This is a genomic window from Arthrobacter sp. LT660 (genome assembly GCF_056172845.1).
The window spans coordinates 854188-1084873 of record NZ_CM149651.1 but is presented as its reverse complement, the minus strand read 5'-3'; the positions used below and the strand labels follow the sequence as shown (position 1 = coordinate 1084873).

Sequence of the window (230686 nt, the reverse complement as noted above, 5' to 3'; positions counted from 1 at the left end):
CCCCTCATGCCCCAGAACCGGATCAGGCTGATGCTGACCACTCGCTACCCGAGAGCAAGAAAGTTGTATCTCTGCTGCCGCGACTGAGCGCGCGCGCCGAGAACGAGAACGAGAACGATGCACAAGACTCCCAACTCACACAAGGAGAGACCCATGACTGAACCGAACAAGCGCGTCGTCCAGCGCCGAGACGACGGGAACTGGGAAGTACGCAAACCCGGCTCCGACCGAGCGAGCGCCGTCACCCCCACACAGGCTGAGGGCATCAATCGAGCTCGTGACATCCTCCGCAACGACGGCGGGGGCGAACTGCAGGTGCGCTCACTCAAGGGCACTATCCGCGAGCAGGACACGATCCCTCGTGGGAACGACCCACGCTCGTCCAAGGGCTGAGGGACTAAACAGGATGACGACGAACGATCCCCAGCGCTCAGTTGCGTTCTACAAGGGGAAGACCAACACGGTTGACTCGGAGTCATCCGAGACCATCGCAACTGTACGTCGCGATATTGCGGACGCGCTCAACTCAAAGAATCTTGCTTTCCTGCTTGGGTCAGGGTGTTCGTCGTTCCAGCAGGACGGCCGAGAGCTTGGCATTCCCACAATGGGACCAATGGCAAAGAAGTTCATGAACGCCACCACAGGCAAGCATCGAATCACAGCAACGGATCGGCAGCGGCTGAAATCGAGCCTGGGACTGAATCTCGATGACAAGGACTACGGGAACAATCTTGAGCGCCTCTTGGAAGTCTTGTTCGCGCAAGAAATTGCCCTTCGGGCGAGCACGCGGCCGGCGATGCAAAAGGTGCATGCCGTCGTTCAGCGAGTCATTCGCTCAGTGACTGCGTATGTTCGTTCCGCCTGCACGGACGGTGAGTTTTCTCGCGGTGATGAAACCGTCCCGGAATTTGTCAAGGCGAGTGAGGCCGGTGGGTGTTAGGCGGCGAGTTGGATCTCGTCGGTTGGTGGCTGGTTGATCCACGCGGCCGGGTCTCGGTCGAGGATCTTCGGTCGCGTCTGTCGCGTCGTGAACCGTTCGGGGTGGGCGCGGCGGGCGGCCTCGAGTGTGGCGTCGGCGTTCGACAGTTCGGTCGCACGAACCGATCGTTTGTTAACGGACGGCACTGTACGTCGATCGAAAGTCGCGCCGACACCCCCTGCGAATTCGCGTCGCGGGATAGTTTGCCAGGATCCGGCGATCAGCGTGGTGCGCATCAAGGAGGTGCGCAGCGGCCTCAGCACGAGGAGCCTGCCCGCGAGGCCGACCACCCCGCCCCTAGGAACGGTAGGAGTGCGACGTCGGGGCGAGCTGGGGGCCACCCCCCCGAGACCGAAAGTAGCACCGCAGCGACGATAAGCGCCACGCCAACCAGGGTGGTCGTCAGCTCCCCGACCAACGAACCGATCCATCCGCGTTCCTGGAGGTCTCGGAACATCCTTATGCTCAGCCCGAACGTTCCGTTCGAGCTGCGAACCGATCGTCTCGATGCGTCGTGGCAGACGCCTCAGCTGTCCACCGATGACCTGGAGTTGCACGCGGCCGTCGGCGAACATCTCCCTTGAGTCCATCGCCAGACGTATGAAATGAGGAGTTCGAGCAAGGGCCCGATCGACCAAGTCGTAGTCGGCAACGAGCTGGCACAGCGTTCCCTCGAGTGACACGAAGGAAACGACTGGCGTTCTCCTCCGCTGTTGGGGACGTCGGGTCGGCTGAAATAATGGCCGGGACGATACGGTGGCGAGTCAGAGCGCCGTGATCCACCGCGCGATCTCGTCAGCGATCTCGTCGCTATTGTCTTCGACCATCAGCATGTGGCCGTTCCCAGCGAGAAGAGGCAGTTCGGACGACCAGAAGGTGACGGCGGCGCCCTGATCGGTGAGCCAGGCCACGATGTCCTGATCCAGCTGCGAGGGGTGGTCGGTATCGGCTCCACCCGTGAAGACGAGAATCGGCTTGTTCGTGAACGCGTCGGTCGGCCCGATCCTCATTTGGCTCCCACCGATGTTCTGACGCTGATAAAGCATCCGGGCCGGGATCGGCCGAAGGGTGCGGCGGAACACCTCGATGCACTCGCGGGGGAACCGCCGGCTGGGTCCGATGGCCTTGTCGTTCACGAAGGCGCTTGTGGGTTCCCAGAAACCCATCTTCGGGATGGTCCAGTCGATGGCCGCTCCACGGATGGAGACCTCCTGGTCGGACTCCCTCACGATCTCGGGCACCGCCTGTACATTTCCAGGCGGGCCCGGAGCGACGGCTACGAGCCCGTCGATGAGATCGCCATGCGTCTCTAGGAGGCGGAAGCCAATCGGACCTGCCATCGAGTGCACGACCAGCACGACGTTCCGGCCGAGACCAGAGAGGAACACGCCCATCCCTCGGCACACGCTCTCATAGTCCAGCCGCGCAGACGCCGCACGATCATCGACGTGTTGGGCCGCCTCATAGGACAACCCCAGCCAGTCCACCACCAGCACACCGTAGCCAAGCGATACCAATCGTGCCGCCCAGCCCTGTCGGCCGTCGGGCGTCTCGAGATAGCACTCCTTCGAGACACCACCCCCGTGCACGAGGACGATCCACCGAGCAGGCGCACCCGACGGCGCCAGTTCGGTGTACGAGATCGGCGCGACGTCGTCTGGGCGTGAAATCGAATCCATAGCTTCCCCAGGCCTGTTAGGCAATGACGGCGTCGAGGGCCCGTGCGAGCCTCTCCGGATGCGTGAGCATCACCAAATGGCTTCCGTCGATCTCGATCGTGCGCGGACTATCAAGCCGCCCGGCCGCGGCCTGGTAGATCTCAGCGGGAACGGCCTGGTCCTGAGCGAGGAACACATAACTTGACGGGATGCTGCTCGCCCAGAACCGGTCGAGGCGGATCGGCTCATCGGACCAGCCTGCCGGCGATGGGACGAGCCTCGGCTCGAGCGCGGCGAGCTGCTGCTGCTCGAACGGGGACATGTCCTGCATCATCGCGGCCCAGAGCTCAGGCGGCATGACCATGGTGTTGTCGTCGGACTGACTCGCAAGCGCCTTCATCGCTGCGACCAACGGATCGGGGAACACGTCGTTAATGCTCTCGCCGTCGCGCAGCACCCAGGCGTCGACGAAGACGACCCGGCCGATGCGCTCGGGCATCGCCTCAGCGACGAGTTGGATGAGCGGACCTCCGCCGCTATGACCGACGAGCACGATGTCGAGCTGGGTGAGCTCTCTTACCTGATCGATCAGATCGCGCGCCATCATGCTCATCGTGACGCCGGAGCGGTCCACGTCACCGTCTTCGAGACCGCGCAGCGTCGGCGCGATCACCTCGTGCCCCATTCTGCGCAATTCGTCGGCGACGCCGTCCCACGCCCAGCCGCCTACCCATCCGCCGTGCACCAGTACGATCTGCATTGATCATCCTCTTCGCATATTTATCTGCTGAGCAGAACTTGTTCCTAACTAGAAGAAACAATAGCTTGCGCGGCGGAATTTGTCAAGGCGAGTGAGGCCGGTGGGTGTTAGGCGGCGAGTTGGATCTCGTCGGTTGGTGGCTGGTTGATCCACGCGGCCGGGTCTCGGTCGAGGATCTTCGGTCGCGTCTGTCGCGTCGTGAACCGTTCGGGGTGGGCGCGGCGGGCGGCCTCGAGTGTGGCGTCTCGGTCGCGGTCGATGGCGTCGGCGTGCCCGTAGTGCACGTCGGCGGGCGTGTGCATGCCGATGCCGGTGTGCCGGTGGTGGTGGTTGTAGGCGTGCACGAATTCGTCCAGGAACTGCCGTGCGTGGGCGAGGGAGACGAACCGGTCGGGGAAGACGGGCAGGTACTTCATCGTCTTGAACAGCGCTTCGGAGTAGGGGTTGTCATTGGACACGTGCGGTCGGGAGCGGGACGCGGTCACGCCGAGATCGGCGAGCAGTGTGCGGACGGTCTTCGACGTCATCGAGGGGCCGCCGTCGGAGTGCACGACCTCGGGGGTGCCGTGGATCCCGAACGCGTCGGTCATCATCTCCTTGGCGAGTAGGCCGTCCTCGCAGGCGTGCACGATGGCGCCGACGATGTAGCGGGAGAAGATGTCGATCATCACGTACGCGTCGTAGTACGTGCCTTTGACAGGGCCGGCGAGTTTCGTGATGTCCCAGGTATAGACCTGCCCGACGGCGGTCGCGATCAGCTCCGGCACCTTCCGCGGCGGATGGGTCGCGAGCCGGCGCCGCTCCCGTACCTGCGTGTGCTCGCGCAGCACCCGATACATGGTCGAGACCGAGCCCACGTATTCGCCGCGCTCGAGCAGGATGGGATAGATCTGCAACGGCGGCTTGTCGACGAACTCGTCACTGTTGAGCGTGGACAGCACCAGCGACCGCTCGACGCTCGAGAGCTTGTTCGCTGGGGCAGGACGAGCCGACGGCGGCTCGGGGTCCGGTCGGCGTGCGCGGGAGGCGGCGCGGGTCGCGGTCGCACGCGCCACGCCGGTCAGGGCTGCCGCCTGCCGGGTCGGCACGTCCGCGGCGGCCAGTTCGACGTAGGTGTTCATGAGCGCTTCCCGCGCCGCGGGTCGGTGTCCGCGCTCTCGGAGATCTGCCCCAAGAGCGCGTGCGCTTTTCCCATGATCTCCAACGCCGTCCGCGTCATCGACAACTCCACCTCGGCCTTCCGCAGTTGCGCCTTCAACCGGGCGTTCTCGGCCTGCGCGGCGCTGGGACGACCGACCGCTTCGCCGGGGTTCTTGCCCTCCAGCAGACCCGCGTCGCGCTGCTTGCGCCACTCCGAGATCAGCGACGAGTACAGGCCATGTCGGCGCAGGTATCCCGCGCCCTCACCCGTCTCGCACGCGACCTCGTACTCGGACAGGTACTGCAACTTCTGGCCCGGCGAGAACGAACGCCGACGCGTCGGCCCGTCCGGGATCGAGGGTGCGCTCACGACTCCATCATCGGCCGCGACGACCGCGACCGGGGAACTCAAACTCATCAGATTGGTGATCCTTCAACTCGCCCCACGAGGCGGACTTGCTATAAACCGGTGGACTCACTCAACCCTGACACGTAGGGCCCCCCGATCTGTTCACGGAGCTAGGAAGCTATGCGCCGGATGTGGTCCTCAAGGATGTTGCCACGCGCATCGGCCAGCCCAGGCTGTCGAGCAATCTGGGTGTGAAGTACATGAGGACTGCCACTGACGAGATGTTTCTCGTGTTGGCCTTGCTGCTCGATCGTTCTCGTTCTGCTTCCGAGCTTGCTCGGGAACTCGGCAAACCCGTCGCGACTGTCGACGTGCTCCTGCGCGCTCTGCGCTCGCTTGGACTGGTCGATGACCAGGGCAACGTCACCTCGACAGGCAAGAAGGAACTGACGACGGGCAAGCGGGCTCCTCGCCATGTCTCCGCGGGCATCGAGGGGTCAGACGCCCCGTACTATCCTGAGAGTATGAGATGAGGGGAAGAACTGGTCTGCTTAGTGATGCAGCCGGCACGTTGTGTCGGCTCGTGGAGTCGACTGGCTCCAGGACGCGGCTGACCGCGTTCACCGGACGAGCTCAGGCTACGCGTGGTGGGGCAAACGCCACCTACCTACGGAGCCTGGGGAGGCGTTCGCCCCACCCTTCGGGACCGGGGGTCAAAGTAAGTGGCTGACGCTTCCCCTCATCTCTACATCGCACAGGGCCTCGCGCAGGGACACGCTGCGGAGGTCGTCTCCCGTGCGAGCATTGTTCGCTCTCGATTGCTTGCAAATGGCGTCCCTCCAATCTTGAGCTTGCGACATCTAGCCCAACTGACCGGAGTTTCCTATGGGTATCTCCGTGAAATAGTCGGAAGAGTCAGGGACCCGTACCTTGATATCAACCGGCGGAAGCGAGATGGCGGAATCCGCGAGATATCGAGCCCCGAGCCCGTGCTCATGGACGTGCAGCGCTGGCTCCTCCACAACGTGTTCTCGTCGGTTCCGATGCACCCCGCCAGTTTCGCGTATCAGCGTGACCGTTCAATTGTTCAATGCGCTGAGCAACATGTGGGAGCGCGCTGGTTGGTGAAGCTTGACCTCCATGACTTTTTTGGAAGCATCCAAGAGAAGCGCATATTTGATCTTCTTCTGCGGCTGGGCTATTCGAAGCTCGTGAGCTTGGAGATCGCCCGCATTTGCACTCGACTTCGCGGCCCCCGGTACGAGGGGTATCAGAACTTCTGGGCGTACAACGCGATCCCGTCCTATGTGGTAGGCAGCCAAGGCGTGTTACCGCAGGGCGCGCCAACAAGCGGTGCCCTAGCGAATACTGTGGCGAGCAATCTTGACGCGAAGCTCCATGATCTGGCCGCGTCAAGAGGGTTGGGCTACACAAGGTACTCGGACGATCTCACCTTTTCAGCTGGCCCAGATTACGATCGAAAGCAAGCTACGGCTCTCATCGCCCAGGTCCGAAACATCGTACGGGACCAACATTTTGTACTGCACGAGAAGAAGACCCACGTGGTCCCGCCAGGTGCAAGGACTGTCGTTCTCGGCCTGCTGGTGGACTCACAGGGGGTCCGGCTTCTACCCGAGTACAAGCGCCGCCTTCAGGTTCACGTTCGCGGCGTGGGGAAGTTCGGCCTGGTAGAGCATGCTTCTCACCGTGGGTTTGAGTCGGTTCTGTCGTTCGTGAACCACGTCGACGGGTTGATTGCGTTCGCGGCAGGTGTGGAGCGTGAGTATGCACAGCACGCGCGGCGAGCTTGGAATGACGCCTTAGCCAGGAGCGGCTACCCACTGGAGGTCTGAACCGGAACCGGCTCCCCGGAAGGCCATGTATGCGGTGACATCGGCAAGTGGACCAATTAGGTGACCAACAGCCTGCAAACCCTGCAAAACGTGACGCCCAGAGCACGCTCCTGAAACACAAAACCCCAGGTCAGGTGGGCTATGAGCCCTACTCCTACCACCTGGGGGTCAGGAGGTCGTGGGTTCGAATCCCGCTAGCCCGACCAGCCGAAGGGGGCCCGGGGAATCGCCAGATTCCCCGGGCCCCCTCCTTCGTTTTTGCAGCCCTTCGGGGCCGGTACGGAATGTGCCTATACTTTGAAAAACATTGAAGGCTGAGGAACCGTCGCCTGTGGGGGCGCCTCGGAGCCCGCCACCGGGGACGGGCGTAATCAGCGGGCTGACAACCGACTATTCCGCCCCCTGGGTAGGCTAGGCTGGTTCGGAACATGGTTCGTCGCGTGCCCGTGGCGCATGCCGGGCCGTGAAACCGCAGTTTTTGAGCAGCACGTCAGGGAGGACAACGCATGTCAGGGGAAAACGGCTTGGGCGGCAAAAGGCCCGGCCGCGGGGAATCGGTCGCGGAGACCACGAATATCAGCATGCCTCCGCTCGCCGAGGGGCCGGTCGGGGACATCCCGCTGGCGCCCGAGGAGCGAACGGCCGTTGCCGCGCTGCCGGAAGGTTCGGCGCTCCTGATTGCCCACTCCGGACCCAACCGCGGTGCTCGTTTCCTGTTGGACTCGGCGAGCACGACGGCGGGGCGTCACCCCGAGGCGGACATCTTCCTCGACGATGTCACGGTCTCCCGCAAGCACGCCGAGTTCCGTCGCCTTGACGGCGGTTTCGAAGTCGTCGACGCCGGAAGCCTCAACGGCACCTACGTCAACCACGATCGCGTGGACTCGGTCCGTCTGCGGACCGGTTCCGAGGTCCAGATCGGAAAGTTCCGACTGACGTTCTACGCCGGAAGCCGCCCGACGACCGCCGCACGGCAAGCCTGACGGCCAAGCCAGTGGCCCCCACCGCAAACGCCCGGCGCGCAGCCGAAGCGGGCGGCGCGCCGGCGCGCTCCTCGGTATTGAACATCGGAGAGGTCCTGGCGGAACTTTCCGACGACTTTCCGCAGACGACCGCGTCCAAAATCCGGTTTCTGGAGGAGAAGGGGCTGATCACCCCTCAGCGCACGGCTGCCGGCTACCGGAAATATACCGCCGGGGACATCGACCGTCTGCGGTTCATCCTGGCGCTGCAACGGGACCAGTACCTGCCCCTGAAGGTCATCAAGGACTACCTTGATGCCGTCGACCGCGGGGACCGTCCCGAACAGCTTCCAGGTGGAATCACGCTTGCCCCGCGCAGCGTGACCGACCAACTGGCCGGCGAACTCGCCGGTCGCCGACGTCCGCTGACCCAGGCGGAACTTCAGGGGGCGACGGGGGCCTCCGCCGAGTTGATCGGGGAGCTCTTGGCCTACGGCATCATCGTCGAGGAGGACCAGCGCTTCGACGAACACGCAACACGCATCGCCACCGCGAGCGCCAAACTGGCTGCCCACGGGATTGAACCCCGGCACCTGCGCGCCTTCCGGGTGGCCGCGGACCGCGAGCTCGGACTCGTCGAACGCGCCGTGGCGCCGCTGACCAACCGCCGCGACGTCTCGTCGCGGGCACGCGCGGCAGAGACGGCTCGCGAAATCAGCGATGCCTGCCTGGCCTTGCACAGCGCCCTGGTCAGCGGAGCGATCGCCCGGCTGGACCACTAGCCACACGGAAGGGGAGAGGCATGCGGGAACTCGAAGTCGTGGGGGTTCGCATCGAACTGCCGTCCAACCAGCCGCTGGTCCTGCTCAAGGAGGCCGACGGGCCGCGGCACCTGCCGATCTGGATCGGCGCGCCCGAGGCTTCGGCCATCGCCATGGCCCAGCAGGGGATCGAGACGCCGCGGCCGATGACGCATGACCTCCTGGCCTCCGTCGTCGAGTCGCTGGGCCGCCGGCTCGTCGAAGCGAGGCTCGTCTCCGTCCAGGACACCGTGTTCTACGCGCGGTTGGTGTTCGACGGCGGCGTGGAGGTCGATTCGAGGGCCTCCGACGCCGTGGCGATGGCGCTGCGGGTCCACTGTCCGCTGACATGCGCCGAAGAGGTGCTCGTCGAGGCCGGTGTGATGGTCAGCGACGACGGGACTTCCAGCGAGGGAGAGGAGGCCGAACTTCGGGAGTTCCGCGAGTTCCTCGCCGACGTGGAACCCGAGGACTTCGAACCCTAGCGACACGCCCTCAAGTTAAGCTTGAAGGTCTTTGACCTTGGGCCCGGCTGGCCGTACCGTCAAGGCATAGGTTTCCCATTGCCTGGCTTGTCGTTCGAGCTGACATCCGGCGGAAGACATCCGCCTGTGTCTGTTCCGACCCCAGCGGGCCATTCCCCTCGGGGAGCACAAGACATAAGGAGGATTCAACGTGAGTCCCATTGGTGATCACCGCGAATCGTCGGGCGACGGTACCAGGGTGGCGGGCACCGGAGCCTCGCAGGGCCTGCTGTTCTCCGAGGATCTACCTGTTCTCGACGAGGGAGCGGGCTACCGAGGACCGATCGTCTGCAAGGCGGCGGGTATCACCTACCGCCAGCTCGACTACTGGGCGCGGACAGGACTTGTCGAACCGGCCGTGCGCGGGGCGTCGGGCTCCGGTACCCAGCGTCTCTATAGTTTCCGCGACATTCTGGTTTTGAAGGTCGTCAAGCGTCTTCTGGACACCGGAGTATCGCTCCAGCAGATCCGCACAGCGGTCAGCCACCTGCGGGAGCGCGGGGTCGAGGACCTGGCGCAGATCACCCTCATGAGCGACGGGGCCTCCGTCTACGAATGCACCTCCGCCGACGAGGTCATCGACCTGGTGCAGGGCGGGCAGGGCGTGTTCGGCATCGCCGTGGGGCGCGTGTGGCGCGAGGTCGAGGGAAGCCTCTCGGAGCTGCCCAGCGAGCACGCCGCGGAAGAGTCCTTCGCGGACGACGAACTCAGCCAGCGGCGCGCAGCCAAGAAATCGGCGAGCTAGGCCGACCGCGCACACCACCACACGACGGCGGCGGGTGGTTTCCCTCGGGAAGCCACCCGCCGCGGTCGTGTGGGCCATGAGTTTGCCGGCGAACGCTCCCTGTGGGGTGCCGGGCCGCGGGGGCTAGCGGGCCGCGCGCGAGGCGCGGCTGCGGAGTCCTCCGGAGTCGGTCACGTTGCGGAGCAGTTCGTCGAAGTGTCCAGATGCCTGCCGGGCGGCCTCGCCGGGCCACTGGTGCACGGAATAGGCCGCGCCCTGGATCTGCTGCCAATTGGCCTGCTCGGGAAGAACGGGGGAAAGCAGCGAGGACTTGAACATCGAGCGCATCTCGTCCAGCCGGAAGCGCTGTTCGGCGGACGCCGGACGGTAGCGGTTGGCAACGACTCCGGCGGTCGCGAGGTCGGGTGCGAATTCCTTCCGGAAGAGCTCGAGCGCCCGCATGCTCCGTTCGGTCCCCGCGACGGAGAAGAGGCTCGGCTCCGCCACAAGCAGCACCCGGTTGCTGGCGGTCCAGGCCATGCGCGTGAGGCCGTTCAGGGACGGGGGGCAGTCGATGAGGACCAGCGAGTACTTGTTCGTGCGCGAGAGCAGCGTGCGTAGCCGGCGCAAATCCCGCATCCGGAGGTCCGGCCGGTCGTAGATACCGGCGAAGGCGCCGCCGACGGCCACATCCAGCACCGGTTCGCGGCCGCCGACGTCCCCGGCGGCCCTTTCTACCCACGAACTGGCGACGGCGTTGGGCTCGACGTCCGAACGACGCACGTTCTTGAGCATGTGGCCGATGTCCTTCTGCCCCGCCGGACGGACCCCGAGGCCCGTGCTCGCGTCGGCGTGGGGATCGAGATCCACGACGAGGGTCGGCAAGCCGGCGGCGAGGGCCGCGGAGGCCAGCCCCAGAGTGACGGACGTCTTGCCGACGCCACCTTTGAGACTGCTGATGCTGACAACCTGCACGGGACTGACCACTACCTCTTCTGTGTATATACCCTGATTCTGCTCCCCGACCATCATAGTTGGCCAAGCGCGGGGCGCCGCGCGGCGTGCCGATGCGGCGCGGTTCGCGGCGCGCAATGTTTTCGGGCTGTGGCGCGCGCCACGGTAGGGTGAATTTTTGGGCGGTCCCAAGGGCCCTCCCGGCGACGACGCCCCCCAACATGTGGGCGCCCCGACGCCTTCCACCCGCTGACATTCCCCCAGGAGCACCATGTTTTCGAAGGTTCTGGTTGCCAATCGTGGCGAGATCGCGATTCGTGCTTTTCGTGCCGGTTACGAGTTGGGCGCCAAGACGGTAGCCGTCTTCCCGCATGAGGACCGCGGGTCGATGCACCGGCAGAAGGCCGACGAGGCTTACCAGATCGGCGAGGAGGGGCACCCTGTCCGGGCGTACCTGGACGTCGAGGAGATTGTCCGCGTGGCGAAGGAGTCCGGCGCGGATGCGATCTACCCGGGATATGGCTTCCTCTCGGAGAACCCGGACCTGGCCCGCGCGGCGCGTGAGGCCGGCATTGCGTTCGTGGGCCCGCCCCCGGAGGTCCTCGAACTGGCAGGCAACAAGGTCGAGGCCCTGCGTGCGGCCCGCGCCGCGGGCGTGCCGGTGCTGGACTCCTCCGAGCCGAGCGACGACGTCGAATGGCTGATCGCCGAGGCGGACAAGATCGGTTTCCCGATCTTCGTCAAGGCCGTTGCCGGCGGCGGCGGGCGCGGCATGCGCCGGGTCGACACCCGCGAGGAGCTTCCCGAGGCGTTGGGTTCGGCGATGCGCGAGGCCGGAACGGCGTTCGGGGATCCGACCATGTTCCTGGAGCAGGCCGTGTTGCGCCCGCGCCACATCGAGGTGCAGATCCTGGCGGACGGCCAGGGCAACGTCGTTCACCTCTTCGAGCGCGACTGCTCGCTGCAGCGCCGACACCAGAAGGTCATCGAGATCGCCCCGGCCCCGAACCTGGACGAGAACATCCGGCAGGCTTTGTTCGCCGATGCCATCAAGTTCGCGAAGGCCCTGAACTACCAGAACGCGGGAACGGTCGAGTTCCTCGTCGACACGGTCGGCGAGCGGGCCGGGCAGCACGTCTTCATCGAGATGAATCCGCGCATCCAGGTGGAGCACACGGTCACCGAGGAGATTACGGACGTCGACCTGGTGTCCTCGCAGATGCGCATCGCGGCCGGCGAGTCCCTGGAGGACCTCGGCATCCGACAGGACGAGCTGCGCGTGCGCGGCGCCGCGCTGCAGTGCCGCATCACCACGGAGGACCCGGCCAACGGCTTCCGGCCGGACGTCGGAACGATCACCGCGTACCGCTCGGCCGGCGGCTCCGGCGTGCGCCTGGACGGCGGCACCATCTACGCTGGCGCCGAGGTTTCGCCGCACTTCGACTCGATGCTCGTCAAGCTCAGCTGCCGCGGACGGGACTACGCGATGGCCGTGCGCCGCGCGCGCCGTGCGCTGGCGGAGTTCCGTGTGCGCGGGGTGACCACGAACATCGCGTTCCTGATGAACGTGCTCGACGATCCGCAGTTCCTGGCCGGGGACGTCGCGACCGATTTCATCGACTCGCGTCCGGACCTGCTCAAGGGCAACCGGTCGCAGGACCGCGGAACCAAGGCGCTGACCTTCCTTGCCGACGTCACCGTGAACAAGCCCAACGGGGAGCGCCGCGAGGGCATAGACCCGCGCGAGAAGCTGCCGCACTACCCGGGAAACAAGTCCGAGCTTCCGGACAGGTCCCCGTTCGACGGACCGGCCGAGGGTGCCGCACCTCCGGCCGGTTGGCGCCAGGTCCTGCTGGAGAAGGGACCCGAGGGTTTCGCCGCGGAGCTTCGCGCCCGGACCGAGGTCGCGGTCACGGACACGACGTTCCGCGACGCGCACCAGTCGCTGCTGGCCACGCGTGTCCGTACCCGCGACCTGTTGGCCGCGGCCCCGGCGTTCGCGCACACCATGCCCCAGCTGTTCTCCATGGAGGTCTGGGGCGGGGCGACCTACGACGTCGCGCTGCGCTTCCTCGGCGAGGATCCCTGGAAGCGGCTGGCCCTGCTGCGCGCGGAACTTCCGAACATCCCCCTCCAGATGCTGCTGCGCGGGCGCAACACGGTCGGCTACACCCCGTACCCGACCGAGGTCACCGACGCGTTCGTCGCGGAGGCCGCCGCCACCGGCATCGACATCTTCAGGATTTTCGACGCGCTGAACGACGTGTCCCAGATGGAACCGGCCATCAAGGCGGTCCGCGCCACCGGCACCGCGGTGGCCGAGGTGGCACTGTGCTACACGGGCAACCTGCTGGACCCGGCCGAGGACCTCTATACGCTGGACTACTACCTGGAGCTGGCGCAGCGGATCGTCGACGCAGGCGCACACATCCTCGCGATCAAGGACATGGCCGGGCTCCTGCGCCCCGCGGCGGCGAAGATCCTCGTCGCGGCGCTGCGCGAACGCTTCGACCTTCCGGTCCACCTGCACACGCACGACACCGCCGGCGGGCAGTTGGCCACGCTGATGGCCGCGGCCGACGCCGGGGTGGACGCCGTGGACGTCGCGATCGCCTCGATGGCGGGGACCACGTCGCAGGTGTCGTCCTCCGCGCTGGTCGCCGCGCTCGCGCACACGGAGCGGGACACCGGCATCGAGTTGGACGCCACCGCGGCGCTCGAGCCGTACTGGGAGTCGGTCCGGGCCATGTACGCGCCGTTCGAGTCCGGCCTGGCCGGGCCCACCGGGCGCGTGTACCGCCACGAGATCCCCGGCGGCCAGCTTTCCAACCTCCGCCAGCAGGCCATCGCCTTGGGTCTGGGCGAGCGGTTCGAGGCCATCGAGGACATGTATACCGCGGCGAACCGAATCCTCGGCCGCCTGGTCAAGGTCACGCCGTCGTCCAAGGTCGTGGGAGACCTCGCGCTCCAGTTGGTGGGCATGAACGTGGATCCCGCCGCGTTCGAGGCGAATCCGCAGGCGTTCGACATCCCGGAATCCGTCATCCAGTTCCTTTCCGGGGAACTCGGCGACCCGCCGGGAGGATGGCCGGAGCCGTTCCGTTCCAAGGCGCTCGAGGGCCGCAACGTGCGCACGCGCGTCGAGGAACTCTCCGCCGAGGACACCGCCGCCCTGCAGGCCGACTCGGAGACGCGGCGCTCCACGCTGAACCGGCTGCTCTTCGCGGGCCCGACCCGGGACTACGAGAACTCCGTGGCCGAGTACGGCGACATCTCCACCCTGCACACCCGGGACTACCTGTACGGGTTGGAGCGGAATACCGAACACGTGATCTCCCTGGGCAAGGGCGTGCGCCTGCTGGCCACCCTCCAGGCGATCTCGGAGCCGGACGAGAAGGGCATGCGGCAGGTCATGTGCACGCTCAACGGACAGATGCGCAACATCACGGTCCGGGACCGCAACGTCGAGTCCACCGTCAAGGCCGCCGAGAAGGCCGACGCCAACCAGGTCGGCCACATCGCGGCGCCGTTCGCCGGCGCCGTCACGGCCACGGTGTCCGTCGGTGAAACCATCGAGGCCGGAGCGACCGTCGCGACGATCGAGGCCATGAAAATGGAGGCGTCCATCACCTCTCCGGTTGCCGGCAAGGTGACCCGCATCGCCATCGACGGCACCGCACAGGTCCAGGGCGGTGACCTCCTGCTGGCGGTGGGCACCGAATAGCGCCCGCGGACGCCGTCAAGGGCGTCCGCCCGGCCGTTCCACGCGGGGACCGGCACCCTTCCGGGTGCCGTTCCCCGCGTGCGCTAGGGTGATTCCAGACCCGGCCCAGGCCACATCGCACGCACCGAGGACACGATGACCCAGAACAGCAGCACGCCCGACGACAAGCCCCTGGACGCCGGAGACGCCGACCACGAAGACTCGGCTACCGGCTCGGCCTCGGACCAGGCGGACACGGACGGCGCGGCCGCGGCTCGGCCCGGGACCCCGGCCGAGAACGCCACCGATCCGGCAATTGATCGGGCATTCGAAGCGTCCTCCGCGCCGGCGGGGGAGGTGGCCGAAGCGTCCGGCGGTGCCACCGAAGACGGTCCTCGGGACGTGGATGCGGCCGCCCTGCCGGATCTCGCGGGGTGGGAACCCTCGGGGACCGTCAAGACCGAGCAGCAGCACGGGCCCGAGGTCGGAGCCTCTGCTACCGTGGACGCGCCGGAGACGGCGGCTTCGCTGACGGCGGACCGCCTGTTGGAACCGCGCAATCGTCCGCCGGCCGCCGGGTGGCGCCGCTGGCTGTTCGCCTCGACGTTCGGCAAGGTCAACGTGGGCGATTCCGACGCCGTGCGGCTCCAGCGCATCACCGAGCACAAGATCGCGGCGTCGCTGGGCGAGGGGACGCGCTACGTCCCGGTGCTCTCGCGCAAGGGCGGCGTCGGAAAGACCACCGTCACCACGCTGTTGGGCATGGCGCTCGCCCAGATCCGAGAGGACCGGATCATCGCCATGGACGCCAACCCAGACCGCGGGACGCTGACGGACCGGTCGCCCGGGAAGGCCCGCTACACCGCGCGCCAACTCGTGCAGAACCGCTTCATGGTCGATTCCTTCTCCAAGCTCTCCACGTATGCGGCCCGCGAGGGTTCCCGGCTGCACGTCCTGGCTTCCGACACGGACCCGCACGTCGCGGAGGCGTTCGACGACGCCGACTACCGTGCCGTGACCGACCTGTTGTCCAGGTTCTATTCGATCGTCCTCACCGATTCCGGTACGGGAATGGTCCACTCGGTCATGAAGGGCACGTTGGACAAGGCCGACGCCGTCGTTCTGGTCTCCGGCGCCAGCGTGGACGAGGCACGCCTCGCCTCGGAGACGCTCTCCTGGCTGGAGGCCCACGGCCGCACGGACCTGTCCGAGCGGGCGATCGTGGTCATCAACCAGTCGGCCGGGACGGGCCGCGCGGTCAACGTCGAGGAAATCGAGGCGCATTTCCGTACGCGCGTCGCCACGGTGGTCCGCCTGCCGCACGATCCGCACTTGGCCGAGGGGTCCCGCATCGACCTCGCCCGGCTGCGCCCCGCCACGCGCGAGGCCGCCATGGAACTGGCGGCGCTCGTCGTTGACGAGCTGAGGGGCTGACGGCATGCCGCACTACGACCTGGCGATCATCGGTTCCGGATCGGGAAACTCACTCGTCACGCCCTTCTGGGACGACAAGAGGGTCGCCATCATCGACGGCGGCACGTTCGGGGGCACCTGCCTGAACGTGGGGTGCATCCCCACCAAGATGTTCGTGTACCCGGCCCAGTTGGCCGCCGCACCGGCACAGGCGCGGCGCCTCGGCGTCGACCTGGCCCTGGACGGCGTGCGCTGGGCCGACATCCGCGACCGGGTCTTCGGCCGCATCGACGCGATCTCCGCAGCCGGGCGAAACTACCGCGCGGACGAGCTGGAGCACGTCGACCTGTACGAGGAGCACGTCCGTTTCACCGGTCCACGCACGCTGCTCACCGACTCCGGCACGGAGATCACGGCCGATCGAATCGTGGTTGCCACGGGCTCGCGGGCGGTGCTGCCGGACCTTCCGGGAATGGACCTGCCGCAGGTGCACACCTCGGACACCGTCATGCGGCTGCCCGCGCTGCCGGAGCGCGTGCTGGTGCTCGGCGGCGGATTCATCGCCGCGGAGTTCGCCCACGTCTTCCATTCGCTGGGTTCCGATGTGGTTCAGGTCAACCGGTCGGGGCGCCTGCTGCGGCAGCACGACGCGGAGATTTCACACCGGTTCACCTCCGCTGCCGTCGAACGCTGGCGCCTCGAGCTTGGCTACGCGGTGACGGGCATCGAGGAGAACGCCGACGGTTCCGTCACGGCCTCGTTCGCGCCGGACGGCGCCGGACGCGCACTGAGCGTAGAAGCCGACGTCGTGCTGATCGCCACCGGGCGCGTGCCCAACACGGATCGGTTGGGGGTCGAAGCGGCCGGTTTCGACGTCGACGACAACGGCACGCTCGCCGTGGACGACTTCCAGCGGGTCCTTGTCGGCGGGGAACCCTGCGAGGGCGTGTACGCGCTGGGGGACGCGTCCAACGAGTACCAACTCAAGCATGTCGCGAACCGGGAGGCGCGCGTCGTCGCGCACAACCTGGAACGGCCGGACAGTCCCCGAACCATGGACCGGTCCCACGTGCCGGCCGCCGTCTTCACGGATCCGCAGATCGCGGCCGTGGGCCTCACGGAGGAACAGGCTCGCGCCCAGGCATCCGCGGGCACCGACATCGTCACCGTGGTCCAGGAATACGGCTCGACGGCGTATGGCTGGGCGATGGACGACGGCGAGGGGATCGTCAAGCTCGTCGCGGACAGGAAGTCGCGCAGGTTGCTCGGCGCCCACATCATGGGGCACGAGGCGTCCATCCTGATCCAGCCCCTCATCCAGGCGATGGTGGCGGGCACGGACGTGCCCACGATGGCGCGGGGGCAGTACTGGATCCATCCCGCGCTCACGGAGGTCGTGGAGAACGCCCTCCTGGCGCTGGGGGTCGACGCCGCGGACGGCGACCCGCTGTAGGGACCGGCGCACGGCAAAGGCCGGCGCCGCCTTCTGGCGGGGCCGGCCCTTGGCTTTGCGCCGGAGCGGCTAGCGGCGGTCCGCCGCGTAGATGTCCTCCACGACCGGCCCGAAGTCCTGCAGGACCTGCGCCCGCTTGATCTTCAGCGACGGCGTGAGGTGGCCCGAGGTCTCCGTGAAGTCCGTGGGAACGATCCTGAACTCCTTGATCGCCTCCGCCTTGGACACGGATTCGTTGGCGTGGTCGACGGTCCCCTGGATGGCGTCGCGGACCTCCGGCAGCTCGGCCGCCTGGGCCACGGTGGCGGACGGGAGGTTGTGGCGCTGCAGCCAGCCCGGCAGGGCCTCTTCGTCCAGCGTCACCAGCGCGGCGATGAACGCCCGCTGGTCGCCGACGACGACGCACTGGGACACCAGCGCGTCCGCCCGGATCGCGTCCTCCAACTGGGCGGGGACGACGTTCTTTCCGCTGGCCGTCACGATGATTTCCTTCTTGCGTCCGGTGATCCGCAGGAAGCCGTCCTCGTCGAGTTCGCCGATGTCGCCGGTGCGGAACCAGCCGTCCACGAACGTCTCCGCCTCCAGGTCCGGACGGTTGAAGTAGCCGCGCATGACGCAGTTGCCGTTGGCGAGGATCTCGCCGTCGTCCGCGATCTTGACGCCGTTGCCCGGAATGGGAGCCCCCACCGTGCCGATCTTGATCCGCTTCGGCGTGTTGACCGTGATCGGCGCCGTGGTCTCGGTGAGCCCGTAGCCCTCTAGGATCATCAGGCCGATCCCGTTGAAGAAATGGCCGAGCCGCTCGCCCAGCGGCCCTCCGCCGGAGACGGCGTGGACCACGCGGCCGCCCATGGCCGCGCGGATCTTCCCGTAGACCAGCTTGTCGAAGAGCTGGTGCTTCAGCCCGAGGACCAGGGGGACCTTCCCCTGCTCCTTCGCCCGCGAGTAGGCGATGGCTGTGTCCGCGGCCGCGTGGAAGATCTTGCCCTTGCCGCCGTCCTCGGCCTTGAGCATCGAGGAGTTGTAGACCTTCTCGAAGACGCGCGGAACGGCGAGGATGAACGTCGGCCGGTAGCTCTGCAGGTCCGGCAGGAGGTTCTTGACGTCCGCGGTGTGGGCTACCGTCGCGCCCGCGGCGACGCACAGCACGGAGATGAACCGGGCGAACACGTGGGCGAGCGGGAGGAACATGATGGTGGAGGCGCCCGGGTGGACGCATTCCGGCAGTGCGGCCGCCGCGTTCTCGCTGAGTTCCACGAAGTTCCGGTGCGTGAGTTCGCAGCCCTTGGGGCGGCCGGTGGTGCCCGAAGTGTAGATGATGGTCGCCAGGCTGTCCAGGTTCAGCGAGGTGCGGCGTTCCTCGAGGACCTCGTCGCCGACCGACCGGCCCGCCTCTCGCAGGACGTCCAGCCCGCCGCCGTCGATCTGCCACACGTGCTCCAGCCCGTTCAGCCCCTCCTGAGAAGCCGCCTGCCGCACGACGTTCTCGTGGTGTCCCGCCTCGACCACGACGCCGGTGGCGCCGGAGTCGCCGAGGATCCACGCCACCTGGGTCGGGGAGGAGGTCTCGTACACGGGGACGGAGACACATCCGGCGAACCAGATGGCGAAGTCCACGAGCGCCCATTCGTAGCGGGTGCGGGACATGATGCCGATCCGTCCGCCGGGTTCGACGCCCTCGGCGATCAGGCCCTTGGCGATGGCGGACGCATCCGCGGCGAAGTCCTTGGCATGGACATCAAGCCATCCGCCCTCGCCGTCCGGACGCGCGAACAGGACGGGATTGTCCGCCGAGGCGGCCTGACGCAGGACAAAGTCGGTGGAATTGGTCGCGGGCGGGCTGACCACAAGCGGGGGTACGCTGAATTCGCGCACAATGGGCTCCTCTTCGTCGAGTGGGACCTTCCGGCCGAACCCCAGCGGATCGGCCGTTGACTCCAGCCTAGTGTGTCGCGTCACAAAAAATACCCGCTAGTAACTTATGGCGCGGACAAACTTCGGAAAGGGTGCTGGATGACGGTAGGAGCGGCGGTCGGCGTCGACATCGGGGGTACCAAAATCGCCGCGGGCGTGGTCGACGCCGAAGGCGTGGTGCTGCGCCGTCTCGTGCGGCCGACGCCGGGGCACGATCCGCGGGAGGTCGAGTCCGCCGTCGTGGAGGTGGTGCGCGAGCTGGCTGGCGACGCGCCCGGGATGCCGGTGGGGGTCGGCGCCGCCGGCTGGATGGACCCGGTGACGGGGAACGTCCGCTTCAGCCCCCATCTGGCCTGGCGCAACGAACCGTTGCGGAGCCGGCTCGAGGGTTTCTTGAATCGGCCGGTGGCCGTCGCGAACGATGCCGATGCCGCCGGCTGGGCCGAGTGGCGGTTCGGCGCGGGGCGGGGGGAGGAGCAGTTCGTGTGCCTGACGCTGGGGACGGGCATCGGTGGAGCCCTGGTGATCGACGGCGTTTTGCGCCGCGGCCGGCATGGGGTGGCCGGCGAGTTCGGCCACCAGGTCGTCGTGCCGGGGGGCCACCGCTGCGAGTGCGGCAACCGCGGGTGCTGGGAACAGTACGCGTCCGGCAACGCGTTGGGGCGCGAAGGCCGGGAAATGGCCCGGGCGGACTCGCCGGTGGCCCACGCGCTGCTGGCCGCGGCCGGAGGGGACCCTGAAGCCATCAACGGCGAACTGGTCACGAGGCTGGCGCGCGACGGGGATCCCGCCTCCATGGACCTGGTTGCCGAGGCCGGGGAATGGCTGGGACTGGGACTGGCGAACCTGGCCGCGGCTTTGGACCCCGGCACCTTTGTCATCGGGGGAGGGCTGGGGTCGGCGTCGACGGGCCTGCTGGAAGCCGCGGAGGCCTCGTATCGGCGGCAACTCACCGGCCGCGGCTACCGCCCGTTTGCGCGGGTCCTCCGCGCCCGGCTGGGAGCGGACGCGGGACTGGTCGGATCGGCCGATCTCGCTCGGGTCGAGGCGCGCGGCGCGGCGCGGGCGTAAGGCGATGGGCGCGTCGGCCTTTCGCCGGTGCTCCTAGACGCGCGAACCGTCGTCGTTGCCCGTTCGGTGCCGCGGCAGGCGCCACAGCAGGTAGCCAACCGCAACGAGGAACGACAGGCACAAGCCGATCCACGCGACCGCCGGCGCCCCGCGCCACAGGATGGCCAGCAGCAGCAGGGCCAGGGGAGCGCCGGCCGCGCCGCACCAGGCCAGAACGGTCATGGGGTTGCCGCTGCCCAAGGCGGGGGGATCCTCGGGGACGAAGGCGTCGTCGTCGTCGTCGTCCGGTTCCGGCGGCGAGTAATCGCGCGGACCGGGCGCGGCGGGATCCGCTATGCGCGGGGCCGGAACAGCCGGCGCGGGCCGTTCCGACGGGGCGGACTGTTCGGCGGACGGATCCGGGGATTCGAGCTGCCGGACAAGGTCCCGCCAGGCGGCGTCGTCGGAGGACGGGTCCCGGCGCGGATCGGGATCGTGGTTAGGCACTGCTGCCGCCTTCGGTGTGGGAACGGACGAATGCGATCGAGCCCTCGAACATCAGGACGGCGTCGTGGTCGAGGGTGGCCACGTGGAAGCTCTTTTCGAGGGCGCGGACGGTGGGCGGCGGCGCCCCGGGCGGCCGCTTGGCCAGTCCCGCCAACAGCGCGCCGATGCTGGAATCCGGCACCACGTGGTCCACCCGCGAGCGGTAAACGAGTACGGGCGCCCAGACGCGGGGGAGGGCGCGCCGCGTGTGGCGAAACAGGAGCGCCAGCTGTTCGACGGCGGCGACGGGCGTCCGGTCGTAGGCACCCTCGTCCGCGCCCTCCAGCGCGATGTCGTTGGCTATCGCGGCCACGGATTTCACCGCGTATTTGATGATGCCCGCAAAGCGCGCGGCCGGGTCGGCGAAGGTCAAGCCGGGATTGGCGACAACGACGCCGGCCACGGACCGGTTGGCCGCCAGCTGGAGCGCCAGCGCCCCGCCCATCGAGAGGCCGAAGACGAAGACGTTGCGGTGCGCCCGCTGGAGGAAATCGAACTCCCGCTCAACGGCGCGTGTCCACGAGGTGTGCCGGGTGCGGGCCAGGTCCTGCCACGTGGTTCCGTGGCCCGGCAGGAGGGGGAGGCTGACGGTCAGGCCCGCCGCCACCAAGGCATCGGCCCACGGGCGCATGCTGCGCGGGCCGGAGGTGAAGCCGTGCACCAGCAGCACGGCATCGGGGCCGCCGCGCACCCTGAACGGGGTTTCGGCGCCCTCGGGCGGCCGGGGCGAGAAGTCCATGATGCTCCCGATGGTGCCCGGAGGTGGGTGCTCCAGGGGTGGATGTGTGCCTAGAGTAGAGCCTAACCGACTCGCGGTCCGCGGCATGTCCGTGCCGCCAGACCCACAACCCTCACGGGCGGAAGGCACACGCGTGTTTTATTGGATCATGAAGCGGCTGTTCATCGGGCCGCTGGTCAACCTGTTGTTCCGTCCCTGGGTCAAGGGGCTGGACAACATTCCCGCCGAGGGCGGCGCCATCCTGGCCAGCAACCACCTCTCCGTCTCGGACTCGATCTTCATGCCGGTCGCCGTGGGCCGCCCCGTGGTGTTCCTGGCGAAGAGCGAGTATTTCACCGGCGCCGGCATCAAGGGCAAGGTCACGGCCCTGTTTTTCCGTCTGACCAACCAGCTGCCCATGGACCGCTCGGGCGGAACCGCCTCGGCGAACTCGCTGGGGGCCGGCGAGGCCATCCTTTCCTCGGGGCAGCTCCTGGGCATCTATCCGGAGGGAACGCGCAGCCCGGACGGGCGCCTGTACCGCGGAAAGCTCGGGGTCGCGAAGCTCGCGCTCGCGACGGGCGTGCCCGTCGTTCCAATCGCCATGATCGGAACCGACAAGGTCCAGCCCATCGGCAAGACGGTCCCCAACATCCGCCGCGTCGGAATGATTGTGGGCGAGCCACTGGACTTCTCCCGCTATGCCGGCATGGCCGACGACAGGTTCGTCCAGCGCTCGGTCACCGATGAGATCATGTATGCCCTCATGCGGCTCTCGGGCCAGGAGTACGTCGACGTCTACGCCGCCACCGTCAAGTCGCAGCTGGCCGCCAAGCGCCAGGCGGCCGTCGCTGCCGTGAAGGCTAAACTCGCGGACCGCAAACACGTCTCCGGGCGCGCCCCGGAAGGCGCGGACGAGGACGCCTAGGAGGGCCCCGGCCGCCCGGCTGCCTAGTCCGTCCCGGGACCGGAAACGCCGTGCGCATAGCGCGCAACGCGACGCTGGGCGCACTGTGAACCGACGTCGTTGGTCCTTTACGCGCGAATGTCGCCGGGCGGTGGCGGGGGCTAACCTTGAGGGGTGATCGACGTAACCTCCTCCAGTTCCCCGTCCGCCGCCGGCAGCGTCCCCGACCTCGACGCGTGGCGTTCGCTGCCCATCCAGCAGCAGCCCAGTTGGCATGGCACCGAAGCGCATGCCCGGGCCGTCTCCGAGCTCTCCAGCCTGCCGCCGCTGGTCTTCGCCGGCGAGGTGGACGTCCTGCGGGAGCGCCTTTCCGAGGCGGCACAGGGACGGGCGTTCCTGTTGCAGGGCGGCGACTGCGCCGAGACCTTCGGCGGGGCGACGGCGGACAAGATCAGCGCCCGGGTCAAGACCATCCTGCAGATGGCCGTTGTCCTCACGTATGGTGCCTCACTGCCGGTCGTCAAGATGGGCCGCATGGCCGGCCAGTTCGCGAAGCCTCGCTCCTCCAACGAGGAAACCCGCGACGGCGTGACGCTGCCGGCGTTCCGCGGCGAGATCGTCAACGGATACGACTTCACCGCAGAGTCCCGCGCGCACAACCCCGAGCGCATGGTCAAGGCGTACAACACCTCCGCGGCGACGCTGAACCTGATCCGCGCCTTCACGCAGGGCGGATTCGCGGACCTGCGTTCGGTCCACAACTGGAACAAGGGGTTCCGCGCCAACCCGGCGTACGCCGCCTACGAGTCGCTGGCCGCCGAGATCGACCGCGCGGTCCGTTTCATGGCCGCCTGCGGGGCCGATTTCGAGGCGCTGAAGCGTACGGAGTTCTTCGCCAGCCACGAGGCGCTGCTGCTCGACTACGAGCGGGCGCTCACCCGGATCGATTCCCGGACGGGCCTGCCCTACGACACCTCGGGCCACTTCCTCTGGATCGGGGAGCGCACCCGCCAGCTCGGCGGCGCGCACGTGGACTTCCTGTCCCGGGTCCGCAACCCGATCGGCGTGAAGCTTGGCCCAAGCACCTCCCCGGACGACGCCCTCGCCCTCATCGACAAGCTGGACCCGAACCGCGAGCCCGGCCGGCTCACGTTCATCACGCGCATGGGCGCCAAGAACATCCGCGAGAAGCTGCCGAACCTGGTCGAACGGGTCACCGCCTCGGGCGCCCAGGTCCTCTGGGTCACCGACCCGATGCACGGCAACACCGTGACCAGCCAAAACGGGTACAAGACGCGGAACTTCGACGACGTCATGGACGAGGTCCGCGGCTTCTTCGAGGTCCACGACTCGCTGGGCACGTTCCCGGGCGGCCTGCACGTGGAAATGACCGGGGACGACGTCGCCGAATGCCTCGGGGGTGCCGATCCGATTCGCGAGGACCAGTTCGACGACCTCTACGAGTCGGTCTGCGACCCCCGCCTGAACCACCGCCAGTCCCTGGAGATGGCGTTCCTCGTGGCCGGCGCGTTGTCCAAGCGCGGCCCGCGCAGCTAGCACACCGGACGTCCCCGTCGGATCGATATCCGCCGGGGACGTCCCTGCCTAGACCACGACGAGTGTGATCGTCGACCCCTCTTCCACCCGCCCGGATTCCGGATCCTGCGAGCGGACGGTCCCGAAGAAGTTGCCCAGCGGCGTCTCCACGACGACCTCGAAGCCGAGCCGCTCGAGCTCTGCCTGGGCCTGGTCGAGCTGGTTGCCGACGAAGTTCGGGACCTCGACCATGCGGGGACCCTTGGAAACCGTCAGCGAGACCGCGGATCCCCGGTCAAGCTTGCCGTTCCCCGGGCTCTGTGAGACGACGGCCCCCGCGGGGGCGGCTCGGCTGAACTTCTCTTCGGTCTTCTCCACCTTCAGCCCGGCTGATTCCAGGATCTCCGTGGCCTCCCCGGCCGGTTTTCCGACCACGTCGGGCACGGCGACGGGGGCTGGGCCTAGCGAGACCACGTAGGAGACCTTCGTGGTGCGGCGCACCTGCTTGTCGGGCTGCGGTTCCTGGGAAACCACGCGTCCGGCCGGCACGGACTCGTTGTGGGCCTCCGTGGCCTTGCCCGCGGACAATTCGGCCTCCTCGATCACGGATTGCGCATCGGCGGCGCCCCGGCCCACGATGTTGGGCACGTTGAACAACTCCGGCCCGCGGGAAACTAGAAGTTCCACATCCTGGAACTTTCTGATTTCGGTCCCCGCGGCCGGTTCGGAGGCGACGACCGCTCCCCGTTCCCGTTCCTCGTCGAACACTTCGCGTTGGGTGGCGCCCACGCCGAGCACGGCCAGTTCCTGGACGGCGCTCTGGACGGGCCTTCCCTGTAGCGACGGCACGTTGACGGCTGCCCCGGGTCCCATCCCAAAGAACCACCCCGCCGTCGCCAGGAGGGCAGCCAGCACCATCACGGCGGCCGCGAGGAGCCATCCGCGGCGCCGTGCGCCCGGGGGCTCGAGCGACTCCAGCGGGCGTTGGGCCGCACGGTTCCATTCCTTGCGTGCGGCCTTGGCGTCGCGTTTGTTCTGACGGGCCGACGGCGGCCGAGCGGGGCCGGCGTCACCGGGGACGGACGGGGTGGCCGCCGGCGGGGCGGGATGCCGGCGAGGCATCGTCCGCATGGCGTTGCGCCCCGCCGGGATGACCGACGTCGCGCCTTCGATTCCGGAGATGACCTCGGTGGCCCCGTGCGGTTGCCCGGCGGCGTCGAGGGGGGTGCCTTGCGGGGTGTCGCGGCACCCGGGCGCCGCGGTGGGCGTCGGCGGTCCAAAATCGAGTTGTTCATCGGTGAGGGTGGCGCGGATGTGCCGCAGCTCCAGCAGGAGGGCCTCGGCGTCGTGCGGCCGTTCCTCCGGATCCTTGGCCGTGCACCACTGGACGATCTCGTCGATGTCCTCGGCGAGTCCCGGGAGGAGATTCGAGGGCGGGGGAACCACCTCGTTGACGTGGCGGAATGCGACGTTGATGGGGAGCGCCGCCTCGAACGGCTGCCGACCGGTTAGCAGTTCGTAGAGCATGATCCCGACGGCGTAGATGTCGCTGCGGGCGTCGGACGGAGCGCCGGTGACCAGTTCGGGGGAGATGTAGGCGACCGTGCCCACCAGGGTTCCGGTGGCCGTGTGGTTGCTCGTGGCGCGGGCGAGGCCGAAGTCGGCGACCTTGACGCGTCCGTCGTGGGACAGGAGGACGTTCTCGGGCTTCATGTCGCGGTGCACCAGGCCAGCCGCGTGGGCGGCGGACAGTCCCTCGAGGACATCTTCGAGCAGATCCAGCGCCCTGCGCGGCGACAGCCTGCCGCCTTCGCTGAGGAGGTCGCGCAGCGTTCGTCCGCGCACGTACTCCATGACGAGGTAGGCGATGTTTCCGTCGACGCCCTGGTCCAAGACGCTCACCACGTGGGGGTGCGACAACCGGGCGGCGGTGATCGCCTCGGACTCGAAGCGATGGACGAACCTGGCATCCTCCGCCAGGTGGGGATAGAGGACCTTGACCGCCACATCGCGCTGCAGGCGCAGGTCCGTCGCCAGATATACGGTGGACATCCCGCCGCGGGCCAGCCGGGTGTTGACCCGGTAGCGGCCGTCGACCGTCCTCCCGATGAGGGGATCGCTCCCGTGTTCCGTCATCCTTCGATGGTAGCCAGTCGGCGTTGCGGTGGGCCGGACATACGCGGCGGTGCGCCAGGGCCGTTACCGGCCCGCGCTGTCCGCGGACCCCGCGGGGGACGCACGCTTAAATGCGGCGGGGGGCGAATCCGTGGATTCGGCCCCCGCCCGCAAATTCCGTTCGCCGCTAGCTCGCGCGGCGCGCCCGTGCGGCACGGCGCTTGAGTGCGCGGCGCTCGTCTTCGCTCATGCCGCCCCAGACGCCGGCATCCTGGCCGGACTCGATGGCCCACTGCAGGCACGTGTCGAGCACCGGGCAGCGACGGCAGACGCTCTTGGCCTCTTCGATCTGGAGCAGGGCCGGGCCGGTGTTCCCCACGGGGAAGAACAATTCGGGGTCCTTGTCCAGGCAGGCTGCGCGACTACGCCAATCCATGCTCGTTGATGCTCCTTGAAGTAGGTGTCTGATGGTTGCCCGCATTCCAGGGAATCGAGGGCGTTGGCAGCGTGATGAACGCGTGTGGGCTTCCCGTTTCGCTGCCTAGTAAGGTTTTCATGTTACGTAAACGTAAACAAGGGTAATGAGTTATGAATTCACCTGTTGGCCCTGAGGTATTCGTCACAAGTCCAGTTGTTGCGCATGGGCCCACCGTACTCGGGGAGGTTGGCCGGCCCGGGCTCGGGTAGATTTTCGGTGTGAAGGATGAGCCGAAGAATGCGTTGACCAGACCGCCGTCGATCGCGGTCGTCGCGGCACTGCTGTCCATTGAGGCGTTGGCGGTGCTCGCGGCGGGGGTCGTCTTCGGCAGCGCGTTCGGCCAATCGGGCCCCGTGCCGATGACAGGCCGCATCTTCATGTTGGTTCTGATTCTTGCGGCTGGCGCCGGACTCGTTTGGGTGGCCGTCAACGTCTTCCGTGGCCGCCCCTGGACGCGGGCGGCGGCGCTGGTCTGGCAGGTGTTTCAGGTGATCTTCGCGGTGCCGTTGACGGGCGGCTCCACGAACTGGCTGGGATGGGCGCTGTTGGTGCCGGCCGCGGCCATCATCATCCTGCTCTTCGACCCGCGCGCGACCGCTTTCTTCGGGGATCGGGCCGAACGCGGGACCCACTAGCCACCGCCGTCGGTCGGAAGGAGGGCTTCAGTGGGCATTGCGCATTGCACCGCCCGCGGACTCCCGTCAATCATCACGAAGCCGCGGCCAGGGATGTCGCGTTCCAAGGGCCGTACGCGCCAGCCGAGGAAGTCCGCGTCGGCCGTCGAACGCGGGTTTAGCAACAGTGCCGAGCCGGCCTCGCGGGCCAACGCAGCCAGCGGCAACGCAGAGTAGAGCCGGGACGAGGGCCCCGCGGCCATGACGATCCGCGCCCCACGGGAGTGCCACTCCTCGACGCGGCGACGGTCCGTTTCACTTAGGTCGGTCGCGTCGTCGACCACCACGAGTGCCGGTGGGCCGGATCCGGACGATCCGTCGTCGACCCACGCCGATGCCCCTTCCGGGTTTCCTGCGTTTGCGAAACCGAGAAGTGCGACTTTGCAAGCCGCGCTGGACGCAATCTGGCGCAACGCCGTCGTTTTTCCGCTGCCGGGACGGCCAAGGACGAGCCCTACCGAACCGGGCGCCCAAGCCCAGGGACGGTTGTCTGGACCCGTCAGACCGTGGAGGCCTTCGCGCGGTGTGCCGGCGGGACAACACCCGGCGGTTCCGGGATCGGCGGGGCACGACACCCGGATCGGTAGCGGCATCGAGCGCGACATCGCCATCGCGGGAGAAGGGAGGTCGCCGTCGGGCATCGAGGGGTCCGGGTCGAGCAGTTGCAGCGCCATTCCAGGCGGTGGGATGTCGGGTCCCAAGAGCACCGCCCGTCCCGGCGTGGCTCGAACCCGCCGCAGCCGAGGCCAACCGAGTGTTGTCTCCTGTCCGAGCCCGAAGGGACAGTAGAGGCGGTACTCGGCGAGCGCGAAGAACCGGGACGAGGTCAGATCGCGATCACCCATCACCGCCAGGGACAGCTGTTTTGCGGCGGCGTCGCGTGCCAGAGCGGCCAGACGGTCGTCGAAGTAGCCGGAGACCGCCGCGCCCATCGCCGTCTGCCACGCGGCCAACCCCGTGACGACCAGTATCCGATCGGCGATCCCCGCGGGGGGCGGTTCTTCCAGAATGCCCATCAGCTCCAGGGCGCGGTCCGGCTCGTCTGGACCCACATGTCCCGCCACACGGGGGACGTTGGTCGCCTCCGTGAGCGCAGAAGCACCATCCAGCAGGTAGATATGGCACTCCGGATGCCGCCGGGCGGCTCCGCGCACCAACGACCGGAGCGCGGACACGGCGCCTCCGGCGGGGCCGGACACGATGGCGAGGCGCCGATGGATGGAGGGTTGCCATGCGAGGGGCACGTGTCGCTGCCGTCTGACGTCATCCAGGAGACCAAGCGGCACGGCCGCGTCCGGGCAACAGGCCAGGACCCGTCGAGGAATGCGCGTTAGCTGTTCCGGAAGCGGATCGGAGAACAGCGGAGTGGGACTCTCCGCGAAACCCGATCCCCGGGCGTCGACGATGCCGCGCATGGTTTCCAGTGGGGTTGCGGGGACTCGATCGGGCGCGTCGATGTGCAGTGCCGGCCCGTAGTCGCCGAGCGTCGCCCCGACCGGTGTGACCGTCCAACCGCGCTCCTGAGTACCGACGGAAACCGCATGAAAGACTACTGGATCTCCACCGCCGCATCGCAGGTAGGCCCTGCCGGGCAGGTCGTTGGGGATGCCGGCGGCAGCGGAGGACCCCAGCAGGTCGTTCGAGTCGAACGGACTCATCAGCCGCAGGCAGACGACGGCGTTGATGTTGGCGCGCATCTCCGCCGAGACGACACCCTGTGGCCGCTGTGTGGCAAGCACGAGATGTATGCCCAATGAGCGTCCGACCGCTGCGATCCGCATGAGTTCACCCAGAGCGTCCGGCAGTTCGTCGGTGAGGACACGAAATTCGTCGACTACGACAACCAGACGCGGCATCGGTTCGGCGCCACGGTCGTCCAAACCGCGGTATTGACGGTAATCGGGAGCGCCGACCGAGCCAAGGAGCCGCTCACGGCGCGCAATCTCTGTGCGCAGGCTCTCAAGTGTTCGCTCGGCCGTCTCGACGTGCAGATCGCTGACAAAGGCGTGGCAGTGCGGGAGGTGCCGGAACGCCCCGAGGGTGGCCCCTCCCTTGAAATCGATCAGCATGAGTGCCAGGTCCTTGGGCGCGTACCTACAAGCCAGCCCGAAGGTGAGGGATTTGACTAGCTCCGACTTGCCGGATCCGGTGGTTCCGGCGATCAGCATATGTGGGCCGTCCCGAACGAGATCGAAGTCCACCTCTCCTCGGTGCCCCACGCCCAAGACAGTGCACAGTTCCTCGGCCGAAGACTTTTCCCACGCGTGGTGGGGGAGCGCGAACGGAACGGAGCTCGGCAGCATCACGTCGCCCATGGAAGGTCCGGCGCTATCGGGTTCCCCGACGCTCGCGTCTGCTAACCGCGCTGCGAAAGCGGCCAGGGTCTCGATGCGCATCCGATCCGCGGCGACGTGTCGGTTGCCCGATGCCTCGGAGACGCGTTTTTCCGCCACGGATAAGCTCCAGTGCGCCACGGGGGCCGCGCTCCCGTCATCCATGCACACCATAGCCGGCGTACCTGCCCCGCCTAAGTCCGACGAACATGCATCGAGCCAAGCTGCGTCGGGCGATACTAGGATGACGACCGCAGGTGTCAGCCGCTCCCGTCGCAGGCGCGTGATCTGCGTGGGTGAGTGGAGCATGCGCACGCCGGGCACACGGCGGAGGTCGGAGGGTAGATCCGGTGCCGGACCCTGAATCCAGGTCCCCCAATCCTGATGCGCGGCATGGACCGCCAATTGGGCGACCACTGCTCGCAGCGCGCCGGCGCTCGCCGTCGACGGTCCCTCGATGACGCCGATGTCACCCGGACGGAGTTCGACGATGACGCTTCCATCGGGAACGGTTTCGACCTCGTCCGGGTCGCCCACTACTCCGGGGACGATGTCGGGGCGCACGTCGCCGCGGCCCAACCTCACGGGCAGGGTCGCCATAACGGCACCGTCTCCGGGGGACCCGTGGGAATGGGGTGGGGCTGCCAGTGCCAGGTCGCCGGGCGACGGCGCTGCGCGTTCGAGCTTGGACAAATAGACGGCCGCGGCCGCGCGCAAGCGGCGGGCGTACAGGCGTCTGGACCGCAGCTCGGCGATTGCTGGAATACCGCCCGTCAAGAGTCCGAGCCCGCTGAACGCTAGGAAGTACCAAGAGCCCGTGGCCGCGACCAAGCCGATTCCGACAACGAGCGGGAGGACAGCTCCAACCAGCATGAGCCATGGGCGACCTCCCCGTGACGGGCGTTCAACCGTGGGCTTCGATAGCGGCCAGGCCTCGGGTCTTAGCATGGCTTTGCGGCCGCCCGCTGTCATCAGAAAAGTGGTTGACCCGAGCACAAAGCGATCTCCGTGCGACAATCGCAACTCGGGGACGATTCGGCCGTTGTCGACGGCAGAGTTCCCCTCCGTGCATCGAATCGTGATCGACGTGGCGTCCACGACGAGATCGGCATGGTGCCGTGACAGAGCGGGATCCATAATGCGGATGGCGCACGCACCCCTCCCCACCGAGTAGGTTCCGCGCGGAATGGGGAAGGTTTGTCCGGCATCGGGTCCCTCTGCGGCCGCCAGGATCATCGGCGCCGGTCCGCCTAGAGCCGCCGGCGGGTGCGGGAAAGGCGTAAGCACCAGATGTCCCTCCGCCGGGAGTTCCTCGACGTCCGCCAGGGGAGTTCCCCTGGCGTACAAGTCGGCATGGCCCGCCGCGCGGAGCGTCTCGGCCAAGGCGAACCCCCGCAGACCCGCGGGCCCCTCGACGTCGTACTGGTGGGCCCCGCTATCCGCTGCAGCCACATCCAGAATGCTCACATGCAGTTTCACGTTCCGCCTTTCGCCCGGTCCTGCCCATGAAACTAGCCCGCTAAACGTGGGAGCAGGACCGGACATGACAAGTTGTGGAAACTTTTCTGGTTATCCACACTTGAAGGGACTCCAGTTGTGAATGCGCGCCACCGATCGGTAACCTCGATCGAGGCAGATACATCGGTTCTACTAACCGCAAACGCGTGGACCGCCAATATTCCGGGGAGGCGGACCAATGGACGGGATAGCCATCATTGAGGAGCAGGTCAGAGAGACCATTCGACGGCGGGGACTGGACCCTGCCCGGGCTGTGTCCGATGTGCGGCGGATCGTCGAGGAAGCGGTCCGGGACTACGACGAACGTTCGTCGCTGGGTGTACTTCCACGGCTCGGCCAATTGGAAGAGGCTTCGCGGGTCGTGTACGACGCGGTGGCCGGTTTCGGGCCGTTGCAGCCGCTCCTTGACGATCCCGCGGTCGAGGAGATTTGGATCAACTCACCGACTGAGGTCTATGCCGCCCGTGGCGGTAGTTCGGAACTGACGTCCGTACGGTTGGACGAGTCCCAGGTTCGGATCCTTGTTGAGCGGATGTTGAAGACCTCCGGCCGGCGACTGGACCTTTCGTCGCCGTTTGTGGACGCCGCGCTGCCCGACGGTTCTCGGCTGCACGTGGTCATCCCGGACATCACGCGGGTCCACTGGTCCGTGAATATCCGGAAATTCATTGCGCGGGCATCGAGGCTGGACCACCTCGTGGACCTCGGCTCCCTGACGCGCCATGCGGCGGACTATCTGGGTACTGCTGTCTACGCAGGCATGAACATCCTGGTGTCCGGGGCGACGCAGGCGGGCAAGACCACGCTGCTTAATTGCCTGACCTCGGGCATCGGAAGCAGGGAGCGCGTGATCACGGTGGAGGAGATCTTCGAACTCAAGATTTCCCTGCGCGATGTGGTGGCGCTACAGTGCCGCCAACCGAACCTTGAGGGTGGCGGCGAAATTGACATGCGGCGCCTCGTGAAGGAAGCCCTGCGGATGCGACCAGACCGAATCGTCGTTGGCGAGGTGCGCGAGGCCGAGGCTCTGGACATGTTGATAGCCATGAATGCCGGCCTGCCCGCCATGGCAAGCGTCCACGCCAACAGTGCGCGGGACGCCGTCACCAAGATCTGCACGCTTCCCCTGTTGGCCGGCGAGAACATCTCGTCGCATTTCGTGTTGCCGACCGTCGCGTCCTGCATTGATCTTGTCGTGCACTGCGAACGGTCACCGTCGGGCAAACGGCAGGTGTCCGAAATCCTCAAGCTCGGTCGACGGGTGGAGAACGGCATCATTGAATCCACGGATCTCTTTGTGCGCAGCGGAGACGGCCTCGTCCTCGCCCCCTCGGCTGACTTATCCCACGAGAAGCTTGTGCGGGCCGGCGTGGACATTGCGCGACTAGCGGAGGTTGTGCCATGAGCCTAGTCTTGGGATTGGGCCTGGGCCTGGGCATGTTCCTCGTCTGGTGGTCTTTCTGGACGGAGCCGAGGGCCGTGAAGCGGCGGACGCAGAGCATGGGGCGCCTCGAGGAACTTCTGCTTCGTGCCGGGATGGACAAGGTGGGACCCGGCGGCTTCGTCTCCGCCAGCATCATGTGCGCTGTGACCGTTTTCGTGGTGGTCCTGGTGGCGACCGGCGGGCCGGTGATCGCACTGGTGTTTGGTGCTTTTGGATGTGCCGTGCCCCTGTCGGTGGTGAAATGGAGGGCCGCCAAACGTTCCGCCCTCTTACGGGAACAGTGGCCGGACGTCGTCGACCACCTCCGTTCGGCCATCCGGGCGGGGCTCTCCCTGCCCGAGGCGCTCGCGCAGCTCGGCACGCAGGGGCCCGGGCAACTCAGGCCGGCGTTCCAGGACTTCGCTGCCGACTACCGGGCTACCGGACGGTTCGACGACTCAATCGACCGCCTGCGGAGTCGGTTGGCGGATCCGGTGGCAGATAAGATCATCGCCGCGCTGCGCATCACGCGCGAGGTTGGCGGTTCGGACCTGGGAGAAATGTTGTCCACCCTCGGAAGCTTCCTCCGGGAGAGCGCCAGAACACGCGGGGAGTTGGAAGCGCGGCAGTCGTGGACCGTGAACGCGGCGCGCCTGGCCGTTGCGGCACCGTGGGTGATCCTGCTGCTGCTCTCCTCGCAGCCGGAAGCCGTGAGAGCCTACTCAACATTCTCCGGTGCCATGGTTCTGCTGATCGGGTTCGGCGTCTCGGTTGTCTGCTACAGGGTCATGTTGCGAATCGGAACCCTGCCGCAAGAGGAAAGGGTGATCGCGTGAGTGGGACAACCGCCTGGTCGGTGGCACTGGGGATCGGCGTCGGCTGCGGCTTGTGGGTGGCATTCGTGCGGCTTCCGGTCATGCGGCAGCTTAGCTTCGCCGACAGGTTAGCACCGCAGCTGCGGCCCGGCGTGGCAGCGCGGAGACCGGGAGCTGGCGCTCCCACGTCCCTTTCGCCCTTTGGGCCCCTCGGCCGGATATTTGAACCGGTTCTCAATGACGTGATCGCAAGCATCAACCGTCTCAACCCATTGGGCGACGCCCTAGAACGGCGACTAAAGAAAGCGGGACTGTCCCTCAGCGTCGCGGACTTCAGGGCGTCCCAACTGCTATGGGCAGGGGTCGCACTCATTCTGGCCGGTTTGTTCATTGTGGCCTCGGCCATCGGGGGGAACTTCAATGGGTTCCTCGCGCTGGTTCTGTTATTCGGTTCCACACTCTGCGGCTTTGTGCTGCGGGATTGGTACTTGGGCGAGCAGGTGCAAAAACGGGGCAGGCGGATTCTCGGTCAATTCCCGGCAGTAGCCGACCTCATGGCGCTGGCCATAGGTGCAGGAGAAAGCACGGTGGGGGCGCTGGAACGCATCGGCCGCACGTCGCGCGGAGACCTCTCCGGCGAGTTCAGGTTGACGCTCGCCGAGGTCCGAGCGGGGAGCGCGCTCGTCGTCGCGCTGCGCAATATGGCCGACCGCATCGATTTGGTGGCCATGACGCGCTTCGTAGACGCCATCGTGGTCGCATCGGAACGCGGAACACCACTGGCGCAGGTGGTCCGTGCGCAGGCACAGGACGTGCGGGACGCGGCGAAACGGGAGCTGATGGAAACAGCAGGGCGGAAGGAAATCGGCATGATGGTTCCCGTCGTCTTCGGGATCCTACCGCTGACCATCGTCTTTGCGGTCTACCCCGGGCTTTCCCTGATCGACATGAACTACTAGGCGACACAATCGCCCCTCCACCCATCCGGACCGACTCGTCATATCAACCAAGAGGGAGCACGACATGAACAAGCACACACAGGCACTGGCAGCACTAGCCGTCACGGCCTCACTCCTGTGGCTGGGCCGTATGGAAGACGCGGTTCATGGCATCAGGAGGGATCAGCGCGGCGACGTTCCCGGCTGGGTGATGATCACCCTGATGTCAGCCGTTCTCGTCGCGGCGCTCCTGGCCATTGCAGGACCGCGTCTCGGCGAACTGTTCAACCAGGCCATCAATCGGGTGTCCGGTCTCGGCTGATTCCGCAACCGTGCCTTCCCGAATCGCAGCACCGCCTGCGTCCGTCTGTCCCGCAGGAGGGCAATCGGGCTCGGCCGTGGCCGAATTCGTCATGGTCACCGCCCTCCTCACCGCCGTCTTCATCTCGGTGCTTCAGCTGGCGCTGGTTCTGCATGTGCGGAACACGTTGCTCGATGCGGCGGCAACGGGTGCGAGGTACGGCACGCTCGCGGACCGTAGCCCCGCCGAGGGAGCCGAACGGACGCGCGGCATCATTGCTCAGAGCCTGAGTCCGCGCTTCGCGGATGGCGTCTCGTTCGAGTCGACGACCATCGGCGGCAACGCGGCCGTGAGGGTCACGGTCGCAACGGGTTTTCCGCTGATGGGGTTCCTTCCGATCGCCGGCGAACTTCGCGTTCACGGAGAGGCCGTCCGGTATGGATGAGACGTCGACTGGTCTTGCCGCGGGGGAACGGGGCTCCGCGATCGTGGAATTCGTGTTCCTCGGGGTGCTCCTGCTCATCCCGATCGTCTATTTCGTCATCACCGCATCTCAACTCCAGGCGGCGTCCTATGCCGCGGTCGGAGCGGCGGACCATGCCGCCAAGGTGTTTGTCGGCGCGGCGACCGAATCGGAAGGTGCGGCCAAAGCGAACGACGCCGCGGGACGTGCCGTTGCGAACATGGGGATCGACGGCGGGGCGGCCTCGCTGAACTACAGTTGCTCCGGCCCATGCCTGCAGTCAGGGACCACGGTCACGGTGAGCGTCAAGGTGGAACTGGCGCTCCCGTTCCTGCCGCCGGGTTTGGACGCCCGGGTGGGTTCCGCCTCTTCGACATCAACGCATCGGGTGGACCGGTTCGGATGAGTCTACGCAACGCCGCCTACGAGGAGGGGCAGACGATCATCCTGGTCATCGGTTACGTGGTGATCGCCCTCCTTGCCGTCAGCGCGACACTCGCCGCCACGCTGGTCAACACGGAAGCGCGGCGGTTGCTGAGCGTGGCGGATGGGGCCGTCGCGGCGGCCGCCGATAGCTACTCGGTGTCTGGGGCAAAAGGACGGAACGGCGTGGGGCTCGCGCTGACCGACGGGGCCGTCCGTGGAGACGTCTCCGGATACCTCTCGGACACCGGTGCCGCCGCACGCTTCGACGGCCTGGGCGTCGTGGCCGCGGGGGCCACGGGTGACGGAACCACGGCGTACGTGCGTCTGCGGGCGACTGTGCGTCCGCCGATCGTGGGATGGTTCGTTCCGGCCGGCATCCCCATCCATGTGGAGAGCAACGCCCGGACCATCCTGACCCGCTAATCCCTCCGTCCCGGGCGGTGCCGGTTCGGTCGCGACGGGAGGGACTCCGGCAACCCGATGCCGTAGGCTGGAGCCACCATGGCTGCAACTGACTTCACCGCGGAAATCCGCGCCCTCCGGACCACCTACGCCTCGATCGAAGCCGTCACCGACGTCGAACGCATCCGGGCCGACATCGCCGAATTGTCGGAACAGGCAGGCGTTCCGGATCTGTGGGACGACCCGGCATCGGCGCAGAAAATCACCTCCAAGCTGTCGCACCGCCAGACCGAGCTCGAGCGCCTCAACAAGCTCGCCGAACGCATCGACGACCTCGAAGTCATGGTCCAGCTGGCGGAGGAGGAAGACGACGCCGACACGCTCGCCGAGGCGGAAAAGGAACTTCCCTCCCTGCACAAGGCGCTCGCCGACCTCGAGGTCGTCACGCTGCTGTCCGGAGAATACGACGAACGCTCGGCCGTGGTCACCATCCGCTCCGGCGCCGGCGGGGTCGACGCCGCCGACTTCGCCGAGATGCTGATGCGCATGTACCTGCGCTGGGCCGAACGCAAGGGCCACCCGACGACCATCATGGACACGTCCTACGCCGAGGAGGCCGGACTGAAGTCCGCCACCTTCGAGGTCAACGCCCCCTACGCCTTCGGCACGCTCTCGGTCGAGGCAGGCACCCACCGCCTAGTCCGCATCAGCCCCTTCGACAACCAGGGGCGCCGCCAGACGTCGTTCGCGGCCGTGGAGGTCATCCCGCTCATCGAGCAGACCGACACCGTGGAGATCCCCGACAACGAGATCCGCGTCGACGTGTTCCGCTCCTCGGGACCGGGCGGGCAGTCCGTCAACACCACGGACTCCGCTGTCCGCATGACGCACATCCCCACGGGGATCGTGGTCTCGATGCAAAACGAGAAGTCCCAGCTCCAGAACCGCGCCGCCGCGCTCCGCGTCCTCCAGTCGCGGCTGTTGCTGGTCCAGAAGGAACAGCAAGACGCCGAGAAGAAGGCGCTCGCCGGCGACGTGAAGGCGTCCTGGGGGGACCAAATGCGCTCCTATGTCCTGAACCCTTACCAGATGGTCAAGGACCTTCGCACGGAACACGAGGTCGGCAACACCTCGGCCGTGCTCGACGGGGAGATCGACGACTTCATCGACGCCGGCATCCGCTGGCGGGCCAACAACCGCAACGCGGCCGCCGACGCCTAACCGCCCATGGCCAACCCGCGGGCGCCCGATTAGCGGACATCCAACACGCCGGGTCGGCATTGATGTGCGCGCACGAACGACGCGTTGACAAGTGGTGATGGGCGCCATACGTTTTTCGTAGCCTGGATCACCTTTCAGGCCGTGTTCCCCCGGAGGGCGTTTCCGCCAACGGTGCGTGCCTGCCCGCAGCGAAAGGCGTGCCATCGCGATGTCCGTCCCGAGAAAGCACCAAGGTCCGCGTCCCCGCGCACTCTCAAGGTTGAGACCATGACCGAGGCAGGGACCGTCGGCGAATTGACTGGACGGCGCGTGTTGGTCACGGGCGGGGCCAGCGGAATCGGGGAAGCATGCGTGCGGGAGTTCGCGGGCCTCGGCGCCTCCGTGAGGGTGGCGGACCTGAACGGCGACGACGGGCTCGAGGGCCTTTCCAAGGTCACGGCCCTCGAGGGGGGCGACGCGGCGTCACCAGCAACTGCATCAGTCCGGCCCATGTGCGCACGCAGCTGGTCGAGCGCCAGATCTCGGACCAGGCCACGGCACACGGGATTGCCGAATCGGAGGTCGTGGCCCAGATGATGCTGACCGAAAGCGCGGTCAAGCGCCTCGTCGAGCCGGAGGAGGTGGCCTCACTCGCGGCGTGGCTGGCCTCGCCGCGGGCCGGAATGGTCACCGGAGCCTCCTACACGATGGACGGCGGATGGACCGCGCGGTGACCCGGGCACGGTCCGCGGGCATGGAACCAGGCAGCTAGCGAAGGAGGCCACCGACGTGGCAATTGACAAGGAGTACGCGAGTGCGGCGGAGGCGGTCGCGGACATACCCGACGGCGCGTCGCTGGCAGTGGGTGGATTCGGCCTCTCGGGCAACCCGATCCAGCTGATAGAGGCCCTGCTGGAGCAGGGGGCCGGCGACCTGTCGGTGGTGTCCAACAACTGCGGCGTCGACGGCTGGGGGTTGGGGGTGTTGCTGGACGCCGGACGGATCCGGAAGATGACGTCCTCCTATGTCGGGGAGAACAAGGAGTTCGCGCGCCGGTACCTGACGGGCGAGCTGGAGCTGGAGCTCACGCCGCAGGGCACGCTGGCCGAAAAGCTCCGCGCCGGCGGCTCGGGCATCGCGGCGTTCTTCACCCGGGCCGGGGTCGGGACGCAGGTCGCCGAGGGTGGCCTGCCGCAACGCTACGACGCCGACGGCAACGTCGCGCAGGCGTCGGAGCCCAAGGAGGTGCGTGCGTTCGCCCCCGGCGGAGTGCCGGGCGAATACGTGCTGGAGGAGGCCATCGCGACCGACTACTCGCTGGTCCACGCCCTGCGAGGGGACCGCCACGGGAATCTGGTGTTCAACAAGGCGGCCCGGCAGTTCTCGCCGCCCGCCGCGATGGCGGGACGCGTCTGCATCGCCCAGGTCGAGGAACTCGTGGAGCCCGGGGAGCTCGATCCCGACCAGGTCCACCTGCCGGGGGTGTTCGTCCACCGCATCGTGGAGGTCGGGCCGGACATCGAAAAGCGCATCGAGAAACGCACGGTCGCGCCGACCTCGTCCGGCGGCGACGCCAACGGGAAGGGGGCCTGACCATGGGATTGAGTCGTGAGCAGATGGCGGCCCGCGCCGCGCAGGAGCTCGGCGACGGGGACTACGTGAACCTGGGCATCGGCCTTCCGACGCTGGTGCCCAACTACGTTCCCGCGGACCGAACGGTGGTCCTCCAATCCGAGAACGGCATCCTCGGCGTCGGTCCGTACCCCACCGAGGAGAATGTGGATCCGGATCTGATCAATGCGGGCAAGGAGACCGTGACGGTCAACCCCGGGGCATCGTTCTTCGACTCCGCCACGAGCTTCGCCATGATCCGCGGCGGAAAGATCGACGCGGCCATCCTCGGTGCCATGCAGGTTTCCGCGGCCGGAGACCTGGCGAACTGGATGATCCCCGGGAAGATGGTCAAGGGGCCGGGCGGCGCGATGGACCTGGTCCACGGGGCCAGGCGGTTGATTGTGCTGATGGAGCACACGGCCAAGGACGGGACGCCGAAAATCGTGAACGAATGCTCCCTTCCGCTGACGGGAAGGGCCGTGGTCCACCGCATCATCACGGACCTCGCGGTCATCGACGTGACGCCGGAGGGACTGGTGCTGGTCGAAACCGCGCCCGGGATCAGCGTCGAGGAGGTGCGGGCGGCGACGGAACCGGAGCTGCGCATGCCCGACGGCGAGGTCGGAACCGTCGAAGCGTAGGCGTTCCCGGGCACCGGGGGAGCGGCGCGTGCGGGGGGCGACACACCGCTGCATCGCGGGCGTCCGCGTCCGGGGCGGCGGCTGGCATTAGAGTGCTAGTGCCGGTGCCGCAACTTCCCCCAGCAAAAGCCCCGCATCCATGGCCGTTGAACCGGTGGTCCGTGTGGGCAGAACCGACATGATCAGATTTGAGCACGTCACGAAGGTCTACGACCAGACGTCGCGTCCGGCCTTGGACGACATAGACATCGAGATCAACCGTGGCGACTTCGCCTTCCTGGTCGGCGCCTCCGGCTCCGGCAAATCGACGTTTATCCGGCTGATTCTCCGCGAGGACACGTCCTCGCGTGGTTCCGTGCACGTCGCCGGGAAGAACGTCGCGCGCATCCCCTCCTGGCGAGTCCCGCGCCTGCGGCGGGGCATCGGCGTCGTGTTCCAGGACTTCCGCCTCCTGCCGAACAAGGACGTGTTCGGCAACGTCGCCTTCGCCATGCAGGTGATCGGCAAGAGCCGTGCGATGATCCGCGAGACCGTCCCCGAGGTCCTGAAGACCGTGGGCCTGGAGGGCAAGGAAAAGCGCATGCCCCACGAACTCTCCGGCGGGGAGCAGCAGCGCGTCGCAATCGCCCGCGCGATCGTCAACCGGCCCGGGATCCTCCTGGCGGACGAGCCCACGGGCAACCTCGACCCCGCGACAAGCGTGGGGATCATGAACGTCCTGGACCGCGTCAACCAGAACGGCACGACGGTGGTCATGGCAACGCACGACGACGACATCGTCAACTCCATGCGGCGCCGGGTCATCGAACTCTCCGATGGACGGATCGTACGCGACGAGGCCGTCGGCGAGTACACGGCCATGATTCCCGTGGTCAAGTCCGACGGTTCCCGCGAGCTCCGCATCGCGGACCCCAACGACCAGGCGATCGCCCCCTTCGACCCGGAGGATTCCGACGCATGAGACTTGCATTCATCCTCGGGGAGATCGGCTCCGGCCTGCGCCGCAACCTGTCCATGGTCGTCTCCGTCGTCCTCGTGACGTTCATTTCGCTGACGTTCGTCGGGGGCGCCGCCCTGTTGCAGCTGCAGATCAACCAGATGAAGGGCTTCTGGTACGACAAGGTCCAGGTTGCCGTCTTCCTCTGCGGTGAGAACTACGGAACGCAGACCTGCGCGGACGGGGCCGTCACCGATGCACAGCGCGACGACATCAAGGCCATGATGGATTCCGCCGCCGTCACGCCCTACATCGAAAGCTACGAATACGAGTCCAGGGAACGGGCCTTGGGCCACTTCCAGGACCAGTTCAGGAACTCGCCCATCGTCGACTCGGTAACGGCGGACCAGCTGCCCGAATCCTTCCGCGTGCGCCTGGTGGACCCGGAGAAGTACGAGGTCATCAACGAACTCTTCTCATCGATGGAGGGCGTGGACGTCGTGGTGGACCAGCGCGAGCTCCTCGAGAGGATCTTTTCGATCATGAACATCGCGTCCCTTGTCGCCGTGGGGATCGCGGGCGTCATGATTGTCTGCGCGGTGTTGCTGATCGCGACGACCATCCGCCTTTCGGCCTTCAGCCGTCGACGGGAAACCGGGATCATGCGCCTGGTCGGCGCATCCAAGCTGGTGATCCAACTGCCCTTCGTGCTGGAGGGTGTTATCGCCGCGTTGATCGGGGCGGTCCTTGCCTCGGGATCGCTGTGGGCCGTGGCACACTTCCTCATGGACGGGAGGCTGGCCAACGAATATCCTGACACGGCGTTCATTTCCACCGGTGAGGTGTTGCTGGTGACACCCGTGTTGCTGGTGTTAGGCGCGGTACTCGCTGCTGTATCGTCGATGCTAACCTTAAGGCGCTACCTTAAGGTCTAGTTCGCTCCCTGTTTTAATAGGCCTCCGCTCCCCCGTGGAGGTAGGCAACGAAAGGACGCCCCTTGGCGGATCGCCCCCGGTGCACTATGCCCATGACCGCCCTGAGCGGTGCCCTGGCGGCCGTGTTGGTCCTTTCCCTTGCCACGGGGGCGCACGCCGACGAGCTCAACGACCAGAAGCGCGACATCGAAAACAGCATCGACGGGCTTGAGACCGACCTCGAGTTCCTCAATGAGGACATCCAGAAGGTTGCCCGCGAGCTGAAGGGTTACCAGGCGCAGCTGCCGGCGGCCCAGCAGGCCCTCTCCGACGCGCAGGGACGGGTGCAGTCCGCCACGGACGAGGTCAACGCACTGTCCCAGCGCGTCCAGGTGGCCCAGGAGACGCGGGACGAGATCGCCCGCCAGATAGAAAACGACGCCGCGAAGCTGGAGGACACCCGAAAGCTGATCGGACAGATCGCCACGCAGGCCTACAAGCGCGGCGGGGTCTCAAGCAACCTCAGCCTGATGATGGACGCGGGCGCGGACGGAAACCTGGCAACCGGGATGGATCTTGCGGACCAGGCGCTGCGCAGCCAGAATGCCGTGCTGGACGAACTGAGCCAGCAGCACGCGACAGACCGCAATTCCCAGGCGCGCCTCGCTGCCGTCGAGGAAGAGATCCGCGGGTTGAAGGTCAAGGCCGATGCCGCGCTGGTCCGCGAACAGGGCGCCCGCGAAGAGGCGGAGGCCAGCAAGCGCAAGGTCGATGGGCTGATCGGGAAGGCCGAGGCGCTCAGTGCGGAGCTGACCGAAAAGCGTCCACAGATCAAGGCGCAGATCCAGGCCCAGGAGGCCGAACACGCCTCCGTGCTTTCGGATATCAAGGAACGTCAAGAGCGACTGATCCGTGAGGCTGCGGAGAAGAAGAAGCGAGAAGAGGCCGCCGCCGCCGCACGCAAGAAGGCCGCGGAAGCCGAGGCCCGAAAGCAGGCCGCGCTGGCGCGCGAACGTGCGGCCGAGGCCCGAGAGCGTGCGGCCGAGGCCGCCGAGGCCCGTCGGGCGAATGCGCGGGACGCGGCAGCCAAGCAGGCGGCCGCGGATGCCGCGGCCACGGCGTCCGCCCGCAAGGCGCGCCAGGCGCGCGATGCCCGAAACGCTGCGTCGTCGTCGAGCTCATCCTCGTCGGGTTCGTCGTCCTCGGGCAGCTCCAGTAGCGCATGGGGCCTGCGGATCCCAGCGTCCGGAGGCTACATCACCTCGGGCTTCGGATGGCGTCCGACGCCGGCCGGAACGGTCGATTACGGAGGCATGGGCGGCTACGTCCACGCCGGCGTTGACTGGGGCTTCGGTGGCGCCTGTGGGGCACCCATCCACGCCGCCGCCTCCGGAGAGGTCTGGTACGCGCAGCGTTCCGGGAGCTCCGGGAACAAGGTCACCGTCAGCCACGGGGTGGTCAACGGCCACGCCTTGGCCACCAACTACCATCACATGTCCTACTACACGGTGTCCGCCGGGCAGAACGTCAGCAAAGGCCAGGTCATCGGCTACGTGGGGACGACGGGCAACTCGACCGGCTGCCACCTGCACTTCGAAACCATTCTGGACGGCAGCGCAGTCAACCCCATGGGCCTGCTGTAGCGTAGGATTGATCTTCCGCCATTGGGCGGAACCAATCACCGTTGCCAGAGGAGGTCGCCGTGCCCAAGGAAACCGGACGCAAGGTCGTTGCGACCAACCGCAAGGCCCACCACGACTACAACATCACCGACACCTTCGAGGCCGGGATGGTCCTGAGCGGCACGGAGGTGAAGTCGTTGCGCGAAGGCAAGGCATCGCTTGTCGACGGGTTTGGGCAGTTCTACCGCGACGAGCTCTTCATCGAGGCCGTCTACATTCCGGAGTACCTGAACGGTTCGTGGACCAACCATACGGCGCGGCGACGCCGCAAGCTGCTTCTGCACCGCGAGGAGCTGACGAAGATCGGCCGGAAAATCCAGGAGTCCGGGTTCACCATCGTTCCCTTGCAGCTGTATTTCAAGGACGGGCGCGCCAAACTGGAGATCGGCGTCGGCAAGGGGAAACGAGAGTTCGACAAGCGGCACACGCTTCGGGAAAAGCAGGACAACCGGGAGGCGCTGCGCGCCATGCGCGAGCGGAACCGCCGCTCCGCCTAGCCCGGCGGGAATGGCCGGATCCGTGGGGAATGAATCGACGGCGGTCGGGGTTACACTAGAAGTCCGGAGCGAGAGTTCCGGGAGTTGGGCGGGGAAACCCGCCGTTGACAACAAAATACGGGGATGATCGGTTTCGACGATGTGAGTCGCGACAGGGGAAGCGGGCCGAGGATGCAGGGTTATCTCGCAAACGCTCTCTGCAAAACAATAAGTGCCGACTCTAAGCGCACTGACTTCGCTCTCGCTGCCTAAGCAGCCAGACAGTCCGTCAGCCAGGATTTGCTATCGCTCCTGATACTGGCGTCATTTAGATAGCCACTGCCAGGTATCCTCGTCACCGGGGTACTTGGCATAACTTAGGTGACTGTGCCCAGGACGGCCCGCAAGGGTCCAGCCGCTTGTTTGCGCGACGGCTGATGGGGCAGAGAAAGTCCACAGCAAACTGCGCCCGGAGAAGACCTGGCAACACCACATCGGACGGGGGTTCAATTCCCCCCATCTCCACAGAATCGGGCCCCGGAAACGATGCGTTTCCGGGGCCTTTTTTGGCGTTGCCCCTACGCCGGCGTGGCGTCCCAAATCGGCTGCCGCGCAACACGCACGAGAAAGCGTCCCCGCCTGCCTATGTGGCGGGGACGCTCTCAAGAAGTGCTGCAGCACTGGATTGCTTCGCGACCATGGGTGGCGAAGCGTGTCCGGCAACTCTTGGGGGACGCTGCCGGAACACATTTAACTTACCATGTAAGTTTCCGGTTTCCTGCATCCGGGTTACCCAACGGTAAACGCCGATTCACAAGCCATGACGGAGCCACCCGCATGCCGGTTTATGGGCGTCCGCCGCATCTTTGGGGTGCCAACGCCGGGTGCCACCGCGCATAGAATGGTCCCGGACATCATCACGCGCACGTTCGGGAGCCCCTCGGGTGGGTCGCGGCGGCCAAGACGGAGGGACCGCATATGGACATGGGGAGCAGGGAACCCGAGGGCAACGGCGGCCGGGTGCGTGCATCAGACGCCCTGGCGTTTGCGCTCGAAGTCGCGTTGCTGGGTGCCTCGGGTCTGTGGGCCATCGAGGTCCTGCCGCTGTTTCCGCTGTTCGCCATACTGGTGGTCGTAGTCCCGTTGATCGCTTTCTGGGGCCTGTTCATGGCCCCCACAGCCCCCTATCGCATCGCCTGGCCGGCCCACCCGGTGGTGGCCCACGGCCTGTTCCTACTGGGAAGCGGACTCCTGTTCGGGATCGAGCGGACAGGACTAGGCCTCGTGATGCTCGTCCTGACCGGCATGAGCGCGTTCCTGGCCTGGCGGCACCGCTCCCACGGAGCCGCGGAAGCCCGGCCCGCATCCGAACGGCGGCGCGGTCAGCCGGCGAGGCGGTCGGCGGGCCGCCGGACCGCGCGGTAACCCACCACTACCGTGTGCGACAGCCAGCAGCCACCGGTCCCGTTCGTGCGGCTAGCGGACTCCCAGCCAGAGGCCGGCCGTGGCCGCGGCAACCCCCAGCAACACATTGGCGCAAGCATTTCCCACGGCGGCTCCGTGCCGTTCCGCCTGCCACAGCCGCACGGTGGCTACGCCGAACGTGCTGAACGTTGTCAGCCCGCCGCAGAGGCCGACGGACAGGATGGCCTGAACCTCCGGACTCCAGCCCGAACCTTCCGCGAATCCGGCGAGCAGACCCATCGCGAAGGACCCCAGGATATTCGCCGCCAGCGTGCCGGCCGGCCACGGGTGGTCGTGCCCGGCCGAGACCGGGACATACCTGGTGACCAGCGTGTCGAGCCAGACGCGCAAGACAGAGCCGGCGGCCCCCGCGAGACCCACGCAAAGCCAGAGGACCAGCGCAGTCATCCGTTCCCCCTGCCTCGGGCGAGCACGCCGCCCAGCCAGAGTCCGCCGCCGGCCGCGGCCAGACCGAGGACGAGCGAGGCCGCAAGGTAGGCCGCGGCCTGTCCCGGCGACGGAGGGACGCCGTACCGAGCGCCGGCAGCCAGGTGGACGGCCACCGCGGAAAAGGTCGTGAACGACCCGAGCAGACCCGGACCGACGGCCGCGCGCAGCGCCGCGGAACGCGAGCCCGGGCCACCCGCCAACCAGACGGCCGTCAGCAGCCCCAAGACCAGGCAGCCGACGACGTTGATGGCGAGCGTGGTCCACGGGAAGCCCAAGTCGTCCGGTGCGATCCCGGCCAGGGAGTACCGCAGCAACGTGCCGACGAATCCACCCCCGGCCACGGCCCCCGCGATGCCAGGGGTGAGCCCTGCGGTCCTCACGCGCGCGAGGCCGATGGGACGATCCAGACCCCGCTGGCCTGTTCGGGGGTCAACGGATGGCTTTCCGGATCCAGCTGCGAGCCCGGGACGATGCCGACGGCCGCACAGGCGCGCAGCAGGCCTGGGTCGGCGTCGCTGACCCGAACGACGACGGCGCTTCCGGAAGACGCTTGATCCAGGCGCACCGCGGCGGGAAGCCGGAGATCGCCACCGGCCGTGGGAATGGGGTCCCCGTGGGGGTCGCTGGCGGGGTGGCCGAGGCGCGCGTCCAGCCGGTCGATGAACCGTGCCGAGACGGTGTGCTCCAGCAGCTCGGCCTCGTCGTGCACCTCGTCCCAGCCGTAGCCGAGCTCACCGACGAGGAACGTTTCGATCAGCCGGTGGCGCCTCACGACGGCCAGGGCGCAACGCCGTCCCTCCGGTGTGAGCGACACGGCGCCGTACGGCGGGTGGTCCAGCAGGCCCCGACCGACCAGCTTGGCCACCATGGACGTCGCGGAGGCGGGGGAGACCCCGAGCTTGGCGGCGACGGCTCCGGTGGTGACCGGGTGCCTGTCCCACTCGCCCAGGCCGTAGACGGCCTTGAGGTAGTCCTCTTCGTTGCTTGAGAGCGTCACCCGGACACAGTATCGCGCCGCAGGGCCGTCGTCAGGACCCCCGTGCGCGGGGCGAACAGATAGGCGATCAGGAACATCGCCGCCTGCGCCAGGACCACGGACGCTCCGGTCGACAGATCCAGGTAGTAGCTGGCGTAGATGCCGGCCACCGCGGAAAGCGCGCCCAGCGTGGAAGCCATGAGGAGCATGCGTCCGAAGCGGCGGGTGAGCAGGAACGCGGTGGCCCCGGGAATGATCAACATCGCCACGACCAGGATGATGCCCAGCGCCTGCAGGCTGGTGACGACCGTGAGGGCGAGCAGCCCCAGCAGGATGGCGTTCAGAACGCGGGCGTTGAGGCCGATCGCGTGCGCGTGCACGGGGTCGAAGGCCAACAGCGTCAGGTCCTTGCGCAGGTACAGGACCACGGCCAGTGTCACCGCGCCGAGGACGAGGACCTGGGCGAGCTCGCCCGGCCCCGTGCCGAGTACGTTGCCGAACAGGATGTGTCCGAGGTCGACCTGGCTGGGGGTGCGGGAGATGATGGCGAGGCCGAGAGCGAAAAGGGCCGTGAACACCACGCCGGTGGCGGTGTCCGACTTCAGTTTCGTGGTCGCCCGCAGTCCGCCGATGAGATAGACGGCGCCGAGCCCGAAGACCAACGCCCCGACAACGAACGGCACGCCCACCAGATAGGAGAGGGCGACCCCGGGCAGCACCGCGTGGGAGATGGCGTCGCCCATCAGGGACCAGCCCATGAGCACCAGCCAGCAGGACAAAACCGAGCACACCAGCGCCGCGGCGAGGGTGACGGCCAAGGCATTCGTCATGAACCCGTAGCCGAACGGCTCGACGAGCCATGCCACCGGATTCACTGTTCGCCCTCGCGCCCGTCGGAACCGAAGGCGAGCGCGAGGTTGGCGTCCGTGAGGACGTCGTCCGGTAGGCCGCTGGCGAGGACCCTACGGTGCAGTAGAAGGGCGTGGGTGCACAATTTGGGGACTCCGGCCAGGTCGTGGGTGGACATGAGGATGGTTCGGCCGGCTCCGCGCAATATCTCCAGCTGGGCGCTGATCAGGCGTTCCGAACCGACGTCGACGCCGGCGAACGGTTCGTCGAGCAGCATGAGGTCCGCGTCCTGCGCGATGCCGCGGGCGACGAAGGCACGCTTGCGCTGTCCGCCGGACAGTTCGCCGATCTGGCGGCCGCCCGAACCTGCCAGGTCCACGCGCTCCAGCGCTTCGTCGACTGCGTCCCGGTCGACGGCGGAGGGCCTGCGTGAGCGCCCCATGTATCCGTAGCGTCCCATCATGACGACGTCCCGGACGCTGACCGGAAAGGTCCAGTCGACCGCTTCCGCCTGCGGGACGTAGGAGATGCGACCTTCCTTGCGGGCACGGGCCGGTGCGAGGCCGAAGAGCCGGACCGTTCCGTTCGAGGGGGAGACCAGGCCCATGAGCGCCTTGAACAGTGTCGACTTTCCGCTCCCGTTGACGCCCACCAGACCGCACAGCTCTCCGGCCGGGAGGCTGAAGTCGACTCCCTCCAAGGCGCGTGTGCTACCGTATTTGACCCCCAGCCCGGCCACGTGGATGGCCGCCTCAGGGGGTTCAGCTATTGGCAGGGGCATGGTCGAGTCCTTCCAGAATCAGGTCCAGATCGTGGTTCAGCAGGTCCAGGAACGTGGGGACCGGCCCCTCGGGTCCGGAAAGCGAATCGACGTACAGGGGTCCGCGCAGGGAAACGCCCGCCTCTTGGGCGACTCGTTCCTGTGCCGCCGGGTTGATCGTGGATTCGCAGAAAACCGCCGGAACCTTCTTGTCCTTCACGAATTCAATCTGCTCGCGGATCTGGCGGGGCGTTCCCTCGGCATCCGAGTTGACCGGCCACAGGAAGTGCTCCTCCAGGTCGAGATCGCGGGCCAGATAGGAGAACGCGCCCTCGCACGTGACGAGGGCGGCGTGCGGGTTGTTGGCGACGCCTGCGCGCGTGCGGCGCTCGAGGTCCCTGAGCTTGCCGCGAAACGCGTCGGCGCGGCGGGCGAAATAGTCGGTGTCCTCGGGGCTCAGCCGGGCCAATGCCTTTTCGGCGTTGTCGACGTAGGTCCGTGCCTGCACGGGGGACATCCAGGCATGCGGGTTGGGCCGTCCCGAGTACGCGCCGGCGGCGATGTCCACCGGGTCCACCCCGGCGGACAGAACCGCATGGGGAACTTCGAGGTCGCGGACGAACCGGCCGAACCAGCGTTCCAGCCCGAGGCCGTTGTCCAGCACCAGATCGGCCTCGTGGATTCGCACGAGATCGGACGGGGTGGGTTCGTAGCCGTGGATCTCCGCGCCGGGTTTCGTGATGGACAGCACCTCCACGCGGTCGCCTCCGACTTGGCGCACCAGGTCCGCCAACACGCTGAAGGTGGTCAGGACCACGGGTTTCTCGGTTCCGGTCTCCGACGAAGCGGGCGCCGAACAGGCAACGAGCACCAAGACGCACGCTATCGTCAACGCCGCGGCGAATCGCCGCGGAGGCGTGCAGTGTCCGGGGTTGTTCACGCGCACGGAAGTGGGCGACGGTGACGATTTTTAGCCATGGCTGAATATTGCCCGCAGGGGCGCGTTTGACGCAACTCGCGAAAAAAAGTCCGCGCGCCAGACGGCGCGCGGACGGTGCAGATTCCGGGGCAGCGTGCCCCTAGCCGCGCTCGAAGATGGCCAGTGCGGATTCGTGCAGCTTGTTGTTGGTCGCCAACGCGTTTCCGCCGAAGCAGCCGTCCTCGCCTTCGAGGGACGTGAAGCGTCCGCCCGCCTCGGTCACAATGGGCACCAGCGCCGCCATGTCGTGGAGGTTGAGCTCGGGTTCGCAGGCGATGTCCACGGCTCCCTCGGCGACGAGGCAGTACGACCAGAAGTCGCCGTAGGCGCGGGTGCGCCACACCGAGTCGTGGAGTTCGAGCATCTGGTCCAGCTGTCCACGGTCCCGCCACCCCCCGAGGCTGGAATAGGACAGCGACGCGTCGGCCAGCGCGCCGACGTCGGACACCTGGAGACGGCTCGCGGCGGCAAGGGACTTGCCGGTGTAGGCGCCCATCGCCTCGGCCGCCCACCAGCGCCGGCCCAGCGCGGGCGCGGAGACCAGGCCGACGACGGGGCGTCCCTCGTCCAGCAGCGCGATGAGCGTGGCCCACACGGGCACACCGCGCACGAAGCTCTTGGTGCCGTCGATCGGGTCGATCACCCAGCGGCGGGGACCGTGTCCGGTGCTGCCGAACTCCTCTCCGAGCACCGCGTCCCGCGGCCGGGCCCGGGACAGGTGGCTTCGGATGGCTTCCTCGGCCGCGCGATCGGCGTCCGTCACGGGGGTGAGGTCGGGTTTCGTGTCCACCTTCAGGTCCATCGCCTTGAAGCGGGACATGGTCAGGGAATCCACCGAATCCGCGATGACGTGGGCCAGTCGCAGGTCATCGTTGTAGTTCATAACATCGCGGTTCATGCCCTCCAACCTACCGCAGGCGCCGCCGCCGCCCGTGGTGCTAGACGGCTCCGAGCTGTTTGGCCTCCGCCTTGTCTTCGGCGCCGAGCAGCCGGCGCAGCGAGGCAAGCCTGGCCGGTGCGGACGGGTCCGCCTCGGCCCGGACCACCCACGCGTCGAGGGCGCATCCCACGGCATCGGCGGCATGCGTGCAACCCCGGGGGCAATCGGCGGAGGCGGGGAACAGGTCCGGGAACGAGTCGAGGATGTTGTCCGCGTCCACCAGCGCCAGTCCGAACGAACGGATTCCGGGGGTGTCGATAATCCATGTTCCGGCGGGCGCGTCCCCGACCCGCAGGGCGATCGCGGAGGACGACGTGTGGCGACCCCGACCGGTCACCGCGTTGACGCCACCCGTGGCGCGCTGCGCCCCGGTCAACGCGTTGACGAGTGTTGACTTGCCGACACCGGAGTGGCCCAGCACCACGCTGACCTTTCCGGCCAGGAGTTCGTGGAGCCGCTCGACGGCCGCCCCTTCCAGCCGCGCGGACAGACCGTCGGCCGACCGCGCGTCGATTCCGGTCGCCGAGTCGCCGGCGGACCTGCTCACCACCACCTCGAGCTCGAGATGCCGGTAGTTCTCCAAGAGCGCTCCCGGATCCCGGACATCGGCCTTGGTGACGCACAGGACCGGTTCGATTCCTGCGTCGTACGCGGCGACCAGGGCACGGTCGATGAATCCGGTGCGGGGTTCGGGGTTCGCGGCGGCGACCACGATCACCAACTGGTCGGCATTGGCCACGACGACCCGCTCCACGGGATCCGTGTCGTCGGCGCTGCGGCGCAGGACGGTCTCCCGGTCTTGGATACGCACCAAGCGGGCCAAGCTGTCCGGTGAACCACTGGTGTCGCCAACCAACGCGACGAAATCCCCGGGCACCACGGGAGAGCGGCGCAGTTCGCGCGCGCGGGCCGCGACGACGATCCGCTCGGCGTCCGTGTCCTCGTCGAGAATGGCCGTGTAGCGTCCCCGGTCGACAGTGACGATGCGGCCGATCACCGCGTCATCGTAGGCGGGGCGGTCCTTGGTGCGCGGCTTGGACCCCTTCTTGTTCGGACGGATGCGGACATCCGATTCGTCCCACTCGTAGGCGTCGCGCCCCATGCTCAGCCCCGGTCCGCCGTAGCGGCGAGGGCGCTCCACAACTCGGGGAACTCGGGCATGGTCTTGGAGGTGGCACCGATGTCCTCGACCTCGACGCCTTCCACGGCCAGGCCGATGATCGCACCCGCGGTCGCCATGCGGTGGTCCGCGTAGGTGCGGAACAGGCCGCCGTGTAGCGGCCGCGGGCGGATGACCAAACCGTCGGGAGTCTCCTCTGCGTCGCCACCGAGGTTGTTGATCTCCGTGACCAGAGCGGCGAGCCGGTCGGTCTCGTGGCCCCTGAGGTGGGCGATGCCGGTCAGGCGCGATTCGCCGTCGGCCAGTGCGCACAGCGCGGCCACGGTGGGGGCGAGTTCCGAGGCGTCGGCGAGGTCGATACCCTTGATCCGTCCGCCGCCGCGGACCGTGAGCGTTCCGTCGCTCAGCTCCACGGAGGCCCCCATCCGCGCGAGGATCGACTGCCAGGCGTCGCCGACCTGGGTGGTGGGTTCCGGCCAGTCGGGGATCCGGACCGTCCCGCCCGTGGCCAGCGCCGCGGCCAGGAAGGGGCCCGCATTGGACAGGTCCTGCTCCATCCTGCGATCGAAGGCCGCGACGGGCCCGGGGGAGACCACCCAGTGGTTGGGCACGGAGTCGTCCACCTCGACGCCCACGCTGCGAAGCACTTCCACCGTCATACGGATGTGGTCCAGGCTCGGCACCGGGTTTCCGGCATGCTCGAGGTGGAGACCTTCGCCGAAACGCGAGGCCACGAGAAGCAGTGCCGAAACGAATTGGGACGAGCCGCTGGCGTCAATCACCACGTGTCCGCCGCGGACCCGGCCGGTGCCCGCGATCGTGAACGGCAGGCTACCGCGGCCGCCGTCGGCGACGTCGATTCCGAGGTCCCGCAGTCCGCCGAGCACCGCACCTATGGGGCGCTTGCGCATGTGGTCGTCTCCGTCGAAGGAAACCGTGGAACCCGTCATCGCCGCCAGCGGGGGCACGAATCGCATCACGGTGCCGGCGAGGCCACAATCCACGTGGACGCTCCCCAAATCAGCGCCGGGCGAGATCGGGTGGACCACCAGATCCGGGCCGAAGCGGTCGTCATCGCCGGCGACCTCTTCGATTCTCGCCCCGAGTGACCGCAGTGCGCTGACCATCAGGACGGAATCCCGCGAATGCAGCGGCGCGCGAAGTCGGCTCGGTCCCGACGCCACGGCGGCAAGCACCAGGTAGCGGTTGGTCAGCGACTTCGATGCCGGAACGCGCAGCGTCGCGTCGACGGGAGCCGCGGCCCGGGGGGCGGGCCAGGGAGCGGGTGTGGAGGGGGCTGAGCTGGCGGAAATCGTCATGCGGGTCGGGCCTAGTGGCCGATCACCCCTCCTGCGGTTTTCCGCGCCTCGGCGGTGGTGCGCTGGACGGTTCGTCCGAGGTCGCGGTTGGTCTTCGCCAGGTGCTTGCGGGCGTCGGCCGTCAGGTGCTGGGCGCGCCAGGCGAGCGAGGGTTGGCCGGCCGTGTCGACGGATGCCAAGAGGATCCCGCCCGCGAGGGAGGCGTTGCGAAGGCGCGACGCCGACTTGGCGCCGTTGGCCGAATCGGAGGAGTCCTCGAACGAGGCCAACGCGGAGGCGCCCACGAGGAGCGAGGCGGACAGGCGCGGGAAGCGGCCGAGGGCAAACAGGAGTCCGGCGACGACCTGCACGCCGCCGACCACGCGGGCGACCGCGGCGGGCTGATCCGCGAACTGCTGGAGCTGCGGGACGACCGTGGAGATGCGTCGCAGCCCCGGCTGGAGCCGCTCGCCCGATTCGTTCGGCTTGCGCAGGCGTTCCAACCCCGACCACACGAAGCTTGAGGCCAACAGGGGACGGGCAATCAGGCGGACGAGAGACATGTGTACCTCCGGGATCGTCGGGTGCGTTTTCGCTGCACCTAGTCTTGCACTTTTTCCTTGCCGGCGGGCCCGTTGCGGGGAATACCGGCACTGATCCGGCTGTTGTGATGAGCAGGTGTGGAACGAGCCCGGCGTCCGGTTGCGGCGTGTGTTCCGCGACTGAAAGGAGACGCGCCTATGGCGACACTGACGGAGGAAGCTCCCGCCGTGCCCGGCACGGCGTCCGGCGTAGACTGGGGCGTGATGACCGAGAGCAGCCAGAGCACCGAGATGGTGCCAGACGGAGCAGAGACCGAAGAGCAGCGGCGGGAGCGTTTCGAACGCGACGCCATGCAGTATGTCGACCAGCTGTTTTCCGCCGCCATGCGCATGGCGCGGAACCCCAGCGATGCCGAGGATCTCGTCCAGGAGGCGTACACGAAGGCCTATTCGGCGTTCCACCAGTACAAGCCCGGTACGAACCTGAAGGCTTGGCTCTACCGGATCCTCACGAACACCTACATCAACCTTTACCGCAAGCGCCAGCGCGAACCGCTGCGCGCCAATACCGACAACGTCGAGGACTGGCAGATGGCGCAGGCGGCGGAGCACACGCCGACCGGCCTGCGTTCGGCGGAGGCCGAGGCCCTGGACCATCTGCCCGACTCCGACGTCAAGGACGCGCTGCAGTCGATCCCTGAGGAGTTCCGCCTCGCCGTCTACTTCGCGGACGTCGAGGGGTTCGCCTACAAGGAGGTCGCCGAGATCCTCGGGATCCCCATGGGAACCGTGATGTCGCGCCTGCACCGGGGACGCAAGCAGCTACGCGAGTTGCTGGCCGACTACGCCGCCGAACGTGGGCTCGGCAAAAGGAAACCAACGGGTGGCCGCTCCGCGGCGGCCCCACAGGAGGAAAACTAATGGGCGATTGTCAATCGCTGGGCGACTGCGACGATAAGCGGATCGTCCGACTTTACGAATACCTGGACGGCGCGCTGTCGCTCGAGGATCTCAACGAGGTCAAGGACCACCTCGAACACTGCAAGGAGTGCGCGCACGAATACGACCTTGAGTGCATCATCCGCTCCGTGGTTCGGCGCAGTTGCCAGGAGGTTGCCCCCCAGACCCTGAAGTCGCGGATCATGGGCCGCATCAGCGAGATTCGCGTCGAGTCCGGCCACGCGTAGGGGCGGTGGTAACCGCCCCGCGCGGCAAAAGGGTCCGTCTCCCAGTGGGAGACGGACCCTTTCGCTTACCGAACCGTTTAGGTGTTGGGGCGCTTACCGTGGTTTGCGCCGCCACGCTTACGGTCACGACGCTTGCGTGCTCGCTTGCTCATAGCTGCCTCCTTACTTAGATCAAAAAGAACTGCGTCCCAGTCTCCCACACGCCGGTGGGGTGGCCTAACCGGCATGCGTGCGCAATCAACCCGCGGCGGCGGGCTCCGGGAGCTCCAGCCACTTGTGCCAGCCGCGGTGTAGCACCAACCAAGCCACCAGTCCGTGGCCCGCCTGCCCGGGGAGCCCCCCGTTCGCGGCCAGGTCACTGCGCCACTGCTCGTGGTTCTGCAGCGGGCCGAAGGTGTCCACAAAGGCATGATGGCGCCGGGACGCCACGTCGCCGTACGCGGCGGACAGCTCGGCCAATCGGGTGTTGCGCTCGGTATCCAGCCCTGGGGTGGGGCCGACGACGAGGGCCTTGATGCTGAGCTGGGACGCGGCGTCGAGAATGTTGGCAAGGTTGAGCCGACTCCGGGCGGTGGAGAGACCAACGTCGAGATCGAAGTCCGAGAGCGCGACAACCAAGCGGTTATCGCACCCGTCCCCGAAGCGACGCCCGGCTTCCTCCAGCCAACGCTGTGCCAGTACCTCGGTGCCCTCGTCGGGACTGGCAAGGGTGTAGCTCTCCAGACGCACGTCGTCGGCCGCTGTGCGCGCCAGGACGCGTCCGTACCACCCCAACGCACGTGGATCGCCGTGTCCGGCCAACAGCTCGTTGCCTACTGCCGCTATGCGGATGATGCGTTGTTGCACGAAGGACCTCTCTTGGCGGTTGGGGACGCCTCGCGGCGGCCACCCGGGTACGGCATGCGGGCGGGACGGAATCCGCCCCGCCCGCTGGATCTGCTCGCGTTCGCGGATCGGGTCTAGCCCCGACCGAAGGCCTGCTGCAGCAACTGGGACTGCTCGACGTCGTGCCGCTTGTGCGAACCGGTCGACGTCGCGGCGGAAGCCGTCCGGGACACGAGCCGGATATCGCGGTCCAGTTCCGGCGCAAGGTTGAGTCCGATGAAGGGCCACGGGCCCTGGTTCGCCGGCTCGTCCTGCGCCCAGAGCACATCCGCGTTGGGGTACTTGGCCAACTCGGCGGCGATCTCCTCCGCCGGCAGCGGGTACAGCTGCTCGACGCGGACGATTGCCGTCTTCTCGTCCGCGGCCTTACGGCGCGCCGACTCGAGGTCGTAGTACAGGCGCCCCGAAACGAGCACCACCCGGTCCACCTTCTTGGCGTCGAGTCCGGCGGTATCAGGGATGACCTGCTGGAAGCGGCCCTCCGTAAAGTCCTCCACCGTGCAGGCCGCGGCCTTGAGCCGCAGTAGCTGCTTCGGCGTGAAGATGATCAGCGGCCGGCGCGGCCGCGCGTAGGCCTGCCGGCGCAGCAGGTGGAAGTGGTTGGCGCCGTTGGACGGGTTGGCGACCACCATGTTGTCCTCCGCGCACATCTGGAGGAAACGCTCGATGCGGGCCGACGAGTGGTCCGGGCCCTGACCCTCGTAGCCATGCGGGAGCATCAGCACCAGCGACGAGCGCTGGCCCCACTTCTGCTCGGCGGAGGAGATGAACTCGTCGATGACCGTCTGGGCGCCGTTGACGAAGTCCCCGAACTGCGCCTCCCAGAGGACGAGGGCGTCCGGCCGTTCCACGGAGTATCCGTATTCGAAGCCCATCGCCGCGTATTCGGACAGCAGCGAGTCGTAGATCCACAGCTTTGCCTGGTCGTCGGACAGGTGGTGCAGCGGCATCCACTCGTTGCCGTTGGCGCGGTCGTGGAAAACGGCGTGGCGCTGGACGAACGTACCGCGCCTCGAGTCCTGGCCGGCAAGCCGGACGGGTACGCCTTCCATGGAGAGCGAGCCGAACGCGGCGAGCTCGGCGAAGCCCCAGTCGATGCCGCCTTCGCGGGACATCTGCTCGCGCCGCTCCAGCAGCGCCTTCAGCTTCGGGTGCACCGTGAAGCCGTCGGGGATCTGCGTGTGCGCGGCGCCGATCCTGCTCAGGGTCTCCGGCGTGATGGCGGTTTCGGTGCGCGACGGCGTCGACTCGTCGTCGAGCTGCGACGTCGGCAGCTCGAGGTCGTGCACCGTGGTGCCGTCCGAGCTGATGACCGGGATGGGGGAGGTCTGGGCGGCGTGCGTCTCCGAGAAGACACGCTCCAGGCGTTCCTGGTAGTCGCGCAGGGCCTGGTCCGCTTCCTCCTGCGTGATGTCGCCGCGGCCGACGAGGGCCTCGGTGTATAGCTTGCGGGTGGAGCGCTTGGCCTCGATGAGGTTGTACATCATCGGCTGCGTCATCGACGGGTCGTCGCCCTCGTTGTGTCCACGGCGCCGATAGCAGACCATGTCGATCACGACGTCCTTGTGGAACTTCTGGCGGTATTTGAAAGCGAACTGGGCCACGCGGACCACGGCCTCGGGATCATCGCCGTTCACGTGGAACACAGGTGCCTGGACCATCTTCGCGACGTCCGTCGAGTAGACGGAGGAGCGCGAGGCGGTCGGTGAGGTGGTGAAGCCGACCTGGTTGTTCACGACGACGTGGATCGTGCCGCCGGTGCGGTAACCGCGCAACTGGGAGAGGTTGAGCGTCTCCGCCACCACGCCCTGGCCGGCGAACGCGGCGTCGCCGTGCACGAGCAGGGGCAGGACTCCGAAGCCCTCGTCGCCCTGGTCGAGGCGGTCCTGCTTGGCGCGGACGATGCCCTCCAGGACCGAATCGACGGCCTCGAGGTGCGAAGGGTTCGCGGCCAGGTACACCTTCGTCTCGTTTCCGCGGTCGGAGACGAACTTCCCCTCCGTGCCGAGGTGGTACTTCACGTCGCCGGAACCCTGGACGCTGCGGGGATCCTGGGTACCCTCGAACTCGCGGAAGACCTGCGCGTAGGTCTTGCCCGCGATGTTGGTGAGAACGTTCAGGCGGCCGCGGTGCGCCATACCGATCGCGACCTCGTCGAGACCGTCGTCGGCGGCGTCGGAAATGATCCCGTCCAGCAGCGGGATCAACGATTCCCCGCCCTCGAGCGAGAAGCGCTTCTGGCCGACGAACTTGGTCTGGAGGAACGTCTCGAAGGCCTCGGCGGCATTCAGCTTGCTCAGGACGCGCAGCTGCTCCTCGCGTGTCGGCTTGGAGTACTCGTGCTCCAGCTCGGTCTGGAACCAGTCGCGCTCCTCCGGATCCTGGATGTGCATGTATTCGATGCCGGTGGTGCGGCAGTAGGCGTCGCGCAGGACGCCGAGAATCTTGCGCAGCGGGAGACGCGGTTCCCCGCCGAACCCTCCGGTGACCCATTCGCGGTCCAGATCCCACAGGGTCAGGCCGTAGGTCTGGATGTCGAGGTCCGGGTGGCGGCGCTGGACGTATTCGAGGGGGTTGGTGTCGGCCATGAGGTGGCCGCGCACGCGGTAGGCGTGAATGAGCTGCTGGATGCGCGCGATCTTGTTGACCTGCAGTTCGACGTCGACCTGGTTGTCGACCGTCCAACGCACGGGCTCATAGGGAATGCGCAGGGCCTCGAAGATTTCGTCGTAGAAGCCCCGTTCGCCCAGGAGGAGCGACTCCACCAGGCGCAGGAACTCGCCCGAGCCCGCACCCTGGATCACGCGGTGGTCGTAGGTGGAGGTCAGCGTGATGATCTTGCCGATGCCCTGGATGGCGACCGTCTTCTCGCTCGCGCCGCGGAACTCCGCCGGGTACTCGAGGGCGCCGACGCCCACGATCGTCGCCTGGCCCTTGGAAAGGCGCGGAACGGAGTGGACGGTGCCAATGCCGCCGGGGTTGGTCAGCGAAACCGTGGTGCCGGCGTAGTCGTCCGCCGTCAGCTTGTTGTTGCGGGCCCGTTTGATGAGGTCCTCGTAGGTGTTCCAGAATTCCGAGAAGTTCAGGTTCTCGGCCTTCTTGATGTTCGGCACGGCCAGCATCCGCGTGCCGTCCGGCTTCGGCATGTCGATGGCGATGCCGAAATTGACGTGGGCGGGCTGGACGGCGAAGGGCTTGCCGTCGACCTCCGCGTACGTGACGTTCTGCGAGGGGAAGAGTTTCAGGGCGCGGATGACGGCGAAGCCGATGAGGTGCGTAAAGGAGACCTTGCCGCCACGGGCGCGGGCGAGGTGGTTGTTGATGACCACCCGGTTGTCGATCAGGGCCTTGGCTGGCACTGCACGCACGGTGGTTGCCGTCGGGACGGTGAGGCTCTGCTCCATGTTGGTCGCGATGGCCTTGGCGGGGCCACGCAGGGGAGTGGACTTGTCCTCTTCCGTCGCGGCGGACGCCGAGGCGGACTTCGGCAGTTCCGCGGGGATGGGCTGGGTCTTGGGCGCGGCCTTGCTCTGGTCCTTGGGGGCTTCGGCGGGAAGGCTCTTGCCGGCCGCCGTGGTCGCGGGCTCGGAAGACTCGGCGGACGAGTTGGCGCCGGTGCCGGTTGCGTTCACGACGCGCGCGTCGGTCGCCGAACGGGGCGTGGCCTTCTTCGCTGCGGGCGCCGCGTCGGCCGGCTTCGCCGGCGCCTGCTGAGCCGGTGCGTTGTTCGGCTGGGCCTGGCGCGGGGAATCCGTGCCGCCGAAGGACTCGAAAATGTCCCACCACTTCTTGTCGACGGAGTTCTTGTCTCGGAGGAACTGCTGGTACAGCTCGTCGACAAGCCACTCGTTTCCGCCGAATTCCTCGGTCAGTCGGTGGTGTGGTTGTTCTGGCACGGTGACGCCTCTTCCCTGGTTGCCTCGTCGCTTGTAGCCCATGGGCCAGGACTGCACGACGACATAGTCCTAGGCCTCCGGCCAGTCTAGTGACTTTCCGCCGGCCGTTGCGAATCTGCCGCCGTGCGTTTCCCCAGTCCCCGCGCGGCCCCGCGACCAGCGGTTGTTCTGTAGACTGGGGGCCTCATGGACAGCCATTCACCGTGCCGGCCAGCCGCCCCAGGGCGCAGCGCCGGCATTCCACACATTGCCTCCCGCACGCCATCCGAGTCACCGACGGAGCCCTCCAGACCGGGTTCCCAGACTCCGCCGCCGCACATCGGCGCGCCTAGGGCGGTGGCCCGCTAGATGGAGTGGTTGCTGCTCCTGAGCGGCCTCGTTCTCATTCTGGGCACCGGTTTCTTCGTCGCCGTCGAATTCTCGCTGGTTGCCTTGGACCAATCCACGGTCCAGCGGGCCGTCGACTCCGGCGACAAGGCCGCGGTTCCCCTGATGCGTTGCCTCAAGTCCCTGTCGACACAGCTCTCTTCCTGCCAGCTCGGCATCACGCTGACCACGTTGCTCACCGGTTACGTGATGGAGCCCTCCGTGGGCAAGCTCCTAACGCCCGTGCTGGCCGCGGCCGGATTCGGCAACGCGTCCGCCCCCACCTCGCTGATCGTGGCCATGATCTTGGCCACGCTCTTCTCGATGGTGCTGGGTGAACTGATCCCCAAGAACCTGGCCATCGCCGAGGCGCTCGCCATCGGCAGGCATGTGGCGCGTCCGCAGCTCGTCTTCACGGCCATTTTCAGGCCGGCCATCGTCCTGCTCAACGGTTTCTCCAACCGGGTCCTGCACCTCGTGGGCCTCGAGGCCAAAGAGGAGATCTCGGGGGCGCGGAGCCCGGCCGAGCTGGCCTCCCTGGTGCGTCGTTCGGCGGACATGGGGACCCTGGACCCGGACACCGCCAACTTCCTCTCGCGAACGCTGCGCTTTTCCGAGCGGTCCGCGGCGGATGTGATGACCCCGCGCATCCGGATGGAGACGGTTCGCAACGACGACCCGCTGACCGAGGTGATCGAAACGGCCCGCCGGACCGGCTATTCGCGGTTTCCCGTAATCGGGGATTCGGCCGACGACGTCCTCGGCGTCTGCCACATCAAGAAGGCCGTCGCCGTGCCGCGGTGCAAGCGTGGCGGCCTGGTTGCCGGGAACATCATGACGGACATCGTCTCCGTGCCCGAGACCGTCCACCTGAACTCGCTCATCTCCGACCTGCGGGAAGCCAATCTCCAGGTGGCCATGGTCTTGGACGAATACGGCGGCACTGCCGGCATGGTCACGTTGGAGGACCTCGTGGAGGAGATCGTCGGAGAGGTGGTCGACGAGCACGACCGCACCAAACCCGGCGTCCTGCAGTCGGCCTCGGGCGACTGGTACTTCCCGGGGCTGCTTCGCCCGGACGAGCTGAGGGACCAGGTTCCCGGACTCCACATTCCCGACGACGCATCCTACGAGACGGTCGGGGGCTACCTCATGAGCGAGCTCGGCAGGATTCCCACCGTCGGAGACACGGTCGCAACGGGTACCGGCCAACTGGAAGTCCAGCGCATGGACGGACGCCGCGTGGAACGCGTGAGCTTCCGGCCGGAGCGCGGTTCCTCCGCGCACATCGACGGTCCGACGGCGGAGGAGGTCCGATGAGCGACTGGGCCGGCATCGTCTGGTTGGTGGTGCTTCTTATGGGCAACGCGTTCTTCGTGGCCGCCGAGTTCGCCGTGATGACGGCGCGGCGCAGCCAGATCGAGCCGCTGGCGGACGCCGGAAGCGCCTCCGCGCGAACGGCCCTGAGGGCCATGGAAAACGTGTCGCTCATGCTCGCGGTGTGCCAGTTGGGGATTACGGTGTGTTCGCTGTTGATCCTCAACGTGGCGGAGCCCGCCATCCACCATCTCTTCGCGGCGCCGTTGGAGTCCGTCGGCGTTCCCCACGCGGTGGCCGACACGACGGCGTTCGTCCTGGCACTGGCCATCGTCACCTTCCTGCACGTGACGTTCGGGGAGATGGTGCCGAAGAACATCTCGGTCAGTGTCGCGGACCGCGCGGTCCTGGTCCTCGCTCCGCCCCTGCTGTGGATCTCGAAGCTGGTCCACCCGGTGGTGGCGTCCCTGAACTGGATCGCGAACCGCGCCCTGCGGCTGATGCGGGTCGAGGCCAAGGACGAGGTGACGTCGTCGTTCACGCTCGAAGAGGTGCAGTCGATCGTTCAGGAGTCCACCCGTCATGGCTTGGTGAAGGACGAGAGCGGCCTGCTTTCCGGGGCCCTGGAGTTCTCCGGACACACGGCGGGCAACATCATGGTGACCCTCGACGAGCTCGTGTCGCTGCCGCCGAGCACGACGCCGTCGAAGTTCGAGCGGGCGGTGGGCCGCACGGGGTTCTCCCGGTTCGTCATCCTCGACGAGGACGGCGAGCTCTTGGGCTACCTCCACCTCAAGGACGTCATGAACATCCCGCCCGCACGCTACGACGAGCCGATACCGGTGACCAAACTCAGGACGCTCGCCAACCTCGCCCTCGACGACGAGATCGAGGACGCGCTGGCGGTCATGCAGCGGACCGGCTCCCACCTGGCCCGAGTCAACGACGTCTCGGGGACGACACGCGGCGTCCTGTTTCTCGAGGATGTGTTGGAGCAGCTCGTGGGGGAGATCCGCGACGCCACCCAATCCCAGGGCCTGAGACGGACCAATGGCAGCGGCGATAATGCAAATGAATCGCATTTGAGTTAGACTGGGATGGGCCGTTTGGCCCTACCACGCGTCATCCGAAAGGCATTCCCATGCGGCCGAGCGTCCTCCTGTCAGTCACCGCCCTGGCATCCCTCGTCCTCGCGGGCTGCGCCACTGAACCCGCCGAAGAATCCGCGGAAGGGACTCTCGCCGTCGTGGCTTCCACGAGCGTGTACGCCGACATCGCGCGCGCCGTCGGAGGGGACGGGGTCGAGGTCACCGCGATCATCGACAAGACGTCGCAGGATCCGCACTCCTACGAGGCGACGGCCCAGGACAAGTTGGCCATCTCGAAGGCCGACCTGGTGATCGCCAACGGCGGCGGATACGACCAGTTCATCGACGTCCTGACCAAGGACCTGGACATGGACGAGAATGCCGTGGTCGCCGCCGTCGACCATGCCGAAGGCGCGCACGAGGGCGAGTCCGAGGCCGGTCACGACGACCACGCGGGTGAGGACGAGAGCTCCCACTCCGAAGAGGAAACCCCTGCCGACGACGACGGCCACGACCACGCCGCCGGCAACGAGCACGTCTGGTACGACGTCCACACGGTCGCCGCCGTTGCCGGGGAGATCGCCCATCGACTCGGTGAGTCCCAGCCGGAGAACGCGGAAGACTTCGAAGCGAACGCGGAAGACTTCGTCGCGTCGCTGAAGCCGGTCGAGGACCGCATCGCATCGTTGGCCGAGGCGACCTCCGGCAAGAAATTCGCCATGACCGAGCCCGTTCCCTACTACCTGCTCCTCGAGGCCGGCCTCGAGGACGGAACCCCGCAGGGATTCAGCGAGGCAATCGAACAGGGCGACGACGTTTCCCCCGCGCTGCTGCGGGAACTGCGCGACGGCCTGGCCGATGGTGGGTATGCTGTCCTCGCATACAACCCGCAGACCGCGGGACCCCAGACGGAATCCGTGCGCAGCGCCGCGGAGTCCGCGGGTGTCCCCGTCGTCGAATTCACCGAGACCCTGCCGGAAGGTACCGATTACGTGTCCTGGATGATGTCCAATGCCGAGGCCCTGGCGGCGGCACTTGACGGCTGATTTACCCGCAGCCGGACCCGCCCTCCGGTTGCGCGGGGCACGGTTGAGTTTCGGACGCCGGACCCTGTGGGAAGGACTCGATCTCGACGTCGCCCCGGGGGAATTCCTGGCGGTCCTCGGACCCAACGGATCCGGCAAGACCACCCTCTTGCGGGTGTTGCTTGGCCTCCAGGAACTCTCGGCAGGCACCGTGGAGGTCTCCGGTCGCCCCGCCAGCCGGGGGTCCCGACTCATCGGCACGATTCCACAGCAGAAGGGCTTCCCCGAGGACACACCCCTGCGCGCGCGCGACCTCGTGGCCCTCGGCATCGACGGCCACCGATGGGGCCCCCGGCTCTCCAGCCGCAAGTCGTTGGCACGGCGCGTCGATGGACTGTTGGAGAAGGTCGGCGCGACGGACTACGCCGACCGCCCTGTGGGAGTGCTCTCCGGCGGCGAACAGCAGCGGCTCCGCGCCGCGCAGGCGCTGGCAGACAACCCGCGACTACTGCTCTGCGACGAGCCGCTGTTGTCCCTGGACATGCACCACCAGCAGGCGGTCTCGTCGCTGATCCACCGGCAGGCATGCGACCAGGGAAGCGCCGTGGTCTTCGTCACGCACGAAATCAATCCCATCCTGCAGTACGTCGACCGGGTGCTCTACCTGGCCGGGGGCAAATTCCACATCGGAGCACCCCACGAGGTGATGACCAGCGAGGTCCTGTCGGAGCTCTACGGCAGTCCCGTGGACGTCTTCCACAGCAACGGGCGCATCGTCGTCGTCGGAATTCCCGACGCCGTCGCCCACCACCACGGAGAGGACGCCTGAGACCCGTGGACACCAACGAATTCCTCCGCACGGTCTTCAGCTTCGAGAACTACGGCGAGATCCTGCCGCTCGTGTCCAACTCGATCGTCGCCGGGGCCGTGCTCGGGCTGGTCGGGGGGCTCATCGGCGTGTTCATCATGATGCGCGACATGGCGTTCGCCGTGCACGGCATCGCCGAGCTGAGCTTCGCGGGCGCGGCATTCGCCCTGCTCATCGGGGCCAACGTGGTGTTCGGCTCGATCGCGGGTTCCATTGTCGCCTCACTGGTGCTCGGACTCCTGGGCGCGAGCGCCAAGGACCGGAACTCCATCATCGGCGTGATGATGCCGTTCGGCCTGGGCCTGGGCATCCTCTGCCTGGCGCTCTACGAGGGCAGAAGCGCCAACAAATTCGGCCTGTTGACGGGACAGATCGTGGCGGTCGACGACGTCCAGCTCGGACTGCTCGTGGTCTGCGCCGTCGTCGTGGTCGCCGGACTGGTCGCCATCTGGCGACCACTGACGTTCGTCAGCGCGGATCCGGTCGTTGCCGCCGCGCGCGGCGTGCCCGCCGGCCGGCTCTCGGTGGCCTTCATGTTGCTGCTCGGGCTCGCCGTGGCCCTGTCGATCCAGATCGTCGGCGCGCTGCTCGTCCTCAGCCTCTTGGTGACTCCCGCGGCCGCCGCCCTGCGCGTCACCGCGCGGCCGGCGCTGACGGTGTTCCTGAGCATCTCGTTCGCCATGACGAGTGTGGTGGGCGGGATCATGTTGGCCCTGGCCGGAAGACTGCCCATCAGCCCCTATGTGACGACCATTTCGTTCCTGATCTACGCCGTCTGCAGGGTCATCGCGTGGCGCAGGCACGCCACACGGCGCGAGCACATCGCAACGGCGTCGCCCACGGCTGCCTAATTCGGCGCGTTTTTTCGGGCGGTGCGGACGCGGTCAGCCGCGCGGGCCATCCGCCGCCGCCGTGCACGCGGGACAAAGACCGTAGATCTCGACCGTGTGTGTCGGCGCCGTATAGCCGTTCTCGGATGCCATGCGTGCCGCCCAGGTCTCCACCGCGGGCGCCTCCACCTCGACGGCCTTGCCGCAGTTTCGGCAGACCAGGTGATGGTGGTGGTGGTCGGCGCGGCAGCGCCGGTACACGGACTCGCCCTCCGCGGCGCGCAACACGTCGACCAGTTCGTCGTCGGCCATGGACTGGAGGATCCGGTACACCGTGGCCAGCGAGACCTTGTCCCCGCGGTCGAGGAGCAGGCGGTGCAGGTCCTGCGCGCTGACGAAGTCGTCGAGTTCCTTCAGGGCCGCCGCAACGGCCAAGCGCTGCTTGGTGACGCGCTGTTCGCTGCCGCGCTTTTCGGGGGCGGGGCTCGTCATGACGGGGATGGCTCCTGGTGCTTGGTGGACGGTCCGGCGCACACCGCGGGCGCGCGGCCGGGGATCCAAGCCTAACAGCGCAAAGGCGCGCCCGTGGGGCCCGTTCCGGGCGCCAAACCCCCGGCGTAGGCTGGCCCCATGAGACTCGCCAAGCATGGGCACGCGTGCGTGCGGTTGGAGAAGGACGGCAGGGTCCTGGTGATCGATCCCGGGACATTCAGCGATGTCGAAACCGCCGTGCCGGGGGCCGCCGCGATCCTCGTCACCCACGAGCATCCCGACCACATCGACGCGGACCGCGTCCTGCCGCTGCTCGCGGCCGACGCGGCGGCGGTCCTTTACGCTCCGGCCACCGTGGCGGACCGGCTGCGGCACCACGCGGCGGCCGGCGACGCCGCCGGGCGCATCCACGCGGTCGAACCGGATGGCGCCTTCGAGGTCGCCGGTTTCCGGATCAGGACCTTCGGGGGCCAGCACGCCCTGATCCATCCGCGCATCCCGATGGTCGCGAACATCGGCTACCTCGTCGACGAGCGGGTCTACCACCCCGGCGATTCGTTCACCGTCCCCCACGGCGCCGCCGTGGAGACGCTGCTGGTTCCCGCGCACGCGCCCTGGTCCAAAACCGGGGAGGTCATCGACTTCGTGGTCTCCGTGCGCGCCGAGGCGGCCATCCCGATCCACGACGGGCTGCTGAACGACGTCGGACTGCGCCTCGTCGACGGACACCTGTCCCGGATCGGCGGACTCCACGGCACCGAGTACGTGCGGCTGGCGGACGGCGAAAGCCGGGAGGTCTAGCTCTAGCCGCGCTTCCCGCGGCGCGGCCCGACGGGTCCCGACCAGAGGCCGGTCTCGAGCAACGCCTCTATGGTCCCCTTGAAGGGGGCGGGGTCGATCCCGGCCCGTGCCAGCCACGCGGGATTTCCGTGCGAACCCGCGTAACGTTCCCCGCCGTCGCACAGGATGGACACCACGCTGCCGGGCCGCCCCTCGGCGACCATGCGCGCCACCAGCTGCCAAGCGAGCCAGAGGTTGGTTCCCGTGGAGGGGCCGGCCGACAGGCCGCCCCAGGTCGCGAGGTGGCGCATGGCGGCGACCGAGGCGCCGTCGGGGACGGCCCGCACCAGGTCGATGACCGAGGGGATGAAGCTGGGCTCGGGCCTGGCCCGGCCGATGCCCTCGATGCGGCTAGGCCGTCCGACGGCCGCGAGGGGGTCGCCGCCGTCGTGCCACGCCTGCCAGGAGGGCAGGAACGCGGAGCCTTCGGGATCGGCGACGGCGAGCCGGCTCCGGAGCCGGTGGTAGCGGACGTAGCGCCCGATCGTGGCGCTGGTGCCGCCCGTCCCCGCGCCGACCACCACCCACTCCGGCACGGGATGCGGTTCCATCGACAGCTGGTAGAAGATGGACTCGGCGATGTTGTTGTTGCCGCGCCAATCAGTGGCCCGCTCCGCGTGCGTGAACTGGTCCATGTAGTGCCCGCCCGTGGCCCGGGCGACTTCCTCGGCCCGCGCGTAGACCGACGCCGGGTCGTCGACGAGGTCGCAGGACCCTCCGAAGCCCTCGATGAGTGCGATCTTCTCCGCCGACGTCCCCCTCGCCATCACCGCCACGAACGGCAGTCCCAGCAGCCTCGCGTAGTAGGCCTCGGAAACGGCGGTGCTCCCGCTGGAGGCCTCGACGATCGTCGTCGTCTCATTGATCCAGCCGTTGACGAGGCCGTAGAGGAAGAGCGAGCGGGCCAGCCGGTGTTTGAGGCTGCCGGTGCGGTGGGTCGACTCGTCCTTCAGGTAAAGGTCCACGCCCCACCGCGCCGGGAGCGGCAACCGGTGCAGGTGGGTGTCCGCGGAGCGGTTGTTCTCTGCGTCTATCAGGTGGACGGCCCGGTCCACCCAGGCGCGCCCGGTGAGGCGGGGGAGCGGGGAAACGGGGTTCGGCTGGCTGTCCACGGAATCACCCTACCCGTGGCGTCAGCGGTCGCCGGGCCCTTGCCGCGCGCTGCGCCGGCGGGTGCAGAATGGAGACGGAAACCCGAGGAAAGGTCGAAGCGATGCGCGCGTTGGTGGGTGTGGACGAGCTGTCCGAGCGGATGGCGGGCGCGGAGCGCACCGTGTTGCTCGACGTACGCTGGGCGCTGGGGGATCCCGACGGGAAACGGCACTACCTTCAGGGGCACCTCCCGGGTGCGGTCCACGTGGATCTGGCGACCGAGCTCGCGTCGCCGGGCGGACCGGAGACCGGCCGGCATCCGCTGCCGGTGCCGGAGGACTTCGCCGTCGCCGTCCGGCGGTGGGGCGTCCGCGACGGCGACACCGTCGTCGCGTACGACGCCACCGGCGGGCTCGCGGCGGCCCGGGCGTGGTGGCTGCTCCGGCACGCCGGCGTGGGGGACGCGTACCTGCTCGACGGCGGCCTGTCCGCCTGGACGGCGGCCGGCCTGCCGCTCGAATCGGGGGACGTGCATCCGAGCGCCGGCGACGCAACCACCGGCTGGGGCCACCTGCCCGTCGTCGACACAGAGACGGCGGCACGATGGCCGGACCGCGGGATCCTCCTCGATGCGCGAGCCGGCGACCGCTACCGCGGCGACAGCGAACCGGTCGATCCGCGGGCCGGCCACATCCCCGGCGCCCTGAGCGCACCGACGACGGGGAACCTGGGCGCCGACGGCCGGTTCCTGCCGGCGGACGCGCTCCGTCGGCGGTTCGCGTCCCTGGGGGCCGGGCCGGCCGCCGGGGAAGTCGCCGTCTACTGCGGTTCGGGGGTGACCGCCGCGCACCAGATCGCGGCCCTGGCCGAGGCGGGCATCCCGGCGGCGCTCTACCCGGGTTCGTGGTCGCAGTACCAGGCGAATCCGAAGCGGCCCGCCGCCACCGGACCCGAACCGCGTTCGCGCGACCGCCGCCGGGACGTATAGGTTCAAACCATGACAGGACGTCCCGTTCCCCCCAGCCCCTCGGCCATGGCGCAACTGCGCACGGCCGCCCCCGTGACGGTCGGCGCCTCCGGCGTCGCCACCCCCGGCGGCGTGCTGGAGCCGGTCTTGATTTCGCGTCGCGCGCCCCTGGAGGACGACGTCGTCATCGACATCGACTTCTGCGGCCTCTGCCACTCCGACGTCCACGCGGCCCGCGGGGAATGGGGCGCACGCCAACTCCCGCTCGTGCCCGGGCACGAGATCGTCGGGCGGGTGGCCGCCGTCGGCTCCGCCGTCGCACGCTTCTCCGTGGGCCAGCGCGTCGGCGTCGGATGCCTCGTGGATTCCTGCCGCGAGTGCGGCGCGTGCCGCGGGGGCTTGGAGCAGTACTGCGAAAACGGCGCCACCGGCACCTACGGGGCGACCGACCGCCGCACCGGCGAATATACCCAGGGCGGCTACTCCACATCCATCGTGGTCAACGAGGGCTTTGTCCTGAACATCCCCGTCTCGCTCGATCCGGCCGCCGCGGCGCCGCTGCTCTGCGCGGGGATCACCACCTTTTCCCCGCTGCGGCACTTCGGCGCAAAGGCCGGGGACGCCGTCGGGGTGGTGGGACTCGGGGGCCTCGGGCACATGGGGGTCAAGATCGCCAAGGCCATGGGCTGCACGGTCACGGTGTTCACCACCAGCGCCGCGAAGCGCGGGGCGGCCGCCGAACTGGGCGCGGACCGCGTCGTCGTCTCCACGGAAGACGGCGAAATGGCGGGCGCCAGGGACAGCCTGGACCTCATATTGGACACGGTCGCCGCCCCGCACGATCTGGAGCCCTACCTCGCCGCGCTCCGCCTGGACGGCGCGCTCGTGCAATTGGGCCTCCCGGCCGGACCGATGCCGCCGGTGAGCCCGGGGCGACTGATACGGCGCCGGCTGCGCTACGGCGGCTCGATGATCGGCGGCATCGCCGAGACGCAGGAGATGCTGGACTTCTGCGCCGCGCACGACGTCCAGGCGGGCGTCGAAGTGGTGCCGGCCGGCCGGCTCAACGATGCCTGGGACCGGATGGTCGCGGGTGATGTGAAGTACAGGTTTGTTTTGGACAACTCGACGCTGGGCACGCCGGCGTCGTCCGAGGCTAGGAGTGATGGCGCATGAGTACCCTCTTCACCAAGATCATCGACGGGGAGCTGCCCGGCCGGTTCGTGTGGAAGGACGCCGACGCCGTCGCGTTCCTGTCCATCGGCCCGATCACCGACGGCCACGTGCTGGTGGTCCCGCGCCGCGAGGTCGACGCCTGGACGGACGCGGAACCGGCGCTGGTGGCGCACGTGGTTGAGGTGGCGCGGATCATCGGCCGCGCGCAGGTGCGGGTGTTCGGGGCCGAACGCGCCGGCCTCATGGTGGCCGGCTTCGAGGTGCCCCACATGCACGTGCACGTGTGGCCGACGAACTCGCTGGCGGATTTCGACCTCTCCCGCGCGGACAGCGACCCGGACCCGGGAGGTCTCGACGCGAACGCCGACCGCCTCCGCGCGGCGCTGCGCGAGGACGGCCACGCGGACAATATCCCCGCGGAGTAGACCCGTCCCGCCCCCACCCCGCGAAGTGGACATTACCGCCGTTAACTAACCCCCGGTAATGTCCACTTCCGGTGGTTAGGTGGGCGGGGTGGGGAGGCCGCGGTGCTAGGCCTTCGCCGCGGCGCGGAGGGCCGTGCGGATTCGCTTTTCCGACACCGAGAACGCGGTCCCCAGCTCCTGGGCGAACAGGCTGACCCGCAGTTCCTCGATCATCCACTTGACGCTGGCGAGCGAGGCCGGTGTCCGCGCGCCCGGAACCAGGGCCTCGAGTGCGGCGTCGTATTCGTCCTCGAGCGCCTGGACCGCGAGCGTCGCCACGTTGTCCCGCGCCACGTTGCCGGCCTCCAGCTTGTCCAGGCGCTTCTCGATGCCGGACAGGTAGCGCGGGAGCTGCGAGAGCTGGGCGTAGCCGGTCCGCGCGACGAAACCGGGATAGACCAGCTGTCCCAGGTGCGTGCGGATGTCGCCGAGCGCGTTGACCAGGGCCAAGCTGGAAGCGGATTTGATCCGCTTTTCGATCCGGCGGGCGGAGGACAGCACGCGCTCCACCACGGCCGTCACGGTGAACACCGTGTCGATCAGCTCGGCACGCACCGACTCGAAAAGGTCCAGGAAGGCCTCGCGGGTGAACGGCAACTCGGCCGGCACCAGCTTGTCCACGGCCGCCAGGGTGCAGTCCTCGATCAGCGACGCGACCGAGCCGTGCGGATTCTGCGTGAAGACCAGCTTCTCCGTGTTGTTGAGATGGTCCAGGACGTAGCGCGCGGGCGAGGGCACCTTGAGCAGCAAAATGCGGACGACGCCGGAGCGGTGCGCGGCGAGCTGCTCGGCCTCGTCGCGGAACACCGTCAGGGACGCGGTGGCCCCGGCATCCACCAAGGCGGGATACGCGGTGACCCGCTGGCCCATGATGTTGGTGACGACCTGGCGCTCGATCGTCCCCGCGGCGCCGAGGTCCTCCGGCCAGTCCGTTAGGCCGGTGCGCTCCCAGCGCGCGGCGGCGGCCCGGTTCGCCTCCGCGGCCGACGCCGGAGCCGCTGTCGTCCGGGAGGGCTCCCCGGCGCGATCCGCGCCACGAGGGGTGGGGCCGGGTGAATCCGTGCCCGGGGCGGCGGACACCGACCGGGCACCCGCGGCGACCAGGCGTTCTGAGCCGGCGCCGAGGGACTCCGCCAGCGCCTGCCGGTTCTCCGCGGCCAGCGTCTCCTGCAGGCGCGCGAGGTCCTTCGACTCGTCGAGGACGCGCGCGGTCGAGTCCACCACCTGGAACGAGGGCAACAGGTGGGCGGGAACCGCGCCCCAGTCCCACGACCCCGGCGGTATCACGTGCCCCTTGAGCCGGCGCAGGGCCAACTCGAGCGATCCCTCCACGGGGTCGGTGGCCGGATCGAAGTCGCGGGTTAGGATCTCGACCGCCTGCCGCGCCACGTCGGGGGCGGGGACGAAGTTCTTGCGGACCTGCTTCGGGAGCGACTTGATCAGCGCCGTGACCAGTTCGGTGCGCAATCCCGGGATCTGCCAGCGGAAGACGTCCGGATCCAACTGGTTCAGGAACAAGACGGGAACCCGCACCGTCACGCCGTCGGATTCGCCGGCGCCCGCGGCCGGATTGAACTCGTAGGAGAGATCCAGGTCCAGCGTCCCGTGGCGCCACGTGCGGGGGTACGCGTCGACGTCGAGCTCTTCTGCGTCGGCCCGCAGCAACGCGTCGGGGTCGAAGTCCAGCAGCGCCTCATCGTCGCGTCGGGCCTGTTTCCACCAGCGGTCGAAGTGGCGCTCGGACACGACGTCGGCGCCCACGCGCGCGTCGTAGAACTCGAAAAGGTCCTCGTCCGAGGCGCGCAGGTCGCGCCGGCGCATGCGCGTCTCAAGCTCCTCGATGTCCGCCAGAAGCCGGCGGTTCCGGTGGAAGAACTTGTGGTGGGTTTTCCAATCGCCTTCCACCAGCGCGTTGCGGATGAACAACTCGCGGCTGAGCTCCGGGTCCACGCGGCCGTACTGGATCCGGCGGCTGGGAACGACGGGCACCCCGTAGAGGGTGACCTTCTCGTAGCCCATCACGGAGCCCATGCGCCGGGACCAGTGCGGCTCCGAATACGAGCGCTTGACCAGGTGCCCGGCGACCTCCTCCACCCACAGCGGATCGAAGCGGGCGGCGGTGCGTGCCCAGAGCCGGCTGGTCTCGACGAGCTCCGCGGCCATGACCCAGTCCGGCGACTTCTTGAAAAGGGCGGAACCGGGGAACACCGAGAAGCGTGTCCCGCGGGCTCCGGCGTACTCGCGTTTGCGCTCGTCGTAGGCGCCGATGTGGCTCAGCAGGCCGGCGAGGAGGCTGGTGTGTATTTCGCGCTCCAGCCCCACCGGGTCCACGGGACCGGTGGACAGCGTGACGCCGAGCGGCTTGGCGAGCTGCCGCAGCTGCGCGAAGAGATCCTGCCACTCGCGCACCCGGAGGTAGTTGATGAACTCGTTGCGGCACAGCCTCCGGAACGCGGAGGAGGAGAGCTCCTTCTGCTGTTCCTGCAGATAGCGCCAGAGGTTGAGGTATCCGGTGAAATCGGACTTCTCGTCCGAGAACCGCTTGTGCAGCTCGTTGGCCCGTTCCCGTTTGCCCGTCTCCAGCGTCGGCCGCTCGCGCGGGTCCTGGATGGTGAGGGCGGCGGCGAGAACCATGACCTCCTTCGCGCAGCCGCGCTTCCCGGCCTCGACGATCATGCGGCCGAGCCGCACGTCCACGGGCAACTGCGCGAGCTGGCGTCCGACGGCGGTGATCCCGGCGTCGCGGTCCTCGCCGACGGCGCCCAGTTCGCGCAGCAGCGTCACGCCGTCGTTCACCGCCTTGGCCTCCGGCGGTTCGACGAAGGGGAAATCGGCGACGTCCTTCGGCGCCTTGACGACGCCGATGGCCGCCATTTGGAGGATGACGGCGGCCAGGTTCGTGCGCAGGATCTCGGGATCAGTGAACTTGGGGCGGGAGGCGTAGTCGTCCTCGGAGTAGAGCCGGATGGCGATGCCGTCGCTCACGCGGCCGCAGCGGCCCGACCGCTGGTTGGCGCTGGCCTGGGACACCCGTTCGATGGGCAGGCGCTGGACCTTGGTGCGGTGCGAATACCGCGAGATGCGGGCCGTGCCGGTGTCGATGACGTATTTGATGCCGGGCACCGTCAGGGACGTCTCGGCGACGTTCGTGGCCAGCACGATCCGCCGCTTGGAGCCGGGGTGGAAGACCTGATGCTGCTCCGCGAGGCTGAGCCGGGCGAAGAGCGGCAGGATCTCGGTGCCGGCGAGGCGCTTGTTCGTCTGGACCCGCGCGCGCAGGGCCTCGGCCGCGTCCCTGATCTCGCGTTCGCCCGAGAAGAACACCAGGATGTCGCCGTGCGCCTCGAGCGCGAGTTCGTCGACCGCGTCGCACACCGCGTCCAGTGGGTCGCGGTCCTCTTCGGCGGCGTGGTCAGGATCCAGCTCGTCCGGGTCCAGGCCCTCCGCGGGATTCAACGGGCGGTAGCGGAGCTCGACCGGGAAGGTGCGCCCGGACACCTCGATGATCGGCGCCGGCTCGATCTCCGGGGCGCCGTCCACCGAGCGGCCGGTCTGCCTGCCGAAGTGCCGGGCGAAGCGCCCGGGATCGATGGTGGCGGAGGTGATGACGATCTTGAGGTCCGGCCGGCGCGGAAGGATGCGACGCAGGTAGCCCAGTAGGAAATCGATGTTCAGGCTGCGTTCGTGGGCCTCGTCGATGATGATGGCGTTGTAGCGCCTGAGGAGCCTGTCGTGCCGGATCTCGGCGAGGAGGATGCCGTCGGTCATGACCTTGAGCCGGGTGGCGCGGGAGACCTCGCCGGTAAAGCGGACGTGAAAGCCGACCTCCTGGCCGATTTCGCTTCCCAGCTCCTCAGCGATGCGTTCGGCGACCGTGCGGGCGGCCAGACGCCGGGGCTGCGTGTGGCCGATCATGCCGTCGTCGCCGAATCCCAGTTCCAGCAGCATCTTGGGCAGCTGCGTCGTTTTGCCCGAGCCGGTTTCGCCGGCGACGACCACCACCTGGTTGCCGCGGATGGCCTCCATGATGTCCTCGCGCCGGGCGCTGACGGGAAGGGCCTCGGGATATGTGATGGTGACTGCCATGGTGGGTTCCAGTCTAGTGCCGAAGCCGGGGCGGACCCGGGCGGCCGACGGGCGCCGCCCCGGGACGCCACCCGCCGGAGTTTCCTGAATACGAAACCGCGCTAATCTTTTCCAAGACGGTCCATTTGTCTTCGAAGTCGCGGAAATCCCCGCGCTGCGTCCATCCGCGGGACGCGGGGTTGGACAATGTGACTTGATTCACAGGTACTATCGTCGTGCCGGTGTAAATGGCCTGTCAAATCAACCGACCGCCCCATCACCCGCACCAGACCCCGGGCCACGCGACGCGCACCAAGGACGACCGCGCCGCGTGGGACACCCGCATGTTGCGAAAGGAACTTCCATGAAATCCCTCCATAAGGCCAAGCTGGCCACCGGCCTCGTTGCCACCGCGCTCCTCGCCACGGCCTGCGGCGGCGGCGCTTCGACGGATGACGCCGCCTCCGGCGAGTCCGTGAAGGTGGGCATCACTCAGTACGTCACGCACGCCTCGCTCGACGCGACCAGGGAGGGCTTCAAGCAGGCCCTCACGGACGCCGGCTACACCGGCGACAAGCTGGTCCTGGACGAGCAGAACGCCCAGGCCGACGCGGCGACCAACACCGCGATCGCGGGCAAGTTCGCCTCCGACGGGTTGGACCTCGTGCTGGCCATCGCCACTCCGAGCGCCCAAGCGGCCGTGCAGGCCGTCGCTGACGTCCCGATCCTCTTCACCGCCGTGACCGATCCGGTCGCCGCCGACCTGGTCGACTCCATGGAGACACCCGGCGGAAACGCCACGGGCACTTCCGACGGCGTGCCGGACGACGTCGTCGTGCAGCAGCTCGAGCTCATCAAGGAGCTCAACCCGGACGCGAAGAGCATCGGAATCGTCTACTCCTCCGGCGAGGTGAACTCCGAGGTGCAGGTCGACGCCGTCAAGGAGGCCGCCTCCGGTCTCGGCCTCGAGGTCAAGGAGGCCACCGTCAGCGTCGCCGGCGAGGTCCAGCAGGCCGCACAGTCGCTGGACGTGGACGCGTTCTACATCCCCACCGACAACAACGTGGTCTCCGCGCTTTCATCGCTCATCCAGGTCGCGGAAAGCAAGAAGATCCTGACGATCGCCGCCGAGGGCGATTCGGTGCGCAACGGCGCCGTGGCGACCTGGGGCATCGACTACGAGAAGCTGGGCTACCAGACCGGCGAGATGGCCGTGAAGATCCTCAACGGCGAGGCCGAGCCGGCCGACATGCCCGTGGAGACCCAGACCACGATGAACCTGTACGTGAACGAGGCGGCGGCGGAGCGCATGGGCGTCGGCCTTCCCGAGGGCTTCCTCGAGAAGGCCGACGTCGAAATCACCGAGTAGCCGGCGCGCCGCCAAGCCCGACAAGGGGCCGGCCGGACAACCCGGCCGGCCCCGCTCCACTCCTACAGAAACCAAGGTCACCACCTATGATCACCGCGGTTGAACTGGGCCTGATCTACGCGATCATGGCGCTGGGGGTCTACCTGACCTTCCGCATCCTGGACTTTCCCGACCTGACCGTCGACGGCTCCTTCACCACCGGTGCGGCCGTCGCCGCGACCGGCATCATCAACGGCGTGCCGCCGCTGCTCGCCACGCTCATCGCGTTCGCGGCGGGCATGGCCGCCGGCATCGTCACCGGCCTGTTGCACACCAAGGGCCGGATCAACGGCCTGCTGGCCGGCATCCTGACCATGATCGCCCTCTACTCCATCAACCTGCGCATCATGGGCAAGGCCAACCTGCCGCTGCTGCGCGAGGACACGCTGCTCAGCCCGCTGCGCGAGGGCGGTTTCATGGGCAGCTGGCTCTCCATCCTGATGTTCGCGGTGCTCGCGCTCGTCGTGAAGCTCGTCTTGGACTGGTTCCTGCACACCGACGTGGGCCTGGCCATGCAGGCGACGGGCGACAACGAGGAGATGATCCGCAGCTTCGGCGCCTCGACCGACAACCAGAAGATCCTGGGCCTCGCCTTGTCCAACGGGCTGGTCGCCGTGTGCGGCGCGTTCATCGCGCAGTACCAGGGTTTCGCGGACATCGGCATGGGGATCGGACTCATCCTCGCCGGGCTCGCCTCCGTCATTATCGGGCAGGCCATCTTCGGCACGCGCCTGGTCGTCATCGCCACCTTCGCCGTCGTGCTGGGTTCGGTGCTCTACCGTGTCGTCATCCAGCTCGCGCTGGAGGCGGGTCTCCAGCCGAACGACATGAAGCTGATCTCCGCCGTCCTGGTGGTGCTCGCGCTGATCCTTCCGCAATGGAGCGGGTTCAGGAAGCTGGGAGCCCGGATGGGAACGGCCAAGCCGGAAAAGAAGGGGGCGGTGGCCTAGCCATGCTGGACATCACCAATGTGAACAAGACGTTCTTCCCGGGAACGGTCAACGAGCGCAAGGCCCTGCGCGGCATCGACCTCCACCTCTCGTCGGGGGAGTTCGTGACCGTGATCGGCTCCAACGGCGCCGGCAAGTCGACCGTCCTGAACATCACCTCGGGCAAGATGCGCCCGGACGCCGGGACGGTCTTCATCGACGGAAAGGACGTCACGAAGCTGCCCGACCACCGCCGCGCGCAGTACATCGGGCGCGTGTTCCAGGACCCGATGGCGGGGACCGCGCCCACCATGAGCATCGAGCAGAACATGTCGATGGCGCTCGAGCGCGGCCGGCGCCGCGGCCTCGGCATGGGGGTCACCAAGGCCAAGCGCGAGCGGTTCCGCGAGGAGCTCAAGTCCCTGGAGCTGGGCCTCGAGGACCGGCTGAAGGCCAAGGTCGGTCTGCTCTCGGGCGGCCAGCGGCAGGCCCTGTCGCTACTCATGGCGACGTTCAGCGGGCCCAAGATCCTGCTGCTGGACGAGCACACCGCGGCGCTGGACCCCCAGCGCGCCGCGCTCGTCTCGCGGCTCACCGCGGAGACCGTTGACCGCTTCGGCCTGACCACCCTGATGGTCACGCACAACATGGAGCAGGCGCTGCGCCTGGGAACCCGGCTGGTCATGATGCACGATGGCCGGATCATTCTGGACCTGGACCGGGAGCAGAAGTCCAAGATGACGGTCCACGGGCTGCTGGCGGAGTTCGAGAAGATCAAGGGCGCGCAACTCGACGACCGCACCATGCTCCAGTAGAAGCGCCGAAGTAAACCCGTACGACGCCGGTGCGCCGCCGGCGTCGTACGGGTTTACTTCGTTTCGGGCAGGGGCTCGAAGTAGAGCCCGGCGTGGAGTTTGCAGCCGGGATTGAACCCCGCGGAACACTCGGGGCAGCGATCGGCGGCCAGGTACCCGGCCACGGTGAGCTCCGCGGAGCACACCCCGCACAGCACGGCCCGCGCGTGGCGTTCGTCCGCCGGCCACGGCACGGCGGGATGCTGGCCCGGGACGGAGTCGTGGCACAGGTGGCACGGGTAGTACTCGCCGCAGCAGCGGAAGCGGATGGCGATGACGTCCAGTTCGGTGCGGTAGTGCACGCACCGGGTCTGGGCGTCGACCGTTTGCCCGAGGACGCGCGGGCGGCTCACCGCACGCCCCGGGCGGCGAGGGCCTCGCCGAGCTCGTCGGCGTGCTTGAGCGAGACCACCAGAAACGGCACCACGAACGTGGCCAGGCCGCCGCGCGCGCCCCGGGCACGCTGGGCCTCCCGGACGCCCGCGCCGAGGCGTGCCAGCACCGGCAGGGTGGTGATGGTGACGGTCAGCAGCAGGGCGACGCGCTCGGGGTCGACACCTGCGCGCGCGGCCGGACGGAGCCAGCGTTCCACGGCATCCAGCAGGTCGGTGATGCGCGTCGTCAGCACCAGCAGGCCGGCAAGGAGGATGGCGGCGAGTACGCGCGAGGCGTTGGAGACCGCGGCCTCCGGGGGAAGGAAAACCAGCTGTGCCCCGAGGGTCACCAGGACAATCCAGCGCAGGGCATACACCTGGCCGCCGATGACGCGCGGGCCCAGCCCGGCCACGAGGTAGGCCACCAGGGCCGCCGCCCAGGCCGCGCCCGCCGCCCACCAGGTGGAGGGCAGGAACGAGATCCCCATGACGGCCGCGGCCAGGGCCACGGTCTTGGGCCCGGCCGGCATCCGGTGCAGCGGTCCGGTCCCCTCGCGGTAGAGCGTCAGCACACGAGGCTCCGCTCGTACGCGGCGACGACCTCGTCCGAACCGCCGGCCGCCGCGATCCGGGATCCGGCCACCAGGACGGCGGCCTCGCAGCGGGCGGCCAGGGCGAGGTCGTGGGTGACCAGCACCAGGCGGTGGTCGTCGCCGCCGAGCAGGTGGTCCGCGACCCGACGCCCGTTGCGGGCGTCCAAGAGGGCGGTGGGCTCGTCGGCGACCACCAGTTCCGGCCGCCGGACGAAGGCCCCGCAGAGCGCGAGGAGCTGCTTTTGGCCACCGGAAAGCTCGTGGGCGGAGCGCGACGCGAGTTCGCTGAGTCCGAATTCCTCGAGGGCGGCGTCCACGCGGGCCTTGACGACGTCCCGCGGAAGCTTCTCGGTGCGCAGCGAGAACTCAACGTCTTCCCGCACGGTCGGCATGATGATCTGCGCATCGGGGTTGCTGAAGACGATCGCCACGAGCCGCCGCAGCTCGCGCGCCTGGCGGACGGGGTCGACGCCGTGGACGCGCACCGTGCCGGACGTCGGCGGCACCAGGCCACCGATGACGCGCGCCAGGGTCGACTTTCCGGAGCCGTTGTCGCCGACGACGGCGATGGTGCGCGCGTCCAGCTCGAGGGTGATGTTGTCCAACGCCGTCGTCTCGCCGAGGCTGACGGAGACGCCGTGGAGGGAGATGGCACTCATCGGACCACCTCGAAGACGGCGGCGACGCCCATGCCGCCGCCGATGGAGGCCGCGGCGACGCCGAGCGTGCCCGCCGGGGCGCCCGAACGAACCAGCCGGCCGAAGAGCCGGACGACTCCCACGGCGCCGCTCGCGCCCCACGGGTGCCCGAGCGCCAGGGCGCCGCCGTCGGAGCAGAGGCGGGAGTCGTCCTCGGCGACGCCCAGGCGGTCCAGCACCGCCAACGTCTGGGCGGCGAACGCCTCGACGATCTCGATCGCGGCGAGGTCGCCCACCCCGAGGCCGGCCGACCGGAGCGCCGCGGCCACCGCCGGTGCCGCCCCGATTCCCGGAAGCCCCGGGTCGCAGCCGACGACGGCGTGGGCGCGTAGCGCCAGGCCGGTCAGACGCCCCGCCCCTCCGGTAGCCCGTGCCCCGCCGAGGCCCTCCGGAACCAGCGCGACGGCGGCGGCGCCGTCGCTGACCCGGCATGAGTTCCCGGCGGTGACGCTTCCGGATGCGAAGAGCGGTGTGAAGCGGGGCAGGAGCGCGGCGACTCCGCGCCGGGTTTCGTCCGCGTCCACGCCACCGATCGGAACGAGCTCCGCCGAGAAGGCCTCGCGGGCCGTGGCCTCGGCGGCGAGCCGGTGGCTCGACGCCGCGTACGCGTCCTGGCGCGCTCGTCCGATTCGATCGGCCGCAGCCAGGCGCTCGGCGGCTTCGGGCATGTCCGGGTCCGGGAATCCCGCGGGAACGAACGGCGCCCGTCCATAGGGGACGCCGCCGACCGAGCGGACGGGGGCCGTCGAGGCGCTCTCGGCGCCGCCGGCCAGCCGAAGTCCCTCCTCCCCGGCGCGGATGGCGCGCGACGCCTCGATGATGGCGGCCAGGCCGCTGCCGCACTGGCGGTCGATCGTCAGGCCCGGCACCGAGTGCCCGAAGCCGGCGCCGAGTGCGGCGACCCTCGCGGTGTTGCCGCCGGGCCCCATGCAGTTGCCCAAAACGACGTCGACAACCGGTTCCGCGCGCTCCAGCACGGTGCGCGCGTCCTCCAGCGCCGCCCGCAACACGGGTGCGGCCAATTGGTCCACCGTCAGCAGGGCGAGGCCCCGCCCACGGGTGGCGATGGGGGACCGGCGGGCGGCAATGACGACGGGATCGTTTTCAGGCAAGGATCTCCACCTCCCGGGCGGAGAGCATCCGCGCGAGCTCGGATCGGGCGGGCTTGCCGCTCGGGGTGCGGGGGAGTCGCGCGCCGAACCAGCGCCGCGGCCGGTGCGACGGCGCCAGCAGCCGGCCGGCGGCCGCCCGCAGCGCCGCGGACGTGGCGGGCGTTCCGGAGGCCGCGGGTTCGATGACGGCGGCCAGCAACGCACCGATCCCGGCGTGCGGCATGCCCAACACGACGGCGTCGCCCACGCCGTCGACCGTGCGCAGGACGGCCTCGACATCCTCCGGAATGACGGTGGCGGACGCCGTGAGGACCGCGCCGTCCGCGCGGCCGAGCAGGCGCAGCGCGCCGCCGGAGTGCGCGGCGAGGTCGCCGACCGTGTGCCAACCGTCGGCGGAACGGAACGGCCCGGCGGTGTCGGCGCCGCGCCCGTCGTCGAGGTAACCGTCCGCGACGAAGCGCGAACGGACCCAGACGACGCCGTCGCGCACGTCGATCTCCACGCCGGGGAACGCAACGTACCCGTCGCCGTGGTCGACGGCCACGAAGGACAGCTCCGTGGCGCCGTAGTAGGCCGTCACGCGGATCCCGAGGGCTTCCGCCCGCCTCCGCAACGCGGAGTCAAGGCCGCTGCCCCCGACGAGGGCGGCACGCAGCCGCGGTGGGGAGCCGGCGTCGAGCAAACTGCGCAGGTGGTGCGGGGTGCCGTGGAAGAGTGTGGCGTCCGCGAAGTCCGCGGCGCCAGCGGCGTGGCCCGAGTTCAGGACGGGGCGTGGCCCGCCCTCCAACGCGTGGGCGAGGGAAAAGAGGGTCAGGGAGGCGCTCGGGGGAGCGGGCAGCGCCAGGACGTCGCCGTCGCGGGCTCCCAGCAGTTCCCCGACGGCGGCGAACGAGTCGGACCAGGAGGCCGCGCTGCGCAGCACCACGCGCGGGCGGCCGCCGCTGCCGGAGGTGAGGCCCGCCCACCCGACGCCGGGCGCCGGTTCGGCCGTGGCACAGAGTCGACGCACCCGTTCGGCGTGTTCGGCGCTCCATCGGTCGTCGCACACCAGTGGTATGCCTTCGTCGGCGCGGATCGCGCGCAGGTGTTCGACCAGGTCCCGGTCAGGGGCGGGGTGGACCGGAACCAAACCGCCCGTCAACGTGTGGTTCCGCCGACGGGCTCCGCCTCGATGTCGGCGGACGCGTCGGCTGCGGGCGTCGGGGACGGCGCGGCGTGAACGCGGCGGAAGGCGCGCGGGTAGGCGCGCGAGAGGGTCATGGTGATGGCCGCGGCGATGGCGGCCTTGATGAAGTCGCCGGGGAGGAAGACCAGGCTCTGCAGCGCGGTGGCGCCCAGCGGGAGCCTCGTGACGTAGGACTGCACGGGAATGCCGAACGCGTAGATCACCAGGATGCCGCCCACGACCACGCCGAGCACCGTGCGCCACCGGGACAGGCGCTTGCCGCCGTGCACGATCAGCCCGATCGCGAACGCGCCGGCGATCCAACCGATCAGGTAGCCCGCGGACGGTCCGACGAACACGCCGATGCCGCCGCGGCCGCCCGACAGGAGCGGAAGTCCGATGGCGACCAGTGCGAGCAGGACCACCATGGACAGTGCGCCGCGCCATGGTCCCAGGATGGCGCCGGCGAGCATGACGCCGAGCGTCTGGGCCGTAATGGGCACTGACCCGAAGACGGAGAGTCCGCCGGGGAGCCCGAGGACGGCGACGATGGCGGTGAAAACGGCGATGCGGGCAATATCGGTGGCATCGAGGCGCAGGCGGTTCATGGCAATCCTGGGGGAGTCGTGGGGGCAATGCTTCTTGAACGGCGTTCACTTGAACGCTGTTCACTTTAGCGCTGCGGCTTCATCCGCGGCAAGAACGTGACGGATCTCGCATCCGGGTCGTGGGGCGGGAGGCTGCGCAATCGGCGCGCGCAACGGGGCCGGGACGACAAAGGTCCCGGGCCGAAGCCGGGGACCTTTGTCCGTGGACGGTGTTCCGAACACGTGTGGTGCCCTCGAAAGGATTCGAACCTTCGACCTTCCGCTCCGGAGGCGGACGCTCTATCCCCTGAGCTACGAGGGCCGGCCGCAGACTGCCAGCGGCGGAACCTAGAAGAGCTTAGCAGTACGTGCGGGACGTGCGGAAACCGGCGCCCCGCGGCCTTCCGCGTCCCGGCTATTCTTGTCTGGTGACTCCAGAACAACTCTCCTCCGCCATTTCCGCCTGCCTGCGCGACGCCGTCGCCGCGGGCGACTTCACCGTCGACGTTCCCGAACAGGTGCGCGTGGAACGGCCGAAGAGCCGCGACCACGGGGACTGGGCCACGAACATCGCCCTACAGCTCGGCAAGCGGGCCCGAATGGCCCCGCGCGAGTTCGCCGAGATCCTTTCGTCGCGACTGCGGCGGATCGACGGCGTCGACTCCGTGGAGATCGCCGGCCCCGGCTTCCTGAACATCCGCGTGGACGCGGCCGCCGCCGGTGAGCTCGCCCGCGTGATCGTCGAGTCGGGGGCGTTCTACGGTACGAACGACGCTCTGGCCGGAAGCGTGGTGAACATGGAGTTCGTCTCAGCGAACCCCACCGGTCCGCTGCACATCGGCCACACCCGGTGGGCGGCCCTGGGCGATTCGATCGCCCGGGTGCTCAAGGCCAGTGGCGCGCAGGTCACCAGCGAGTACTACATCAACGACGCCGGCAACCAGATGAACATCTTCGCACTGTCCGTCTACAACCGCATCCATTCGCTGCCGGTTCCCGACGGCGGCTACCCCGGCGAATACATCCGCGAACTCGGCGACCACGTCCTGGCCGAGCATCCGGGCATCCGCGAGCTCACCCTGGAGGCGGCCATCCCCGTCATCCGTCAGCTCGCCTACGAGGCGCAACTGAGGGACATCAAGGAAACCCTGTCCGATTTCGGTGTCGCCTTCGATGTCTACTACTCCGAGCAGGACCTCCACGCGACGGGCGCGGTCGAGGACGCCGTCGCGCGGCTGCGCGAACAGGGCCATGTCGACGACGTCGACGGCGCCGTGTGGCTGCGCACCACGGACTTCGGCGACGACAAGGACCGCGTGCTGATCCGCGCCAACGGAGAACCCACGTACTTCGCGGCCGACGCCGCCTACTACCTGTCCAAGAAGGACCGCGGGTTCTCCGAGAAGATCTACCTGCTCGGGGCGGACCACCATGGCTACGTCAACCGGCTCAAGGCCCTTGCCGCCGCGGCGGGCGACGACCCGGAGCGCAACATCGAGGTGCTGATCGGCCAGCTGATGTCCGTCAACGGCGCCAAGCTGTCCAAGCGAGCCGGCAACATCATCGAGCTGCGGGACCTCATCCATTGGCTGGGCGCCGACGCCCTGCGCTACTCGCTGGGCCGCTACCCGGCCGATTCGCCCATGACGATAGACCCCGAGCTGCTGAAGAAAAACACCAACGACAATCCGGTCTTCTACGTCCAATACGCCCACGCCCGTTCGCGGGCGGCCTCCGTCAACGCCGGCGCCAAGGGCGTGGACCGCGGCGCGTTCGACGCCTCGCTGCTGACGCACGAGACCGAAAACGAACTGCTCTCCCACCTGGGCCGGTTCCCCTCGATTGTGGCGCAGGCCGCGTCCTTCCGCGAACCGCACCGCGTGGCCCGCCATCTGGAGGTCATCGCCGGCGCGTACCACCGCTGGTACCAGGCCTGCCGCGTCGCACCGCTGGCGGACGAACCCGTGGAGGACGTGAACCGGGCCAGATTGTGGCTCAACGACGCCACCAGCCAGGTGCTCGCCAACGGGCTGGGCCTGCTGGGCGTCACCGCACCGGAGAAGATGTAGCAGTGGGCGCCTCACCGCTTGCCCCCGAATGGCTGAGCTTCCCCGGCGACGTCAACGCGCTCCGCGTCCCGCTGTGGGCCTCCGGCGTTGAACGCGCCGCGGACGGTCAGATCGCCGTCCAGGGCGTCGGCGTCCGGGAGCTGCAGGCCGAGTACGGCACGCCGCTGTTCGTGATGGACGAGGACGACTTCCGGTCCCGAGCGCGGGCCTTCAAGCAGGCCTACGACGGCGCCTTCGCCGACCTGTGCGGGGGAGTGGACGTCTACTACGCCGGCAAGGCCTTCCTGTCCGTCGACGTCGCCCGGTGGGTGACCGAGGAGGGGCTGCGGCTGGACACCTGCTCCGGCGGGGAGCTGGCCGTGGCGCGGCGCGCCGGCGTTCCGGCCGCCAACCTGGGCCTGCACGGCAACAACAAGTCCGCGGCGGAAATCCGTCTGGCGCTGGACATGGACCTGGGACGGATCGTCGTGGACAGCCTCGACGAGCTCGGGCGCGTGGCATCGATCGCCGAGGAGTCCGGGCGACGGGCCAACGTGATGCTGCGCCTGACGCCCGGCATCCACGCGCACACCCACGAGTTCATCGCCACGGCCCACGAGGACCAGAAGTTCGGGCTGTCCATGGCCGACGGCGACGCGCCCGAGGGCGGGGAGCCGGCCGACGGCGTCCCGGAGGGCAAGTCCCCGGCGGCGGTCGCGGTCGCGCGGGCCCTGGCCAGCGGATCCATCAACCTGCTGGGCCTGCACTGCCACATCGGGTCGCAGATCTTCGAGGCGGAGGGCTTCGCCCTGGCTGCCGAGCGGCTCCTCACCTTCCTCGACACGGTCCGCCGGGACCACGGCGTGGAACTGCCCGAACTGGACCTCGGAGGCGGATACGGCATCGCCTACACGGAGGCGGACACCCCGCGCGCGCCGGCGGAGCTGGCCGGGGCGATGGCCGCCGTCGTCGGCGAGGTCTGCCGTCGCCTCGGACTCCGGGTGCCCCGCATCTCGATCGAACCGGGCCGGGCGATCGTCGGGCCCTCGACCTTCACGCTCTACGAGGCGGGCGTCCGCAAGACCGTCCAGGTGGACACCGCGGAGGGCACGTCGCCGCGGCGCTACGTCTCCGTGGACGGCGGCATGAGCGACAACGCCCGCCCGGTGCTTTACGACGCCGACTACTCCGCGGTTCTCGCCTCGCGTGTGACGGAATCGGAAGCGATTGTTTCCCGGGTGGTTGGAAAACACTGCGAGAGCGGTGACATAGTCGTCAGGGACGTTTACCTGCCGGAGGACGTCGCGGCGGGCGATCTCGTTGCCGTCCCCGCCACCGGCGCCTACTGCTGGGTGCTGGCCAGCAACTACAACTACCTGGGCCGCCCCGCCGTCGTCGCGATCCGCGACGGCAAGGCGCGGTTGATCATTCGCAGGGAAACGGAAGACGACCTTTTAGCCCGGGACATGGGAGCGTAGATAGCACGTGAAGAACCTCAAGGTGGCCCTGCTCGGCTGCGGAAACGTGGGATCCCAAGTGGCCCGCATCCTGCTCGACGACGCGGACGAGCTCGCGGCGCGGACGGGCGCCCGACTGGTCCTGGAGGGGATCGCGGTCCGCGACACGGCCGCGCCCCGCGATGTGGAGCTGCCCAGCGGCCTCTTCACCACGGACGCGGAGACGCTGATCGACGGCGCCGACGTCGTCATCGAGCTGATGGGTGGCCACGAGCCCGCAGGGACGCTGATCCGCCGGGCCATCGCCGGCGGCGCCGCCGTCGTCAGCGGGAACAAGGCGCTGCTGGCACGCGACCTGCCCGAGCTTTCGGCGCTCGCGGACGAGGCGGGCGTGCAGCTCTCCTACGAGGCGGCGGTCGCCGGTGCCATCCCGATCCTGCGCCCCCTGCGCGACAGCCTCTCCGGCGACCGCGTGACCAAGGTGATGGGCATCGTCAACGGCACCACCAACTACATCCTCGACGCGATGGACACCACGGGCGCCCAGTTCGCGGACGCGCTGGTCGAGGCCAAGGCACTGGGCTATGCCGAGGCGGACCCGACCGCCGACGTCGAGGGGCACGACGCCGCCGCCAAGGCCGCCATCCTGGCCAGCCTTTCCTTCCACACCGCGTTCAACCTGTCCGACGTGCACTGCGAGGGCATCACCGCGGTGACCGCCGACGACGTTAGGGCCGCCCGCCAAGCCGGCATGGTGATCAAGTTGCTGGCCATCGCGGAACGGATCGACGGAACCGATGGCGCGGACGGCATCGCCGTGCGCGTGCACCCGACCCTGCTGCCGCGCGAGCACCCCCTGGCCACGGTCCACGGCGCGTTCAACGCCGTGTTCGTCGAGGCGGAGAACGCCGGACAGCTGATGTTCTACGGGCAGGGCGCGGGCGGCATGCCGACTGCGTCCGCCGTGGTGGGCGACGTCGTCAGCGCCGCCCGTCGCACCGTGGCCGGCGGCCCCGGCCGCACCGAGAGGACGACGGGAAGCATGCGCGCCCTGCCCATCGACGAGATCCGCACCAGCTACAGCATCGGGCTGGAGGTCAGCGACGAAACCGGCGTCCTCGCGGCGATTGCCGGGATCTTCGCCGAGCGCGGCGTGTCCATCGAGACGATGCACCAGAAAACCCACGCGGACGCCGACGGCGAACCCGGCTACGCGACACTGCGCTTTGTGACGCACGTCGGCCGGGAATCCGCGCTGGCCGCGACCGTCGCCGACATCGGGCGCCTGCCCGTCGTCCGCGACATCACCTCCGTTCTCCGAGTCGAAGGAAACTAAGTGGCCCACCAGTGGCGCGGTGTCATCCGCGAATATTCCGACCGCCTGCCCGTCTCCGAGTCCACCCGGGTGATCACCTTGGGGGAGGGCGGCACGCCGCTCGTTCCCGCCCCGGCGCTCTCCGAACTCACGGGCTGCGAGGTGTACCTCAAAGTGGAGGGGATGAATCCCACCGGATCCTTCAAGGACCGCGGGATGACCATGGCCATCACGGCCGCCGTGGAGGCCGGCGCCAAGGCCGTGGTGTGCGCGTCCACGGGCAACACGTCCGCCTCTGCGGCCGCCTACGCCACCCAGGCGGGCCTGACCTGCGCGGTCCTGGTTCCGGACGGCAAGATCGCCATGGGCAAGTTGTCCCAGGCCATTGCGCACGGCGCGGAACTGCTGCAGGTGGACGGCAACTTCGACAACTGCCTCGAAGTGGCCCGCAAGCTCAGCGAGAACTATCCCGTGTTCCTGGTGAACTCGGTGAACCCGGCACGCATCCAGGGGCAGAAGACCGCGGCCTTCGAGGTCGTCGACGCCCTCGGCGACGCCCCGGACCTGCACGTGCTCCCCGTCGGAAACGCGGGAAACATCACGGCCTATTGGAAGGGCTACACGGAGTACGCGGCCCCCTTCGAGTCCGCGACCGCCGGCGAGCTGCCCGCGGTGGCCTCCAAGACCCCCGTCATGTGGGGCTTCCAGGCCGCGGGGTCGGCACCGCTGGTGGCCGGGCACCCGATCACCGAACCGGACACCATCGCCACCGCGATCCGCATCGGCAATCCGGCGTCCTGGGACCAGGCTATCGCCGCGCGCGACGAGTCCGGCGGCCTGATCGACGCCGTCACGGACGAGGAGATCCTCGAGGCGCACCGTTGGCTGTCCGCGCGGGAGGGTGTGTTCGTCGAACCCGCCTCCGCCGCGGGGGTCGCCGGCATCATCAAATATCACGCGCTGGGGAAGGTCGCGGCCGGGCAGCGGATCGTCATCACGGTCACCGGCCACGGGCTGAAGGATCCCCAGTGGGCACTGAGGAACGCGGACGGTTCCGACGTCGCGCCAACCAAGGTCGGGTTCGACGTCGTCTCCGTGGCCGACGCGCTCGGGCTCGGCTAGGGGAGATGGCAATGCGCGAGTACTCGTCCGGAGCAGTCGAGGCGCCCGGTCACGCCGGCACGCCGCGGATCGCCGCCGGCCAGTCCATCACCGTGACGGTCCCGGCGACCACGGCGAACCTCGGACCGGGTTTCGACGCGCTCGGCATGGCCTTGGGGCTGCGGGACACGCTTCGTGTTCGCACGACCGACGGCTCCGGTGTCCGGGTCGCGGTTACGGGCGAGGGGGCAAGCTTGCTTCCCAACGACGAGACGCACCTGATCGCGCGGATCATGCTGGAACGCTGGAGCGAACTCGGCGTGGCCCCCGTCGGGCTGGAGATCGAGGCGGGGAACGTTATTCCGCACGGCCGCGGGCTGGGTTCGTCGGCTGCTGCGGTCGTCTCCGCGCTCACCGCCGCGGACGCCCTTCTTCCCGCGTCCGTCCGGAATGCGCTGGACGCGGATGCGGTGTTTATCGGGGCCGCGCGGCACGAGGGCCACCCGGACAACGTCGCGCCGGCGGTGTTCGGTGGCCTGACGCTCTCCCTTCAGGAGGAGGGACGCATCGAATCCATCCCCCTGGACCTCGACGAGGCGATCGTGCCCGTCGTCGCGGTCCCGGACGTGGAACTGTCGACCCAGCGCGCCCGGGGGTTGCTGCCGGCTTCCGTTCCGCATGCGCTGGCGGCCGCAAACGGCGCCCGTGTGGGGCTGCTCGTCAAGGCGCTGGCGGGCTCAACCCAGTGGCTCCTGTCCGGAACGGAGGACTTCCTGCACCAGGGATTCCGCGCCGAGGCCATGCCACACAGTGCTGCCCTGATCGCCGGACTCCGCGCACACGGCTTGGCCGCGGTGGTGTCCGGCGCCGGCCCCACGGTGCTGGTGCTCGCCGCCGGCGCCGACGAGGCCCGCCGTGCCGCCGAGCTCGTTTCCGGCATGGACACGTCGGCAGCCGGACCGCAGGGCGAAACCACGCCCGTCGAGTGGAGTGTCCTAATGCCCGGCGTTGACCGCGCGGGTGCTAAGCTGGAAGTGCACTAGCGGCCAACGAGTCGCGGCCCCCGAGTCCAGGACTTCCAAGCTCCTGACCTTTGGGCCCGACCACCGCGGATCGTGCACTCCTGGGACAGCCAATCCGGTCGGTCCCGCGTGTCGATTTCAGTGGCTGGCCGCGTGCGGCTTCCAGACCGGCTGTTCCCCAATCATCCCGAGGGATCGCACGGACAATCCAAAGTAAGCCAGACCGGCATCGGCGGTAGCATCTCCGCCGTGGTCGGCCGCCGGAACCGCTTCTGACGCGGATCAGGCGAGACAATGTTCCGCGAACCGTTCCGATACGGTTCGCCCGACGAGGGGGAAGGAACCTTCGTGACCGAAACCACCAGCCTGACCGCAGGCGTGGAGACCACCGACAACGAACCCAAGAGCAGCGGATTGGCGGGGCTCAAGCTCGCGCAACTCCAAGCCTTGGCGTCCCAGCTGGGTATCACCGGGGGATCGAGGATGCGCAAGGGCGACCTCGTTGCCGCCATCTCGAACCACCAGCGCGGTGGCTCCGTCGCAGACCGCGACATGCAGACCAAGCAGGCACCGGTCTCCGAGTCCAAGGCGTCCGAGCCCAAGTCTCCCGCGGGCGATGCCCCGGCCCAGGAGGCGTCCGCCCAGGAGGACGGGTCCGCGGCGCGCGCGCCGCGGACCCGCAACCGCAACCGCCGGGCGAGCAGCGACGGCGTTGCCGCGCAGTCGGCGAACACGGACGCGTCCGAGACCCCGGAGGCAGCCGCCGCGGACCCTTCCACCGAGACCGAGCAGCCGGCGGGATCGCGCCGCAGCCGCGGCAACCGCCGCGCCGAGGGCAACCAGGCGGAAGCCGCGTCCGGCGAGCCGGCGTCCCAGGAGCAGGCCACGCCCCAGAACGGACCGGCCGCCGACGTCGAAGAGCGCCCCGAGCGCTCCGGCCGCAACCGCCGCAACCGCAATCGCCGCGAGGACCGAGACGGTGACAACCAGGACCAGCGCGACTCCGGCCAGCAGCGCGAGGCGCAGCGGGACTCGGGCCAGCAGCGCGAGGCGCAGCGGGACTCGGGCCAGCAGCGCGAGGCGCAGCGGGACTCCGACGGCCAGGACCGCGGCGGCCGCTCCAACCGGCGCGAGCGCAACCGCGACCGGAACGAGCGCAACGACCGCAACCGCAACGAGCGCAACGAGCGCCGCCGGGGCCGCGGCCGAAACCAGCCCGAGGTGGACGACACCGAGGTCACCGAGGACGATGTCCTGCTGCCCGTCGCCGGTATCCTCGACGTCCTGGAGAACTACGCGTTCGTCCGCACGTCCGGCTACCTACCGGGACAGAACGACGTCTACGTCTCGCTCAACCAGGTCAAGAAGTACAACCTGCGCAAGGGCGACGCCGTCGTCGGCGCCATCCGCGCACCGCGCGACGGCGAGAACACCGCCAACCAGCGCCAGAAGTTCAACGCCCTGGTCCGCCTGACCAACATCAACGGCAAGCCGGCCGAGGACAACAAGGACCGGGTCGAGTTCAACAAGCTCGTGCCGCTCTACCCGTCCGAGCGTCTGCGCCTGGAGACCGAGTCGAAGAAGGTCGGACCGCGCGTCATCGACCTCGTCGCACCGATCGGCAAGGGCCAGCGCGGCCTGATCGTTTCCCCGCCAAAGGCCGGAAAGACGCTCATCCTGCAGTCCATCGCGAACGCGATCACCATCAACAACCCCGAGGTCCACCTCATGATGGTGCTGGTCGACGAACGTCCCGAGGAAGTCACGGACATGCAGCGCACGGTCAAGGGCGAGGTCATCGCCTCGACGTTCGACCGTCCAGCGGATGACCACACCACGGTCGCCGAGCTCGCCATCGAGCGCGCCAAGCGCCTGGTGGAAATGGGCATGGACGTCGTGGTCCTGCTCGACTCGATGACCCGCCTGGGCCGGGCCTACAACCTGGCGGCGCCGGCCTCCGGCCGAATCCTCTCCGGCGGTGTCGACTCCTCGGCGCTGTACCCGCCGAAGCGCTTCTTCGGTGCCGCGCGCAACATCGAGAACGGCGGATCGTTGACCATTCTCGCCACGGCGCTGGTGGAGACCGGGTCCAAGATGGACGAGGTCATCTTCGAGGAGTTCAAGGGCACCGGCAACATGGAACTCCGGCTCTCGCGCCAGCTGGCCGACAAGCGCATCTTCCCGGCGGTGGACGTCAACGCGTCCGGAACCCGACGCGAGGAGAACCTGCTTTCCCCGGACGAAGTCAAGATCATGTGGCGCCTGCGTCGCGTGCTCTCCGGCCTCGACACGCAGCAGGCGCTCGAGCTGCTCACGGGCAAGATCCGCGAGACCCAGTCGAACGCGGAGTTCCTGATGCTGGTCAACAAGACCACCCTCGGCACCAAGAACGACTAGCTGTCCATACGCCCGGTCCCGTCCCCGCCTCGTGCGGGCGATGGGCCGGGCTTTGGCCGTTAAGGCGCCAACCCGGTGCCGTTCCCTACACTTGAACCAGCCGCAGCGAAAGAAGTAGACACCATGTTCGAGTCCGTCCAGGGCCTGCTCGACGAGCACGCCGAACTCCAGCGCCGACTCAGCGACCCCGCCGTCTACCAGGACCAGGGGCTCGCCCGGAAGCTGGGACGCCGAAGCGCGCAGCTCAACGGCATCGTCGAGGCGCACCGGCGATGGCGCCAGATGCAGGAGGACCTCGAGGCGGCACGCACGATGGCCGATGAGGATCCGGAGTTCGCGGCCGAGGTCGAGGAACTCGAGGCGACCCTTCCGGCGGCCGAGGAGAAGCTGCGCAGGCTCCTCATCCCGCGGGACCCCAACGACTCTCGCAACGTCATCCTCGAGGTCAAGGGCGGCGAAGGTGGGGACGAGGCCGCCCTGTTCGCCGCGGACCTCCTGCGCATGTACACGCGCTACGCGGAGACCAAGGGCTGGAAGACGGAGATGATCTCCTACAACGAGTCGGACCTCGGCGGCTACAAGGACGCGCAGATGGCCATCAAGGGTTCGTCCAACGACCCGGCCGAGGGTGTGTTCGCGCACCTGAAGTTTGAGGGCGGCGTGCACCGGGTACAGCGCGTGCCGGTCACGGAGTCGCAGGGCCGCATCCACACGTCCGCCGCGGGCGTGCTGGTGCTCCCGGAGGTCGACGAGCCGGAGGAGGTCGACATCCACCAGAACGACCTGAAAATCGACGTCTACCGTTCCTCGGGGCCCGGCGGCCAGTCCGTCAACACCACCGACTCGGCGGTGCGCATCACCCACCTCCCCACCGGGATCGTTGTGGCCATGCAGAACGAGAAGTCGCAGCTGCAAAACCGCGAGGCCGCCATGCGCGTCCTGCGTTCGCGACTGCTCGCCCACCAGCAGGAGATCATCGACGCCGAGAACTCCGAGGTGCGCAAGTCCCAGGTGCGCACCATGGACCGCTCGGAGCGCATCAGGACCTACAACTACCCGGAGAACCGGATCGCCGACCACCGCACGGGCTACAAGGCCTACAACCTCGACGCGGTCATGAACGGCGACATCGGAGCGGTCATCCAGTCCTGCATCGAGACCGACGAGCAGTCGCGGCTGGACGCGCTCGGTGACGACCAGAAGTAGCCCGATGGAGGGTCCCGGCGCGCACGACGCCCCGGATCTCCAGACCGCCATCCGCCGGGCGTCGGCGCGGCTCGCGGCTGCGGGCGTTCCCTCGCCGCGCGTCGACGCCGAACTGCTGGCGGGGCACCTGCTCGGCGTCGGCCGCGGGCGGGTCGCCGCGCTTGCGCTCGGTGGAGCGCCCGTCCCCGCCGGGTACGACGAGCTGGTGGGCGAGAGGTGTCGGCGGCTGCCGCTGCAGCACCTGACCGGTACGGCCCACTTCAGGCACCTCGAGCTTTCCGTGGGACCGGGGGTTTTCGTTCCCCGGCCCGAGACCGAGATGCTGGCGCAGTTGGCCATCGACCGTGCCAGGGTCGTCCTGGCCGCCACGGGGCACGCCAGGATCGTGGACCTCGGCACGGGATCCGGCGCGATCGCCGCGGCCGTGGCGTCGGAGGTTCCCGGAACCACCGTCTATGCGGTGGAGCGAAGCCCCCTCGCGCTGGCTTGGGCCGAGCGCAATCTGGCCCCCCATGGCGTCCTCCTCGTGTCGGGGGACCTGCGCACCGCGCTGCCCGAACACGACGGCGCGTTCGACGTCGTGGTCAGCAACCCGCCGTACATTCCCGCCGGGGCCGTGCCCAACGAACCGGAGGCTCGCGAGCACGATCCGCACGAGGCGCTCTACGGCGGGGGGGCGGACGGCATGGACGTGCCCGCCGCCGTCGTACGGTCGGCCTCCCGACTGCTGGTTCCCGGCGGCTACGCCGCCATGGAACACGCCGAGGTGCAGGCCCAGGCCGTGGCCGGGCTGTTTGCCTCCGCGGGGTGCTGGACCGGTGTCACCGGGCACCGGGACCTCGCGGGACGCGACCGGGCCACCTCGGCAACCAAGCTGTGACCGCGTTCGCATGGAAGAATAGGCACCGTGACTTCACGTTTTGATTGCCAGGACCCCACCGCCCGAAGCGCCGGACTGGAGGCTGCACGCGAGGCCATCGCGGCCAAGCAGTGCGTAGTGCTGCCCACGGATACGGTGTACGGCATTGCCGCAGACGCCTTTTCGCCGCAGGCGGTTGCCACTTTGCTGGCCGCCAAGGGCCGAGGGCGCAGCATGCCGCCGCCGGTGTTGATCCCCGGCCTGGCCACCCTGGACGGGCTGGCCGCGGACGTCTCGGAGGACGCGCGGAGGCTGGCGAACGAATTCTGGCCGGGCGCCCTGACGTTGATCCTGCATTCGCAGCCGTCGCTGACGTGGGATCTGGGGGAGACGCGCGGAACCGTGGCGTTGCGGGTGCCCGACGATGAGTTGGCCCGCGAGATCCTTGACGCGACGGGCCCGCTGGCCGTCTCGTCCGCGAACCGGTCCGGACGCGCCGCGGCGTCGACCGCCGAGGACGCCGAGGAGCAGTTGGCGCAGTCGGTAGTGGTCTATCTGGACGACGGGGTCCGCCCGCGCGAGGGCGAGGCATTGGCCTCGACGATCGTGGACTGCACCGGGCGGACCCCGCGCGTGGTGCGTCAGGGCGCCTTGCCGCTGGAGGAACTGAGGAGGGTGGCTCCGGACACGCTCGGCCTCGGAGAGGAGCTCCCGGAGGAGCCGGCCCGCGACGCATGAGGGTCTACCTCGCGCTGATCGGGATCAGCTTCGTCGCGTCTCTGCTTCTGACGCCGGCGATGCGCCGGCTCGGGCTCAGGGTGATGGGCGCTGCGCCCCTGCGCGCCCGCGATGTGCATGATCGGCCCATTCCCAAACTCGGCGGCGTCGCCATGATCGCCGCGGTGCTCCTCGGACTCGCGGTGGCAACCCGGTTCGGGTTCCTGTCCGGTGCCTTCAGCAACCCCCGGCCCGTGGGCGGCGTCGTCGTCGCCTGCGGGCTGATCCTGCTCATCGGCGTTGCCGACGACATCTGGGACCTGCGCTGGTACGTGAAACTCGTGGGGCAAACCCTCGTGGGCCTGGTCATCGCCGCCTCCGGGATACGGCTCGAGGCCATGCCGGTGGGTTGGATCCATGTCACGAGCGAACCACTGCAGATCGGGCTCACGGTCTTCCTGGTGGTGCTGACCATGAATGCCATCAACTTCGTGGACGGGCTGGACGGATTGGCCGCCGGCATGGCGGCGATCGGCGCCTCGGCGTTCTTTATTTACTGCTACATGCTCGCCCGCACCATCAACCAATTCGACCACTCGAACTTCTCCGCCATGCTGATGGCGCTTCTGCTGGGATCCTGCCTCGGATTCCTGCCGCACAACTTCAACCCGGCCAAGGTGTTCATGGGCGAGTCCGGCGTGATGATGATCGGCATGCTCATGTCCGTCGCCGCGATCGCGGTGACGGCGGACCTCGACGCGCTCGGGGGCTTCAGGTTCCGCAACGTGCCGGCCTACATGCCGATCGTGTTGCCCATTGCGGTCGTTCTGCTTCCTTTGGCGGACCTGCTGATGGCGGTGGTGCGGCGCACCGCCGCGGGCAGGTCGCCCTTCTCAGCGGACCGCGGCCACCTCCACCACAAGCTGGTCGATGGCGGCTACACCCAGCGCCAGGCGGTGTTCCTGCTCTACCTCTGGACGGCGCTCGTGGCCTTCGGAGTCGTGTCCTTCAATTTCCTGGACTGGCGCCTGCTCCTGCCGGCGCTCGGCCTGCTGATGCTGGCCGCCGCCTTCGTGACGATGCGACCATGGCTTCGCCGGGCACGCGCGAGGTAACGTGCGCACAGCGGTTTCTATCTCGTGTAGAATTTGATGTCGGCGCCGCTGGGCGCCGCAATCCAACCAAGACATTCGCCACCAATCACTATGGGACGATCATGATGGAGCACGGCAGCGTGACGGGAAACGGCCACGTTTCCGGCGCCTCGGGGGAGACCCCGGGGCCGTGGCTGGCAATCCTCCGTCGTTCCGCCGCCGTGAGCGGCGTGGGAATCGCGGCGCTCGCCCTGGCGGGTCTGGCGGTTGCCGGCATGCCGGCCGCGGGAAGCGCGCTCATGGGCGGACTCATCGTCGTCGTGTTCTTCGGCATCAGCCTGCTGCTCGGCCATGTCGTCGGGCGTCGCAGCCCTTCCGCGGCCCTTGGCGCCTTCATGGCGGGCTACGCCGTCAAGGTCCTGGTGCTTGGCGTCCTAGCATTCGGCTTCGGGGCTCCGGCGTGGCTTGAGGGCGTTTGGTTCCTCATCGCGGTGGTCACCACCGTTGTGCTGTGGCAGGCGGCTGAGCTGCACGCGTTCTCCAAGCTCCGCTTCCAGCTGTACGGGGATCTCCCGACCCCGGGCGCGTCGGCGGGCGGAGCAACGAATGAGCGCTGAAAACGGCCCCATCGGCGCGTCGCGGAAGTGGCCCCGATTCCGCGAGTTCCTCAACTACACAGTTGGCGGGATCCTTGCTTGGGGTTTGATAGGCTGGATGCTGGACTACCTGTTGGATACCCGCTGGATCTGGATCTTCGGTGCCATCCTCGGCGCCGGCGCCGGCTATTACTTGGCCCACCAACACCGCAAGGCGCGCACCTCCGGGAGCGACCCGGGCGAACAACACACAAGCCCATAATTTTCACTGGTGGGAACGCCGCTGGCCGGCGCCCCGCCCAACATGCCCAATGACGGACACTGCAGAGAGGAAACGCGTTGATCGCGCTTGCGCTTCCGGCGGCCACTGAAGAAGGTGGCTTCAAAGCCCCCGCCCTTGAAGACATGCATCTTCCCGAGATTCTTCCCTGGTACGCCGAATACGGAACGGGTTTCGGCAAGCAGATGCTGCTGGTCCTTCTCTCGGTCGCACTCATCTCCTGGTTCTTTGTCGCGGCCTCGCGGCGTGGTGCGCTGGTGCCGGGGAAGATGCAGTTCCTGGGGGAATTCTCCTACAACTTCGTCCGCAATTCCGTGGGCAAGGACGTGATCGGCGAGCGGGACTTCAAGCCGTTCGTGCCGATCCTGTTCTCGTTGTTCTTCTTCATCATCGTGAACAACCTGTTCGGCGCCATTCCGTTCCTGCAGATCCCGACGCCGTCGCACGTGGGCACCGCCTACGCCCTGGCCGGCATCGTGTACTTCCTCTGGATCGTGCTGGGCATCAGGAAGCATGGGATCAAGTACTTCAAGGTCGCGACGGTTCCGTCCGGCGTCCCGAAGGCCATCCTGCCCCTGATCGTCGTCATCGAGATCATCTCGACGTTCTTCGTCCGCCCGTTGACGCACAGCCTCCGTCTCTTCGCGACCATGCTCTCCGGCCACCTGATCATCATGCTCTCCGCCTCGGGAACCGCGTTCCTGCTGCTGGAAACCGAAGGCATGATGAAGGGCCTGGGCGTCCTCACGCTCATCGGCGGCGTCGGCATGTACCTGTTCGAGATCCTCATCATGGTTCTCCAGGCCTACGTCTTCGTCCTGCTGACGGCCATCTACATCCAGGGTTCCCTGGTCGAAGAGCACTAAAAAGCTTTCCCTCTCCGGAGGGGATATCCCGTACCCAACACCCTGCCAAGTAAAACTGGCATTCTGAAAGGAAAACAATGGAAATCTACGGTAGCCTCAACGCCATCGGTTACGGACTCTCCGCAATCGGCGGTGCTATCGGCGTGGGCCTGGTGTTCGCCGCCTACATCAATGGTGTTGCCCGCCAGCCGGAGGCCCAGCGCGTCCTGCAGCCGATCGCATTCCTCGGCCTGGCGCTGACCGAAGCTCTTGCCATCCTCGGCCTCGTCTTCGCCTTCATCTGGGGCCGGGTCTAAGCCTCAGTCTGTTCGCAGAACTGAAGCTTCGAGTCTTAGAAAGACGGGTGAAACATGAACGAGGCAATCTTCTTAGCCGCCGAAGAGGGCGCTAACCCACTGATCCCCAACATCTGGGAGATCGTGGTCACGCTCATCGGATTCGGCGTCCTGCTGTTCATCGTCTCCAAGTATGTCGTTCCGGCATTCGAGAAGACCTATGAAGAGCGTTCCGCCGCAATCGAGGGTGGGATCGCCAAGGCGGAGGCCGCGCAGGCCGAGGCCAACGCGGCACTGGACGAGTACAAGCAGCAGCTGACCGACGCCCGCACCGAGGCGAACCGCATCCGCGAGGAAGCGCGCGCCGAGGGAGCCAAGATCCTGGCCGACCTCAAGGAGAAGGCGGCGGCGGAGTCCGCGCGCATCTCCGAGCAGGCACACGTCCAGATCGAGGCGGAGCGCCAGGCGGCGGTTGTCTCCCTGCGCACCGAGGTCGGAACGCTGGCAACCCAGCTGGCCAGCCGCATCGTTGGCGAGTCCCTCGCCGACGACGCGCGCTCGGGCCGTGTCGTTGACCGCTTCCTGGCGGATCTCGAGACCCAGCAGAGCGCAGGTGCATCGAACTAATGGCAGGTGTATCGAGCAATTCCCTCGCCTCGGCCCTGGAAACGCTGGAGGCCAAGCTGCCGACGGCCGACCTGTCGCTGGCCGAGGACCTCTTCGGAGTCCTGGGCATTTTGGACGGTAACGCCGGCCTGCGCCGGGCGCTGACGGATCCGGCCCGCGAGGGCAAGGACAAGTCTGCGTTTATCTCGCGGCTGCTGGCGGACAAGGTCTCGGCCGACGCCGTGGCCACCGTCGCAGATCTTGTAGCCGCACGCTGGCGCTCGGCCCGCGACATCGGGGATGCGCTGGAGACACTGGCCGCCACCGCGGCGATCGCCGTCGCGGAACGCCAAGACGCGGGTCCGGCCGGACTCGAGGCTCTCGAGGAGGACCTGTTCGGCTTCATTCGGGTTGTCGCATCGAGCCATGACCTGCAGCGAGCCCTTGACGAGCCGCAGGCCACCGGCGAGGCCAAGCGGGCGCTCGCGCTCAAGCTGGTCCCGCAGGCCGGACCCGCGGCCCGGTTGCTGATCGGCCAGGCGGCGACTTCGCCGCGCGGCCTGAAGCCCACCGCGCTGGTCCAGCGCTTCGTTGAGCTGGTCGCGAAGCGGCAGGAACGGTGGATCGCTAACGTCAGCGTCACCCGTCCGCTGACGGACGAGCAGTTCAACCGCCTGAAGTCCGGCCTCAACAATCTGTATGGCCGCGATCTGAAGATCAACGTCGAAATCGACGCATCGCTCGTGGGCGGCCTTCGCGTGGTCGTGGGCGACGAGGTTGTAGACGCAACCGCGGCGACCCGGCTCACCGAGCTCCGCCGCCGGCTGGCCGGCTAGGAATCCCTTTGGGTTCCGGTGGGCCAACCACACAACAGACTGAACAAACCCCGGTCGTCGCAGGGAAACACCGCGATGATCACAACCAAGGAGAGCAGGGACTGCAGATGGCCGAATTGACCATCAATGCCGATGACGTCCGCAACGCCTTGACCGACTTCGCCGCGTCCTATGAACCGGGCACTGCGCAGCGCGTTGAGGTTGGCCGCGTCACCACGGCAAGCGACGGCATCGCCAAGGTGGAGGGCCTTCCCTCCGTCATGGCCAACGAGCTGCTTCGTTTCGAAGACGGCACCCTGGGCCTGGCCCAGAACCTCGACACCCGTGAAATCGGCGTTGTCGTGCTCGGCGACTTCGCCGGGATCGAAGAGGGCCAGGAAGTCCACCGCACCGGAGAAATCCTCTCCGTTCCGGTCGGCGACGCCTTCCTCGGTCGCGTGGTGGACCCGCTTGGTGTTCCCATCGACGACCTGGGTGAGATCGCTGCCGAGGGCCGCCGTCCGCTGGAGCTCCAGGCGCCCGGCGTCACGCAGCGCCAGTCGGTCACCGAGCCGATGCAGACGGGCATCAAGGCCATCGACGCCATGATCCCGATCGGCCGCGGCCAGCGTCAGCTGATCATCGGCGACCGTCAGACCGGTAAGACGGCGATCGCGGTCGACACCATCATCAACCAGAAGGCCAACTGGGAGTCCGGGGACGTCAAGAAGCAGGTTCGCTGCGTCTACGTAGCCATCGGCCAGAAGGCCTCGACGATCGCGGCCGTTCGCCAGACGCTCGAGGACAAGGGCGCGCTGGAGTACACCACGATCATCGCCTCCCCTGCCTCCGACCCGGCGGGCTTCAAGTACCTGGCGCCCTACGCCGGTTCGGCCATCGGCCAGCACTGGATGTACGGCGGCAAGCACGTTCTGATCGTGTTTGACGACCTCTCCAAGCAGGCCGAGGCCTACCGCGCCGTGTCGCTGCTGCTGCGCCGCCCGCCGGGACGCGAAGCCTACCCGGGCGACGTGTTCTACCTGCACTCCCGCCTCCTGGAGCGTTGCGCGAAGCTGTCCGACGAGCTCGGCGGAGGTTCGATGACCGGCCTTCCGCTCATCGAGACCAAGGCCAACGACGTCTCGGCGTACATCCCGACCAACGTCATCTCCATCACCGACGGGCAGATCTTCCTGCAGTCGGACCTCTTCAACGCCAACCAGCGCCCGGCAGTCGACGTGGGTATCTCCGTGTCGCGCGTCGGTGGTGCGGCGCAGATGAAGTCCATGAAGAAGGTCTCCGGAACGCTGAAGCTGGAGCTCGCGCAGTACCGGGACATGCAGGCCTTCGCGATGTTCGCATCGGACCTGGACGCCGCGTCCAAGCAGCAGCTCACCCGCGGCGCCCGCCTGATGGAACTGCTCAAGCAGGGCCAGTACTCGCCGTTCCCCGTCGAGGACCAGGTCGTCTCCGTGTGGGCCGGCACCAACGGCTACCTCGACGACGTTCCCGTTGAGGACGTTCGGCGCTTCGAGGGCCAGTTCCTCGAGCACCTGCGCAACCGCAGCGACGTCTTGAACACCCTTGCCCAGACCGGCAAGATCGAGGATTCGACGGTCGAGGCCCTACGGGCCGAGATCACCGAGTTCAAGAAGGGGTTCTTCGGGGAGGGCGACGACCACCTGGTTGGCGCCGGCCACGAGGAGCACTCGGCGCTGGGCGAAGAGTCCGTCGACCAGGAAAAGATCGTCAAGCAGAAGCGCTGACCATTCGTGAGGCGGTGCCGGCCGCACGCCGGCCAGCACCGCATTCGCGAATAAGGAAAGGATAAACATGGGAGCCCAGATCCGGGTCTACCGCCAGAAGATCGCCTCGACGTCGTCGATGCGCAAGATCTTTAAGGCGATGGAACTGATCGCTACTTCCCGCATTGGCAAGGCGCGCAGCCGCGTCGCGGCGTCGATGCCGTACTCCAATGCGATTACCCGTGCCGTTTCCGCCGTCGCGTCCCAGTCCGAGGTCGAGCACCCGCTCACCACCGAGCCGGAGCAGATCCGCCGGTCGGCAGTGGTGGTCATGACCTCCGACCGTGGCTTGGCCGGTGCCTACTCCGCCAGCGTGATGAAGCAGGCGGAGTCGCTTGCGGAGTTGCTCCGTGGGGAAGGCAAGGAAATCAAGGTGTACCTGGTGGGCCGCAAGGCCCAGGGATACTTCGACTTCCGTGGACGCGAGTACACGCGGGTCTGGACCGGCGGCACCGACGCGCCGGACTTCGAGACCGCGCGCGAAATCGGCCAGGCACTGCTGGAGGACTTCGCTACGCCCTTCGAGGAGGGCGGAGTGGATGAAATCCACATCGTGCACACGCAGTTCAAGTCCATGGTGGTGCAGATCCCGACGGTCATCCGTCTGCTGCCGCTCGAGGTCGTGGAAGAGGAGGTCGTGAACGAATCTGATCTCCTTCCGCTCTACGAGTACGAGCCGGAACCGGAACAGGTCCTCGACGCACTGCTGCCGAGGTACATCGAATCGCGCATCTTCTCGGCGCTCCTTCAGGCCGCGGCCTCCGAACTCGCGGCACGCCAGCGGGCGATGAAGTCGGCGGGCGACAACGCCAGCGACCTCATCGAGAAGTACACCCGGCTGCGGAACAACGCCCGCCAGGCGGAGATCACGCAGGAGCTGACCGAGATCATCGCAGGTGCCGACGCGCTCAGCGTGTCCTAGCCGGCTGACCACCACGTAACCCCACGCTAGACAGACAAGCGAAGTGAGAGAGATGACTGCCCAACTTAACGAGCAGGGAACGGCTGCCGCGAAGCCCGGTGCCACCGGACGCATCGCCCGCGTCACCGGTCCGGTCGTCGACGTCGAATTCCCGGCCGATGCCCTTCCCGCAATTTACAACGCACTGACCACGGAGCTCACCCTCAACGGCGAGACCCGCGCAATCACCTTCGAGACCAGCCAGCACCTCGGTGACAACCTGGTCCGCGCCATCGCCCTGCAGGCCACCGACGGACTTGTCCGCGGCACCGTCGTGCAGGACACCGGCTCGGCGATCTCGGTTCCGGTCGGCGACGTCGTCAAGGGACACATCTTCAATGTCCTCGGCGAGCCGCTGGACGTCGCCGCGTCCGACCTGGAGATCAACGAGCGCTGGCCGATCCACCGCAAGCCGCCGGCATTCGCCTCGCTTGAGGGCTCCACCGAGATGCTGGAGACCGGCATCAAGTCGATCGACCTTCTCACCCCGTACATCAAGGGTGGAAAGATCGGACTCTTCGGGGGCGCCGGCGTCGGCAAGACGGTTCTGATCCAGGAAATGATCACCCGTGTCGCGCGCAACTTCGGCGGCACCTCGGTGTTCGCCGGTGTCGGCGAGCGTACGCGTGAGGGCAACGACCTCTGGGTCGAAATGGAAGAGTCGGGCGTCCTGAAGGACACCGCCCTCGTCTTCGGCCAGATGGACGAGCCGCCGGGAACGCGTCTGCGCGTGGCGCTCTCGGCCCTGACCATGGCGGAGTACTTCCGCGATGTCCAGAACCAGGACGTTTTGCTCTTCATCGACAACATCTTCCGCTTCACGCAGGCGGGCTCCGAGGTTTCGACCCTGTTGGGCCGCATGCCTTCCGCAGTCGGCTACCAGCCGAACCTCGCCGACGAGATGGGCATCCTCCAGGAGCGCATCACCTCGACCAAGGGGCACTCGATCACGTCGATGCAGGCCGTCTACGTCCCCGCGGACGACTACACCGACCCGGCCCCGGCCGCGACGTTTGCGCACCTGGATGCCACCACGGAGCTCTCCCGCGAGATCGCCTCGCGCGGCCTCTACCCGGCCATCGACCCTCTGACCTCGACGTCGCGCATCCTCGACCCGCAGTACGTGGGCCAGGAGCACTACGACGTGGCCGTGCGCGTCAAGCAGATCCTCCAGAAGAACAAGGAGCTGCAGGACATCATCGCGATCCTGGGTATCGATGAGCTCGGCGAAGAGGACAAGATCGTCGTCTCCCGCGCCCGCCGCATCCAGCAGTTCCTGTCCCAAAACACCTACACCGCAAAGCAGTTCACGGGTGTCGAGGGCTCGACGGTTTCCATCAAGGACACCATCGAGGGCTTCAAGGCCATCGCCGATGGCGACTTGGACCACATCGCGGAGCAGGCCTTCTTCAACATCGGCGGGCTCGACGACGTCGAGCGCCAGTGGGCCAAAATCCAGGAACAGACCAAGTAGCCATGGCCGAACTCGAAGTCGAAATCGTAGCTGCCGACCACTTCGTGTGGTCGGGGGCGGCGACCATGGTCAAGGCCCGTACAAGCGACGGCGACATCGGTGTTCTGCCGGGACACAGTCCGGTTCTCGCCGTGCTCGCCGAGGGCGTGCTGGAGATCCAGCCCGTCCACGGTTCGCGGCTCACGGTCCAGGCCGACGGCGGATTCTTCTCCGTCGACAAGGACCGGGTCGTAATCGTCGCCGACAACGCTCAGCTGGACGGTTCCGCCACGGCAGGAAACCGATAGTCCGGCCTTGAACGAAGTCGGCATCACCTTCGCCATCCTGGCCGCGGCACTGCTGCTGGTCGCGATGGTCGTCGGTGCCATGGGACTGCGCCGCTTCCATCTGCAGCGCGCCCTGGGCACCTTCGACGCCTCCATCTCCACTGCCCGCGGGCACTGGATGATGGGAGTTTGTCGTTATGCGGAGGGCGAACTGGAGTTCATGCGTTTGTTCTCCGTCTCGCCATCACCGCTGCGGCGTTTCCTTCGCAGCTCCCTTGAGCTGCGGGGCTGGCGGCAGCCGGGAGAGGCCGAGGTGTCGCGCGTGCAACCCGGGAGCATCGTCGTCTCCCTGGACTACGACGGCGAGGCCGTCCTCCTGGCCATGGACTACGGCTCCTACACGGGGCTGAGTACGTGGCTGGAGGCCGGCCCCGTCGTCGGCGTGGGAACCTGGCGCTAGGAAGGCCGGCCGCCAAAAGGGCAACAGCAAGGGGCGCATCCTCGAGGATGCGCCCCTTGCGTGTTCCGTGCGCCGGGTCCGGGCCGCCGCGCGCCATGGCTGCTGACACCGCCGGCGGGGCGACTGCCCTACGCCGGAGGTCCGCCGGTGGGCGCGGGCCGAAGCAGCTCGCCGCCACGGTAGACCGCGCTGAGGTTCATGCCGGCGTCGAGCACCAAGACGTCCGCGCGGAATCCCAGGTGGAGCGATCCGACCTCGTCGGGCAGCCCCAGGACCGCCGCCGGGACGGACGTGGCGCTCCGCAGGGCGTCGGCGAGCGGGACTCCCGCCTCGACGGCCGATCGAACGACGTCGAGCATCGTCGCCGTCCCCCCGGCCAGGGATCCGTCGGGCAGCCGCGCCTCGCCGTCGACCACGTGGACCTTTGCGGGGCCGAGCACGTAGTCCCCGTCGCCCAGGCCCGCGGCCGCCATCGAATCGGTGACCAGCGCGATCTGCTCGGCGCCGACCAGCGCGAACACCGTGGCGACCGTGTGGGGATCGAGGTGCGTGCCGTCGCCGATCAGCTCGACGATCGCCCGCCTCCCGGCGGCCGCCTCCAGGCACGCCGCGACCGGCCCGGGAGAGCGGTGGTGCATCGCCGGCATGCCGTTGAACAGGTGCGTGACCGTTGGCTTCTCGGTGTAGCCGTCGAAGCCGGCGGATCCGAGCTCCTCGGCCGCGAGCCGCAACGATGCGCCGGCGGTCGCGGCGTCGGCGTCCGTGTGGCCGACGGATGGCACGACGCCGTGGGAGGCCAACTGCTCGACCAGCGCGTCCGCCCCGGCCAGTTCGGGCGCGTACGTCATGGTCCGGAGCTGGCCGCGGGCCGCCTCCACGAGGCTGTCGACGAAGTCCGGGTCCGGTTCGCCGAGGAAGGCCGGATCCTGGGCCCCGCAGCGCGCGCTCGACAGGAAGGGACCCTCGGAGTGGATGCCGGCGAGCTCGCCTCGTTCCGCGAAATAGGCCAGGTTCCCCGCGGCGGCGACCATGTCGGACCGTTCGGCCGTGACAAGGCTGGCGAGCAGCGTGGTGGTGCCGGACGCGTGGAGGAACCCGACGGCACGGGCAATGTCCTCCGGACCGGCGGTCGGGAAGTCGACCCCGGCGGCGCCGTGGCAGTGGAGGTCAACGAGTCCCGGAACGAGCATCGCCCGATCGGGCACGGGCAGTCGCTCGAACGCGCCAAAGTCGTCCCGCCCCGCGAACTCGTCCGCCGAGCCGACGAAGGCAATCCGGTCGCCCTCCACGGCCACGGCGCCGGCCTCGATGGTGTTGCCGTCCGTGACGATCCTGCCGGCCAGCCAGAAGCGGCGTGGTTCCTCGCTCGAAGTCATGCGTCCATCATAAGGGTGTGCTTCCGTCTGCCGACGATGTCGGTCAGAAGAGCCGCGCCGCGCTGTCGTCGACGCCGCGCATCGAGTCGTAGTCGAGGGTGATGCATTCGATTCCGCGGTCCACGGCCAGCGTGCGTGCCTGTGGCTTGATCTGTTGCGCTGCAAAGACCCCGCGGACGGGCGCAAGCCGTGGATCTCGGTTCATCAGCTCGAGGTAGCGGGTGAGCTGCTCGACGCCGTCGATGTCGCCGCGCCGCTTCAACTCGATGGCGACGGAGGCTCCCTCGGCATCGCGGGCCAGGATGTCCACGGGCCCGATGGCGGTCATGAATTCGCGGCGGACCAGGGTGAAGCCGGCACCAAGCGTCTCGATCTGTTCGGCGAGCAATCGCTGAAGGTCGGCCTCGACGCCGTCCTTGATCAGCCCGGGGTCGATGCCCAACTCGTGGCTGGTGTCGTGCAGGGTCTCGTGGATGCGGATGACCAGACGGTCGTCGCTCTTGGCGTGCTGCACGTGCCAGACGTCGGTGACGCCGGTCAGCGCCTCCTCCTCGTCGGCCGCGACGGCCCGCATCTTCGCGGGCGGACTCATCCAGTTCAGCGGCTTGTAGGAGCCGCCGTCGGAGTGCACCAGGACGGAACCGTCGGCCTTTACCATCAGCAGGCGGGTGGCCAGGGGCAAATGGGCGCGAAGGCGTCCCTCGTAGTCAACGGAGCAGCGGGCTATCACTAAACGCACAGGCTGTACTGTACCGGCTTGACCGTCCGCCACGCGCAGTGGGGCAGAATGGAGGCATGCCCCGCTCCAACCGTCCCCGCCGACAGGGCGGCAACGCACGCGGCGGCAAGTGGGCCCAGTCGTCGGATTCCGGCGGCCCGCCACTGGAACGCACGCGTTTCGGCGTGCCGGAACTCCAGGACGCCCCGGACGGGCAGTGGCATGTTAGGCGGGTTTCCCCGGTCCGAGCCGAGAAGACGTATTCCTGTCCCGGGTGCCGTGTCCGCATCGCGCCGGGCACCGACCACGTTGTGGCCTGGCGGGCGGACGACCTGTTCGGCGACGAACGCGCGGCGGCGGAACGCCGTCACTGGCATACGCGGTGTTGGGACACGCGGAGCCACCGGTACCGCTGAACAACCGCGGCTCGGGCGACGGGGAATCGCTACCTGCGGTCTTGCCGGTCGATCAACACCTCGCGCAGCAGCAGCACGGCAGCGGCCGCCAAGGGGATGGCCATCAGCGCCCCGGCGATTCCCAAGAGGCTGCCGCCCGCGATGACTGCGATTACGGCCACCGCGCCGGGGACCGCGACGGCGCGCTGCATGACGCGTGGGGAGATGATGTAGGCCTCCACCTGAAGGTAGGCGAAGTAGAAGGCCGCATAGGTTGCCGCCGTCTGCCATCCAACCGTCAGCGCGATGAGGGAGACGACGATCCCGGCGATGACGGCGCCCACCAGCGGAACGAAGGCCAACATGGCCACCACGAGCGCCAGCAGCAGGGCGAAGGGCATGTCCAGGGCGGACATGACGATGAAGGCATAGGTCGCGTTGAGGAAGGCGACGAAGGCCTGCCCTATCACGTAGTTGCCCACGCTGGTGGTGATCTGTTCGGAGAGCTCCTGGACGCGGGCCCGGCGCGAGCGCGGGGCCAGACGGTAGAACCAGGCCTTGAGCGAGGGCAGCGAGGCGAGGAAGTAGATCGCCAACACGAGCACCGTCAGCGTTCCGAAAAGCCCTTGGGCGATAATCGTTCCGGCGCCGATGACGCCACCGAAGACGCCCCCGACGGCGCCTGAGTCCCGGAAGAACCTGTTGACTTCCTCGGTGGCCCGGTCCCGAACCTGGAACTGGTCGTCGATGGTCCGGAAGAATTCGGAGTTGAGGAAGTCGTCGGCGAACCCGGGTGACCGTTCTATGAACTGGCCGGTTTGCATGACGATCGTGGGTATGAGGGTTCCGAACACGGCGGCGAAGACGCCGGCCAGCAACAGCATCGCCATGATCACGCCCGCCGGCCGGGGCAGGCCGCGGCGTTCGATCCACTTCACCACCGGGTCCAGACCGAGCGCGATGAACAGCGCGACGGCGATCCACACCACGAGTTGTCCGACGTTGGTCAGGATGAAGTAGCCCAGCAATGCCAAGCCGACCCCGACGGCGCCCATGAAACCGACCTGTATGGGGTGGAGGGCAGCCCGGCCGGCCGCGAGCGCGGCATCGGGATCCACATCGGCATCGGGCTCGGGCGGGACGTCGAACCGCACGCGCTGCGGCGATCGTCGCAGCGCCGTGCGGAGGCGTCCGACCACGGACGAGGTGGATGGATCCGCAGACGGACCCGTCTGGTCGACCGGGTCGGTGGAGCCGCCGGCCGGAATGGGGGCTGAAACGTGGGAGGCGTTGTACTCCCCGGACGGTGCACCGCCGGCGGGGGCCCCTTCGTCTTCGGAATGCCTATTCACAGGGCGAGCCTACCCGCCGGAAGCGCGATGTCGGTGCCGTGGCGCAGCGGGGACTGGAAGGTGGACGACAGTGTTGCCAGCCACATGGGGAACACAAATGGTAACCAATTCGTTATCATAGAAGTGCGGCCCGTGGCGACCCCTGCCCACCGCCGTGTCAAAGCCGTTGGGCGTCTCCATCCGTTAGGTGATCTGTAGTGCGACTCTTGTTAGCTGTGTTGGCAATCCTGCTCGGGGCTGCCGCCCTGGTGCTCGGCATCGGCCAGCGGACCTTCTGGTCCCCGCCAGAGACCGCAACCGCGACGCTTGCGTCCCCACTCGAGGATGCCCCGCTGACCGTCATCGAACCCGGTGTGGCCGGTGTCCACCCGGACGCCGTCGACGTGACCATCGAGGGTGACGGCGAGTTCCTCGTGGCCCTGGGCCGGAGCGAGGACGTCGACGCGTGGGTGGGCGACGCCGCACACAACACCATCACCGGCGTGGACACCATCCAAGGGCAACTGTTCGCGGAGCACACCAAAGGCGGGGCCGAGGTGCCGAACCCCGCGGGCTCCGACCTGTGGGTCGATTCGGAGACGGCGGACGGGGAGCTGGTGCACAAGTGGACCGAGCCCGCGCAGGGCGACTGGTCACTGCTTTTGGCGGCGGACGGGAAGTCGCCGGCTCCGACGTCGGTCACCGTCTCGTGGCCCAACGACGCGGGCACGCCGTTCGCCATTCCGCTGATCATCGCCGGCTCGCTCCTGCTCGTGTTGGGGCTGGCCCTCACTGTCGTGGCGGGACGCGGACGCGGTGGGCGCGGTGCCAAGGGAACCTCGCCCGCGCCCGCGACCGCGCCCCTCGGACACGTAGGCTCGGCCCCGGCGTCCGGTGGAGTGGTTAAGCGCGGTGCCGCCGTCGCCGTCGCCGCGGTGCTGGCCATGGGGTCGGCCACGCCCGCCATCGCTGCGGGAGCCGCCGTGCCGAACTCTCCATCCTCCTCCAGCGATTCCGCGACTGCCGAGCCCGCGGACGGAGAGAGCGGCCCACCGGCGGTCCTTCTCGATGTCCAGCTCGAGCGCATCCTGGCGTCCGTCTCGGAGGCGGTGTCCGCGGCCGATTCGGCGAAGGACGCGAAGAAGCTCGCGGACCGCGTGACCCACCAGGCCCACCAGCTCCGCGAAACCAACTACGACCAGCGTGCCGACGGACTCAAGGTGCCCGCGCCGGCCGCCGTCGCCGAGGGGCCGCTGCTCTCCGCCGCCGTCACAACCTCGACCGAGTGGCCGCGCACGGTTGTCGCCGTCACGAAGGCGGAAAAGGCGACGGTCCCGCAGGTTCTCACCTTGACGCAGGCCGACCCGCGGTCCAACTACAAGCTGGTGTCGAGCGTCTCCATGCTGCCGGGCTCCGAGTTCCCCGGCATCGCCGTAGGCGATCCGGCCGTGACCACCCTCCCGACCGACGCCAAGGATCTGCGCCATACGCCCGAGGTCGCCGCCGCACGCCTGGCCGGGTACCTGAGCGACCCCAGCTCCAAAGCCAAGGACTCTTTCGCGGACAGCGTGTTCATCACCGCCACGCACGAGGGACAGGACGACGTGGCACAGGCGAACGAAGACGCCTCGATCGAATACTCACGGAAGGTCGCCAAGGACCGGACCACGGCCGTTTCCACCCCGGACGGCGGCGCCATCGTCACTGCTTATCTGACGAGCACCATGACCGCCCAGCCCAAGGAAGACGGCGGCACGGTGGCTCTGGACGACCTCAGCGCGGAGCTCGCGGGCGCTAGCACCACGCAGGAACGTGTTGACATCTCCTACGCGGAGCCGGTGGTCTTCTACATCCCGGCCGGCGGAAGCAAGGAAAAGATCCGTCTGGTTGCCGGCGACGTCCTGTTGATGTCGGCGAAGGTCGCCGACTAGGTAGGCGGCCACCCGGCCGCGGCGCCGGCGCCGTTCCGAAGAGCGACGAAGGAATGCATAAGGTAGAGGCATGACGAGTACAGAAGAACCCGCAGCTGCGTCCTCCCGGGGCGCATTCGACCTTTCGTCCCTGGCTGGCCCGGTCCCCGACGCCGCCGGCGGTCCGGGCGACCCGGCCGACCCGGCCGACCCCGTGACCTCGGCCGGGGCGTGGGTCCGGTCCGTCACGCAGGAGGACTTCCCCGAACTGGTCACCCTCTCGCAACGGGTGCCCGTGGTGGTTTCGCTGGGAAACGGCCGCTCGCCGGCGTCCGCGCAGCTGGACGCGTCAATAGGACGGGTGGTCGACACCTACGCCGGTCGTCTCGTGCTGGCCACGGTGGACACCGATCGGGAGCAGGCCATCGCACAGGCGTTCCGGATCCAGCAGATTCCGGCCGTCGTGGCGCTGCTGAACGGACAGCCGGTCCCGTTGTTCCAGGGCGCCGTGGCCGAGGACCAGCTCAGGTCCCTGCTGGATGAACTTCTGCAGCTGGGTGTGCAGCACGGGGTCGCGGGGACGGTTCCGCCCCTGAGCGGCCCGGCAGAGGAAGCGCAGGTACCGCCGCTGCACCAGGAGGCCATGGCGGCCATCGACGCCGGGGATTACGACGGTGCGGCAGCGGCCTACCGCAAGGCGCTGGCGGAAAAACCGAACGACGTCGACGCGGCAACCGGACTGGCGCACGTGCAGCTTCTGCAGAGGACCGCAGGGGCCGACGTGCAGTCCATCCGGACCGAGGCCGCGGAAAACCCGGACTCCTTGCCGGCGCAGCTGGCCGTGGCCGACCTCGATGTCACCGGCGGTCACGTGGAGGACGCGTTCGCACGGCTCGTTTCGCTGGTGGGGCGCACCGCCGGCGAGGAGCGGGAGACCGTTCGGGCGCGGCTGGTCGAGCTCTACACGGTGGTCGGGGCGCAGGATCCCCGCGTCGCCAAGTCCCGTCAGGCCCTGGCCAGGGTGCTTTTCTAGCCGCAGCCCCTTTCGACGAAGGTAGACGCCACCCCTCCCGTTTCGACGAGGGCAGACGTCCAAACCGAGCGGATTCCGGACATCTGCCTTCGTCGAAACGGTGGAGGGGGCAGCTGCCTTCGTCGAGAATGTGCGTGGGGTCGCGGAGGAATCCGCCGGGGAGACCGTCCCGCGGTTGGTAGACTAGTGGGCATGAGCCTGCCTGCAGATCCCTTTGAACGAGACCCCCGCGATCCCGGCACGGGCGGCGGCACAGCGACGCTCGAACGCCAGGAGCAGCAGGAAGTGGAGCCCGGCGACCGGGATCGATTCGCGCACTACGTCCGTAAGGAAAAGATCATGGAGTCCGCGTTGACCGGGGAACCGGTCATCGCGCTCTGCGGCAAGGTGTGGACCCCGGGCCGCGACCCGCAGAAGTTCCCGGTGTGCCCGGAGTGCAAGTCCATCTACGAGGGCATCAACCCCGGCGGCGACGACAAGAAGTAGCCACGCACCCCGCGGCCGGAACGCCCGGGCCGCGGCCGTAAACCGCAACGCATGGACCGGCGCCATCGCCGTGCCACACACGCGCCGTTTGGCGTTCCGAGGAGTTTGTTCGTGGACGATGCCCTGTTCCATGTGGGCGAAAGCATGCCCCCCGCGTACCCCGAGAGGGCTGCGTGGGGGACGGCGCCGAAGCTCCGGCAGTGGCAGACCGAGGCGTTGGCCGCGTATTTCGCAACGGGTCCGCAGGACTTCCTCGCGGTGGCCACGCCGGGCGCCGGCAAGACCACCTTCGCCCTGCGCGTGGCGGCCATGCTGGTCGACGCCGGCACGGTCAACCGGATCACGGTCGTCGCGCCCACCGACCACCTCAAGCGCCAGTGGGCGGACGCCGCGGCGCGCATCGGGCTCTCCCTGGACCCCAACTTCAAGAACGCGGACGGGCGGCACGGCGCGGGCTTCATCGGCGTGGCCGTGACCTACGCCCAGGTGGCCAGCAAGCCCATGCTGCACCGCGCCAAGACGGAGGCCGCGCGGACGCTGGTGATCCTGGACGAAATCCACCACGGCGGCGACGCGCTGAGCTGGGGCGAGGGGATCCGCGAGGCCTTCGAACCCGCCACCCGCAGGCTCGCCCTGACGGGCACGCCGTTCCGCTCGGACACCGCGCCCATCCCGTTCGTCGACTACGTCGAGGACAACGCCGGAATCCGCCGGTCCAAGGCGGACTACACGTATGGCTACGGCGATGCGCTGAAGGACAACGTGGTCCGTCCGGTGATCTTCATGGCCTACTCGGGCCAGATGCGCTGGCGGACGTCGGCCGGCGAGGAGATGGAGGCGCAGCTCGGGGAGGGCTTCACCAAGGACATCACCGCGCACGCCTGGCGCACAGCGCTCAACCCCGAGGGGGAGTGGATCCCCTCGGTCCTCGCGGCCGCCGACAGGCGACTCACCGAGGTGCGGCGCACCATTCCGGACGCGGGCGCGCTGGTGATCGCCACCGACCACGACGACGCACGCGCCTACGCGGCGCAGCTCAAGCGGATCACCGGAGAGCCGGTCACCGTGATCCTTTCCGACGATGCCAAGGCCTCCGCCAAGATCGAGGACTTCTCCGCCGGGACCCAGCGCTGGATGGTGGCCGTGCGGATGGTCTCCGAAGGCGTGGACGTGCCGCGGTTGGCGGTCGGCGTGTACGCCACCTCCACTTCGACACCGCTGTTCTTCGCGCAGGCTGTGGGCCGCTTCGTGCGCTCCCGGAAACGGGGCGAGGTCGCCTCGGTCTTCCTTCCCTCGGTGCCGATCCTCATGGAGCTCGCCAACCAGATGGAACTCGAGCGGGACCATGCCCTGGACCGGCCGGAAAAGCATGTCGAGGATCCCGAGTTCGTTCCGGAAGACGCCCTGATGGATGAGGCGAACCGCGAGGACAAGGCCTCCGACTCGCTCACCAAGCAGAAGTTCGAGGCGCTGCAGTCGCAGGCGTCGTTCGACAGGGTCCTGTTCGATGGCGGCGAGTTCGGAATCGGCGGGACGATGGGCTCCGATGAGGAGCAGGACTTCCTCGGGATTCCCGGCCTGTTGGACGCCGACCAGGTGGGCCACCTGCTGCGGCAGCGCCAGCAGGAACACGCCACGCGGCGGAGCCGGAAGTCGGCGGTCCAGGGCCAGGAACCCGTTCCGTCGGTCGTGGACCACCGGCAACTGATGGACCTGCGCAGCGAACTGTCCAAGAACGTGTCCGCATGGTCCGCCCGGACGGGCACTCCACACGGCGTCATCCACACCAAGCTGCGCGAGGTCTGCGGCGGCCCCGCCGTGGCACAGGCCAGCGCCGAACAGTTGAACAAGCGCCTCACCAAGCTGCGGGATTGGTTCGTCGGCCGCAAGTAGGGTGTTCCGGCGCGGTCCGCGACCCGTTCCCGGGACGGCTAGGAGATGACGACGCCGGCCGCGCGGAAGGCGGCGGAGGTCGCCGCGGCGTTCTCCGGGTGGACCGCGGCCGTGAGATTCGTCAGCACCGTCGTCGTGAAGCCCTCCGCCGCGGCGTCGCGCGCCGTGGCGAGCACGCAGTAGTCCGTGGCGATGCCGACGACGTCGACGGATTCGACGCCGCGCGAACGGAGCCAATCGCCCAACGGCGGCCCCGGGGGCGCCTCGCCCGGTTCCGGCTCCGGCTCGGGCCAGGCCGCGGAATCCGGCCGCGCGCCGGCTCCCTCGAACCCCGAGTAGGCGGCCGCATACCGGCCCTTGCGGAACCACGCGTCCACGAGTCCGGCCTCGATGGCAGGGGCGAGGCCGTAGTGCGGTTCGGCGCCACCGGTGCCGGCGACGCAGTGCGGCGGCCAACTGTCGACGTAGTCGGGGTCCGGGGAGAAGTGGTCGCCGGGATCGATGTGCCAGTCCTGCGTCGCGGCCACCGCCGCGTAGTCCCCGCGGCGCCGCGCGAGGTGTCCGGCGATGCGCGCCGCGACGGCCCCGCCGCCGGCGACCCCCAGGGATCCGCCCTCGCAGAAGTCGTTCTGCACGTCCACGATGATCAGAGCCCTGCCGGCCATGGTGTCTCCCCGTTCGTCGTGTTCCTGGTCCTGTAACTATTCCTTGTCGATGAATTCCGTCGGGATGACCGGCTCGCCCTTCTGCAGCCGGCGCGCCACGCCGGGCAGTTCCTGGACGCTGTCGTGGTGGCGTTGGGCGGCCCGGACCACACCGTCGGCGCCGGTCCAGCCGTCCAGCAGTTCGCCTCCGGAGACGAACAGGTGGAGCAGCTCGCGGTCGTTGGCGTCCGAATCGGGCCGCTCGCCGATGCCGACGAGTTCGGCCGTCGCGCGCCCGCGTTCGTTGATCCGCCGGAACGCCGTCTTGCGTCCCCCCACGCTCAGTTTGTTCTTGGCGGCCTTGGCGACGTCGACGAACGTTCCGGCGTCGTCCTGGCGGCTAACCAGCTTGTACACCATGGAGGCCGTCGGCGCGCCGGAGCCGGTGACCAGTTCCGTTCCGACGCCGTAGGCGTCCACCGGGGCCGACTGCAGCGCCGCGATGGCGTATTCGTCCAGGTCGGACGTGACCATGATGCGCGTGTTGTGGTTGCCGAGGTCGTCCAGCAGGGTGCGCACCCAGCGCGCCTGCTCCACCAGGTCGCCCGAGTCGAGCCGGACCGCGCCGAGCTCCGGCCCGGCCACCTCGACGGCGGTTCGGACGCCCTGCTCGACGTCGTACGTGTCCACCAGCAGTGTGGTTCCCTTGCCCATGGATGCGACCTGCGCCTCGAACGCTGCGCGCTCCGAATCGTGCAGCAGCGTGAACGAATGCGCAGCCGTCCCCACCGTCTTCAGGCCGTAACGGTAGCCGGCCTCCAGGTTGGAGGTGCTGTCGAAGCCCGCGACGATGGCCGCGCGGGCCGCGCCGACGGCCGACTCCTCATGGGTCCGCCGGGACCCCATTTCGATGCAGGGCCGCGTGCCCGCGGAGGCGACCATTCGCGATGCCGCGGATGCCACGGCAGAATCGTGGTTCAGGACGGACAGGATGAACGTCTCCAGGACGCAGGCCTCCGCGAAGGTCGACTCCACGATGAGGATCGGCGAGTTGGGGAAGTAGAGATCGCCCTCCGCATAGCCGTAGATGTTCCCCGAGAACCTGAAGTCGGCGAGGAAGTCGATCGTGGTGGCGTCGACGACCTTGCGGGACGCCAGATGGTCCAGCTGCTCCTGTCCGAAGCGGAAGTGCCGCAGGCCCTCGAGGATGCGGCCGGTGCCCGCGACGACTCCGTAGCGGCGCCCCTCGGGCAGGCGGCGGGCGAAGGCCTCGAAGACCGAGCGGCGGTGGGCGGCTCCCGAATGCAGGGAGGCCTGCAGCATGGTGAGCTCGTAGTGGTCGGTGAAGAGCGAGGTGGGCTGCTGCCACATGCGCGGTACTCCTCGGTCGGCGGGTGGGCGGTGGGACGGCCCCCGGCCGCCGTCCCTGCCACTCTAGATCAGTAACTCCGGGCGAGGGCCGGCGCGTGACGGTGCGGTCGTAGAATGGGTGCATGCCAGTGATCACCGCCCAGACCGATGTCCTGCCCCGGGCCGAGACCGAAGGCGTTGTCCGCCTCGACGTTCCCTACGTGCTGATCGTATGGAACGATCCGGTCAACCTCATGAGCTACGTCAGCTTCGTGTTCCGCAGCCACTTCGGCTACAGCGAGGCCAAGGCCGACGCCCTGATGCTGGAGGTGCACCAGGCCGGCCGGTCCGTCGTCGCCACCGGGACGCGCGAGAAGATCGAGACCGACGTCGCGGCGATGCACGGTTTCGGGCTGTGGGCCACGCTCCAGCGGGCGGACGAGTCCTAGGCGTGGCACGGGCCTTCAAGAATTCGCACCGCGGCCTGACCTGTCAGTTGGAGAAGGCCGAGCGGGACCTGTTGCGCGGCCTCTTCGAGGACGTCGTCACCATGCTGGAGCCGGCGCCGCCGGCAGCCGGTGCGGTGGACGAGGATCCGCTGTGGGCCTTGGTGGGCATGGACCCCCAGGCGCACGCGGAGGGCTTCGCCGCACCGACCGACGAGGCCGTGCTCCGCCTCCTGCCGGACGCGGTCAAGGACGATCCGGCCGCTTCGCTGGAGTTCCGCAAGCTCACCGAGCGCCCGCTGCGCGTATCCAAGGTCGGCGCATTGCGGGCCGCGGCGTTGGCGGTGGAGACTTCGCCCGTGGTTCTTTCGCCGGCCGCCGCGCCGCAATTCGCCGCCGCCCTCAACGACGTTCGCCTGGTCCTGGCGAAGCGGCTCGGGCTGGAAAGCGACGAGGACGCGGAGCGCGTCCACGCCCTCGACGACTGGGGCCGGGCGGAAACCGTCGACGAGTACCTGGCCCTGGTCTACAACTTCGTCACGTGGCTGCAGGAATCCCTCATGCAGGCCCTCCACGGGTCGCTGTGACGTGGATGACACTTCGCCGTCAACCGCCCGGGGAGGCGGCCGGAGGAAGTATGGTCTGTAGACCATGACTCACGATCCAGGCCCGCGCGCAACCGCGGACGCTGTGACACCGCCGCGGGCGGCGTCGCCCCTGGGGATCTTCGACTCCGGCGTCGGCGGTCTCACGGTTTCGCGTGCCGTCATCGACCAGTTGCCCAACGAATCCACGCTCTACGTCGGGGACACCGCGAACAGCCCCTACGGTCCGCTGCCGATCGCCGAGGTCCGCGCCAACGCGCTGGGCGTCATGGACGAGCTGGTGGACGCCGGCGTCAAGCTGCTGGTCATCGCGTGTAACTCGGCGTCGTCCGCGGTGTTGCGCGATGCCCGAGAGCGCTACACGGCGCGCTACGGGATCCCGGTGGTGGAGGTCATCCAGCCGGCGGTGCGCCGGGCCGTCGCGGCGACCCGCAGCGGCCGGATCGGTGTCATCGGCACGTCCGCGACCGTGGGGTCGCGCGCCTACGAGGACGCGTTCGCGGCCGCCCCGCACCTGCACATCACGGCCGCGGCCTGCCCGCGTTTCGTCGAGTTCGTCGAGCGCGGCGTCACCACGGGGGACGAGCTGCTGCGGACCGCTGAAGAGTACCTGGCCCCGCTCAAGGCCGCCAACGTCGACACCCTGGTCCTCGGGTGCACGCACTATCCGCTCCTGACCGGTGTCCTCTCATACGTGATGGGGGACTCCGTCACGCTGGTCTCCAGCGCGGAGGAGACGGCCAAGGACGTCTACGCGGCCCTCATGCGCCACGGGTTGTCGCGCCCGGACGGCCCGCGGCCGACCCACGAGTTCATCTCCACCGGGGACGCCGGCTCGTTCGAGGTGCTGGCCCGGCGCTTCCTCGGACCCGAGGTGCTCGGTGTCCAGCGCGTTGACCACGTGGCGGCGCGCTATCCCACCGGATCCATCGCGCGGATCACCCCGGAGATGGTCGCCCGCGCCGGCGTCGGAACGGGCGGCCGGCCATGAAGCTCACCATCATCGGCTGCAGCGGATCGTTCCCCGGCCCCGGCTCGCCGGCGTCGTGCTACCTCGTCACGGGGCACGACGGCGTCCGCCCCTGGCGCATCATCCTGGACCTGGGCAGCGGCTCGCTGGGCGTGCTCCAGCGCTACATGGACCTGAAGGACATCGACGCGATCTTCCTCAGCCACCTGCATCCCGACCACTGCATGGACCTCTGCGGCCTGCACGTGGCCGTGCACTGGGACCCCACGGGCTGGAACCGGGACCGCATCACCGTCTGGGGGCCGGCAGCGACGGCGGACCGGATGGCCACCGCGTACGGCCTGCCGCTGGATCCGGGAATGCACGAGGACTTCGACTTCAACCACTGGACCGAGCGCGCCCCGGTGCGGCTCGGGCCGTTCACCATCACCGCGGTCCCCGTTCGGCACCCCGTCGAGGAGGCCTATGCGCTGCGCGTCGAGGCCAGCGAGCCGACGTCGGACGGTGGGATGCGCACGTCGGTCCTGGCCTATTCCGGGGACACCGACACGTGCGACGGACTCGTCGAGGCGGCGGCCGATTCGGATATGTTCCTGTGCGAGGCCGCCTTCGAGGAGGGCCGCGACGACGGGATCGACGGCGTCCATCTCACCGGGCGCCGCGCCGGGCAAATGGCGACCCAGGCCCGTGCCCGCCGCCTGCTGCTGACGCATGTGCCCGTCTGGACGGATATCAACACGGTGGTCTCCGAGGCCAAGGAAACATACGACGGCGGCCTGGCGGTGGCGGTCTCCGGCGTCACCTACGGCGTGTGGTCCGGCACCCGGCTCGGGGAGCCGCAGGCGGCGCCCGAGGCGCAGGACCCGACGCGCGCGTAGCCGGCGGATCGACGCCCGTCCGCGCACACGCCCGGCGCGCCCGCGCGATGTTCGGCCGGGGCCGCTCCGCGCCTAAGCTGGAGGCATGACTGACGCATCGACCGTTTCCCCCGTCCTGCGCGCCGACGGGCGCACCCCCGGGCAGCTTCGCCCGATCAGCATCACGCGCGGCTGGTCCAGCCAGGCCGAGGGATCCGCCCTGATCGAGTTCGGCAACACGCGGGTCCTGTGCACCGCGTCCTTCACGGCGGGCGTCCCGCGCTGGCTCAAGGGCGAGGGCAAGGGCTGGGTGACCGCCGAGTACGCCATGCTTCCGCGGGCCACCAACACCCGTTCGGCCAGGGAGTCCGTCAAGGGCAAGATCGGCGGCCGGACCCATGAGATCTCCCGGCTGATCGGCCGCTCGCTGCGCTCCATCATCGACACCAAGGCCCTCGGCGAGAACACGATCGTCCTGGACTGCGACGTTCTGCAGGCCGACGGCGGTACGCGCACCGCGGCCGTCACCGGAGCCTATGTGGCACTGGCCGAGGCCGTGCGCTGGGCGCGCGCGGAGAAGCTCATCAAGCCCAACGCCGAGGTGCTCCGCGACACCGTGGCCGCCGTCAGCGTGGGCATCATCGACGGCGTCCCGATGCTGGACCTGCCGTACGTGGAGGACGTCCGCGCCGAGACGGACATGAACGTCGTCGTCACCGGATCCGGCCAATTCGTCGAGGTCCAGGGCACCGCCGAGGGCGCGCCCTTCGACCGCGACGAGCTGGACCGCCTGCTGGACCTGGCGCTCGCCGGCACCACGGAGCTTTCGCGTATCCAGCGCGAGACGCTGGGGGGTTCCGCGTGAGCGGCGCCGTGGCGGACAAGGTCCCGCGGCTGGTCCTGGCCACCCGAAATCCCGGCAAACTGCGCGAACTCCGCGAGTTGCTCCGCGACCGCATCCCGGGGATAGACGTCGATACGCAGGTCGTGGACGCGGCCGCGCTCGGCGCCCCCGACGTCGCCGAGACGGGAACGACGTTCGAGGAGAACGCCCTGCTCAAGGCCCATGCGATCGTCGCGCACACGGGCCTGCCCGCGATCGCCGACGACTCGGGGATCGCCGTCGAGGTACTGGGCGGGGCGCCCGGAATCTTTTCGGCGCGTTGGGCCGGCACCCACGGCGACGACCGCGCGAACCTCAAACTGCTTCTGGACCAGGTGGCCGACATCGACGATTCCCACCGCGGAGCCGCGTTCGTCTGCGCCGCGGCGCTGGCCCTTCCCGGCGGTGCGGAGGCGGTGGAGACGGGCCGGCTCCCCGGCACGCTGCTGCGCGAGCCGCGCGGCGAAGGCGGTTTCGGCTACGACCCCATCCTCCGGCCCGAGGGACTGGAACGGAGTTGCGCCGAGCTCGGTCCGGAGGAGAAGAACGCGATCAGCCACCGCGGCCAGGCCTTCCGGGCGCTTTTGCCGCACATCGTCGAGGCGCTGTCCGGGAACGTACCCGGCGCCTGAGGCATTCGCCACACGGACGGGCGAGGACCACCGAAACGTCGGGGACCTAGGGCACACTTGAGGGCAATGAATACTTTTTCCGTGCTCCCGACCGCCGCGGCCACCGACCCCTCGGGAGGCAGTGCCTTGTCAGGCATCGCCGACTGGGCCGTCGGCCTCATGGAGACCATTGGGGCGCCCGGCGCCGCCTTGGCCATCGCGTTGGAGAACCTTTTCCCGCCCTTGCCCTCGGAAATCATCCTTCCCCTGGCCGGGTTCACCGCCAGTCGCGGTTCGTTCACTTTGGCGGAGGCGCTCTTTTGGACCACGCTGGGTTCCGTGGTGGGCGCCATCGCCCTGTATTGGCTCGGGCGTGCCCTGGGGCGCGAACGCACGCGGTGGATCTTCGGCAAGTTGCCGCTGGTGGACCTGAAGGACGTCGACCGCGTCGAGGCGTGGTTCGACAGGCACGGGGCCGCCGCCGTCTTCTTCGGCCGGATGATTCCGCTCTTCAGGAGCCTGGTGTCCATTCCCGCGGGTGTGACGGCCATGCCGCAATGGAAGTTCATCGGGCTCACCACGGCGGGCAGCGCGATCTGGAACTCCATCTTCGTGCTCGCGGGCTACTACCTGGGCGAGAATTGGCACGTCGTGGAGGCCTACGCCGGGGTCTTCCAGAAAATCATCATCGCCCTGGTGGCGCTGTACCTCCTCTACTTCGTGGTCAGCCGCGTCGTCAAGCACCGCCGCGACCGCGCGGCCGTGCCCGGCGTCGACCCGGCCAACGACGGTCCGTCCAGCTAGGCACGGGGGCATGTCCTACGACTTCACGTCCATCGACTTCGAGACCGCCAACGGATTCCGCGGTTCGGCCTGCAGCGTGGGCCTGAGCAAGGTCCGGGGCGGCAGGATCGTCGAGGAGGCTTCGTGGCTGATGCGGCCGCCGGAGGGATTCGACCACTTCGACGCGCGCAATGTGCAGATCCACGGCATCACGGCCGACATGGTCGCCGGGGAACCGCGATTCGGCGACCTCTTCCCGGAGATCGCCGGATTCATCGGTGGCGACGCGCTGGTTGCCCACAACGCCGCCTTCGACCTCGGGGTCATCCGCTCCGGCCTCGAGGCGTCCGGCCTGCCGGGCCCCGCCTACGACTACGCCTGCACCGTGATCCTCGCACGGCGCAGCTACGACCTTCCCTCGTATTCACTGCCTTTCGCGGCGGAGGCCGCAGGCGTTCCGCTGCGCAACCACCACGACGCCGTGGAGGACGCGCGCGCCTGCGCCGGGATCATGATCGACATCGGACGCATCCACGGCGCCCCCACGGTTGGCGGGCTCCTCGGGGCGCTGGCGGTGCGCCCGGGCCGTTCGGAGGCTTTTGTCCCGGGCGATCCGCTGTCCAAGGCCACGCGGGACGCGCAGGGCTGGAAACAGGCCGGCGGCACGGTCCCGCAACAGCCCGAATGGGCGGTGTGGCCGCAGGAGGGCAAGGATCCGGCGCCGAATCCCGACGCCGACGCGGCGCACCCGCTTTTCGGCGAGACGGTGGTCTTCACCGGGAACCTGGGCATCAGCCGCCAGGACGCCAAGAACCGCGCCGCGGACGTCGGCGCGACCACGGCGAGCCGCGTGACCCGCAGGACCTCCGTGCTGGTGGTCGGCGACGGCTTTGCCGCCCGGGATCTGGCGGGCGGGAGGCTGACCTCGAAGGCGAAGCACGTGCTGCGTCTCCGCGAGGCGGGTGCCCGCGTGGAGGTGCTCGCCGAGGGGGAGTTCCTGCAGATGGTCGGCGGCTCCTGGCCGGAGGGCCGCTAGCCCTCGCCGAAGGTCAGCCGGATCCACCGTCGCGCCATCTCCCGGATGGCGTCGGCGCTTGCTGTCAGCGATTCCCAGTCCGCGGGCAGGGCTGCCGTCCCGTGGGCGGCGGCGAGCAGGGCTCCCGCGAAGGCCGCCTCCGGTGTCCGGCCCCGGGCACAAAGCGTGCCCGCCGCGTCCGCCAGCGCGTCCGCCGGATCCGCATGGGCCCGTCCTGCCGCCGCGACGGCGGCAACCGCGGCGCGCAGCGCGTCCCACGCGTGACCCTTTTCCCCCGTTCCCGCGTCCTTCTCGCCGGGCACTCCGGCGCCGGACAGCGCCCGGTGGACGAGCATCGCGGCAGCGGCCGCCGCCGACGTCGCCGCGCGTGATCCGTGGGTCAGGGCGGCGGCGTCGGTCGCGAACTTCGCCGTCGTCGCCGGGGTCACCCGGGGGAGCAGCGCGCTCACGGCGGCGCGGGCCAGGACGCCGGGACCGTCGGCGGACGCATCGTGGGGGCGCCCCACGGTCCCCATCGCGTCGTGGTCCAGCCCGGACAGGTCCAGCGGGTCGGCGGGGGCGATCCCTCCCGGGGCCAGCGGTGCCAGCGCCTCGTCGAGCCATCGCGGCCGGGGCTCGGGCGCGCCATCCGGGAAGGACCCGGTGGCCAGACGGTGCCAGCGGAGACCGGCCAGCCACATGCACGCCGCCTCGTCCGATCCGAACCCGTCGTTTGCCCATTCGAGGGCCTCGAGCAGCCCGTCCATGAGGTAGAGCTGGAGGCTGGAACCGCCGTCGAGCGTCCCCTGCGGCGCGGCGTCCGCGGCGTGCCCGAGTCCCGGCGCGATGGCCGTCGCGGCCAGGACGGCCACCACGCGGTCGGCGAACTGCTCGGCGGTCAGGGAAGTCTCATGGGTCGAAGTCACTGGGCCAGTGTAGTGAAGGCGTGGCGGAACCAACCTGTCGGGGGCGGACAGTAACGTGGCGGTATGAGAATGCTCCACACTTCCGATTGGCACCTCGGCCGGTCGTTCCACGGCGCCGGCCTCCTGAAAGATCAGGAGGCGTTCATCGACGAACTCGTCGACGTCGTCGGTCGGCGCTCGGTCGACGTCGTGCTCATCGCCGGCGACGTGTACGACCGCGCGCTCCCGGGAGTCGACGTCGTGTCGCTATTCGACGACGCGCTGGTCCGCCTGCGCCGCGCGGGGGCACAGGTGGTGGTCAGCAGCGGCAACCACGACTCCGCGATCCGGCTGGGCTTCGGTCGCCGGCTCTTCGAGGAGGCCGGGCTGCACCTTCGAACCAATGCCGCGGACCTGGCCCGGCCCGCGCTGTTCGATGGCGGGGACCACCTCCTCGCCGTCTACGCCCTGCCCTACCTCGAGCCCCGCATGGTCGCCGAGGAGCTGGGCGTCGAGGAGCCCGGCCACGCCCCGGTGATCTCCGCGGCGCTGGACCGCGTCAGGCTGGATCTGGCCGCACGGCGCGCGGGATCGCCGGTTCCGGTGCGTTCCGTCGTGCTGGCCCACGTGTTCGCCGCCGGCGGCGCCGCCTCCGAGAGCGAGCGCGAACTCAGCGTCGGCGGCCTCGATGTGGTGCCCGTGTCGCACTTCGAGGATTTCGACTACGTCGCGCTCGGCCACCTGCACGGCCGCCAACGGCTGGCCGAGAACGTCCGCTACTCCGGTTCCCCGCTGGCGTACTCCTTTTCGGAGGCCGGCCACACGAAGGGCGCACTGCTCGTGGATGTCGGGCCGGAGGGGCTGCGGGACGTCGAGGCCGTCGAATGGGCGGCGCCGCGGCGCCTCGCGGTCCTCCGCGGGGAGCTCGAGGCGCTGCTGTCCAATCCGGAGTACGAGTGGGCGCGGACGGCCTGGTGCCAGATCAGCCTCACGGACACGGAACGTCCGGCGCAGGCGATGGAGCGGCTGCGCGCCCGGTTTCCGGACACCCTTGTGCTGTCCTTCGACCCCCAGGGGCGGAAGGACGACGCCGCCACGACGTACGGCGAGCGAATCGCGGCGGCGGACACGGCGCAGGAGGTCTGCGAGGGGTTCGTGGAGCACGTGCGGCAACGTGCGGCCAACGACGCCGAGTCCGGCCTGTTGAACGATGTCCTGGCCGATGCCGCGTCCACCCTGGTGAGCGCATGAGGATCCACCGGCTGGAGGTCGAGGCGTTCGGGCCGTTCGCGGATCGGCAGACCGTCGACTTCGACGAGCTCTCCGGAGCGGGGCTGTTCCTCCTGAACGGGGAGACCGGGGCAGGGAAGACAAGCGTGTTGGATGCCATCTGCTACGCCCTCTATGGAGGGCTTCCCGGGGCGCGGGAGGGATCCACGCGGCTGCGGAGCGACCATGCCGCGGAGTCCGTCGCCCCCGAAGTCCTCTGCGAGTTCAGCACCGGCGGACGGCGTTTTGAGGTGCTGCGCAGCCCGGCGTGGGAGCGGCCGAAGTCCCGCGGATCCGGGACCACCAAGCAGCAGGCCCAGAGCCGCCTGCGCGAACACGTCGACGGGTCCTGGCGCGAAAAGTCCACGCGCAACGACGAGGTTTCCGGGGAAGTCCGGGCCGTCCTGGGGCTGGACAAGGAGCAATTCACCAAGGTCGCCATGCTTCCTCAAGGCGAATTCGCATCATTCCTCCGTGCCAAGGACAAGGAGCGAGAGGCACTGCTGAAGCGGCTGTTCGACACGACCACCTACGCGTCCGTGGAGCAGCTCCTCGCCGATCGGCTGTCGTCCGCCCGCGTGGAGGCCGACGACGCCCGGCGCAGCCGTGCGACCAAGCTGGAGCACCTGCGGACGGAGGCCGGGGCAACACTCGTGTCCGAGGCCGAACCGGACGCGTTGGACGTCGGGGACGATCGACTGCCCCAGGCTATTGCGGACCTGTTGGAACTGCGTCTTGCCGAAAGCGACGGGCAACTGCGACTCACCGAGTTGTCGCTGTTCCAGGCGCAGACCACGGTCCGGGAGCTGGAGCAGCGGGTGGAGGACGCGCGCCTGCTGGGCGAACTCGACGAACGGACCCGACGGCACCGCGGGGAAGCGGCTGCCGCCGGGGAGGCCGCCGAGGTTCTGCGTGCCCATGAGCGGGCGGTGGCGGTCCAAGCCGAGGCGCAGGCGTCGGCCGCAGCCGAGGCCGAGTCGCTCGCCGCCACGGAGGAAGCGGACCGGACGCTTGCCGCACTGCGGGCGCATCCGATGGCGGCTTCCCTCGTGGAAGACGCCATGTCCGTCGACGAAGCCCACCGCCTGGCATCGGACGAGGCGGCCGTCGTGGCGGAGGCGCTTCCGCAGGAGACCGAACTGTCGCAACTGGACGCCCGCGTCGCCGCTCTCGGTCGTGAGATCGTCTCCCTCGAGGCGGAGGTGGACTCGGACGAGGCGGACCTCGCCCGGGCGCGGGAGTCGCTCCCGGGGCTGCGCGCCGATGTCGAGGCCACGTCCAAGGAGGCCTCCGCCCTGGACAGCAGGAGGTCTTCCCTCGAAAGCGCCGAACGGATCCTGGGGCTCGTCCGCGAACGCGACGCACACCGCCCACGGGCCCGGGCCGCGGCCGAAAAGTGGGTGCGCGCCTCGGAGGCCGCCCTGCGCGCCCGTGGGGAAGCCACGCTCCTCTCACGGCAACGCCTGTCCCAGGCGGCGGCTTCCCTGGCCGTCGAGTTGACCGAGGGCGAACCCTGTCCGGTTTGCGGTTCGCACGAACATCCGATGCCGGCGACGTCGGGGGACGGGCCCCTGGTCACGGATGCCGACGAGGCCGCCGCGGAGGCGGCCGCGGCCACGGCGTCGGCGACGGAGCTTCAGGTCCGCGAAGCGCTGGACAAGGAACGCATCGAGGAATCCCGCCTGCTGGCGCTGGCCGGCTCGATCGACGAGACCGACGCAGCGGAGACGGTCCGGCAAGCGAGTGGCGCCCTCGAGACGGCGCGGGATGCCGCGGACCGCCACTGCGCGGCGCGGGAGCGCGAGTCGGAAACGCTCCGCCGCGTCGAGGAGTTTGAGCCCCGTGTCGGCGCGGGCCGGCAGCGACTCGCCGCGCTGCGCTCGAGCGCGGAGGAGTTGGGGGCCACCGCCGGGGCCCAGCGGAAGCGGCTGGCCAACCTGCGCGGATCCCACGCGTCTCTCGCCGCCCGGCTGGCTGACGTGCGGAGCGCAGCGGAGCTTTTGGGCCGGCGCGTCGACGCGGAGCGCAGGCTGGCCTCGTCCTCCGCGGCGTCGGTGTCCGCGCGCGCCAAGCTGGACGCGGTCCTCTCCGAGCGCGGTTTCGCGGACGCGGCGGAGCGCGTTGCCGCGCTTCAGCCCGCGCGGCGCGAGGGCGAGCTGCGGGCCCTGCTGGCCGAGCACGGCGCCGAGGCCGTCCGGCTCGAGACGCTGGCCGCGCATCCGGGCATCGCGCGGGCACGAACGGCAGCGGGAGAAGGTCCGGGGGAGTCGACGTCGGTGGCACTCGCGGCAGCCGCGGATCATCGGGCGTCGTGTGCCGGGGCCAGGGACGCGGCGTTGCGGGAACGCGCGGTGCTGGACTCCTACGCGGGACGGTTCGGCGCCGCGCGCACCGCCCTCGATGAGCTCCTCGCGCGCATGGGCCCGGTGCTGGAGCGGTTTGAGACGGTCAAGGCGGTGGCGGAGTTGGTCCGGGGCGGCGGCGAGAACATCCTGCGGATGACGTTGTCCACCTACGTCCTCGCGGCCCGGCTGGAGGCGGTCGCGGCGGCCGCGACCGTGCGCCTGAACGTGATGAGCAATGGGAGGTACGCGCTGGTCCACGACGACGGGCGGCGGGGGAACAACAAATCCGGGCTGGGACTGCAGGTCGTGGACGCGTGGACGGGCCAACAGCGGGACACGTCCACGCTCTCGGGCGGCGAGTCGTTCATGGCTTCGCTGTCACTCGCCCTGGGGCTCGCCGATGTGGTGCAGCAGGAATCCGGCGGCATCGACATGGAGACGCTCTTCGTCGACGAGGGGTTCGGGTCCCTGGACGAGGGCGCTCTCGAACTCGTCATGGACGCCATCGACGGACTGCGCGCCGGCGGAAGAACGGTGGGCGTGGTCAGCCACGTACCGGAGATGAAACAACGGATCCCGGCCCAGCTGCGCGTCGACAAGGGGCGCCACGGATCCCGCCTCAGTGTCGTCATGGACACGGTGGGAGCGCGTTGAGCCGGTAGTAGAATGGGCCACACAAGGGTTGGGCGCTCCGGGTGGCTGGGACGGGCGCACGCTTTTGAGGAACCCTGAACCGTGATCGTCCACACCAAACGGCCCTCCGCCTTCCGGGCACTGTTCGACATCGCCGGACCGGCCTTCTTCCCGATCGCCTTCTTCGCCCGCCTGCCGCTGGCCATGCTCACGATCGGCGCACTCACCCTCGTCTCGTCGGTCAGCGGCTCCTACGCATCCGGCGGCCTCGCTGCCGGAGCCGTGGGCATCGGCTCCGCGGCGGGTGCGCCGCTGCTGGGCTACGCCGCGGACCGGTTGGGGCAGCGGCGCATCCTGTTGCCCTCCTCCCTGGCGCACGCCGTCGTCGTCGCCGCACTCGTCTTGACGGTTACGGCGGGGAACACCGGCGCGGGAAATCTGGCGCTGGCCCTCGCGGCCGGGGCAACATGCCCCCAGGTCGGGTCGATGGCACGGGTCCGCTGGATGTCGCTCACCACTGGCCGCCCCGCGGCGCGTCGGGAACTCGAAACGGCACTGAGCTACGAGAGCACCGTGGACGAGCTCACTTTCGTGATGGGACCGGCGATCGTGGGACTGCTGGCGTCGCTCGTCGCGCCGTGGTTGCCGCTGGCGCTCGCGGCCGCGTTGACACTGCTCCTGGTGCCCGCCTTCGCCATTCACCGCACGGGCACCGCCGTGCCGCAGCATGGACGCGCGGGCCACGAGTCCGCCGGCCGGTGGGATCGCGGCCGCCTGCTGCGGGTGGCAGTGGCCGTCGCCGGCATGGTGGGCATGGGCACCCTGTTCGGTTCCACGGCCGCCGGGGCGGTCGCCTTCGCCGGGCACCAGGGCCAGCCCAGCGCCGGCGGGCTGCTGTACGCGGCGCTCGGCCTGACCTCCGCGGCCGCGGCACTGTCCGTCTCCGCCTGGCCCTCGGGCTGGGCACGACCGGCCAGGTGGGTTGCCTGCTCCGCCGCCCTGGTGCCCCTGGCGCTGTTGCTCCAGCTCCCGGCAAGCACGGGGGCGATGGTGCTCGTGCTGCTGCTCGTGGGTCTGCCCGTCGGTCCCGTCATGGTCACGGTCTTCACCGTCGGCGGGGACGTCGCCCCGTCCGGCAGGCTGGGCACGGTCATGACCCTCCTGGCCAGCGGGATCGTCGTGGGAACGGCGATCGGGAACTCCCTCGCGGGGTTGCTGGCCGACGGCCACGGCCACCGCGGGGCCTTCGCGGTCGCCGCCGCGGCCGCCGTTGTCCTGCTCGCGGCAGGCATCCTGATGGCGCGGCTCCGCTCCCGAAAATAGGGGGTGGCGCAATATGCCCGTTGCCGTATTATGATTTCCAGCACATAAACCGTCCGAACGGTCGGTCTACGCGAACATCATCGATCCAGTGCGCAACCCACGGCGCAGAACAACGGAGCCCCCATGGCAACATCCACTCCACTTCGTCCCGCTGAAAAGCGGAAGGAAGAACGCATGGTCCTCGCAGGCACCCTAGTCGGCACCACCATCGAGTGGTACGACTTCTTCATCTTCGCCCAGCTCACCGCCACGCTGCTGGCGCCGCTGTTCCTGACGCCGCTGCAGGAGGGCAACGCCGCCCTGGCCCAGATCCTGTCCTTCGCCATGATCGGCATCTCGTTCTTCTTCCGCCCGCTCGGCGCCATCGTCGCCGGCCACCTCGGCGACAAGTTCGGCCGCAAGCAGGTGCTCGTCTTCACCCTCATCCTCATGGGCGTGGCGACCGCACTGATCGGCCTGCTCCCCACCTACGCCCAGATCGGACTGTGGGCACCGCTGCTTCTCGTCCTGCTCCGGGTCATCCAGGGCTTCTCTGCCGGCGGGGAATGGGGCGGCGCGGCCCTCATGGCCGTCGAGCACGCACCCAACCACCGTCGCGGGCTGTTCGGTGCGTTCCCGCAGATCGGCGTGCCCATCGGAATGATCCTGGCCACCGGCCTGCTCTTCCTGCTGCGCACGTCCATGAGCCCGGAGGACTTCCTCGCCTGGGGCTGGCGCATCCCGTTCCTGCTTTCCGTTCTGCTGATCGTGGTCGGTTACATGATCCGCCGCACCGTCGAGGAATCACCGATCTTCAAGGAGCTCGAGCAGCGCAAGGCCAGCGAGCACACCCCGCTGCGCCAGCTGTTCCAGACGAACACCAAGCAGGTCGTCCAGGCGGCCCTGATCTTCATCTCCAACAACGCCGCCGGCTACCTGGTCATCGCGTTCTTCATCACCTACACCACCAAGGTGCTCGGCATGGAGCTCGCGCCGGTTCTGCTGGCCACGACGTTCGGCTCGTTCGGGTGGCTGATCTTCACGCTCGTTGGCGGGTGGCTGTCCGACCACATCGGGCGGCGCAACACATTCCTCATCGGCTACGGCATCGTGTTCGTGTGGATGATTCCGATGTTCGCGCTGATCGACGGCGGCAACATCTTCGTCTACGGGGCGTCCATCTTCATCCTCACCATCGGCCTGGGCCTGTCCTACGGCCCGCAGTCCGCGCTGTACGCCGAGATGTTCCCGGCGCACATCCGCTACTCGGGCATTTCGATCGGCTACGCGATGGGCGCCATCCTGGGCGGGGCGTTCGCGTCCACGATCGCCCAGGCGCTGCTCGCGGCGACCGGCTGGTCCGGCTCCATCGCGCTGTACATCATGGCCATCACCGTGGTTTCGGTCGGCGGCGTGCTGTGGGTCGGCGAAACCAAGGGCCGCAACCTGCGCGTCGAGGACGTCGTGGAGACGACCCCGGTCGCCTAAACGCACCGCAAACGACGCCGGCCGGCTCCCGTTCGGGGGCCGGCCGGCGTCGTTGTGCCCGGGTGGATCAGCGCGCGGAGAGGAACTCCAGCGTCCGCTGCTTGAAGGACCGGGAGGTGACGGCGTTGGCGTGCGTGCGGGCCGGCAGCAGGTGTTCGGCGACCTCGGTCCCGCGCACGCGCAGCAGGGCGGTGAGCTCCGGCAGTGTCGCGGCCATCCCGTCCCGGTCGCCGGCGACCAGGAGCACGGGCATACCCGGCACGGTGTGGGCCGGGTCGAACGGCTCGGACTTGACCGCCTCCACCATGCTCATCAGCGCGAACAGGTCGTTGCCCGGGACCAGACGCGCCATGCGCAGCAGCTCCGCGGTCCGGGCGTCCTCGATCGTCGAGCCGTCGGCGAGGTGGCGCTGGGCGGCGGCGAGGTCGAAATCCGCCAGCGGATCGTGGGCGGCCGCGCCGCCGAGAACCAGCCCCCGCACCAGCTGCGGCTGTGTGGCGCCGAACTCCCAGGCCAGCCGCGACCCCAGCGAATAGCCCAGGACGTCGACGCCGGAGCCGGGATCGCCCTCGCGCAGGGGCCGCACGTGCTGGTCCTGCAAAACCTGCAGGAGATCGGCGCGGATGCGGCTGGGGGTGTACGCGTCCAGGTCCTCCGGCGCGGGGCTTGCCCCGTGGCCGGGCAGGTCGACGGCGATGGCCCGCCGGCCGGCGTCGTTCAGCGCAGCGATCCAACCGGTGGAGACCCAGTTGAGTTCCGTGGAGGAGGCGAAGCCGTGCACCAGCAGGACCGGTGGCGCGCCGGCGTCGTCCGCCGGATCGAACGTGCGGACGGCTAGGCCGTTGGCCGAACCCTCGACCAGGTGCTCCGGGTGCGCGGCCACGGCCTAGTCCTCGTCCGGGTTCGCCGTGAGGCGGACGCGCCGTTTCGGCGCGGCGTCCCGCGGAACGGTGCCGACGATCCCCGCGGCGTCGTCCGGAACCTCGAACACCACCAGCGTCTCGCCGACGCGGATCGTGTCCCCGGGCCCGCCGTGCGTGCGCAGGACCCGTCCTGCCTGGGGGCTGGGGAGCTCCAGTGCGCTCTTGGTGGTCTCCACCTCGACGAGGGGCTGGTTGCGTTCGACCTGGTCGCCCTCGGCGACCAGCCATTCCAGGACGGTCGCCTCGATCAGGCCCTCGCCGAGGTCCGGCAGCGGGAAGGGAAGCTCAGCCACGGCGGTACTCCAATACTCGTTGAATGCCGAACAGGATCCGGTCGATGTTGGGGATGTACTCGTCCTCGAGGTCCCCCGAGGGATACGGTACGTCGAACCCGGTCACCCGCTCAACGGGCGCCCGGAGTGTGCCGAAGCAACGTTCGGTGACCAGTTGGGCCACCTCGGCCCCCAGGCCGGCGGTCTGCGGGGCCTCGTGCACGACCACGGCGCGGCGCGTCTTGGCCACGGAGGCTGCCAGGCCCTCGGCGTCGATGGGCTTGAGCCAGCGCAGGTCCACCACCTCGACGTCGATCCCGTCCTCGGCCGCCAACTCGGCGACCTGTTGGCAGCGGGCCACCATGGCGCCCCACGCGATCAGCGTCAGGTGGCGCCCCTCCCGGGCGACGACGGATCCCGTCAGAGTGCCGGGGTCCCCGAGCAGCACCTCGCCCTTTTGCCAGTAGCGGGACTTGGGTTCCATGAAGATGACGGGGTCCGGCATCGCGATCGCGTTCTTGAGCAGGTGGTATGCCTGGTGCGGGTTCGCGGGGGAGACGACCTTCAGTCCCGGTACGTGGGCGAAGAGGGCCTCGAGCGACTCCCCGTGGTGCTCCGGTGCGCGGATGCCGCCGAAGCTGGGAACGCGCAGCGTGACGGGCATGGGCAGGGTCCCGCGGCTGCGGTAGTTCATGCGGCCCAGCTGGCACACGATCTGGTTGACCGCAGGGTAGGCGAAGCCGTCGAACTGGACCTCGGGGACGGGGTGGAACCCGGCCATGGCCAGGCCCACGGAGAGGCCGATGATCCCGGACTCGGCGAGCGGGGTGTCGTAGACGCGGTCCGCCCCGTGCTTGGCCTGCAGCCCGTCGGTGATGCGGAAGACGCCGCCGAGGGCGCCCACGTCCTCCCCGAACACCATGGCACGCGGGTCCGCGGCGAGGGTTTCGTCCAGGGCGCGGTTCAGGGCCTGTTGCATGGACATCGTGGTGCCGGCCGTTCCGCGGTGCGCGTCCATGGAGGTCCCTTCGAGGGTGGTGGTCTCAGGCATGTTCGGTCTCCTTGCGCCAGTTCGCGGCCTGGGCCTTCAGTGTGTCGGTGGGTTGCTGGAAGACGAAGTCGAACATCTCGTTGCCCGGGCGCGGACCGAGGTCCTGGATGCCCAGTCGGACCCGCTCCTCGAGCTCGGCGGCGCGGTCGCGCGCCGCCGCGACATCGGCGGCCGTGATGACGCCATCGGCCAGCAGCCGCAATTCGAGGCGGGAGACGGGGTCCTCTCCGGCGTCGCGACGCTCGTCCTCGAGCGTGCGGTAGCGCCCCGGGTCGTCCGAGGTGGAGTGCGGTCCGCGCCGGTAGGTCATCGCCTCGACGATGGCCGGCCCGTTGCCGGCGCGGCCGTGTGCGGCGGCCGCGCGCACGGCCTGGACCACGGCAACGACGTCGTTCCCGTCCACTTGGAGGGCGGGTATCGCATAGGCGGCTCCGCGCGCGGCGACCGATCCGCCGGCGACCTGGCGCTCGGTGGGGACGGAGATGGCCCAGCCGTTGTTCTGGATGAAGAAGACCACCGGCGCCTTCATCACCGCGGCGAAGTTCATCGCCTCGTGCACGTCGCCCTGCGAGCTGGCGCCGTCGCCGAAGTAGGCGATGGCCACACCGTCCTTGCCGTCCGTCCGCTGGCCGTGCGCCCACCCGACGGCGTGGAGCACCGAGCCGGCCACGACCGCCTGGATGGGGGCCACGTGGGTCTCCGCCGGGTTGTAGAGGCCCCCGTGCCAGGTGGCCTTGTGTGTGGACATGTACTGGACCATGTCGACCCCGGCCGTCAGGGCGACGCCCATCTCGCGGTACGTCGGGAACGCGAAGTCACGGGTGAAGTCGAGGGCGTGGGCGCTGCCCACCTGGGCGGCCTCCTGCCCGAGCTCCGGGGCGTAGCCGGGGATGATGCCCTGCCGCTGCCACGCGACGGCCGAGGAATCGAGGTGGCGGACCTGGACCATCAGCCGGTGGAGGCCCCTGAGCTCCTCGGGGGAGAGCGCCGCGGCGTCCGGTTCCAGTGCGGGTGTGCTGCCCACGAGGCGGCTCCTTCGTTGTGCGGATGGCTAGATGCCAGTGACGCTAGTCACCGCCCAAGATCTGCGCAATCTGGTCGCCAGGACCGGTGCAGTGTGTGCAGTCTGTGGCATGATCTGCGCAAAGACTCAGACAAAATGTAAATCTAGCCCCGGGAGTACCGCATGCCTGTCGATTCGTTGGACGCGAAGATCCTCGAGGCCTTTTCCGGCGATCCGCGGATGTCGGTGTTGGAGGCGTCGCGCGCGCTCGGGGTCGCCAGGGCGACCGTTCAGGCGCGGCTGGACAAGATGCAGCGCCAGGGGGTGGTCACCGGCTGGGGTCCGCACCTCTCCGCGGAGGGGCTCGGGTATCCGGTCCGGGCCTACTGCTCGCTCGCGATCCACCAGGACGCGGGGCACGACGCCGTAGCGGACGCGCTCGCGGCGATCCCGGAGGTGTTGGAGCTCCACACCGTGTCGGGGGAGAGCGACCTGCTGGCGTGCGTCGTGGCGCGCTCCAATCCGGACCTGCAGCGGGTGCTCGATGCGGTCATCTCCACGGGTACCGTGGTGCGGTCCTCTTCGCTGGTGGTGCTGAACACGCCGATCCCGCTGCGGGCGCTGCCCTTGGCGCGCGCTGCCGCGGCTTCGTGACGCCGACTGTTTGCGGAGTCCCCCGGTGCGGGAGTATCCTCAGTTAGAGTCAATCTGACACTAACTAAGGGGCCCGTGGGTGGGACCATCGGGAGGGAGCCGCGTCATGGAGTTCGCCAACGTTTCCGAACGCCGCGACCTGACCCCGGAACTGGCCGTCTCCACCGTGATCTTCGCGTTGCGCGACGACGGGACGGGAAGCGGCAAAACCTTGTGGCTGCCGCTGGTGCGCAGAACCAGGGAACCGTACAGGGGCCGGTGGGCACTGCCCGGGGGACCTCTCGGCGCCCGCGAGACGCTGCAGGACGCCGCCGCGCGCAACCTGCTGACCACCACGGGTCTGGTTCCCCGCTATCTCGAGCAGCTTTACGCGTTCGGCGGGCTGGACCGTTCCCCATCGCGGCGCGTCGTCTCGATCGTGTACTGGGCACTGGTGCGGGAGGACGACGCCGCGGACCCCGCCGCCGGGGAGGCGACGTCGGTGTTGCGCCAGGACCCGAACGTCGCCTGGTTCCCCGCCGAGGGCCCCGAGGCCCAGGAGGCCTTGGCCTTCGACCATTCGGAGATCGTCCGCTACGCGCAGTGGCGGCTGCGGAACAAGGTGGCCTACGGCTCCATCGCCCACCGGTTCCTCGGCGACCGCTTCACGCTCGCACAGGTCAGGGAGGTCTACGAAGCGGTGCTCGGCCGCCGGATCGACCCGGCCAACTTCCGCCGCCAGCTCCGCGGCGCCGAGGACATCGAGGCCACAGACGAGTACCTCCACGGCGGCAAGCACCGGCCCCCGCGGCTTTACCGCTACACCGGTCCGTCGCCCACCAACGGCGTTCCGGCCCCGGCACCGATCCCCGCAGACACCCACGGCAGAAACAGGAACCCAGCATGAGCAGCGTGAACACCACCATCCAGCGTTTGACCCTGGGCAAGGCACCGGACGCCACCTGCACCACGGACCTTGCCAAGGCCCCGTGGAACTTCGACGCCGGGGCGCCCTCCTATGGTCCGGGTTCCTCCATGGGCGACACCGCCCCGCCCGCCACCCCGCGGCAGGGCGAACTGCCCGAGGAGTACCGCAACGCCGGTGACGCCGAGCTCGACGGCCGGATCCGCGCGGCCAAGCGGACCCTCGGCGACCGGTTGGTGGTGTTGGGCCACTTCTACCAGCGCGACGAGGTGGTCCAGTACGCGGACTTCGTCGGAGACTCCTTCCAACTCGCCAACGCCGCCCAGACGCGCGACGCGGCGGAGTACATCGTCTTCTGCGGCGTCCACTTCATGGCCGAAACGGCGGACATCCTCTCCCGCGAAGACCAGGCCGTCGTCCTGCCGAACCTCGCCGCCGGTTGCTCGATGGCCGACATGGCGGACGAGTCCTCGGTCGAGGAGTGCTGGGAGCAGCTCATGGAGCTCTACGCCTCCGAATCCGACGAGGACGGCAAGGCCCCGGTCATCCCCGTCACCTACATGAACTGCTCCGCCGCCCTGAAGGCGTTCGTCGGGCGACACGGCGGGATCGTGTGTACGTCCTCGAACGCCGCCACGGTGCTCGAGTGGGCCTTCGAACGCGGGCGCCGCGTGCTGTTCTTCCCCGACCAGCACCTGGGGCGGAACACCGCCAAGGCCATGGGGATCCCGCTGGAGCGCATGCCGCTGTGGAGGCCGCGCAAGGCGCTCGGCGGAAGCACGGCGGAGGCGTTGGCGGACGCCCAAGTCATCCTGTGGAACGGCTTTTGCTCCGTGCACAAGCGCTTCAGCGTCGCGCAGATCGAGAAGGCGCGGACGGACTACCCCAACGTCCAGGTGATCGTGCACCCCGAGTGCCCCATGGAGGTCGTCGACGCCGCGGACTCCGCGGGCTCCACCGACTTCATTCAGAAGGCGGTGGCCGCCGCGCCCGCCGGCTCGACATTCGCCATCGGGACCGAGGTCAACATGGTGAACCGACTCGCTTCCCAGTACCCGCAGCACACCATCTTCTGCCTCGATCCGGTGATTTGCCCGTGTTCCACCATGTACCGGATTCACCCGGGATACCTCGCGTGGGTCCTGGAGGAACTGGTCGCCGGGCGCGTCGTCAACCGCATCGGCGTTCCGGGGGACGTCGCCGTCGAGGCCAAGGTCGCGCTGGACCGCATGCTGGCCGCCCGCCCATGAGCAGGCGCCCGTCGCTGGCCGTCGTCGGATCCGGCATCGCCGGCCTCTACGCCGCGGTGGTGGCCGTCGAGCGGGGACACGAGGTGCGGCTGCTGACCAAGGACAGGCTCGGCGACTCGAACACCTGGTACGCCCAGGGCGGGCTCTCGGCGGTCGGTCCGCAGGGACGTGCCGGCGGAGACTCGATCGGGGCGCATGTCGCGGACACGCTGGTGGCCGGCGCGCGGCTGGGCGACCCGCGCGCCGTGCGCATGGTGTGTGCGGCCGCCTGGGGCCACGTGGAGCGGTTGGCCCTCATGGGCATGGCGTTCGACGCCGACGCATCCCGCGGCGGAGAGCCGCTGTACCGGCTGGGGCTCGAGGGCGCCCATTCCCGCCCGCGGATCCTGCACGCGTCCGGGGACGCCACGGGCCGGGCCATCGCCCAGAGCCTGATCGCCGTGTGCCGCCGCCTGGAGTCCGAGGGACGGCTGGCGATCGAGGAGGGGACGTTCGTCCACGCGCTGGAGCACGACGCCGGCCGCGTCGCCGGCGTGCGGGCCACGGGCGGGTCCTCCGGGCACGGAAGCTCCATCCGCGCCGACGCCGTCCTGCTGGCCACCGGAGGGATCGGGGTCCTCTACCCCTGGACGACCAATCCCGCCGGCGCCACGGGAGACGGGGCCGCCCTGGCGTGGAACGCCGGTGCGGCGATCGCCGACGCCGAATTCGTCCAGTTCCATCCCACCCTCGTGCCGGACGGACCCTTCATGGTCTCCGAAGCCGTGCGCGGGGAGGGCGCCGTCCTGCTCGACGGCACGGGACACCGCTTCATGCCCGGCCTCCATCCGGACGCGGAACTGGCGCCGCGGGACGTGGTGGCACGGGCCATCCACCGCGTCCGCGCCGCCACGGGCGCGGTCTACCTGGACGCCACCACGGTGGAGGCGGACCGCGGCAGGGGATTCCTCGCGGGACGGTTCCCCGGCATCACCTCCCGACTGCGCGAACTGGGACACGACCTGGCCGTGGCACCCGTGCCCGTTGCCGAGGCGCAGCACTACTGGATGGGCGGCATCGTCACCGACGCCCACGGGCGCACCACCGTTCCGGGACTGCTTGCCGCCGGGGAAACGGCCTGCACCGGCGCCCACGGGGCCAACCGGTTGGCCTCCAACTCGCTGTTGGAGGGACTGGTCTACGCGTGGACCAGCGTTGTGGCGCTCTCAAACGACGACGGCCGGCCCCCCGCGCCCCTGCCCGGGGACATGGACACGTTGACGCTCGCGGAGCCCGCCGGGACGGACTCCGGCGAGCCCCAGTCCGTGGACCTGGCGGCCCTGCACTCACTCACGGGGCGGGCGCTCGCCGTCGAACGCGAGGAAGGCTCACTGCGCGTGGCCGCCAAGCAACTCACCGCGTGGTCGGCCCCGGCCGATGGTCGTCCGCGGCGGGAACTGGCGCACCTGCTGACGGTCGGGCGCATCATCGCCGCCGCGGCCCTGGCCCGGGAGAACTCACTGGGTGCCCACCACCGCACCGACTTCCCCCAGCCGCCGGCCTCCCTGGCCCGGCGCGCCCTCGTCAAGACAGGACAGTAGACCATGAGCACACCCACCACCTGGCCGGTGCCCGCCCGCATCCTCGAACCCCTCGTGGCCGCCGCGCTCGCCGAAGACGCACCCTCAGGGGACCTGACCGGTTCCGTGCTGGTCCCGGCCGACGCGACGGCGCGGGCGGGCGTCGTGGCCCGCGAGCCCGGCACATGCGCCGGGCTCGCGGCTTTCCGCACTGCCATGCTGCTGACCGATCCCACCTTGCGCGTGGACCTCCTGGTGTCCGACGGCCGGAAGTTCGCCGCCGGCGACACGCTCGCGACGGTGGCCGGCAACGCCCGGTCCGTGCTGGCCGCGGAGCGCGTGGGGCTGAACCTCCTGCAGCGGATGTGCGGCATCGCCACCGCGACGGACGCCTTCGTCCGCGCGGCCGCGGGCCATGGCGCGCGGATCGCCGACACGCGCAAGACGACTCCGGGGCTGCGCGTGCTCGAACGCTACGCCGTGCGCTGTGGCGGGGGCTACAACCACCGGGACAACCTCTCGGAGGCCGTCATGGCCAAGGACAACCACCTGGCCCTGCTGGGATCGGGGGAGGCACTCACCGTGGCCCTGCGCCAGGCCCGCGGTCGACTGGGGCACACCACGCACTTCGAGGTGGAGATCGATTCCCTCGAGCAGCTCGAACCGGTCGTCACGGCCGGGATCGACACGCTGATGCTGGACAACTTCAGCCTCGCCGACCTCGCCGAAGGCGTGCGACGTGTGGGCGGTCGGTGCCTGGTGGAGGCGTCGGGCAACGTCCGGCTCGAAACGGTCGCCGACATCGCCGCCACGGGTGTGGACGTCATCTCCTCGGGAGCGCTCACGCACAGCGTCCGCGCCCTGGACCTGGGACTGGACTTCCGCGCGGAGAACACCGCGGCCGGGGCCCTGCCGTGATCTACCTCGACGCCGCCGCGACCACCCAGACGCTTCCCGAGGTGCTGGACACCGTGTGGCCGCTGATGACCACCGAGTTCGGCAACCCCTCCAGCCGGCACACGGCGGGGGAGACCGCGGCCCGCGCCCTCGACTACGCGCGCTCCACCGCGGCGTCGGTCCTGGGCGTCCGCGACGGGGACGTGGTGTTCACCTCGGGCGGCACCGAATCCAACAACCTGGCCATCAAGGGCCTCGCGCTCACTCGGCCGCGCGGACGCCACCTGGTGGTCACCGCGGTCGAACACTCGTCGGTCCGCGGGGCCGCCGACTACCTCGCGCGGCACCACGGCTTCACGGTGGACGTCCTCGCCGTGGACGGACTCGGCCGGATCGATCCAGACGAGCTTTCGCGCACCGTCCGCGCGGACACCACCCTGGTCTCCGTGATGGCGGTGAACAACGAGGTCGGAACCATCCAGCCCGTCGTCGAGGCGGCCGCCCTCGCGCACGCTGCCGGGGCGCTCTTCCACACGGACGCAGTGCAGGCAGCCGGCTGGCTCGACCTGGGCCCGCTGGCCGCGGCCGCCGACGCACTCAGTGTCTCCGGGCACAAGCTCGGAGGGCTCAAGGGGGCCGGACTGCTCATGGTGCGCGGACGCCACGAACTGGAACCCGTGGCGCACGGCGGCGGACAGGAGCGCGGCCGGCGCGCCGGAACCGAAAACGTCGCCGGGGCGGTGGCGACGGCCACGGCCCTGCGGCTGGCCGCGGAGGGCGCCGAGCGCGGCGGGCCGGAGGACGGGTACGGCGCCTACCTCGCCCGTACCGTCCTGGCGGGGCTCGCCGGGGCCCTGCCCGAGGCTCCCGTCGCCACGGGCCACCCGGAACTCCGGGTGCCGGGCATCGTCTCCTTCTGCTTCCCCGGGACGGCCGGCGAGGCGGTGCTGCTCGAGCTCGAGCGGCGCGGGGTCCTCTGCTCTTCCGGTTCCGCCTGCCATGCTGGATCGTCGGACCCCTCGCCCGTGCTCCTGGCCATGGGCCTGGACGCGGACACGGCCCTGACGGCCGTCCGGCTCAGCTTCACCCGCCACGTCAAGGAGGGGGAGATCACGACGGCGGCGCGCAGCCTCGTCGCTGCCGTGCGGGCCGTGGCGGCCAACGGCGGGCACGGCTAGTTTTCGGCCGCCGGAGACTTTCGCCCCCGGCGGCCGCAGGCACTACGCTGGACGCGTGTCCGCCCCCGGGCCGCGTCGGCGTGCCGCGCCGCCGCCGGGGCCGGCATTCCCACCGCCAGGCCGACCCAGCATCGGAGCCGCATTCCATGAAGCGCAACGTCTCATCGCGCATTGTCTCCAGCACGAGCGCCGGAACACGCCTCGTGTTCGCCGTGGCAGCCGTCCGCGATCCCGGCTACGACTCCTTCACCGAGCAACTCTCCATCGCCGTCGACGGCCGGCCGGTCGAGGCCCGGGAGCTTGCCGACCACCACGGCGGACGCTTCCACGTCCTGGACACCCCGGACGCCGCGGAGGTCGTGGTCGAATACAACGCGGAGATTCTCGGCCGCGCGCGCCCGGCGGAGGCCGACCCGGCTGACCTGATCCGCTACGTGCGCCCCTCGCGCTACTGCGAATCCGACAAGCTGCTGCCGACGTCGTACGCGGAATTCGGAACGCTGGGCGGCGCGGAACTGGTGCTGGCCGTGCGCGGCTGGGTCGCCGGGAAACTGGACTACGTCCTCGGGTCCTCGCGCGGTACGGACGGCTCCGTGGAGACGCTGCTGGCGCGCCGGGGCGTGTGCCGGGACTTCGCGCACCTGGTCGTGTCCCTGCTGCGGGCCAAGGACGTCCCGGCGCGGCTGGTGGCCGCGTATGCCCCGCATCTGTCCCCGATGGACTTCCACGCGGTCGTCGAGGCCTACGTCGAGGGCCGCTGGGTGGTCGTGGACCCCACGGGACTGGCCCCGCGGCAGGGCCTGGCGCGGATCTCCACCGGCGCCGACTCATCCGACACCGCGTTCCTCTCCACGGTCGGCGGTTCGCTCACGCTCAAGGAACTGCGCATCACGGCGGAGGGGGACGCCGGCGCCCTGGATCCCGGCGCGGGCGAACTCGTCGAACTGCGCTAGGCCAGGGCCGGGAGTTCCGCGACCCTGCCCGCGTCCACGCCCCAGCGCTGGTCCAGGCGCACGTTGCCGAGCAGCCTGCGGTCGTGAGAGACCAGCAGCAGCGCGCCGTCGTACCCCTCCAGCGCCTCCTCCAGCTGTTCGATCGCCGGGAGGTCCAGGTGGTTGGTGGGTTCGTCGAGGACAAGCAGGTTCACGCCCCGGGCCTGAAGCAGCGCCATGGCGGCGCGGGTCCGCTCCCCTGGGGACAGGCGCCCCACGAGGCTGGCGACCTGGTCCGCCTTGAGTCCGAACTTGGCCATCAGGGTCCGCGCCTCGGCGGGGGCCAGATCCGGCAGCGCGGCGGCGAACGCATCGCCCAGCGGGAGCGCCTCGTCGAGTCCCGTGCGGGCCTGGTCGATTTCCCCGACGGCCACGCTGGAACCGAGGCTGGCCGTTCCGCTCTCGGGCGCCTCGCGGCCCAGCAGGAGCCGCAAAAGCGTGGTCTTGCCCGAGCCGTTCGGGCCGGTGATGCCGATCCGTTCGCCGGCGTTGACCTGCAGCGAAACGGGTCCGAACGCGAAGCCGCCGCGCCGCAGCGTCGCCTCGTTCAGCGTCGCGACCACCGCGCTGGACCGCGGGGCGGAACCGATGCTGAACTGCAGGGCCCATTCCTTGCGTGGCTCCTCCACCTCGTCCAGCCGCGAGATGCGGGACTCCATCTGGCGGACCTTCTGGGCCTGCTTCTCCGAGGACTCCGTGCTGGCCTTGCGGCGGATCTTGTCGTTGTCCGGGCTCTTCTTCATGGCATTGCGCACGCCCTGGCTGCTCCACTCGCGCTGCGTCCGCGCCCGGGAGACGAGGTCCGCCTTCTTATCCGCGAACTCCTCGTACGCCTCGCGCGCGTGCCGGCGGGCCACCTCGCGCTCGGCGAGGTAGGACTCGTAGCCGCCGTCGTACAGCGAGACCCGGTTCTGCGGCAGATCGAGTTCGACGATCTTCGTGACGCAGCGCGCCAGAAACTCCCTGTCGTGCGAGACGAGCACGACGCCGGCCCGCAGGCCCCGCACGAACGCCTCCAGCCGCTCCAGACCCGGCAGGTCCAGGTCGTTGGTGGGCTCGTCGAGCAGGACCAGGTCGAACCGGCTCAGGAGCAGCGCGGCGAGTGCGGCCCGCGCCGCCTGCCCGCCGGAGAGCACGGTCATGTGCGTCTGCGGGTTCAGGTCCAACCCGAGTTCCGCGAGCACGGGCCCCGTGCGCTCCTCCAGGTCGGCGGCGCCGGAGGCCATCCAGTGGTCGAAGGCGTCCGAATACGCGTCGTCGGCTCCGGGGCCGGCGTAGGCGAGGCCCTCCGCTGCGGATTCCATGGCCGCCGTGGCCGCCGTCGCGCCGGTCCGCCGGCCGAGGTAGCCGGCGATCGTCTCGCCGGGGATCCGCTCGTGCTCCTGGGGCAGCCAGCCGACGAATGCGTCGGAGGGCGCCGTCGAGACGGTTCCGGACTGCGGACGGTCCGCCCCGGCCAACAGCCGCAGCAGGGTCGACTTGCCCGCCCCGTTGGCCCCGACGACTCCGACCACGTCGCCCGGGGCGACGGTGAGGTTCAGCCCGGAAAAGAGGGTGCGGTGGGCGTGGCCTCCGGAGAGGTCCTTGGCCACGAGGGTAGCGTTCATCCCTCCATCCTAGGAGCCAGAGACCCCGTCGCCGAGCCGGCGGGTGAGGGCGGTCAGCTGCGCCAGCTGCGCGCTGTCCATGGCGGGGGAGAGCAGCTCGTGGATGTGGCGGACGTGCTCCCGGCCGATGCTCCGCTGGAGGTCGGCGCCGGCAGGGGTCAGCTGTAGCAGCACGGCCCGCTGGTCCCGGGGGTCGGGCGTCCGTGCCACCAGGCCCTTGGCCTCGAGCCGCTCGACCATCCGACTGAGGCTCGGCTGGCTCATCAGCAGGTGCTCGTTGAGGTTCGAGAGCCGCTGTCCGCCCGCGGGGCACCGCGCCAGGTTGAACAGCACGTCGTACTCGCGCATGTTCAGCGCCTTGAAGGCGGGGTGCTTCTGCAGGCGGCGCATCACCGTGACCTGGCAGCGGAACAGCGACTCCCAGGCCTCGGCGGCGTCGCGCAGCGACGCGTCGTCAGGCACCTTCGGCTACTCCCGCTCCCGCGGGCACGGCCGCGGAGGCGTTCTTCGCGGCCACGCGGTTGGCGTGGGTGGGCGAGTCGGGGTGGTCGGCGGGCTTGCGCTTGGCGTATTCGGCGCGCAGTTCCGGCAGGACGGTCTCCCCGAAGAGGTCCAGCTGGTTCAGGACCGTCTTCAGCGGCAACCCGGCGTGGTCGATGAGGAACAGCTGGCGGTGGTAGTCCCCGAAGAACTCCTGGAAGGACAGCGTCTTCTCCAGGACCTCCTGCGGGGATCCGACGGTCAGCGGCGTCTGGGACGTGAAGTCCTCCATCGACGGCCCGTGGCCGTAGACGGGCGCGTTGTCGAAGTACGGGCGAAACTCCTTGACCGCGTCCTGCGAGTTCCGGGCCAGGTAGAACTGTCCGCCGAGGCCGACGACGGCCTGGTCCGCCCGCCCGTGGCCGTAGTGCTCGTAGCGCTCGCGGTAAAGGCTGATCAGCTGCTGGTAGTGCTCCTTGGGCCAGAAGATGTTGTTGGCGAAGAAGCCGTCGCCGAAGTACGCGGCGATTTCGGCCACCTGCGGCGTGCGGATGGATCCGTGCCACACGAAGGGGGCGACGCCGTCGAGCGGGCGCGGGGTTGCGGTGAAGTTCTGCAGCGGGGTCCGGTGTTTTCCGGACCATGTCACGGAGTCCTCGTCCCACAGGCGGCGCAGCAGGTTGTAGTTCTCGATGGTCAGTTCCAGCGAGTCCTGGTTGTTCTTGCCGAACCAGGGGTAGACGGGCGCGGTGTTGCCGCGGCCCAGGACCAGGTCCACCCGGCCGTCGGAGACGTGCTGCAGCATCGCGAAGTCCTCGGCGATCTTCACCGGGTCGTTGGTGGTGATCAGGGTGGTGGCGGTGGAGAGGATGATCCGCTCCGTCTGCGCGGCGATGTTGGCCAGCAGGGTCGTGGGGGAGGAAGAGAAGAACGGCTCGTTGTGGTGCTCGCCAATGGCGTAGACGTCCATGCCGATCTCTTCGACCTTCTTGGCGATCGCCACTGACGCCTTGATGCGTTCGTTTTCGGTGGGAACCCGGCCCGTGGTGGGATCCGCGGTGATGTCGCTGACGCTAAAGACGCCGATCTGCATGGGATGCTCCTTCGTGGGGTTCGCTGACTACCAGTGTGACACATATTAGATGCGTATACATGTAATAAGCGCCCCGGCGGCCCTGGCATTCCCCCCGTTCCCGTGATGTCCCTCATGCCCGTCCGCCGATTCGACTGCGACGCGAAGGGCGGCCCCTGACGTGGGACCGCCCCGCGGAGAGCGCATGGCCGCCACCCCGCGGGCGGGCACGAAAACTAAATGAGCATCAGGGTCTTGTTCGTCGCGGCCGTGACCTCGTCCAGCAGTTCGGGGTTGTCGTTGAGCCGTGTGCCGTGGCTCGGAATCATCTCGGCCAGCTTCGCCTCCCACGAGGCGAACTTCTGCGGGAAGCAGCGGCGCAGGACCTCGATCATGATCGGGGCGGCGGTGGAAGCCCCCGGGGAGGCGCCGAGCAGACCGGAGATGCTGCCGTCGGCGCTGGTGATGACCTCGGTCCCGAACTGCAGCACTCCGCCCTTCTTCGCATCCTTCTTGATGACCTGGACGCGCTGGCCGGCGCTGATGAGCTCCCATTCGGAGCCATCCGCCGCCGGGAAGTACTCGGCGAGGGCCTCGTCCTTCTTCGCCCGGGACTTCGCGACCTCCTTGATGAGGTACTTCGTCAGGTCCAGGTTGTCCTTGCCGACCGCGAGCATCGGGAGGATATTGTGGGCGCGCACCGAGAGCGGCAGGTCCAGCAGCGAACCGGTCTTGAGGAAGTTCGTGGAGAAACCGGCATAGGGCCCGAACATCAGGGACCGCTGACCATCAACGAAGCGCGTATCCAGGTGGGGGACCGACATCGGCGGGGCGCCGACGGAGGCCTGTCCGTACACCTTGGCGTGGTGCCGGGAGATCGTCGCCTCGTTGGTGTTGCGCAGGAACTGCCCCGAAACGGGGAACCCGCCGAAGCCCTTGATCTCCGGAATGCCCGCCCCCTGGAGCAGCCGCAGGGCGCCGCCGCCGGCGCCGACGAACACGAACTTCGCCGTCACCGTCCGCGACTGGCCGGTGGCGTTGTTCTTGACGGTGAGGTTCCAGCCGGAGCCCGCACGGTCCAGCTTCGTGACGCGGTGCCCGAAGTTCAGGTCGGTCCCGACCGCGCCGAGGTGGGTGGTGAGCTGGCGGGTCAGCGAACCGAAGTCGACGTCGGTTCCGCCCGTGACGCGGGAGGCGGCGACGCGGACGTTCGCGTCGCGGCCCTCGGCGACGAGGGGAGCCCAGTCCGCGATGGTGGCCAGGTCCTCGGTGTGCTCGATCGTCTCGAAGAGCGGCTGGGCGCGCAGCGCCTCGTAGCGGGTCCGTAGGTAGCCGGCGTGATGGTCGCCGATGACGAAGCTCACGTGCGGCAGCGCGTTGATGAACGTCTTGGGCGAACCGATGAACCCGTTGCCCACCATGTGCGCGTAGAACTGGCGCGAGACCTGCCACTGTTCGTTGATGCCTATGGCCTTGGCCGGATCCACGGTCCCGTCGGCGGCGGCGGGGGTGTAGTTCAGTTCGCAGAGGGCGGAGTGTCCGGTGCCGGCGTTGTTCCAGGGACCGGAGGACTCCAGGCCCGCCTGGTCCAGGTTCTCGAAGAGGCCGACGCTCCAGTCCGGCTGGAGCTCCTTCACGAACGTGCCCAGCGTCGCGCTCATGATGCCACCGCCGATCAGGGCGACGTCGAGGTTCTGCGATGAGGTGGGGGCGGGCACGGGGTTTCTCCATCCGACGGGTCTGGTGGCTTAGGCAAGGTTAGCGCCCAGCCGCAACGGGCGGGAAATCAAGGTGACGCATCGCGGGACTCACGTGGCGAGCGTCACGCGGTCCATCACTTCGTCCAGCACCGGGCTGGAAGGATAGCTCACCACCCGGTCGCTGACGGCGACGGCGGAGATCGGGAAGGCGATGGGCAGCGCCGGCAGGTCCATGGCCACAAGTTCGCCGATTCGCTGGTAGGCGGCGGCGCGATCGTCGCCGTTGGGCATGGAGCGCGCGGCGACCACCATCGTCCGCAGTTCGGCCGAGTCATAGCCGAATTGCGCCGACAGGGTTCCGAAGAGCGATCCGATGAAGTGGTCCGGATCGCGGTAGCTTCCGTTCCAGCCGAGCAGGTGGAAACCGGCGGTCTTGCCGGACAGCACGGTGTCGACGTACCCCTCCGACCATTCGATCGGAACCGGCTTGATGTTGAAGCCGACTTCCGTGAGTTGGCTGCTGAGTTCCGCATAGATCCGCTCGGGCAGGGGCAGATAGGCCCGCGTGGCGTTCAGCGGATAGAGGAAGGGGATGGGCTCGCCGTCGTACCCGGAGGCCTCCAGCAGTTCGTTCGCCATCGACGGGTTGTACCCGTGGTAGGTCTCGGCGTTCGGAACGCCGAGGCTGGGTGGGACGAAGCCACGGGCCTCCTTGGTGCCGGCGATGAAGTACCGCTCGATGAGCTGTTGGCGGTTGACCGCGTGGGCGGCGGCCCGGCGCACGTCTGCGGAGGCGAGCTGGGGATTGGACTGGTTCATGCCCAGATACAGGACCGAGAAGGGGTCGCGCTGAAGGACCTGCTGGCCCGCCCGCACCAGGTCCCTGAGTTCCTCGAGGGTGACCATGTCGTAGCCGTCGACCGTTCCGCGGCGCAGGGCGCGCAGGCGTGACGGGGCATCGCGTAGTACCTCGAAGGTCACGGAGTCGATTTGTCCACCGTCCCGCCAGTGGTTCGGATTGGCCTTCAGGGTGACGGAGGTGTCCTCCTGCGCGGCGAAGGCGAAGGGCCCGGTGCCCACGGGGCGCTTCCCGAAGGGCGAGACGTTTCGCCCGGAACCGTCGTCGGCGGGGTGGTCGGCGTCGAGCTCCCGGAGTGCCTGCGGCGAGGCCATCCCGAACCCGGGCAGCGTCAGGGCCTCGATCAGGCCGGTCAGGGGTTTGCGCAGCTCCAGCACGAATGTGCCGGCGTCCTGGGCCCGGCAACCGCCGTAGTAGCTGCCGCCAGGGACGGCGGACCCGTCCTCGCCGCCGGCCTCGTCTTCTGGGTCCGCGTCGCCTTCCGCGGGCAGGTCGCTGTGGTGGAACACCGATTCGAACGCCTGGCCGGCCAGCCCGCCCAGCTTCCGGCGCAGGGCCGCCCACCGCTCGAAGTTGGCCACCACGGCCTCGGCGTCGAAGGTGGTTCCGTCGTGGAACACGACGTTCCGCCTCAGGGCAAAGGTGTGTGTCAACCCGTCGCCCGATGATTTCCATGCCGTGGCCAGCCCCGGCGTCGGGGCTCCCGTGTTGGGATCGACGCCGACGAGCCCCTCGAAGATCTGCCGGGTGATGCGCAACGAATCGGTGTCCGCCACCAGGGCGGGATCAAGGGTCTCCGCCGCGCCTGATGCGCCAAACGTGAACTTCACCGGCGCACCCGGCGTCGGCGTCGCGGATTCGCCGGCGGTGCCCAGTGGCGGCTGTCCGGCGCCCGTGCAACCGGTGACGGACGCGAGCACCACGGCCCCAAGGCCCAGCATCGAACGGCGCGTCGGAAGCAACGCCGGTGCGTCGACCGCGGGGGATTCACCGTCGGTGAGGGGGCTGCGCTGCACGCTGTGTTGCTCCTTGCCGTCAGTGGTGGGGGATGGCTGTCGGCGGGAAGAATATGGGCCTCCGGTCGGTTCCGGAGGCCCATCCCGGGATCGCGGGGATCCCATGTTTCGTGCGAGCGGGGGGACTTGAACCCCCACGTCCGAAGACACTGGAACCTAAATCCAGCGCGTCTGCCAATTCCGCCACGCTCGCGGGCCGTCGGCTCCCGGATCGCCGACGTCGGGCGGTCCCTGGGCAATGCGGCCGGTGGACCGCGGGAGCCTGAACCAGTGTAGCCGAAACGGGCAGGCGGCCCAGGAGTCGCCGGGGCCTACGCGGCGTCGATCCCGAGGTCCCGGCGGAGCTTGGCGACGTGCCCCGTGGCGCGGACGTTGTACTGCGCCTCGAGGACCTTGCCGGCCTCGTCCACGACGACGGTGGAACGGATGAGTCCCTCGTACGTGCGGCCGTAGTTCTTCTTCTCGCCCCATGCGCCGAATGCCTCGGCGACGGCGTGGTCCTCGTCGCTCAGCAGCGGGAAGGTGAGCGCCTCGGCGTCGACGAACTTCTTCAGTTTCGCAACGGGGTCCGGGGACACGCCGAGCACGGTGTAGCCGGCGGCGGCCAGCGCCTCGAGGCTGTCGCGGAAGTCGCAGGCCTGGGTGGTGCATCCGGGCGTCGAGGCGGCCGGGTAGAAGTACACGACGACGCGGGATCCGGAGAAGTCCGACAGGGAGAGGGGATTCCCCTCGGCATCCGAGAGGGTGAACTGCGGCGCGGTGTCGCCGGTGGACAGGCGGTTGGTGGTCGTCATAACGCTCCCTAAGTAATGGCGTGCTGCTTCGTCCCGGGGTATAGCAGAAGGAGGCCGACCCGTCGGGCCGACCTCCTTCCTGCGTGTGCACCCCCCGGGACTTGAACCCGGAACCCATTGATTAAGAGTCAATTGCTCTGCCAATTGAGCTAGAGGTGCATCATGCTCTGCGGCCCGTCCGTTTCCGGTCCGGCCGCTTTCGCAACGGGATGAAACACTACCAGCGTCTTGACGGCGATGCAAAACGGAAGAGGCCATTGAGTTGCAGGTCACAAGTCCCTACGTGGCGTCTGCCGGCCGGGGTTCTTCGAAGGCATCGACCAGCGTCATGAACTCGTCCATGAAGGCGACGAAGTCGAGAGCGTCCGCGCCCTGGTCCAGTCGGACCCGGCTGGCCGCGCCGGGGGCCACGGAGGCCGGCACATCGATGGTCGGGGTGCCGGCGACGTCGAACCGGAAGACCCGGCCGGTGCTGGTGCCGACCTCGTGCCCGCCGGCCCGGACCTCCGCGAGGTGGCTCAGGTTGGTCAGGTTCACGGCGACGGCCGGCTCAAGCGCGGCAAGGGTGGCCGGGTGCAGCGGCGCGATGACGATTTCCATGGGTTGCCGGCGGAAACCGACGACGAAGCGGCCGCCCTCGCCGGCGCGCCCGGCCGCGTAGACCAGGTTGTAGCTGCCGAAGTTGGGGATCTGTTCGTCGAATGCGTGGTGCAGGTGGGCCTTTAGTGCCGCGTCGCCACCGTTGGCGTTTTCGTGGGTGCCCATGTCCCCAGTCTAGGCGGGGCGCGTTCCCGCGCCGCGCAATGAACGCTTCACGTGCGGGTCACGGGTTCGTGGTCGCCGGTCCGGAGTCCTAGAATCGGGTTCATGAGCCAGGACACCACCCCAGACATCAAACCCCGTAGCCGCGCGGTCACCGACGGCAACCACGCCATGCCCGCGCGCGGCATGTTCCGCGCCGTCGGAATGGGCGACGACGACTTCGCCAAGCCGCAGATCGGGGTGGCGAGTTCCTGGAACGAGATCACGCCGTGCAACCTGTCCCTGAACCGTCTGGCGCAGAGCTCCAAGGAGGGCGTCCACGCCGGCGGCGGCTTCCCGATGCAGTTCGGAACCATCTCCGTCTCCGACGGGATTTCGATGGGACACGAGGGCATGCACTTCTCGTTGGTGTCCCGTGAAGTCATCGCCGACTCCGTCGAGACCGTCATGATGGCCGAGCGCATCGACGGGTCCGTGCTCCTCGCTGGCTGCGACAAGTCGTTGCCCGGCATGCTGATGGCCGCCGCCCGCCTGGACCTGTCTTCGGTGTTCCTCTACGCGGGAACGATCATGCCCGGCTTCGCGCGGATGAGCGACGGCTCGGAGAAGGAGGTCACGCTGATCGACGCCTTCGAGGCCGTCGGCGCGGCCGCGGCCGGGAAGATCAGTCAGGAGGACTTCGACGCCATCGAGCGGGCCATCTGCCCGGGCGAGGGTGCCTGCGGCGGGATGTACACGGCCAACACCATGGCGTGCATCGGCGAGGCGCTGGGGATGTCGCTGCCCGGATCAGCGGCCCCGCCGTCGGCCGACCGCCGCCGCGACATGTACGCGCGCAAGTCGGGCGAGGCCGTGGTGAACCTGCTGCGCAAGGGCATCACCGCGCGCGACATCATGACCAAAAAGGCGTTCGAGAACGCGATCGCCGTCACCATGGCATTCGGGGGTTCCACGAACGCGGTCCTGCACCTGCTCGCCATCGCGCGGGAGGCCCAGGTCGACCTCTCGTTGGAGGACTTCAACCGCATCGGCGACAAGATCCCGCACCTCGCGGACCTGAAGCCGTTCGGCCGGTACGTCATGTTCGACATCGACAAGATCGGCGGCGTACCGGTCATCATGAAGGCACTGCTCGACGCCGGCCTGCTGCACGGCGACTGCCTGACCGTCACCGGCAAGACGGTCGCCGAGAACCTGGCCGACATCAACCCGCCGGCACTCGACGGCGAGGTGCTGCGCACGTTGGACAACCCGATCCATAAGACGGGCGGCATCACGATCCTGCACGGTTCGATGGCGCCAGAGGGCGCCGTCGTGAAGAGCGCGGGCTTCGACGCCGACGTCTTCGAGGGCACCGCGCGCGTCTACGAGCGCGAACAGGGCGCCCTGGACGCGCTAGACAAGGGTGAGATCCACTCGGGCGACGTCGTGGTCATCCGCTACGAGGGCCCCAAGGGTGGACCCGGCATGCGGGAGATGCTCGCCATCACCGGCGCGATCAAGGGCGCCGGACTGGGCAAGGACGTGCTGCTTCTCACCGACGGCCGCTTCTCCGGCGGCACCACGGGGCTGTGCATCGGGCATGTCGCGCCGGAGGCGGTCGACGGCGGTCCCATCGCGTTCGTCCGCGACGGCGACCGCATCCGGGTGGACATCGCCGCGCGCACCTTCGACCTCCTGGTGGAGGGGGATGAGCTGGAAACGCGGAAGGAAGGCTGGACCCCGCTTCCGGCGAAGTTCACCACCGGCGTGCTCGGCAAGTACGCCAAGCTGGTCCACTCGGCCAGCACGGGGGCGTACTGCGGCTGACCTGCGGCGTGTCCGATGGGTGGATGTCCACCCATCGGACAAGTTGTCCGTATTATGAGACAAGCAGTGGGTTTGTTGACAGTCCCCCCGGGCCGGGGAAGACTGGCAACATGCTGATTCGCACCGAAGTCCTACGAGTTACCAGGCGCGTGGCCTAGGCCCTCGTTGGTAGGACCGGTGACGCGCAAACCCCACTGATGCCGCAAGGCCAGAGGGGTTTTTTCATGCGCAGAACACGCAGGACAAGAGAAGAGAAGGAAGAATCCTATGAGTAACGGAACACCCATCAGCCCTTCGCTGGTGGCCAAGGCCGCTGGCCGTGCCAAGGATCAAGCCCCCGTCTCTTCCGTCGTGGATGCGTCGAGTCCCGTTCAGGGGCCGAACAACATCATTGCGCCCACGGAGATGACTGGCTCACAAGCCATCGTCCGCTCATTGGAAGAACTCGGCGTCACAGACGTCTTCGGGTTGCCTGGCGGGGCCATCCTCCCCACCTACGACCCGCTGCTCGAATCGACCAAGATTAACCACATCCTGGTCCGCCACGAACAGGGTGCCGGCCACGCCGCACAGGGTTATGCCATGGTCACCGGACAGGTCGGCGTCTGCATCGCGACGTCGGGCCCGGGCGCCACCAACCTCGTCACCGCGATCGCGGACGCGCACATGGACTCGGTCCCGATGGTCGCCATCACGGGTCAGGTCAACAGCGCGTTCATCGGCAGCGACGCCTTCCAGGAGGCGGACATCGTCGGCATCACGATGCCGATCACCAAGCACTCGTTCCTGGTCACCAGGGCCTCGGAGATTCCGCGCGTCATGGCGGAAGCCTTCCACATTGCGGCGACGGGGCGACCCGGACCCGTGCTGGTGGACATCACCAAGGACGCCCAGACGTCCATGGCGGAGTTCTCCTGGCCACCGAAAATCGACCTGCCCGGGTACCGCACCGTCATGCGCGGCCACGCAAAGCAGGTCCGCGAAGCGGCCAAGCTCATCGCCGCCTCGCACAAGCCCGTGTTCTATGTGGGCGGCGGCGTGATCAAGGGCCACGCCTCGGCCGAGCTCCTCGAGCTGGCCGAATTCGTGGGGGCGCCCGTCGTGACCACGTTGCAGGCCCGGGGCGCGTTCCCGGACTCCCACGAGCAGCATGTGGGCATGCCGGGCATGCACGGCTCGGTCTCCGCGGTGACGGCGCTGCAGCAGTCGGACCTGCTGATCACCCTCGGTGCGCGGTTCGACGACCGCGTCACCGGTGTCCTCAGCTCGTTCGCGCCCCAGGCCAAGGTCATCCACGCGGACATCGATCCGGCGGAGATCTCCAAGAACCGCACGGCCGACATTCCGATCGTCGGTTCGGTGAAGGAGATCATCCCCGAACTCCTTGAGGCGTGCCGCACGCGATTCGAGGCGGAGGGCGCACCGGACCTGTTGTCCTGGTGGGCCACGCTCAACCGGCTGCGCGAAACCTACCCGATCGGCTACACCGACACGGCGGACGGACTCTCGGCCCCGCAGAACGTGATCGGCCGAATCGGCGCGCTGACCGGGCCCGAGGGCGTGTACGTCGCCGGCGTCGGGCAGCACCAGATGTGGGCGGCGCAGTTCATCAAGTACGAGCGCCCGCACCAGTGGCTGAACTCCGGCGGGCTCGGAACCATGGGCTACTCGGTCCCGGCCGCCATGGGGGCCAAGGTCGGCAACCCGGACCGCGTCGTGTGGTCGATCGACGGAGACGGCTGCTTCCAGATGACCAATCAGGAACTGGCCACCTGCGTGATCAACAAGATCCCCATCAAAGTCGCGGTGATCAACAACTCCTCGCTCGGGATGGTTCGCCAGTGGCAGACCCTCTTCTACGAAGGCCGGTACTCCAACACCGACCTGAACACCGGGCACGGAACGGTTCGCGTCCCGGACTTCGTCAAGTTGGCCGATGCCTATGGCTGCGTGGGCCTGCGGTGCGAACGCGACGAGGACATCGACGCGACCATCGAGGCGGCGCTGGCGATCAACGACCGTCCCGTCGTGATCGACTTCGTCGTCAGCCGCGACGCCATGGTTTGGCCCATGGTTCCGTCCGGCGTCCCCAACGACGCCATCCAGATTGCCCGAGACATGACCCCCGAATGGGAAGAGGAGGACTAGGGCATGGCACGCCACACCCTTTCCGTGCTCGTGCAGGACGTTCCCGGCGTCCTCACCCGCGTCGCGGGGCTGTTCGCCCGCCGCGCGTTCAACATCCACTCGCTGGCCGTGGGCCCCACGGAGGTCTCGGGCATGTCCCGGGTCACCGTGGTCGTCGACGCGGAGGGCGACCTGCTGGAACAGGTGACCAAGCAGCTGAACAAGCTGATCAACGTCATCAAGATCGTCGAACTGACACCCGAATCCTCCGTGCAACGCGACCACATCCTGGTCAAGGTCCGCGCGGATGCCGCAACACGGCTGCAGGTAACCCAGGCAGCCGACCTCTTCCGTGCCTCCGTGGTGGACGTGTCCACCGACTCGGTCATCATCGAGGCCACCGGAACCGCTGAGAAGCTGACCGCCCTGCTGGCCGTTCTCGAACCCTTCGGCGTCCGTGAAATCGTCCAATCAGGAACCCTGGCCGTCGGTCGCGGTTCCAAATCGATGTCGGACCGCGCGCTGCGGTCCGTCTCCGCCTGATCCCCAGCCACACATAGGAGTAATCACAGTGACCGACATGTACTACGACGACGATGCCGACCTCTCGATCATCCAGGGCCGCACCGTTGCCATCATCGGCTACGGCTCCCAGGGCCACGCCCACGCGCTGAACCTCCGCGATTCCGGCGTCGACGTCCGCGTTGGCCTGAAGGCCGGCTCCAAGTCCACCGCCAAGGCCGAGGCCGAGGGCCTGCGCGTCCTCTCCGTCGCGGACGCCACCGCCGAGGCGGACCTGATCATGATCCTCACCCCGGACCAGATCCAGCGTTCCGTTTACGCCGAGGAGATCGCCCCCAACCTGCAGAAGGGCGACGCGCTGTTCTTCAGCCACGGCTTCAACATCCGCTTCGGCTACATCACTCCGCCGGCCGACGTCGACGTGGCCCTGGTCGCCCCGAAGGCTCCCGGCCACACCGTGCGCCGCGAGTTCGAGGCCGGTCGTGGCATCCCGGACCTCATCGCCGTGGAACAGGACTTCACCGGCGCCGCCAAGGCCCTGGCGCTGTCCTACGCGAAGGCGATCGGCGGCACCCGCGCGGGCGTCATCGAGACGACCTTCACCGAAGAGACCGAGACGGACCTGTTCGGCGAGCAGGCCGTGCTTTGCGGCGGCACCTCGCAGCTGGTCCAGTACGGCTTCGAGGTCCTGACCGAGGCCGGCTACAAGCCGGAGATCGCGTACTTCGAGGTTCTCCACGAGCTCAAGCTCATCGTGGACCTGATGTGGGAGGGCGGCATCGCGAAGCAGCGCTGGAGCATCTCCGACACCGCCGAGTACGGCGACTACGTTTCCGGCCCGCGCGTCCTCACCCCTGAGGTCAAGGAGAACATGAAGGCCGTTCTCGCGGACATCCAGAGCGGTGCTTTCGCCAAGCGCTTCATCGACGACCAGGACGCGGGCGCGCCGGAGTTCCTGGCTCTGCGCAAGAAGGGCGAAGAGCACCCGATCGAGTCCACCGGCCGTGAACTGCGCAAGCTCTTCTCGTGGGTCAAGAGCAGCGACGACTACACCGACGGCGTCACTGCCCGCTAGCTCCGGAACACCAACAGGCGACGGCGCCCGCCCCGGCTTCAAGCCCGGGCGGGCGCCGTCATATATGTCGCGGGCCCAGCCCCGCCGAAGGCGTAACATCCGCTGGCCGATCCGGCCGCCCGCCCGGCCGGAAGATATTCTTGGGTTCGGGCCCGCAACCCGGTCCGCGCAATTCCGCCCCACAGCTCCACCCCCTTCACAGCAAAGGTGCCACCTCCGTGTCAGTGAACAAACCTGTCGTCCTCATCGCCGAAGAACTCTCTCCAGCCACCGTCGAGGCACTGGGACCGGACTTCGAGATCCGGCAGGCGGACGGCTCCGACCGGACACAACTGCTCTCGGCCATCGCCGACGTCGACGCGATCCTCGTCCGCTCGGCAACGAAGGTCGACGCCGAGGCCATCGCGGCCGCCCCGAAGCTGAAGGTCATCGCGCGCGCCGGCGTCGGGTTGGACAACGTCGACATCAAGGCCGCCACGCAGGCCGGCGTGATGGTCGTCAACGCGCCGACGTCGAACATCATCTCCGCCGCCGAGCTGACGGTCGGCCACATCGTCTCCCTGGCCCGCCGCATCCCCGCCGCGAACGCGTCCCTCAAGGGCGGGGCCTGGAAGCGCTCCGCCTACACGGGCGTCGAGCTGTTCGAGAAGACCGCCGGCATCATCGGTCTGGGCCGCATCGGCGCGCTCGTCGCGGCCCGCCTGCAGGGCTTCGGCATGGACGTCGTCGCCTACGACCCCTACGTCACCAGCGCCCGCGCGCAGCAGATGGGCGTCCGCCTGCTGGACCTCGACGAGCTGCTGGCCACGTCCGACTTCATCACCATCCACATGCCCAAGACGCCGGAGACGGTCGGCATGCTCGGGGCGGAGGCGTTCGCCAAGATGAAGGACAGCGCCTACGTCGTGAACGTGGCCCGCGGCGGGCTCGTCGACGAGGCCGCGCTGTACACGGCGCTCAAGGAGGGCACCATCGCCGGCGCCGGCATCGACGTGTTCGTCAGCGAGCCCAGCACCGATCTTCCGTTCTTCGAGTTCGAGAACGTCACGGTCACCCCGCACCTCGGGGCCTCCACCGACGAGGCGCAGGAGAAGGCCGGCGTCTCCGTCGCCAAGTCCGTCCGGCTCGCGCTGAACGGGGAGCTGGTCCCAGACGCGGTCAACGTCGCCGGCGGCGTGATCGACGAGAGCGTCCGCCCCGGCATCCCCCTGATCGAGAAGCTCGGGCGCATCTTCACCGCCCTCACGGAGGACTCGCTCACGGCCCTGGACATCGAGGTCGCCGGGGAGATCGCCTCGCTGGACGTCAAGGCCCTGGAGCTCGCCGCGCTGAAGGGCGTCTTCACCGACGTCGTCTCGGAGCAGGTCTCCTACGTCAACGCGCCGGTGCTCGCCGAACAGCGCGGGGTGACCGCCCGTCTGATCACCACGGCGGACTCGCCGGAGTACCGCAACCTGCTGACCCTCAAGGGCGCGCTGTCGGACGGCACGCAGCTCTCCGTCGCGGGCACGCTCACCGGACCGAAGCAGATCGAGAAGCTCGTCGGGATCAACGGCTACGAGCTGGAGATCCCGATCGCCGAGCACCTGATCGTCCTGGTCTACCCGGACCGCCCGGGCGTCATTGGCTCGCTCGGCACGGCGTTCGGCACCCACGGCATCAACATCGCGGCCATGCAGGTGGCCCGTAAGGAGGAGGGCGGTCCGGCTCTGGCCGTCCTCGCCGTCGACTCCGCGTTGCCCGCCGGCGTGCTGGACGAGGTGCGCGCCTCCATCGGCGCCACGGTCGCCCGCGAAGCCAACCTCGCCGACTGAGAACGGCACCGCACGGTAGGACGGCGGCGGGCGGCTTCACATCGAGGCCGTCCGCCGCCGTCGTACGGTAGATTTCTCGGGTGACTTCGACCCAGGACCAAACCCCGTTTTACATCACCACCGCGATCTCCTACCCCAACGGCGTGCCGCACCTCGGCCACGCGTACGAGGTGGTCGCGACCGACGCCATGGCCCGGTTCAAGCGACTCGACGGCTACGACGTGTTCTTCATGACCGGCACCGACGAGCACGGCCAGAAGATGCTCCAGACCGCGGAACGCGAAGGCATCACGCCGCGCGAGCTGGCGCAGCGCAACTCGGACGCCTTCCAGTCGATGAACGACGAGCTGGGCATCAGCTACGACCGGTTCATCCGCACCACCGACGCCGACCACTACGAGGCCGCGCAGGCGATCTGGAAGCGCATGGAGGCCAACGGGGACATCTACCTGGACAAGTACTCCGGCTGGTATTCCGTCCGCGACGAGGCGTTCCACAACGAGGAGGACACCGAGGTCCGCGACGACGGCCTCCGCTACGCCAAGGACACGGACACCGAGGTCACCTGGACCGAGGAGGAGTCGTACTTCTTCCGCCTGTCCGCCTACCAGGACAAGCTGCTGGACCTGTACCGCGAACGGCCCGAGTTCGGAGCGCCGCAGTCGCGGTTCAACGAGGTGATCCGTTTCGTGGAGCGCGGGCTGGACGACCTGTCCATCTCGCGGACCACGTTCGACTGGGGCGTGCCCGTTCCCGGGAACAAGGACCACGTCATGTACGTGTGGGTGGACGCGTTGACCAACTACCTCACCGGCGTCGGCTTCCCGGACACTTCCTCCGCCGCGTTCCGGAAGTACTGGCCCGCGGACGTCCACGTGATCGGCAAGGACATCTCCCGTTTCCACGCGATCTACTGGCCGGCGTTCCTGATGTCCGCCGGGATCGAACTGCCCCGGCGCGTGATGATCCACGGGTTCCTGAACAACAACGGCGTCAAGATGTCCAAGTCCCTGGGCAACGTGGTCCGTCCGGGTGATTGGATCGAGACGTACGGCCTGGACCAGCTGCGCTTCTTCCTGCTGCGCGAGGTGCCCTTCGGGGCGGACGGCGCGTACAGCCACGAGGCCATCGTGGGGCGCATGAACTCGGACCTCGCGAACAACCTGGGAAACCTGGCCCAGCGTTCGCTGTCCATGGTGGGCAAGAACTGCGGGGCCGAGGTGCCCGTGCCCGGGGCGTTCACGGCGGAGGACGAGGGCGTGTTGGCCGCCGCGGACGCGCTGCTCGCGGCGTCGCGCGACGCGTACTCCCGCCAGGAGTTTAGCCGCTCGCTCGAAGCCATCTGGACCGTGCTGGGGGACACCAATGCGTACTTCGCCGAACAGCAGCCGTGGGTTCTGCGCAAGACCGACGCCGAACGCATGGGCACGGTGCTCTACGTGACGCTCGAGGTGCTGCGGAAGGTGGCCCTCCTGGTGCAGCCCGTGATGCCGGTTTCCGCCGGCGCGGTGCTTGATGCGCTGGGACAGCCGGAGGGTTCCGCGCGATCCTTCGCCGCGTTCGACTCTCGGATCGAGTCCGGGACGGCGCTGCCGGCGCCCACCCCGGTGTTCCCGAAGTACGAGGAGCCCGCAGCGTAGGTTCGCCCGCCGTTAAACGGCAGATGCGGCCGGGATCCCCTTGATACCAAGGTGGAATCCCGGCCGCATCGTGCGTTCGGGCCCGGTGGAACCGGGCAGACTGTTACTTGTCCCGCGCCGTGTCCGGCGCGGACGTGCCGGCGTCGGACGTTGTCGGTGAGAGTCCGTTCTCCGGCTGCACCGCGAATGGCGCCGTTGCGGGAACCGCGATGGACCCGCGCACCGGGCCGATCCGGCGCTGCCGCAACGGGTCGCGGCGCAGATCCACGTAGAGGGAGACGCACAGCCCGACGATGATGAGCACGAAAGGCGTTGCCGCGAGGATCGTGAAGGTCTGCAGCGCCTGCAGCCCGCCCACGTAGAGCAGGACGGCGGCGACCGTGCCGGACAGGAGCGCCCAGAGGATCACCAGCGGCTTCCACGGTTCCTGTCGGCCGCGCGAGGAGAGCGTGGCCAGCACCAGTGCGCCGGAATCGGCGCTACTGATGAAGAAGATCGCCGTCAGGAGCATGACCAGTATCGCGGCACCGATGAAGAACGGGTACTGCTGCAGCACGGCGAAGAAGCCGGCGGCCTCGTCCCCCGTGCCCGCGATGTCGTTCCCGCCGAGTTGCTGCTGGATGCCGGCGCCGCCGAAGACGGTGAACCACACGACACTGACGGCCGAGGGGACCAGCAGCACGCTGAGGACGAATTCCCGGATGGTTCGCCCCCGGGAGATCTTCGCGATGAAGGTGCCGACGAACGGCGTCCAGGAGATCCACCAGGCCCAGTAGAAGATGGTCCAGCTGGCCAGCCACTCGGATCCGCCGAAAACGCCCGAGTTGAAGCTCAGCGGAACGAGCTCGGAGAGGTAGTTGCCGATGGAGGAGGGCAGCAGGTCCAGGATGAAGACGGTCGGGCCGACGATGAAGACGAAGACCAGCAGGACGAAGGCGAGCACCATGTTCGTGTTGCTGAGCCACTTGATGCCGCGCGAGACGCCGCTGGCGGCCGAGAGGACCACGCCCACGCTCAGCACGCAGATGATGATGATCGGTGCCGCGGTGCCTGGGTCGTCGGAGAACTCGCCCGTCCGCAGCAGTGCGAGGCCCGCGGCGATCTGGAGCGCGCCGAGACCCAGCGAGGTGGCCGAGCCGAACTTGGTGCAGATGATCGCCAGGATGTCGATGGGCTTGCCCCAGCCCCGGTCTTCGATGCGCTCCCTGCCGAAGATGGCCTGGAAGGGCGAGCTCATGAGGTTGCCGCGTCCCATGCGGTAGGTGGAGTAGGCCAGTGCCAGTCCCACCACCGAATAGATCGCCCAGGGGTGCAGGGCCCAGTGGAACAGCGTGTAGGCCATCGCGGAGTCCGCAGCCGTGGCCGAGCCGGCGGCCGCGTCGACGAACGGCGGGGGAGAGGCGAGGTGGGTGACGGGTTCGTAGACGCCGAAGAACATCAGGCCGATGCCCATGCCGGCGCTGAACATCATGGCGATCCAGGAAAGCGTGGAGAACTCGGCTGTCTCGTTGTCCTTGGACAGTGGGATATTGGCGTAGCGACCGAACGCGAGGACCAGCGCGAACACGACGAAGCTGGTGGCTCCGAGGATGAACAGCCAGCCGAAGTTGCCGGTCACCCAGCCCAGGGCCGCGCCCACGGCTTCGCCAATGCCCTCGGTGAAGAACACACCGAGAAGGCAGACCGCGACGATGATGCCGAACGAGACGCCAAAGACGGTCTTGTCCACGGTGGCCCATCCGCGTTCGGGCGGATCGGCCGACGGTATCTCCTCCGAGGGGAGGTAGTCGGGGGTTTTATCTTTCATGCGCTCCACGCTACCCCGACACCGGCGACAGGCGTTCCGTATAGTGGCAGGAATGAGTGACAGCTTCGATCCCATGAGCGCAAACAAACCGGCAGACGAGCACCGCGGAGACACGGGGACAATCGCCCTCGGCGGCCACGGGGAGGTGGCTAAGTACGACGTTCGGGCGGTCGCCATCGCGGAGTGCGACGCGGCGAACGCGGCCATCGCGGTGGCGATGGCCGCCGGCGGCCTGCCGGGAGAGATCGTGGCGATGCTCCTGAGCACCCAAAACGACCTGTTCGACGTCGATGCCGACCTTGCGGTCCCGGCGAACGTCCCCGACGGAACGCCTGTCCGCATCTCGGAGGACCACGTCGAGCGGCTGGACCGCGCGATCGAGCACTACAGGGAGCAGGCGCAGGACCTGGATGGTCTGGTGTTGCCCGGAGGCACGGTCGCCTCCGCGCTCCTGTTCCAGGCCCGCGCCACCGTTCGCCGCGCCGAGCAGGCCGCGTGGGAAGCCGTGGACCAACACCCCGAGACGATCAATCCACAGACGGCCCGTTACCTCAACCACCTATCGACCCTGCTCTTCACCATCGCCCGGGGCGCCAACGCGGAGCACGGCGACGCCGTGTGGGTTCCGGGATGGTCCGTGGCACCGGCCACGGACGAGGCGTGATTGGGGCATGGGCGAGACTGCGCGGCCGTGCCGTCTTGTTAGCGCGTTACGTGTCCGGTCTGTCCAATATGAGGATGGATAAGGGCGATAGCTGATGTACACCGTAAAGATCCCCGCTAGGCTGTCGGGCGGCCAAGATCGGCTCGTGTGTCGCTTGGTGAACCGGACCACCAAAAAAACCGTTTCACTTGCCATCAAATCCGGCGTGCCCCGGTTGATCACTCCCACTGAGCTTCCTGGCGATGCCGCGGACGTGGTTGCGTGGGTTGATGGTGTAACTGACGGTCAGGCCTCTCCGCTCACAGAGCGTGTCCGCCTTACCGCACTTTTGGGGATTCGTGACTTGGAAAAGCTTGCGACGCGGCCGTCGCGTCCAGCTGGGCACGATAAGGACGTGGACCGCCTTGCAGGTATCGTCAACGGCTGGAGATGGATTCAGCCAGATCAGTCCGTGCGTGCACTTAACAGGATGGTTCAGATTGTAGGGAAAGACCTTTCATCCGAATCGGAGGATGTCAGGCCATTCTGGATGGATTTCTATGAACGGATGGAGTCCGGATCCACTCTTGATGATGGTTCATACATATCCTCGCTAGTCGTCCTGTTGGAAGGTATGCGGCAGTTGGGGAGCATCCATAGATCCGAGGGCACGGAAGCGATTCGTCGTCTATTGAGTGCAGACAAACCCGTTCGTGACGGTGCGGCTGCGCAACGCATGCGCGGTGTCCAATCCTGGCTGGAAGGTCATGCGACCCTCGGATCGGCACTGGTCCTCGCCGGGATCGTGGCAACCGTCATCGACGGCAGGCCGATGGCTCAGGAATATTTCGCCCGTGCACGTCGCACGGATGAGTCGGTGCTGGCCGGTATCCAGCTGTTGTCCGGAATCTACAGCTATGGCTCGGAGATGAGTTCAGCAGCGCCGAGCCCCCTTCCCGGTATCACTGCCGAGTGGCTCGGCGGAGGTGCGCCGACTTCGTCCCCTACGATTCTGTACTCGGCTAATCCCGATTTTCTCCGTAGCTATGCGCCACGTTTGCTTTTCTACGCGAGTCTCTTTCCCGAATACCTTCACCACATCCACCTCGTGGGCTCTGCGGAGGAATGCGCACTCACGAGGTCGGACGTCGACGCTTTTTATGCCCAACTGCTCGATCTACGTGGCGTTCGGGGTGTGAGGCGCGAGATTCAGTGGTCACGTTCGGCAGTGCCCGACCGGGTAACAGATGCCGTCTCCTACTTCGCATCTGCCCGCTACCTTGTGGCCGAGCAGGTCATGGATCACAACGGTGGCGCGGTCTGGATTCAGGACGTGGATCTTTTTCCCACTGGCGATACGGCGGCGTTTCTCCCGCGCATCCAGAATGCGGATGTCGCCTTGTTTCAAGGATCGTTCCTCGGCGGGATAGTGCCTTGGATGCGCTACATGGCGGGCAATGTCTATATCGCCGATTCGTTACGTGGGCGCGCATTCCTCGGAGCCGTCGAACGCCACCTCCTGATTTGGCTACAGGGCAGCACTACCTGGATGATCGACCAGAACGCTTTGGATTATGCCGCGGAGGCTTGCGGAATGGTCGGACGTATGGGAGACATGGGCGGCATGCGTGTACCCCTCCAGCAATCGTTTTTACCCAACAGGATCGAGACCACCGCTTGACTCGGCGGTTCAAACCAATTGCACAGTGCGGGGTTATCGACGCCGTCCACGGATTGAGACGACTTGTTCGTCATGTGGACTACCTTCATAGAATTCATAGCATGAGCACAACCATCGACATTGCCGTCATCCCCGGGGACGGAATCGGGCCAGAAGTCATCGCCGAAGCCGTTAAGGTTCTCAAGCGGGCCACCCAAGACGATGGCGTCCGGCTTATCCTCACGGACTACCGACTCGGTGCGTCCCACTGGCTGGAAACCGGCGAAACACTGACTGATGAGACGCTCGCTTCCCTGCGCGAGCATGACGCGATCCTCTTCGGCGCGGTCGGCGCGGCCCCTGGGGACACACGCATCCCGTCCGGGCTGATCGAGCGCGAAATGCTGCTCAAGCTGCGGTTCTCTTTGGACCACTACGTCAACCTCCGGCCCTCGCGGATCTATCCCGGTGTGCCCAGTCCGCTCGCGAACGCCGGCGACGTCGACTTCGTCGTCGTCCGCGAGGGTACCGAGGGACCCTACGTCGGGAACGGTGGTGCACTGCGCGTCGGAACCCCCCACGAAATCGCCACCGAGGTCTCGGTCAACACGGCCCACGGGGTGGAGCGCGTGGTGCGGGACGCGTTTACGCGGGCGTCGGCACGTGAACGAAAGCACGTGACGCTGGTCCACAAGCACAACGTCCTCGTGCACGCAGGACACTTGTGGCGCCGCACGGTCGAGGCCGTTGCCGCTGAGTTCCCGGACGTCCGGCACGACTACATGCACGTGGACGCCGCCACCATCCACATGGTCACCGATCCCGCGCGCTTCGATGTGATTGTCACCGACAACCTGTTTGGCGACATCCTCACCGACTTGGCCGGTGCCATCACCGGCGGCATCGGACTGGCCGCATCCGGAAACCTGAACATGGATCGGACGGCGCCGTCGATGTTCGAACCCGTGCACGGCTCCGCGCCGGACATCGCTGGCCAGCGGAAGGCGGATCCGACCGCCGCGATCCTATCGGTCGCGCTCCTGCTCGAACATGTCGGCCTTCCATCGGCGGCGCGGCGCGTGGAAGCCGCTGTGGAGGCGGACATCTCCTCGCGCGCCGAGCTTTCCGAGATCCGGACGACCGCCGAGATCGGCGATGCAATAGCAGCGGCCTTGTCATAAGCTGGGGAGGCTCCAGCGGGGGCCCGCGGTGGAGTGCGAAGGGCACGCCACCGGCCGAATGTCGAAGAGGAAGTGCGCCAGCGCCATGGAATTCTCCCAGCAGCTCTCCACCAACCCGAAGAGCGCGGAACAGCGCGCCGAGATCCTCGCGAACCCCGGATTCGGCGACCATTTCACGGACCACACCGCCGTCGTCGATTGGACGTGGACGGCCGAAGACGGCGGACGGTGGCACGACGCGCGCATCGAGCCGTACGGACCGATCGCCATGGACCCCGCCGCCGCCGTCCTGCACTACGGTCAGGAGATTTTCGAGGGACTCAAGGCGTACCGCCACGCGGACGGCTCAGTGTGGACTTTCCGCCCCGAGGAGAACGCGGCCCGGTTCAACAAGTCGGCCGTGCGCCTGGCGCTGCCGGAGTTGCCGGAGGAGGCGTTCGTCGACTCCCTTCGCCGACTGGTGTCGACCGACCAAGCCTGGGTCCCCACCGGGGACGGCGAAGCGCTCTACCTGCGTCCCTTCATGATCGCCACGGAGGCGTTCCTCGGTGTACGGCCGGCCCGGGAAGTGTCTTACCGCGTGATCGCCTCGCCTGCGGGGAACTACTTCGGCGGCGAGTTGAAGCCCGTGTCCATCTGGCTATCCACGAACTACGCCCGCGCCGGTCGCGGCGGCACCGGCGAGGCGAAGTGCGGCGGCAACTACGCCGCGTCCCTCGCCGCCCAGATCGAGGCCGAGGCCCACGGCTGCAAGCAGGTCCTGTTCCTGGATCCCTTCAACGACAACGCGGTCGAGGAGCTCGGCGGCATGAACGTGTTCTTTGTCTTCAAGGACGGGACCCTGGTGACGCCGGCCCTCAACGGCACCATCCTCCGCGGAGTCACGCGCTCATCGGTGCTCCAGCTGGCCCGTGACCGCGGAATGCGAGTGGAGGAACGCAAGATCACGCTCGAGGAGTGGCGCCAGGCGGTCGACGACGGATCGCTGGCCGAGGTGTTCGCCTGCGGCACCGCCGCCGTCATTACTCCGATCGGCGAGCTGAAGACGGCCGAGAGTTCCATCGTCTCGCCCGCGGCCGGCCCGGACTCGGTCAGCATGCACATCCGCGAGCAACTGCTGGGGATCCAGACCGGTGCGGTGGAAGACACCCACGGCTGGCTGACCCGGCTGGCCTAGGCCCATGCGCATCCTCGTTACCGGCGGCGCCGGCTACATCGGGTCTCACACCGTTCTTCAGTTGCTCGAGGCGGGCCACGAGGTGCACGTCCTCGACAACCTCAGCAATTCTTCGCCGGAGGCGCTCCGGCGAGTAGCGGAGCTCGCCGGCCGTGCGGCGAGGCTACACCGCGTGGACCTGCTGGATGTGGAAAGCACACGAATGGCGCTGCGCACGGCCGACCCGGAGGCCGTGATCCACTTCGCCGGACTGAAGGCCGTGGGCGAGTCTTCGGAGAAACCGCTCTGGTACTACCGGAACAATGTCGTGGGCACGCTGAACCTGTTGGAGGCCATGGAGTCCCAGGACGTACGCACGCTGGTATTCAGCTCCTCGGCGACGGTGTACGGGGAGGCCGGTGGCGTTGTCCAGTACGACGAGGACCTGCCGCTGGCCGCCATGAACCCCTACGGGCGCACCAAGATGCACATCGAACAGATGCTGGACGATTTGGCGGCCTCGGACGCGCGGTGGGCTGTCGCGAAGCTTCGGTACTTCAACCCCGTCGGTGCCCACGAATCGGGACGCATCGGCGAGGACCCGCAGGGCGTTCCGAACAACCTGATGCCTTATGTGGCACAGGTTGCCGTGGGTCGGCGCGAACGGCTCGACGTGTTCGGTGACGACTATCCCACCGCGGACGGCACCGGTGTGCGGGACTACATCCACGTCGTCGATCTTGCCACAGGCCACCTCACTGCGTTGGAATACCTCGTGGCCAACGGCGGTCTCCACGCGTGGAACCTGGGCAGCGGATCGGGATCCTCGGTACTCGAAGTGGTCCACGCCTTCGGGCGTGCCTCCGGGCGGGACATCCCGTACCGGATCGTTGAACGCCGCCCCGGCGACCTCCCGGCCTATTGGGCGGATCCGACGCTGGCCCGCGTGGAACTGGGCTGGAAGTCCGAGCGCGGCCTGGAGGACATGGTGGTCGACGTCTGGCGGTGGCAGTCGGAAAACCCGGAGGGTTACCCGGCCGAACCCAATGATGAGGACGACGCCGCGTCCGACTAGGCTGGAGGGCATGCGTATTGCTCGATTTGTAGTTGACGGTGATCCCCTCTACGGCGTGGTTGAAGGCGACGAAGTGGCGGTGATTGCGGGGGATCCGTTCTTCCAGGGCGTGAAGCCCACCGGCGTGCGACACCCGCTGGACGACGTCCGCCTCCTGGCACCGATCATTCCGCGGTCCAAGGTCGTCGGGTTCGGCCGGACCTATGCGGACCACGCCCGCGAACTGGGCAACGAGGTGCCGGTCACCCCGCTGATGTTCCTCAAGCCGAACACCTCGGTGGCGGGTCCGGGCGATCCGATCACCCTCCCCGCCTTCTCGGAAGAGGTTTCCTATGAAGCCGAACTCGCAGTCGTGATCGGGCGCATCTGCAAGGACGTGCCCGCCGACAAGGTGGCTGACGTGGTCTTCGGCTACACCTGCGCCAACGACCTCACGGCCCGCGATGTCCAGAAGACGGACAACCAGTGGGCTCGAGCGAAGGGCTGGGACGGCTCCTGCCCGCTCGGACCGTGGATCGAGACCGACCTGGACGTCGACGACGTGCGGATCGTTGGTCGTCTCGATGGCGAGACCGTCCAAGACGGCAGCACCAGCCACATGGTCTGGAGCGTCGCCGACCTCGTTGCCTACGCGTCCCAGGCCTTCACGCTGCTCCCGGGCGACGTGATCCTCACCGGCACGCCGGCCGGCGTGGGACTGATCCGGGAGGGGCAGCGCTTCGAGGTGGAGATCGAGGGGATCGGTACGCTGTCCAACCCCGTGCGCAGCTAACGACGGTGTATGGACAGCGCAGCGTTGGCCGGGTGTTTTCCGGTGCCCTTCGGCAGGCGGCGAAAAACAGGGCGGCCCGTCCCACCTGGCAGAAGCGATTGGGTCACCTGTGGGCACTCGCACTGGTCCTCGGGGTCTCCGCGCGCGTCAGCCACCGACTCGGAGGGCCAGAATGGCTGACGGCAGTCCTGATTGTGACGGCCGTCGCATTGGCCGTCACTCTGCTGGTGCGACGCGTCGCTGCGGAAATGCGCGCATGGAGGCGCCGGTAGCCGCGTACTAGACTCGTGACCACCATGATTGACGTATCCCAGATCCCCACTGTCACCCCGGAAACGCCCGTCCGCGTGCGTTTCTGTCCGTCCCCGACCGGCACTCCGCACGTTGGACTGATCCGCACGGCCCTCTTCAACTGGGCCTACGCACGCCACACCGGCGGCAAGCTCATCTTCCGCATCGAGGACACGGACGCCCAGCGCGACAGCGAGGAGAGCTACGATCAGCTCTTGGAGGCACTGGACTGGCTCGGGATCGACTGGGACGAGGGCGTGAACGTCGGTGGTCCCCACGAGCCATACCGTCAGTCGCAACGCTCGGATCGCTACGACGAGGTGATCACCAAGCTGAAGGACGCCGGACACCTTTACGAGTCCTTCTCTAACCCGGACGAGGTCGAAGCGCGCCACAAGGCAGCCGGCCGCGACCCCAAACTGGGCTACGACAACCACGACCGCACGCTCACGCCGGATGAGGCCGCCGCGTTCCGCGCGGAGGGTCGGGAGCCGGTCCTCCGCGTCCGCATGCCGGACGAGGACACGACCTTCACCGACCTGGTGCGCGGCGAGATCACGTTCAAGGCCGGCTCTGTCCCGGACTTCGTGGTGGTCCGCGCCAATGGCAAGCCGCTTTACACGCTCGTGAATCCGGTCGACGATGCGCTCATGGGCATCACGCACGTGCTGCGAGGCGAGGATCTCCTCTCGTCCACGCCCCGGCAGATCGCCCTGTACCGGGCGCTGATCGATGTTGGCGTGGCTCAGTACATGCCGCTCTTCGGCCACCTTCCATACGTCATGGGCCAGGGCAACAAAAAGTTGTCCAAGCGCGACCCCGAGTCGAGCCTGTTCCTGCACCGCGACCGCGGCTTCATCCCCGAGGGGTTGCTCAACTACCTGTCGCTGCTCGGCTGGAGTATGTCGGCCGACGAGGACATCTTCACCCGAGACCAGCTGGTCGAGGCGTTCGACATCCACAGCGTCCTTTCCAACCCGGCCAAGTTCGACCTCAAGAAGGCCGAAGCCATCAACGGATCTCACGTGCGGCTTCTTGATCCGACCGACTTCCGCGATCGACTCGTTCCGTACCTGCGCCACGCGAAGCTCGTGGGGGAGGCCCTGACGGAGCGGCAGAATGAGATCCTGACGGAGGCGGCTCCTTTGGTTCAGGAACGCATCGCCCTCTTGGGCGAGGCACCGGACATGCTTGAGTTCCTGTTCCGGACGGACGACGACGTCGTCGTGGCCCAGGACGCGCTAAAGGGACTTCCCGGCAATACCGACGAGGTGCTCGACGCCGGCATTGCCGCCCTCGAGGAATTGGGTGACTGGACCGCCGAAAGCATCCAGTCGGCGCTCCGTGAGGCACTGATCGAAGGCATGGGCATCAAGCCGCGGCTGGCTTTCGGTCCCATCAGGACGGGAGTCTCGGGGAAGCGCATATCGCCGCCGCTGTTTGAGTCCATGGTGATCCTGGGCAAGGAGTCGTCGCTCGTGCGTCTGCGGGCCTTCCGCCAGGACATCGACTCGCTCTGACACATCGAGGTGCGTCCCGCCAGCTGGCGGGGAGCACCCCTTGCCGACGGTACCTTCGATTTTGGAATTGGGACGAGGGTCGGGTAAAGTAATTACTCGTGCTGAGGCGCCGGGAACTGCTTGAACAAGGTAGCAAACCGGAGGCTGAAGTCCATTGGGATATGGTGTAATTGGCAACACATCGGTTTCTGGTACCGACATTCTAGGTTCGAGTCCTGGTATCCCAGCGCTACGGTTTCCGCGGTTCCCGCGGGAAACGGCCTGACCGAAGTAGTTGTTTTCGGTCAGCTACGGCCCCATCGTATAGCGGCCTAGTACGCTGCCCTCTCACGGCGGTAACGCGGGTTCGAATCCCGCTGGGGTCACGGTTCGCAAGAACTACAGGCGGCATCAGCCTTCAAGTGATGCAGGCTATGCGGCCCCATCGTATAGCGGCCTAGTACGCTGCCCTCTCACGGCGGTAACGCGGGTTCGAATCCCGCTGGGGTCACCGTTACAAACAATGTCCTCGGCTTCTGCCGGGGACATTGTTGTTTAATCCTCAGGACGAGGGAAGAATCGTTGTCACCCGGGGTTTGCAAGGCCCATCTAGAGCGGGACCTTTTCCCGCGCGGCGATGACGCTGTTTCCGCCCATCTTCTCGGGCCCCGACCTCGATTGGTCCCTTCAGCGTGCCCATTCTGTAGCGCCGATCGCTTGCCGACGTGCGTGACCTCAACGACCCTGATGCGTTTGACGTGGTTGAACCGCATCCTGCGTAAGCTGTCGAAGGTGAGACACCTGGTGGATCTAATGTGCCTGCCGACGGCGAGCGGATGGCAATACGACGGAGCCGTTTGATGCAGGACACGCCCAAGCTTCTCGCAGTTTGAAAGTTTTCCAGTCCGCGCCGCAGGTACCGCTAACGTGGTTCCTGCCCCAGAGCGAACCGACCGCAGGTGGTGCATAGTGTTTGCCTTCTCCGAAGAGACCGTACGGTCGGACCATCCAGCCCTGTCCGGCTGGACGTTCAACGACGTTCAATGGACGCGGTTCGGAGCCGACGCCGTTCATATGAACGGCCAAAGTGCGGAACTCGCCGACTTCGTCTCGGCCAATGGCGAATTGCAGTTGTTGGATCGCGCCCTCAAAGCGACGTTCGTCGGGGGCCTCGGCAGTTACCAGATCCGCATCAAGTTTCCCCGTCCGGTTCATTCCGCCGATGGTGTGGGCGCGGTCTTTACCCTGCGCGGTTGGAAAGACATCCAATACGTTGCCGTCGGTTATACGGACTCCGAGCTGTTCCGCCACATCAAAGTCAAGAACCCACTCGATGGTGTAGCCACGGAAATCATGTGCGGATTCTCCGATCTTGTCTTCCGCATACAGAACGGGTGGTCGAACGTCTTCAGCGCTGACGTGGCCGACTTGAGGATCTATGTGAAAGGAGAACCCGACGGGGAAGGCGAGATCCTGGTGGATTGGGTGTCGGTCTGGGACGTCGACTCGAAGCCCGAACCCAGCTATGCGTCATCGCTGGACCCCGACGCGGCGGCCGTCACAAGCCTCATATGCGACCACCTTGCCCAGAAAAACCCCGATTACAGGCGTCGCGCCGCAGAGTTCGTCGAAACAGGCGACTTCCCTGTCATTGGCCGGACGCGTCTGCCGTGGAAATCTGCCGACCTCCAACCGGAGGACGTGGGATCGAATGGAACTTATCGCTACATTTGGCATTCGCTGTGCCCCGCAGGAGACCTGCTGGTCTACGGGCTGATCGACGGAGTCGATGCGGCAATCTATGCTGCCCGAGACATGATCAACTCGTGGTTGGATCATAATTTCTACAGCGAAACGGCAGACACGAAATATGCGTGGTACGACCACGGCGCCGCCGAGCGACTTATGGTGTTCCTGTTGATGGCCCAGGTTGGCGGTCAACGAGGCTTCGATGGACGGTTCATGCTGCGACTCAACCAAGCGATTGAGGAGCACGCAAATCTCCTGTTGTCGGAGGCGTTCTACGCTTTCAACCAACCAACCCGGCACCACAACCATGCGTGGTTCCAGGACATCGCCTTGCTCATGGCAGGCATCATCGGTCGGGACAGTCCTTCCAGCGATTACCGAATTTCAACCGGCTTAGCCCGGCTGCGTGACCAGTTCGACTCACTGATCACGAGAGACAGGGGCTTCGCGGTTTTCGTCGAGAATTCCACTGGCTATCAGGAGGTCATACAGCATCTGGTGGGCCTGACGAAGAAGTTGGCGGCCATCTCCGGAAGGGAAACCAAATCGGGCGAACTCGTTCGTGAATTGCGGAACTGGTCCGACGTCCTGAGGTACCCAGATGGCCGGGCACCGTCCCTAGGGGACACGTTCCGCACGGTCAACGGACCAGCAGCCGAAGCGGCGCATGCAGCCAAACTGGAGGCCCCGGGCCTAACGGTCCTGCCGATTGCCGGATACGCCGTCGCCAAGGGCCTCCATCAGGGACTACCGCAAAACGTGATGGTTTACGCTTCCAATTTGTCTGCCACACATAAGCATGCCGACCACTTGTCGTTCACCCTGTTTTTTGATGGCGTCGAATGGTTGATAGACCCCGGCTTCTTCTCCTACGAGCCGGGTGATGCAGTGGCCCAGTACCTGCGGGGACCATGGGCCCATAACGCAACCGTCATCGACGACGTTCCCTATTCCCTGGCACCGGGGAGGGCCACTCTTGGCGGGTTCCGCGAGGGGTCCGAATACGTCATTAGCGGGATGCACGAGGCGTTTCGCGGCCATCAGGTGTCCCGCCAACTCTCCGGCCGGCTCGATCGCCTGCAGTTGCGAGGGCACGACGAGGTTCTTGTGGCTGAGTGCGCGGACGACCACGAAGGTAACGACTTCACGGCTACGAGTGTCTTCCATCTTGGCGAAGGCGTGGTGGTGCAACCCAGCGGCCATGCCTCGTGGTTACTAACGCACGGCCGCTCTCGGTACGGCCTGGTCATTGGAGCGATGGTGTCCGGCGCAGTCGTCAGAGGTGTTGGGTCTTCGCCCAAAACGACGAGTGTCTCCGCCGGTGCCTACGGCGAGTTCCAGCCGACTAATTCCCTGATGCTCGAGCATCCCGTTGGGCAACCCCTCGAATGGACCCTTGACGCGGTCGATCGTAATCCGAGCACATGATCCCTAGGCGGTCCGCAAAACACCGTGCGAGTCCTCGGTACAGGAAAACCGCTGTGGGGCATGATGGAGTCCGTGAACACTGACCAGCGAGCGTCCGCAGGCCCGGACGGAGACGGAGCAAGTGCGGTGCGGCTTCTGGAGGAAGCCAAATCGTCGTTGCTGGATGCGGCTTTGCCCTTAAACGTTCCCGGCGCCGGAGCTGCGCGTGAATTCGTTCGCGCCATTCTCGAACAGCTGGAAGACTACATCCTGCCGCGTTTCCGGAATCTCGACGCACCCCTCTTGGCAGTCGTTGGAGGTTCGACCGGAGCGGGCAAATCCACGCTCGTCAACGCACTCGTCGGCCACCCCGTCACCCGAGCCGGCGCCATTAGACCCACTACGAGGCAGCCCATTCTTCTGCACCATCCATCCGAGGCACGGTGGTTCAACGACCAGCGGATCCTCCCCGGGATGTCCCGGGTAGCCGGCCGTAGAACGAATCCCGACAAGCCTGAATCGGCCGATCGGGTCGGCCCCGCTCCGGACGCGGCGGTGGGCTCACTGGTGATGCTGGCGGACGAGGCGATTCCCGCTGGCATTGCATTGTTGGACGCCCCGGATATTGACTCCATCTCGGACGGGAACCGGCGCCTGGCCGGTCAACTCCTGGCGGCGGCGGACCTGTGGCTGTTCGTCACCACGGCCAACCGCTACGCGGACGCTGTGCCCTGGAAGCTCCTTCTGGAGGCCGCCGGACGGGACATCACCGTCGCCGTGATCCTGGACCGCGTCCCCCCCGGCGTAGAGGAAGAGGTTGCCACGGATCTCCGCACCATGCTCGAACGGCAGGGACTGGGAACGGCGCAGCTGTTTGTCGTTGCGGAGACGAACCTCGACGACTTCGCGATGCTGCCCGCTGACGCGGTCGCGGAGTTGCGGGGCTGGCTGTCCGACCTCGCCGGGGACGTGGCCGGGCGCTCGGCCGTCGCGCGCAGGACGCTTGACGGCGTCCTCCGGCAACTGGTCGTAAGGATCGATGCCGTCGCCGACGCGGAGGATGCGCAGCGCGCCGCGGGCGCTCGGTTAGGCGCTGACGTCGCCGAGGCCTACGCGACTGCCGCGCAACGCATCGGCGAGGCCACCAGAGACGGCACCCTCCTGCGGGGCGAGGTCCTCGCGCGCTGGCAGGACTTCGTGGGAACCGGCGAGTTCTTCAGGTCCCTCGAGACTGGAATCGGACGATTCCGCGACCGCATCGGCGCCTTCCTCTCGGGCAAACCCCAGCCGGTCGAAACGGTGGAGGAGGCGATCGAATCCGGCCTGCTCGCCGTAGTGGTCGACCAGTGTGCCCGGGCCGCCGAGGACGCGGACGCGCGTTGGCGGGCCGATCCGGCAGGCCGGGAGTTGCTGGGGTCCGAGGATTTGGCCCAACCTGGGGCCGGCTTCGCGGATTCGGCAGCCGCCGAGATCCGGGCATGGCAGGGCGATCTGATGGAACTGATCCGCACCGAGGGGGAGGACAAGCGTTTCACGGCGCGCATGGTCTCCTTCGGCGTCAACGGTGTGGCGGTCGCCCTCATGGTTGTCGTCTTCGCATCAACGGCTGGTTTGACTGGACTCGAGGTCGGTATCGCGGGCGGTTCCGCCATCGTCGGCCAGAAACTGCTGGAGGCGATCTTCGGAGAGGACGCCGTTCGGCGTCTCGCCAAACAAGCTCGCGAGTCTCTGGACAGCCGTTGCCGGTCGCTCTTGGCAGAAGACAGTGCACGGTTCCTCGAACGGCTCGCCATTCTGGGGCCCCAGGACAATGCTGACCTTCTCCGCGGCCACGCACGTAGGCTTGCCGCGCTTTCGGCGGGAGAATTGGCATGAGTCGGCGGCGGTCGGAGGGGGCAGGCTCGCCTCTCGTGGACCAGCTCGACGCGCTCAATGAAGCGCGGGAACTGGGCGAGGGACGAGTGCCCCAGGCCGCGGAGGCGGCCGTATTGGATGTTTTGGAACGGGCCTCCACTCGCCGTTCGCTCAGCGCTGACCACACCGTCGTCGGGTTCTTCGGCGCGACGGGAAGTGGGAAGTCCTCGCTCTTCAACGCGGTCACGGGTCAGGATTTGGCACGCGTCGCGGCCACCCGCCCCACCACGTCCGCCCCATTGGCCGCCGTATGGGGCGCGGCCGGAAGCGCGGAACTGCTCGACTGGTTGGGTGCCGACCAACGCCATGAACTCGCAGATCCTCTTGCCGATGGCCGGCGCACCGGTTGGCTTGGCGGGGGACGAGCGGAGCCCGGCGGGCTGGTGCTCCTGGATTTGCCGGACTTCGACTCGACGGCCCTGTCCCACCGCGAAACCGTGCAGCGACTGTCAGGTCAGGTTGACGTCCTCGTCTGGGTGCTTGATCCGCAAAAATACGCGGACGCGGCGGTTCACCAAGACTTCATCCGCCCGTTGTCAGCCTACGGGGCAGTCACCATGGTGGTGCTCAACCAAATCGATCGTCTGCCTCCGGGAACGTTGAACGCGGTTCTGGATTCCTTGCGCGGGATTCTCGCGGACGATGGGCTGGGGAAGGTTCCCGTCTATCCGGTCTCTGCGAGGACCGGGGACGGGGTCGACGAACTCCGTGCCGCCATCGCCGCGGTCTCCGCGGGCCGCGATGCCGCAACGCAGCGGCTCCGCTTGGATGCGGCAGGTGTGGCAAAGGCGCTGGGTGCGGAGGTGGACGGGGAACCGCTGGATGCGCCGGGAAAGGACGTCCAACGGCGGCTGGCAGGCCAATTATCCGAGGCTTCGGGCGTGGAAACGGTCGTGTCCGCCGTCGGCCGCTCCTACAGGATCAACGCGGGGGCAAAGACCGGCTGGCCCGTAACCCGGTGGCTGACTCGGCTGCGTCCGGATCCGCTGCGACGGCTCAATCTGAAGACCCGGGATGTGAACCCCACGGTCAACCGCACATCATTGCCCCCGCCGGGTTCGGCCCAGCGTGCGCAGGCGGACTCCGCGGTTCGTGCCTATGCGGACACCGCAAGCCGCGGAGCGCCCGAGGCTTGGCGCGGTTCCATCCGCCGTGCCGCCCGGGCGAGCGCACCGACCCTGCCGGATGCGCTCGACCAGGCGATCGCACACACGGACATCGGGGCCGGCAAGGGGTCCTGGTGGTGGCCGGTTGTGGGTACCGTCCAATGGATCGCGCTGGCGAGCGCGCTGGCCGGCGCCGCGTGGTTAGGGGGGCTCTTCGCCATGGGATACCTGCAGTTGCCGGTGCCCGAAACGCCACAGGTCGAGGGGTTCCCGATACCCACGCTGATGATCGCCGGCGGTCTCTTTCTGGGCATCGCTCTGTCGATGGCCACGGGAATCATTTCCCGGATGGCTGCGAGGACTCGGGCTGCCGCGGTGCGGCGACGACTCCGCACGGCGGTCGCCACGGTTGCTCAAACGCATGTCGTTGAGCCGGTGGCCAATGAAATCGACCGCTACAACAGGTTTCGTAGCGCACTGAGGGCAGCCCGTGGCTGAACAAGATTCACCCGCTGTACTCGTCGGCGGCATGACGGAGCGGGGCCTGTTGGCACGCATCCTTCCGCGCTTGAGCGGTGCCAGGGTAGAGGTCGGACCCGGCGACGACGCAGCCTTGGTTGAGGCACCCGATGGGCGGTTTGTCTTCAGCATCGACACGGTGGTGCAGGACCAGGATTTCCGGCTTCTCTGGCCGAACGGCTCCGTGGGAAGCGGCTATGACGTCGGATGGAAGTCGGCGGCCCAGAACCTGTCCGATATCAACGCGATGGGGGCGGTGACGACGTCGGCCGTGATTAGTCTGACACTGCCGTCCGACACCCCAGTTCACTGGGTGGAGGGGTTTGCGGACGGCTTCAGTGCCGCCGTCGCGGCTCTTGGCGCGCACCGCTGCGCGATCGTTGGCGGGGATTTGGGCCGCGGGCGCGAGCTCTCAGCGACAGCCGCGGTGACCGGCGACCTCGGCGGCCACGCACCGGTTCTCCGCTCCGGAGCCCGCCCCGGGAATGTCCTGGCGGTCTGCGGACGGCTGGGCGCCGCGGCGGCCGGGCTTGCGCTGTTGGAATCGGCCCTGCCGCAGGCGGAACTCGAAAGACGGCATCGCCGGCTGATCGATCTCCAGCTACGGCCGCGACCGCCGCTGGAAGCGGGACCGCTGGCCGCCGCGGGCGGGGCGACCGCAATGATGGATTTGTCTGACGGTCTGGCGCGAGACGCCCCGCGGATGGCCCGAGCCAGCGGCGTCGACCTGCAACTCGACGTCGCGGCGCTTGCCCTACACGCGGAGGAGCTAGGGCCGACGGGGAGGCTTCTGCAGACGGATCCGTTCGGGTGGGTCGTCCACGGCGGAGAGGATTTCGCGTTGCTGGCCACCTTTCCGGCGGCTATCCACCTGCCGGTCGGCTTCAGCGCCATCGGGTCAACCGCAAGCGGCCATGGCGAGGTCCGGATTGGAGGCACGGTGATAGGGGAAGCGGGTTGGGACCACTTCACCGCGGCGCGTTCCGCCGGCGGTACAGGGGGCTAGGCGGATGGTTCGCGCTCCTGGCCTCCGCGGGCGCCCTCCACCTGTTCGAACGAAAACCGGCGCGTGTGGCGTGGCAACGCGCGGCACTCCGCGTTGCTAGAATCACCGACAGGGCGCGTGCACGACAGCCCACGGTGATTGCGGCGAATGATGGGGGAGCAAGGTGCACGAGGAATTGGTGGGCATCCGTGCTCGGAGCATCCGCACAGGCAGGTCATCAACTCCGCTACCTCCAAACCCGGCAGCGGATAGTCCCCAGGATCTTCTTCGGGTGCCCGTGCGAACGACGGCCCATCAACCCATACCGCAAGTGGTGGCGACCATTGCCACGGACCAATCGCAATCCGAGGTCGCAAGGTATTACCCGACCCTTCCGCTCTACCCGGACACGGTTGTGGCGTCGGTGGACGCCCATAGGCCGCAATTTATCCTCATCGAGCGGGCGGCACTGAACGCCGGTCCTTGGTTCGGCACGGAACATGAGGCCGGTGGGGCGCTCATTGAATTGATCAACAGGCTTGAGAAATGGTCCCTGAAGGCGCAATGCGCGATGATCATGATCGACGGGCCGGGCGAAGACCGTTATTACACCAAACGGTTACGTGCAGCCGCGCGCCACTGCTTCCCGAACGAGAACTTTTGGTCGGAGCTTCCCGAACGCCCCCGGCGCCGCAAGATCTACCACTTGGCTCAGCAGTTCGCGGAGAAGGCGTTCGAGGAAGGTGGATCAACGAATGGTTCGTGACGACCGTGATGTAGTGGTTTGCGTCGAAGACTCCGGGCACGAAGGCCTGATCGACGAACTTACGGCCGAGATTTCGAGTAACGGAGCCACCCCGGTGGTTATCTCAGCCGGTGAGGGTTTGCCGCCGGATGGCGATGGGCCGGTTCGTCGGGTTTTCATTAGTCCGGCTGCAGGCAGGACCCCACAGAGGATTGCATGGGCCGCCGTTGGCGAGGCGACGAGACGACGCGCCAACCTGGTCCTGGTCCGTGGGATGCGCACGGCGTGGAGCCTTGCCGGGAACGCCGCGATGAATGGACGCATTGTCTCTTGGCTTCCGGGCGAGCCCCTCTCCGAAGAACTGCGGCGATGGCCGCGTGGCGAGGGCGCCATCGAAGCCATCGGACGCGCGTCTCGGCTTATCCTCGTCGACGATGAACTATCGCGGATCGCCCTCATCCAAGCGATCCCCCAAGTGGCCGCGAAGATTTTCGTCTTCGTCAGCGCAGCCGAGCATTGCACAGGCACGCCGAACGTGCTCACCGCACGGACCATGATGAGACTCCTGAGGGCCCGCTACCGGGTCTTGGTTTTCGACGATTTGGCACACGACCGCGGAAATTTCGGGCAGCACAACCACGGCGTGCTTCCGTCCGGCGGAGGGGAAGTGGCGCCACCGCGGCTGGCCGAAAACCTGAGTTCCCCGGACGTACAGATCATTCGCTTGACTACGGCGGAGTGCATAGACGGCGGCGGGGGGGGACGTTGTGAGCATCCGACCGCGGCTTCCGGCACGGCACCTTCAGGAAGGGCGCTTGCTCCCCAGATACGCTGCCTGGCATCTGGCGATTGTCGCGGAGGTTCTCGACTGCGACGTTGTCCTACCGGCGGATGCGGAAACGGCGCTTGCAGGGAGGGGCAATGAAGTGCTCCTGGATCGGATGTGGCCGACACTTGCCGTAGCCTCCTGGGACGGGGTGGAGTCCCTCGGCACGGAACGCATTGGCGAGATTGTTGACTTGTGCCGGAAGGTGGTGGTGCCCTCGGAGGGGATCCGTTCAGTTGTGGAGTCGCGATTATCCGCGGCAGCCGGCAAAACGATCGTGCTTCCATGGACCCATACGTCGGATACGGGTGGGACGGTTTCGAGCGGCGAACTGGGCGAGCACTTCGCAGCCGTCCTCGAGAGGCAGACGGCCGATTATTCCGCAGTCGAACTCCAACCAGAACGGCTCAATGTTCTACTCGCGGGACACGACTTCAAGTTTGCGGGCGAGCTGGTCGATCAGCTCACCCTCCGGCGGGACCTCGACGTACGGATCGACAAGTGGGATGCACAGGATCTCCATGATCCGAACGCCAGTCGGGCGTGTTTGGAGTGGGCGGACGTCATTATCTGCGAGTTCGCATCGCACAACGCCGTGTGGTATTCGTGGGAAAAATTGCCGCACCAGAAGCTTCTGGTCCGCTTCCATGGCTACGAGGTCAATCTCGATTGCATCCGCGACCTGAATGTCGACAATATCGATTCGGTGGTATTCGTTTCGGAGTTCTTCCGCCGCCGTGTCGTCGAGGACTTGGGGTGGGAAGATGTGCCGACATCGGTCGTTCCCAACATGATTGACAGCTCCGACTTGGACCGTGGAAAACTCCCCGAAGCCCGCTTTCACCTTGGTATGGCGGGCATCGTGCCGATTCTCAAGCGGCCGGATCGCGCCCTGGACCTACTCGAAAACCTGCTGGAGCGGGACGCCCGGTACACGCTTCATCTGCGGGGAAGGAATCCTTGGGAATACAGCTGGATGTGGAAATCCGACGCCGTCCGAGACGCCTACGAAGCCCTGTACGAGAGGCTGCTCGTCGACCCGGCCCTCCGTGCCAGGGTGTCCTTCGATGACTTCGGCCCGGATATGGGGCGGTGGTTCCAAAAAATCGGTTGGGTGTTATCGCCTAGCACGCGGGAAACGTTCCATCTGGCCCCGGTGGAGGGGATGGCCTCCGGAGCTGTTCCCGTTGTTTGGGATCGCCCTGGGGCTTCCGAGATCTTCGGCGACGAATGGTTGCACGGAGATACGGCAGCAGCGGCTGATTACATCCACGCGGTCAACGAGTCCGAACGAGCGTATGAAGAAACGAGTGCTCGCGCACAGCTCCATGCCGTCCGCTACGACCTCAGGTCCTTGTCGCGGTCGTGGTTGATCCTCATAAGGACGGCGGGCAATAGGTTTCAGGACGTTCCGTCACGGCGCATTGAGGCAGGGAGAGTCGAGATTCTCTTCGGACAGCGCCAGGACGCCGACCGGTTGGGACGCCTGGTGCGCGTCCTCCAGCGAGACGGACATGCTGAACGTGTTGCGCAACTGATCGACGAATATCCCGCTCTTTTTGCGGAGCTTCCGTCCGCAGTCTCCGGGGAGGCTCTCATGAGACGGGGCCTAGCTAAGATTGCCGCGACTCCCGGAATTGTTCCCGCCCGCTCGTCCGGCGCCATCTATAAGACGCGGTCCGGCCAAACCATGTCCGTTAGGGTGGCGCCAGTCGAATCCGGCCGATCCTCGGTTGCCGCTTCGAGGGAAAACGCGGCATTCGAACTTCATCCGCCGACTATCTTTCGCCCGCCGCAGGCGGATGAGACGCCAGGGGAAGCGGCATCGCAGGCCGAGCTGACCATAGACAAATTCATTATCTACTCGGCTGACAGGCTGGTCCGTGAGGCCCGGGCAAGCAGGCCTGCCGCCCTAGTCGGCCACGGCGACTGCTGGGTGGCCGCAGCGGTCCTTATAGCCTCCCGGCGCTTGGGCGTCCCGTTCATCTTGGATCTCGGAACTTCCGCGGCCGATCGCTACCGGGAAACAGCCGAATGGCTCACTTCAGAGGCGGACGGGGTTGCCGCGGGCGCCATTGACGATCGACTCGTGTCAGCGGCCGCGGAAAACCACGCGTCGATGGCGCATGTCCATGAACAGAGGAGCCTGCGCCAGTTGCGTGTTGGACTCATCGCTGACCAGTTCACGACTCAGACAGTCTCGGGATCGTTCGATGCCGTTCCGCTTCGGCGTGCGGACGGATACCTGCAGGTGGCCGTCGAGTCCTTGGACGGCTTGTTCATTGAATCCGCTTGGGAAGGACCGAACGACGAGTGGCGGCGCGGGGTCGCACATTCGAAAGAAGGCATCGGCGACCTGCAAAAAATCATCGAGGTCGCGCGGCACAGGGGTATTCCCGTCCTGTTCTGGAACAAGGAGGACCCGGTGCATTTCGCCAATTTCGCGGGAACGGCGGCCTTGGCCGATCATGTGTTCACCACGGACGGCGACCGGGTACCCGCCTATCTCGGCCTTCCAGAAAGTTCGATTCAAACCGCGTCCGCATTGCCTTTCTACGCTCAACCGCAAATCCACCATCCATTGCCGACGGACAGAACATACGAGCACTCCGTCTCGTATGCAGGTACGTACTATGGCGATAGGTTCAGGGATCGGTCCATCGAACTCCACGCAATGCTTGAGGGGGCGGCACGGCACGGGCTGACCATTTACGACCGGCAGGTCAATGTTCCGAATTCGCCGTACCACTTTCCGCCCGAACTGGCGAAGTTCGTCAAGGCAGGCGTTGCCTATGAAGAGGTTCTCAAGCTGTATAAAACACACCCGGTCAATATCAACGTGAACTCGGCTCGGGACTCGCCGACGATGTTTTCCCGCCGCGTCGTCGAGATCGCGGCGTCTGGCGGAGTGGTGCTCAGCGGACTTGGCCGCGGCATCAGCGATCAGCTGCGGGATATTCCAGCGACGGGTGATGCTGCTTTTTGGGATGACAGACTCGCGGTTTGGATGGAAGACGAGGGTGCCCGACTCGACGAGGCATGGAAGCAGTTGCGCTGTATCGCGCGCTCTCACCTGGCGGATCAAGCACTGACACTGATGTTCCGAACCGCTGGACTTCCCATCAGTCTTGAGGGCCTGCCGCCTTACGCCTTGCGGTTCGAATCCGTGGGCGATCTGGAACTGGATGTCCTACTCGCCCAAACGCACCGGCCTTCGGCCGTTGCCATCGCCGCATCGGAACTGCCACGCGTCCATAGGGACCGCCTGCAGGAAGCCGGCATTGGCGTCGTCGAGGCCGTCGAAGAACTCGACGAGTCAATCCAGTGGATAGCTGACGGACTCGTCCAAGGACGCCCCACCTATTTCGAGGACTTGCTCCATGCGGTGCGGTTTGGCGAGTGGTCCAGCATTGGTGCCCAGACTTGGCGCCCCGAAATGGGCCGTGGTCGAACGCTGGCCACTGAGGGCGATGCGAATACGCTCATCGCATTACGGCATCGGAATCGATCAAACGCCGGGGCCGGACGCCCAATGACGTGGCTACTCGCGCCCGATTCGTGATTCGGAACAAGGCGCAATAGCGCCTCTTCGATTCGTCATTTAGTTGGTTTTGGCCGTGATCAATACCGTTTTCATGGCCCTTTCCAAAACGTGCAATTTCGCATCGCCGGAACCCACGGGCATGACGCAGAAAGCGTCTCGTTCGGTATAGACGTTTGTGACCGAGATTCCGCGTGGGTCTTGGCTGGCCAGGCGGATGCCGGCCTCGAAGCAGTTCTGATCGATCCACCATTGTTTGCTGCCCGACACGGCCGTTTTCGCGGCCGCTGCAGCGATGAAACCGGCGGCCGGTGTTAGCGGCCATGAAAAACTGCCCATAGGCGGCCACGGAACTGCCCACTGACGGCCATGGAAACTGCCCGTTGGTGGCCGTGAGATCTGCCCACTTCTTTGACGTAGCCCTGCTGCTTAAGCGGCGGGAGCCTCTTCCCGGGGTTTGATAACGGTGTCTAGTCGCACCAAAGTCGCCCGGGAAGAGGCCCTAATGAAGTTTGACGGAGAAATCATGGAAATACTTGCTGCGTATGATCTGACGGGTTCGTTGCGCGCCGCCGCGGAACTCACCGGCTGCTCGCACCACACGGTCGCCCGGCACGTCGCTGCCCGGGACGCCGGTCAGCCGATCGCCGAGCCGGCCTACCGGGGCCGGGTCACTGATGCGTTCCTGCCCAAGATCGAGGAATGGATCGAGGCTTCCAAGGGCAAGATCCGAGCCGATAAAGCCCACGAGAAACTCCGTGCCCTCGGTTACGAGGGTTCGGAACGCTCGACCCGCCGGGCAGTCGCGCAGGTCCGCGCCGCCTGGCGGCTCGGCCACGTCCGGGTGCACCGCCCCTGGGTGACCGAACCTGGTCAGTGGATCCAGTACGATTTCGGCGACGGCCCAGTGATCGAGGGCAAGAAGACCGTGTTGTTCGTGGCATGGCTGGCGTGGTCCCGGTTCCGGGTCGTGATCGTCCTGCGGGACCGGACGGCGCCGAGTGTGTTCGCGGCGCTGGACCGCACGTTCCGTGTCGTGGGCGGCGCCCCAACCTACGTCCTCACCGACAACGAGAAAACGGTCACCGTTTCCCACGTCGCCGGGGTCCCTGTCCGTAACCAGCAGACGGTCGAGTTCGCCCGCCATTACGGCGTGACGGTCCTGACCTGCCAGCCGGCTGATCCCGCGTCCAAGGGCGGCGTGGAGTCCTCGGTGAAACTCGCCAAGGCCGACATCGTGCCCAAGGACACCAACCTGCGCCCCGAATACGCTTCCTTCGCCGAGATCGAGGCGGCGTGCCAGGGCTTCATGGATGAGGTCAACCACCGTGAGCACCGCGCTACCCGCCGAAAACCCGCCGCGATGCTGACCGAGGAAGCGCCACGGTTGCACCGCATCCCGGACACCGCGCACACGGTCGCGTTCGGCCTCTCCCGGTCCGTCCCGGAGAACACGCCGATGGTCACCTTCGAGAACGGTCAGTACTCCGTCCCGGCGTATCTGCTCGGCGCGGGGGTGTTCGTCCGATCCCACGGCGCCGGACCCGATGAACAGGTCATCGTCGTCCACCACGGCAGCCAGGGCCCGGTGGAAGTCGCCCGGCACCGGCGCGCCCGGCCCGGCAGCCCGGCGATCAACGACGCCCACTTCCCGGACCACCGGCCCAGGATCCCTGGCGACTACACAGCGAAGGCCCGGACGGCCGCGGAGGCGGAGTTCCTCGCGATCGGGGACGGCGCCCGGACCTGGCTGCTCGAGGCCGCAGCCGCCGGGACGGCACGGATGAACGTGAAGATGGCCGAAGCCGTCGCCCTGGCCAAGATCGCCGGGCAGTCCGAAGTCGATCACGCGTTGGGAACCGCGGCCATCCATGGCCGCTTCGCGAACAAGGACCTCACCTCGATCCTGAACGCAGCGGGTTCACGCACCACCACCCATGCCGCCAGGGAAACCCAGTCACTCACCCAAGGCACCGCAGGGTGGGCAGCCATCGGCCAGCCACCCGCAACCGCCGAGGCCGCCGCCGTTCTGGAGGAAAGCGCATGAGTCCGGTCCCGGTCACCGCACCGGCCTTGCCGGCGGAGCTGGAGGCGCTGATTGGCACCTAGCGCTTGGTGGTAGCGGTAGTCCGTCGAGTTGGTAGCACGTTTCCGGGTACACGGTAGCGCTGGCGGTTGATGTACTGCTCTGCTGTGAAGGGACAACGCATTCGGCGTTGTCGTTTCATTGTTAAGGGCGGGTTCATGGTGGACTATCGGAAAATATTGGGACTGTTGCTGGAGGGGCGGAGTTACCGCGAAGTCGTCGAGATCGCGGGGTGCTCGCATCGCGACGTGGCCCGGGTTCGGCAGGAGATCCAGGGCCGGGGTGTCACTTCGGTGGGTGCGATCACCGACACTGAGCTCGCGAAGTGGTTCCCCGACGGGCGCCGGAAGGTATCAGAGGAGTACGTCCAGCCCGACCTGTCGCAGGTGCTGGCGTCGATGAAACAGAACCGGCACTTCACTCTGCTGTTGGCTTGGCGCCGTTACGTCGATACCAAGGACGCGGGCAAGAAGTACGGGTATTCGCAGTTCTGCGCCCTGTTCACCGATTATCTCCGCACCCACGATTTGGTGGCGGTGCTCCGGCACGAGCCGGGCCGGGCGATGCTGGTGGACTGGGCCGGCGACACGATGGACGTCGTTGACACGATCACCGGCGAGGTGGTCAGGGCGGTGTTGTTCGTTGCTGTGCTGCCTTTCTCGGGCGTGATCTTCTGCCGCGCCTACGCGGATATGAAGTCCCCGGCCTGGCTCGACGCTCACGTTCAGGCGTTCACGTTCTTCGGCGGCGTTCCGCAGATCGTCGTTCCGGACAACCCGACGACCTCGACCCACCAAGTCCACAAGGGTGACGCGGAGCGGGTTGTGAATACTCGGTATCAGCAGCTCGCCGACCATTACCAGTGCGCGATCGTTCCGGCACGCGTTAAGCGCCCGCGTGACAAGGCCGCAGCCGAGAACGCGGTGAACGTCGTGAACAAGCGCGTCATCGGTTACCTCGACGACGATGTCTTCACGACCGTGGCCGAGTTGAATGCTGCGATCGAGGAGCGGGTGCGGGAGATCAACCACGACATCCGCCGCGCTGACGATACGACCAGGTGGGAGAGGTTCGACACCGAGGAACGGGAGTTCCTCGAGCCGTTGCCGGACGCTGCGTTCGAAGACGTCTCCTGGAAGGAACTGAAGGCCGGCCGTAATTACCACGTCACCGCCGAAACGCAGCGGTATTCGGTGCCGTTCGCTTTGGCGGGGAAGCTGTTGCGGGTGAGGCTGACCTCGTCCCGGGTGACGGTCTTCGATGGGCACGAGATGCTCTGCGAACACCCGCGGTTGACCGGCCGAAAGGGCCAGTACTCGACCCTGCCCGGCCATGTCCCGCCGCAGCACCGCAATATCGATGGGCTGTGGTCCAGGCGGTGGTTCACCGATCGGGCGCGCAGCGTCGGGCCGGCAACCGTCACGGTGATCGAGCAGATTCTCGACGGCCAGGTGATTGAGGCGCAGGGCTACCTGTCCTGCCAGAACGTCCTGGACGGGCTCGGCAAAAACAACCGGGAACGGCTGGAGGCGGCCTGCCAGGAACTCGTGAACCGCAGCGCCCATCCGACCTACTCGACACTGAAACGTCTGATGGCGGCGATCGACAGCGACGCGAAGAAGCCTCGGCCGCAGGTCCCGGCGGCCTCGACACGCAAACGCGTCAGCACCGTCGTTTTCCGCGACACCATGCCAGACGTCTATGTTCGCGATGCCTCCCACTATGCACGCGACGAGGAGGGGAAGTGATGTTCACCAGCATCGATTATGACAAGTTCCGGGCCCTGCGCGTGACCCACGTCGCGACCCGGCTGGAAGAGCTCATCCAAGACGAAGGCAACGACACCCTCACCCCCGAGCAGCTGTTCCTAACCGCCGTCGACGACGCCCTTGAGTCCCGGCGCATCAACAAGGTCGACAAACTCATCCGCCAGGCCGCCTTCCCGATCCCGGGCGCGACCGTCGCCGAGGTCGACTACCGCGACGGGCGCGGCATCACCCCCATTCGGATGCGACGCTATGCCGCCCACGACTGGCGCTCCGACGCGACGAACCTGCTCATCATCTCGCCCACCGGCGGCGGGAAAACCTACCTCGCCTGCGCGCTGGCCATCGGCGCCTGCCAGAGCGAACACTCGGTTCTCTACTTCCGGATGGACGACCTCGCCCGTCGGCTCGTCATCGCACGCGGCGACGGCATCGCCCACCAGAAACTGCTGAACGAGCTCTCCAACATCGACCTGCTGATCATCGACGACTTCCTCACCGTCGGCATCGACAGCGACGCCGCCAGCGACCTGTTCGCGATCCTCGCGAACCGCGAACACCGGCTGCCGACGATGATCGCCTCGCAGACCGGGCCGGCGCATTGGATCGCCGAACTGCCCGATCGGGTCGCGGCGGACTCGATCGTGAACCGCCTCGCCAACAACGCCCGGATCATCAACCTCGGCCAGATCGATATGCGAAGGCACCAAAACGACCAGGCCCGCGCCCACCAGGACTACTGGGAATAACACCGGAGCGGCCCGGGTACACAGCGCCCGGGCCGCTACCACCTCGCCAGAACCGCGCTACCGACTAAATGGACTACCGCTACCAGCAAGCGCTACTCGCCAGCTGATGCGGCAGCTGAAGATGCCCCACGCGCGGGCTTTGGCGCCGGAGCTGATCGCGACTGCCCGCGCCCAGCGCTGGGAACCGGCCGAGGTCGTCAAGGCCCTGTTCGTCGAGGAAGTCGCCGGTCGATCCCGCTCCATGCTTGCCGCCAGGCGCAAGGCCGCGGGCTTCCCGACCGGGAAAACCTTCGACACCTGGGACCCCGCCGCATCCTCGATCCCCACGCCGACGCAGCAGGCGCTGCGGACGCTGGAATGGATCGGAAGGAAGGAGAACGTCGTGATCTGCGGCCCCTCCGGCACGGGCAAGACATTCTTCCTCGAAGCCCTCGGGCAGCAGGCCGTCGAAGCCGGACTGCGGGTCGCTTGGTTCCGCCTCGAGGACCTCGGCGCTCTCATGCGCGCCCACCGTTCCGATGACAGCGTCACCAAAGTCGTCGCCCGGATCCTGCGCGCAGATCTGGTGGTGGTCGATGACATAGGCCTCTTGCCGGTCGGCGTTGACGCGGCGGAGGGACTCTACCGTCTCGTCGACGCCGCTTATGAGAAACGGTCTATCGCGGTGTCCTCAAACTTGCATCCTGCCGGCTTTGACGAGCTCATGCCTAAAACCCTGGCAACGGCAACCGTGGACCGGCTGCTGCACCACGCCCACGTCTGCCAGACATCAGGAGATTCAATCCGACTCAGCCAGGCCTTGGCCGGAAAAGGAGTCACGCCAATGAACTAAACCCCGACCCCAACATGGCCAACGCCACCGAACATCAGGTGGGCAGATCTGGTGGCCATGAGTGGGCAGTTTTCATGGCCACCAGCGGGCATTTCTGCTGGCCGCCCATGGGCACAAACTATTGGCCATTGACAGGCCTGTCCAGCTGCCGCTGTCGGGTTGAACACAGCAAAACCGCCCGTGTATTTTTCCCAGGGGGCTACTCCCTGTCCCAGGATTCGCGAGCAGATGTCGGCGGCGGCGTGCTTTTCAATGAGGGGGGCCAAACCGGTCGTAATGACCGTGTCCAAATCAAGAACCACCACCGGGCGCACGAATTTGCGCAGCAGCGGATATACGAAGGAGAACCGGATCAGCGATGCTATCGGTCCTAGGTTGTCCCCGGCATCGAGGCTCACGACGGAGAGAACGACGCCCTGGGGATCCCAGGCCGCGAGAGCCTCCCTCACCGCAGTAGGGTTGTCCGATATCACCGCCAAGTGAAGAACGGCTTCCTCTGAGCACGTCAGGCTGAAAGACTGCACGAGGAACCGTGCGTATTTATGGAAATAGCCTTCGTCGCACGAGGCGCTGACAATGTACTTGGCTCCTTCCGGGGCCGCCCAGTCAACGCTCAAGTCGGCGTCCAGAATCGACGTCGAATCGGAGTCGAGAGTGAGTTCCGCCGCAGATGCGGTGACTACAGTGGACACCGGAATGGCAATATACGGTTCGAAGCCATCCGCCCGATGCGACTGAAACTGACCGATCAGAGCCGCGTACTCATCGAATTCACCGGCCTCGTAGGCGCATACCGAGAGGAAGATGCGTCCCACGTTTGCGGTCTGCGTGTCGTTCGCTTCCCCGATGAGTTCCTCAATCCGACGGGCCGCGACGTCCGACCCGAAATTGCTGAGGTAGCCGCGGCAACAGTAGATGAACGACTCCAGGGACTGTCCGCGGGCGAAAGCGTTCTCGGCCGCTGCCAGTACTTCGCTGTCGAAGGTGTTCTTCCACAGCTTAATGAGACTACAGAGGCGCCGATAGGGCCAATCGTGTGCGGGATTCAACTCCGCTGCCCGGTAGAGCAGCTCCTTGGCGCGGAGGTATTTCGCTGTATCCGGCTCGTCGCGGATGTAACGGATGGAAGCGATAACACCAGTTGCCTCGTCCAGAACCTCCCGAAAGGTCTGCGTCCCGCTGGCACTGGAGGTCGTGGAGCTGGAGGGGGGCTTCGCTGCGGGCACGTCGTTAATCTCTAGGAGCGATCCCAAGACCGATCGGATGACCAAGGTCGCTTTAGTTCGCGGCAATGGCTTGTGACCAATGGCGTTCGAAGTCGTTTGAATCTCGTAATCCCCGATCGACGTGGCGAAGTCGGTTGCCCTCTTGAGGCTGGACTGCAGGTCGATCAATTCGTCGTGGCCAGTATCCAGCCGGTTCGTCACGATCTTGAATCGCGGAACGACTCCGCGTGCCTTCATCCTTTCGACAACGCTGATTCGTTCAGGCGCCGTCTTGAACAATTCGTCGATCGTCTGGCTGAGAAGTCGATCCTCAATGACGCGTAAGGCGCGCTGGATCGAATACTTTCGCAGATCAAGTTGAGGCACTTCGGCGACCGCAACCGGGTGCCTTAGTTCAGTTGCCAGCATCAGGGCCCCGTAGCCGCCCATGGAGGAGCCGTAGGTGACGACGTTGGCGAGTGGCACACCCAGCGACTTGGCCAACTTGGCGACCACGAAAGCCATGTGTGCCACGAAGTCGTCGTCTTGGTCAATGAACCAACCGGCATGGACGTTGTCGGAAACGTACAGGGCCGGGTCGCTCAGCACGACAACGTGGGCGTCCAGGAAGCTTTCTTCCCATGTCCACCTGTGGAAGACGGGATTCGCTTGCGGAGACGCCACGGGTTGCGCGGAAGGAAGGAAGCAGACGATCGCCTCTGCGCTCGGCCGTGCGGTCACGAGGGCGTCAACGTAAACACCAAGACGGATTTCGTGGCGAACGTGATGTTTTCCAGGTGGAACGGTTCCCGCCGCTGCCAGATCATCCAGCTTCGTCGGAATGCCGCATGGTTCCGTCATCAAGGTTCCTTATGGGTATCGATGGTGATGCGCAAGAGGGGCCGGACACGCCCATTTGCGGGCGCGGACTAGAGTCTATGCGACGGCCGTCCGATGGACTCCAGTCGGCGACCGGCGATATGCCATCTCTCGTCTTTTGGATTTCGCGGATACCCGGGACCAGCTGGGAGGCCGTCAGTCGCTGCCTTTTCGCAGCGCGGCGCTGAGTTGGGAGGCTGCGGATACGACAACTTCAGAGTGCACGCGTCCGGGCTGGCGGGTAAGGCGCTCGATCGGACCGGAGATGGACACGGCGGCGATGACGCGTCCGGAGGGGCCGCGTACGGGGGCGGACACTGAAGCGACGCCCGGCTCGCGTTCTCCCAGGCTCTGCGCCCAGCCGCGGCGGCGAACACCGGCGAGAATGGTGGGTGTGAAGCGCGCGTTGTTGAGCCCCTCGAGCAGCCGCTCGTGGTCTTCCCACGCCATAAGCACCTGTGCCGCCGACCCGGCTTTCATCGACAGTTGCGTTCCCACCGGGATGGTGTCCCGAAGGCCGATGGGACGTTCGGCGGAGGCAACGCAGACTCGCGAGTCGCCTTGCCGGCGGAAGACCTGACTGCTCTCACCGGTCGCGTCCCGGAGCTGAACGAGGATGGGGCCGGCCGCGGCGATCATGCGGTCTTCGCCGGCGGCCGATGCCAGCTCGACCAAGCGGCTCCCTAGCACGAACCGGCCGTGGATGTCCTTGCCCACGAGTCGGTGATGGACGAGGGCCTGGGCCAAACGGTGCACGGTGGGTCTGGACAAGCCGGTGGCGGAAACCAGTTGTGCCAGGGTCGTGGGGCCGGCTTCGAGGGAGTCGAGCACCATGGCTGCCTTATCGATAACGCCAACGCCGCTAGAAGTGTCCATAGAATGATATTGCCGTCTCACATTATGAGATGCAAGTTGAAATTCTGGCCCTCGCAACGAGCGGGTGATTAAGTTGAGACCAAGAGGTTTTTTGACGAAGGGAACCCGAGATGTCCGGTGGCACACCAGCGCAGACGCTGGCGGAGAAGGTCTGGGCCGCGCACGTCGTGCGCGAGGGCGAAGGTGTTGGGGCGGCGCAACAGCCCGACCTCATCTATATCGATCTGCACCTTGTGCATGAGGTCACGTCCCCACAGGCTTTCGAGGGCCTTCGGCTGGCCGGACGTCCGCTGCGCAGGCCCGACCTGACGATTGCCACGGAGGACCACAACACCCCGACCCTGGACATCGACAAGCCGATCGCGGACCTCACCAGCCGCACCCAGATCGAAACACTGCGCGCCAACTGCCGCGAATTCGGGGTGCGACTCCATTCCCTGGGCGACAAGGAACAGGGCATCGTCCACGTGGTCGGCCCGCAACTCGGTCTGACGCAGCCCGGTATGACCGTGGTGTGCGGCGATTCGCACACCTCCACCCATGGCGCCTTTGGCGCGCTGGCGTTCGGCATCGGCACCTCCGAGGTGGAGCACGTGATGGCGACGCAGACGCTGTCGTTGAAGCCGTTCAAGACGATGGCCATCAACGTCGACGGCACGCTCAAGCCCGGTGTCACGGCGAAGGACATCATCCTTGCGGTGATCGCCAAGATCGGAACCGGCGGGGGACAGGGGTATGTACTCGAATACCGGGGTTCCGCCATCCGCGCGTTGTCCATAGAAGCGCGCATGACGATCTGCAACATGTCGATCGAAGCCGGCGCCCGCGCCGGCATGGTAGCCCCCGACCAGACCACGTTCGACTACCTCCGCGACAAGCCCCACGCGCCGCAGGGCAGCGACTGGGACGCCGCCGTGGATTACTGGGGATCCCTGAGTTCCGACGAGACGGCCTCTTACGACGCGGAGGTCTTCCTCGACGCCGACCGGCTCGAGCCCTTCGTGACGTGGGGCACCAATCCGGGGCAGGGCGTCTCGCTCTCCGAAGCGGTCCCGTCACCCGAAGACTTCGAGGACGAGAACGCCCGCGCCGCCTGTGAGCGCGCGCTGGACTACATGGCGTTGGAGGCCGGCACGCCCATGAAGGACATCCGCGTGGACACCGTGTTCCTCGGTTCCTGCACCAACAGCCGGATGGAGGATCTGCGGACCGCCGCGGCCATCATCCAGGGACACACCAAGGACCCCGACATCCGGATGATCGTGGTGCCCGGTTCGGCGCGTGTCCGGCTCGAGGCCGAGGCCGAGGGACTGGACCGTGTCTTCAAGGACTTCGGCGCCGAATGGCGCTTCGCCGGGTGTTCCATGTGCCTGGGCATGAACCCGGACCAGCTCGCCGAGGGGGAGCGTTGTGCCTCGACGTCGAACCGGAACTTTGAAGGCCGGCAAGGCAAGGGCGGCCGGACCCACTTGGTCTCGCCGGTTGTCGCCGCGGCCACCGCTATCCGCGGCACACTCAGCTCGCCCTCGGACCTCCCACCGGCCACCCGGGCCGTCACTTCCACCACCGCAGCCTAAGGAGCGCACCCATGGAGAAGTTGACCACCCACACGGGCGTCGGCGTGCCGCTGCGCCAGAGCAATGTGGACACGGACCAGATCATTCCGGCCGTCTTTCTCAAGCGGATCACTCGAACCGGCTTCGAGGACGCGCTCTTCGCCGGCTGGCGCAAGGACCCCGAATTCATCCTCAACCGCAAGCCCTATTCCGCCGGCTCCGTCCTCGTGGCCGGACCGGACTTCGGCACCGGCTCCTCGCGGGAACACGCCGTATGGGCGCTCAAGGATTACGGCTTCAAGGCGGTCGTTTGCTCCCGGTTCGCCGACATCTTCCGGGGAAACTCGGGGAAACAGGGACTGGTGGCCGCCCAGGTAGCGCAGGCGGATGTCGAACTCATCTGGAAGGAACTCGAGAACCACCCGGGCAGCACGGTCACGGTCGACCTGGTGTCCCGCACCGTCACCTGTGGTGCGCTGGTTGCTCCGTTCGAGATCGACGAATACACCCGCTGGCGCCTCCTGGAGGGCCTTGATGACATTGGTCTCACGCTGCAGCACGAGGCCGACGTCTCCTCGTTCGAAGCCGCGCGTCCCGCATGGCTTCCGGCCACGCTCCCCGCCAAATCCTGACTACCGGACACCGCCCCGCGGGCCCCGCCACAGCCGCCTCCACAAGCTCGGGCTGTATGCTTACGGGGAACCTCCGGCGATCCTGAGGCCACTCCAACGATAGGTATTTCTTTCATGGGCAAAGTCCTGACTATCCACGGCGGCGTTCCGCTGATTGGAAGAGTAAAAGTCAGGGGCGCCAAGAATCTGGTGCCGAAAGCCATGGTCGCGGCGCTTCTGGCCGATACCCCTTCCGTCCTGCGCAACGTTCCGGAGATCCGGGACGTGGAGATCGTGACAAGCCTGCTCACCATCCACGGCGTTACGGTGGACAAGGACCCGGCCACAGGCGACCTGACGCTCGATCCGCAGGGCGCGACCTCGGCTCCGTCCAAGGAGATCGACGCGCACGCCGGCGACTCGCGGATTCCGATCCTGTTTTGCGGACCGCTGATCCACAGCATCGGCGAGGCGTTCATCCCCGATCTCGGTGGCTGCCGCATCGGGGACCGTCCGATCGACTACCACCTCAACGTTCTCCGTCAGTTCGGGGCCGTCGTGGACAAGCGCCCTGGCGGAATCGCCATCTCGGCCCCGCACGGACTCAAGGGGGCGAAGCTCGAACTCCCGTATCCAAGCGTCGGCGCCACAGAACAGGTGTTGCTCACCGCGGTCAAGGCCGATGGCATCACCGAACTCAAGAACGCCGCCGTCGAACCCGAGATCATGGACCTCATCGCGCTCCTGCAGAAGATGGGCGCCATCATCTCCGTCCAAACGGACCGGGTGATCCGGATCGAAGGTGTGGCCCACCTGAGCGGCTACAGGCATCGCGCCCTCCCGGACCGCAATGAGGGCGCTTCCTGGGCCTCCGCGGCGCTGGTCACCCGTGGCGACATCTATGTCGAGGGCGCCAACCAGGAGGACCTCACCGCTTTCCTCAACACCTACCGGAAGATCGGGGGCGCCTTCGAGGTGGAAGACGACGGCATCCGCTTCTACCACCCCGGCGGCGAATTGAAGCCGCTGGTGCTCGAAACCGACGTCCACCCCGGATTCATGACCGACTGGCAGCAGCCGCTGGTGGTTGCGCTGACGCAAGCCGCCGGCGTATCCATCGTCCACGAGACGGTGTACGAGAACCGCTTCGGGTTCACCGATGCCCTGGTCCGCATGGGGGCCACCATCCAGTTGCACCGGGAATGCCTGGGCGCGGTGCCCTGCCGGTTCGGACAACGGAACTTCAAGCACTCGGCCGTGATCACCGGCCCGGCTCAGCTACACGGAGCGGACATCGACATCCCTGACCTACGCGGGGGGTTCTCCCACCTGATAGCGGCCCTCGCGGCCGAGGGCACAAGCCGGGTGACCGGCATCGAGCTCATCAACCGCGGGTACGAGAAGTTCCTGGAGAAGTTGCAGGGTCTCGGTGCGCGCGTCGAACTCGACTCCACCGACTAGGGCGGCCATGAGGGAAACGACCGGCGCGAAGGCCGTGTTCGCCGTCTTGGCGGGCATCATTCGTCCTACCATGACCGCACTGATGGGACGGAAGTGGGAACGGTTCGAGCGACTGCCCGAGGGTGGTTTCATCGCCTGTCCCAACCACGTGACCGAGATCGATCCGCTGGTGGTCGGCCAGGCGCTCTACGCGCACGGACGCCTCCCTCGCTATCTGGCCAAGGAATCGCTGTTCAAGCTGCCCGTGGTCGGATCGGTGCTGCGGGCCAGCCGTCAGGTTCCCGTCGCCCGCTCGAGCGTCGGTGCTGGCCGCTCGTTGGAGATCGCCCGCGACCTCATCGACTCGGGTGGCGTGGTCATCGTGTATCCGGAGGGGACGCTGACCCGGGATCCGGACGAGTGGCCCATGCGCGGCCGCACAGGCGCGGCACGCCTGGCGCTGCAAACCGGAGCGCCCGTCATACCCATCGCGCACTGGGGTGCGCAGGAGGTCTTCCCGCGTTACGGTAAGGGCCTTCGGCCCTTTCCGCGCAAAACGGTCCGCGTGCGGCTCGGCGATCCCGTGGACCTCAGCGACCTTGCGGACAAGCCCATGACCCGGTCGGTCCTGGAAGAGGCGACCGCACGCATCATGGCCGCACTGACAGCCGGAGTGGCTGAGTTGCGCGGCGGCGTTCCGCCCGAGACTCCTTGGGATCCGGCGGCGCACGGCCAGACGATGTCCGGTCGGGATTTCCAGACCGGCCCGGGAGCGAACGAGTGAGGCCTGCCGCCAACAAGATCGCCGTTCTGGGAGCCGGCAGTTGGGGCACCACTTTCGCCAAGGTCGTGGCCGACTGCGGAGCCGCCTCCAATACGGACGTGCAACTCTGGGCCCGCCGCGCCGAAGTGGCCAACGAGATCAACAACCACCACCGCAACACGCGCTACCTGGGCGAGATCGTCCTTCCGGGCAACGTCACGGCCAGCGACGATCCGGCGAAGGTCCTGGCCGGTGCGGATCTGGTGGTTCTGGCGGTGCCCGCCCAGACGCTGCGTTCCCAACTGCGAATGGTTCGGGATTCGATTCCGGCCGGTGCCGTCGTCTTGTCCCTCATGAAGGGGCTGGAGCGTGGCACGGATGCGCGCATGAGTCAGGTCGTTCGCGACGAATTGGACTGGCCAATGGACGCCATCGCCGTCGTTTCCGGCCCGAACCTGGCCATGGAGATCGCCCGCGAGGAGCCCACCGCCTCCGTCGTCGCGTGTACGGACGCGGAGACTGCGGCCTGGATCGCGGCGGCATGTACTCCGGAGTACTTCCGGCCATACACCAACACGGACCTCGTGGGCGTGGAGGTCGGCGGAATCGTCAAGAACGTCATTGCACTGGCGGTCGGGATCTGCGACGGACGCGGCATGGGCGACAACACGAAGGCCTCTGTGATCACCCGGGGCCTGGCAGAGACCACGCGGCTGGCTCTCGCCCTCGGGGGACAGTTGGAGACCATGTCCGGACTCGCGGGCCTCGGCGACCTCGTCGCGACCTGCTCCTCGCCGTTGTCGCGCAACCGCACCGCCGGAAGGCTACTGGGGGAGGGCCTGACCCTGGTCGAGGTCAACGCCGCCATGACCCAGACGGCCGAGGGCATCAAATCCGGGCCGGCGGTCCTGGACTTGGCGCGCGGCCTCGGCGTCGAGATGCCCATCACCGAGGCAGTCGTGCACGTGCTGGACGGCGAATTGACCGTTGACGCCATGGCGTCCCGGCTATTGGGCCGCGAACTTAAATCCGAAGGGGAAAAGGCATGAATGCCGAGAACAACACCAAAACGCGCGTGGCGTTGCTGTTCGGCGGGCGTTCCTCCGAACACGCCGTCAGCTGCGTCACCGCGGCCGGCGTGATGCATTCCATCGACCGCGAAAAATACGACGTCGTGCCGATCGGAATCACGCGCGACGGACGCTGGTCGCTGGTCGACGCCGACCCGGAGACCTGGTCGCTGGCATCCGGGGAGGCTCCCGAGGTTTTGGCGGGACCGGAAACCCTTCGGCTGGACATCGTCCCCGAGGGCCGGGAACTCGTGGCCCACACCAATGGGGGGAAGACCCGCAGCCTCGGCGGTGTGGACATCGTCTTCCCGTTGCTGCATGGGCCCTTCGGCGAAGACGGTACGCTGCAGGGCCTGCTGGAACTGGCCGACGTCCCGTACGTCGGCTCGGGTGTGTCTGCCAGTGCCATCGGCATGGACAAGCACTACATGAAAGTGGTTTTCGAAGCCGCCGGATTCCGCGTCGGGCCCTATGTGGTGATTACGGACAAGGCATGGCGCCGCGATCCCGAGGGCGCGCTGGCCGCCGCGGGTTCCCTGACCTATCCGCTGTTCGTGAAGCCGGCGCGGGCTGGTTCGTCCGTCGGCATCAGCCGCGTGGATTCCCCGTCACAGCTCCGCGAAGCCGTCGAGGCGGCCCGGATACACGACCCCAAGGTGGTCATCGAACAGGGAATCGACGGTCGCGAGATCGAATGCGGCGTCCTGGAGGGCCGCGGCCACGAGGTGCCCCGCACCTCGCTTCCCGGCGAGGTGGCGATGGAGGCCGGCGACCACGAGTTCTACGACTTCGAGGCGAAGTACGTTGACGGCGCCGCGGCCAAGCTGAGCTGCCCGGCCGAACTTCCCGAAGGGGCCGTGGACGAGGTCCGCCGGCTGGCCGCCGCGGCCTTCGACGCCGTCGGAGCGGAGGGTCTTTCCCGGGTGGACTTCTTCTACACGGACGCGGGCGGCTGGGTCATCAACGAGATCAACACCATGCCCGGGTTCACTCCGATCAGCATGTATCCGCAGATGTGGGACAAAACGGGGATGGCCTACCCGGACCTGATCGACGAGCTCATCTGGCTTGCCCTCAACCGTCGGACCGGATTGCGCTAGGCTTTCGCGGCTCGGGCCGTCAAGGAAGGTCGACGCTCTGGTCGAGCGTGGTGCACGCGCCGTCGGCCGGGATGCGGCCGGCGGCCGCGGAGATTTCCGCCAGCACCGTGCTGGAGGCCACCACGTCCGGATCGAAGAGGATCTCGGTGGCGGGTTCCCTGCCATAGGTGGTCATCGTCCATGCCGGCTCGCCTTCACGGGCCAGCCAGTCGATGCCGTTGACACTGATGCAGGGGTCCGTTGTCGGGCTGGGGGGCGTCACCCCGCATCTGAGGATGATCTGGGCCGGCTCGCCCCATGCGGCGGTCGCCTGGCTGTTGGTGGCGCGAAGTCCGGCGCCGGCCAGCTCGTCGGGCAGGGCAACCATCATCTCCGCACAGACCGGGTGGGAAGCGGCGTCCGCCGCCTCGACATCTACGGCAGGTGAGCACGACGAAAGGCCGAAGACCGAGACGGCGAGGCCCAAGGAGGTCATGGCTTTTCGGGCGTGGGAGGGATGGCGGTTCACCAGTTCATTCTAGTGAAGGGGCGGAGCATGAGTGGCCTTGTTTATCAATCCTTGGAAGGCAATGAGATACTCGTATGAGCATTGTGACTGACTCAGGGGGATAAGTGACCGTGACGAATGACCGATTTGGCGTTGCCGGGGACGCCCCGCGCGCCAAAAGAAGACGGCCGGTCCTCATCACGATGGTCACCCTGGGCGTCGTTGTAGTTCTCGCGGCCGTGGTCGCTTTCGGGTATCTGGCAAGCCTTGTCGGCAGTTTCGAGTCGAAGACGCCTTCCATAGAATCGGCCTTCCCCGCGGACGACACCCGCCCGCAACGGGCCGCCGCCGCTGCCGACGCGGTGAACTTCCTGGTGATCGGAAGCGACGAGGACGGGGGCAGTGGCGATACCGAGAACCTGCCCGACGTCCCGAATGGGGGACGCGCCGACACGATGATGCTGGTAAACATCCCCGGCGACCGCAAAAGCATCAACGTCATGTCGGTCATGCGCGATACCTGGGTCGAAATTCCGGGACACGGCGAACACAAGATCAACGCGGCACTCGCTCTCGGCGGCATGCCGCTGTTGGTTCAGACACTTGAGGGCATCGTGGAGACGCCTGTCGACCATGTGGCCATTGTTGATTTCCAGGGCTTCCGCGAACTGACCACGGCATTGGGCGGGGTGGAGGTCAACAACCCTCGGGCCTTCAGGTCCTCCGGCGTCGACGGCGAATCATTCGCGCAAGGGAAGATCACCCTGGAAGGCGACACCGCGTTGAAGTTCGTGCGCGAACGCCAGCAGTTCTCCGACGGCGACTACACCCGTGTGGCGAACCAGCAGTTGTTCCTCAAGGGGGTCATGTCCAAGTTCCTGACGGCGCAAACCCTGACGGATCCCGGCAAGGTATCGGCAATCGTGAACGCCTTCGCGCCGTACGTCTCGCTTAGCGACGGCATGAACGGACTGACCGTGGGGCGGCTCGCCGTGGGCCTGAGGGACGTGAGGACATCGAACGTCCACACGTTCACGCTTCCCAACCTCGGAACCGGGCGATCGAATGACGGACAGTCGATCGTTGTCCACGACCCCGCCGCCGCATCCCGGATCGCCGATGCCCTCGACGAGGATCAGCTGATCCGGTTCGTGACCGACAACAGGCTGGAAAACTAGGGGCATGGGATGGAGACGCGTATCCGCGGCACTGGCCATAGCAGCATTCGTCCCTGTGGGGGCGATGTACGCACCGTCCGCCACGCACGCTCTTCCCTCCCGAGTGATAGTCCTGCCCCTGCCCGGGGACGAGCCTCCGTCGCCGAGCCCGACGGCGACCGCGGAGCCGCAACCGGTCGAGCCCGCTAACCCAGTGCCCGCGGAACCGCCCCCGGCCGAGCCCTCGCCGTCGAAAGAGTCGACCGGCGAGCCACAAGACCCAGAACCGGCTCCGCCTGCGTCAATGACGGACGAACCCGCGTCCACGGTCGGCGAACCGGTCCGCCAGCAGGGCGCGGCGGCGGGTAAACAGCCCGCTACCGACCCGGCCACTGGGTTCGCCGTGGACGGTGCAACCGGCTATCCGGTGCATCCACGTACCGGCTACCTCATAGTTCCCGGCACGGGGCAGATGTTGATCCGCGGTTCGCTGGTGGACACCGGCTTCGTCTACGGTTACCGCCGCGGCGTGGTCGTTCGGGCGTCGGCTTCCGCCATGGCATCCGAGGCGTCGTCCGACGCGACGAATGCGGCGGATTCCTCCCCGGCGAGTTCACGCACAGCGGCGGCTCTGAGTTCCGCCCCGGCGACGACAGCGCCGCCCACGGTGGATAGGCAGGGCGAAAGCTTCGCGGGCGTGAGCGCCGCGGACCAGCAGGCGCAGGGCGCCGTCGTCGTTCAGGGGATCGTCGGCCTTTTGGTGCTGATCGCAGCGTTTTTCTATTACCGACTGCTGTTCGGGCGTCGTCGCGCCCCGTCTGCCACGTCGGTGCGTCAGGACCGCGAGGGCAGGCGATGAAGCGAATCCTTGCCCTACGGCACACTCTCAAACGCCACTGGCAGGAGGACCCGGTCCAGTTGGCCGTGCGGTTGCTGCGGCGGTATCCATTGCGCAGCGCACAGTTGGCCGTCCACGCGGCGAGCCGTCTGGCGGGAGTGGCCCCACACCGCCCGCTCGCGGCGGTCTTGGCCTTGCTGGACGGGACGCCTGACATGTTGGCTTGTCGGATCGGTCGTGCCCTGGACAGAGGCCCAGGCGCCGCGGAGGCCAAGCGGTTGGCAGACGTCTGCATTGCCGGGGGCCTTCCGGTGGAGGCCCGCACGTTCCTCGACCGGGTCCCAGTCGGGATCGCAGGGCGCAGCGCGTCGGAGGCGAAGCTTGAGTGGTACCACGGTGGGATGGCGTCCGCCATAGAACTGCTGCCCGAAGGGGACCCTCGATCCGCGCGCATGCGGGAGCGCTTCGTGGGCGAAACCGAAGTGTATGGCACGTGGACGCCCTCGCTGGCGGCAACGGCCGCCTTCGTGCCGCGCAACGACGTCGTACTCCACCTCGTGAACAACTCGCTTCCCCACACTGCCAGCGGTTATGCACAGCGCACGCACTCGCTCCTACGGGCTCAGGCTGCCTTGGGCTGGGAGGTGCACGTGGCGACGCGCCTCGGATATCCGTCCACGCTCGGCATCCGCAACGCCGCGCGGATAGAGGTGATCGATGGGATCACCTACCACCGGATGAGCTCACCGCTAATCTTCGCCCACTTGGCCGATCGCCTGCAGGTGGAGTCCGAAGAGCTACTGGCACTGGCCCGCGAACTTCGGCCCGCCATCATGCACACCACCACTCACTTCGTCAATGGTCTGGTGGCCCGCGCCGTCGCCTCGTCGCTCGGCATACCATGGGTCTACGAGGTCCGCGGGCAGCTCGCCGATACGTGGGTGTCCAAGCGTCCCGCCTCCGCCGTTCACTCCGCCCGCTACATGTCGTTCGTCCGCCGCGAGGCCGAAGTCACTCGCGATGCCAACCTGGTCATCACGCTCGGTGCCGCCATGAAGGCAAAGATCCTGGAGCAGGGAGTCGATGAACGCCGGATCATGATTGCGCCCAACAGCGTGGGCGAGTCCTACCTCGCCGAGCCACCGCTTGCATCGGAGGTCAGGGAGGACCTGCGACTTGATCAGGACAAGGTCTACATCGGGACCGTCAGCAGTTTGGTTGCCTACGAAGGGATCGATGACCTGATCCGCGCGTTCGCCACGGTGAAGGTGGCACGGCCGCAGGCGCGACTATTGATTGTGGGCGACGGCGAGGCGCTGCCGGAACTGCGGTCGCTGGCGGCGTCGCTCGGATTGCTACAGCGAGAGGTGTTCACGGGCCGCGTGCCGCGTTCGGAGGCAATCCGATACCACCGCGCACTGGATATCTTCTGCGTGCCGCGCAAGGACTTCGCGGTGACCCGGTCCGTCACGCCGCTGAAGCCCGTGGAGGCCATGGCCTGCGCTAAACCGGTGGTGGCCTCCGAGCTGCCGGCTCTCTTGGAGATGGTCCAGGACGGCCACACGGGGCGGGTCCATCCCGCCGAGGATCCCGCGGCACTGGCACAAATCCTCATCGAGCTCATCGACGATCCGGAGATGCGCCAACGTCTGGGAGCGTCGGGGCGCGGGGTGGTCCTTTCGACACGCACCTGGAAGCGCAACGCCATGGCGTGCATCGCGCAGTACAACCTGTTGGCAGAGCGCGGCCGCGGGGGGACCGACGCTGACGGCGGCGCGGCAACTGACACCGGCGCTGACGGGGCGGTGGCGTCTTGAGCCAGACGACCGAGGAAGGGGCCGAGAACGCGCGCGTCCTGCGGGTGGACCTGACCGGAATGACGCCCCAGGGAACGCGGGGTTCCTACACCGACTATCTGGTGGGGCTGTGGGAGGCCCGCGGATTCATGGTGTCCGAGGCCCACGCCCGGGTCAGGGACGGCGCCGGGCGAGACAAGCTGGGGAACGTGTGGCTGATCCTCACGCCGGTGATCAACGGACTGATGTACTACGTCATCTTCGGCATTGTCCTGGACGCCAGTAAGGGCATCGAGAACTTCATCGGATTCCTGACCATCGGGATTTTCATGTTCACGGTCGCCAACAAACTGATCGGCCAAGCCGCCGATGCCATCTACGCGAACCGCTCGGCGGGGGCGGGGCAGCGCTACTCGTCCGTGGTGAAGGTCACCATGGTCAACATCCGCGTGTGGATGGCCAGTCTGCCGTCCTACCTGGTGATGGTGCTGCTGGTCGTCGCCTTCCCTCCTGTCGAATCGTTTTCGCCGATGGCGTTGTTGCTGATTCCGGTGGTGCTGGTCCAGGCCCTGTTTGTTCTGGGGTTGTCCATGATCGCCGCCCACCTTGTGTCCCGGCTGTCTGACCTGAAACACGTTCTGGCCCTGGTGCAGCGTGGCTGGTTTTTTGGCTCCGGGGTGTTCTTCAGCGTCGACCGGATCCTGACGGCCCTGCCTTGGGCGGGACCGCTTGTCGCGGCGAATCCCATGCACCACGTGTTGGACATCAGCAGGAACGTCCTGCTCTACAACACCATGCCGAGTGCCTTCGGGTGGCTTGTTATGGGACTCTGGGCCATTGGCGGGCTGTTGGTGGGAACATGGATCCTGTGGCGCAACGAGGGGACCTACGGTTTTGACGACGATTGATGCCGCCGCGGTCGAGCCCTCTCTGGTGCTGGATCGAGTCACGATGAAAGCCATGTCCCCGACGCCGACCGAACGCGAGTGGGCCCTCGGGCAGGTCACCTGTGTCGTGGAGCGAGGGGAGGCCGTGGGGCTGGCCGGGGCGAAGGGATCGGGTAAGACCGCGCTCATCCGCGCGGCCACCGGTGAATCGCGGGTGCAGTCCGGCGTCGTGTGGGTCAGGAGCCAACCTGCCGTCATCTCCAAGTCTTCCGCGCTGTTGCCGAAGAGCACCGTGGAGGAGAACATGCTTCGTATTCTGCGCGTGACGGGGCTGCGCGGTTCGGCGCTACGCACCGCAGTGCGGGAGATCGCCGCGTACTGCGGCGCCGAGGGGCACCTGCAGGCCACCGTGGAAGAGGCCGAGTCGTCAACGGTGGACGTAACTCGTTTGGCATGCCTGTTGTCCTTGGAGCCGGATCTGCTCATCATCGACGATCCGAAATTCAGGCTGGCCCGCACGGGTCCGCGGGGCCGCGAGCTCGTGGAGAGCCACCTCGAACGGGGCGGCTCCCTCCTGGTAACCTCCGAAGATCCCAAGAGTTTGATTCGCACCTGTAGCCGCACCATGTGGCTACACGACGGGCAACTGCTGGCGGACGGGCCCTCCCGTGTGGTGGCAAGGGACTTCCAAGCCGTGGTCGACGCCGAACAAGGCGGTGACCGCAGCCGCGCCGCGCAATTGAGGCGCCGTGCTGCGGCCAATTTCCGCCCGCTACGGGTGCTGCCGAACGCGACTGGTCGCCGCAAGGCATGAACCGTGGATGGCGCTTTGTGTGGCGTCCCCGAGAGACGGAGCAATAGGGAACATGATCCACCACCACGACGACGACGACGAGCGACCGACCGAACCGCGACTGATGCGCGCTGCCATCGAGGCGGCGCGACGGGATCCGGAATCGACCGGGGCGTACTATTTCTCGCAATCCGTTGTCAGGGCGTCGGGCACCGGCGGAGATGATATGGGTGTCGAGCCGTCCTTGCGGGAACGCGTCCGGGAGCTGGAGCACGAATGCCGCCAACTTTCGGCAGAAATCGAGCGCGTCACGGCCCGCCGGGACCGGCTCCAGGAACTGTACGAAAACCAAACCGCGCGCGTCGAGAAATTCAAGTCCGCCTACGAGGAAATGCGGGACTCGTCGGAGTACGCCGCAGGCAAGGCACTGAGGAGGCCCCTGCGCGTGTCCCGCGCGCTGACGCGGCGCGTATTTGGTGCTTCTTCGACGGAGCAGCCATCAACGGTTGCCGTGGGCGAGGCAACGCCGCCCGATCACGAGGTTCGTGCGCGGCAGGAAACGGCCACCGACGTACTTGCCGCGTCGTCCCCGGACAATGTCCTGGACCAACCACGGGCGCTCACATTGGCGGACCTGAAACAGGCGTTCTTTCAGCGGGGCGAGGTTCGTTCCGTGGCGCGGGGACTAGCCCGGCTCTCAGATTCGATGGACGATTCGCCGGGGGAGCCGTCCTTCTCCAGGTTAGTCGCGGGCTGGTTGAACGTCATGGATTCGCCGCCGTTCCTTGGCCCGCGCCAGCGGGTCCCCGTCTATTTCCCCGAGGCGAACCGGGTGCTTTATTGCGCCCACAGCACGGGGCGGTTCAATAGCAATGGGTACTCCACACGGACGTCGGGGCTGGCCAACGCACTCGCCGGCCTGACCCACGGGGACATTACGGTGGTGGCCCGCCCCGGCTATCCTTGGGATGCTAAGACCATCTCCACGTTGAAGAACAGGCGCACCGAGATGGAGATCGACGGTGCGCGGCACGTTTTCAACCCGGGGCCGTCTCTCCGGGAGCAGCCACTCGACGAGTATTTCAACAGCGCGGCGGACGTGTACGCCCGCGAAGCCATCCGGTCCCGCGCTGGACTGATCCACGCAGCTTCCAACCATGTCACCGCTTTGCCCGCTTTGATGGCCGCGCGCCGACTGGGCGTTCCGTTCGTCTACGAGGTCCGCGGGCTGTGGGAAGTCACGGAGGTGGCCGCCAAGGAAGAGTGGGCGGGATCTGACCGGTTCAACCTGGTGGCGCAATTGGAGACCATCGTTGCCCGCGAGGCGGACCGAGTCCTCGCGATCACCAGTCAGGTAGCGGACGAGTTGGTGCGTCGAGGCGTTCCCCGAGACCGTATTGCGCTTTTGCCCAATGCGGCGGACACCGCCCGGTACATCCCGGGCAACCCGGACAAGCAGATCATGCGTCGGCTGGGTATCGTGGCCGGCCAACCGGTGATCGGATATGCGGGAAGCCTGGTCGCCTACGAGGGCGTTGACTTGCTCATCGAGGCGTTCGCTGATCTTCGGGAAAACAAACTTGATGCGCGGCTGGTGATCGTGGGCGACGGGCCGGCGCTTCCACAGCTGAAGGCCAAGGTGGATGAGCTGGGTGTCGCGGAGGCGGTGAACTTCACGGGGCGAGTCCCAAACCATGAGATCCCCAAATACCTTTCCGTCTTCACGGCGGCACCCATCGCGCGCTTAAGCAATGCCGTGACTGAGCTCGTGTCACCGCTCAAGCCGCTGGAGGCGCTCGCGGCCGGCGTGGCGGTGGTGGCGTCGGACGTGGCACCCCTTCGGGACATCGTGGGCGAGGACCAATCGCGGGGCCTGCTCTTCAAGGCAGGGGACCGGGATTCGCTCCGGGGCGCCCTTGAACGGGTGCTGGTCGACCGCCGTCTGCGCGGCGACGTGGTGCGCCGCGGCCGCCAGTGGGTTGCCAGAGAGAGGACGTGGGAACAGCTGGCGCAGAAGGTGGCCATCGAACACGAGGCGGCGCGCGCCGCGAATGTTGCACCCGGCAGGAACCTCGCCGACCTGCGCGTGGGATTGATCGCGGACGGCTTCACGACGCGGGCGGTCGCACCCGAATGCCGCACCGTAGCCGTCAACCCATCGACCTGGGAAGCGGATATCGAGGGGCTCGACGCGTTGTTGGTCGAATCCGCGTGGGAAGGCAACGGCGGCGGGTGGACCCGGAAGGTCGGCCACTATGGGGAGGACGAGGCGCGGGACCTGCGCCAGCTTGTCGCAGAATGCCGGAAACTCGGCATCCCCACGATTTTCTGGAACAAGGAAGACCCAATCCATATCGAGCGGTTCATCAAAACGGCCGCGCTGTTCGACCACGTCTTCACGACGGATGCGCAGTGCATACCGCGCTACTGGCGTGAGCGCGGAGACCACCTGAAAACCGTGGCGTCCCTGCCGTTCTTCGCGCAACCCACGCTCCACAGGCCCACCACACCGGCACGGCCCTATAGCCACACTGTGGCCTACGGGGGCTCCTACTACGGTGACCGCTATCCCGAACGCTCGCGGCAATTGACGGAGCTGCTGGATGGCGCCGGGGCGGACAACGTCACTATCTACGACCGCCAACTGAACCATCCCGGAAGCCCGTACCAGTTCCCCAACAGATTGCGCAGGCACGTCCACGGGGGATTGTCCTATGTGGAGATGACCGAGGCCTACCGTTCTCACCCCGTCCACATCAACGTGAACTCCGTCAACGGATCGCCGACGATGTTCTCGCGCCGGGTCATGGAGCTGGCCGCCTGCGGTACGCCTCAATTGACCTGGGACGGACCGGGCATCCCCTCGACGGTGGGGGACTCGATCCCCACGGTTTCCAGCGGATTGCAGGCATCCCTGCTCGCGGGAATGTGGCTGAGCGACGAGGGCCAACGCAACGCGGACGGCTGGCGCGCGCACCGTGCAATCTACCGCGCCCACCTCGCCGTCCACCGGTTGGCGTTCATGTTCCGGACCGCGGGCCTCGAGGTTGATGTTCCTGGGCTGCCGGCCGTGGACGCCACGGTTGATTGGCTTGGTCCGGGGCAGGCCGACGACATCCTGCGGCAAACGCATCGCCCCGCGGGGGTAATTGTCCGCGGATCAGGCGATCCCGTTGCTGCCCGCGCACTCTCCGCCCAGGGAATCGCCGTCCGGCAAGCGGAGGACGGAGAATCCTACCGGTCGCCGACGCGTCCCCTCATCCGCTTGGAGCGGGGTGCCGATAGGACAATGATCGAGGATCTGGTGCGTTCCTCGCTGATCGTCCCGGGCCAATCGGTGCAGCGCCAGGACCACGATCTGCAGGAACCGGGACATGCGTTGCTCGAAACACGGCCGGCGGCGGGCTACGGGTCGCTCCTAGTGGTCCCAGGAACCGAATCCAGCAGTGTGTTGGGCATGAGGCGTCCAAACGTGAAGCCGCGCCAACGTGCGGAGGAGTCGTCCACGGACGCTGCCGTGGCAGCGAGCGACGGACCCGCGGCACGCAAGACCGTGGTCATCGCAGGTCACGACCTGAAGTTCGCCGGCTCTTTGATCCATCACTTGCACGAGGCCGGACACGAGGTCCTGCTGGATAAGTGGGAGAACCACACCGACCACGACGAAGCGGCGAGCCGCGAACTCCTGGCCCGTGCCGACGTCGTTTTTTGCGAGTGGGCCTTGGGCAACGTCCGTTGGTACGCGGAGAACAAGCTTCCCGGTCAACGGCTGGTCAGCCGGTTCCACTCGCAGGAGCTCTTCACGCCCTACCTGGAAACCAGCAGGCTGGACCGGGTGGATGCGTTCGTTTTCGTGGGGGAGTTCATCCGCCAGGCGGCCTTGGCTCGCTTCCGCATTAAGTCCGAACAAACTTCCGTCATCCCGAATCCGGTCCAGCTCGAGAGGCTGAACATGCCACGGACGGCGGACTTCCGCTTCAACATCGGGTTGGTTGGCGTGGTCCCCAGCACGAAGCGCATGGACCTGGCGCTGGACGTACTGGCCGGGTTGCGCGTTGAGGACGAGCGATTCCGCCTCCACATCAAGGGCAGGCAGCCAGCCGAATACCCGTGGCTCACGGCCCGCGCGGACGAAGTGCAGTTTTTCGACGAGCAGTATGCGCGGATAGAGAACGATCCGCTGCTGCGTGGAGCAGTGGAGTTCCACGCACACGGCGACGACATGCCGCAGTGGTACGCCAAGATGGGGGCGGTGCTTTCCGTAAGCGACTTCGAATCGTTCCACTTGACACTGCCCGACGGCGCCGCGGCCGGAGCCGTACCCCTGAGCCTGAGCTGGCCGGGCAGTGAGATGATCTACCCCGGATCCTGGCTCTTCGAGACCACCGACGAGTTGGTGGCCGACTACCTGGGCATAGTGCACGACGACGAGGCGCTGGGCGAGCGGCGCACGGCGGCTCGCGACTTCGTGCGCTCGAGCTTCGACTCGGAAACCGTGCTTCCGAGCCTGACGTCCGTCATCCTCGGCGAATAGCACCGCTCCCGCCCCTTCCGCGTTTCGACGAAGGTAGATGTCCATATTCGGCGGAGATCCGACATCTGCCCTCGTCGAAACGGGAGGGGCGGACATCTATCGTCGCCGAAAGCCACCCGTGTTCTTGCTGGGGCCCATCAGGGGGAGACGGTCACCCAGTTCGTGGTCTCGGCTGAGGGCGTCGAGTCCGCCGTTGGTCGGTGGTAGACCCTCACACGGTAGCGGCCTGCGGGCAGTGCAGGCCACGAGGCCGACCGCGCGCCGGAATACGGGAGCGTGCCGACACGCTTGTTGTCCTTGAACAATCGGAACGAGTATTGGCCGGCAGCCGTCGAAACCACCGTGGCGACGACCGTTCCGCCCGTGGCCGAGGCGACGGTGGACAGTTGGGACAACCCTGTCTCGGAAACCGACGCGGCCGCGGTGGCCTTGGGGGCACGTGCATTCCGGGCCGCACGGACGGGTAGCGCCTGCAGGTAGTCGAGCAGGGCCCGGCGATAAACGCCGCCGATGTCGGCGTGCGTGAGACCCGGCAACGTGATGAGCGAGGGCGTGTGGCCGTGCTCGCGCAGGTCTTCAATGAAGGGAAGCACGTGGTTGGCGTAGTGGTGGTCCTTGTCGCCAACCAACAGGGTGATCTCCGTCGACGGGTCAGCCCTGACGGCGGCCTCGGCGAGGACGCGGTCCAGGGCCGCGACGTCATCGGCGCCGGTTCCACCGGTCATCAGCCGCAGGATGTTGGGGTGCGGTGTGGACACGAAGGACCCTATGCGCGTCTGCGGGGCGCCGACGAAGACGCTTCCGACGCCGGCGGCCATGCCGTGGATGAGCGCAGCCGCCCCGCCTTTGGAGGATCCGGCCATGACAACGTCCTGCGGTTCCAAGCCCAACTCCGCCAGCTTGACCGCGACGAGCTCCTGGACCGAGCGGAAGAGCGCACGGTCCCCGTGGTCCTGAAGGTAGTAGGCGCCTTGATCCCCGAAGTCGTCGAGGATGTAGAGCGCTCCCAATCCCGCTTGGTCCACGGTGGCCTTGTAGTTGTACGTGAAGTCGCCGAGCGCATGGATCGCGGTGAAGACCACGACCAGCCGTCCGTCATGGTCCGGATTAGCGGGGGCCACATGCAGGTAGTTCAGTCCCACCTCCCCGGCGAACCGGCGCCAAGGGGAATTCTCGACAGCCAAACCACGGTCGGCGTAGGTGAAGTCGTTCAGGCGCAGGCGGGTTTCGATGCGGCAGCCTGATCCGGAGAAGGCAAGCCGGACGACGTGAGCCGGCTCAACCTCGCCGAATTTCGGGAACCGCCATCCCAGATGCGGCTTGGTTTCTCCGCGGTGCAACGACAGCCGAAGTGGCGCGTCCGCTGTGAAATGCGCGTCAAAGACTTTTTTCCCCTGGTGGTAGAGCTCGAAGCCGTGCCCGTGGAGAACGGGCGTCACTTCAGGGCCGAGGTTCCACAGCAGTTCATAGTCGTTGTGGATGTCGCTTCGGACCGTGTCGACCAGATCGATCCGTGGCTGACCATTGATCTCCTCGATGGAGACCTGCCTCTCGTGGACGGTGCCGGCCAGGCGGGCGTTGCGCCCGGTCACGTCGAATCCATCGGCGCGCACGTCATGGGCGGTGAGGGACACTTCGCTGGCCTTCGAATCCGTGCGGGGAAGACTGACGCCATTGACGATCAACGAGTTGTGGGCGTACTGCGAATAGCCGTACTTGGTCAATGGATCGCTGTAGTTGTAGCCGTAGGGACCGGCTTCGCTGAGCAGGTCGATTCCGCCACTGCGAAGGATGAACGAATTGTCGTCCGAATGCTTGTGGTAGTCCGCGTTGTAGGCGGCTTGGAAGAGCGCGTAGGTGGCTTGCGGGTCCTGCCATGACGAACGGTAGATTGCGTATCCGGAATCCGGTAGCACCAGTACCCGGGCCGCCGGCGGCCGGCCCGACTTCCCCGCGGAGGCGGCAAAGTCAAATCCAGGGTCCCGAAAGACCGCCTGCGCCGACTTGAGCGAGACCTGCTGAGTGTCGCTGATTGGCGGATAGACGCCCCCGGGCATGACCGCGTGCGTCGCGTAGCGGGCCACGTTCCGCAACAGGGCGACGTAATGCTCGGCATCGGCGTGACCGATTTCTTGCAGCAGGTCCCGGTGGTCGCGGACGAAGCGGGAAACCATAACGTGGTAGGTCGGCGTGTTCTCCACATGCACGCCCTCCGAAGTGAAACACGAAGTGAAGTAGTCCTTCAGCCGCTGTTCCGCGAATTCAAACAGCGCGGCCCGGTCGGCGTCGCTCCGCCAACGCGCCAGCCCCACGTATGAAACGAGCGCAAGATCCTGGAACATGCCGTGGTTGTTGCCCGTGGCGTGGAAATCCTCGCGTTCCAGAAGCGCGGCCGTGGAGTCCAGAAAGCCATGAATCCACGTCACGTCAGGTTCGGCGAGATGAAGCTCGAAGAAGTCCAGCAGGGCACAGACGTTGATGACGCGTTGTGCGGTCGTTTCGTCGTGGTAAGCCATGGAATGGGTTCCGGGTACGTGCGGGTGGCGCTCGTCCCAGGTACGGATCAGTTCGAAGGCGGCTCGAGTGGGACCCTCCGGGTCGGCAGCCTGGCGCAGATACGCCGACCAGTCGGACAGGAAAATGAACCCGTGGACGTATCGCGAGCGCGACCTGTCGTTCGTGGATTCCCACACCCCGCCGTCGTCGAATGGCAGATCGCCGTACGTCGCGCTGGCGATGATGCCCTCTTCCACGAACCTGGAGGCGCGTTTGGCTGCTGCTTCGGTAGCACCGCTTGGCAGCCGCTTGCGTACTACTGACTCCAGGATCTCGAGGTCGAGTACGTGGTTCATGGCCTTCTTCGGTTCGGGGGCGGGAAATACGCGGCTAGGCGTTGTTGAGGATAAGTAGCACGGCGAGCACAGGCAGCATCGCCACCGCACCGGCAATAATCAGTCTCGCCACCACTCGCTGACGCTCCACGGGGATCCGCCTGGTTTTCAGGAGGGGAAGCGTGGGCGCGGACCCGCTGTCGGTATGGCGAGGCTGGAGCGGCGTGGGTCGCGTTTCATACCTCCAGACTGTCCAGACTGTCTTGACGGTTCGCTGGTGCCTGGCGCCGGGAATCCGCCTGACTTCCATCTGTACCCTCCACCAATTCGATCGCAACGCCGTGACAAACGAGTCTACAAGTCCGGGCAGTGTCCCACCCAATACGATTGGGATAGCCTTGGCTGGCGGTAGGACAGAACGTCGTGCCGCGGCCCGCGGGCAGAAGGGAAAACACGCGTGCAGTTGAAGATCGCCACGGGCATTTCCGCCATGCGTGCGTGGTTCGCGCTTTCGCGCAGTACCGTCGCCAACCACAGCGACCGGCTCAACGCCATCAACGTCTTCCCGGTGCCCGACGGCGATACGGGCACCAACCTCTACCAGACGCTCGCGAGCCTGGACAGTTCCGAAGCAGCCGACGGCGGTGACTTGGGTGCGGTACTCGGAGCGGCGGGACGGACGATGTTGGATAACGCCCGGGGTAACTCGGGCACGCTGATTGCCGTCTTCTTCACCGGATTCGCCGAGCCCTTGGCCGGCCACGAGCGGCTCACGGCGACGCTCCTCGAGCGCGCGCTGGAACGCGGCCGGCTACGAAGCTACTCGGCACTCTCGGATCCGGTCGAGGGAACCATGCTCACGTCCATGCGCGCCGCCTCCGAGGCCGCCGAAAGCTACCTCCGGTCCGAGGGCGACGACGGTTCGAACCGGGCGGTCGCCGAGTCGCTTGGCTGGGTCGTCACCGCCGTGAAGGACGCCGTTGCGGGTTCGGAGGCGGAACTGCAGGTCCTGGCCGACGCCGGCGTTGTCGATGCCGGGGCAGTCGGGTTCCTCCTTGTCATGGACTGCCTCGCCGCCTCCGTGACGGGATCGGAGGTTGACGAGTCCCTTCTGGAACACCTGGACGGCTACGCGATCCAGGACGAGGCCATCCACCAGCACCTGCCGCAGGATACCGGCTTCGAGGTGATGTGCTCCATTGAGCTCGACCCGCTTGGCGCGGCGTCGCTCCGGGTGGAACTCGACGGCCTCGGGGACTCGGTGATCATGAGCACCGTGGGCGCGACGGACGCGGGCTACCGGTGGCGCGTGCACGTCCACGCGCCGGATTCGACGCCGGTTCTGGAGGCTCTGGGGCGCTTCGGCACAGCCAACAACGTTGTGGTCACGGCGCTGGGGGACCACACGGACGGCGACGGGGACACGGGTCATGCCTGAGCCAGCCGGCCGTGCCCTCGAAAGGGGCACCACGGATTTCCTCGAGCGGGACTTGGACAGTTTCTTCGGCGGCGCCGGCGCCAAGAAGGTCGAGAAGTCGCTCGGCATCAAGACCGCCGGTGGCCTCCTCTTCCACTTCCCCCGCCGCTACGTCCGGCGCGGGGACCCCCTCGATTTCCGCCTGCTTCCACTCGGTGAACACGTCACCCTCGTGGGCAAGGTGACCAGCGTTTCCACCCGCAAGATGCAGTCGCGTCGCGGCATATTGACAGAGGTCGAATTCACAGATGACGCCGATCAGGGGCACCTGATGCGCGCGACCTTCTTCAACGCTCGGCACGTGCAGCGGGAACTCCGCATTGGTTACCGCGCCCTCTTCGCCGGCAAGGTCGGGAGCTACAGGAACGAACTCAACCTCGCGCACCCGGACTACGAGCTGCTGGCGGACGACGACGACGCCGGCGAGTTGGCGCGTCGGCCCATTCCCATCTATCCGGGGGCCGTGGCCCTGCCGAGCTGGCGGATCCGCAACGGCATGGCGACGCTCCTGTCGTCCCTTGCCTTCGAACGCCTGGACGACGTCGTTCCCCACGACCTGCGGACGCGTCACGGACTGCCCGACATCCGCGACGCCTTGGAAAAAATCCATACTCCGGGAAGCCTCGAGGAGGCGTATTTGGCCCGGAAGCGCTTCAAATACGAGGAGGCGCTGGTTCTGCAGACCGTCATGGCCCGCCGTCGTGCGGAGAACGACGCCGCCCCCGCGGTCTCGCGCGCCGCCCGGGAGGGTGGGCTGTTGTCGGCATTCGACGCTGCCTTGCCGTTCGAGCTCACGGCCGGGCAGCGGGTGGTCGGCCTGGAGGTTGCCGGGGACCTGGCGCGTGCCCGGCCGATGCATCGGCTGCTGCAGGGCGACGTGGGTACCGGCAAGACGCTGGTGGCCCTTCGCGCGATGCTCCAGGTGGTGGACGCCGGGGGACAGGCCGCGCTCCTCGCGCCCACCGAGGTGTTGGCGCAGCAACACGAGGCGTCGATCCGATCCCTCCTCGGTGCGTTGGGCAATGCCGGTGAACTCGGCGCCGACGAGTCGGCGACCCGTGTGGTCCTGGTCACCGGAAACATGACCGCCGCCCGCCGGCGTCGTGCTCTGTTGGACGTCGCCTCCGGCGAAGCGGGAATCGTCGTCGGCACGCACGCGTTGCTGTCCGAGAACGTCGGCTTCTGTGATCTGGGGCTGGTGGTGGTCGACGAACAGCACCGTTTCGGCGTCGAGCAGCGCGACGCGCTCCGCACACGGGGGACCGAGTCCATCCCACACCTGCTGGTCATGACGGCCACCCCTATTCCTCGGACGGTCGCAATGACCGTATTCGGTGACCTTGAGGTCTCGGAGCTCACCGAGGCGCCGGCCGGACGGGCAAGGATCGCCACGCACATGGTTTCGCTCAGCGAGCATCCCCTATGGGAACTCAGGATCTGGGAACGCGTGCGTGAAGAGGTCGACGCCGGGCGGCAGGTGTTTGTGGTGTGTCCGCGAATCGACGACCGCGAGGCGGCCGGGGCGGAAGCTTCCGCCTCCGAGGCCTACTCGCATTTGTCGTCGATCGAATCGCTGGAGACACGGCTAGCGGCGGAACCGGTGTTGGAAGGCATCGGCATCGGCATCATGCATGGGCGGATCGATCAGGCCACGCGAACCGAAACCATGAACTCCTTCGCGTCGGGGAAACTGGGTGTCTTGCTCGCCACCACGGTCATCGAAGTGGGTGTGGACGTGCCGAATGCCACGTTGATGGTGATCCTCTCCGCCGATCGTTTCGGCATGTCGCAACTCCACCAGTTGCGTGGGCGCGTGGGACGGAGCGACCTCGCATCCACGTGTCTGCTGGTGACGGATCTCGCCGCCGACCATCCCAGCCTGGAGCGGTTGCGTGCCGTGGCTGGAACCACCGACGGGCACGAGCTGGCGCGGCTGGACCTTATGCAGCGTCGAGAGGGCGATGTTCTGGGGGGACAACAAAGCGGCGTGAGATCGACTTTGCGGATTTTGCGCGTCATCGAGGACGCCAAGTTGATCGAGGAGGCGAGGAGGGACGCCTCGGACATCGTGGGTGTGGACCCGGACCTCCGGAAACACGACGGCCTCCGCGCCGCGGTGCTGGGCCGGCTCGACGACAACACCGAGGCGTTCCTGGAACGCGGATAGCCGCTACGCCGGAACGACACGAAGGGACAGCATGACCAGAATCATTGCCGGAGCGGCCGGCGGAATGACGCTCAGGACGCTTCAGGGGGACAAGACGCGGCCGACGACGGACCGCGTCAAGGAGGCGCTCTTCTCGCGGCTGGAATCCCGCGGGGCGCTGGCCGATGCGCAGGTGCTGGACCTCTTCGCGGGATCCGGCGCGTTGGGCTTGGAATCAGCCAGCAGGGGTGCGGCCGAAGTGCGCCTTGTGGACCAGGCGCAGAAAGCCCTCGACATCTGCCGCGCCAACGCCAACGCGGTGAACCGGGCCGTCGGACGCGGCGTGGCCAAAGCCGTCCGCGGCAGCGCGGCCGGCTTCCTCGCGCAGGCCCAAGGAGAGTGGGACCTGGTGTTCGTCGACCCGCCGTACGCAATGCCCGAATCCGAGCTTCGCGACCACCTGCGTGCGTTGCTGCCGCTCTTGGCCGCTGACGCGGTCGTCGTCGTCGAACGCTCGAGCCGTTCCCCGGAGCCGGAATGGCCACGGGGAATGGCCACGGTTGCCGACAAGACCTACGGGGAGACCCGCCTATGGTTTGCCGAACCGGTCGAGGTCGACGCCGTCGAGCACTAGTCCCGGATGGGGGCCGAGGGCCCGCAACTCGGTCAGGAAAGCGCGCGGGAAGGGCTCGGCCGACGCCAAGGCCACCAGGTTTCCAGGGAAGCGTCCGGTGAACATGTTGGTTTCGCCGGCGACCGCCACCGTGGGAAAGATCGCTTCGAGGGCTGAGATTTGTGCCGCGGCGAATCGCAATCCCGGCTCGTCGCCAATGTTCACGACCAGTATGCCGTCGGGCTTCAGGACGGCGGCGAGTTCCGCGTAGAAACCGCGGTTCGCGAGATGGGCCGGGGAGTCGCTGCCGGTGAAGATGTCGATGACCACGGCATCCACGGCGGGCCGGCCTTCGGCTACGAACATCTCCATCACCTGTTCGCGTGCATCCCCGATGCGGGTTTCCACGCGTGTGCCCGGCGCCAACGGCAGGGCCTCAAGCACGAAGGCGAAGAGCTCGGGTTCCCAGTCCACCGCGGTTTGTTGGGAGCCCGGACGGGTAGCCTCCACGTAGCGCGGCAGGGTGAGCGCCCCCGCGCCGAGGTGCACGATGGAGATCGGCGCTCCGTAAGGCCGGAAAAGGTCCAGGGCAAACGCAATGCGCCGCAGGTATTCGTAGAGAATCCTCTGCGGATCGCCGCGGTCCACGTGCGATTGCTCGGCTCCGCCGATGCGCAGGACCGCCGCGTCGGGAACCGTGGCGCACGGATCGATCGACGCGTGCACACCGGTCCGGGAGAGGCGCCGCGCGGTGTGTGCGACCGGTGGCATCACAGGCCTTGGCGCAGGCGCGCGAGTCGGCGTACCCCCTCCTCCAGCACCGTGCGCTGCTTGCAGAAGGCGAACCGGAGATGGCCGGAAAAGGACTCCCGGTTGTGCGGCAGGCAGAAGACGCTGATCGGGATGGCGGCCACGCCCACGAGTTCCGGCAGCCGCCACGCCAGTTCAGTGCCGTTCTCGAAACCTAATGGCCTGACGTCGGCGGTGACGAAGTAGGTGCCCTCGGGCACGATTGGTTCCATTCCTGCCGCCTGCAGCCCCTCGCACAGGAGGTCTCGACGGGCCAGATAGTCGGCCGTCAGATCGGCGTAGAAGGCGTCGGATAGCCTCAGGCCGTGCGCGACCGCAGGTTGGTAGGCAGGCCCGGAGCTGTAGCTGAGGAATTGTTTGACGGTGCGCGCCGCGGCGATCAGCTCCGCGGGGCCGGTGAGCCAGCCGACCTTCCATCCCGTCAGGGAAAACGTCTTGCCCGCCGAAGAGGTGGTGAGCGTAATGCCACGGGCCCCCGGGAGGGAAGCCACGGGCACGTGGGTCGTGCCGTAGGTGAGGTGTTCGTAGACCTCATCAGCGAGGATGGTTGCCCCGCTGCGGATGGCGAGGTCCACCACCTTTTGTAGTGTCCCGGCGGCGAAGGTCCTGCCGGTAGGGTTGTGCGGGTTGTTGAGGATCACCAGCCGGGTGCGCGGCGTGAAGGCGGCGGCGAGGTCGTCGTCGGACGGTTCGTAGGAGGGAAGCCGCAGGGGCACGGCCACGTGGTCCGCGCCGCTGAGCGCGATGGTGGCCGCGTACGAATCGTAGGACGGGTCGAAGGTCACCACCTCGTCGCCGGGCCCGACCAAGGCGAGAACTGTAGCCGCAATCGCCTCGGTGGCGCCGGTCGTCACCAGCACCTCGGTGTCGGGGGAGTAGCTCATGCCGTAGAAGCGTTCCTGGTGCTCGGAGATGGCTTCTCGCAGGTCCGGGCTGCCCTGGCCGAGCGCGTACTGGTTCAGCCCTCCCTCGACGCCGGAGGCCGCGATGCGCTTGAGCGCTCCCGGGCCGTCCTGGTCCGGGAACCCCTGACCCAGGTTGATGGCCTCGTGGCGCGTAGCGAGTTGGGTGATTTCCTCGAAGATGGTGACGCCCGGGCGGCCGTCGGGTCCGAGGAGGCCCGTGCGCCAGGCCGTGCGGCGCCAGGGCGTCTCGGGATCGGCGTGCTGTTCGTGTGGCATCTTCCAAGTTCTACCACCGATAGGTCGGACCATGCGCGCCTTCGGTGGCATGGAATTGGGCGCGGAGCACAGCGGTTCGGTGCATGCGTCACCGACCGAGCTCGGCTGCGGGTGTTGCGGTAGATTTCGCTCCATGAGACGCGCCGTATGCCCAGGATCCTACGATCCCATCCACAAGGGCCACATCGAGATCATCGCCCGCGCCAGCAACCTGTTCGACGAAGTCATCGTGGCGGTGTCGACGAACTACTCCAAGAAGTACAGGTTCGCGGAGGAGGAGCGGTTGGCCATGGTGCGGGAGACCGTCACGGGCTTGCGTGGCATCAGCGTCGAGCCCATGGGCGCGGGCCTGCTGGCGGACTTCTGCCGGGACACGGGGGCGGACGCCATCGTCAAGGGCCTCAGGTCGATGACGGATTACCAGTACGAGGTCCCGATGGCGGCCATGAACCGCCATTTGGTCGGCGTGGAAACCGTGTTCCTGACCGCGGACAGCCGGTACACGCACCTGTCGTCGAGCCTTCTCAAGGAGGTCCACGCCCTGGGTGGGGACGTCGACGAGTATCTCCCGCGGTCGGTTCTGAACCGATTCCGCGCCGGCTAATAAGGAGCGGTCGCGGGTTCCAAAATCGTCGCGGGTGTCCAGTAGGCTCAAAACATGAACCAAGCGAAGCGCGTCACCAAAGCCGTCATCCCGGCCGCCGGCCTGGGCACCCGATTCCTCCCCGCCACCAAGGCGATGCCGAAGGAGATGCTGCCGGTCGTCGACGCGCCGGCGATCCAGTACGTTGTGGCGGAGGCGGCCAAGGCCGGTCTGAGCGACGTGCTCATGGTGACCGGCCGCAGCAAGCGCGCACTGGAGGACCACTTCGACCGCGTGCCCAGTCTCGAGGCCACCCTCGAGGAGAAGGGCGACACGGAAAAGCTCCGACGCATCCAGGAAGCCACGGCACTCGGCGACATCCACTACATTCGGCAGGGCGACGCCAAAGGCCTCGGCCATGCCGTCCTCTGTGCGCGGCACCACGTCGGCAACGAGCCTTTTGCGGTCCTCCTCGGTGACGACCTGATCGATGAGCGGGACGAGTTGCTCTCCACCATGCTGGACGTTCAGGAGAAGTCGGGTGGATCGGTCATCGCACTCATGGAGGTGGAGCCGGAGAAGATCAGCGCGTACGGCTGCGCCGACGTTTCGGAGGTTCCCGGCGAGGACCATGTCCGCGTCAACGGGCTGGTGGAGAAGCCGTCACCGGAAGAGGCGCCGTCCAACTTGGCCATCATTGGGCGGTATGTCCTCCATCCCTCCGTCTTCGATGTGCTGGAGCGCACGGCGCCCGGCCGCGGCGGCGAAATTCAGCTGACCGACGCGCTGCAGGAGCTCGCCGGGTCCACCGCGGACGGCGGCGGCGTGCACGCCGTCGTGTTCCGCGGACGCCGCTACGACACGGGCGACAAGCTCAGTTACATCAAAGCGGTCATCAGCCTTGCGTGCGACCGCGACGATTTGGGTCCGGATCTCAAACCGTGGCTAAAGGACTTTGCTGCCGCGCTCTGACACGCCGGTGCGGGGTACGGTTTTGGCTGCGGTGGTCTTCGGGCTAGGATGTAATGTCGGTCTATTGTTCTACGGGAGTTCTCATTAGCGAAAAGCGTTCAGATCGCACGTCGTCACACGGCATCGATCGCAGATCGCCCGTGGTCTTTCAGGTCAGGGACCTCGGGCGCAGCGCGGGGAGCATGACAACCCTCGAAGAGCGGGTCGCGGCACCGGCCGAGCTGGGAGTCGCGTTGATCGGGGTTCGGGAAGGATCGCCAGTCGATCTGGACCTGCGGTTCGAGGCCGTGCACGAAGGGATCCTGGTATCGGGAGTCGCTTACGTCGGAGTCACCGGCGAATGCGGCCGGTGCCTGGGGCCCATCGCGTACGACCTCGAAGCCGATATTCAAGAGCTTTTCTACTACGAGGGCATGGAAATGCCCGACGAGGAAGAAGCCGAGCAGTACCAGGTTGTGGACGACCACGTCGACCTCGAATCTGTGCTGCGGGACGCAGTGGTGACCGCACTGCCGTTCCAGCCGGTGTGCCGGGAGGACTGCAAGGGCCTCTGTTCCGAATGCGGGATCAGCCTCAATGAGGATCCGGACCACCAGCACGAGGTGTTAGATCCTCGCTGGGCAGCCCTTTCCGGGCTGGCCGGCACCGCCGCGAACGATGCGGCGACACGTTCAGATTCAGTCGAGAGAGAAGAGAGTTAGCCGTGGCTGTTCCCAAGCGGAAGATGTCCCGCTCGAATACCCGCGCACGCCGGTCCCAGTGGAAGGCAGAAGTGCCCAACCTGGTGAAGACCGTGGAGAACGGCCGCGTCAGCTATAGCCTGCCGCACCAGGCCAAGCTTGTCACCGACTCCGCCGGCACCGCGCTGTTCCTTGAGTACAAGGGTCGCAAGGTAGCAGACGCCTAACCACGTCTGATGCCTGCACAAGAAGAACTTCTGAAGCGTCTCGGGGTCGATATCGACCCCGGGACGCTTCGTCTTGCCCTGACGCACCGCTCGTACGCCTACGAGCAGGGCGGTATCCCCACCAACGAGCGACTCGAATTCCTCGGGGATTCCGTGCTGGGCTTTTCGGTGACGGACCACCTCTACCGGACGTACCCGGACCTGCCGGAAGGCGACCTTGCCAAGCGGCGTTCCGCCGTCGTCAGCACGCGTGCGCTCGCGGGCATTGCCCGCGCCCTGGGGCTTGGCGAGTTCATCCTCCTGGGCCAGGGGGAAATCCTGACCCGCGGGGCCGACAAGTCCTCCATCCTCGCGGACACGATGGAAGCAGTCATCGGGGCAGCGTACCTGAGCCATGGCGTGGAAGCCGCCCGTCTGCTGGTGCTGCGCCTGGTCGAACCGCTGCTGGCGGAAGTCCACGTATTGGGTGCCGGAACAGACTGGAAGACCGCCATTCAGGAGATCGCCGCGGCCCGGAAGTTAGGCGCCATCGACTATGTCATCCGCGGATCTGGCCCGGACCACGCGCGCCGCTTCGACGCGACGCTGACGATCGGCGGGACACCCTACGGATCCGGCGAAGGACCCTCGAAGAAAGAAGCCGAGCAGGAGGCCGCCAGCGTGTCATGGAAGATGCTGACCGCCTCCGACACCGCGGCCTCTAGGTAGGAACCGTGCCTGAACTGCCCGAGGCTGAAGTGGTGCGCCGCGGCCTCGAATCCTGGGTCGCCGGACGCAAGGTCGGGGCGGTGCACGTCCACGATCCGCGCTCCGTCCGGCGCCATGCCGCCGGCCCGGAGCATTTCGCCGCGAGCCTGTCCGGGACAACCGTCACACACGCCGTGCGCCGTGGAAAGTTCCTGTGGATGCCGCTCGAGGGACCCTCGACGCCCACGGCCCTCGTCGCGCACCTCGGCATGAGCGGTCAGCTTCTGGTCGGGGATCCGGAGGCCTCACGCGAGAAGCACCTGAAGGTCCGCGTAGAGCTCTCCGCCGTCCCCGGAATGCCCGGCGAGCTACGTTTCGTCGACCAGCGGATCTTCGGCGGACTCCATCTGTCCGAACTGCGCCCCACCCCGGACGGCGGGCCGGGAGGGCACGGCGATCCCACTCCGCTTATCCCGGCCTCCGCGCTACACATTGCGCGGGACGTCTTGGATCCCGCCTACGGACCCGGAGAATTCCACGCGAGGCTGCGCCGACGCCGGACCCAGATCAAACGGGCAATTTTGGACCAGGGACTTGTTTCCGGCGTCGGGAACATCTACGCGGACGAGGCCCTGTGGGCGTCGCGCCTGCACTACGGGCGGTCCACCACGGGCATGCGACCCACCGACTCCGCGCGCCTCCTTGAAGCGTTGCGCACCGTGATGACCAGTGCCCTGCGCGTCGGAGGCACCAGCTTCGACTCGCTTTACGTGAACGTCAACGGAGCATCGGGATACTTCGACAGGTCGCTTAATGCCTACGGCCGGGAGGGACTCGTGTGCCCACGGTGCCTCGAGGCGGGGCGCGACACCTTGATCCGCCGCGAACCCTTCATGGGCCGTTCATCCTTCGGGTGCCCCGTGTGCCAGCGCATGCCCCGTCCGCGTACGGCGCGCCCCGCCGCGACAGCCGCGGGCTAAGCGATTTCACAGCCTGCCCGCGTACCATTGAACGGTTATCTGGAAGTTATCGCTAGGAGTTCGACTGTGCCACGGCCCGAGATCGCGACGCGCTATGTCGCGAGGCATATGGCTGCGCGGCGTCGCAAGCGGACTCGGACGGCGCTCCTTGCCGCTCTCGGCGTCGTCCTGATTGCGGCGATGGTTGCCGGCGGGTACGTCGCGAACCTCGCTTCCCTGTTCAACGACCGTTCCAACATCATCGCCGGGGTTTTCCCTGACGACCAATCGCGGCCCGCCAAGGCCGTGGACGACGGTTCGCGGAACATCCTGCTCCTCGGATCCGACTCCCGCGGCGACGGATTCAACACCGCGGAGAACAAGGGCGAAGCCGGGGAGCGTTCGGACACCATGATGCTGGTGCATATTCCGGAGGATCGGCGGAACATCTACGTCATGTCGATCGTCCGAGACCTCTGGGTCGAAATCCCGGGTCATGGCGAGCGGAAAATCAACGCCGCACTCGGTCTCGGGGGGTACCCCCTTGTGGTTGGTACCGTCGAAAATCTCCTGGATACGAAGATCGACAATGTCGTCTCCATCGACTTCGACGGCTTCGGGGCCCTCACGGCCGCGCTGGGCGGTGTCACGGTGGACAATCCCATCGCATTTTGTGCCGGTCAGAAGTCCCCAACGTGTTTCAACGTGGGGCCTGTGAAGCTCGAGGGGACTGCCGCGCTCCGCTACGTGCGCGAGCGCAAGGCGTTTGCCGACGGCGACTTCCAGCGGGTGGAAAACCAGCAGCGGTTCGTTAAAGCCGTCATGGACCGATTCCTCACGGCGGAAACGCTCGGAAACCCCGGTGCCATGCAACGCGTCATCGCAGACTTCTCCGGGTACCTCAGCGTCGACGAGACCCTGGACGCCGGAACGATGGGGGGACTCGCGCTACAACTCCGCGGGGTGCGTGGCGACGATGTAGAGATGTTCACCATTCCCACGGGGCCACCCGCAACCGGGCCCGGAGGGGCCGCGATCATCACTCGCGACAACGAAGCCCTTGCGGCCTTGCGCTCTGCGTTGGCGCAGGATGATCTGCGCGGGTTTTTGGGGTCAAATGAACATGGTTCGACGGCGTACGGCGGTTCCATCGTTGACGATGCTGAGCCGGTCAGGGGCACGGATTGAAGGTTCTGCTGATTACGCATTCTTATGACCCGGAGTCAACAGCTCCTCAGCGGAGATGGACGAATTTTGTGGCGGTTTTCCGCAATCGAGGATGGCATGTCGGCGTTGTGGCGCCAATCGCACACCCCGACCGGACGCCGGGCAGCGCGCCACTCACTCGGTTTGGGAAGGCATTCTCGCGAGAGACCGGACGACATGGAGAGACCGTCAGACGCGTCCCCCTGCTTCGACACAGTGAAGGAAGATACAGCAAGCTCGCCAGCAATTTGATCGGGGCCATTTTGATGGTTCCCGTCGCGCTAACCGGGCCTCGGCCCGATGTTGTCATTGCCACCGTTCCAGCTTTGCCCACAATCGCCGCTGGATGGCTAGTCGCTCGATGCCACCGTCGACCGTTGGTCGTTGACATGAGGGACGCATGGCCCGATCTTGCCCGTGACGCGCAATTGGTACGGGCATCTAGCCCGGGACTTATGGAACGGGTTGTGGTGGGAGTCCAACGCCGTGCCGAGCTTGTTGTGACGGTGACCGATGGCTTCGCTGCTGTCCTGCGATCACGGGGATCGCAACACGTGGAGACAATTCCGAATGGCATTCCCCTTTGGCAGTTGCCGGATCCGGCCGCGTGCCGGGAGTTTCAGACGCCACTGCGAGTCCTCTACCTCGGGAACCACGGAGAGAGCCAAGGTCTCGAACTACTCATTGATGCCGCCAAGCTGGCCGGGGATAGGGTCGTGCTCAGACTCGTCGGCAGCGGTACTCGTAAAGAGGCATTAGTTCGTTACGCTCGTGAAATCGGCGTCGCCGTGGACTTTCGGCCGCAGTCACACGGTGAGGAGACTTCCTTGCACTACACGTGGGCCGATTCGTGCGTCGTGGCGCTGAGAGATGACTGGCAAAGCTTCAAATGGACAGTACCGTCGAAAACCTACGAAGTACTGTCGGTAGGCAAGCACGTGACGGGAATTGTCCAAGGCGAGGCAGCTAAAATTCTGAATGTATCCGGTGCGGCCGACATCGTAACCGCGAACGCACAGAGGGTCGCGGCGCTCTGGTGCTCACTCACGGAGGATCCCCGGCGTCTCAACGTGGGATTGGATGGCCGAGAATGGGTTACGCGGAACTGTGACCTTGCATCTCTCGGCGAACGGTATGCTGAACTTCTCAGCGAAACCGTTCGGAGGAAACGCGGGGTGGCGCCGAGTGAACGCCGGTGATGCGGTAGCGATCGGCTTTCCGGGCCGAAAGGTTCCGGCAATTCCTCCCAACCGAGATTCCAACGACTACGGTCGAGGATACCGGCCAGAAATTCAAGGTCTCCGCGCCGTGGCGGTACTGCTCGTGTTGCTTTACCATCTCTGGCCTGCCCGTTTACCGGGCGGCTATGTAGGGGTGGACGTTTTCTTTGTGATCTCTGGTTACCTGATTTCCGACCACTTGAGCCGCGAGCTAAAGTCCGAGGGACGCATATCCTTGGGTCGTTTCTGGGCGCGACGGGTTCGCCGTCTTCTGCCCCTGTCCTTCGTTGTCCTCCTGACCACCGTCGGGTTGGCTCGTCTAACGCTGCCGGCAACCTTATGGGAAGACACGAAGCGCGAGCTGGTTGCTAGTGCCCTCTATGTACAAAACTGGCGACTCGCCGCGGATTCGGTGGCCTATTCCGCATCCGGTGAGGATGCCGGCTTGGCGCAGCATTTCTGGTCGCTGTCGGTGGAGGAGCAGTTCTACGTATTCTGGCCCCTCCTGTTGGTAGCATTCCTCGCTGCCATGTCCAAGTGGCGAACGGTGTCCGACGACGATAGGGGTCGTGCCTTCCTCCTTGTCCTGCTCTTCGTCGGTGGGGTCTCTCTGGCGGTGTCCGTCTTCGTCACCGCATACAGCCCGGAGCAGGCTTATTTCGTCACACCGACCCGCCTCTGGGAGTTCGCCGCTGGCGGGATGGTTGCCGTCGGGCTCCGAGGGAGGCGTCTTAGAGGCAAAGCGGCATTCGTCGGAGGGTGGACAGGTCTTTTGCTCATAGGCGGTGCTGCCTTGCTTTTCAGCTCAGCTACATCTTTCCCAGGGATCGCGGCCGCGCTGCCCGTAGGAGGAACCGTCTTAGTTCTGGCCTCCGCTTCCGTTGGCGGCAGCCTCGGAAGCCACCATTGGCTCTCGATCCGAGCATCGCGCTTCGTCGGGGACATCTCGTATGGGATCTACCTTTGGCACTGGCCGTTGATTGTCGCAGCGCCTTACATCCTCGCCGAAGATCCCGGACTAATTGCCAAGTCGGTTGTTGCGGTCTTGACGGTCCTTCTAGCCTGGGCTTCCCGATTGCTCGTTGAGGATCCTCTCCGCAAGGGTCGATTCCTCTCCGGCACGGGATCTTCTTATGCTTTCGCCGCTGCAGGAATGGCGCTGGTGGTTGCCGCGGCGATGATCTTTCCGATTTTCGGCGATTCGGGCGGCACCGGTCCTACTATGCGTCCGCCTGCGGCCTGCTATGGCCCCGCGGCGTTGGAGCGTCCCGATCAATGCGGCGGAGTGGTGGGCACGCATCGACCGATGCCAACGCCGGAAGAGGTCATACGCGAGAAGGACTCAACTTTTCCATACATTGAGTGCCAGACGCCAGCAACCGCGCAGCGGAATATCCGTTGCGAGCTGGGCACGCCGTCGGCATCCGAGCGCATCGCCCTGATCGGAGATTCCTATGCGGCTCGATGGATCCCCACACTAGACCCGATCGCGCGCGAACGCGGTGTCGTCTTGGAGACCAGTATCAGAAGCCGATGCGCGCCGTCCGTGGCTGCTGTGGAGCCCTCGGGAAGCGCGAAAACGGACCAAGAAAATGCTGCCTGTACTGCTTCCGTGCGCGCTGCCGTAGATGACTGGATTGCCTCTGGACGCGTGCGGACGGTGTTTGTTGCGGCGAGCCAAAGCGCGCGCACCTTTCTTGCGGAACCAGGCGGTTCGGATCAGCCCGATACTGCCGGTTTCAGTAGCTGGTGGACAAAGTTGGAGGATCATGGGATTGAGGTGATCGTGGTGGCTGAAACCCCGCGTATGGCAGAGGAGGCCCCGACATGCCTGGCCGAACACGCGGAAGAACCCTCGCGGTGCAGCATCCCTCGGAATCAGGCGTGGCCGGAGAAACGCCTGTTGACGAATGCCCTCCGGGCAGCGCCCGAGTCCGGCGCGGACTACCTGGACCTCAGCAAGGCATTCTGCGATGTGCGTAGCTGCTACGGTCAAATCGGTTCCGTTGTTGTGTATTCGGATGCTGGACACGTCAGCAGCGCCTATGCAGCCGCCTTGAAGCCACGGTTCGCCTTGGCGTGGGACGCCCTCCGGGGTGTTCGATGAGATTTGACCGGACGCTCCGGTTGCACCCGACCCATGTAAAGACGGGAGTACGCCCATGACGCACAAGACGGTATGCCGCGGTACCCAACGCCTGCGGCAAATTGCAAACAACGTTGGCCTAACTGCTCGGACCGTGCTCGAGCATCTCCGCGACGACCCCGTCACGCTGGTCTTCCAAACGTCGCGTCGCTTCCGCAACCCGGTGACCGAGCGTGCGGCCGTTATCGCGGCACGGGTGTTCCACAACGAGGGTTCGTTTGCGGGCGTCGTTGCGCGATCCATCGCCGGTGACGATGCCGCGGTGGTTAGGTCGTTGGAGGCAGCGGTGGCCGAGGGTGGTGGCCGGCGGCCGTGGCGTCTTGCCGATGTGGCAACCGCGGCGGGGCAGTACGAACTGGCTTCACGCCTGCTGGCACTAGCCAACAGCGATTCCCGGAGCTCTCCGGCCCGGGCACGACTCGCGTGGGACTTGGGTGAAATGAGCCATGCCATAGAATTGCTGGCGCGAAACCAAGGCAACGCCAGGCGACAAAAGTTGCGATACGAGTCCGAGGCGGCGACGTTCTTGGGCAAGAGACCCCAGCTAGGGAGACGGATCCGTTACTTGCCCCGTCCGGGACGGGTGCTGCATCTTGTCACAAACTCGCTGCCGCACACCAGTAGCGGATACGCGCAGAGGACGCAGTCGATCCTACAATCGCTCCAGGAACTCGGCTGGGACGTCTCGGCCGTCACCCGGATTGGCTACCCCGTTCAGGTGGGGCGACTCGTCGCCGCGAACGGCGAATACGTCGCCGGTGTCCACTATCGGAGGCTTCTGCCTTCGCGTCTGGCTTCCGGCTTCGATGGTCGGCTACAGCAACAAGCGGAGATGCTCGCGGATGTGGTGGAACGGGAGCGTCCGGCTGTGCTTCACACAACCACACACTTCGTCAATGCGGTTGTGGTGCGGGCAGTGGCCGAGGCATTCGGACTTCCCTGGGTATATGAAGTGCGTGGACAGTTGGCTGACACGTGGGCGTCGACTCGCCCGGACACGGTTCGGTCGTCCGAGCGGTACCTTGCCTTCCAAGATCGGGAAGCGGAGGCCGCCGCGTCGGCCAGCGCGGTAGTTACCTTGGGGGAGGCCATGAGCCAGGAACTCGTTGCACGAGGAGTACCCCAAAACCGCATCGTACTGTGTCCGAATGCCGTTGGAGAGGCCTTCCTCGCGGAACCCCTCGCGCGGGCGGAGGCCCGCGTGCGCCTAGGCCTGGATCTCGACGTCGAGTACATCGGCACGGTGAGTAGCATCGTGCCATACGAGGGCCTGGATGATCTAGTCAGGGCTTTCGCTATCCTGTGCCCCGACCATGACCGCGTTCGTTTGCTCATCGCCGGCGACGGGACTGCGTTGCCCTCCCTCAAATTGCTGGCCGCGGAGCTCGGAGTGTCACATCGGGTTGATTTCCCCGGACGTGTTCCACGGGAGCAGTCATGGTTGTACCATCAGGCCCTCGACGTCTTCGTCGTTCCCCGGAAGGACCTTGAGGTTACTCGTAGCGTTACTCCATTGAAGCCCGTGGAAGCCTCTGCATCAGCCCGACCCGTCGTCGCGAGCCGTCTTCCAGCACTTGCCGAACTCGTCGCGGACGGGCGCACAGGGCTACTGACTGCGCCTGAGGACCCGCGGGCGCTCGCGGCCTCCATTGCGAGACTGATCGACGATCCGGACGGCGCTGCGGCGCTTGGACGCCACGGCAGGGAATGGGTTTTGCAGGATAGAACATGGGCCGCCAACGCTCACCGCTACGACGGCATCTACCGGCTTGTGTCGGGCGCGCAACCCTCCCCAAGCGGACCGTAGTCAAGGCCCGGCCGGCAACTTTCCGCGGTGCTCTGGCCAGTGCCATAGGGGCTCGTGGACGAGGTTCCGCGAGCCCCCTGCGCCGGCTGGACGAGCTAGATATTTGTCACTATGCCGCTGCTGGCGAACATCAGGGGACGGACTACATGGTCACTCGGTCGTGATTCTAGAAGGCGAACCATGACTCTACTTGCCTTAGGCCACGATGCAGCCTTGAATGCGGTCCGTTCGACCACAAGCCGGAGGGATACCGGCAGTAGTTGCTCGTCGCGAGTCAGTACCCGGATTAGCACCGGATCTTTAGACTCGGCGATGTCGTGCCGAAACAGTTGGTTGCCGACCTTGAATTCGACGAAGATGCGACCGAGGGACTTTGGGTTCTGATAGTTACTCAGGAGCCGAAAACACAGCTCCGAAGGTTCCGGCGAAGAAAGTTCCAAGCCGCCTTCGTACTGAATGGACATGCCCTTCTTCGGTTGGTCCGTGTCCAGTGACAGGTGCAGCGCGATTGGTAGATCGAAGAACGAGCCCTTCTCCCTGGTCGGGAAGCCAACGCCATCAGTAGTCGCGGTCATCCCGATGAAACGGCCACCGATCAGGTCACCCGGCGCATTTCTCCGAAGTACGGGGTATACGCCTTCACCGGGAACGCTGTAGACCGCATCCACTGCGGGGCTTGTGCGGGCGATCGCCTGCGCAGCAACCGCTAAAGAAGCGACGGCATCCTTTTCGAGAGTCTGAACCGCCGCCAGCGATTCCTCCCCCATCCCGTCCACGGACGATCGTACGAGCGCGGCCAGTAGCTCTGCGGGGTCGACCTCCAGTGGGAGCCCGAACTCCGAGCGTCGCACCTCTTCGAAATGACGGCCTACCTTGGGGTCGTAGCAGAGTCCCACTGCCGGTAGGCCCGTGCGATGGGCCACGAGGCAGGCGTGCAGTCGCATCGCGAGCAGCATCTTCGCTGCGGCGTAGACCGAAAGTAGGGTTCCGAGGTCCAATGGTGCAGGCAGTTGAATGAAGGGGACACCGCTGGAGAGATGTTCCGAAACTAAACCGATAGCGCGTGTGTCGAACGAGTCTCCGGCCTGCATGGGGACCCCCACCACGGCAACCTTTCGGTCCCGGGCATACAGGTTGATCGCCTCTGCGACCTTCGAGGATACGCTGGACATGTCCGTGGCTCGCCACGGGCGCATGTTCAGGCAAATGAGTTCGTATCCATCGCTGGCTAATGCGGCGACCTCGGGCGGTAGGGGAGAGCGATCGGTTAGCTCCACACCGTAAACGACGTCCGGGCCAACTGTGACATTGCTCGTATCCACGGGGAGTGATTCGAGAATCTGCGCGGATTCGATGTCCCGGACGTAGAGGCTATCGGTCTGATTCGCAAGAAATTTGACAGTCTTGCGCGCCAGAGGGTCGTCCAGCGGCCCTACTCCAAGGCCCACCACGTGGTATGGCAGGTCCAGAACACGCCCCATCATCGGTAAGATGCCGAAGCCCGCCATGGAGATCGTGCCTCCGTTAAACAGGGAAAGGAGGCCGCCTCCGGATTCAAATGTGTAGTCGTGCCAAAGACCGCCGCCGCCGACGACCACAGCAGCGGCGGTCTGCACTTCATACGCCGAGGCCTGATGCCGGCTGCGCTGGAATGCCTGCAGCCCGTGGAATCGCTCGACATTTGTTGGATTCTCCGCGGCGACGACCACCTGAACACCTGGGTCGGCTTTCGTGAGGGCCGTGGAAATGGAACGAAGAATCAGTTCATCGCCAAGATTATTGGCGCCGTAGAAGCCGGCGACGATGACTTTCTTCGCTCGCGGGAAACTTTGGGCAAGCGTGCCACGTAGCGCCCCTCGGCGCTCGTCGTCGAGCCATGCGGAGTTCTCCGGTGTCAGGTCCGCCAGGCGTGCGAATAGTTCCATCCAACGGTGCTCGTAGAGGTGTTCTTCGATGACGCGGCGGAAGCCGTTCTCCGCAATCCTGTTGTACTCCTCGGGATCCGCGAGGAGCCTGTCGATTTGGCGGGCCAGATCGACCTCATCCTCGTAGCCAATAATGTCCTCGCCATAGGTAAAGAACTTTTCCATCTCTTCGAAGCGTCCCGTCGCAACCAGCGCGCCCTGACCGGCGGATTCGAAGACTCCGCATTTGATGTTGATGAAACCAGCCCTGGTCAACGGGAAATTGACGTGGATGCGTCCGGCCTTCAGGGCCTGAACCATCTCCTCGCCGGCTACGGTCTCCGAATTGGGCAGCTCCCACCCGCGTCCGTAGGTTCGAACGTCGAAGCGCTCCGCCAGCGTGCTCATCATCTGGTTTCTGTCGGGCCGGTTGTTGGCGTGCCCCAGGCAGATGACATCCGCCTCGAACTGGGGGTCGTAGGGGATATCCTGCGTCACAAAACCACGGTCGATGCCGAATGGGAAGTAAACCGTGTTCTTCACGCCCGCATCCTCGTACATGCGAAGCGAGATCTCCGCGTTGGTGGTGTGAAGGTCAAATACGTGATTGTGTCCATGCACCGTTGGAAAAACATCGGGATCACTTAGCGTGATGCCAACGAGGCCGATACCCCGTGTCTTGATCGCGTCCGCGTCCTCTTCCGTGAATGTAAGTCCACCAGCGCAACAGATAATGATCTGGGGAGCGAAACGGTCGATAACGTCTTCGATGGCGGCATACTTCACAAATATCGGTCCCATGCCGCCTGAAACGCCATCCGGGTTGTCGAGAAGGCCTCGGTGGCGGCGCGTATCGATGTCTAGGACGTGGTGTCCGAGGTTACGGAGGGACCGAGACAGTGAAGCGACGATGTCCGTAGTCCCGTTGACCGACGTGCCGATGAAGAGGATGCGCCAGTGGAAGCCTTGGTCGAAGATCTTGCTGGAAAGTTCGCGGCGAAGATTCTCGATGTTTTGTATCACGCGGATCCTTAATGCTGTAGGTGTCTGTTGCGGCTGACGGGCATCGCGCTCCAACAACGAATGGCGATTCCATACTAGCTGTCGTCAACTACCCGGGTGAGGAGACACTCCACTTACGCGGACCGCGATCGGTCATTTGTGCGCCCCACCTGTGGACGCTCCCCGTTGACTGAGATCGACGTGCATATACTGGCAGGGACACAGTGCCGCGGCGGGAGGAACCCGCCGTTCCAGCCGTCCCCGAGTTCCTCTCCTGAGGACGTCCTGCACAAAGTGCGCCAAATGCAGTCGTGAGAAAGTATGAGGATGCTGGAAATCAAGAATGTCGCCGTCATCGGACTGGGCTATATCGGCCTTCCCACCGCAGCCATCCTAGCCACAAACGGTGTTGACGTCGTGGGTGTTGACGTCAACACCAGTACCGTTGACGCGGTAAATCGGGGCGAAGTGCCGTTTGTCGAGCCCGATCTTGGCGGGTACGTGGCTAAGGCAGTCAACAGCGGGTTGCTCAAAGCCACCACTGAGACTCCGCAGGCGGACGCATACATCGTTGCCGTGCCGACACCGTTCAATGTCGACAAGACGGCGGACCTGGGTTTTATCGAAGCCGCGGGCGCGGGTATAGCTCCCCATCTACGGGGCGGCGAACTGGTCATCCTCGAATCGACATCCCCTCCGGGGGCAACCCAACACCTTGCGCGACACATTATGGCATTGCGCCCGGACCTTTCCGAAGGCGACGTCCTGTTCGCGCACTGCCCCGAGCGAGTGCTTCCCGGCAGGGTCATGATTGAACTCGTTTCGAACGACCGCATCGTCGGCGGGTTGAACCAAGAGGCGGCCGAGGCCGCTCGGGATTTGTATCAGGTCTTCTGCCAAGGTGAGATCCTGTTGACGGATGCGAGCACGGCCGAACTAGCCAAGCTCGTGGAGAATTCGTACAGAGACGTGAACATTGCCTTTGCCAACGAACTCTCGGTCATTAGCGACAAGCTCGGCGTCAACGTGTGGGAGCTAATTGAACTCGCCAACCACCACCCGCGTGTCAACATCCTGCAGCCGGGCCCAGGCGTCGGCGGCCACTGCATCGCCGTCGATCCGTGGTTCATTGTCTCCAGCGCACCAGAGGAGGCGAAACTCATCCGCCAGGCGCGTGAAACGAACGACGCCAAGCCGGGTTGGGTCATCGACCAGGTCACAAAGGCTGCGTCGAGGCTGACCGCATCCCCAACAATTGCAATTCTGGGATTGGCCTTCAAAGCCAATATCGACGATCTACGAGAATCGCCAGCCACCGCAATCACCGAGGAACTGGCGCGCTCCTTACCGCAGGCGGAATTGTTGATAGCAGAGCCACACATCAGTGAATTACCGCGCGCCCTGGCCGCCGCTCCAAACGCTTCCCTGATGGACACCGCCGAAGCCGTCGGCCGCGCGGACATCGTGGTACTCCTCGTGGACCATCAGCAGTTCAAGGCAATTGAGGCATCCGATCTAGCCGGACGATGCGTTGTCGACACGCGAGGCATGTGGCGGTAGCCCGTGACGACCCCTCCGACACGCTGGCATTTTCAGCCAGAGCCCGACGACGTTCCGGAGGATGTGGCCAAGGCGGCACTGAGCGAGCTGGCCCGGCTTCATTCGTCCTACAACGAACTCCTCGTGGAACGCAATGGCCTGATTCGCGCGATAAAGGACAACCATCTGTTCCTCGAGGGTTCTCCCCGCAAAAGCATGGCCACCTTGGCTCGCCGCGCAAAGGGACGACTCAAGCCGCCTCTTAGGGCTTGGAAACACGGCGATACGGGCCCGTTTCCGGCCCTTGTAGCCGTGGCCAGATTCGTTGTGTCCGAAACGGTGGCTAAACCTTACCTGGTTCGCCGGCGGCTGCGACGCTTGTCCTTGGACCCGCAACCCTCGCGCTACTATCGCGACCGTCCTATGCGCGCGGCCGCCGAGGAGGGCGACTACCTGACGTCACGCATCTGGGCCGAGACGCTTAAAGCACAGCATGGACACGAAGTCGGTTTCCTGCGGGCGAGCCGCAAGGCCGCGTCGGCCGACGGCGGAATCTCCCGCAACCTCGAACTCGCTCGCAAGCTAATGGCGAGGACCCCGGGCCAAGGCGCGATACTCCACCGCAACATCGAAGGACGCTTCAAGGAGCTCACCGGTTGGCATCCACGAATACCCGGCCCGGTTGAACCGATAATTCCGCGCAGTGTGGACACGGTCCTTCATCTGGTGAAGGAGAGCCGACCGTATCTGTCCAACGGTTTCACCTCCCGAAGCCACGAAAATTTCAAGGCCGAGGCGGCGGAGGGTCTTCTTCCGGTGGTCTTGACCGAACCAGGGTTTCCTCGGAACATCGTTGGAGCCGACTTCCCGCGGCTCGAGGACGTGGACGGCATCGAACACCACCGGCTGGACCTCGGTGCGCGCTACGTGGACGTACCGTTGGACAAATGGCTGAGTGATTTCGCATGGCTCGCGGGCGAGAAGGTCCGCGAGATCCGCCCCGCCGTCATCCACGTGAGTTCCGGCCGCCGGGGCTACGAAACCGCCTTAGTTGCACTGGCCCTGCAGGAGAAGTTCGCCGTACCTCTGGTATACGAAGTGCGCTCATTCTTCGAAACCACGTGGACAGGTGAAACGGCTATGGAGGGGCGCGGCGAGATCTACCGTCGCCGTCATGAGGTTGAAACGATGTGCATGCTTCGTGCGGACCGCGTGATCACTCTCGGTCAGGCAATGAAGTCGGAACTCGTGGCGCGCGGTGTGGCCGCCGGGAAAATTGATATCGTACCCAACGGTGTCAATCTGGAGAATTTCGCTCCAGCCCTTCCCGATGCCTCCCTCAGGGAAAAATACGGGATCACCATGCCCACTTTCGGCTACGTATCCAACATGGACCATCGCCGCGAGGCCCAAGAACTGCTGATTCGCGCCGCCGCGGTTATGAAGGCCGAGGGAAGGGAAGCACAGTGCGTCTTAGTTGGTGGTGGAGCGAGGATTGAGGAGCTGCGGGCGCTGACACTTCGATTGGAAGTCGGGGACCGTGTGGTGTTCACCGGACCCGTAGACCATGCAACAGTCGCCGGCCACTACGGGCTCATAGACGTCTTCGTGGTCCCGCGTATTAACGAAAGGGCGGCCCGCTATGTGACGCCACTCAAGCCCTTCGAGGCCATGGCGATGGCACTGCCTATGGTGGTTAGCGATCTTCCGGCTTTGGAAGAGGTCGTAGATCCACCCGCACGAGGTCATTCCTTCCGATCCGGCGATGTCTCGGACCTGGTTGAGAAGATTACGGCACTACTGGATGATCCGCGGGAGCGTCGGCGAATCGGTGAGGCGGGCATGGAATGGGTACGCACAGAGCGTCAATGGATACACAATGGTCCGCGTTACCGGGAATCGTTCCGGCTGGCTGTCGACGCGGCCCGCGACTAAAGTACGAGACAAGGACGGCATGAAGCTCCACTACCACGGATTCCAACCAGAACCCGGTTCGCCCGTTCGGGAAGCGCTAACTGGACTGCGGCACCAGAAGGCCATGGGACACGACAACCCGGTTCTTTTGGCCTACACACCGGTTGCACGCGTCAACCCCTACCAAGCTCTGCTTTACTCGTCCTTGCGTCGGCGAGGCATTGCCGTCACGCCGGTGACCGATCCTTGGGACTTCCGCGAACTCGAGGCAGTCGCCGACCAAGCATGTGAGGTCATTCTCCATCTGCACTGGCCGGCGTTCGTGACGCGCGACGCAGCGAGCGCCAGAGAGGCAAACGAGTTGGCGGACCGGTTCATCGAACAATTGCGCGGATTCGTGGATGGAGGTGGGAAGCTGCTGTGGACTGTCCACAATCTGGTCGCACACGATGCCCGGTTCGAAGCCGTCGAGCTCCGACTCCAACAGGCGATAGCCGACCTCTCGTGGCGGGTCCACATAATGGACGAATCGACGCTCCAACAAGTTACGGGCTATGTGTCGCTGGATGTAAATCGACTTATCACGGTGCCCCACCCAAGCTATTTAGGGGCGTACGAGGACTACATCACGAGAGAAGACGCAAGGACCACGCTCGAAATCGATCCGGACGAGATCGTGTATGTAGTCTTCGGAGCCATCAAGG

199 protein-coding genes, 7 tRNA genes, 1 other RNA gene and 2 pseudogenes (2 of these 209 running past the window's edge) are annotated in these 230686 nt (G+C 67.2%); 146 read left to right on the top strand and 63 right to left on the bottom strand.

Going from position 1 to position 230686, the window contains the following annotated elements:
- The 3 genes in view from AC0QSG_RS04995 to AC0QSG_RS04985 are tightly spaced (at most 13 nt apart) and all read left to right on the top strand, a layout consistent with a single transcriptional unit that may run on beyond the window.
- Positions 1–161, top strand: partial view of a helix-turn-helix domain-containing protein gene (locus AC0QSG_RS04995; RefSeq protein ID WP_048809061.1) — the 3' end only. It extends 1081 nt beyond the left edge of the window; the window shows 161 of its 1242 coding nt (coding positions 1082–1242); the start codon falls outside the window, past its left edge; the stop codon is at positions 159–161.
- A complete protein-coding gene (locus tag AC0QSG_RS04990) occupies positions 154–393 on the top strand; it encodes a DUF2188 domain-containing protein (RefSeq protein ID WP_045247703.1) in 240 nt (79 codons plus the stop codon). The genes AC0QSG_RS04995 and AC0QSG_RS04990 overlap by 8 nt, the downstream gene beginning before the upstream one ends.
- Before the next feature lie 13 nt (positions 394–406).
- On the top strand, positions 407–940 hold the full coding sequence (locus AC0QSG_RS04985; RefSeq protein ID WP_475376851.1) for a hypothetical protein: 534 nt from the start codon (positions 407–409) through the stop codon (positions 938–940).
- Here the strand turns inward: AC0QSG_RS04985 and AC0QSG_RS04980 are convergent.
- The 4 genes from AC0QSG_RS04980 to AC0QSG_RS04965 all read right to left on the bottom strand — a co-directional run bounded on the left by AC0QSG_RS04980 (position 937) and on the right by AC0QSG_RS04965 (position 4955).
- A complete protein-coding gene (locus AC0QSG_RS04980; protein WP_475376850.1) occupies positions 937–1269 on the bottom strand; it encodes a hypothetical protein in 333 nt (110 codons plus the stop codon). The genes AC0QSG_RS04985 and AC0QSG_RS04980 overlap by 4 nt on opposite strands.
- Before the next feature lie 474 nt (positions 1270–1743).
- Positions 1744–2658, bottom strand: coding sequence for an alpha/beta fold hydrolase (locus tag AC0QSG_RS04975; protein ID WP_475376849.1), 915 nt, complete (start codon positions 2656–2658; stop codon positions 1744–1746).
- Positions 2659–2674: 16 nt separating this feature from the next.
- Complete coding sequence (locus AC0QSG_RS04970) at positions 2675–3397, bottom strand: alpha/beta fold hydrolase (protein ID WP_251448496.1); 723 nt, start codon at positions 3395–3397, stop codon at positions 2675–2677.
- A 107-nt stretch (positions 3398–3504) separates the two neighbouring features.
- Positions 3505–4955, bottom strand: a protein-coding gene (locus AC0QSG_RS04965) for an IS3 family transposase (protein WP_223309011.1) whose coding sequence is annotated in 2 segments (ribosomal slippage) — positions 3505–4580 and positions 4580–4955 — 1452 coding nt in all. Because the reading frame shifts where the segments join, the coding sequence is not laid out codon by codon here.
- Between the two features lie 122 nt (positions 4956–5077).
- On the opposite strand from AC0QSG_RS04965, the gene AC0QSG_RS04960 reads away from it, so the two are divergent.
- From AC0QSG_RS04960 to AC0QSG_RS04930, 7 genes are all read left to right on the top strand, one after another.
- Positions 5078–5419, top strand: coding sequence for an ArsR family transcriptional regulator (locus AC0QSG_RS04960; protein WP_045247706.1), 342 nt, complete (start codon positions 5078–5080; stop codon positions 5417–5419).
- 462 nt (positions 5420–5881) lie between these two features.
- Positions 5882–6739, top strand: a complete 858-nt coding sequence (locus AC0QSG_RS04955; RefSeq protein WP_245610974.1) for a reverse transcriptase family protein — start codon at positions 5882–5884, stop codon at positions 6737–6739.
- A gap of 135 nt (positions 6740–6874) precedes the next feature.
- Positions 6875–6945: transfer RNA gene (locus AC0QSG_RS04950), tRNA-OTHER, on the top strand.
- 300 nt (positions 6946–7245) lie between these two features.
- A complete protein-coding gene (locus AC0QSG_RS04945; protein WP_475376848.1) occupies positions 7246–7722 on the top strand; it encodes an FHA domain-containing protein in 477 nt (158 codons plus the stop codon).
- A 77-nt stretch (positions 7723–7799) separates the two neighbouring features.
- Positions 7800–8483 carry a transcriptional regulator FtsR gene (gene ftsR, locus AC0QSG_RS04940; protein WP_435728497.1) on the top strand — a complete coding sequence of 228 codons (684 nt, stop codon included), beginning with the start codon at positions 7800–7802 and terminating at the stop codon, positions 8481–8483.
- 20 nt (positions 8484–8503) lie between these two features.
- The gene (locus AC0QSG_RS04935) at positions 8504–8986 is read left to right on the top strand and encodes a bifunctional nuclease family protein (protein ID WP_435728461.1); all 483 of its coding nucleotides are present in this window, start codon (positions 8504–8506) and stop codon (positions 8984–8986) included.
- Positions 8987–9185: 199 nt separating this feature from the next.
- On the top strand, positions 9186–9770 hold the full coding sequence (locus tag AC0QSG_RS04930; protein ID WP_475377276.1) for a MerR family transcriptional regulator: 585 nt from the start codon (positions 9186–9188) through the stop codon (positions 9768–9770).
- Between the two features lie 123 nt (positions 9771–9893).
- Here AC0QSG_RS04930 and AC0QSG_RS04925 read toward each other — a convergent pair whose 3' ends face one another.
- Positions 9894–10724 (bottom strand): ParA family protein, encoded by an 831-nt coding sequence (locus AC0QSG_RS04925; protein WP_435728499.1) that lies wholly within the window; start codon positions 10722–10724, stop codon positions 9894–9896.
- A 250-nt stretch (positions 10725–10974) separates the two neighbouring features.
- Between AC0QSG_RS04925 and AC0QSG_RS04920 the strand changes: the two genes are divergently transcribed.
- From AC0QSG_RS04920 to AC0QSG_RS04910, 3 genes are all read left to right on the top strand, one after another.
- Positions 10975–14427: a pyruvate carboxylase gene (locus AC0QSG_RS04920; RefSeq protein ID WP_475376847.1), complete on the top strand. Its 3453-nt coding sequence runs from the start codon at positions 10975–10977 to the stop codon at positions 14425–14427.
- A 135-nt stretch (positions 14428–14562) separates the two neighbouring features.
- A complete protein-coding gene (locus tag AC0QSG_RS04915; protein ID WP_475376846.1) occupies positions 14563–15840 on the top strand; it encodes a MinD/ParA family ATP-binding protein in 1278 nt (425 codons plus the stop codon).
- 4 nt (positions 15841–15844) lie between these two features.
- Positions 15845–17272, top strand: coding sequence for a mycothione reductase (locus tag AC0QSG_RS04910; RefSeq protein ID WP_475376845.1), 1428 nt, complete (start codon positions 15845–15847; stop codon positions 17270–17272).
- A gap of 69 nt (positions 17273–17341) precedes the next feature.
- Here the strand turns inward: AC0QSG_RS04910 and AC0QSG_RS04905 are convergent, their stop codons facing one another.
- Positions 17342–19147: an AMP-dependent synthetase/ligase gene (locus AC0QSG_RS04905; RefSeq protein WP_475376844.1), complete on the bottom strand. Its 1806-nt coding sequence runs from the start codon at positions 19145–19147 to the stop codon at positions 17342–17344.
- 138 nt (positions 19148–19285) lie between these two features.
- On the opposite strand from AC0QSG_RS04905, the gene AC0QSG_RS04900 reads away from it, so the two are divergent.
- Positions 19286–20257: an ROK family protein gene (locus tag AC0QSG_RS04900; protein ID WP_475376843.1), complete on the top strand. Its 972-nt coding sequence runs from the start codon at positions 19286–19288 to the stop codon at positions 20255–20257.
- Positions 20258–20290: 33 nt separating this feature from the next.
- Here AC0QSG_RS04900 and AC0QSG_RS04895 read toward each other — a convergent pair whose 3' ends face one another.
- Positions 20291–20743: a hypothetical protein gene (locus AC0QSG_RS04895; RefSeq protein WP_475376842.1), complete on the bottom strand. Its 453-nt coding sequence runs from the start codon at positions 20741–20743 to the stop codon at positions 20291–20293.
- Entirely contained in the window at positions 20736–21521 is a 786-nt protein-coding gene (locus AC0QSG_RS04890) for an alpha/beta hydrolase (protein WP_475376841.1), read from the bottom strand. The genes AC0QSG_RS04895 and AC0QSG_RS04890 overlap by 8 nt, the downstream gene beginning before the upstream one ends.
- 133 nt (positions 21522–21654) lie before the next feature.
- Between AC0QSG_RS04890 and AC0QSG_RS04885 the strand changes: the two genes are divergently transcribed.
- Positions 21655–22428 carry a lysophospholipid acyltransferase family protein gene (locus AC0QSG_RS04885; RefSeq protein WP_475376840.1) on the top strand — a complete coding sequence of 258 codons (774 nt, stop codon included), beginning with the start codon at positions 21655–21657 and terminating at the stop codon, positions 22426–22428.
- Positions 22429–22581: 153 nt separating this feature from the next.
- A complete protein-coding gene (locus tag AC0QSG_RS04880) occupies positions 22582–23964 on the top strand; it encodes a class II 3-deoxy-7-phosphoheptulonate synthase (RefSeq protein ID WP_475376839.1) in 1383 nt (460 codons plus the stop codon).
- A gap of 48 nt (positions 23965–24012) precedes the next feature.
- Here AC0QSG_RS04880 and pknB read toward each other — a convergent pair whose 3' ends face one another.
- Both pknB and AC0QSG_RS04870 read right to left on the bottom strand, forming a co-directional pair.
- Positions 24013–26079 carry a Stk1 family PASTA domain-containing Ser/Thr kinase gene (gene pknB, locus AC0QSG_RS04875; protein ID WP_475376838.1) on the bottom strand — a complete coding sequence of 689 codons (2067 nt, stop codon included), beginning with the start codon at positions 26077–26079 and terminating at the stop codon, positions 24013–24015.
- 166 nt (positions 26080–26245) lie between these two features.
- Positions 26246–26494: a WhiB family transcriptional regulator gene (locus AC0QSG_RS04870; protein WP_435726630.1), complete on the bottom strand. Its 249-nt coding sequence runs from the start codon at positions 26492–26494 to the stop codon at positions 26246–26248.
- Between the two features lie 260 nt (positions 26495–26754).
- Between AC0QSG_RS04870 and AC0QSG_RS04865 the strand changes: the two genes are divergently transcribed.
- Positions 26755–27171, top strand: coding sequence for a hypothetical protein (locus AC0QSG_RS04865; protein ID WP_475376837.1), 417 nt, complete (start codon positions 26755–26757; stop codon positions 27169–27171).
- On the opposite strand, the gene AC0QSG_RS04860 is transcribed toward AC0QSG_RS04865, so the two are convergent.
- Together AC0QSG_RS04860 and AC0QSG_RS04855 are read right to left on the bottom strand one after the other, a co-directional pair.
- Entirely contained in the window at positions 27168–30416 is a 3249-nt protein-coding gene (locus AC0QSG_RS04860) for an FtsK/SpoIIIE domain-containing protein (RefSeq protein ID WP_475377275.1), read from the bottom strand. The two genes, AC0QSG_RS04865 and AC0QSG_RS04860, sit on opposite strands and share 4 nt — an antisense overlap.
- 156 nt (positions 30417–30572) lie before the next feature.
- Positions 30573–30779 (bottom strand): annotated as a pseudogene (locus AC0QSG_RS04855) (FHA domain-containing protein); the annotation flags it as partial.
- Between the two features lie 460 nt (positions 30780–31239).
- Here AC0QSG_RS04855 and AC0QSG_RS04850 point away from each other — a divergent pair.
- The 17 genes and pseudogenes from AC0QSG_RS04850 (at position 31240) to AC0QSG_RS04770 (ending at position 44718) form a co-directional block, all read left to right on the top strand.
- Positions 31240–32466, top strand: coding sequence for a TadA family conjugal transfer-associated ATPase (locus AC0QSG_RS04850; RefSeq protein WP_435726632.1), 1227 nt, complete (start codon positions 31240–31242; stop codon positions 32464–32466).
- Positions 32463–33320: a type II secretion system F family protein gene (locus AC0QSG_RS04845; protein ID WP_475376836.1), complete on the top strand. Its 858-nt coding sequence runs from the start codon at positions 32463–32465 to the stop codon at positions 33318–33320. The genes AC0QSG_RS04850 and AC0QSG_RS04845 overlap by 4 nt, the downstream gene beginning before the upstream one ends.
- A 20-nt stretch (positions 33321–33340) precedes the next feature.
- Positions 33341–34258 (top strand): type II secretion system F family protein, encoded by a 918-nt coding sequence (locus tag AC0QSG_RS04840; RefSeq protein ID WP_475376835.1) that lies wholly within the window; start codon positions 33341–33343, stop codon positions 34256–34258.
- A gap of 64 nt (positions 34259–34322) precedes the next feature.
- A complete protein-coding gene (locus AC0QSG_RS04835; RefSeq protein ID WP_475377356.1) occupies positions 34323–34559 on the top strand; it encodes a hypothetical protein in 237 nt (78 codons plus the stop codon).
- Positions 34560–34635: 76 nt separating this feature from the next.
- The gene (locus AC0QSG_RS04830; RefSeq protein WP_435726635.1) at positions 34636–34983 is read left to right on the top strand and encodes a TadE family protein; all 348 of its coding nucleotides are present in this window, start codon (positions 34636–34638) and stop codon (positions 34981–34983) included.
- Complete coding sequence (locus tag AC0QSG_RS04825; RefSeq protein ID WP_475376834.1) at positions 34976–35407, top strand: hypothetical protein; 432 nt, start codon at positions 34976–34978, stop codon at positions 35405–35407. Before AC0QSG_RS04830 ends, AC0QSG_RS04825 begins: the two co-directional genes overlap by 8 nt.
- Positions 35404–35850, top strand: a complete 447-nt coding sequence (locus tag AC0QSG_RS04820; RefSeq protein ID WP_475376833.1) for a hypothetical protein — start codon at positions 35404–35406, stop codon at positions 35848–35850. The genes AC0QSG_RS04825 and AC0QSG_RS04820 overlap by 4 nt, the downstream gene beginning before the upstream one ends.
- A 78-nt stretch (positions 35851–35928) precedes the next feature.
- Positions 35929–37050, top strand: coding sequence for a peptide chain release factor 2 (gene prfB / locus AC0QSG_RS04815; protein ID WP_475376832.1), 1122 nt, complete (start codon positions 35929–35931; stop codon positions 37048–37050).
- A gap of 366 nt (positions 37051–37416) precedes the next feature.
- Positions 37417–37763, top strand: a pseudogene (locus AC0QSG_RS04810) (SDR family oxidoreductase); the annotation flags it as partial.
- Positions 37764–37818: 55 nt separating this feature from the next.
- Positions 37819–38622: a CoA transferase subunit A gene (locus tag AC0QSG_RS04805; protein WP_475376831.1), complete on the top strand. Its 804-nt coding sequence runs from the start codon at positions 37819–37821 to the stop codon at positions 38620–38622.
- A gap of 2 nt (positions 38623–38624) precedes the next feature.
- Positions 38625–39284: a CoA transferase subunit B gene (locus tag AC0QSG_RS04800; protein ID WP_435726641.1), complete on the top strand. Its 660-nt coding sequence runs from the start codon at positions 38625–38627 to the stop codon at positions 39282–39284.
- 178 nt (positions 39285–39462) lie between these two features.
- Positions 39463–40245, top strand: a complete 783-nt coding sequence (gene ftsE / locus AC0QSG_RS04795) for a cell division ATP-binding protein FtsE (protein ID WP_475376830.1) — start codon at positions 39463–39465, stop codon at positions 40243–40245.
- On the top strand, positions 40242–41156 hold the full coding sequence (gene ftsX / locus AC0QSG_RS04790; RefSeq protein ID WP_475376829.1) for a permease-like cell division protein FtsX: 915 nt from the start codon (positions 40242–40244) through the stop codon (positions 41154–41156). Before ftsE ends, ftsX begins: the two co-directional genes overlap by 4 nt.
- A 92-nt stretch (positions 41157–41248) precedes the next feature.
- Positions 41249–42778: a peptidoglycan DD-metalloendopeptidase family protein gene (locus AC0QSG_RS04785; RefSeq protein ID WP_475376828.1), complete on the top strand. Its 1530-nt coding sequence runs from the start codon at positions 41249–41251 to the stop codon at positions 42776–42778.
- A 59-nt stretch (positions 42779–42837) separates the two neighbouring features.
- Positions 42838–43314: an SsrA-binding protein SmpB gene (gene smpB / locus AC0QSG_RS04780; protein WP_435726645.1), complete on the top strand. Its 477-nt coding sequence runs from the start codon at positions 42838–42840 to the stop codon at positions 43312–43314.
- A gap of 119 nt (positions 43315–43433) precedes the next feature.
- Positions 43434–43821, top strand: a transfer-messenger RNA (tmRNA) gene (gene ssrA, locus AC0QSG_RS04775).
- Positions 43822–44271: 450 nt separating this feature from the next.
- Positions 44272–44718, top strand: a complete 447-nt coding sequence (locus AC0QSG_RS04770) for a YrdB family protein (RefSeq protein WP_475376827.1) — start codon at positions 44272–44274, stop codon at positions 44716–44718.
- 51 nt (positions 44719–44769) lie between these two features.
- On the opposite strand, the gene crcB is transcribed toward AC0QSG_RS04770, so the two are convergent.
- The 10 genes from crcB to AC0QSG_RS04720 all read right to left on the bottom strand — a co-directional run bounded on the left by crcB (position 44770) and on the right by AC0QSG_RS04720 (position 52692).
- On the bottom strand, positions 44770–45165 hold the full coding sequence (crcB, locus tag AC0QSG_RS04765) for a fluoride efflux transporter CrcB (RefSeq protein ID WP_475376826.1): 396 nt from the start codon (positions 45163–45165) through the stop codon (positions 44770–44772).
- Positions 45162–45587, bottom strand: coding sequence for a fluoride efflux transporter FluC (locus tag AC0QSG_RS04760; protein WP_475376825.1), 426 nt, complete (start codon positions 45585–45587; stop codon positions 45162–45164). Before AC0QSG_RS04760 ends, crcB begins: the two co-directional genes overlap by 4 nt.
- Complete coding sequence (locus AC0QSG_RS04755; RefSeq protein ID WP_435726649.1) at positions 45584–46204, bottom strand: metal-dependent transcriptional regulator; 621 nt, start codon at positions 46202–46204, stop codon at positions 45584–45586. Before AC0QSG_RS04755 ends, AC0QSG_RS04760 begins: the two co-directional genes overlap by 4 nt.
- Entirely contained in the window at positions 46201–47058 is an 858-nt protein-coding gene (locus AC0QSG_RS04750; protein ID WP_435726650.1) for a metal ABC transporter permease, read from the bottom strand. Before AC0QSG_RS04750 ends, AC0QSG_RS04755 begins: the two co-directional genes overlap by 4 nt.
- A complete protein-coding gene (locus AC0QSG_RS04745) occupies positions 47055–47813 on the bottom strand; it encodes a metal ABC transporter ATP-binding protein (protein ID WP_475376824.1) in 759 nt (252 codons plus the stop codon). Before AC0QSG_RS04745 ends, AC0QSG_RS04750 begins: the two co-directional genes overlap by 4 nt.
- The gene (locus AC0QSG_RS04740; RefSeq protein ID WP_475376823.1) at positions 47794–48609 is read right to left on the bottom strand and encodes a metal ABC transporter solute-binding protein, Zn/Mn family; all 816 of its coding nucleotides are present in this window, start codon (positions 48607–48609) and stop codon (positions 47794–47796) included. Before AC0QSG_RS04740 ends, AC0QSG_RS04745 begins: the two co-directional genes overlap by 20 nt.
- A gap of 262 nt (positions 48610–48871) precedes the next feature.
- Positions 48872–49669 (bottom strand): histidinol-phosphatase, encoded by a 798-nt coding sequence (hisN, locus tag AC0QSG_RS04735; RefSeq protein WP_435726653.1) that lies wholly within the window; start codon positions 49667–49669, stop codon positions 48872–48874.
- Between the two features lie 40 nt (positions 49670–49709).
- On the bottom strand, positions 49710–50813 hold the full coding sequence (gene rsgA, locus AC0QSG_RS04730) for a ribosome small subunit-dependent GTPase A (RefSeq protein ID WP_475376822.1): 1104 nt from the start codon (positions 50811–50813) through the stop codon (positions 49710–49712).
- A gap of 2 nt (positions 50814–50815) precedes the next feature.
- Positions 50816–52150 carry a 3-phosphoshikimate 1-carboxyvinyltransferase gene (gene aroA, locus AC0QSG_RS04725; RefSeq protein WP_475376821.1) on the bottom strand — a complete coding sequence of 445 codons (1335 nt, stop codon included), beginning with the start codon at positions 52148–52150 and terminating at the stop codon, positions 50816–50818.
- 11 nt (positions 52151–52161) lie between these two features.
- Positions 52162–52692 (bottom strand): DoxX family membrane protein, encoded by a 531-nt coding sequence (locus AC0QSG_RS04720; protein ID WP_435726655.1) that lies wholly within the window; start codon positions 52690–52692, stop codon positions 52162–52164.
- A 177-nt stretch (positions 52693–52869) separates the two neighbouring features.
- On the opposite strand from AC0QSG_RS04720, the gene AC0QSG_RS04715 reads away from it, so the two are divergent.
- Both AC0QSG_RS04715 and rsrA read left to right on the top strand, forming a co-directional pair.
- Positions 52870–53592, top strand: coding sequence for a sigma-70 family RNA polymerase sigma factor (locus AC0QSG_RS04715; RefSeq protein WP_475376820.1), 723 nt, complete (start codon positions 52870–52872; stop codon positions 53590–53592).
- Positions 53592–53858, top strand: coding sequence for a mycothiol system anti-sigma-R factor (gene rsrA / locus AC0QSG_RS04710; RefSeq protein WP_435726657.1), 267 nt, complete (start codon positions 53592–53594; stop codon positions 53856–53858). Before AC0QSG_RS04715 ends, rsrA begins: the two co-directional genes overlap by 1 nt.
- Before the next feature lie 77 nt (positions 53859–53935).
- Here the strand turns inward: rsrA and AC0QSG_RS04705 are convergent, their stop codons facing one another.
- The 3 genes from AC0QSG_RS04705 to AC0QSG_RS04695 form a co-directional block, all read right to left on the bottom strand.
- Positions 53936–54010, bottom strand: coding sequence for a 50S ribosomal protein bL37 (locus AC0QSG_RS04705; RefSeq protein ID WP_369299106.1), 75 nt, complete (start codon positions 54008–54010; stop codon positions 53936–53938).
- 85 nt (positions 54011–54095) lie between these two features.
- Entirely contained in the window at positions 54096–54704 is a 609-nt protein-coding gene (locus AC0QSG_RS04700) for a GDSL-type esterase/lipase family protein (RefSeq protein WP_435726658.1), read from the bottom strand.
- A gap of 113 nt (positions 54705–54817) precedes the next feature.
- Entirely contained in the window at positions 54818–58639 is a 3822-nt protein-coding gene (locus AC0QSG_RS04695) for a multifunctional oxoglutarate decarboxylase/oxoglutarate dehydrogenase thiamine pyrophosphate-binding subunit/dihydrolipoyllysine-residue succinyltransferase subunit (protein WP_475376819.1), read from the bottom strand.
- Between the two features lie 348 nt (positions 58640–58987).
- On the opposite strand from AC0QSG_RS04695, the gene AC0QSG_RS04690 reads away from it, so the two are divergent.
- Genes AC0QSG_RS04690 through AC0QSG_RS04670 form a run of 5 tightly spaced genes read left to right on the top strand, consistent with a single transcriptional unit; the run spans position 58988 to position 64154 of the window.
- Positions 58988–60325, top strand: coding sequence for a hemolysin family protein (locus AC0QSG_RS04690; RefSeq protein WP_475376818.1), 1338 nt, complete (start codon positions 58988–58990; stop codon positions 60323–60325).
- A complete protein-coding gene (locus AC0QSG_RS04685) occupies positions 60322–61413 on the top strand; it encodes a hemolysin family protein (protein WP_475376817.1) in 1092 nt (363 codons plus the stop codon). The genes AC0QSG_RS04690 and AC0QSG_RS04685 overlap by 4 nt, the downstream gene beginning before the upstream one ends.
- A gap of 50 nt (positions 61414–61463) precedes the next feature.
- Positions 61464–62456: a metal ABC transporter solute-binding protein, Zn/Mn family gene (locus tag AC0QSG_RS04680; RefSeq protein ID WP_475376816.1), complete on the top strand. Its 993-nt coding sequence runs from the start codon at positions 61464–61466 to the stop codon at positions 62454–62456.
- Positions 62422–63264 carry a metal ABC transporter ATP-binding protein gene (locus AC0QSG_RS04675; protein WP_435726663.1) on the top strand — a complete coding sequence of 281 codons (843 nt, stop codon included), beginning with the start codon at positions 62422–62424 and terminating at the stop codon, positions 63262–63264. The genes AC0QSG_RS04680 and AC0QSG_RS04675 overlap by 35 nt, the downstream gene beginning before the upstream one ends.
- 5 nt (positions 63265–63269) lie before the next feature.
- Positions 63270–64154, top strand: a complete 885-nt coding sequence (locus AC0QSG_RS04670) for a metal ABC transporter permease (RefSeq protein WP_475376815.1) — start codon at positions 63270–63272, stop codon at positions 64152–64154.
- 33 nt (positions 64155–64187) lie between these two features.
- Here the strand turns inward: AC0QSG_RS04670 and AC0QSG_RS04665 are convergent, their stop codons facing one another.
- On the bottom strand, positions 64188–64625 hold the full coding sequence (locus AC0QSG_RS04665; RefSeq protein ID WP_435726665.1) for a Fur family transcriptional regulator: 438 nt from the start codon (positions 64623–64625) through the stop codon (positions 64188–64190).
- Positions 64626–64763: 138 nt separating this feature from the next.
- Here AC0QSG_RS04665 and AC0QSG_RS04660 point away from each other — a divergent pair, with 138 nt between their 5' ends.
- Positions 64764–65426, top strand: a complete 663-nt coding sequence (locus AC0QSG_RS04660; protein WP_475376814.1) for an MBL fold metallo-hydrolase — start codon at positions 64764–64766, stop codon at positions 65424–65426.
- A gap of 2 nt (positions 65427–65428) precedes the next feature.
- Here the strand turns inward: AC0QSG_RS04660 and AC0QSG_RS04655 are convergent, their stop codons facing one another.
- The gene (locus tag AC0QSG_RS04655) at positions 65429–66577 is read right to left on the bottom strand and encodes a PLP-dependent cysteine synthase family protein (protein ID WP_475376813.1); all 1149 of its coding nucleotides are present in this window, start codon (positions 66575–66577) and stop codon (positions 65429–65431) included.
- A gap of 101 nt (positions 66578–66678) precedes the next feature.
- On the opposite strand from AC0QSG_RS04655, the gene AC0QSG_RS04650 reads away from it, so the two are divergent.
- The 3 genes from AC0QSG_RS04650 to AC0QSG_RS04640 are packed head-to-tail and all read left to right on the top strand — an operon-like array spanning position 66679 to position 69125.
- Positions 66679–67545, top strand: a complete 867-nt coding sequence (locus AC0QSG_RS04650) for a sulfurtransferase (RefSeq protein ID WP_475377274.1) — start codon at positions 66679–66681, stop codon at positions 67543–67545.
- Positions 67546–67554: 9 nt separating this feature from the next.
- The gene (locus tag AC0QSG_RS04645; RefSeq protein ID WP_475376812.1) at positions 67555–68700 is read left to right on the top strand and encodes an NAD(P)-dependent alcohol dehydrogenase; all 1146 of its coding nucleotides are present in this window, start codon (positions 67555–67557) and stop codon (positions 68698–68700) included.
- The gene (locus tag AC0QSG_RS04640; protein ID WP_475376811.1) at positions 68697–69125 is read left to right on the top strand and encodes an HIT family protein; all 429 of its coding nucleotides are present in this window, start codon (positions 68697–68699) and stop codon (positions 69123–69125) included. Before AC0QSG_RS04645 ends, AC0QSG_RS04640 begins: the two co-directional genes overlap by 4 nt.
- A 105-nt stretch (positions 69126–69230) precedes the next feature.
- Here the strand turns inward: AC0QSG_RS04640 and hrpA are convergent, their stop codons facing one another.
- A complete protein-coding gene (hrpA, locus tag AC0QSG_RS04635) occupies positions 69231–73250 on the bottom strand; it encodes an ATP-dependent RNA helicase HrpA (protein ID WP_475376810.1) in 4020 nt (1339 codons plus the stop codon).
- 343 nt (positions 73251–73593) lie between these two features.
- On the opposite strand from hrpA, the gene AC0QSG_RS04630 reads away from it, so the two are divergent.
- From AC0QSG_RS04630 to AC0QSG_RS04620, 3 genes are all read left to right on the top strand, one after another.
- Entirely contained in the window at positions 73594–74598 is a 1005-nt protein-coding gene (locus AC0QSG_RS04630; RefSeq protein WP_475376809.1) for an ABC transporter substrate-binding protein, read from the top strand.
- An 86-nt stretch (positions 74599–74684) separates the two neighbouring features.
- Entirely contained in the window at positions 74685–75587 is a 903-nt protein-coding gene (locus AC0QSG_RS04625; protein ID WP_435726672.1) for an ABC transporter permease, read from the top strand.
- A 2-nt stretch (positions 75588–75589) separates the two neighbouring features.
- Positions 75590–76381, top strand: a complete 792-nt coding sequence (locus tag AC0QSG_RS04620) for an ABC transporter ATP-binding protein (RefSeq protein WP_475376807.1) — start codon at positions 75590–75592, stop codon at positions 76379–76381.
- 53 nt (positions 76382–76434) lie between these two features.
- On the opposite strand, the gene AC0QSG_RS04615 is transcribed toward AC0QSG_RS04620, so the two are convergent.
- The 7 genes from AC0QSG_RS04615 to AC0QSG_RS04585 form a co-directional block, all read right to left on the bottom strand.
- Positions 76435–76773 (bottom strand): CHY zinc finger protein, encoded by a 339-nt coding sequence (locus AC0QSG_RS04615; protein ID WP_475376806.1) that lies wholly within the window; start codon positions 76771–76773, stop codon positions 76435–76437.
- On the bottom strand, positions 76770–77366 hold the full coding sequence (locus AC0QSG_RS04610) for a CbiQ family ECF transporter T component (RefSeq protein ID WP_475376805.1): 597 nt from the start codon (positions 77364–77366) through the stop codon (positions 76770–76772). Before AC0QSG_RS04610 ends, AC0QSG_RS04615 begins: the two co-directional genes overlap by 4 nt.
- A complete protein-coding gene (locus AC0QSG_RS04605; protein ID WP_475376804.1) occupies positions 77360–78046 on the bottom strand; it encodes an energy-coupling factor ABC transporter ATP-binding protein in 687 nt (228 codons plus the stop codon). The genes AC0QSG_RS04610 and AC0QSG_RS04605 overlap by 7 nt, the downstream gene beginning before the upstream one ends.
- Positions 78043–79197: a thiolase family protein gene (locus AC0QSG_RS04600; RefSeq protein WP_475376803.1), complete on the bottom strand. Its 1155-nt coding sequence runs from the start codon at positions 79195–79197 to the stop codon at positions 78043–78045. Before AC0QSG_RS04600 ends, AC0QSG_RS04605 begins: the two co-directional genes overlap by 4 nt.
- A complete protein-coding gene (locus AC0QSG_RS04595; protein WP_475376802.1) occupies positions 79190–80338 on the bottom strand; it encodes an AMP-binding protein in 1149 nt (382 codons plus the stop codon). Before AC0QSG_RS04595 ends, AC0QSG_RS04600 begins: the two co-directional genes overlap by 8 nt.
- A complete protein-coding gene (locus AC0QSG_RS04590) occupies positions 80335–80970 on the bottom strand; it encodes a biotin transporter BioY (protein WP_435726679.1) in 636 nt (211 codons plus the stop codon). Before AC0QSG_RS04590 ends, AC0QSG_RS04595 begins: the two co-directional genes overlap by 4 nt.
- A 225-nt stretch (positions 80971–81195) precedes the next feature.
- Positions 81196–81271 (bottom strand) — tRNA-Arg (locus AC0QSG_RS04585).
- Positions 81272–81377: 106 nt separating this feature from the next.
- Here AC0QSG_RS04585 and argS point away from each other — a divergent pair.
- From argS to AC0QSG_RS04480, 21 genes are all read left to right on the top strand, one after another.
- The gene (gene argS / locus AC0QSG_RS04580) at positions 81378–83018 is read left to right on the top strand and encodes an arginine--tRNA ligase (protein WP_475376801.1); all 1641 of its coding nucleotides are present in this window, start codon (positions 81378–81380) and stop codon (positions 83016–83018) included.
- Between the two features lie 2 nt (positions 83019–83020).
- Positions 83021–84475: a diaminopimelate decarboxylase gene (gene lysA, locus AC0QSG_RS04575; RefSeq protein ID WP_475376800.1), complete on the top strand. Its 1455-nt coding sequence runs from the start codon at positions 83021–83023 to the stop codon at positions 84473–84475.
- 7 nt (positions 84476–84482) lie between these two features.
- Positions 84483–85790, top strand: a complete 1308-nt coding sequence (locus AC0QSG_RS04570) for a homoserine dehydrogenase (protein ID WP_435726682.1) — start codon at positions 84483–84485, stop codon at positions 85788–85790.
- Complete coding sequence (gene thrC, locus AC0QSG_RS04565; RefSeq protein ID WP_435726683.1) at positions 85791–86891, top strand: threonine synthase; 1101 nt, start codon at positions 85791–85793, stop codon at positions 86889–86891.
- Positions 86892–86896: 5 nt separating this feature from the next.
- Positions 86897–87913, top strand: coding sequence for a homoserine kinase (gene thrB / locus AC0QSG_RS04560; protein ID WP_475376799.1), 1017 nt, complete (start codon positions 86897–86899; stop codon positions 87911–87913).
- A 327-nt stretch (positions 87914–88240) separates the two neighbouring features.
- A complete protein-coding gene (gene rho / locus AC0QSG_RS04555; RefSeq protein WP_475376798.1) occupies positions 88241–90289 on the top strand; it encodes a transcription termination factor Rho in 2049 nt (682 codons plus the stop codon).
- Positions 90290–90412: 123 nt separating this feature from the next.
- The gene (gene prfA, locus AC0QSG_RS04550; protein WP_435726686.1) at positions 90413–91495 is read left to right on the top strand and encodes a peptide chain release factor 1; all 1083 of its coding nucleotides are present in this window, start codon (positions 90413–90415) and stop codon (positions 91493–91495) included.
- Between the two features lie 4 nt (positions 91496–91499).
- Positions 91500–92375, top strand: a complete 876-nt coding sequence (gene prmC, locus AC0QSG_RS04545) for a peptide chain release factor N(5)-glutamine methyltransferase (protein ID WP_475376797.1) — start codon at positions 91500–91502, stop codon at positions 92373–92375.
- Between the two features lie 27 nt (positions 92376–92402).
- Complete coding sequence (locus AC0QSG_RS04540) at positions 92403–93092, top strand: L-threonylcarbamoyladenylate synthase (RefSeq protein ID WP_435726688.1); 690 nt, start codon at positions 92403–92405, stop codon at positions 93090–93092.
- Positions 93089–94186: an MraY family glycosyltransferase gene (locus tag AC0QSG_RS04535; RefSeq protein ID WP_435726689.1), complete on the top strand. Its 1098-nt coding sequence runs from the start codon at positions 93089–93091 to the stop codon at positions 94184–94186. The genes AC0QSG_RS04540 and AC0QSG_RS04535 overlap by 4 nt, the downstream gene beginning before the upstream one ends.
- A gap of 101 nt (positions 94187–94287) precedes the next feature.
- Positions 94288–94782: a hypothetical protein gene (locus AC0QSG_RS04530; protein WP_475376796.1), complete on the top strand. Its 495-nt coding sequence runs from the start codon at positions 94288–94290 to the stop codon at positions 94780–94782.
- Entirely contained in the window at positions 94772–95023 is a 252-nt protein-coding gene (locus AC0QSG_RS04525; RefSeq protein WP_475376795.1) for an AtpZ/AtpI family protein, read from the top strand. Before AC0QSG_RS04530 ends, AC0QSG_RS04525 begins: the two co-directional genes overlap by 11 nt.
- Positions 95024–95100: 77 nt before the next feature.
- Positions 95101–95907 (top strand): F0F1 ATP synthase subunit A, encoded by an 807-nt coding sequence (gene atpB, locus AC0QSG_RS04520; RefSeq protein ID WP_435726692.1) that lies wholly within the window; start codon positions 95101–95103, stop codon positions 95905–95907.
- Between the two features lie 77 nt (positions 95908–95984).
- Positions 95985–96203 carry an ATP synthase F0 subunit C gene (gene atpE, locus AC0QSG_RS04515; protein ID WP_343901976.1) on the top strand — a complete coding sequence of 73 codons (219 nt, stop codon included), beginning with the start codon at positions 95985–95987 and terminating at the stop codon, positions 96201–96203.
- Between the two features lie 54 nt (positions 96204–96257).
- A complete protein-coding gene (locus AC0QSG_RS04510; protein WP_475376794.1) occupies positions 96258–96809 on the top strand; it encodes a F0F1 ATP synthase subunit B in 552 nt (183 codons plus the stop codon).
- Positions 96809–97624, top strand: a complete 816-nt coding sequence (locus tag AC0QSG_RS04505; RefSeq protein ID WP_475376793.1) for a F0F1 ATP synthase subunit delta — start codon at positions 96809–96811, stop codon at positions 97622–97624. The genes AC0QSG_RS04510 and AC0QSG_RS04505 overlap by 1 nt, the downstream gene beginning before the upstream one ends.
- Positions 97625–97731: 107 nt before the next feature.
- A complete protein-coding gene (gene atpA / locus AC0QSG_RS04500) occupies positions 97732–99369 on the top strand; it encodes a F0F1 ATP synthase subunit alpha (protein WP_435726695.1) in 1638 nt (545 codons plus the stop codon).
- Between the two features lie 67 nt (positions 99370–99436).
- Positions 99437–100330, top strand: a complete 894-nt coding sequence (locus tag AC0QSG_RS04495; protein WP_435726696.1) for a F0F1 ATP synthase subunit gamma — start codon at positions 99437–99439, stop codon at positions 100328–100330.
- 52 nt (positions 100331–100382) lie between these two features.
- The gene (atpD, locus tag AC0QSG_RS04490; RefSeq protein WP_435726697.1) at positions 100383–101843 is read left to right on the top strand and encodes a F0F1 ATP synthase subunit beta; all 1461 of its coding nucleotides are present in this window, start codon (positions 100383–100385) and stop codon (positions 101841–101843) included.
- 2 nt (positions 101844–101845) lie between these two features.
- A complete protein-coding gene (locus tag AC0QSG_RS04485; RefSeq protein WP_435726698.1) occupies positions 101846–102130 on the top strand; it encodes a F0F1 ATP synthase subunit epsilon in 285 nt (94 codons plus the stop codon).
- A gap of 7 nt (positions 102131–102137) precedes the next feature.
- Complete coding sequence (locus tag AC0QSG_RS04480; RefSeq protein ID WP_475376792.1) at positions 102138–102569, top strand: DUF2550 domain-containing protein; 432 nt, start codon at positions 102138–102140, stop codon at positions 102567–102569.
- Between the two features lie 128 nt (positions 102570–102697).
- Here the strand turns inward: AC0QSG_RS04480 and AC0QSG_RS04475 are convergent, their stop codons facing one another.
- Both AC0QSG_RS04475 and nucS read right to left on the bottom strand, forming a co-directional pair.
- On the bottom strand, positions 102698–103945 hold the full coding sequence (locus AC0QSG_RS04475; protein ID WP_475376791.1) for an N-acetylglucosamine-6-phosphate deacetylase: 1248 nt from the start codon (positions 103943–103945) through the stop codon (positions 102698–102700).
- 43 nt (positions 103946–103988) lie between these two features.
- Positions 103989–104684 carry an endonuclease NucS gene (gene nucS, locus AC0QSG_RS04470; protein ID WP_435726701.1) on the bottom strand — a complete coding sequence of 232 codons (696 nt, stop codon included), beginning with the start codon at positions 104682–104684 and terminating at the stop codon, positions 103989–103991.
- Between the two features lie 56 nt (positions 104685–104740).
- Here nucS and AC0QSG_RS04465 point away from each other — a divergent pair, with 56 nt between their 5' ends.
- On the top strand, positions 104741–105079 hold the full coding sequence (locus tag AC0QSG_RS04465) for a hypothetical protein (protein ID WP_475376790.1): 339 nt from the start codon (positions 104741–104743) through the stop codon (positions 105077–105079).
- Positions 105080–105108: 29 nt separating this feature from the next.
- Here AC0QSG_RS04465 and AC0QSG_RS04460 read toward each other — a convergent pair whose 3' ends face one another.
- Positions 105109–106410, bottom strand: a complete 1302-nt coding sequence (locus AC0QSG_RS04460) for an AI-2E family transporter (RefSeq protein WP_475376789.1) — start codon at positions 106408–106410, stop codon at positions 105109–105111.
- 197 nt (positions 106411–106607) lie between these two features.
- On the opposite strand from AC0QSG_RS04460, the gene AC0QSG_RS04455 reads away from it, so the two are divergent.
- The 4 genes from AC0QSG_RS04455 to AC0QSG_RS04440 all read left to right on the top strand — a co-directional run bounded on the left by AC0QSG_RS04455 (position 106608) and on the right by AC0QSG_RS04440 (position 111711).
- Positions 106608–108320 (top strand): hypothetical protein, encoded by a 1713-nt coding sequence (locus AC0QSG_RS04455; protein ID WP_475376788.1) that lies wholly within the window; start codon positions 106608–106610, stop codon positions 108318–108320.
- Positions 108321–108390: 70 nt separating this feature from the next.
- Positions 108391–109332, top strand: coding sequence for a co-chaperone YbbN (locus AC0QSG_RS04450; RefSeq protein ID WP_475376787.1), 942 nt, complete (start codon positions 108391–108393; stop codon positions 109330–109332).
- Positions 109333–109524: 192 nt separating this feature from the next.
- On the top strand, positions 109525–109818 hold the full coding sequence (locus tag AC0QSG_RS04445; protein ID WP_435726705.1) for a DUF3039 domain-containing protein: 294 nt from the start codon (positions 109525–109527) through the stop codon (positions 109816–109818).
- A 144-nt stretch (positions 109819–109962) separates the two neighbouring features.
- On the top strand, positions 109963–111711 hold the full coding sequence (locus AC0QSG_RS04440; protein ID WP_435726951.1) for a DEAD/DEAH box helicase: 1749 nt from the start codon (positions 109963–109965) through the stop codon (positions 111709–111711).
- Positions 111712–111749: 38 nt separating this feature from the next.
- On the opposite strand, the gene AC0QSG_RS04435 is transcribed toward AC0QSG_RS04440, so the two are convergent.
- Together AC0QSG_RS04435 and AC0QSG_RS04430 are read right to left on the bottom strand one after the other, a co-directional pair.
- Positions 111750–112376: an isochorismatase family protein gene (locus AC0QSG_RS04435; protein ID WP_475376786.1), complete on the bottom strand. Its 627-nt coding sequence runs from the start codon at positions 112374–112376 to the stop codon at positions 111750–111752.
- Between the two features lie 36 nt (positions 112377–112412).
- A complete protein-coding gene (locus AC0QSG_RS04430) occupies positions 112413–113726 on the bottom strand; it encodes a nicotinate phosphoribosyltransferase (protein WP_475376785.1) in 1314 nt (437 codons plus the stop codon).
- A gap of 122 nt (positions 113727–113848) precedes the next feature.
- On the opposite strand from AC0QSG_RS04430, the gene clpS reads away from it, so the two are divergent.
- From clpS to AC0QSG_RS04390, 8 genes are all read left to right on the top strand, one after another.
- Positions 113849–114154: an ATP-dependent Clp protease adapter ClpS gene (gene clpS / locus AC0QSG_RS04425; protein ID WP_435726708.1), complete on the top strand. Its 306-nt coding sequence runs from the start codon at positions 113849–113851 to the stop codon at positions 114152–114154.
- 2 nt (positions 114155–114156) lie between these two features.
- A complete protein-coding gene (locus tag AC0QSG_RS04420; RefSeq protein ID WP_475376784.1) occupies positions 114157–114738 on the top strand; it encodes a DUF2017 domain-containing protein in 582 nt (193 codons plus the stop codon).
- Between the two features lie 64 nt (positions 114739–114802).
- A complete protein-coding gene (gene murI / locus AC0QSG_RS04415; protein WP_475376783.1) occupies positions 114803–115747 on the top strand; it encodes a glutamate racemase in 945 nt (314 codons plus the stop codon).
- A complete protein-coding gene (locus AC0QSG_RS04410) occupies positions 115744–116604 on the top strand; it encodes an MBL fold metallo-hydrolase (protein WP_435726711.1) in 861 nt (286 codons plus the stop codon). Before murI ends, AC0QSG_RS04410 begins: the two co-directional genes overlap by 4 nt.
- An 85-nt stretch (positions 116605–116689) precedes the next feature.
- A complete protein-coding gene (rph, locus tag AC0QSG_RS04405) occupies positions 116690–117448 on the top strand; it encodes a ribonuclease PH (RefSeq protein ID WP_435726712.1) in 759 nt (252 codons plus the stop codon).
- Complete coding sequence (gene rdgB, locus AC0QSG_RS04400; RefSeq protein ID WP_475376782.1) at positions 117445–118098, top strand: RdgB/HAM1 family non-canonical purine NTP pyrophosphatase; 654 nt, start codon at positions 117445–117447, stop codon at positions 118096–118098. The genes rph and rdgB overlap by 4 nt, the downstream gene beginning before the upstream one ends.
- A gap of 66 nt (positions 118099–118164) precedes the next feature.
- Entirely contained in the window at positions 118165–118881 is a 717-nt protein-coding gene (locus tag AC0QSG_RS04395) for a DedA family protein (protein ID WP_435726714.1), read from the top strand.
- A gap of 10 nt (positions 118882–118891) precedes the next feature.
- Complete coding sequence (locus AC0QSG_RS04390) at positions 118892–119896, top strand: 3'-5' exonuclease (protein WP_435726715.1); 1005 nt, start codon at positions 118892–118894, stop codon at positions 119894–119896.
- Here the strand turns inward: AC0QSG_RS04390 and AC0QSG_RS04385 are convergent.
- Positions 119893–120801, bottom strand: a complete 909-nt coding sequence (locus AC0QSG_RS04385) for an ADP-ribosylglycohydrolase family protein (RefSeq protein ID WP_475376781.1) — start codon at positions 120799–120801, stop codon at positions 119893–119895. The genes AC0QSG_RS04390 and AC0QSG_RS04385 overlap by 4 nt on opposite strands.
- 63 nt (positions 120802–120864) lie before the next feature.
- Here AC0QSG_RS04385 and AC0QSG_RS04380 point away from each other — a divergent pair, with 63 nt between their 5' ends.
- The 4 genes from AC0QSG_RS04380 to AC0QSG_RS04365 all read left to right on the top strand — a co-directional run bounded on the left by AC0QSG_RS04380 (position 120865) and on the right by AC0QSG_RS04365 (position 127817).
- The gene (locus AC0QSG_RS04380) at positions 120865–122031 is read left to right on the top strand and encodes an exonuclease SbcCD subunit D (protein WP_475376780.1); all 1167 of its coding nucleotides are present in this window, start codon (positions 120865–120867) and stop codon (positions 122029–122031) included.
- Positions 122028–125048 carry an AAA family ATPase gene (locus tag AC0QSG_RS04375; protein WP_475376779.1) on the top strand — a complete coding sequence of 1007 codons (3021 nt, stop codon included), beginning with the start codon at positions 122028–122030 and terminating at the stop codon, positions 125046–125048. The genes AC0QSG_RS04380 and AC0QSG_RS04375 overlap by 4 nt, the downstream gene beginning before the upstream one ends.
- An 81-nt stretch (positions 125049–125129) precedes the next feature.
- On the top strand, positions 125130–126350 hold the full coding sequence (locus AC0QSG_RS04370; protein WP_475376778.1) for an MFS transporter: 1221 nt from the start codon (positions 125130–125132) through the stop codon (positions 126348–126350).
- 123 nt (positions 126351–126473) lie between these two features.
- The gene (locus tag AC0QSG_RS04365; protein WP_475376777.1) at positions 126474–127817 is read left to right on the top strand and encodes an MFS transporter; all 1344 of its coding nucleotides are present in this window, start codon (positions 126474–126476) and stop codon (positions 127815–127817) included.
- 67 nt (positions 127818–127884) lie between these two features.
- On the opposite strand, the gene AC0QSG_RS04360 is transcribed toward AC0QSG_RS04365, so the two are convergent.
- Genes AC0QSG_RS04360 through AC0QSG_RS04345 form a run of 4 tightly spaced genes read right to left on the bottom strand, consistent with a single transcriptional unit; the run spans position 127885 to position 131012 of the window.
- Positions 127885–128700 (bottom strand): alpha/beta fold hydrolase, encoded by an 816-nt coding sequence (locus tag AC0QSG_RS04360; RefSeq protein WP_475376776.1) that lies wholly within the window; start codon positions 128698–128700, stop codon positions 127885–127887.
- Positions 128701–128703: 3 nt separating this feature from the next.
- Positions 128704–129033, bottom strand: coding sequence for a biotin/lipoyl-containing protein (locus AC0QSG_RS04355; RefSeq protein WP_435726722.1), 330 nt, complete (start codon positions 129031–129033; stop codon positions 128704–128706).
- Entirely contained in the window at positions 129026–130030 is a 1005-nt protein-coding gene (locus AC0QSG_RS04350; RefSeq protein ID WP_475377273.1) for an alpha-ketoacid dehydrogenase subunit beta, read from the bottom strand. Before AC0QSG_RS04350 ends, AC0QSG_RS04355 begins: the two co-directional genes overlap by 8 nt.
- A 25-nt stretch (positions 130031–130055) precedes the next feature.
- A complete protein-coding gene (locus AC0QSG_RS04345; RefSeq protein ID WP_435726953.1) occupies positions 130056–131012 on the bottom strand; it encodes a thiamine pyrophosphate-dependent enzyme in 957 nt (318 codons plus the stop codon).
- Between the two features lie 237 nt (positions 131013–131249).
- Between AC0QSG_RS04345 and AC0QSG_RS04340 the strand changes: the two genes are divergently transcribed.
- The 7 genes from AC0QSG_RS04340 (at position 131250) to AC0QSG_RS04310 (ending at position 138461) form a co-directional block, all read left to right on the top strand.
- Positions 131250–131720 (top strand): Lrp/AsnC family transcriptional regulator, encoded by a 471-nt coding sequence (locus AC0QSG_RS04340; RefSeq protein ID WP_475376775.1) that lies wholly within the window; start codon positions 131250–131252, stop codon positions 131718–131720.
- Between the two features lie 106 nt (positions 131721–131826).
- The gene (locus AC0QSG_RS04335) at positions 131827–132606 is read left to right on the top strand and encodes an NUDIX hydrolase (RefSeq protein ID WP_475376774.1); all 780 of its coding nucleotides are present in this window, start codon (positions 131827–131829) and stop codon (positions 132604–132606) included.
- Complete coding sequence (nadA, locus tag AC0QSG_RS04330; protein ID WP_475376773.1) at positions 132603–133874, top strand: quinolinate synthase NadA; 1272 nt, start codon at positions 132603–132605, stop codon at positions 133872–133874. Before AC0QSG_RS04335 ends, nadA begins: the two co-directional genes overlap by 4 nt.
- Complete coding sequence (locus tag AC0QSG_RS04325) at positions 133871–135454, top strand: L-aspartate oxidase (RefSeq protein WP_475376772.1); 1584 nt, start codon at positions 133871–133873, stop codon at positions 135452–135454. Before nadA ends, AC0QSG_RS04325 begins: the two co-directional genes overlap by 4 nt.
- A gap of 3 nt (positions 135455–135457) precedes the next feature.
- Complete coding sequence (nadC, locus tag AC0QSG_RS04320) at positions 135458–136351, top strand: carboxylating nicotinate-nucleotide diphosphorylase (protein WP_475376771.1); 894 nt, start codon at positions 135458–135460, stop codon at positions 136349–136351.
- Positions 136348–137508, top strand: coding sequence for a cysteine desulfurase family protein (locus AC0QSG_RS04315; protein WP_475376770.1), 1161 nt, complete (start codon positions 136348–136350; stop codon positions 137506–137508). Before nadC ends, AC0QSG_RS04315 begins: the two co-directional genes overlap by 4 nt.
- A gap of 146 nt (positions 137509–137654) precedes the next feature.
- Positions 137655–138461 (top strand): transglutaminase-like domain-containing protein, encoded by an 807-nt coding sequence (locus AC0QSG_RS04310; protein WP_475376769.1) that lies wholly within the window; start codon positions 137655–137657, stop codon positions 138459–138461.
- On the opposite strand, the gene AC0QSG_RS04305 is transcribed toward AC0QSG_RS04310, so the two are convergent.
- The 9 genes from AC0QSG_RS04305 to AC0QSG_RS04265 all read right to left on the bottom strand — a co-directional run bounded on the left by AC0QSG_RS04305 (position 138458) and on the right by AC0QSG_RS04265 (position 146793).
- Positions 138458–140107, bottom strand: a complete 1650-nt coding sequence (locus AC0QSG_RS04305) for an ABC-F family ATP-binding cassette domain-containing protein (protein WP_475376768.1) — start codon at positions 140105–140107, stop codon at positions 138458–138460. The genes AC0QSG_RS04310 and AC0QSG_RS04305 overlap by 4 nt on opposite strands.
- Positions 140108–140116: 9 nt before the next feature.
- Positions 140117–140569 carry a MarR family winged helix-turn-helix transcriptional regulator gene (locus tag AC0QSG_RS04300; RefSeq protein ID WP_475376767.1) on the bottom strand — a complete coding sequence of 151 codons (453 nt, stop codon included), beginning with the start codon at positions 140567–140569 and terminating at the stop codon, positions 140117–140119.
- Positions 140562–141680 carry an LLM class flavin-dependent oxidoreductase gene (locus AC0QSG_RS04295; RefSeq protein WP_435726732.1) on the bottom strand — a complete coding sequence of 373 codons (1119 nt, stop codon included), beginning with the start codon at positions 141678–141680 and terminating at the stop codon, positions 140562–140564. The genes AC0QSG_RS04300 and AC0QSG_RS04295 overlap by 8 nt, the downstream gene beginning before the upstream one ends.
- 215 nt (positions 141681–141895) lie before the next feature.
- Positions 141896–143377 carry a malate:quinone oxidoreductase gene (locus AC0QSG_RS04290; protein WP_475376766.1) on the bottom strand — a complete coding sequence of 494 codons (1482 nt, stop codon included), beginning with the start codon at positions 143375–143377 and terminating at the stop codon, positions 141896–141898.
- A 90-nt stretch (positions 143378–143467) separates the two neighbouring features.
- Positions 143468–145234, bottom strand: a complete 1767-nt coding sequence (locus tag AC0QSG_RS04285; protein WP_475376765.1) for an ABC transporter substrate-binding protein — start codon at positions 145232–145234, stop codon at positions 143468–143470.
- A gap of 111 nt (positions 145235–145345) precedes the next feature.
- Positions 145346–145427: transfer RNA gene (locus tag AC0QSG_RS04280), tRNA-Leu, on the bottom strand.
- A 118-nt stretch (positions 145428–145545) separates the two neighbouring features.
- On the bottom strand, positions 145546–146028 hold the full coding sequence (gene bcp, locus AC0QSG_RS04275; RefSeq protein WP_435726735.1) for a thioredoxin-dependent thiol peroxidase: 483 nt from the start codon (positions 146026–146028) through the stop codon (positions 145546–145548).
- An 86-nt stretch (positions 146029–146114) separates the two neighbouring features.
- A tRNA-Lys gene (locus tag AC0QSG_RS04270) sits at positions 146115–146187 on the bottom strand.
- 120 nt (positions 146188–146307) lie between these two features.
- The gene (locus AC0QSG_RS04265) at positions 146308–146793 is read right to left on the bottom strand and encodes a hypothetical protein (protein WP_435726736.1); all 486 of its coding nucleotides are present in this window, start codon (positions 146791–146793) and stop codon (positions 146308–146310) included.
- Between the two features lie 102 nt (positions 146794–146895).
- Here AC0QSG_RS04265 and ilvD point away from each other — a divergent pair, with 102 nt between their 5' ends.
- From ilvD to metG, 6 genes are all read left to right on the top strand, one after another.
- A complete protein-coding gene (gene ilvD / locus AC0QSG_RS04260) occupies positions 146896–148599 on the top strand; it encodes a dihydroxy-acid dehydratase (protein WP_475376764.1) in 1704 nt (567 codons plus the stop codon).
- A 267-nt stretch (positions 148600–148866) separates the two neighbouring features.
- Complete coding sequence (locus AC0QSG_RS04255) at positions 148867–150747, top strand: acetolactate synthase large subunit (protein WP_435726738.1); 1881 nt, start codon at positions 148867–148869, stop codon at positions 150745–150747.
- Between the two features lie 3 nt (positions 150748–150750).
- Entirely contained in the window at positions 150751–151269 is a 519-nt protein-coding gene (gene ilvN, locus AC0QSG_RS04250) for an acetolactate synthase small subunit (protein WP_435726739.1), read from the top strand.
- 28 nt (positions 151270–151297) lie between these two features.
- Positions 151298–152323 (top strand): ketol-acid reductoisomerase, encoded by a 1026-nt coding sequence (gene ilvC / locus AC0QSG_RS04245; protein ID WP_475376763.1) that lies wholly within the window; start codon positions 151298–151300, stop codon positions 152321–152323.
- A gap of 224 nt (positions 152324–152547) precedes the next feature.
- Positions 152548–154137 carry a phosphoglycerate dehydrogenase gene (gene serA / locus AC0QSG_RS04240; RefSeq protein ID WP_475377272.1) on the top strand — a complete coding sequence of 530 codons (1590 nt, stop codon included), beginning with the start codon at positions 152548–152550 and terminating at the stop codon, positions 154135–154137.
- 80 nt (positions 154138–154217) lie between these two features.
- A complete protein-coding gene (gene metG / locus AC0QSG_RS04235) occupies positions 154218–155777 on the top strand; it encodes a methionine--tRNA ligase (protein WP_475376762.1) in 1560 nt (519 codons plus the stop codon).
- A gap of 103 nt (positions 155778–155880) precedes the next feature.
- On the opposite strand, the gene AC0QSG_RS04230 is transcribed toward metG, so the two are convergent.
- Positions 155881–157584, bottom strand: a complete 1704-nt coding sequence (locus AC0QSG_RS04230) for a BCCT family transporter (protein ID WP_475376761.1) — start codon at positions 157582–157584, stop codon at positions 155881–155883.
- A gap of 73 nt (positions 157585–157657) precedes the next feature.
- On the opposite strand from AC0QSG_RS04230, the gene AC0QSG_RS04225 reads away from it, so the two are divergent.
- The 16 genes from AC0QSG_RS04225 to AC0QSG_RS04150 all read left to right on the top strand — a co-directional run bounded on the left by AC0QSG_RS04225 (position 157658) and on the right by AC0QSG_RS04150 (position 178674).
- Positions 157658–158248 (top strand): cob(I)yrinic acid a,c-diamide adenosyltransferase, encoded by a 591-nt coding sequence (locus AC0QSG_RS04225; protein WP_475376760.1) that lies wholly within the window; start codon positions 157658–157660, stop codon positions 158246–158248.
- 157 nt (positions 158249–158405) lie between these two features.
- Positions 158406–159908: a hypothetical protein gene (locus AC0QSG_RS04220; RefSeq protein WP_475376759.1), complete on the top strand. Its 1503-nt coding sequence runs from the start codon at positions 158406–158408 to the stop codon at positions 159906–159908.
- A gap of 101 nt (positions 159909–160009) precedes the next feature.
- Entirely contained in the window at positions 160010–161068 is a 1059-nt protein-coding gene (locus AC0QSG_RS04215) for a 3-isopropylmalate dehydrogenase (RefSeq protein ID WP_475376758.1), read from the top strand.
- An 85-nt stretch (positions 161069–161153) separates the two neighbouring features.
- Positions 161154–162245, top strand: coding sequence for a branched-chain amino acid aminotransferase (locus AC0QSG_RS04210; protein ID WP_475376757.1), 1092 nt, complete (start codon positions 161154–161156; stop codon positions 162243–162245).
- Between the two features lie 4 nt (positions 162246–162249).
- On the top strand, positions 162250–163299 hold the full coding sequence (galE, locus tag AC0QSG_RS04205; RefSeq protein WP_475376756.1) for a UDP-glucose 4-epimerase GalE: 1050 nt from the start codon (positions 162250–162252) through the stop codon (positions 163297–163299).
- 10 nt (positions 163300–163309) lie between these two features.
- Positions 163310–164071, top strand: a complete 762-nt coding sequence (locus AC0QSG_RS04200) for a fumarylacetoacetate hydrolase family protein (protein ID WP_475376755.1) — start codon at positions 163310–163312, stop codon at positions 164069–164071.
- Between the two features lie 296 nt (positions 164072–164367).
- On the top strand, positions 164368–165882 hold the full coding sequence (gene gltX, locus AC0QSG_RS04195) for a glutamate--tRNA ligase (protein WP_435726751.1): 1515 nt from the start codon (positions 164368–164370) through the stop codon (positions 165880–165882).
- A gap of 155 nt (positions 165883–166037) precedes the next feature.
- Positions 166038–166109: transfer RNA gene (locus AC0QSG_RS04190), tRNA-Gln, on the top strand.
- 65 nt (positions 166110–166174) lie between these two features.
- Positions 166175–166247, top strand: a tRNA-Glu gene (locus AC0QSG_RS04185).
- A 52-nt stretch (positions 166248–166299) separates the two neighbouring features.
- A tRNA-Glu gene (locus AC0QSG_RS04180) sits at positions 166300–166372 on the top strand.
- A gap of 458 nt (positions 166373–166830) precedes the next feature.
- On the top strand, positions 166831–169038 hold the full coding sequence (locus tag AC0QSG_RS04175) for a heparinase II/III domain-containing protein (protein WP_475376754.1): 2208 nt from the start codon (positions 166831–166833) through the stop codon (positions 169036–169038).
- Positions 169039–169101: 63 nt separating this feature from the next.
- A complete protein-coding gene (locus tag AC0QSG_RS04170) occupies positions 169102–170892 on the top strand; it encodes a dynamin family protein (protein WP_475377271.1) in 1791 nt (596 codons plus the stop codon).
- The gene (locus AC0QSG_RS04165) at positions 170889–172535 is read left to right on the top strand and encodes a GTPase (protein WP_475376753.1); all 1647 of its coding nucleotides are present in this window, start codon (positions 170889–170891) and stop codon (positions 172533–172535) included. Before AC0QSG_RS04170 ends, AC0QSG_RS04165 begins: the two co-directional genes overlap by 4 nt.
- Before the next feature lie 31 nt (positions 172536–172566).
- Positions 172567–173562, top strand: a complete 996-nt coding sequence (gene thiL / locus AC0QSG_RS04160; RefSeq protein ID WP_475377270.1) for a thiamine-phosphate kinase — start codon at positions 172567–172569, stop codon at positions 173560–173562.
- A gap of 313 nt (positions 173563–173875) precedes the next feature.
- Positions 173876–174307 (top strand): hypothetical protein, encoded by a 432-nt coding sequence (locus AC0QSG_RS04155; RefSeq protein WP_435726754.1) that lies wholly within the window; start codon positions 173876–173878, stop codon positions 174305–174307.
- A gap of 794 nt (positions 174308–175101) precedes the next feature.
- Positions 175102–178674: a hypothetical protein gene (locus AC0QSG_RS04150; RefSeq protein ID WP_475376752.1), complete on the top strand. Its 3573-nt coding sequence runs from the start codon at positions 175102–175104 to the stop codon at positions 178672–178674.
- A gap of 39 nt (positions 178675–178713) precedes the next feature.
- On the opposite strand, the gene AC0QSG_RS04145 is transcribed toward AC0QSG_RS04150, so the two are convergent.
- Positions 178714–178992, bottom strand: a complete 279-nt coding sequence (locus AC0QSG_RS04145; RefSeq protein ID WP_475376751.1) for a hypothetical protein — start codon at positions 178990–178992, stop codon at positions 178714–178716.
- A gap of 166 nt (positions 178993–179158) precedes the next feature.
- Here AC0QSG_RS04145 and istA (AC0QSG_RS04140) point away from each other — a divergent pair, with 166 nt between their 5' ends.
- The 4 genes from istA (AC0QSG_RS04140) to istB all read left to right on the top strand — a co-directional run bounded on the left by istA (AC0QSG_RS04140) (position 179159) and on the right by istB (position 184086).
- A complete protein-coding gene (istA, locus tag AC0QSG_RS04140; protein WP_475375124.1) occupies positions 179159–180700 on the top strand; it encodes an IS21 family transposase in 1542 nt (513 codons plus the stop codon).
- Between the two features lie 197 nt (positions 180701–180897).
- Positions 180898–182487, top strand: coding sequence for an IS21 family transposase (gene istA / locus AC0QSG_RS04135; RefSeq protein WP_475375123.1), 1590 nt, complete (start codon positions 180898–180900; stop codon positions 182485–182487).
- Positions 182487–183254: an ATP-binding protein gene (locus tag AC0QSG_RS04130; RefSeq protein WP_475375122.1), complete on the top strand. Its 768-nt coding sequence runs from the start codon at positions 182487–182489 to the stop codon at positions 183252–183254. Before istA (AC0QSG_RS04135) ends, AC0QSG_RS04130 begins: the two co-directional genes overlap by 1 nt.
- 106 nt (positions 183255–183360) lie before the next feature.
- Positions 183361–184086, top strand: a complete 726-nt coding sequence (istB, locus tag AC0QSG_RS04125) for an IS21-like element helper ATPase IstB (protein WP_475376750.1) — start codon at positions 183361–183363, stop codon at positions 184084–184086.
- Here istB and AC0QSG_RS04120 read toward each other — a convergent pair.
- Both AC0QSG_RS04120 and AC0QSG_RS04115 read right to left on the bottom strand, forming a co-directional pair.
- Positions 184083–186152: a hypothetical protein gene (locus tag AC0QSG_RS04120; protein WP_475376749.1), complete on the bottom strand. Its 2070-nt coding sequence runs from the start codon at positions 186150–186152 to the stop codon at positions 184083–184085. The genes istB and AC0QSG_RS04120 overlap by 4 nt on opposite strands.
- A gap of 174 nt (positions 186153–186326) precedes the next feature.
- Entirely contained in the window at positions 186327–187046 is a 720-nt protein-coding gene (locus AC0QSG_RS04115) for an IclR family transcriptional regulator (RefSeq protein WP_435726757.1), read from the bottom strand.
- A 110-nt stretch (positions 187047–187156) separates the two neighbouring features.
- Here AC0QSG_RS04115 and leuC point away from each other — a divergent pair, with 110 nt between their 5' ends.
- From leuC to AC0QSG_RS04085, 6 genes are all read left to right on the top strand, one after another.
- The gene (gene leuC, locus AC0QSG_RS04110; protein WP_475376748.1) at positions 187157–188623 is read left to right on the top strand and encodes a 3-isopropylmalate dehydratase large subunit; all 1467 of its coding nucleotides are present in this window, start codon (positions 187157–187159) and stop codon (positions 188621–188623) included.
- Between the two features lie 11 nt (positions 188624–188634).
- Positions 188635–189234, top strand: a complete 600-nt coding sequence (gene leuD, locus AC0QSG_RS04105) for a 3-isopropylmalate dehydratase small subunit (protein WP_475376747.1) — start codon at positions 188635–188637, stop codon at positions 189232–189234.
- 114 nt (positions 189235–189348) lie between these two features.
- Positions 189349–190674, top strand: coding sequence for a UDP-N-acetylglucosamine 1-carboxyvinyltransferase (murA, locus tag AC0QSG_RS04100; RefSeq protein WP_435726760.1), 1326 nt, complete (start codon positions 189349–189351; stop codon positions 190672–190674).
- Positions 190675–190681: 7 nt separating this feature from the next.
- Positions 190682–191437, top strand: a complete 756-nt coding sequence (locus tag AC0QSG_RS04095; protein ID WP_475376746.1) for a lysophospholipid acyltransferase family protein — start codon at positions 190682–190684, stop codon at positions 191435–191437.
- The gene (locus tag AC0QSG_RS04090) at positions 191434–192465 is read left to right on the top strand and encodes an NAD(P)H-dependent glycerol-3-phosphate dehydrogenase (RefSeq protein WP_475376745.1); all 1032 of its coding nucleotides are present in this window, start codon (positions 191434–191436) and stop codon (positions 192463–192465) included. The genes AC0QSG_RS04095 and AC0QSG_RS04090 overlap by 4 nt, the downstream gene beginning before the upstream one ends.
- Positions 192462–193586: a D-alanine--D-alanine ligase family protein gene (locus AC0QSG_RS04085; RefSeq protein ID WP_475376744.1), complete on the top strand. Its 1125-nt coding sequence runs from the start codon at positions 192462–192464 to the stop codon at positions 193584–193586. Before AC0QSG_RS04090 ends, AC0QSG_RS04085 begins: the two co-directional genes overlap by 4 nt.
- Before the next feature lie 19 nt (positions 193587–193605).
- Here the strand turns inward: AC0QSG_RS04085 and AC0QSG_RS04080 are convergent, their stop codons facing one another.
- Positions 193606–194094, bottom strand: coding sequence for a DUF3515 domain-containing protein (locus tag AC0QSG_RS04080; protein ID WP_475376743.1), 489 nt, complete (start codon positions 194092–194094; stop codon positions 193606–193608).
- Between the two features lie 104 nt (positions 194095–194198).
- Between AC0QSG_RS04080 and AC0QSG_RS04075 the strand changes: the two genes are divergently transcribed.
- The 6 genes from AC0QSG_RS04075 (at position 194199) to AC0QSG_RS04050 (ending at position 204078) form a co-directional block, all read left to right on the top strand.
- A complete protein-coding gene (locus AC0QSG_RS04075; protein WP_475376742.1) occupies positions 194199–195251 on the top strand; it encodes an LCP family protein in 1053 nt (350 codons plus the stop codon).
- Between the two features lie 283 nt (positions 195252–195534).
- A complete protein-coding gene (locus AC0QSG_RS04070) occupies positions 195535–196089 on the top strand; it encodes a hypothetical protein (RefSeq protein ID WP_475376741.1) in 555 nt (184 codons plus the stop codon).
- A complete protein-coding gene (locus AC0QSG_RS04065; protein ID WP_475376740.1) occupies positions 196086–197885 on the top strand; it encodes a glycosyltransferase family 4 protein in 1800 nt (599 codons plus the stop codon). Before AC0QSG_RS04070 ends, AC0QSG_RS04065 begins: the two co-directional genes overlap by 4 nt.
- Positions 197882–198772 (top strand): ABC transporter permease, encoded by an 891-nt coding sequence (locus AC0QSG_RS04060; RefSeq protein WP_475376739.1) that lies wholly within the window; start codon positions 197882–197884, stop codon positions 198770–198772. The genes AC0QSG_RS04065 and AC0QSG_RS04060 overlap by 4 nt, the downstream gene beginning before the upstream one ends.
- Entirely contained in the window at positions 198759–199565 is an 807-nt protein-coding gene (locus AC0QSG_RS04055; RefSeq protein WP_475376738.1) for an ATP-binding cassette domain-containing protein, read from the top strand. Before AC0QSG_RS04060 ends, AC0QSG_RS04055 begins: the two co-directional genes overlap by 14 nt.
- Positions 199566–199617: 52 nt before the next feature.
- The gene (locus AC0QSG_RS04050) at positions 199618–204078 is read left to right on the top strand and encodes a glycosyltransferase (RefSeq protein ID WP_475376737.1); all 4461 of its coding nucleotides are present in this window, start codon (positions 199618–199620) and stop codon (positions 204076–204078) included.
- Positions 204079–204215: 137 nt separating this feature from the next.
- Here AC0QSG_RS04050 and AC0QSG_RS04045 read toward each other — a convergent pair whose 3' ends face one another.
- Complete coding sequence (locus AC0QSG_RS04045; RefSeq protein ID WP_475376736.1) at positions 204216–206930, bottom strand: heparinase II/III domain-containing protein; 2715 nt, start codon at positions 206928–206930, stop codon at positions 204216–204218.
- 436 nt (positions 206931–207366) lie between these two features.
- Here AC0QSG_RS04045 and AC0QSG_RS04040 point away from each other — a divergent pair, with 436 nt between their 5' ends.
- From AC0QSG_RS04040 to rsmD, 3 genes are read left to right on the top strand one after another with little or no spacing between them, the layout of a single operon-like run.
- Positions 207367–208347 (top strand): DAK2 domain-containing protein, encoded by a 981-nt coding sequence (locus AC0QSG_RS04040; RefSeq protein ID WP_475376735.1) that lies wholly within the window; start codon positions 207367–207369, stop codon positions 208345–208347.
- Positions 208340–210553 carry an ATP-dependent DNA helicase RecG gene (locus AC0QSG_RS04035; protein WP_475376734.1) on the top strand — a complete coding sequence of 738 codons (2214 nt, stop codon included), beginning with the start codon at positions 208340–208342 and terminating at the stop codon, positions 210551–210553. Before AC0QSG_RS04040 ends, AC0QSG_RS04035 begins: the two co-directional genes overlap by 8 nt.
- A 31-nt stretch (positions 210554–210584) precedes the next feature.
- Positions 210585–211166: a 16S rRNA (guanine(966)-N(2))-methyltransferase RsmD gene (gene rsmD / locus AC0QSG_RS04030; protein ID WP_475376733.1), complete on the top strand. Its 582-nt coding sequence runs from the start codon at positions 210585–210587 to the stop codon at positions 211164–211166.
- On the opposite strand, the gene AC0QSG_RS04025 is transcribed toward rsmD, so the two are convergent.
- Together AC0QSG_RS04025 and AC0QSG_RS04020 are read right to left on the bottom strand one after the other, a co-directional pair.
- Complete coding sequence (locus AC0QSG_RS04025) at positions 211122–211916, bottom strand: spermidine synthase (protein ID WP_475376732.1); 795 nt, start codon at positions 211914–211916, stop codon at positions 211122–211124. The two genes, rsmD and AC0QSG_RS04025, sit on opposite strands and share 45 nt — an antisense overlap.
- Positions 211916–213136 carry an aminotransferase class I/II-fold pyridoxal phosphate-dependent enzyme gene (locus tag AC0QSG_RS04020; protein ID WP_475376731.1) on the bottom strand — a complete coding sequence of 407 codons (1221 nt, stop codon included), beginning with the start codon at positions 213134–213136 and terminating at the stop codon, positions 211916–211918. Before AC0QSG_RS04020 ends, AC0QSG_RS04025 begins: the two co-directional genes overlap by 1 nt.
- Before the next feature lie 133 nt (positions 213137–213269).
- Here AC0QSG_RS04020 and coaD point away from each other — a divergent pair, with 133 nt between their 5' ends.
- From coaD to AC0QSG_RS03975, 9 genes are all read left to right on the top strand, one after another.
- Positions 213270–213740, top strand: a complete 471-nt coding sequence (gene coaD, locus AC0QSG_RS04015) for a pantetheine-phosphate adenylyltransferase (RefSeq protein WP_475376730.1) — start codon at positions 213270–213272, stop codon at positions 213738–213740.
- A gap of 54 nt (positions 213741–213794) precedes the next feature.
- Entirely contained in the window at positions 213795–214691 is an 897-nt protein-coding gene (gene galU, locus AC0QSG_RS04010; protein WP_475376729.1) for a UTP--glucose-1-phosphate uridylyltransferase GalU, read from the top strand.
- A gap of 140 nt (positions 214692–214831) precedes the next feature.
- Positions 214832–215392, top strand: a complete 561-nt coding sequence (locus AC0QSG_RS04005; RefSeq protein WP_475376728.1) for a YceD family protein — start codon at positions 214832–214834, stop codon at positions 215390–215392.
- Between the two features lie 2 nt (positions 215393–215394).
- Positions 215395–215598 carry a 50S ribosomal protein L32 gene (gene rpmF, locus AC0QSG_RS04000; protein ID WP_435726782.1) on the top strand — a complete coding sequence of 68 codons (204 nt, stop codon included), beginning with the start codon at positions 215395–215397 and terminating at the stop codon, positions 215596–215598.
- Positions 215599–215607: 9 nt separating this feature from the next.
- Positions 215608–216306, top strand: coding sequence for a ribonuclease III (rnc, locus tag AC0QSG_RS03995; protein WP_475376727.1), 699 nt, complete (start codon positions 215608–215610; stop codon positions 216304–216306).
- A 5-nt stretch (positions 216307–216311) separates the two neighbouring features.
- Positions 216312–217265, top strand: coding sequence for a bifunctional DNA-formamidopyrimidine glycosylase/DNA-(apurinic or apyrimidinic site) lyase (mutM, locus tag AC0QSG_RS03990; protein ID WP_475376726.1), 954 nt, complete (start codon positions 216312–216314; stop codon positions 217263–217265).
- Positions 217266–217331: 66 nt separating this feature from the next.
- Positions 217332–218432 (top strand): LCP family protein, encoded by a 1101-nt coding sequence (locus tag AC0QSG_RS03985; protein WP_475376725.1) that lies wholly within the window; start codon positions 217332–217334, stop codon positions 218430–218432.
- Between the two features lie 1098 nt (positions 218433–219530).
- Positions 219531–221777 carry an acyltransferase family protein gene (locus AC0QSG_RS03980; RefSeq protein WP_475376724.1) on the top strand — a complete coding sequence of 749 codons (2247 nt, stop codon included), beginning with the start codon at positions 219531–219533 and terminating at the stop codon, positions 221775–221777.
- Positions 221778–221832: 55 nt separating this feature from the next.
- On the top strand, positions 221833–223623 hold the full coding sequence (locus AC0QSG_RS03975) for a glycosyltransferase family 4 protein (RefSeq protein WP_475376723.1): 1791 nt from the start codon (positions 221833–221835) through the stop codon (positions 223621–223623).
- A gap of 95 nt (positions 223624–223718) precedes the next feature.
- Here the strand turns inward: AC0QSG_RS03975 and AC0QSG_RS03970 are convergent, their stop codons facing one another.
- Positions 223719–226550, bottom strand: coding sequence for a polysaccharide pyruvyl transferase family protein (locus tag AC0QSG_RS03970; RefSeq protein WP_475376722.1), 2832 nt, complete (start codon positions 226548–226550; stop codon positions 223719–223721).
- Between the two features lie 306 nt (positions 226551–226856).
- Between AC0QSG_RS03970 and wecC the strand changes: the two genes are divergently transcribed.
- The 3 genes in view from wecC to AC0QSG_RS03955 are tightly spaced (at most 19 nt apart) and all read left to right on the top strand, a layout consistent with a single transcriptional unit that may run on beyond the window.
- A complete protein-coding gene (wecC, locus tag AC0QSG_RS03965; protein WP_475376721.1) occupies positions 226857–228089 on the top strand; it encodes a UDP-N-acetyl-D-mannosamine dehydrogenase in 1233 nt (410 codons plus the stop codon).
- Between the two features lie 3 nt (positions 228090–228092).
- Entirely contained in the window at positions 228093–230003 is a 1911-nt protein-coding gene (locus tag AC0QSG_RS03960; RefSeq protein WP_475376720.1) for a glycosyltransferase family 4 protein, read from the top strand.
- A 19-nt stretch (positions 230004–230022) separates the two neighbouring features.
- On the top strand, positions 230023–230686 hold the 5' portion of the coding sequence (locus AC0QSG_RS03955; RefSeq protein ID WP_475376719.1) for a glycosyltransferase family protein. 506 nt of this gene lie beyond the right edge of the window; the window shows 664 of its 1170 coding nt (coding positions 1–664); it begins with the start codon at positions 230023–230025; its stop codon lies beyond the right edge, outside the window.

Coding starts and splice junctions, on each gene's coding strand:
- AC0QSG_RS04990 (WP_045247703.1), top strand. CDS start 154: ATGACTGAACCGAACAAGCGCGTCGTCCAGCGCCGAGACGACGGGAAC.
- AC0QSG_RS04985 (WP_475376851.1), top strand. CDS start 407: ATGACGACGAACGATCCCCAGCGCTCAGTTGCGTTCTACAAGGGGAAG.
- AC0QSG_RS04975 (WP_475376849.1), bottom strand. CDS start 2,658: ATGGATTCGATTTCACGCCCAGACGACGTCGCGCCGATCTCGTACACC.
- AC0QSG_RS04970 (WP_251448496.1), bottom strand. CDS start 3,397: ATGCAGATCGTACTGGTGCACGGCGGATGGGTAGGCGGCTGGGCGTGG.
- AC0QSG_RS04955 (WP_245610974.1), top strand. CDS start 5,882: ATGGACGTGCAGCGCTGGCTCCTCCACAACGTGTTCTCGTCGGTTCCG.
- AC0QSG_RS04945 (WP_475376848.1), top strand. CDS start 7,246: ATGTCAGGGGAAAACGGCTTGGGCGGCAAAAGGCCCGGCCGCGGGGAA.
- AC0QSG_RS04935 (WP_435728461.1), top strand. CDS start 8,504: ATGCGGGAACTCGAAGTCGTGGGGGTTCGCATCGAACTGCCGTCCAAC.
- AC0QSG_RS04920 (WP_475376847.1), top strand. CDS start 10,975: ATGTTTTCGAAGGTTCTGGTTGCCAATCGTGGCGAGATCGCGATTCGT.
- AC0QSG_RS04915 (WP_475376846.1), top strand. CDS start 14,563: ATGACCCAGAACAGCAGCACGCCCGACGACAAGCCCCTGGACGCCGGA.
- AC0QSG_RS04910 (WP_475376845.1), top strand. CDS start 15,845: ATGCCGCACTACGACCTGGCGATCATCGGTTCCGGATCGGGAAACTCA.
- AC0QSG_RS04900 (WP_475376843.1), top strand. CDS start 19,286: ATGACGGTAGGAGCGGCGGTCGGCGTCGACATCGGGGGTACCAAAATC.
- AC0QSG_RS04890 (WP_475376841.1), bottom strand. CDS start 21,521: ATGGACTTCTCGCCCCGGCCGCCCGAGGGCGCCGAAACCCCGTTCAGG.
- pknB (WP_475376838.1), bottom strand. CDS start 26,079: ATGACGGAACACGGGAGCGATCCCCTCATCGGGAGGACGGTCGACGGC.
- AC0QSG_RS04870 (WP_435726630.1), bottom strand. CDS start 26,494: ATGGATTGGCGTAGTCGCGCAGCCTGCCTGGACAAGGACCCCGAATTG.
- AC0QSG_RS04860 (WP_475377275.1), bottom strand. CDS start 30,416: ATGCTGGTTGGAGCTGTCCTCCCGCTCGTTGTCGGAATCGGCTTGGTC.
- AC0QSG_RS04850 (WP_435726632.1), top strand. CDS start 31,240: ATGGACGGGATAGCCATCATTGAGGAGCAGGTCAGAGAGACCATTCGA.
- AC0QSG_RS04845 (WP_475376836.1), top strand. CDS start 32,463: ATGAGCCTAGTCTTGGGATTGGGCCTGGGCCTGGGCATGTTCCTCGTC.
- AC0QSG_RS04835 (WP_475377356.1), top strand. CDS start 34,323: ATGAACAAGCACACACAGGCACTGGCAGCACTAGCCGTCACGGCCTCA.
- AC0QSG_RS04825 (WP_475376834.1), top strand. CDS start 34,976: ATGGATGAGACGTCGACTGGTCTTGCCGCGGGGGAACGGGGCTCCGCG.
- AC0QSG_RS04820 (WP_475376833.1), top strand. CDS start 35,404: ATGAGTCTACGCAACGCCGCCTACGAGGAGGGGCAGACGATCATCCTG.
- prfB (WP_475376832.1), top strand. CDS start 35,929: ATGGCTGCAACTGACTTCACCGCGGAAATCCGCGCCCTCCGGACCACC.
- AC0QSG_RS04800 (WP_435726641.1), top strand. CDS start 38,625: ATGGGATTGAGTCGTGAGCAGATGGCGGCCCGCGCCGCGCAGGAGCTC.
- ftsE (WP_475376830.1), top strand. CDS start 39,463: ATGATCAGATTTGAGCACGTCACGAAGGTCTACGACCAGACGTCGCGT.
- ftsX (WP_475376829.1), top strand. CDS start 40,242: ATGAGACTTGCATTCATCCTCGGGGAGATCGGCTCCGGCCTGCGCCGC.
- AC0QSG_RS04785 (WP_475376828.1), top strand. CDS start 41,249: ATGACCGCCCTGAGCGGTGCCCTGGCGGCCGTGTTGGTCCTTTCCCTT.
- AC0QSG_RS04770 (WP_475376827.1), top strand. CDS start 44,272: ATGGACATGGGGAGCAGGGAACCCGAGGGCAACGGCGGCCGGGTGCGT.
- crcB (WP_475376826.1), bottom strand. CDS start 45,165: ATGACTGCGCTGGTCCTCTGGCTTTGCGTGGGTCTCGCGGGGGCCGCC.
- AC0QSG_RS04745 (WP_475376824.1), bottom strand. CDS start 47,813: ATGCCCCTGCCAATAGCTGAACCCCCTGAGGCGGCCATCCACGTGGCC.
- hisN (WP_435726653.1), bottom strand. CDS start 49,669: ATGAACCGCGATGTTATGAACTACAACGATGACCTGCGACTGGCCCAC.
- rsgA (WP_475376822.1), bottom strand. CDS start 50,813: ATGGGGCGCGACGCCTACGAGTGGGACGAATCGGATGTCCGCATCCGT.
- aroA (WP_475376821.1), bottom strand. CDS start 52,150: ATGACGATTTCCGCCAGCTCAGCCCCCTCCACACCCGCTCCCTGGCCC.
- AC0QSG_RS04720 (WP_435726655.1), bottom strand. CDS start 52,692: ATGTCTCTCGTCCGCCTGATTGCCCGTCCCCTGTTGGCCTCAAGCTTC.
- AC0QSG_RS04715 (WP_475376820.1), top strand. CDS start 52,870: ATGGCGACACTGACGGAGGAAGCTCCCGCCGTGCCCGGCACGGCGTCC.
- rsrA (WP_435726657.1), top strand. CDS start 53,592: ATGGGCGATTGTCAATCGCTGGGCGACTGCGACGATAAGCGGATCGTC.
- AC0QSG_RS04690 (WP_475376818.1), top strand. CDS start 58,988: ATGGAGTGGTTGCTGCTCCTGAGCGGCCTCGTTCTCATTCTGGGCACC.
- AC0QSG_RS04685 (WP_475376817.1), top strand. CDS start 60,322: ATGAGCGACTGGGCCGGCATCGTCTGGTTGGTGGTGCTTCTTATGGGC.
- AC0QSG_RS04680 (WP_475376816.1), top strand. CDS start 61,464: ATGCGGCCGAGCGTCCTCCTGTCAGTCACCGCCCTGGCATCCCTCGTC.
- AC0QSG_RS04675 (WP_435726663.1), top strand. CDS start 62,422: ATGCCGAGGCCCTGGCGGCGGCACTTGACGGCTGATTTACCCGCAGCC.
- AC0QSG_RS04665 (WP_435726665.1), bottom strand. CDS start 64,625: ATGACGAGCCCCGCCCCCGAAAAGCGCGGCAGCGAACAGCGCGTCACC.
- AC0QSG_RS04660 (WP_475376814.1), top strand. CDS start 64,764: ATGAGACTCGCCAAGCATGGGCACGCGTGCGTGCGGTTGGAGAAGGAC.
- AC0QSG_RS04650 (WP_475377274.1), top strand. CDS start 66,679: ATGCGCGCGTTGGTGGGTGTGGACGAGCTGTCCGAGCGGATGGCGGGC.
- AC0QSG_RS04645 (WP_475376812.1), top strand. CDS start 67,555: ATGACAGGACGTCCCGTTCCCCCCAGCCCCTCGGCCATGGCGCAACTG.
- AC0QSG_RS04640 (WP_475376811.1), top strand. CDS start 68,697: ATGAGTACCCTCTTCACCAAGATCATCGACGGGGAGCTGCCCGGCCGG.
- hrpA (WP_475376810.1), bottom strand. CDS start 73,250: ATGGCAGTCACCATCACATATCCCGAGGCCCTTCCCGTCAGCGCCCGG.
- AC0QSG_RS04630 (WP_475376809.1), top strand. CDS start 73,594: ATGAAATCCCTCCATAAGGCCAAGCTGGCCACCGGCCTCGTTGCCACC.
- AC0QSG_RS04625 (WP_435726672.1), top strand. CDS start 74,685: ATGATCACCGCGGTTGAACTGGGCCTGATCTACGCGATCATGGCGCTG.
- AC0QSG_RS04620 (WP_475376807.1), top strand. CDS start 75,590: ATGCTGGACATCACCAATGTGAACAAGACGTTCTTCCCGGGAACGGTC.
- AC0QSG_RS04605 (WP_475376804.1), bottom strand. CDS start 78,046: ATGAGTGCCATCTCCCTCCACGGCGTCTCCGTCAGCCTCGGCGAGACG.
- AC0QSG_RS04590 (WP_435726679.1), bottom strand. CDS start 80,970: ATGAACCGCCTGCGCCTCGATGCCACCGATATTGCCCGCATCGCCGTT.
- thrB (WP_475376799.1), top strand. CDS start 86,897: ATGGCAATGCGCGAGTACTCGTCCGGAGCAGTCGAGGCGCCCGGTCAC.
- prfA (WP_435726686.1), top strand. CDS start 90,413: ATGTTCGAGTCCGTCCAGGGCCTGCTCGACGAGCACGCCGAACTCCAG.
- prmC (WP_475376797.1), top strand. CDS start 91,500: ATGGAGGGTCCCGGCGCGCACGACGCCCCGGATCTCCAGACCGCCATC.
- AC0QSG_RS04535 (WP_435726689.1), top strand. CDS start 93,089: ATGAGGGTCTACCTCGCGCTGATCGGGATCAGCTTCGTCGCGTCTCTG.
- AC0QSG_RS04530 (WP_475376796.1), top strand. CDS start 94,288: ATGATGGAGCACGGCAGCGTGACGGGAAACGGCCACGTTTCCGGCGCC.
- AC0QSG_RS04525 (WP_475376795.1), top strand. CDS start 94,772: ATGAGCGCTGAAAACGGCCCCATCGGCGCGTCGCGGAAGTGGCCCCGA.
- atpE (WP_343901976.1), top strand. CDS start 95,985: ATGGAAATCTACGGTAGCCTCAACGCCATCGGTTACGGACTCTCCGCA.
- AC0QSG_RS04510 (WP_475376794.1), top strand. CDS start 96,258: ATGAACGAGGCAATCTTCTTAGCCGCCGAAGAGGGCGCTAACCCACTG.
- AC0QSG_RS04505 (WP_475376793.1), top strand. CDS start 96,809: ATGGCAGGTGTATCGAGCAATTCCCTCGCCTCGGCCCTGGAAACGCTG.
- atpA (WP_435726695.1), top strand. CDS start 97,732: ATGGCCGAATTGACCATCAATGCCGATGACGTCCGCAACGCCTTGACC.
- AC0QSG_RS04495 (WP_435726696.1), top strand. CDS start 99,437: ATGGGAGCCCAGATCCGGGTCTACCGCCAGAAGATCGCCTCGACGTCG.
- atpD (WP_435726697.1), top strand. CDS start 100,383: ATGACTGCCCAACTTAACGAGCAGGGAACGGCTGCCGCGAAGCCCGGT.
- AC0QSG_RS04485 (WP_435726698.1), top strand. CDS start 101,846: ATGGCCGAACTCGAAGTCGAAATCGTAGCTGCCGACCACTTCGTGTGG.
- AC0QSG_RS04475 (WP_475376791.1), bottom strand. CDS start 103,945: ATGACTTCGAGCGAGGAACCACGCCGCTTCTGGCTGGCCGGCAGGATC.
- AC0QSG_RS04465 (WP_475376790.1), top strand. CDS start 104,741: ATGCCCCGCTCCAACCGTCCCCGCCGACAGGGCGGCAACGCACGCGGC.
- AC0QSG_RS04450 (WP_475376787.1), top strand. CDS start 108,391: ATGACGAGTACAGAAGAACCCGCAGCTGCGTCCTCCCGGGGCGCATTC.
- AC0QSG_RS04445 (WP_435726705.1), top strand. CDS start 109,525: ATGAGCCTGCCTGCAGATCCCTTTGAACGAGACCCCCGCGATCCCGGC.
- AC0QSG_RS04440 (WP_435726951.1), top strand. CDS start 109,963: ATGCCCCCCGCGTACCCCGAGAGGGCTGCGTGGGGGACGGCGCCGAAG.
- AC0QSG_RS04435 (WP_475376786.1), bottom strand. CDS start 112,376: ATGGCCGGCAGGGCTCTGATCATCGTGGACGTGCAGAACGACTTCTGC.
- AC0QSG_RS04430 (WP_475376785.1), bottom strand. CDS start 113,726: ATGTGGCAGCAGCCCACCTCGCTCTTCACCGACCACTACGAGCTCACC.
- clpS (WP_435726708.1), top strand. CDS start 113,849: ATGCCAGTGATCACCGCCCAGACCGATGTCCTGCCCCGGGCCGAGACC.
- murI (WP_475376783.1), top strand. CDS start 114,803: ATGACTCACGATCCAGGCCCGCGCGCAACCGCGGACGCTGTGACACCG.
- AC0QSG_RS04410 (WP_435726711.1), top strand. CDS start 115,744: ATGAAGCTCACCATCATCGGCTGCAGCGGATCGTTCCCCGGCCCCGGC.
- rph (WP_435726712.1), top strand. CDS start 116,690: ATGACTGACGCATCGACCGTTTCCCCCGTCCTGCGCGCCGACGGGCGC.
- AC0QSG_RS04395 (WP_435726714.1), top strand. CDS start 118,165: ATGAATACTTTTTCCGTGCTCCCGACCGCCGCGGCCACCGACCCCTCG.
- AC0QSG_RS04390 (WP_435726715.1), top strand. CDS start 118,892: ATGTCCTACGACTTCACGTCCATCGACTTCGAGACCGCCAACGGATTC.
- AC0QSG_RS04380 (WP_475376780.1), top strand. CDS start 120,865: ATGAGAATGCTCCACACTTCCGATTGGCACCTCGGCCGGTCGTTCCAC.
- AC0QSG_RS04375 (WP_475376779.1), top strand. CDS start 122,028: ATGAGGATCCACCGGCTGGAGGTCGAGGCGTTCGGGCCGTTCGCGGAT.
- AC0QSG_RS04365 (WP_475376777.1), top strand. CDS start 126,474: ATGGCAACATCCACTCCACTTCGTCCCGCTGAAAAGCGGAAGGAAGAA.
- AC0QSG_RS04350 (WP_475377273.1), bottom strand. CDS start 130,030: ATGGACGCGCACCGCGGAACGGCCGGCACCACGATGTCCATGCAACAG.
- AC0QSG_RS04345 (WP_435726953.1), bottom strand. CDS start 131,012: ATGGTCCAGGTCCGCCACCTCGATTCCTCGGCCGTCGCGTGGCAGCGG.
- AC0QSG_RS04340 (WP_475376775.1), top strand. CDS start 131,250: ATGCCTGTCGATTCGTTGGACGCGAAGATCCTCGAGGCCTTTTCCGGC.
- AC0QSG_RS04335 (WP_475376774.1), top strand. CDS start 131,827: ATGGAGTTCGCCAACGTTTCCGAACGCCGCGACCTGACCCCGGAACTG.
- nadA (WP_475376773.1), top strand. CDS start 132,603: ATGAGCAGCGTGAACACCACCATCCAGCGTTTGACCCTGGGCAAGGCA.
- AC0QSG_RS04325 (WP_475376772.1), top strand. CDS start 133,871: ATGAGCAGGCGCCCGTCGCTGGCCGTCGTCGGATCCGGCATCGCCGGC.
- nadC (WP_475376771.1), top strand. CDS start 135,458: ATGAGCACACCCACCACCTGGCCGGTGCCCGCCCGCATCCTCGAACCC.
- AC0QSG_RS04310 (WP_475376769.1), top strand. CDS start 137,655: ATGAAGCGCAACGTCTCATCGCGCATTGTCTCCAGCACGAGCGCCGGA.
- AC0QSG_RS04305 (WP_475376768.1), bottom strand. CDS start 140,107: ATGAACGCTACCCTCGTGGCCAAGGACCTCTCCGGAGGCCACGCCCAC.
- AC0QSG_RS04295 (WP_435726732.1), bottom strand. CDS start 141,680: ATGCAGATCGGCGTCTTTAGCGTCAGCGACATCACCGCGGATCCCACC.
- bcp (WP_435726735.1), bottom strand. CDS start 146,028: ATGACGACCACCAACCGCCTGTCCACCGGCGACACCGCGCCGCAGTTC.
- AC0QSG_RS04265 (WP_435726736.1), bottom strand. CDS start 146,793: ATGGGCACCCACGAAAACGCCAACGGTGGCGACGCGGCACTAAAGGCC.
- ilvD (WP_475376764.1), top strand. CDS start 146,896: ATGAGCCAGGACACCACCCCAGACATCAAACCCCGTAGCCGCGCGGTC.
- AC0QSG_RS04255 (WP_435726738.1), top strand. CDS start 148,867: ATGAGTAACGGAACACCCATCAGCCCTTCGCTGGTGGCCAAGGCCGCT.
- ilvN (WP_435726739.1), top strand. CDS start 150,751: ATGGCACGCCACACCCTTTCCGTGCTCGTGCAGGACGTTCCCGGCGTC.
- AC0QSG_RS04230 (WP_475376761.1), bottom strand. CDS start 157,584: ATGAAAGATAAAACCCCCGACTACCTCCCCTCGGAGGAGATACCGTCG.
- AC0QSG_RS04225 (WP_475376760.1), top strand. CDS start 157,658: ATGAGCGCAAACAAACCGGCAGACGAGCACCGCGGAGACACGGGGACA.
- AC0QSG_RS04215 (WP_475376758.1), top strand. CDS start 160,010: ATGAGCACAACCATCGACATTGCCGTCATCCCCGGGGACGGAATCGGG.
- AC0QSG_RS04210 (WP_475376757.1), top strand. CDS start 161,154: ATGGAATTCTCCCAGCAGCTCTCCACCAACCCGAAGAGCGCGGAACAG.
- galE (WP_475376756.1), top strand. CDS start 162,250: ATGCGCATCCTCGTTACCGGCGGCGCCGGCTACATCGGGTCTCACACC.
- AC0QSG_RS04200 (WP_475376755.1), top strand. CDS start 163,310: ATGCGTATTGCTCGATTTGTAGTTGACGGTGATCCCCTCTACGGCGTG.
- gltX (WP_435726751.1), top strand. CDS start 164,368: ATGATTGACGTATCCCAGATCCCCACTGTCACCCCGGAAACGCCCGTC.
- AC0QSG_RS04170 (WP_475377271.1), top strand. CDS start 169,102: ATGGAGTCCGTGAACACTGACCAGCGAGCGTCCGCAGGCCCGGACGGA.
- AC0QSG_RS04165 (WP_475376753.1), top strand. CDS start 170,889: ATGAGTCGGCGGCGGTCGGAGGGGGCAGGCTCGCCTCTCGTGGACCAG.
- thiL (WP_475377270.1), top strand. CDS start 172,567: ATGACGGAGCGGGGCCTGTTGGCACGCATCCTTCCGCGCTTGAGCGGT.
- AC0QSG_RS04145 (WP_475376751.1), bottom strand. CDS start 178,992: ATGGGCAGTTTTTCATGGCCGCTAACACCGGCCGCCGGTTTCATCGCT.
- istA (WP_475375124.1), top strand. CDS start 179,159: ATGAAGTTTGACGGAGAAATCATGGAAATACTTGCTGCGTATGATCTG.
- istA (WP_475375123.1), top strand. CDS start 180,898: ATGGTGGACTATCGGAAAATATTGGGACTGTTGCTGGAGGGGCGGAGT.
- AC0QSG_RS04130 (WP_475375122.1), top strand. CDS start 182,487: ATGTTCACCAGCATCGATTATGACAAGTTCCGGGCCCTGCGCGTGACC.
- istB (WP_475376750.1), top strand. CDS start 183,361: ATGCGGCAGCTGAAGATGCCCCACGCGCGGGCTTTGGCGCCGGAGCTG.
- AC0QSG_RS04120 (WP_475376749.1), bottom strand. CDS start 186,152: ATGACGGAACCATGCGGCATTCCGACGAAGCTGGATGATCTGGCAGCG.
- AC0QSG_RS04115 (WP_435726757.1), bottom strand. CDS start 187,046: ATGGACACTTCTAGCGGCGTTGGCGTTATCGATAAGGCAGCCATGGTG.
- leuC (WP_475376748.1), top strand. CDS start 187,157: ATGTCCGGTGGCACACCAGCGCAGACGCTGGCGGAGAAGGTCTGGGCC.
- leuD (WP_475376747.1), top strand. CDS start 188,635: ATGGAGAAGTTGACCACCCACACGGGCGTCGGCGTGCCGCTGCGCCAG.
- murA (WP_435726760.1), top strand. CDS start 189,349: ATGGGCAAAGTCCTGACTATCCACGGCGGCGTTCCGCTGATTGGAAGA.
- AC0QSG_RS04095 (WP_475376746.1), top strand. CDS start 190,682: ATGAGGGAAACGACCGGCGCGAAGGCCGTGTTCGCCGTCTTGGCGGGC.
- AC0QSG_RS04085 (WP_475376744.1), top strand. CDS start 192,462: ATGAATGCCGAGAACAACACCAAAACGCGCGTGGCGTTGCTGTTCGGC.
- AC0QSG_RS04070 (WP_475376741.1), top strand. CDS start 195,535: ATGACGGACGAACCCGCGTCCACGGTCGGCGAACCGGTCCGCCAGCAG.
- AC0QSG_RS04065 (WP_475376740.1), top strand. CDS start 196,086: ATGAAGCGAATCCTTGCCCTACGGCACACTCTCAAACGCCACTGGCAG.
- AC0QSG_RS04050 (WP_475376737.1), top strand. CDS start 199,618: ATGATCCACCACCACGACGACGACGACGAGCGACCGACCGAACCGCGA.
- AC0QSG_RS04045 (WP_475376736.1), bottom strand. CDS start 206,930: ATGAACCACGTACTCGACCTCGAGATCCTGGAGTCAGTAGTACGCAAG.
- AC0QSG_RS04035 (WP_475376734.1), top strand. CDS start 208,340: ATGCCTGAGCCAGCCGGCCGTGCCCTCGAAAGGGGCACCACGGATTTC.
- rsmD (WP_475376733.1), top strand. CDS start 210,585: ATGACCAGAATCATTGCCGGAGCGGCCGGCGGAATGACGCTCAGGACG.
- AC0QSG_RS04025 (WP_475376732.1), bottom strand. CDS start 211,916: ATGCCACCGGTCGCACACACCGCGCGGCGCCTCTCCCGGACCGGTGTG.
- AC0QSG_RS04020 (WP_475376731.1), bottom strand. CDS start 213,136: ATGCCACACGAACAGCACGCCGATCCCGAGACGCCCTGGCGCCGCACG.
- coaD (WP_475376730.1), top strand. CDS start 213,270: ATGAGACGCGCCGTATGCCCAGGATCCTACGATCCCATCCACAAGGGC.
- galU (WP_475376729.1), top strand. CDS start 213,795: ATGAACCAAGCGAAGCGCGTCACCAAAGCCGTCATCCCGGCCGCCGGC.
- rnc (WP_475376727.1), top strand. CDS start 215,608: ATGCCTGCACAAGAAGAACTTCTGAAGCGTCTCGGGGTCGATATCGAC.
- AC0QSG_RS03980 (WP_475376724.1), top strand. CDS start 219,531: ATGGCCGAGAATGGGTTACGCGGAACTGTGACCTTGCATCTCTCGGCG.
- AC0QSG_RS03975 (WP_475376723.1), top strand. CDS start 221,833: ATGACGCACAAGACGGTATGCCGCGGTACCCAACGCCTGCGGCAAATT.
- wecC (WP_475376721.1), top strand. CDS start 226,857: ATGCTGGAAATCAAGAATGTCGCCGTCATCGGACTGGGCTATATCGGC.